Below are 230686 nucleotides of genomic sequence, written 5' to 3'. Positions count from 1 at the left end.
AGTTCGTCGCCAAGGCCCGGGAAGAGCTGTTCGAGGGCGCGTCGGCCGCGGATCAGCAGCGCGTGGGCGTGCCCGCCGTGCGGTACGGCGCGCCGGGTCCGCGGCGCGTCGGGCAGCGCGTCCCGGTCCACCACGGTGACGCGTTCGAACCGATCGGACAGTGCGCGGGCGGCCACGAGGCCGCCCATCGATCCGCCGATGACCACCGCGTGCCGACCGACCGCGCCCATGGGTCCTCCTGTTGAACGTCCGCTGGCCGGGCCGTGCGCGCCCGGGATTTCCCCCGATCCTCCGGGGTCGTCCGGCTCCACGCCTTATCCCAGGTTGCGCAATCGACGGGAATGGCGCCCTCCGCGCGTTCCGAGCAATTTGAGAGAGGACAGCCGTGTGCCTCTTGACCATTCTGGGAGGAATAGTTTCTCCGACCCGTGCGAGACGGTGTCCAGACAGCATCGGAGCCCTTATGACCGAGCCGCCCTACTTCCACATCGGTGTCGTGGTTCCCGACCTGGAGGAGGCCATGGCCCAATTCTCCCTGCACCATGGGATTTCCTTTCCCGAACCGGCCGCCATCCGGATTCCCGACCCCGGTGGTGCGGGACCGGGACACGAGATCCGGGTCGTGTACTCCAAGGAGGGCGCGCCCTTCTACGAGCTCATCGAGGCGACGGTCTCCGGGATCTTCCCCTCGGTGGCGCACGGCGAGGTGCACCACGTCGGCGTGTGGGAGGAGGACATGGCGAAGCGGGTCTCGGAGCTGCGGGCCGAGGGCATCGCCGTCGAGGCCAGCGGAGTCGGCCTGGAGGGCACGACAGGTCTCGTCGAGGGGACCGTGCCGCACTGGGTGATCACCGAACCCGGGCCGACGGGGCTGCGGTTCGAGTATGTCGACGCCGGTATGCGCCCCGGCATCGACGCGTGGCGCGAGCTGGGCCGCTTCCCCGGCTGAGCGGGGGCTTGTGACACGGCCTCAGCCGCTGAGAGCGTGGTCTCATCCGCTGAGGGCGCTGCCTCATCCTCCGAGGGCGTGGTCTCATCCGCCTAGGACGTGGTCTCATCCGCCTAGGACGTGGTCTCATCCGCCGAGGCTCGGCCGCAGCGGCCGACGGCGTGGCGTCAGCCTGCCGCTCGTGGCCGCTCCACCAGGCAGGGCGACGCGGAGGGCAGCGGCGAGCGGCGCCCGTCCGGGCGGCGCACGGTCGGTCGCGGACAGCGCGCGCTCGCGCCCGTTGCCACCTGCACCGGTCCCGCCGGTCCCGCGGCCGGGCCGTCCGCGGGCACCCGGCCCGCGAGGGGGCCGTGCGGTCCCGTGCCGCTCCGCCCCATGCCGCCGATGTCCGCGAAGAGCGCGGCACCGACTTCGGACCTGCGCTACCGGATGGGCGCCATGCCCACCGCTTCCGCGCCGCGGCACGCCGACGCCCCCGGTGAGGGCGAGGCCGCGTCCGCGGGGCCGTCAGGAGTCGACGGTTCGCTGTATCGCCGGCGTACGACGGACACCGCCCGCTGCACGGCGCTCTCCGCCGTGGCCCCCTGCCACCGGATACAGAATCGCCTGTTGCGGTACGCCCAGCCAGTGTGTTCCCTCCTCCCTGGCGACTCTCCGCACGGTCTCCGGATGGGTACCCACCTCCTGCGCGCATTCGGCGGCGCAGAAAGCGACCAGGCCGTGGAACCTGTACAGGTGCAGTCCCGTCTCCTCCAGCAGATGGCTGTCGGCCAGCGTCTCCAGCTGCTTGCGGGCCTCGTCCCAGCTGAGGCCCGTCAGGGACGCCGCCGCCGAGACGGTCACCACCGCGGCGTGATACTGCCCCAGTAACCGGAACATTCGGGCCGCGTCGAGGGGCAGGGACCGGTACATCGCCTGGAACGTCGTCCGCAGGCTGACCGTCGCGTCGTCCTCCTGCCCCGTGTGCTCCAGGCGCCCTCGCTCCACCGCGTACCGCGCCGCCTGCATCGCCACGGAGATGGACGGGTTCGCCGCGAGGACCTCCGAGGCGATCCGCAGCGCCAGCGGCAACTGCCCGCACGTCCGCGCGAGCTGGGCGACGGCCTGCTCCTGCCCGGCCGTCCGTTCCCGGCCGACGAGGCAGGTGACGAGTTCGGCCGACTCCGCCGGCGCCAGCGGTCCGAGCCGGACGCGGTGCGCGCCCTCCCTGGCCGCCAGGCTGCTCTGCCGGTGGTGCCTGCTGGTGACCAGGACGCAGGAGGGGCCGCGCGGGATGAGCGGGCGCAGCTGCTCGGGGTTCAGGGCGTCGTCGAGCACGAGGAGCATCCGGCGGCCGAAGAGCAGGCTGCGGTAGAGCGCGGTCCGCGCGGCGAGACTCGCCGGGATCCGCGATTCCTCGACGCCCAGGCTGCCCAGGAGCAGCCCCAGCGCCTCGTGCGAGGTGAGCGGCACCTCCTGGGGGTGGGTCCCGCTCAGGTCGACGAAGAGCTGGCCGTCGCGGTAATGATCGGCCACCTCGTGGGCGAGGCGCAGGGCGAGTTCCGTCTTGCCGACGCCCACCGGCCCCTCGATCACCACGGTGCACGTGGTGGTGTCGGTCCCGCACGCGCTCCCGTCCGGCACCACGATCGCCCGCAGCGAGGCCAGTTCGGCGCTCCGGCCCACGAACCCGCGCGCACCGCTGGGCAGTTGGGCCGGTCTGGGCGTGTCCCGGGGCAGCGCCTCGTCCGGGACCGGCAGCGGGGCGGGCTGCGGCGGGGTCCTGGCCGTCGTCGTGAGCGTCTCGGGCCCGGTGGTGGCGCTGTCACCCGTGCCCACCCCGGGGTCGCCGGCGAGGATCTGCGCGTGCAGCTGGCGCAGTTCGCCGCCGGGCTCGATGCCGAGCTCGTCCTGAAGGATCTGCCGGGTCTCCTGGTACACCGAGAGCGCCTGCACCTGCCGGCCGCAGCGGTAGAGGGCGAGCATGAGCAGCCACCGCAGCCGCTCGCGCAGCTGCTCCGCCACCAGCGCCTCGGAGAGGACGGCGACGGCCTCGGAGGGGCGGCCCATCTGCAGCATGTCGGCCGACCACTCCTCGACGGCGGTCAGCCGCAGTTCCCTGAGCCGGGTCCGCTCGATGTCGGCGAACGGCCCGGGGATCCCAGCGTACGCGTCGCCGCGCCACAGCCCGAGCGCGGTGTCCAACTGCGCCACCGCGCCCGCCAGATCACCGTCGGCCCGCAGCCTGCGGGCCTCCGTGTGCGCCCGCACGAACACGGCGGCGTCGATGGAGTCCTCCGCCATGCGCAGGAGGTAGCCGCCGCCCATGGAAGCCACCACTCCGCCGGCGGCGCGACGGTCGCGCCCCGGCTCCAGCACCCTGCGCAGCCCCGCGACATAGGTGTGCACGCCGTTGACCGCCGTCTGCGGTACGTCGGCACCCCACACGGCATCGACGACCTGCTCGACGCCCACGACCTCGTTCACCCGGCTCGCTAGCAAACCGAGCACGGCGCGCTGCTTGGGGGGACCCAGTACCACCTCTTCGGCTCCGCGCCGGGCTCGTATCGGCCCCAGCAGTTGCAGAGACAGGTCTCCATCCCTCACCTGCACTCGTCTCCCGCTCCCCATGGTCGAGTCATTGGACAGGCAACGCCCGCTGCGCACTGCGTCCCGGGCCCGGCGCCGACGGCGCGGTGTGTCCGGGAGGTGCGGGGGTCTCCATGGCCGCACCGGGTGATCAGAGATGCCGTGCGGCTCTCCCCGGGTGCCCCTCAGCGTTCCTCCGCCGGCCGGCGCGCACCTGCCCCGCTGCCCGGCCGCGACTCTCCGGGTACGAGGGGAGGCCCTCGTTCCCCTTGGGCCTCGCCGGGGCCCGTGCGACCGCCGAGGAGGTGCGGCGCCGGGCGGCACGGCGACGCGTTCACGCGTCCGGGCTCGCTCATGGCGGACTCCTCCTGTCGCAGCTGGGGGATACGCAGGGCACGCCGTGCCGAGGGGATCGGACGGCGAGAGAGTGAAGGGGTGGGGACCAGGGGGGTCCACGACCTCGGGAAAGGCCCTACGGCAAGGGCGGGAAGCTCCGGGCACGCCCGATGACGGCCGACGTGACCGGCACGGCCGACGTGACCGGCACGGCCGACGTGATGGGCGGCCGCCAGCTCGGGCAGCTCTTCTTGCGCGCGAACGGCGATGCGCCGCGGGCCCGCTCGGGGCCGCGCGACGGCCGGTTCCGGTGGCGCCGGGCGAAAAGTCTCGGCCAATCGGCGGACGCCCCGCCGACGCGGTGACCCACCTCACACTTACGGCAACACAACAGAGTTGACCAGGGCACACAGTCCATCAGGAATTCCCCCGCGTCCCACTTGAGCATGGCGAGAAGCCGACGCGCTCCCGACGCGTACGGCGGACAGTCAGCCAAAATCCGCTTCCGAGCGAGCCCATCTTCTCGCACGCCGGAAGCGGACAGCTAGCGCGTTTCCGTCGAACCATAACCTATTAGGTATTTTTCAACCCACCGCCGAACCCCATCGAACCAAGTCCGGCCGCAGAAAATTGCGGGCGTTATTGACACGAGCGCGACCTGCGGTTCCTTGCGCATCAGCTAAAGCTCGACGCGGCGGACGCGAACCAACTCCATGAACTGAAAGTGGAGTTGCTCGAATCAATGTTCAACATACCGGATCGTTTGCTCTCACCTCAATATCTTCCTCCTCTTTTCATTGTTTAATCGTGAACTACTCACGGCGGCTGACCAATTCACGCACCATCCGCTTCACGATGCGCGGCGGAGCCACTCTTGACAGAGCCCGAAAGCCCGGCCGCGGACGACCGGGCATCGCGCGCCGGGCGCGGGGGGGGCCGACCCCGGCGCTCAGCGTCGTACGTCCGTCGCCTCGGCCCGCGCCGGGGCGTCGTCCCGTCGGGCCCCCTCGGCCACACCCTTCGTGGGTTCCGACGCGGCCGCGCGGCGCGCGGACGGCAGGATGAACACGGCGGTCAGCGCCGCGACGACGAGGATGCCCCCAGAGATGGCGAGTCCCAGCGAGAAACCGCTGGTCATCGCCTCCTTCAACGAATCCCCCGCCGCCAGGCGGGAGTTGGTCCGCTGCGTCTGCAGAGTCACCACGGCCGCGAGGCCGATGGCCCCGCCGATCTGCCGCGAGCTGTTGAGGAGCGCGGACGCCATCCCGGCCTCGTGCGGCGGGAGGCCTCCGGTGGCCGCACCGGTGAGCGGGACGAAGCACACGCCGATCCCGAAGCCGGCGATCAGGGAGGGCCCCAGCACGTCCACCGCGAAACTGCCCGACACATCGAGCGTCGCGAACCAGCCGAAGCCGGCCGCGCCGATCAGGCCACCGGGCACCAGCAGCGACCGGATACCCAGCTTCGAGACGAGCCGGGTGGACACCACGGTCCCGGCGATCACCCCGAAACAGAAAGGCAGGAACGCCGTGCCCGCCACGGCGGGCTTCATGTCGAGCACCTGCTGGAGATAGAGCGCGATGAAGTAGAAGGCGGCGAACTGCCCCGCGCACAGGAAGAGCATGAAGACGTTGGCCCCGCCCACGCTCCGCTTGGCCAGCAGGCCGAGCCGCAGCAGCGGGTCGGACGTGGCCCGGCTCTCGACGGCGACGAAGGCGAGGATCAGGAGCACGGCCCCGGCGAGCGTGCCGAGCGTCGTGCCCGAGGTCCAGGCATGGTCGGTCGTGCGGACCACGCCGAACACGAGGAGGCTGACACCGAGGGTGGCGAGGATGCCCCCGAGCACGTCGAGCCGGCGCCGGGCCCCGACGATCCCGGCCGGGACGTGACGCATCGACAGCCCGACGACCACCAGCGCCATCGGCACGTTGACCAGCATGATCCAGCGCCAGCCGAGGTACTCCGTGAGCAGCCCGCCGAGCAGCACGCCGAAGGTGCCGCCCACGGCGGAGACGGCCGCGTACACGCCGAACGCCTTGGTGCGCTCGGCCCCTTCGCGATGCGTGGTCGTCAGCAGGGCCAGGGCCGCCGGTGCCATGGCCGCGGCCCCGGCGCCCTGAAGCACCCGCGCCACGAGCAACTGCACGTCGTTCTGGGCCAGTCCGCCCGCCAGCGAGGCGACGGCGAAGAGCAGGGTGCCGCCCACGAGAAGGCGGCGCTGACCGAACACATCGGCGGCGCGGCCACCGAGCAGGAGCAGACCGCCGAACGTCAACGCGTAGGAGTTGACGACCCATTGGAGCTGGGCCGGGTCGAAGTCGAGGCCGGTCTGGATGGCGGGCAGCGCCACGTTGACGATCGACATCACGAGCATGACCAGGAACTGGGCTAACGCGACGGCCAGCAGCACCTTTCCTTTGCTCACACGCTCCAAGTCCACTGCGCCTCCAGGGCTTTTTGTACGTGTAGGTTGTACGCGTAAGATAACGCTAGCCGGTCACCCTGTGCATGTCACTCTCCCAAGTTGCCCCGCATCGGGACGGGGCCCTCGCAGGGTCACGAAGCCCGGCCTCGACAGCACGGGGAGCAACTGCCCTACCGCTCCATATGCTTGTGACCAGCACGAGCACATCGACGGCCGACGACCGGCCCGCGGTCATGAGGGAACGGGAGAACGGGATGCGAACACCGGCATCACCGCGCGGAAAGGGCGGCGGCGCCTCGGCCCTGTCCCAACAAGTGATCATCGATGCCGCGCAGCGGATCCTCGACGAGGAGGGCCACGAGAGCCTGTCGATGCGGCGCCTGGCACGGAGCCTGTCCATCACGCCGATGGCGCTCTACCACCACGTGCGCGACAAGGACGAGTTGCTGATCCTCCTCCTGGCGAAGAAGGCACGGTCCTACCCCCGCCCCGAGCTTCCCGAAGAGCCGGTCGAGCGGCTCGTCGCGGCCTCCCAGCTGCTCTACGACCTCCTGTCCGAGGCCGCGTTCCTCTCCGAGATCCTCACCTCCCCCGACCTGCTGGCCGTGGCGGTCTCCTGGATCACCGACCGCATCACGGAGGCCGCCGCCGCATGCGGCCTGCCCCCGGAGCAGGCCACCAAGGCGCAGCAGCTCATCTGGCGTTACACCGCCGGTGAGTTGATGGCCTTCCAGGCCCGGGAGCGACTGCGCACGAAGAAGGGACGCGCCGGCCGGGCCGTCTCGGCCATCGCCGAGGCGTCCCCCGAGCAGCACCCCCGGCTCACCGCGGTCGCCGACCGCTGGCCGGACCTCGTCGCCCGGAGCACCCACCGGCAAGGCCTCGAAGCCGTCGTCGGCGCGCTACTGGCCGCCTACCGGCCGGACGCCCCCGCGTCGGGCTGACCGCCCCGCACCGCGTCGCGGGCCCGGGACACCACGTGGTCAAGGACGGCCCCGCTCTGCTCCTCCAGATAGAAGTGGGCACCTGGGAAGGCGACCGTCGCGCAATCCCCGTCCGTCACCTCGCGCCAGGCCGCGGCCTCGTCGGCCAGCACCTCCTCGTCCCGGTCGCCGTAGAGCGCGGTGACCGGCATCGGCAGCCTCGGTCCCGGAGCCCATCGGTAGGTCTCGATGACCTGGTAGTCGCGCCTGATCGTCGGCAGCATGACCTCCATCAGGTCCTCGTCGTCCAGGAGTTCGGCCGCAGTGCCGCCCAACCGCCGCAGATCGGCAAGGAGTTCGGCGTCCGTGCCCAGATGGACCGTGTCGCCGCGCGCCAGGGCGGGGGCCGGGTGGCCCGAGACGATCAGGGCGGCGGGGGCCTGCCCCCGGGCGACGAGCGACCGGGCCGTCTCGTACGCGGCGATGGCGCCCAGGCTGTGCCCGAACAGCACCAGGGACCTGGGCGGAACCCCGGACTCGGGCCGCAGCAGGTCGGCGGCGACCGGACCGACGAGGCCGGCCATGCTGTCCGCCGCGCCCTCGTGGAAGCGGTCACCGCGCCCCGGGTACTGGACGGCGTACACCTCGACGTCGGCCGGGGCATCGACCGCCCAGGTGCGGAAGGTGCCCGCCGATCCCCCGGCGTGCGGGAAGCAGACGAGCCGCACCGGGGCTCCGGCGCGCGGGGCGAAGCCGCGCAGGCTCGGTACGGGTGCGGCGGGACCACGGACGGCACGGCGCGTCGACGGTTCGACAGTACGGCTCACAGGGATCCTTTCCCGAACTCCTCGTGTTCTTCTGCCTCGTGTCCGGCACCCGGCTCCCCGCCGCGCCGCGCCTCGATCAGCTCGCTCATCGCGGCGACCGTGGGGACGCGCAGCAACTCCGGCATCGTCAGCTCGACACCCATCCGGCGCCGGACGGCCAGGGTGAGCCGGGCGGCCAGCAGGCTGTCGCCCCCGTGCAGGAAGAAGTCCGTGTCGCGTCCCGTCACCGGCACGCCCAGGGTCTGCGTCCACAGGGCGGCGACCGACCGCTCCAGCACCCCGCGCGGCGGGTCGCCGTGCGCCTGCGCCTGGCCCGCGGAGCCCGCGAGGAGCTGGCGCACGCGGCGGCGGTCCATCTCCCGGTTGCGGGTGAGGCTCAGCATCGGCAGACCCACGATCGTGCCCGGGATCATGTGCGTGGGGAGCCGGTCCGCCAGCCAGCCCCGGAGCGCGAGCGGGTCGAGGTATCCGTGGGCGCCGGTCCTGACGGCCTGGACGAGCACCACCCCGTCCGGCTCCTCCCTGGCCACCGTGACCTCGGCGAGGCCCGCGCGGGCCAGCACCTCCGCCCACTCCGCCACTCCGGCGGGCGCGAGCGGTTCGGGGGACGAGGCGCCGGTGAGCAGCGCCAGCGGGGAGGCGGCGACGCGCGTCAGGAGATGCAGCCGGCCGCCCGGCTTGAGCACCATGCTGAGCGCGGCCGCGGTGGCCTGGGGGTGCGGGGTGCGGCTGATGACGTCGTTCACCACCACGGCGTCGTAGCGGTGCAGTTGGCCCTCCGTGACGCGCGAGGCGTCCTGGCGGAACGCCTTCGCCGCGTGCCCGGTGCACGCCAGCCGCGCCTCCGCCTCGGCCAGGTGCGCCGCCGAGGGGTCCAGAAGGGTGAAGTCGACCGCTCCGGGCGGAAGGTGTTCCAGCAGGCGCACGGCGCCCCGGCCGGTCATGCCCGCCCACTCGGCGACGGTGAGCGGCGCGAGCCGCCGTTCGGCCACGGCCGCCAGGTCGCGCGAGACGGCCGCGATGCACGCGCGCGTCCCGTCCAGCGCCGTGCACAGCGGCTCGGGGGACAGCTCGGGGTCTTCGTACAACTCGGCGGGCGACGCCTCGCCCGCGAGCACGGCCCGCAGCAGGGGAAGCGCCCGCGACCACGCCTGCGCCGTCCGCTCCAGCGGGCTGTCGCGCAGCTCCTGCCGGAGCCGCTCCGCACGCCCGCCGTCGCGCACCTCGGCCCAGCGGGGCCCCACGGTCAGCTTCTCGCCGACCGCCCGCAGGACGCCGCGCTCGGTGAGGTAGTCGAGCCAGAGGGCGATCTGGGGGCGGCGGTCGTCGGCGACCGGCAGCGACCGGAGGACCAGCGGCCCCGGGTGGTCCCTGAGGTGGTCGGCGACGTGGGAGGCGAGGACGGTCTCGGTCAGCGCGTGCTCCAGGGACAGGGCGGCGCACTCGCCTGCCCGGGCGCGTGTGCGGCCCGTGTCGGCCGCCGCGCGTACCCCGGTGAGCGGCTTGGGCCGGACGACGGCCGCGACCAGTTCGCGGCGCCGCTCGCCGACCGGCACCACGACCGAGCGCGCTACCTGCGGATGCTCCTGGAGCGCCGCCTCGATCTCGTCCAGCTCGACGGGCATCCCGTCGATCCTGACCTGCTGTCCCATCCGGCCGAGGAACTCCAGGCCGCCGTCGGGCCAGTAGCGGCCCATGCCGCCCGAGCGGAACCAGCGTTCGCCCGCCACCTCGCAGAACCGCTCGGCGGTCAGCGCCGGGTCGTCGCGGTAGCGCAGCGCCAACCCGCCGCCGCCGACCCAGAGTTCACCGGGAACCCAGTCGGGGCAGTCCCTGCCCTGCGGATCCACCACGCGGAATCTCTGGCTGGGCAGCGGCTCGATGTACGGCACCGCGCGCCATTGCGACGGCACGAAGCGCATCTCGTACGTGTTGGCCCAGATCACGGTCTCCGCGACGCCGCCGAGGCCGGCGAACCGGCAGCGGCCGTGCGGGGCGGCCCGCAGCCACCGCTCCAGGTCGGCGCCCCGCCAGTCGCCGGACAGGAGCGCCAGGCGCAGGGAGCGGGGCAGCCCCTCCGATTCGGCGACGGCGAGCAGCACGTCCATCAGGGCGGGCACGCTGTTCCACACCGTCACGCCGTGGCGTTCGCACAGCGCGAGCCAGGCGAAGGCGTCCCGCCGGTCCGCCTCGCCGACCAGGACCAGCGCCCCGCCCTCGGTGAGCGGGCCGAACAGGTCCCAGACGGCGAGGTCGGAGTCGGGCGCCGAGACGGCGAGCACGCGGTCGCACGGGCCGATGTCGAAGTGGCCGCCGATGTCGTCCACGGTGTCGACCGCCGCGCGGTGCGTGACCTCGACCAGCCGTGGCGTTCCCGTGGTGCCGAGGGCGAAGGCGGCGTACGCGATGTCGTCGGGGTCGGCGGGCACCGGCGCGTCGAGCGGTTCGGACAGCAGGGCGTCGCGCACCGGAAGCACCTCGACGTGCGGCGGCACGGGCGGTGCGCCGGCGCTCGTGGCGGTGCCGGTTCCGGTGCCGTCCAGGATCAGCCGCGCGCCGCTCGTGCGGGTGATCCACTCCTGACGGTCGGGGGGTGTGCCGACGCCGGTGGCCACATAGGTGCCGCCCGCCGCGAGCACACCGAGGACGGCCGCGATCTGCTCGGGTCCGGAGGGAGCCGTGACGACCACCGTGTCGCCCCGCGCGACGCCCCACTCGCGCAGCGAGCGGGCGATGCGCAGCGCCTGGCCCGCGAGATCCCGGTGGGACAGCGCGCCGTCCGCGCCCCAGAGCAGCGCCGGGCAGTCGGCGCGCTCCCGGGACCGCTCGAAGAAGGTCTGGTGGAGCAGCCGGGCGCGGTCGCCGCGGGGGGCCGCGCCGGTGTCCGTACGGCGTTCCCGCTGGGGTGCGGGCAGTGCGACGGGGGGCGGGGTGCTCCAGTCCGCCGCGGCGAGTTCGCGCAGCAGGGCGGCCTGGGCGGACATCATGGCGTCCAGCAGGCCGTCGGGGAACAGTTCCTCCACCGCGTCCCAGGCGAGCAGGACACCGCCCTCGCGCGTCCCGTACGCCTGGGAGCTGAGCCAGACCTGCGGGATCTGGGACACCATCCAGGTGAGTTCGCCGAAGCGCTCGGCGAACGCGTCGGGCACGAGCGGGGCCTCGGTGTTGCAGGTGAAGACGACGGGTGCGGCGCGCGGCGACTCGCCGTCCGCCCGGATCATGTCGCGCAGGACGTCGATGCCGGTGTACGCCGCGTGGCCGATGTCCTCGTGCAGCCGGTGCTGGACGGCTCGCGCGCGCTGCGTGAACCCGGCGCCGCGTGTCAGGTCGACCTCAAGGAGCACCAGGCCCGTGAAGTCGCCGATGACGCGGTCGGCCTCGGGGTGCGCGGACTGGTCGCGGTCGCTGATGGGAACGTTGAGCAGGAAGTGCTGGTGGTCGCTCCACCGTCCGAGGATCTCGGCGAAGGCGGTGGCGAGCAGCGCGGCGGGCGTGATCCCGTGTTCCGAGGCGCGGACCCTGAGGGTGGCCCACTCCCGCCAGGTGAGTTCGTGGGTGCGCCGTACGAAGCGGGGTCTGACCACGTCGTCGGGCTCGACCGCCAGCGGGAGCCCGGGGCCGCCGGGCAGTTCGGGGAGCCGGCGCCGCCAGTGCTCCCTGCCGCGGGCGCGTTCCTCGGAGCGGTCGGCCGCGCGATCGGCGAGGTACTGCGCGAAGGTGTACGTGAGGGGGGCGAGCGCGGTGGGCGCGTCCGCTTCGTAGAGGGCGGCGAGATCGGCGAGGAACAGCCGGATGCCCTGGATGTCGCAGGCGAGCAGATCCAGGTTGAGGTGGATGCGGTCGATCCCGTCGGGCAGCCTGCTCAACTGGACGTCGAAGACCTCCCCGCGGGCCACCTCCAGGCGCCGGTGCGAGAGCGCGGTGCGGATGTTGAGCACCGCTTTGTCGACCGCCTCCCAGGGCTGCCTGCGGTGGTCGTAGACCGTCAGGCCCGCCCAGACCGAGGTGTCGGCGACGCGTTGGGTGCCCCACTCGGTGAAGTGGACGCGGAGCATGGGGTGGCGGGCGTGCAGGGCGCGCACCGCGCGTTCGAGGCGTTCCGGTTCCAGCGGCGGGCTGTCGACCTCCAGGTAGACGTGGCAGCCGACACCGCCCAGCGACCTGTCGTCGCCGCGGCCGACCCAGTAGGCCTGCTGCACCGGCGTCAGGGCGAAGGGGTGGTGAGGGTCGCTCCAGGCCTGTGCCTGCGCGGCGCCGGGGGCAGGGGAGGCGGCCCCGCCCACCGGCTCCGCCCCGTCGTCCTCGTCGGGCTCCGGGGGTTCGGTGTCGCGGTCGAGCAGCGCGTGCCAGGCGGTCAGCCGTGGGTCCCGGGCGAGCTCGGCGTACGTCACCGGGGCACCGGACCGCGCGAGGGCACGGGCCAGTCTCATCAATTTCAGGGACTCCAGGCCGAGTTCGAAGAGGTTCGACGTGTCCCCGACCTGGTCGTCGCGCACGCCCATGAGCTCGCAGACCTCTCCCTTGAGCGCTGCCATGGTCCAGGCCCGGACCGTCCGGACGGTGCTCCCGGGAATGCGGCGCGGCTCACTCTTCCGTGACATCCCTACCTCTTGTTCCTCTGGGTACCGAACGTTCGAGCCGTGCGCCTGGACGCTCCCCGCCCGTCGGGTGACGTCCCGTTCGGCGACGTCCCCGAATGTCGGCGCGCACGGCGACGCGCGCTCCGGCCGGTGAGGCGTTCAGCGGACGGCTACAGCCGTTCCCCGCCGCGCGTCGGACACGGTGGCACCCCTGAGGTGGTACGGGTCTGGACATCCTCCATCGTGACCACGACTCCTCCTCCTCGGATGTGGCTCTCTGGCGCGAAAGCCCTCCGGGACGGCAGCCGTCGTGTGCGGCTGTCCTGTACCGGAGGGCGCGGCGACCCAGCAGGTGGGAGAACTCGGCGCGCGTCGTCCGTAGCGCTGCCGGACACCTGCCGACGGCTCCGCAGGAGCCGCGTGGAGCCAGGTCGATCTTGTCTTCAATACGTCGATACGCAGCGGCTACCGTCCCCCGCCACGTATTTATACACGTACAACAACGGCGGTCGCAATGATATGGAGACCAGTGAGCCACCCTCCGGTCCCATGGGCGGGCCTTGGCGACGCACGACGAAGACCGCCTCAGGAAGCGGGAGTTGGCGCGTCGCCGCCGCATCGCGGGGCGCCGGGCGCCCGTCGGGGTCAGCTCGCGGCCGACAGCGGCTGTCCCACGAACGGCAGGGCGGACAGCACGGGCGGACATCGCCAACACGGCGCGCGCAGCGTCAGTTCCACGTCACCGCAGCCCGGCGCGCCCACGGTCACGGGCCCCACGGCGTCCGTCATGACGGCGCCCTCCACGTCGTCCGGCATCCCGGACGCCTCGGGCCCGCGGGCGAGGGCGTGGACGTACCAACTCCCGGACGGCACACCGTTCAACACGAAGTCACCGGGGCCCCGCAGGGCCGTCCAGGCGCGCGGATGCCCCTGGAGGATCGGGCTGTCGAAGGCGCCGACGTAGATCACCCCGGCCGGTCCTCCGTCGGCCAGCACCCTGCCCGACAGCGAGTTCCGCCCGGCGGAGCCGCCCTTCGCCGGGCCCTGCCCGTGCAGGGGCAACTCCCCGTGGCCCAGGCGCCGATACTGGGTGGGCGACATGCCGACGGCCTCGGTGAAGCGGCGCGCGAAGCTGCCCGGACTGCCGTAGCCCACCCGCTCCGACACGTCCGCGACGGTCAGCTTCGTCGCTCTCAACAGCCGCTTCGCCTCGTACAGTCGGACGGCGCTCAGATACCTCCCCGGCGTCACCCCCACCACGCGGCTGAAGACGCGCAGGAAGTGAAACTTGCTCACCAGGGCCGCGTCGGCAAGGTCATCTAGGGTCAGGGGCTCGCTGTACCGCTCGCGAATGGTGTCCACTGCGCACTGGACGACGCTCTCCACTGGGGACTCCCACCATCGGGCCGCCTGCTGCGGCGTGCCCGGCCCATCATGCTGCGCGCTTCTGACGAGGATCTGTGCTTCCTCTGGATGCCGTGGGCGCAGGTGTCCAGACGCGGGCGGCGCGCGCGTACGCCCATGTGCGTACTCCCGTTGCCCGTAAGGCCCTCTCGCCCCTCGCCCCGCCTCCTGATGGGAGGATGGCGCGATGCAGCCCGTATCGCCACGCGCCGGCCGAGTCGGCCGTCCGCCCCGCCTGTCCAAGGACGCACTCCTCCAGGCGGCCCACCGCGTCCTGGAGGAGGAGGGACCCGGCCGGCTGACGATGCGCCGCCTGGCGCGCGAGCTGTCCAGCACGCCGATGGCCCTCTACTACTACGTGCAGGACAAGGACGAACTCCTGCTGCTGCTCCTGGAGGAGCGGGCCCAGCACTTCCCCCGCCCCGAGCTGCCCGAGGACCCCCGCGAGCGGCTCCTCGTCACCGCCGAGGTGCTGCACGACATGTTCGTGGGCTGCCCCTGGATCGCCGAAGTCCTCACGGCGGACGACCTGATGACGGTCTCGGCGCTGTGGGTCGTGGAGGCGGTGATCGACTCCTGCGTCGAGTGCGGGCTCAGCCTGGACGCGGCCGTCGACGGCTACCGCGTCATCTGGCACTACACGGTCGGCAGGCTGGCCGTGCCCACGGTCCCGGAGCAGGTGCGGCCACAGGGCGAGCAGCCCGTCGGCCGGGTGCGCGCGCCCGCCGCACGGCCCCTGCGGCACACGGGCGCCCCCGAGGCGGCGGAGCCCGTCCTGGAGAGCACGCACCGCGAGGAGTTGGAGATCGTCCTGTCGGGCCTGCTGGCCGGCGCCGGGCGCTGACCTGCGCGAGGCCACGACGGGAACCTGATCGTCCGCCCCGCCACGCGCCACCCGGCCGCATGGCCTCATCTCGCTACGACGTGTCCCGGTAGAGCATCGCGGCCAGGGCCACGGATACCTAGCGTGGATGCATGTATCTCTCCCACCGCTGCCGAGAATTGAGCCGACCCGGGACGACCGCGGCGGCAACCTCGACGACGGGCTGCCGGTCATGACATCAACGCTGCTCACGGACCGCGGCGCCCATCGCCGCGGGCTCGTTCTGGTCGTGCTCTGCTTCGTCCAGTTCATGCTCATCCTGGACGACAACGTGGTGAGCGTCGCGCTCCCCAGCATCCGGGACGACCTCGGTTTCACCTCCGCCGGACTGGCCTGGGTGGTCAACGCGTACTTCCTCGCCTTCGGCGGGCTGTTGCTGCTGTTCGGCCGGATGGCCGACCTGCTGGGCCGGCGGCGGGTCTTCCTTCTCGGCGTCACGCTGTTCAGCGCGTCCAGCCTCCTGTGCGGGCTCGCGCAGGAACCGTGGCAGCTGATCCTCGGACGGCTCGTCCAGGGCGCGGGATCGGCGATGGCGAGCCCGGCGGCGCTGTCGCTCATCACCCTGCTGTACCCGAGCAATCAGGAGCGGGCCAAGGCGCTGGGCATCTGGGGCGGCATCGCGGGACTGGGCAGCACGTTCGGACTGGTGATCTCCGGGGCCCTGACCGGGCTCGCCTCCTGGCGCTGGATCTTCTTCATCAACCTTCCGGTCGCCGTCGTCGCCCTCGCCCTGCTCCCCCGTCTCATCGGCGAGAGCCGCGCGTCGCGGCGCACGCGCCTGGACGTCCCCGGCGCCGTCCTGGGCACCCTCGCCGTGGTGTCCCTGGTCTACGGCCTGCTCCAGGCCGGTGAGCGGGGCTGGCACGACGTGACGAGTCATGGACCGCTGATCCTCGCCGTGGCCCTGGCCGCCGCGTTCGTCGCGGTCGAGGCCCGCACCACCGATCCGCTGGTCTCGCTGGAGTTCCTGTCGGTCCGTACGCGCGCCGTCGCCAACATCGCGACCCTGATCTTCTCCGCAGCCCTCTTCGCCATGTCCTTCCTGTTGATGATCCACCTGCAGACGGTCGTCGGCTACGGACCGCTCGAGGCGGGCTTCGCCTACATGCCGTTCTGTGCCGGTCTCCTGGTGGGCATGTGGGGCTCTTCCCGCGTCGCGCTCAGGTTCGGGTTCCGCCCGAGCCTGCTGGTGTCGTTCGCCGTCACCGCCGTGGGCTTCGTCATGATGTCCGGCATCGAGGCGAGCGACGGGTACGTCACCGGCATCCTGCCCGGCATGCTGGTCACCAGCCTCGGCTGCGGCCTCAGCCTGCCGGTGCTGAGCATGGCGGCGGTGTCCGGGACGACCGAGGAGAACGCGGGGCTCGGGTCCGCGCTCTTCAGCTCCGTCCAGCAGATCGGCGGCGCCTCCGGCGTGGCCCTGCTCGTCATGCTGGCCACCCGCCGCACGGAGTCCGTCGCGGACACGGAGAGTTCGGCGCAGGCCGCCACGGAGGGCTTCTCGCTCGGCCTGCTCGTCGCCGCCGGCTTCATCGTGGTCGGCGGCCTCATCATCGCGGCGCTGCTCGGCAAGGTCCAGGACGGCCCCGGCGAGCCCCGGGCCGCCGAGGAACACGAGAGCGCGCGGCGGTAGGAGCCGGCCGCTTCCCCGACGCCGGTGAGCGGCGTGCGCCTCGGCGGCTGCGACAGGGCGGCGGGTCGGCCCCGTCGAAGGGGTCCGGCCCGCCGCCCGGACAGCGTCCGTGCACGTCCTGGGTCAGGCATCCTCCAGAGCCGACCGGGCCGGGGCCCGATGGGCCGGGCGGTCCAGGCCGAGCCGGTCCCGCAGCGTCTCGCCGTCCCGGCCGGGCCGCAGCAGCCCCCGCCGGTCCAGCTCCGGCACGACCAGGTCCACGAAGGAGTCCAGCGCGCCCGGCAAGTACGGCGGAATGACCGTGAAGCCGTCGGCGGCCCGCGCCTCGAACCACTCCTGGATGTGGTCGGCGACCTCCGTGGCGGAGGCCACGAGCGTGTTCGCCCTGTCCTGCCGAAGAGCCAGCTCGCGCACGGTCAGCCCGTCCCGCTCCGCCTCGGCCACCAGCCGGTCGCGCTCGCTGTGGCTTGCGTTCGTCGGCGGCAGGGGCGGCAGCGGCTCGTCCAGGGCGAAGCCGGACGCGTCGCAGTCCAAGTAGTAGGAGAGCGTCGCCAGAATGACCCGGGGGTCGGCGGTCGCCTCCATCCGCGCCATCGCGTCCTCGGCCTCGGCCCTGGTGCGGCCGGGCACCACCGTCAGCGCCGGCATGAACAGCGGCCCCGGACCGGTGCGTCCCAGGTCCGCCGCGAGGTCGCGGAGCTCGGCGGCCTGCGCGACCGCGCGCTCCCGGTCCGCCTCGATGGCGAACACCATGTCGGCCACCCGCGCGGCGAGCCGGCGCCCGCCCGCCGACGCGCCGGCCTGGGCGATCACCGGCCTGCCCTGGGGCGGTCTGGGCAGGGTCAGCGGACCGTCGACCTCGAAGTGCTCGCCCCTCGACCGCGGGGCGAAGGCCTTCCCCGGCTCGAACGCCCGGCCGGATGCCCGGTCGTGGCCGAAGGCGTCGTCCGTGAAGCTGTCCCACAGCCCGCACACCACGTCGTAGGACTCCTCGGCACGGGCGAGCCGTTCCTCGTGCCCGAGGTGGTGCTCACGCCCGAAGTTCCGGGCCTCGTTGTCGGTGAGCGAAGTGACGAGGTTCCAGCCGGCCCGGCCGCCGCTGAGGTGGTCGAGCGATGCGAAGTATCGGGCCAGGTGGTACGGCTCGTTGTAGGTGGTGGACGCGGTGATCACCAGGCCGATGCGTCGGGTGAGCGGCGCCAGCGCCGACGCCAGCAGCAGCGGATCGACCACATCGGCGATCAGCCCCTGCCGGACCGCGATCTCCTGGTCGGTCCACGGCATGGCCAGGGTGTCGGGGAAGAAGAGGGCGTCGAAGCCGCCCCGCTCGGCGGTTCGGGCCACCTGGATCGCGGTGGCCATGTCGACACCCGCGTTCGCGGGCACGTCGGGAAGCCGCCACGCCGACACATAGCTGCCGCCGGGCTTGATGAACGCGCACAGGCGCAGATGGTCCTGCCTGCTCATCAACGCCACACCTCCTTCGGCCTCGGCAGCCCGAGGTTCTCGCGCAGAGTCCTGCCGGTACGGTCCGTGCGGTACAGCCCCCTGCGCCGCAGCTCCGGGACGACCTCGTCCACGAAGACCCGCAGGGCGCCGGGCAGCGGCGGGAAGCACAGCAGGAAGCCGTCGGCGCCCTCCTGCTCGAATGCCTCCTGAAGGACGTCGGCGATGCGCTCCGGGCTGCCCGGGACCACGCCGCCACCGGCCGCCTCCCGAGCGGACTCCCGCAGGGTGCGCCCCTGCGGCAGCGGGTCGTCGAGCGAGCGCCCCACGAGGTCGGCGGCCGGCAGCGTGTCCCGTAGCACCTGCCACAGCACGTCGTCGTGGAGCAGACCGTCGAGCTCGTCCCGCTGGGCGTCGGCCGCCTCCTGAGTGGCGGCCGGCAGCAGCCCCAGCCGGCGCCAGACCACCACGTGCCCGGGGTCGCGGCCGACGGCCGCGGCCCGGTCCTTGAGGTCCCGGTAGGCCGCGCGCGCCTCGGCCGGATCACGTCGGTCGACGACGACCACGTCGGCCTGGCGGGCGGCGAAGTCCCGTGCGCCCGGGGCGTCCTCCGCGTGGAAGACGACGGGGTGGCCCTGAGGCGGCCGGGAGATGTTCAGCGGGCCGCGCACGGCGAAGTTCTCGCCCCGGTGCTCCGTCAGGTGCAGTTCACCCGGGTCGTAGTACCTGCCGGACTCCCTGTCGCGCACCATCGCCTCGTCGGAGTAGCTGTCCCACAGGCTCCTCACCACCCCGACGAACTCCGCCGCCCGGTCGTACCGCCCGCCGCGGAACGGGAAGGGACCCTCACCGAAGCTCCGCGCCTCGGCGGGCACCTGGCCGGACTCCACGTTCCAGCCGACACGGCCGTGGCTGATGTGGTCCAGCGAGGCGTACTTCCTCGCGACGAGGTACGGATGGTTGTACGCGGCGGAGGCCGTGGCCACCAGCCCGATCCGCTCGGTGACCGAGGACAGCGCGGCCAGCAGCGTGGTCGGCTCGAACCGCGCTCCGCGCACCGTGCGGGACGCGACGTCCGGGTCCCCCGCCCAGGCGGCCAGGGAATCGGGCACGAACAGGGCGTCCAGGCCCGCCTGTTCGCACCAGCGGGCCGTCTCCACCAGCTGCGCGAAGTCCAGACCCGCGCGGGTGTCGGCACGGGGGTGCCGCCAGCCGGCCAGGTGCGGGCCGCCCGGCTCGACGCGACAGCCCAGGCTCATCGTGGTCCTGCCACTGGGCCTCATGTCACTCCCCCGGCTCTCGGCGGACCGTGCGCAGCACCTCCGAGGCCGTGTCGACACCCGGCAGCGCGAGCATCGCGGCACGGGCGGCCCGGCTGCGCCCGGCCAGCTCGGTGTCCTCCAGCGCTCCGGCGATGCGTTCGGTCAGCTGCCCGACGTCCAGCCCGGAGATCGTGGCCCCCAGGCCGAGGCGGGTCATCGCCGCCGCGTTCGCGGGCTGGTCCAGGGTGGAGGGGCGCAGCAGCATCGGCACGCCCGCCCTGATCGCCTCGCGGATGCCGTTGTACCCGCCGTGGGCGCAGAACAACTGGCTTGCTTCGAGGACGAGTTGCTGGGGCAGGAACGGGTGGACCTCGACGTGTGCCCCGCGCGGCATGCCGTCGGTGTCCATGCCGCCCGACGACACCAGGGCCGTGCAGTTCACCTCGGACAGAGCCGCGAGCAGGTCGGCCATGGCACGGAACGGGTCGTCGCCGCCGTGTCCCTGGTTCTGCCAGGTGCGCCACCCCGTGCCGATCGCGGCGTAGACCAGCGGCCGTTCGCCCGTGGCCGCGATGGCGGGCAGGCGCGCGCCGGGCTCGTCGCGCAGCGGCTGGCGAAAGCGCAGGGTCCGCGCCGCCGGCGCCACGCTGAACGACGCCGATTCGGGCAGGTAGTCCAGGAGCGCGCCCGGGTAGAGACCGGCCGGGCCGGTCAGGGGCGGCAGGCCGAGCTCCGCGCGGAACAGGTCCAGCACCGTGGCCATGACCTCGTGGTCGTAGGTGTTGCTCATCGCTCCGGCCACGCAGATCACCGGCAGGTCGAGCTGCTCCCCGGCGAGGTAGCCGGCGAACTCGGAGTCGTCGCGGACCACCAGCTCCGCGCCGAAGCTCTCGGCGAGCGCGGTGATCTCCTTGGCCCGTGCGGTCAGTTCCGATACGTCGAGCAGGGCCGCCATCTTGTCCGCGAGGGGCGAGCCGAGCGGCGGGCGGCCGGTGCTTCCCGGCGCGAACGGAGTCGTGGGGTCCGCGAGAACGGTCTCCACCCGGGCACCGGTGGCACGCACCGCGGGCGCCAGTTGTTCCGTGGTGGCGACGAGCACCTCGTCGCCCGCGGCGAGCAGGGAGCGCACCAGCGGCAGCAGGGGTTCCAGGTGAGAGCTCACGCTCCACACAGTGCACAACACGCGCATGTCGAGTCCTCTTCGTGTCTTCGCTAGTCGGGACGTGAGAACGCCGGTCGTCCGGCACCCCTGCCGCGCTCCTCCCGCGCTGTGGGCCGGAGCACGGGTCGTGGGGCCGCTAGACCGGCCGTGCCTCCAGCACCGACTCGCTGTCGGGGAAGTTCCACTGCTCGGTCGCCGTGAGGTTCACCTGCGTGAACAGCTCCTGGTACTCGTCGTAGGAGCGCAGGCGGGCCCCGAGCAGCGCGAACATGTACAGGTCGAGCTGGCGGGGGTAGTGGGTGCGGTCGCTCGCGCTCGGCGTCTGGCCGACGATGACCATCCGGCTGTCCGGCTTCATGACGGAGCGCACGGAGGCGAGGATGCGCAGCGAGTCCGCGTCGTTCCAGTTCCCGATCACGCGGGACAGCAGGTAGACGTCGCCCGAGGCCGGGATCTCGTCGAAGAAGCTGCCGGGTACGAGGGTGACGCGGTCGGCGACGCCGGCCTCTGCCATGATCCGTTCGGCGTTCGCCACGACGTGCGGGAGGTCCAGGAGCGTGCCCGTGAGGTGCGGGTTGGCCTTGAGCACGCTGGCCAGCATGGCGCCGCGGCCGCCGCCGACGTCGACGACGTGCCGGGCGCGGGAGAAGTCGTAGCTGGACAGGAGGTTGTCGACGGCGGCCGACGAGGTCATGGCCTTGTCGAACAGCGTCGCGAACTCCCGGTTCGACGCCATGTACTCGAAGAAGCCCTTGCCGTAGGGCACGGAGAAGCACGGTTCGCCGGTGCGCGCCGTGTGGATCGCGTTCGCCCAGGTGCGGTTGAACTCCTCGCGGCACGTGAGGGCACACATGTTGCGCATGCTGGTCGGGTGGTCGGACTTCAGGACCTGGCCCACGTCGGTCAGTTCGAAGGTCCTGGTGGACGGCTCGGCGAGCACTCCGGCGGCGCACGCGGCGCGCAGGAACGGCAGCAGGCCCTCCGCGTCGGCCTCGACCTCCTTGGCGATGTCGGTGTGGGAACGCGGGGTCGACAGGACATCGGGGACGTTCAGTTCGCACAGCACCGAGACGGCCTGCGACAGCAGTCCGGTGGTCATCAGCTCACGGACCCGCAGGGCGGCCGGTACGGACTCGACGGTCTTTGAAGTGGTCACGCTTCCTTCTCCTCCAGCACGGTGGCGATCCCGGAAATGGTCAGCCGGTCGTTGACGTACAGCTGACGGATGGACATGTTGACGGTGAACTGCTCGCGCAGACTGGCGACCACCCTCATGAGCAGCAGGGACTCGCCGCCCAGCTCGAAGAAGTTGTCGTCGGCGCCGATGGCGTCGATGCCGAGCGAGGTGCGCCAGATCTCCGCGACGCGGCGCTCCAGGTCGTTGCGCGGCGCCACGTAGGGGGTGCTGAGGGGCGGGCGGGCCCGGCCGTCCCGGCCGTCGGACGGCCCGGCCCCGGTGTCCGCGTCGGCCTCGTCGTCCTGCCCCGGGGCGCGGTCCTGGACCGTGCCCGCCCTGCTCCCTGCCGCGACGGTGAGGACCGGGCGGTCGGGGGTGCGCAGCGCGGCGGCGAGGGCGTCGGCACCGAGGCGGCCCCGCGCGCCGAGTCCGCCCTCGGCGGTCAGGGCCTCGTCGGTCCACTCGGGGCCCTTGCGCCAGCGCAGCAGCCGCCAGGGCAGGCCCTCCGCCGCGGCCGCCTCCACGCACGCCTCGGCGAAGGCGCTCACGGCGGCCTGCTGTGCGGACGGGTGGTCGGTCAGCGGGTCGACCAGCACGACGGTGCCGAAGGGTTGTTGGGCGCGCCGCTGCCACAGGTCGCGCAGCCGGGCCAGGGCGGCCTCCGGTGCCGGAGCGTCCGCGCCGTCGGCCGCGTGGTCGAGCAGGCGCAGCAGTGCGGTGGGCCCGCCGTCGGCCGGCGCGGTGTCGGCGGCCCCGCCGATGACCGTCTCGCCCTCGAACGCGGCCGACAGGAAGGCCACGAACCGTCGCGCGGCCGGCAGGTCGCCGTCCGGCACGATCCAGTGACGGGGCAGCGCGGACAGGTCGTCCTCGGTCGGCTCCACCGGCACGGGGTTCGCCGTCCACCGGTGCCGGCCCCGAAGCGCGACGGTCTCCTCGGCCGCCGGGCGGCGCAGTTCGGCCAGCAGCGCCCGCCACGTCCCCTCGTCGAACTCCCCGGAGGGCGGCAGCCCCGCCATGTCGACGTGGGTGGCGTCGACGCGCGACTCCTCGTGCCCCCAGTGGGCCAACAGGCCGTGCGCAAGGCGGTGTTCGGGGGTGACGTCGGCTCCGCCCAGGTCGAAGGCGCCGTCGCTGACCACGACGGCGCGCAGTCGCCGCTCCGCCGTGCCGAGCGCGGCGAGGAGTCCTTCGGCGAAGTCGGCTGCGGCGGCGACCGCGCGCAGCGGGTCGGCGGGACCCGCGACGCGGGTGAGGTCGAGGAGCCGGACGTCCACGTCGTGGTCGCCGTCATCCCACACGTGGGCGCACAGCGCGCGCACGTCGGCCGGTGCCGCGGGGTCGAGTGCGAAGTGGTCCGGCTCCGGGGCGGCGAACGCGTCGGCGAAGCGCACGCGGATCACGCGCTCGCCCTCCGCCAGGAGGGCGGCCGGGGGCATCCCGTGCTCCGCCCCGCCGAGCACCATGAGGACACCGGCGCGGTCCGCCGCCCCGGTCTGCTCCGCGGGCCGCTCCGGCAGCCCGGAGCCGCTCCATTCCCGGGCCGTGAGCGGGGAGTCCGCCGTTCGTCCGGACCGCTCGGGGGCGTCGGGCCGCACGACGGTGCGCTCCACCCAGAACCGCTTGCGCTGGAAGGGGTAGCCGGGCAGCGGCACGGTGCGGCCGGGCCGCCCCTCGCGGGTCGCCGTCCAGTCGACCTCCACACCGCTCGTCCACAGCCGGGCGAGGGCGTTGAGCAGGACGCGCGGGTCGGACTGGTCGGCGTACGCGTGCCGGATCGCCGCGACGGCCGGGGTCGACGTCCCGAGGGTGTACTCGGCCAGCTTGACCAGACCGCCGCTGGGCCCGGCCTCCAGCAGCGCGGGCGGATGGTCGGCGGCCAGGGTCCGCAGGCAGTCGCGGAACCGTACGGTGCCGCGCGTGTGCTGCACCCAGTGCTCGGGGTCGCGGGCCATCTCGGCGGTCAGCCAGTCGCCGGTCAGGTTGGTCACGAGCGGGATGGCGGGCTCGCGCAGGGTCACCTTCTTGACCACGGCCCGCAGTTCGTCGAGTACCGGGTCGAGCGCCACCGAGTGCACGGCGCCGGGGACGCGCAGCCGGTGCTGGTCGATGCCCTGTTCGGTGAGGTGTTTCTCCAGCTCCATGATGGCTTCGTGGGTGCCGGAGACGGTGCACATGCCCGGGGCGTTCACGGCCGCCAGCGACGTGCCCGGGACCAGGTGCTCCCCGACGTCGTCGCCGTCGAGCAGCACGCTCAGCGCCATGCCGCCCGCCTTCTCGATGAGCCGCTCGCGCTCGGCGACCAGCGGAAGCATGTCCTCCAGGTCCATCACCCCGGCGACGCAGGCGGCCGTGTACTCGCCGAGGCTGTTGCCGAGCACGGCGGTGGGGCGTACTCCCCAGGAGGCCAGCAGGGCCGTCACGGACCATTCGGTGGCGGCGATCGCCGGCAGGCGCAGGACGGGGACGTCGACGTTCTCCCTGCTGGGCTCCGCGTCGCTGGGCGGGTAGAGCGCCGCCAGGAGATCCACGCCGCAGGCCGACTCGACGATGCGCGCGCACCGGTCCATCTCGCGCCGGAACACCGGATAGGTCGCGTAGAGCTGCTGGCCCATGCGCTGGTACTGCGAGCCGCCGCCCGGGTACATGAACACCACGTCGCGGGGCCGCCCGCCCGTGTCGCCCTGGACGCCGTCGCCGGACCGCAGCGCCTCGGCGAGTTCCCCGGGGCTGTCGGCGACGACGGCTCTGCGGTGGTGCATGGTCCGGCGGCCGGTCTGGAGCGTATGGGCGAGGTCGCCGACGGGGAGCTCGGGTTCGCGGGAGAGGTGTTCCGTCAGCTCCTTGCCCATGTCGCCCAGTGCCTTGGGGGTCGCCGCGGACAGGAGCGTGACCTCCGGGCGCCCGTCGCTCTCGCGCGGGGGCCGCCGCGGTGCCTCTTCGAGGACGACGTGGGCGTTGGTGCCGCCGACGCCGAAGGAGCTGACGCCGGCGAGGCGCGGCACGTCGGTCCGCCGCCAGGGCGTCAGTTCGCCGGAGACCACGAAGGGGGAGCCCGCGAAGTCGATGAGGTCGTTGGGCTCGTCGAAGTGGACGGTCGGGGGGATCGCCTCGTGCTCCAGGGCGAGGACGGTCTTGATCAGCCCGGCGATCCCCGCGGCGGCGTCGAGGTGTCCGAGGTTGGACTTCACGGAGCCGAGGACGCAGTAGCCCTTCTTGTCGGTGGTCGCCGCGAACGCCTTCGTCAGGGCGCTCACCTCGATCGGGTCGCCCACCGGGGTGGCGGTGCCGTGTCCCTCGACGTAGCCGATGGCGTCGGCCGTCACTCCGGCCGCGGCCTGGGCCGCCACGATGACATCGCGCTGGCCCTTGACGCTGGGGGCGGTGAAGCCGACCTTGCGCGCGCCGTCGTTGTTGACCGCCGAGCCCTTGATCACCGCGCGGATGTGGTCGCCGTCGGCCAGCGCGTCCTCCAGGCGCTTGAGGAGGACGACCCCGACGCCGTCGCCGGGCGACATGCCCGCGCCGCTCGCGGAGTACGGGCGGCAGTGGCCGTCCGGGGAGAACGGCCCGTCGGGCACGTACTGGTAGCCGAGGCGCGCGCTGGGGTTCACGGAGGCCCCGCCCGCCAGCGCGAGGTCGCACCGGTAGTCCAGCAGGTCCTGGCACGCGGTGTGCACGGCGACCAGGGACGTCGAGCAGGCGGTCTGCACCACGAAGCTCGGCCCGGTCAGGTTCATCAGGTAGGAGACCCGGGTGACCAGGGCGCTGGAGGCGTTGGCCACCGAGCCGATGAAGGAGTCGACGGTCCCCGGCTTGCGGGCGTACATGGGGTAGACGTGGTCGAGGTAGTACTGGCTCTGGGAGGCGCCGGCGTAGACGCCGATCTCCCCGTCGTACTCGCCGGGCAGGCATCCGGCCTGTTCGAAGGCGTGCTGGGCGCATTCCAGGAAGACGCGCTGCTGGGGGTCGAGGAGTTCGGCCTCGGCCGGCTGGAACCCGAAGAACTCGGCGTCGAACCGGTCGATGCCGTCCAGGGTGCACTCGACCCGGACGAGGTTGGGGTCGGTGAGCCGGTCGGGGGCGCCGCCGGCCTCGATGAAGTCCTGGTCGTCGACGGGGCGGATGGCCTCCCTGCCGGCCTGCAGCATCTCCCAGAACTCCCGGAGCGTGGGTGCCCCGGGGAACCTGCCCTCCATCGCGATCACGGCGATGTCGGGTGCCGCGACGCCCTCCTCGGGGCCGGGGCCCGTGGCCCCCGCCCGCTCGGTGCCCGTGTCCGTGTTCATGACGCCTCCTTCACGCTGCTGGTGCGGCGGCCGACGCGCGCCCGCCGCTGCCGGCCGGCCCGGCCTCGGATCTTCTCGACCTCCCGCGCCTCCTCGTCGCTCACGGCGCCCGCGCCCGCCTCCAGGTGCCGGGCCACCGAGGCGACCGTCGGGTTCTCGAACAGCGCGACCACGGGAACGTCGTGGCCGAGCTCGCGGCGGATCTCGGTCTGCACCTTCACGACCAGCAGGGAGTGCCCGCCGAGGTCGAAGAAGTTCTCGTGGACGCCCACCTGTTCCAGGCCGAGCGTGCGGGCCCAGATGGCCGCGACGGCCTCCTGCAGCACGCCCCGCGGGGCGGTGTAGGCCGCCTTGTCGCGCTCCTCGTCCGGGATGTCGGCCGACGCCAGCCGGTCCCTGTCGACCTTGCCCGAGCTCTTCAGCGGCAGGGCCGGCATCAGCACGACGGTCGGGGGCACCATGTACGACGGCACCCGTTCGGTGAGCCAGGCCCGCAGTTCGTCGGGGGTGACGGCGCTGTCGCCCGTGGCGACGAAGGCCACCAGTTGCCGGCCGAGCCGGCCGCGGGTGCGGATCATGACGGCGGCCTGCCGGACGTGGGGGTGGGCGGCCAGTTTGGACTCGATCTCCTCCAGCTCGATGCGCCGGCCGTTGAGCTTGACCTGGTTGTCGGCGCGGCCGACGAACTCGATCTGCCCGTCGGCCCGGTGGCGGGCGAGGTCGCCCGTGCGGTAGAGCCGCTCGCCGGGCCGGAACGGGCTGTCCACGAACCGTTCGGCCGTGCGCTCAGGGTCGCCCAGATAGCCGCGGGCCAACGGCAGTCCACCGATGTGGATCTCGCCGACGGTGCCCACCGGGACCGGTCGGCGCGCGGCGTCCAGCAGATGGATGCGGGTGTTCGGGTTGGGCCTGCCGATGGTGATGTCCCGGACGTGGTCGGCGCTCTCGTAGACGCGGCAGGTGACGCCGATCGTCGCCTCCGCGGGGCCGTAGCCGTGGTACATGCGCGCGCCGCACTGCCGGCGGAACCGCAGGTAGAGCTCCGGTGTGAGCACCTCTCCCCCGCACCACACGTGCCGCAGGCTGCGGAAGGCCTCGGCCGCGTCGTCGCGCTCGACCATCAGGTCGAGCATGGAGGAGACCAGGTAGACGAAGGTGACCCGGTGTTCGGCGATGGTGGACAGGAGGTACGAGACGTCGCCCTCCCCGCCCGGCTTCGCGAGCACCAGGCGGCAGCCGCTCGCCAGCGGCAGGAATATCTCGTTGATGGAGATGTCGAAGCTGACGGGCGCCTTGTGCAGGACGGTGTCGGTGTCGGTGATCTCCAGGAGATCCGCCTGCCAGGGCAGCCGGTTGACGATGCCGGCGTGGGTGATCATGGCGCCCTTGGGCACCCCGGTGGAACCGGACGTGTAGATGACGTACGCGACGTCGTCCAGGGACTGCGTGAGCTCCAGGGCGTGCGGGTCCTGCCCCGCGATCAGCTCGCCGTCCGCGGCCAGGTCCACGTGCGCGACGCCGGGGGCCATGGCCGCCAGTTCGCTCCGGGAGAGCATCGGGCCGCTGGTCACCAGGGCGGCGAGGCCCGCCGTGGAGATCAGCTCCTGCTTGCGCAGCGCCGGCCAGGCCGGGTCGTAGGGAATGAAGGCCGCGCCCGCCTTGAGGGCGGCCAGCATGGCCACGACCAGGTCGGGCGAGCGCTCCAGGAGCACGCCGACGAAGGCGCCGGGCGCCACGCCGCGGGCCGTCAGATGGCGTGCCAACCGGTTGGCGCGCGCGTCCAGTTCGGCGTAGCTCAGGCGCTGATCGCCGAAGACCAGCGCCTCGGCCCGTGGCCTGCGGGCCACCTGCGCGGCGAAGAGCCCCGGGAGGGTGGTGCGCGGCAGGTACTCGGGGCGGTCCGTGGCGTTCCACTCGTCGACGACGCGCGTGTACTCGGCGTCCGGCAGCAGCGGCAGTTCGCTGAGCCGGCGCGTGGGGTCGGCGAGGACGCCCTCCATGAGCGTGGCCAGGTGACCGAGGACCCGGTCGACCGCCTCGGCGTCGAACATCCGGTGGGCGCCGGTGCCGGTGAGGACGAGTCCGTCGGGCCCCGTCACCACCTCGACCGCGAGGTCGAAGCGCGTCGCGCCGTTGAACACCGGGAACTCCTGCCACACCTGGCCGGGGAAGTCGATGTCGTGCGGCAGCGTGAGCCCGCGCTGGGTGAACATCACGTTGAACAGGCCGGAACCGTCGCGCCTGCGCGGGGGCCGTACGGCCTCCACGACCTGGTCGAAGGGGACCTCCTGGTGTCCGAACGCGTCGATGCAGCGCTGCTGGACCTCGGTGAGCAGCTCCGTGAAGCGCGGGTCGCCCCCGGCGTCGAACCGCAGCATCAGCGTGTTGCCGAAGTTGCCGATCAGCGGCTCCAGTTCGGGGCTCGGCCGGTGGACGGCGACCGTGCCGACGGTGAGGTCGCCGCTGCCCGAGTAGCGGCCGAGCACGGCGGTCAGACAGGCGAGCGTCGTCATGAACAGCGAGGCACCGGACTTCTTCGCGAGCGCGGTGACGCCGTCGCTGGTCGGCCGCGACAGCGCGAGGCGCCGCCGCACCCCCTTCTCGGACCGCTCCCGGAGGGACCCGCCGGCCATCGGCAGCGCGGCGGGGGCGGGCCAGGGGTCGAGCCTGCCGCGCCAGTGGGCCAGCGACTCGTCGAAGTCGCCGGACGCGATCCGGCGCTGTTCCCACTCGGCGAATCGGGCGTAGGTGACCGGGAGCGGGCGCAGCGGTGCCCGCGTACCGTCCGAGCGGTAGCGCTCCGCCACGGTGTTGAGCAGCGGGGCCCAGCTCCGGTCGTCGATGGCGATGTGGTGCGCGCTGAGCACGAGGACGTGTTCGCGGGCGCCGAGCCGGATGAGCAGGGGCCGCAGCGGGCAGTCCGCGGCCAGGTCGAAGGCCGACCTGCCGTGCTCCCGCGCCAGCCGTGCGACCTCGGCGTCCACGTCGTCGCCCGCCGCCGGGCCGCCGAGGTCGTGGGTCTGCCACGGCAGTTCGACGGCGGGCAGGACGCTTTGCACGGGCAGCCCGTCGGCGTCGGTGCGGTAGACGGTACGCAGCACGTCCTGGTGCGCGACGACCGCCTCGAAGGCACGGCGCAGGCGCGCCGCGTCCAGGTCGCCGCTGATCCTGAATCCGACGCAGATGTTGTACGAGCAGCTGTCGGGCTCCCGCTGCTGCGCGAACCACATGCGCCGCTGCGCCGAGGACAGCGCGTGGGGACCCGGCCCGAGCCGGGGGAAGAGGTCCGCTTCGGACGCCCCGTCCGCGCGGCCGAAGCCCCGCTCGGCCAGCAGCCGGCGGATGTGTTCCTGCCTGGCGTTCGCGGCGCCGGTCCGGTCCGGCGCGTCCTCGTCCCGGCCCGGGTGTTCCTCAGTCATGCCCTTGCCTTCTCTCGTCGGGGCGCGGACGCGTCAGGTGTGGCGGAACGGACACGCGGGCGCCTTCGCCTCGTCGTCGTCGAAGAGGAAGTACTGGCGCCATTCGCGGTTGTCGGCGTCGCCGTAGTTGCCGAGTTCGGGCGAGGGCTCACCGCCGTCGAAGGCCCGCAGCCGGTTGCGGATGACGCGCCGGGCGGCCCAGCCCCGCGAGGTGCTGGGGTCGAGCTCCTCGAAGACCCAACGGGGCTGGAAGGTGATCATGAAGCAGGGGTTCGACCTGCTTCTGCGGGACGTGTGCGCGGGCGTGTTGCACACGACGAAGATGGGGGTGCCGCCGAAGCTGAACTCCCAGTGCTTGTCGTCGGTGTCCCGGGGTATCTCCGCCGGCCAGGTCTCGGTGTCCTGCTCGTGCAGGAACTGGAGCACCTCCCAGAACTTCTGGTAGTAGTCGCCGACCTTGCCGGCCTCTTCCTGTCCGGGCCGGAAGAGCACGATGAGGGAGGTCTCCCTGGAGATGCTCCGGTAGACCGACAGATACGTGCGGATGATGTCCGGCAGGGCCGCCCAGCCGCGCCGGTCGTTCTCGTCGTCGATGAATCCGAACCGGAGCCCCGACTTCTTCGCCGCGGACACCGCGAACGTGCACGGGAAGGGCGCCTCCGTGGAGGTCAGGGTCCCCAGCAGGTCCCTCGCGTAGGGGACGCCCCACTCCGGCAGGTCGCCTATCACCTGGGGGGCCAGCTCCCGTGCGGCCGAGTCAGCTCGCGTCGACAGCATCAGCTCACTCCGATCCTGTTCAGCAGGTCGTCGGGGATGATCGGCTGGTGGTACGTGCACTCGCCGGACAGCACGGTCGAGCCGTGCAGCCGGGACACCGGGATCAGGACCTTGTCCCCCTGGTGCAGCTCGATCTTGTGCGTCACGTTGTTCCAGAAGTGCATCTGGCCGGCCTCGATCACGACGAGGCGGTGCTCGTCGTGCACATGCGTGGTGGAGGTCTCCTCCCAGGACTCGACGAACGTGTCGAGGTCGATCTCGATGCGCTCGTCCTCCAGGTACTTGTGGATCCGCCGCGCCTTGTCCTGGTACTCGCCGATGCTGTCGGCCCAGGTGACCTGCTCCCACAGGTCCCGCTCCCACAGGTCCGCGTACCAGGCGGCGTCCGCGAATCCGCGGTGGAATCCCTCGACGACGACCTGCTCGCCGTACCGCTCGATGAACGGGGCGAGCATCTGGTCCACCCGGGTCCGCAGGCCGGCCTCGGTGACCACGTAGCCGTTCTCGAAGTAGGCCGTCTCGGTCTCCAGGCACTCCGCGAGGACGGCCCGCAGCCGCTCGCGGTGGAGGGCTTCGTCGACCTTCTTGTGCATCAGCGCGCCGAGGAAGGCGAAGAACTGTCCGCGGTCGGCGGAGACGTGGTGGAGGTAGTTGCCCCGCGCCAGCGAGGAGTTCAGGTACAGCTGCCAGTACGCGGCGGCGGCGGTCTTGAGCCCGGCGCCGGCCAGCAGCTTCGTGTAGTCGGCCGAGTCGGCGACCCAGTCGCGGTACTGGTCGACCAGGAGCGGGCGCAGGGCGCCGTGGGCGAGGTCGTACTCGCCGATCGCGGCCCGGCCCACGGCCGTGTTCATGGCGGGGGTGAAGGCGCTCAGCTGCAGCAGCAGGAAGGTCGCGGCCGCGCGCTTGTCCTTGGTCTGCAGGACCGCGTCGATGCCCTGGTGCGGGCGGGCGCTGCGCTCCTCGAAGAAGTCGACGACGTGCTGTTCGAGTGCGGCGCGGGTCGGCGTGCGCAGCGGCGTCCGCTCTCCGTCGAGGAGGGAGAAGAGATGCTGTTCGAGCACCGGCTTGGCGAGCGCGCTGAGTTCGCGGTTGCGCCGGGAGTAGAAGGCCTCCTGGTCGGACGCGACGGTGGCGACGTCCTCCGGGGGCAGGTAGAGGGAGTCGATGTCGTACACGTTGCGCAGCATGCGGTGGCCGAGGAAGCCGCTCAGCTTCAGTACGTCGGCCACGGGCAGTGGGCGGCTGTAGTCGAGCCAGGCGAGGTCGTCGGGCCTGACCGGGCGCCGGTAGGGGTTTCCCTCCGTCGTGAGCTCGTCCCATTCCGCCGCGCGGAACGCCCTGTTGGCGGCGAACGCCTTCAGGACGTCGTTCGGGTCCTGTGCCTCATAGGGAAGCGCGAATTCCTTCGCCTCTGCCACGGTGCCTGTCCCTTCGGTATGACGGTCGGTCAGGTGGAAGCAAGGTCGGGGAGTGCGGGGCCGGAGGGGGTCACCGGTCCGCGGACCCCGCTGCGGCCCGGAGTTCCTCGTCGGTCATCGAGGCGACCTCGCGGTAGATCGCGGCGGCCTGTTCGATGCGGCCCGGCACGCTCTGCTTCGCGGCCAGGCGTACGGCCAGGGCGCGCACGGTCCGGGCGGCGAACAGGTCGGCCACCTTCGGTTCGGTGGTGTCGAGCCACTCCCGGATCCGGGCGATGGCCTCGGTCGCGAGGACGGAGTCGCCGCCGAAGGCGAAGAAGTCGTCCTCGACGCTGACCGGTCCGCCGCCGAGCACCGTCCGCACGATCTCCGCGAGCACGGCCTCCAGGTCGTCGGCCGGTCCGACGTGGGGCGCCTCGGGCGGGGCGCCGGCCCGCAGGACGGCGCCGACCGCCTTGCGGTCGAGCTTGCCGTTCGCGGTCAGGGGGAACTCCGCCAGGATGTCGAGCCGTTCGGGGATCATGTGGGGCGGCAGCAGGTCGGCCACGGCGTCCAGGACCGCCGTCTCGTCGGTCTCCGCGGACAGGGTGATCGCGGCGATCAGCTTCTGCGAGGTCCTGCCGACCACTTCGGCCACGGCGTGGTGCACGGCGGGCACGGCCCGCAGCGCCGCCTCGACCTCGCCGAGCTCGATGCGGTAGCCGCGCAGCTTGACCTGGTTGTCGCGGCGGCCCAGGAACTCCAGGGTCCCGTCGGGCCAGTAGCGGCCCATGTCGCCCGTGCGGTACCAGCGCTCCCCGTCGTGGGTGACGAAGCGATCGGCGGTGCGTTCGGGGTCGTTGCGGTAGCCTTCGGCCACGCTGCGGCCGCCGATCCACAGCTCGCCGGGGACCCAGTCGGGGCAGTCCCGGCCCCGGGCGTCGACCACCCGGAAGCGCTGGTTGCCCAGCGGCGTGCCGTACGGGATGGACCGCCAGTGCCCGGGGACGGCCGTGACCTCGTGGAAGTTGGACCAGATGCCGGCCTCGGTGGCGCCGCCCATCCCCACGAGCGCGCACCGCCCGCCCGACGCGTCGCGCAGGGCGCCCGGCAGGTCGACGCCGATCCAGTCGCCGGAGAGGAACGCGAGGCGCAGCGAGTCGGGCAGCGGCTCGGTCCCGGCCGTCGTCAGGAGCATCTCCATCAGGGCGGGCACGGTGTCCCACACCGTGACCCGGTGCGTGCGGCACAGGTTCAGCCACTGCTGCGCGTCACGGCGGTCGGACTCCTCGACCAGGACGAGCGCGCCGCCCGCGCCCAGCATCCCGAAGATGTCCCAGACCGACAGGTCGAAGTCCAGGGCGGACACGGCGAGGACGCGGTCCTCGGCGGTGACGCCGAAGCGTTCGTTGATGTCCTCGATGGTGTTGAGCGCGGCCCGGTGGCACATCTCCACGCCCTTGGGGGTGCCGGTGGAGCCGGAGGTGAAGATGACGTACGCGGTCTCGTCGGGGTCCACGGCGACCGGGGCCGTCAGGGGGGTGTCGCAGCGTACGGCCTCCCCGATGCCCAGGGCCCGGCCCGCGTCCGCGTCGGTGTCGTCCGCGCAGAGCGTCAGGACGACACCGCCCGCCTTCTCGATCTGCGCGCGGCGCGCGGCGGGCTGTTCGATGCCGATGGGGACGTAGCAGGCGCCGGCGGCGAGGACGCCCAGCACCGCGGCGATCTGGTCGGGGCCCTTGGGGAGGTGGACGGAGACCGTGTCCCCGGGGCGCACTCCGCGGGCGGTGAGCGCGCCCGCGATCCGCAGGGCCCGATCACCCAACTCGGCGTAGGACAAGGCTCCTTCGGTGCCCCACAGCAGTGCCTTCGCATCCGGTGTGGCAGCCGCGTGGGCGAAGAAGCCGCCGTGCAGCAGCCCGTCCGGCACCGGCCGTTCGACGCTGTTGACCTTCGTGCGGACGTCTCGCTGCTCCGGCGGGAGTCCCTCGTGCAGGATCCGGTCCCAGTTGTCGTCGTCGCCGAGGAGCTCGTCGATCATCTCCCGGTGGCGCCGGAACATCGCGTCCATCATCCCGTCGGGGAAGGCGTGCTCGCGTACGTCCCAGTTGAGCAGGAGGCCGCCCCGCAACTCCACCACCTGGGCGTCGAGCACGACCTGCGGCCCCTGGGAGATGATCCACGCGGGCTCACCGAACGCGTCGATGACGCTGTCGCGGAACAGCTCGCCGAGGTCGAGGCCGCTGGTGTAGACGACGGAGGCGAGGACGGGCTCACCGCGCAGCCGGCCCAGGTCGCGCAGGACGTCGAGGCCGGGGTAGGCGGCGTGCGAGGCCCTGGTGTGCAGGGTGTGCTGGAACTCCCTGGCGCGTTCGAGCGTGGTCGAGGAGCCGGTGACGTCGACGTCGATGAGCACGGAGCTGCTGAAGTCGCCGACCAGCTTCTCCACGTCGGGGTGGAGGGGTTCGCGGTTGAACAGCGGCAGGTTGAGCAGGAACCGCTGCTCGCTCGACCACTGGCCGACGATCTCGGCGAAGACCGAGGCGAGGACCGTGGCGGGGGTGACGCCGTTCCTGCGCGCCCGCTCGATGAGCCGCCGCTTGCTCTCCGGGTCGAGCCAGTGCTCGTAGCGGACGCTGTGGAGCGGGTCCTCCTGCTCCGACTCGGGGACCAGGGGCAGCGCGGGGGCGCCGGGCAGCTGTGGGAGGACCTCGCGCCACCACTCCTGCTCGCGGCGGTGCGCCGGGGCGTTGACCTCGTGGTAGTCGGTCAGGTAGTCGCGGAAGTTGTACGACAGTGTCCCGAGGTCGCTCGCCCCGCTGGTGTAGAACTCCGCGAGGTCGGCGAGCAGGATGCGGTAGCTCAGGGCGTCGGCGGCCATCATGTCGACGTCCGCGTGCAGCCGGGTCCGGCCGCCGGGCAGCAGGGTCAGGGAGATGTCGACCAGCTGGCCGAGGTCGGTCCGCATGCGCTGGTGCGTCTTCTCCTGGCGGATCCGCTCCAGGGCCTTGTCCACGTCGGCCGGTGCCTCGTCCCGCAGGTCCGTGACGGACCAGACGGGGACGCCGGGCGCGTCGAGGACCCGCTGGGTCCCGTCCTCCAGGAACTGGCTGCGCAGCATTCCGTGACGGCGGACCAGCGCGGCCACGGCCTGTCCCAGGCGATCGGGGTCCACGTCCTCGCCGTCGAACTCCGCGTACAGATGGGAGGCGACTCCGCCGAGGGCCTGCTCGTCCTTGCTGCCGATCCAGTAGCCGTGCTGCATGGTCGCCAGGCCGAAGGGCTCGCTGTCCGAGGGGCGCTCGTCCTGCCGCGGGGCCTGCGGTGCGGGCTTCGGGCGGGCCGCGCCCTGGCCGCCGGAGCGTTCGGTCACCAGGTCGGTCCAGGCCTGGACCGAGGGGCACAGGGCGAGTTCGGAGAAGTTGACGCGGATGCCCTTGCGCCGCAGCCCGGCGGCGATCTTGATCATCCGCATCGAGTGCAGACCCAGCGTGACCAGGTTGTCGTCCATGCCGATCTCTGCGGGATCCAGATCGAGCTCGCCGGCCACCAGCGCGCGGATCTCTTCTCGGCCCAACACAACGTCTCCCACGGTCGCTCCTCCGATGGTCGGCTCGGGTTGGCAGGTTTCAGGCAGCGCCGAGTGGCCCTGGGCGGGAGCCGTCGGGCGGGCGTCACTGTCACTGCCGGCCGCCGATGAAGAAGCAGTTCCGTGCATCCGCCCAAGGGGCGCCGATGCGCTTTCATTTCACCAGTCACGGCGGTCCGGGATCGCCAATTTACGATCCCTCCAATCACACTGTCAACCAATTGAAGGGGACCTCTCGACTCTGCACGAGTATTCACCTAAGGGTTTTTACCGCAGCCTTTCACCTACGGTATTTTTCCCCACGGTGATTACCCTTCAGCAGTTCCCGCAGCCCGTCACGCCGCAGCGCCCATCCCTCGCAAGTTGCCTGCTCAGTACGGGCATTGACCTTGCCGACACGGGTGCGTTACTGTCGATCGGCGCCATGAAAAAGGTAATTCGAAATTCGCCGCACATTCCCTCTTCCGGCCATTCGGATCGCCCGGCGGCAGAGGATTTGATTTCCCTCTGCCGAGAGATTCGCGGGGAACGCATGCGCAGTCCGGAGTCGCACGAAAGAAAGGGGCCCTCCCCATGGCCATCGACATGACCCCTTGGCCCGGTGCGGACGTCGAGAAGTATCGAGCCGCGGGCTACTGGCGAGGGGACACCTTCGCCCACTTCCTCACCGCCCGCGCCCGTGCCCACGGCGACCGCGTCGCCCTCGTCGACGACCGGACGCGTCTGACGTACGCCGAACTCGACGAGCGGACGGACCACTTGGCTCATGGGCTGCGCGGCCTCGGCCTCGGTGCCGACGACCGCGTCCTGCTCCAGCTGCCCAACCGCGCCGAGTTCCTGCTGCTCTGGTTCGCGCTGATGAAGGTCGGCGCGATCCCGGTGCACACCCAGCCGGGTCACCGCAGGAGCGAGATGGTGCACCTCGCGCAGCACGCGGAGGCCGCCGCCTACGTCATCCCCGATGTGCACGCCGGCTTCGACCACCGCGAACTGGCCGCCGAGGTGCGGTCGGTGAGCCCCGCGCTCAAGCACGTCATCGTGGTCGGCGACCCGGGTACCGGTACCGGCTTCACCTCCTACGACGACCTCACGGCGGGCGCGCCCGCGACGGGCCCCGCCATCACCTCACGGGCGGCGGGCGGCGACGCGGCCCTGCTGCTGCTCTCCGGCGGCACCACTGGACTGCCCAAGCTCATCCCCCGCACGCACGACGACTACCTCTACAACGGGCGGGCGGCCGGCGAGGTCTGCGAGATGACCGAGGGCTCGGTGTATCTGGCGGCGCTGCCCGTGGCGTTCAACTACACGATGAACTGCCCCGGCGTGCTGGGCGCGCTGAGTGCCGGCGGGCGGGTCGTGCTCGCGAGCAACCCGGACCCGGGCTACTGCTTCGACCTCGTCGAACGCGAGGGCGTCACGATCGCCGCCATCAATCCCCAGCTCGCCCCGGTCTGGCTGGACGAGGCGGCCGCGACCGACGCCGACCTCTCCAGCCTGCGGGTCCTCCAGGTCGGCAGCGCCCGGCTCGCCGACGAGACGGCCGCGCGGATGGTCGCCGAGTTCGGGTGCGTGATCCAGCAGGTGTTCGGCATGGCCGAAGGGCTGCTGTGCCTGACCCGGCTCTCCGACCCGACGGACATCATCACCACCACCCAGGGCAGGCCGATCTCCGGGGCCGACGAGGTCCGCGTGGCCGGGCCCGACGACCAGGAGGTGCCGGACGGCGAGGAGGGCGAGCTGCTCGTCCGCGGCCCGTACACCCTGCGCGGCTACTACCACGCCGACGAGCACAACGCGAAGAGCTTCACCCACGACGGCTTCTACCGCTCCGGTGACCGCGTGCGCCGCCGGCCGACCGGTCATCTCGTCGTGGTGGGCCGCTCCAAGGACCAGATCAACCGCGGCGGCGAGAAGATCCCCGCGACCGAGGTCGAGGGCCATCTCCTCGCCCACCCCGTGATCCGGTCCGCCGCGCTGCTGCCCGCGCCCGACCCGGACCTCGGCGAGCGCTCCGTCGCCTTCCTCGTCCTGGACGGCGGCCCCGCGCCGGACCGCAAGGCGCTCGCCGCCTTCCTCCACGAGCGCGGCGTGGCCGCCTACAAGGCGCCCGACGAGGTGCGGATCCTCGACGTGATGCCGCTGACGCCCGTCGGGAAGATGGACAAGAAGGTGCTGGCCGCGCGGATCAGGGCCGAGCAGGGCGAGAGCGGACTGCCCGCATGAGCCGGACCGGCCCCTGGGGCCCGCTCGACGCGGTCCTGGCGGGCGCCGCGGACGACCACCCCGACCGGGACGCCGTGACGGACGGCGAACAGGGTCTCACCTACCGGGAGTTGGAGACACGGGTCCGCGAGCTCGCCGCCCGCCTCCGGGCCGCGGGGGTGCGCCCCGGTCACCGCGTCGGCGTGTACGTGCCCAAAGGCACGGACGCGCTGGTCGCCGTGTACGCCGCCCTGCGGTGCGGAGCCGTCGCGGCGCCGCTCGACGTGAAGGTCCCCGCCGAGCGGACGGCCCGGATGGCCGTCAACGCCGCCCTCGGCTTCCTCGTCACCACGGACCGCACCGCCGCGTCGGCCCTCCGCGTCGGGGAGTTCACCGGTCAGGGCCCCGGTGAGGCCGGGGCGCTCGTCCCCGGTCTTGGCCTCCTTCCCCTTCGCCCGCCCGGCCCGCCGCCGGCCGAGGGCGGCGACGGCGGGTACCTGCTGTTCACCTCGGGCAGCACCGGCTGGCCCAAGGGCGTGCTCCTGTCGCACGAGAACGTCCTGCACTTCGCCCGGTGGACCGTGGATCAGTTCGGGCTCAAGTTCTCGGACAGGGTCGGTTCCCAGGCCTCACTGACGTTCGACCTGAGCACGTTCGACATCTTTGGCAGCGCCCTGTCGGGCGCGTGCCTCGTCCTGCTCCCCGAGCCCCTCAAGGCCTTCCCCCAGGACGTGGTGAACTGGCTGCGCACCGAGCGCGTCTCCGCCTTCTACGCGGTCCCCACGCTCTACCAGGCCCTGCTCCACCAGGGCGGCATCGGCACCGCTCCCCTGCCCGACCTGCGCGTCATCGCCTTCGCGGGAGAGCCCTTCCCGGTCGGCGACCTCGAAAAGTACCGGAGCCTGTTCGAGGCGGCGGAGTTCTACAACCTCTACGGCCCGACCGAGACGAACGTGTGCACCTTCGAGAGGGTGCCGCCCGGCTGGTCGGCCTCCGACGGGCTGTCCATCGGCAAGGAGATAGCCGGGGTCCGGGTCGAGCTCGTCGACGACGACCACCGCGTCACCTCCGACGCGGGAGAGATCGCCGTCTCGGGCCCGACAGTGGCCCTCGGATATCTGGAGAACGGCCGGCACCGCCCGCTCACCTCGCCGATCCACCTGGCCGACGGCCGCACGCGCCCCGCGTACCTCACCGGCGACCTCGGCCACTACGGCGAGGACGGCAGGATCCATCTGCGCGGGCGAAGAGACCACCAGATCAAGCGGCGGGGCCACCGCATCGACCTCCAGGACATCGAGAGCGTCGTCCAGGAGTTCCCCTCCGTGCGCACCTGCGCGGCGGTCTGGGCCCCGGACGGCGCCACGGGCGGCGAGCTGAGGCTCCACGTCGCCGCGGACGGCGCCACCGAGCGGCAGCTCCGCGAGCAGCTGTCCGCCGTGCTGCCCCGCCACATGCTCCCCGACCGCATCCACCTGGCGGAACGCCTTCCGCTGACGGAGCGGGGGAAAGTCGACCGCGAAGCGCTGGCTTCGGCAGAACCGACCCGGGAAAGAGGCCATGAAGAACGTTGACGAGCTGTGCTCACTGATCCAGGAGATCATCGACGAAGCCGGCGGACACGCCGACGAGAAGGTCGACCCCGGCACGCCGCTGCTCATCTCGGGGCTCGTGGACTCCCTGACCATCATGCGGATCGTCGCCCGGGTCGAGCAGCGGACCGGCATCTCGTTCCCCGAGACATCGGTCGTCGCGGCCAACTTCCGTACGCCCACGGCACTGTGGGAGGCCGTCGAGACCGTCAAGGGCACCGCGCGGCACGAGGGCGCGGTGTCATGACGGCACGCGCACCCGCCGCCGCGGTCGAGGACGTCGTCGCACGCTCGGCGGAGGCCGCGCGGTCCGCCCTGGCGGGGACCGCGGGCGCCGGCTTCCGCGCCCGGTGGAAGGCCCTCGTGGCTCCGGGCCTGCTGCGCGAGGATCCACGGCCCGCCGCGGACCGCGCCGAGGGCCCGGGACCGGTCACCACGGCCCTGGCCAGCATCGAGGGCATCGGCCTGGCCGGGGCCCCGGCCGGGCTGTGCTACGCGCTGGCCTCCCAGCGCTTCGGCATCCAGTACCCCCTGCAATCCGTACTGTCCGCGCCGGCGCGGGACCTCCTCGGGGACGTGGCGGGCGGCGAGGTGCTGCTCTGCCACGCGCTGACCGAGGAGGGCGGTGGCAGCGACCCGCTGTCCATGACCACCTCGGCCGAGCGCCAGGCGGACGGCAGCTATCTCCTCACGGGCATGAAGGCCTTCGTCACCGCGGCTCCGATCGCCGACGTCGGCCTGGTGTTCGCCCGCACCTCGGCCGACCGCACCCCCTTCGCCCTGTCGGCCTTCCTGGTCGACCTGCGCCGGCCGGAGGTCAAGCGCAGCGAGCCCTTCCCCAAGACCGCGCTCACCGAGGTCCCCATGGGCTCGCTCACGTTCGGCGGGGTCCGGCTCGCGCCGGACCGGCTGGTGGGCCAGGAGGGCTCGGGCCTCGCGCTGCTGACCGTCACCACGGCCTGGGAGCGCGCGCTGCTCCTGTCGTACGCGCTCGGCCCCATGCGCAACGTCCTCGAACGCACCGTCGACTGGTGCAGGTCGCGGGAGCACTTCGGCCGCAGGATGGGGTCGAGCCATCTGGTGGCGGCACGGGTGGCCGACATGGCCCTCGCCCTCCACCGCTCCCGGGAGCTCGTCTACGGGATGGCCGCACGGCTCGACGCGGGCGAGCGGCCCCGGCAGCTGGCCTCGGACGCGGCGCTCACCAAGATCTCGGTCGCCGAGGACTACGTGAAGTTCACCCAGCAGGCCGCCATGCTCGGCGGAGTGCGCTCCTTCATCGAGGACTCCGGGCTCTGCGCCGATCCGATCAGCCCCCTGGCGGCATCGACGTACGCGGGCCCCAACGACCTGTTGCGGGTCACCGTCGCCCGTGAACTGGGTCTCCCTGTCGAGAATTGACCCTTCCGGTCGGACGAAAAGGACCCCATGCGAGTCATTGACGCACAGGATGCCGGAACCATCGACAAGCGCGTGCGGGCGGTCGCGGACGAGCTGTCGGCGGTCGCCGCCGGCGTCGACCGCGGCCGCGTCGGCCCGCACGGCAGTTACCGACTCCTCCGGGAAGCGGGCCTGTTGAGGCTGCTGGTCCCCTGGGAGTCCGGCGGCGAGGGCCTTTCGTTCCTCGCGTACACCAAGGCACTGGAGACCCTGGCCATCGGCGACGGCGCGACCGCGCTCGGCTTCAACATGCACAACGTGGCCATCGGCTCCCTGTGCGAGACGGCCCGGTCCGAACTGCCCGCGGCGGCCGAGCGGTTCCGCGAGTGGGTCTTCAAGGAGGTCGTCGAGAACGGCAGGATGTTCGCGTCGGCGACCTCCGAGACCGGCTCCGGCGCCAAGCTCCAGCAGCTGCGGGCCACGTACCGGGCGGCCGGCGACGGCTATGTGCTCAACGGCAGCAAGTCCTTCGTCTCCCTGGCCGGTATCGCCGACTACTACGTCGTGGCGGCCAGGGAGGAAGGCTCGTCGGAGGCGGCCGAGGTGTCGCACTTCGTGGTGTCGGGTCTCGACGACGGGGTGACGTTCTCCGAGCCCTGGGACAGCGCGGCGCTGCGCGGCACGCAGACCGCGCAGATGTCGCTGCGGGACGTCCGCGTCCCCCGCGCCCGCCTGTTCCTCGGCGTCGAGGGGCTCTCGCTGTTCAAGCTGATGCGGGAGCCGCACTGGATGGTGTCCGGCTACATGGGCGCCTATCTGGGCATCGCCGAGTCCGTCCTGCGCCTGGTGGTGCGGCTGCTGGAGGGCAATGAACACCGTCGCGCCTCCCCCGTCCTCCAGGCCCAGGTCGGCAGGCTCGCCGTGGAGCTCAAGGCGGCCCGGGCACTGGTGTACTCGGCGGCGCGCCTGGTCGACGAGGAGAAGGGCGGCCTGGAGGCCAACACCGCGGTGCACGCGGCGAAGTACTGCGTCGGCGAGCTGGCACCGCGGCTCGCCCTCGACGCCGTGCGCATCTGCGGCTCGGGCTCCCTGCGGGCGAGCGAGCCGCTGGAGCGCCTGCTGCGGGAGGCCGCCTTCTGCTCGGTGATGCCGGCCAAGCCGGACGAGTGCCTAGAGTACGTGGGCAAGGCAGCCCTGGGATTCAACATGTTCAACGCCCGTAACTTCGACTGGTGAGCGCGTCGTCCCGGGAGTGCCGCGCACGGCCGGCGCCTCGGCGGGTGACGTGCGGTGGAGGGAGTACGCGTTGCCGGTCATCGAGCTGAGTGGCGGTCCCGTCGAGTACCGGCGCGTCGAGGGGCGCGCCGGTCTGCGGCCCCTGGTCTTCCTGCACGAGGGCCTCGGGTGCGTCGCCATGTGGGGACGCTTCCCGGACGCGCTCGCGCGGGCGACGGGGCGGCCCGCCCTGGTCTACTCCCGGCACGGGTACGGCGGTTCGGGACCGGCCCGTGTCCCACGCCCCGTCACGTACATGCACGACGAGGCGGCGCGGGTGCTGCCCGAGCTGCTCGACCGGCTGTCCGTGACCGAACCGGTGCTCGTCGGCCACAGCGACGGCGCCTCCATCGCGCTGCTGCACGCGCGCCTGCGCCCCGTCGGTGCCGCCGTCGTGCTGGCGCCCCACGTCTTCGTCGAGCCGGAGACCCTCGCGGGGATCCGCAGGGCTCGCGCCGCCTTCGGGGCCGGGGAACTGTCCCGCCGCCTCGCGCGGTTCCACGACACCCCCGACACCGTCTTCGGCGCCTGGTCGGACGTCTGGCTCTCCCCGGAGTTCCGCGACTGGAACATCGAGGAGAGCCTGCCGGGCATCACGAGTCCGACGCTCCTGATCCAGGGCGACCGGGACGAGTACGCCACACTGCGTCAGCTCGACGCCCTGGAGCGGGGCCTCGGCGGCCCGGTACGGCGGGTCGAGGTCCCGGACTGCGGGCACTCCCCGCACCTCGAACGTTCCGCGGAGACCCAGGACGCGATCGTCCGCTTCCTGGCCGACTCCGTGCCGGACTGACCGCGGCCCCCATGCAGCAGCGGCCCTGTCCATGGCGGAGCGCCACGGACAGGGCCGCTGGTGTGCGCGGCGACCCTCGGGCCGCGCGGCCGCCCCGCTACCGCGCCCCGGCGGCCGTCGAGCGGAAGCGCCATCCCTCGACGCGGCTGCGCTCCTCCCAGAAGCGCCGGTACACCCCGTCGCCCGCGCGCAGTTCCTCGTGCGTGCCCGACTCGACGATCCTGCCCCCGTCCAGGACGAGGATCCGGTCCGCGGCGACCACCGTCGGCAGCCGGTGGGCGATGACCAGCAAGGTGCAGCGCCCGCTGAGCGCGCGCACGGTGTCCGAGATCGCCATCTCGTTGACCGGGTCGAGCGCCGAGGTGGCCTCGTCCAGGATGAGGACAGGGGCCCGCTTGACGATGGCCCTGGCCAGCGAGATGCGTTGGCGCTCGCCGCCCGAGAGGGCGGTGCCGCCTTCTCCCACCGCCGTGTTCCAGCCGTCGGGCAGCCGCTCGACGATCTCGTCCACGCGCGCGAGGCGGGCGGCCTCGGCGACGTCCTCGGCGGGCGCGTCGGGGCGTCCGACGCGTACGTTCTCCTCGATCGTGCCCTCGAACAGATAGACGTCCTGGAAGACCATGGCGACGTTCGACGTCAGCTCGCCCGCGCTGATCCGGCGCACGTCCACCCCGCCGATGCGCACCGAGCCCTCGTCGACGTCCCAGAACCGGGCGATCAGCCGGGTCACGGTCGTCTTCCCGGAGCCGGAGGGGCCGACGAGCGCGGTCATGCTGTACGGCGCGATCGTCACGTCGAGCCCGTCGAGCACCGGCGGGGCGTCCCCGTCGTCCGCGTGGTAGCCGAAGCGGACGCCGGACAGCTCGATGCCGGCGTCGGCCGGACGGCGCGGCTCCACCGGCTCGGGCAGTGACGGGGTGCGGAACAACTCGTCCATCTGGTCCAGCCGGTGCCGCACCATGCGCAGGGCCCCACCGGCCTCGCTGAGCGCCACGACCGGCTCGCTGAACCGGACGAGCAGCACGGCGAGGGCGATGAGCTGCGCGGCGTCGACCGTGCCGCGCAGCGCGAGCACGGTGGCGAAGGCGATCAGCGCCGTCACCGAGAGCTGGACCGTCACGCCGAAGGCGCCGCGCGCGACGGTCGTCCTGCGCAGCCTGCGGCGCCCGATGTCGTGCTGCTCGGCCATCGCCTCGTCCAGCCAGTCGTTCTCCTTCTGCGCGCGGCCGAAGGCGCGGATGACGGGCTGGGACTGCGCGAACTCGACGATGCGGCCGTTGGCCCGGGCGATGGCCTCGTCGACGACCGCGTCGGTCCTGGAGACGGCCGCGGTCGACCAGCGGTAGGTGAGGTAGAGGAACGGAATCGTCGCCGCCATGGCGAGGCCCAGGCGCCAGTCGAGGAACAGCATCACCACGAGCACGGTCAGCGGGCTGACGACGGAGGTGATGAGCGGCTGGAGCGCGTGCGCGAACAGCGTGTTGATCTCGCCCACGCCGGCCGTGGCGAGCCGCGTCAGCATGCCGAGCCGCGCCTTGGAGAACCAGCCGACGCTGAGCTGTCCGAGGCGGTCGCCGAACCTGCGGTAGAGCACGCCCGTGCTGGACACGGCGGTCGTGAAGCCGAGCCTGGCCTGGACGAAGTACGCGGCGCAGGTCGCCACCGTCACCGCGGCGAGCACGGCGAACCACCGCGCGGCGCCCGCCGCGTCGTCGTCCAGCAGGGCACGCAGCACGGGCACCAGCAGGGCGAAGGCCGCCCCCTGGAGCACCGCGTAGGCGGTCACGGCCAGGGCGTGGGCGCGCATGGGGCGGATCTGTCCGGTGCCGAGGACGCGGACGAGTTGCCTGATCACAGTGCCGCCTCCGGGGCGTCGATACGGTGGTCGTGTCCGCGCGCGCCGGAGTCGGTGTAGGCCTCCCACAGGCCGCGGTACACCGGTCCGGATGCCAGGAGTTCGGTGTGCGTGCCACGTTCCACGACGCGGCCCTTCTCCAGGACGACGATCTGGTCGGCCTCCACGATGGTGTGCAGCCGGTGCGCGACGAACAGCACGGTGCGGCCCTCGATCAGGGCCGAGAGGGCGTCGTAGATGCCGGCCTCGGCCTCGGGGTCGACGAACGCGGTGGCCTCGTCGAGCACGATGACGGGGGTGTCGGCGAGCAACGCCCGTGCGATGGCGATGCGTTGGGTCTCGCCGCCGGACAGCAGGGCGTCCTCGCCGACCACCGAGTCGTAGCCGCGGGGCAGTTCGAGGACGCGGTCGTGGCAGCGCGCGGCGCGGGCGGCTGCCTGGACCTCGGCGAGCGTGGCGTCCGGGCGGGCCATCCTGATGTTGTCGGCGACGGTGGCCCGCAGCAGGCGTACGTCCTGGAAGACGAAGGCCACGTGGCGGTAGAGCTCTTGGGTCGCCATGTCGCGCAGGTCGACGCCGCCGATGCGCACGGAGCCCTGGTCCGGGTCGAAGAAGCGGGGCAGCAGCGCGGCCAGCGTCGACTTGCCCGCGCCGGAGGGTCCCACCAGCGCGGTGACGGTGCCGGGTGCGAGGACGAGGTCGATGTCGTGGAGCACGGGGCTGTCCGCGGCGTACCCGAAGGTGACGCCGCGGAACTCCGTCACGTGTCCGGAGGCGGTGAGGGGCCGCTCGGGCTCGGCGAGCGCCGGTGTGGCCAGGAGTTCGCTCACGCGCTCGGCGGCCTGCCGGGCCTGGCCGAAGGCCTGGGGCGCGTAGGTGACGACGACCAGGGGCGCGGTGACGGCCAGGCCGAGCAGGACGAAGGGCAGGACGTCGACGGGCCGCATCCAGTCGGCGGCGACGAAGAGGGTGCCGCCCCCGAGGGAGGCGGTGAGCATCGCGGCCGGGCTGACGGACGCGTACGCGAGCGAACTCAGCGACATCAGGGGCCCCTTGACGGCCGTGAAGGTGACCATGTAGTCGTCCACGGCCTTGCTGAACCGCGCGCCCGCCCGGTCGCGCTGCCCGAAGGCCTTGATCACGGAGATGCCCTGGACCAGTTCGATGACCGCGGAGTTGATGCCGACGACGGCGCCCGCCAGGCGTTCGTGCTGCCGCCCGCCGCGCTTGCCGGTCATGCGGAACAGCACGCCGAACACCGGGGTCGTCACCAGGGTGAGCAGGGCGAGCCGCCAGTCCAGGGCGAGCAGGTAGACGAGCGCGGCGACCGGTGTCACCAGGGCGAGGGTGAGGTCCGGCAGGGCGTGGGCGACCAGGTAGTGCAGGGAGTCGACGTCGTCGGCGAGTGCCTTCTTCACGGTCGCGCTGTTCCTGCTGGAGAACCAGCCCAGCGGCACCCGGCTGAGCCTGCGGGCGATGCGGCGCCGCAGCCGGAGCTGGAACTCCATGTCCGCGTCGTGCATGAGGAGATGGCTCACCGCCTGGGCCACGAACCGCACGACGAGCGCGAGGGCGGCGAAGCCCACGGTCCACCACACCGTCGACTCGTCGGGGTCGTCCGCCAGCAGCGCGACGGCGAGCGGATGGATGGCGATGAACGATCCCAGCGAGGCGATCCCCGCGAGCGCCTGTAACGCCACTCCGAACGCGATGCGGCCCCGTACGGGCCGCAGGACCGCGCGCAGCGCGTCGCCTTCGGTCGTCCGGCCCCCGCTCATGGCGTCAACCCCTTCACCGGAACCCACTCTCGTCGACATGGACAACTCCCAAGCGGCGCACACTTTACAACAGCCTGTCAGAAAGTAGGAGACGCCTGATCCCGGGCCGTCAGGCGGGCGTACTCCCGGGCCGTGCCGGGATCGGGGCCCGGGTCCTGCGCGGTCGTCCCGCGTCAGTGCGGCAGTGCCGCGACGCCGAGGAGGAACAGGTTCAGCTTGCGCTCGAACCAGTCGGCCGGGGGGCCCGCGACCGCCTCGGCGAGCACGTGGCCGAGGCGCGGGTCGAAGGCGCTCATCCACGGTTCGATCAGTTCGCGCCGCCGCCGCTGCACGGCGTCGACGGACTGTTCGCCGGAACCGCCGCGCGCGTCCTCGCCCCCGTCGCCGCTCCGCGGCGCGGGCGGCACCGCGAGGAAGGCCTGGATGACGAGTTCGGCCAGCATGTCCACGATGAGGGCGGCGTCGCGCGGCGCGAATCCGAAACCGAGCAGGACGACGCCGGTGCGGTTGTCCCGGTCCACCAGCGCGGGGCAGGTGAGCCGCAGCGCGGTGATCTCCTTGGCGAGCCCCGGGTTCGCCGCGTGCAGACTCCAGTGCGCCCACGCCGTCGCGTCGAGGAAGGCCCGCCAGTCGTCGCCGGCCTCGGGCCACTCGATCGCGCGGACGGCGTGATCGGCGGCGGCCGCCGCCAGGGCGTCCCTGCTGGGGAAGTAGCGGTACAGCGTCGAGTGCGAGACGCCGAGGCGCTCCCCGACGGCCGGCATGGACAGCCCGGAGAACCCGATGCCCAGGGCCGCCGCGATCACGGCCTCGCGGTCCGCCATCGGCGGACGGCCCATCCGCCGCGGCCGCGTTCCGCCCTCGGCCGCTCCCGCTCGCCGCGCGCCCATCCGCATCCACCTCTCCCGCCGCCGGAGACAGCGACGATACCGGCAGCGGACGGACTCCCCGCGCCCGGCGCGGGGCCCTGCCGGGCGCGCGCTACTGGCGCACCGGAATGCCGAGCGGCGTACCGCCCTCCAGCAGCCAGCGGGCGACGATCGCCGCCCTGCTCCGCACGCCGTACCGGTCGTAGAGGCGCTGGAGATGGGAATCGACCGTGCGCACGGACATGCCGAGGTGTTTCGCTATCTCTTTGTCCCGATGGCCATTGGCAATGAGAGAAAGAATCTCAATTTGCCGCGTACTGAGGTGCATTGCCCCTCCGGGCGAGCGCAAATGGAGCGATTGCAACGTCATGTACTGAACGTAAACTGCACCCGGTAGCCGGTCAAGCACTCATATTGCTCTTGGAGAACGGGGCCGGGCGGCGCGTAATTCCCCGGCCCCGCGGGGGTGTTCGCCGGCCGCTCCGTCACTCGTCCTCGTCGTCCCCGGACGGGCCGAACGGTGCCAGGTCGCCCTTGAGGTAGCGCCTCGGCGAGGTGCCGAAGGTCCGCCGGAACGCCGCGAGGAACGCACTCGCCGTCGTGTACCCCACGGAGCGGGCGACCTGGACGACGGGACGCCCCTCGGCGAGCAGCGGCAGCGCGGCCCGCAGCCGCAGATGCGTGCGCCAGCGGTCGAAGTTCATGCCGGTGTCCTGGACGAACAGGCGCGTCATGGTGCGGCGGCTGACGCCGACGGCGCGTGCGTGCGCCTCCAGGCTGCGGCCGTCCGCCGGGTCCCGCAGCAGCGCGTTGGCCACGGCGCGCACGCGGTCGTCCCTGGGGTGCGGCACGTCGAGCGAAGTGACCGGCAAGGGGGCCAGCACGTCCAGCACGACGCCCTCGGCCCGCAGCCGCGCGTCGTCCGCGAGGTCGTCGCGGCCCAGATAGGCGATCAGGTGCGCGAGCAGCCCGTCGACACCGACCGGCGTGGGCTCCGTCCAGTCGAGTCCGCAGCGCTCCGGGTCGAGGTAGAGGCTGCACAGCACGGCGTCACGGGTGGCGCCGGTGCGGTGCACGACCCCGGCCGGCACCCACAGCGCCCGGTTGGGCGGCAGCACCCAGTAGTCGTCCGCGACGCCGATGCCGAGGACGCCGCTGCGGGCCCAGGCCAACTGGTGGTGGGTGTGGCTGTGCGCGGGCAGCCACTGTCCTGGCGAGAGCGGGAAGCTGGCGACGAGGATCGCCCCGACGGAGGCCGGGACGGTGTCGTCGTCGTCCTCCACGGCGGTCGCGGCGGCGGTGTCCCCGGCAGCGGTCACGAAAGCCTCACCCACGTCTGCGGTCGCGTGCGGAACTCGGCGCGGGACCGCGGCGGTTGCGGCGGCCGGTGCGTCTCCGCGCACGGAGACGCACCCTATCGCGCCGGCCGCCGTGCCCCGGTCAGGGGATCAGGAGGAGCTTTCCCGTGGTGCGGCGGGCCGCGAGGTCGGTGTGGGCGTCCGCGGCCCGCGCCAGCGGATAGCGCCCGCCGACGCGGATGTCGAGCACGCCCTCCTGGATCCAGCGCAGGACCGCGTCGGCCCGCTCCCGCAGTTCCTCGGGCGTCGCGAGGTAATGGGCGCCGACCGGCCGGGTGACGTACAGCGAACCGGCCGCGATGAGCCGTTGCAGGTCGAAGGGGGGCACCATGCCACTGGCGGCACCGAACAGCACCAGCATCCCGCGCGGGCGCAGCGAGGCGAGGCTCGCCTCGAAGGTGGCCGCGCCCACGCCGTCGTAGACGACCGAGACGCCCTCGCCGCCCGTCGCGTCGCGGACCCGGGCGGCGATCTCGTCGGTGCTCAGCCCGTCGTAGCGGATCACCTCGTCGGCTCCCGCGCCACGGGCCAGGCGCTCCTTCTCCGCGGTGGAGACGGTGGCCACGACGCGGGCGCCGAGGTGCGTGACCACCTGCGTGAGCAGCAGGCCGGTGCCGCCCGCCGCCGCGTGCACCAGCACGGTGTCCCGCGGTGTCACCGCGTACGTGGAGTGCGTCAGGAAGTGGGCGGTCATGCCCTGGGCCAGGGCGGCGGCCGCGATGTCGGTGGGGACCGCGTCGGGCACGGGGACCGCGCGGTCGGCGCGCAGCACCACCTCGCCCGCGTAGCTCCCGGGGGCGTCCGCCCAGGCGACCCGCTGCCCCGTGCGGAGATCCGTGACGCCCTCGCCGAGGGCGGTGACCGTCCCCGCGCCCTCCAGGCCGGGCACGAACGGGGGCGGGTCGGCGGAGATGCCCGTGCGCTGGTAGACGTCCTTGAAGTTCACGCCCGCCGCTTCCACGGTCACCCGGATCTCCCCCGGTCCCGGTTCACGGATCTCCGTACCGGTCGGCACAAGGACCTCCGGTCCGCCGTACTCGCCGACCACTATCGCGTGCGTCGCCATGTTTCCTCCGGCCTTGAGGATGCGATGAGCCTTTTCCTTGCTCGTCGCCGCGAGCGTAACGCGAAAGGGTGCGCGTTCCCCTTCGAATTACCGCACTCGTCAAGGGACTTCGGAAGCGGATCGGATTTCGTCACGGATTTCGGCGGTCCGTCATTTCCTGTGCCACTCACCCCCGATACGTCTCCAGCAGCCGCAGCCACACCTCGCTGATCGTCGGGTACGCGGGAACGGCGTGCCACAGACGGTCCAGGGGAATCTCGCCCGCGACCGCCATCGTCGCGGAGTGGATGAGTTCGCCGACGCCGGGGCCGACGAACGTGACGCCGAGGAGGATCTCGCGGTCCAGGTCGACGATCATGCGGGCGCGGCCGCGGTAGCCGTCGGCGTACAGGCCGGCGCCCGCGACGCCGGACATGTCGTAGTCGACGGCGCGCACGCGGTGGCCCGCGGCCTCCGCCTCCGCGAGGGTCAGGCCCGCCGAGGCGGCCTCGGGGTCGGTGAAGACGACCTGCGGGACGGCCGCGTGGTCGGCGGTGGCCGCGTGGGCGCCCCAGCGGTCGGTCTCCAGGAGCGGGACGCCCTGCGCGCGGGCGGCGATGGCGGCGCCCGCGATACGGGCCTGGTACTTGCCCTGGTGGGTGAGGAGCGCGCGGTGGTTGGCGTCGCCCACCGCGTACAGCCAGTCGCTGCCCTCGACGCGCAGGCTCTCGTCGACCGGCAGCCAGGAGCCCGGTTCCAGGCCGATCGTCTCCAGGCCGATGTCGTCCGTGCGGGGCGCGCGGCCCGTGGCGAAGAGGATCTCGTCGGCCTGGAGCCGCGAGCCGTCGTCCAGGGTCGCGGTGACCGTGCCGCCCGCGCGCTCGACGGCGGTCACCGAGACGCCGGTGCGCAGCTCGGCGCCCGCCTCGCGCAGGGCGTCCGCCACCAGTTCCCCGGCGAACGGCTCCATGCGGGGCAGCAGGCCCCCGCCGCGTACCAGCACCGTCACGCTCGATCCCAGCGCCTGCCAGGCGGTGGCCATCTCCACGGCCACGACGCCGCCGCCCACCACGAGCAGCCGGCCGGGCACGTGGTCGGCGCTGGTGGCCTCGCGGCTGGTCCATGGCTTGACGTCGGCGAGGCCCGGCAGGTCGGGCAGGGCGGCGCGCGTCCCGGTGCAGACGGCGACGGCGTGCCGGGCCTCCAGGGCGCGCTCCGTGCCGTCGGCGGCGGTCACCGTGACCGTGCGGGGGCCCGCGATGCGGCCGTGGCCGCGGTACAGGTCCACGCCGACGTCCTCCAGCCAGCCGACCTGGCCGTCGTCCTTCCAGTGCGAGGTGTAGTCGTCGCGGTGGGCGAGGACGGCGGGGGCGTCGAGCGGGCCCTGGACGGACTGGCGCAGTCCGGGCACGCGGCGGGCGTCGGCGCGGGCGATCACGGGGCGCAGCAGGGCCTTGCTGGGCATGCACGCCCAGTACGAGCACTCGCCCCCGACGAGCTCGCTCTCCACGATCGCGGCGCTGAGCCCCGCCGCACGGGCCCGGTCCGCGACGTTCTCCCCCACGGGACCGGCACCGATGACCACTACGTCGTACGTGATTGCTTCCGTCATGAGGACAGTCTGTCGGCAGGTGTGCGCCGTGGCCACACGGGTACGCGCGCGGAACACGCCGGTACACACGCGGCACCGCCCGCGCGTGGTGGCGGCGGAATACGTCCGCCCCGTCGGCCGTTGTGCACAGCGGCTTCGCCCGAACACCAGGAAGTAGGGAAACACCATGAGCAGCACGACCGTGGAGCTCACCAAGGAGAACTTCGACGAGACGGTCACGGACAACGACTTCGTCCTGATCGACTTCTGGGCGTCGTGGTGCGGTCCGTGCCGGCAGTTCGCCCCCGTCTACGAGAAGGCCGCCGAGGCCAATCCGGACCTGGTCTTCGCGAAGGTCGACACGGAGGCCCAGCCCGAGCTCGCGGCCGCCTTCAACATCCAGTCGATCCCGACGCTGATGATCGTCCGCGACCAGGTGGCGGTGTTCGCCCAGCCCGGCGCGCTGCCCGAGGCCGCGCTCACGGACGTCATCGGCCAGGCCAGGAAGCTGGACATGGACGAGGTGCGCCGGCAGGTGGCCGCCGAGCAGGCCAAGCAGCAGGAACAGGGCGAGTAGGGGACGCTCAGCTGGACTCGCGGTGCACGACGGCCGCGCCGAGCATGTCGTGCACCTCGGGCCGCTCGCCCGGGTCGCGGACCATGCGGTCGACGAGCTCGGCGAGGCCCCGGCCGGACGGCAGCTCGATGCGGACGGTGCTCAGGCGCGGCCGCAGCAGCCGGCCCAGCATCAGGTCGTCGGAGCCGATCACGGCGGTGTCGTCGGGGATCGTGACGCCCTCGTCCTGGAGGGCGCGCGTCAGGAGCATCGCGTACTCGTCGTTGTACGCGAACACGGCGTCGAGCCCCAGGGAGCGCCAGTCCGCCGCGAGGCGGGCCGCTGACTCCTCGGTGAAGGCGAGGGGCAGGGCGGTGACCGAGGCGTCGGCGGTGCGGGTGTCCTCGACGGCCCGGCGGAGCCCGTCGAGGCGGGGCCGCGAGAAGTTCTCCAGGCCCGGCTCCTCGGGGACGACGACGCCGATGCGGCGCCGGCCACGGGCCAGGAAGTGCAGTGCGGCGGCCTCGCCCACCTTGCGGCCGTCCATCAGCAGGGCGTGCGCGCCGTCGACACGGTGCGGTCCGAGCGTGAAGACGGCCCTGGCGCCGGACCGCTTCAGGATGCTCACGCCGCGCGCGTCGAGCGCGGAGGCGTCGGGCGCGAGGACGGCCACGGGGCGCAGTTCGGCCCAGGCGCGCGCGGCGTCCTCGCCGGTCAGGCCGAGGCTCGCGTACTGCACGACGGTGTAGTCGAACCGGCTCAGCGCCCACTGCAGTTCGTTGAAGAACCGGCTGAACAGGGGTCCCATCGGGACCTCTGACGTCGGCATGAGGACCATGCGGCTGTGCCCGGCGCGCAGGCTGCGGGCGGCGGCGTGCGGGACGTAGCCCAGTTCTCTGGCCGCCTCGTGGACGCGGCGGCGGGTGGGCTCGCTGATGCGGACGGCACTGGTGTTGTTGAGGACGTAACTGACGGTCGCGCGGGAGACGCCCGCGAGGCGGGCGACGTCGGCGCTCGTGGGCACGGAACGCTGCGTGGGCTGCTGCTTCGGTATCTGCACCATCACACCGGCATCTTCCCAGACGGTGCGCCGGTGCCCTCAGGCGGGCGGTGGAGCGCCGCCGGGCGTCCCGGCGCGCGCACCGGCGTCCCCTCCCGCGCGGGCATGCCCGGGATCGCGCCGGGGGCGCGGTACGAACTGCCGTGCCCGGGTTCCGTGTTGTCCCGCAGGCCCGGGTCGCGCGCTGTCGTGCCCGCCGCGTTCCGCGCTGCCCTACTCGCCGGTTAACGTTCGGACACCCGTCGTCGAGCGAAGGTGTCCCCCACATGACTGCCGACCGTGCCGAAGGCCTGGCGCGCACCGCACGCGCGCTGACCGAGGGAGAGGTGTCCTCGCGTGCGCTGACCGAGCGGACGCTGGCCAGGATCGAGGCGTCGCAGCCCGCGCTGAACGCCTTCAGGCTGGTGCGGGCCGAGGCCGCGCTCGCCGAGGCGGACGCCGCCGACCGGGAGCTGGCGGCGGGCGGCGCCGGTCCCGGGCGACCGCTGCTCGGCGTGCCGCTGGCGGTCAAGGACGACATGGACGTCGCGGGTGAGCCGACCGCGTTCGGGTGCCCCGGCGACTTCCCGCCGAAGACCGAGGACAGCGAGGCCGTGCGTCGGCTGCGGGTGGCCGGCGCGGTGATCGTGGGCAAGACGAACACGTGTGAGCTGGGTCAGTGGCCGTTCACCGAGGGGCCCGGGTTCGGTGACACGCGCAATCCGTGGAACACCGGTCATACGCCGGGCGGCTCCTCGGGCGGCTCGGCGGCCGCGGTCGCCGCGGGCCTCGTCCCGGCGGCGCTCGGCTCGGACGGCGCGGGCTCGGTCCGCATCCCCGCGGCGTGGACGCATCTGGTCGGGATCAAGCCGCAGCGCGGGCGCATATCGACGTGGCCGTGGGCGGAGGCGTTCCAGGGGATCACCGTCAACGGCCCGCTGGCCAGGACGGTCGAGGACGCCGCGCTGCTCCTGGACGCGGCGAGCGGCGGCCACGCGGGCGACCTGCACCGGCCGCCCGCCGTGCGCGCCGCCGAGGCCGCGACCCGTGAGCCGGGGCGGCTGCGGATCGCGCTGTCGCTGCGGATGCCGTTCACGGCGACGCCCAAGCAGCTCCACCCCGTGGTGCGCGACCGGGTGGTGGCGCTCGCGGAGCGGCTCGCCGCACTCGGGCACGACGTGTCGCCGGCCGATCCGCGCTACGGGCAGATCGGTCTCGCCTTCGTGCCGCGGGCCACGGCGGGCATCGCGGAGTGGACCCGCCAGGTGCCCGACCCCTCGCTCCTGGACCCGCGCACGCGCGAGGCGGCCCGCATGGGGCGGCTGCTGGGCGGGGCGCCGCTGCGCCTCGCGCGCCGCTCGGAGGCCGCGCTGCACCGCCGGGTGGGCGCCGTCTTCTCGACGTACGACGTGGTGCTCGCGCCGACGACGGCCACTCCCCCGCCGCGCGTCGGCACGCTCGCCACGATGAACGGCTGGCGCACCGACCGGGCGATGATCGCCGCCTGCCCTTACGCGTGGCCGTGGAACGTACTGGGCTGGCCCGGTGTGAACGTCCCCGCGGGGCGCACGCCGGGCGGCCTGCCCGTGGGCGCGCAGCTGCTCGGACCCGCGGGCAGCGAGCCTCTCCTCGTCTCCCTGGCCGCGCAGTTGGAGGCCGACCAGCGGTGGTACGAGAAGTGGCCGGAGCCGGTTCCGCGCGCGGAACCGGCTCCCTGAGCGTCACCGGGGGACGCCGGGGCCCTCATAGGCGCCGATGTTGGGCGCGGCGCCGGTCGTGACGGGGTTGCCGAAGTAGTCGCGGCCGCCGTTGTCCGCGACCGGCGTGCCGCCGCCGAGGGTGGGGTAGCCCTGCCACAGGCGGTAGTCCAGGGGGTCGTACGAGCCGGGCCTGAGCAGTCCGGGCGCGGCGGTGACGGTGTTCGTGGCGCCCGCGGGTGCCGCGAAGCCGTACAGGGCGTTGTGGTCGGTTCGCCAACCGGAGTCACTGAGCTGCCAGTTGACTGCCGTGGTGGCGGGGCCCCTGCGGACGATGTTGTTGGTGAAGGCCACGTCCAGCTCGGCGTTCGTCGTCTCCTGGACGAGGTTCACGGCGCCCGCGCCGGTGCTGAGGGTGTTGTTGTAGATCTTCCCGTTCGTCAGGGCCCCGTCGCAGATCTGGAAGCCGCGGGCGCGGTCGCCGACGGAGATGTTGTAGCGGATCACGAAGTCCTTGGTGGGGACGTCGTAGGGGCAGAGCAGGAAGAAGCCGCCTTCGTTGTCGTGCGAGTAGTTGTACTGGAAGACGGTGCCGGACGAGGAGTGGTCGACGTCGTAGGCCATGCCGTCCTTGGTCGACCTGCCGCCGGAGGTGTCGTTGAACTGGAACACGGAGCCGGTGCTGTTGGCGGTCCACATCCCTGCGTTGGGGCTGTCGGAGCGTTCGTTGAAGCCGGTGAGCCTGTTGTGCTCGACGAGCGCGTTCTCGTTGCCCTTGACGACGATGCCGTCGCCGCCGATGTCGGAGAGCGTGTTGCCGCGCACGACGAATCCGGTCGAGGGCTTCCAGGACGCCGTGCAGAGCGTCTTCCAGAAGGCGGCCATCTCGGGCCTCCGGCACCAGTTGGTCCAGGTGTAGATGCCCTGCCGGTCGACGGAGCGGATCGTGTTGTCGAGGACCCTGGTGTCGGCGAAGGCGGTGGGCGTGGTGGTGCCCTGCGCCTCGACGACGATCGCGCCGGTGGCGTCCGCGTACTTGCCGGTGCCGTGGTAGTGGCCCTCGACGGTGGACGGCATGGCGCCGCGCACGTCGTGGATGTCCAGGCGCTGCAAGGTGATGCCGCGGACGGTGCCGGCGTCCTTTCCGTAGACGTACACGCCGCGGCGGCGGGCGGTGTTGTCGCCCTCGGCGGTGAGTTCGAGGTCCTGGACGGTGGTGTAGGGCGTGTCGTCGAGCAGGACAGCGTTGACGGCGCCCGCCGCGTCGATCCGGGGGCGGGCGCCCGTGCCGTACGCGCCGATGACCACGCGTGCGGCGGCGGTGCCGGTGGCCTTCGGCGCGAACTGGCCCGCGCAGGCGGTGCCGCGCCTGAAGAGCACCTGGTCGCCCGCGGTGAGGGTGAGGGCGTTCGCGGGGGCGAGGGCGTTGAACGGCGACGCCGCGGTGCCGGTGCCGTTCGCGGGCGCGGAACAGTCCACGTGGTACGTCGATCCGGCGGCCCGCGCCGGTCCGGCGCCGGCGAGGCCGGTGGTGACGAGGGCGGCGGTCAGGCAGCCGAGCAGGGCGGTTCTGAAGAGGGTGCGCCGGGTGCGCATGGCTGGACTCCGTTCACAGGTCGGTCTCCGGGATACGGGCGGCGAGCCCGCCGTCGACGGGCAGGACGGCACCGGTGACGTAGGAGGCGTCGTCACCGGCGAGGAACGCGACGGCGCGGGCCACCTCTTCGGGTCGTCCCGGCCGCCGCAGCGGATAGGGCCGTACGCGCGCGGCCAGCTCGGCGGGGTCCGTGAGCAGGTGGGCGTTGCGCTCGACGGCGATGAGGCCGGGCGCCACCGCGTTGACGCGGATGCCGTGCGGGCCCCATTCGTGGGCGGCGGTGCGGGTGAAGGCGACGAGCGCGGCCTTGGCGGCCGAGTACGCGCCGAACTCACGGGCCGCGAACCGGGCGTGCACGGACGCGATGTTGACGATCGCGCCGGTCGCGCCGGAGTCGATCAGCCGTCCGGCGAAGGCCTTGGCCAGGCGCACGGCGGCGTTGAGGCTGACGTCGATCGTGCGGTCCCAGCCCTCCCGCGTGCCGTCGAGGAGCGGGGCGCGCTCCTCGGCGTAGGCGCAGTTGACCAGGGTGCGGGGCGTGGCGGCGGCGGCGTCGAGGACGCGCTCGGGGGCGTCGGCGTCGGTGAGGTCGGCGACGACGGGGCGTACGCCGTGCGCGGCCAGCTCCTCGACCGCCGCGAGGACGTCCACGGCGACGACCTGGTGGCCGCGGGCCGCGAGGTCCAGCGCGATGACGCGCCCGATGCCCCGGGCGGCTCCGGTGACGACCGCGGCGGTGCCCGGTTCCCTGTCCCCGCTCGTCCTGCCGCTCGTGCTGCTGCTCGTCCTGTCGCTCGTGCTGCTTCTCGTCTCGCTGCTCATCGTTGCGACAACCCCTTGTTCAGTCCGTCGGAGAGCAGATTGAAACCGATCACGAGGCCGGTCACGACGACCATCGGGCCGATGGCGTAGGCCGCGTTCTCCCCGAGGAAGTTCACGCTCGTCCGCAGCAGCGCGCCCAGCGACGGGTCGGGCGGGGTGACGCCGATGCCGACGAAGCTCATCGCGCCCTCGATGAAGACGGCCGTGGACAGGGAGAGCGCGCACTGCACGATCAGCGGATCGAGGGTGTTGGGCAGGATGTGCCGGACAAGGATCCTGCGCCGGCTCGCGCCCAGGGCGATCGCCGCGACGACGTACTCGCGGCCCTTCTGCGCGAGGACGGCGTCCCGCGCGATCCGCCCGAACAGCGGCACGTTCACTCCGGCGACGGTCCAGAAGACGGCACCGGTGCCGGGCCCGAGGATCGCGGCGAGCGTGACGCCGAGGATCAGCGCGGTGAAGGCGAGCAGCACGTCGAAGAGACGCTGGAGGACCAGGTCGAGCGCGGGGTGCGCCCCGCAGGCCAGGCCCAGCGCGATCCCGGTGACGGCGCCGAGCGGCACGGCGCCGAACGCGATGAGCACGTCGAGGCGGATGCCGTACAGGACACGGCTGAACAGGTCGCGGCCGAACTCGTCGGTGCCGAGGAGATGGCCGCCGCCCGGCCCGCTGAGGGCGTCGGCGCCCTGGTCGAGGGGCGACTGTCCGGCGAGCAGCGGCGCGCCGAGGCCCAGCAGGACGAGCAGCGCGACGAGGACGAGGCCCGTGCGGGCGGCGGCAGCGGGCAGGAGCCTCACACCGCACCGCCCGTCCGCACGCGCGGGTCGAGCGCCGCCTGGGCCAGGTCGGTGAGGGTCTGCACGACGACGAAGACCGCGACGGCGAACAGGAGCAGGTCCTGCACGAGCAGGTAGTCGCGGCCGATCACCGCCTGGAGCAGCAGCTGTCCGAGGCCGGGCCAGGCGTAGACCGCCTCGACGACGATGGCGCCGCCGAGGAGCTGGCCGATCTGGATGCCGAGGACGGTGACGACGGGCGGCAGGGCGTTGGGCAGGACGTGCCGGGCCAGCAGACGGCGCCGGGGCAGGCCCTTGGCGGTGGCGGTCTTCACGTACTCGTCCACGCGGGCCCGGCGCAGGGACGCGGCGAGGAAGCGGGCGAGGACGGCGCCGGTGGGCAGGGCGAGGCAGAGCGCGGGCAGCAGCAGGTACTGGACGCCGATCTCCGGGTCGGCGAGCAGGTCCTCGTGTCCGGAGGCGGGCAGCACGCGCCAGGTGACGGCGAAGACGAGGACGAGCAGGACGCCGGTGACGTACGGCGGTACGGCGAGGGCGAGGCTCACGGCGCCGCCGAGCAGGGTCCGCACGGCGCGCCGCGTGCCGGTGCCGAGCGCGAGCCCGGCCGCGCCGCCGCCGAGGAGCGCCAGCAGCAGGGCCGCGAGGGCGAGTTCGAGGGTGTTGCCGAGGCCGCGCCCGATGAGGGTGGCGTTCGGCGCGCCGAGGATGAACGAGGTGCCGAGGTCACCGGTGAGGACGCCGCTCAGCCAGGTCCAGTACTGCGCGGGCAGCGACCTGTCGAGGCCCAGTGAGGTGCGGACCTCGGCGACGGTGGCCGCCGACGCGTCGGGGCCCGCGAGGACGACGGCGGGGTCGCCGGGCGCGAGCCTGAGGACGGCGAAGACGAGGACGGAGGCGACGGCGAGGACGACGAGGGCGGCGGGGACGCGGCGCAGGGCGTAACGGAGCATGGCGCGTCAGCCGATCGTGGTGCGGTCGAGGTCGAGGTAGTCGAACATCGTCCAGTGCAGGCCGTGGACCTTCTCGGAGACCGTGAAGGTGTGGGAGCTCGCGACGAGGTCGGAGACGAACTGCTCTTCCAGGAGCAGGTCGTTGAGGTCGTCGGCGGCCTGTCGCGCGGCCTCCTCGTCGGTTGCCTTCCAGAGCCGGTCGGCGAGCGTGCGGTAGGTCTCGCTGTCGAAGTTGGAGGCGTTCTTGTCGGCGTTGAAGGGGAAGGCGCCCTTGACGAGGGTGGCCGGGTGGAGCTGGCCGAAGCCGTGGCCGTTGATGAACAGGCCGGGCAGTTCACCGGCCTGGAGCTTGGCGAAGAAGTCGGGTGCCTGGAGGGGCTCGGCGCTCGCCGCCAGGCCGATCTTCCCGAGGTCGTACGTGACGATCTCGGCGATCTTCGCGTTGGTGGCGAGGCCCGCGTTGTAGAGGACCTTGACGCTCTTGCCGCGCGCGCCGGCCGCCTCGATCAGGGCCTTCGCCCTCTTCGGGTCGCGGCGGTAGTGGGCGGCCTTCTTCTTGTCGTACGCGGGTGAACTGGCCGCCCAGGGAAGGGAGCTGACGGTCCCGATACCGCCGAGCACCTGCTCCAGGACGCGGTCGCGGTCGACGGCCCAGGCGACGGCCTGCCGCACGCGCTTGTCGTCGAGCGGCTTCACCTCGACGTTCGAGGCGATGTAGAACGCGGAGTCGTGCGCGTCGGAGACGGTGACCTTGAAGCGCGGGTCGTTCCTGATGGCGGCGGCGTCCAGGGGCGCGACGTCGACGAGGAGGTGGGTGCCGCCGGAGCGCAGGCTCGACACCATGGACGTGGACTGGTTGACGACGGTCACCTCGATGCCGTCGAGCCGTGGGGCGCCCCGCTTCCAGTACCGGTCGTTGCGCTTCAGCTCCAGGCTGGTGCCCGCGCGGTAGGAGGCCACGCGGAAGGGGCCCGTGCCGATGAACTTGGTGCCCTTGACCAGGTCGTCGACGGATTCCTTGTCGACGACGAGCAGGATCTCGAAGAGGTCGAAGAGGTTGCTGACGGGGTGGGCGAGCTTGAGCGTGATGGTGTGCTCGTCGTCCTCGACGACCTTCTCGATCGCCTGGGCGACGTGCCCCAGCTGGGAGGCGGTCGTGTCCTTGGTGAGGTTCTCCAGGGCGAAGGCGACGTCGGCGGAGGTGAAGGCGCGGCCGCTGTGGAAGGTCACGTCCTTGCGGAGCCCGAGCGTGATCGAGCGGCCGTCCTTCGCCTCCCGCCAGGACTCGGCGAGCGAGGGCCTCGGCTCCAGGGTCCTGTGGTCGTACTCGGTGAGGGTGTTGAAGACAGTGCGGGCCAGCGTGAAGTTCGGGTTGTTCTGGCCGAAGAGGGTGGCGGGCGCGATGTCGGCGGTCTGCGCGATGCGCAGCGTGCCGCCCTTGGCGCCGCCGCCCGCGGACTTGTTCTCCTCGTCGACGGCGGAGCGGCAGGCGGGCAGCGCGAGCAGGGCGCCGCCCGCGCCGACGGCGGCGAGGAGGGAGCGACGCGATATCGCGGACGAGTCGGTGGCTGTCGGGCGCATGGCAGGACCTCCTGAAGAGGACGGGTGCGAGGCGTGCGGGGGCGGGGTGCCGGTGGGGCGTCAGGCGCGACAGGAGGGGTGCGGTTCGAGCCGCCCGCTCCCTACGCGGGTCACCGCCGGGTGCCCGGTGTCCATGTCCAGCCCGACGCCGGGCGCGTCCGGCAGGGTGAGGCGGCCCTCGTGGATCCGCTCGGCGCCGCGTACGACGTCGGGGCGCCAGCGCGTCTCGCCGTAGGCGTACTCCAGCGGCTCGGTGGTGCCGCACGCTCCGGCGAGGTGGGCGGCGTGCAGGGTGGCGACGGGGCCGGACGGGTTGTGGAAGGAGATCCGGGCGCCGGGTGCGGAGCGGGCCAGGTCGCGGGCCCGCAGGGGGCCGCCGGCGTGCTTGACGTCCGGCATGAGGACGTCGAGCAGACCGCGCACCGGCGCGAGCTCGGTCACGTCAGTCGCGAACTCTCCCCCGGCGAGGGCGAGTTCCGTCAGAGCACGCAGTTCGGCGAGCTCGTCGGGGCGCCCGATGCCGACGCCGTCCTCCAGCCAGTACAGGCCGAGATCCGTCAACGGGCCCAGCAGCGGCGCGAGTTCGGCGAGGGCGAGCCGTTCGTGGGCGTCGGCCATCAGCGCGACCCGCGGACCCACCGCCGCCCGTGCGGCGGCCAGCCGCGCGAGGCCGAGCTCGGGCAGCGGACGACGCCCGTGCGGGTCGCCCGTGTCGAAGGGGGCGAGCTTGACGGCGCGGAAACCGTCGGCGACGGCGGCCCGCGCCGTCGCGGCCACGTCGTCCGGCCCCCGGCCACCCGCGACGCGGTTGATGTTGGCGTACAGCTCGACCGCCCCGGGGTGCCGCCCGCCGAGCCAGGCCCACAACGGCAGCCCCGCGCGGCGGGCGGCCACGTCGACGCGGGCCTGCTCCAGGCCCCCGGCGACGGTCCGCGCGACGAACTCCGGGCAGGTGTCCGGCCCCCGCACGAGACGGTCCAGGACCTGCCGCAGGGGCCCCGCGTCCGAGCACTCGCCGTAGCCGCGCGTGCCGTCGGCGGCGGTGAGCCGCAGCACCAGCCACTCGGTGCGCGCACTCACCGCGACGCGGAACAGTTCCCAGCTCTCCGGCTCGGCGCCGAGGTCCGTGTTCATGACGCGGCCACCGCCTGCCCGTCCGGGCCGAGCACCCCGACCGGGTCGGCGTAGACCTCTTCGAGCAGCGGCATCGCGGAGGCGACGACGAGCGCGCCGGAGCCGAAGGCCGCGGGCACGACGCGGGTGGCGGCGTCCCAGCCGCGGTGGGCGCGCGCGGTGACCTCCGCCCGCAGGTCGTCCAGGTACTCGTCGGCGGCGAGGATGCCGCCCGCGAGGACGACCCTGCTGGGATTGAGCAGGTCGACGACGGTGGCGACGGCGTGGCCCGCGTACCGGGCGCGGCGGCGCAGCAGCTCCTGCGCGCGGGTGTCGCCGGTGCCGCTGCCCGCGGGGCGCGCCGCGGCGATCAGGCGCTCCAGCGGGAGCGGTCCGGCGTCGGGCAGCAGGCCCTCGGCCCGCGCGGCCGCGACGACCGCGGCGTCGCCGGCCAGCAGCGAGAGGCAGCCCGTGCCGCACCGCGGGCAGCGGGCGTCCGGCGCGTCGGTGGCGGGCAGATGCTCGATGCCGCCCGCCGCCGCGCCCGGCCCGCGGTGCACGGCGCGGTCGACGACGAGGGCGGCGCCCGAGACGTTGCCGAAGAAGAGGTGCACGAAGTCGTCGACCTCGCGCCCCGCCCCGAACCACAGTTCGGCGCCGGCCGCGGCCCGCACGCTCTGCTCCAGGCGCACGGGGCCGGGGAGCCGCCCGTCGAGCAGGTCGAGCAGGCGTACGTCGCGCCAGCCGAGGGCGCCGTGGTCGACGACCACGCCGCGCTCGCCGTCGACCCAGCCGCCGAGGCTGATGCCGGTGCCGAGCAGCCGCCGCCCGCCGAGCCGGTCGGCGAGGAACTCCCGTGCGCCGTCGGCCGCCTGATCCGCTATCCGGTCCGGCGCGAGACCGCCGTCGCCCGGGGCCTCGTGGTCGAGGACCCGCTGGGCGAACACCGTGCCGTCCAGGCCGACGACGCCGAGCGTGGTGCGCAGCAGTCCGATGTGGACGCCGAGGGCGACGGCTCCCGACGGGTCGACGGCGACGGGTACGCGCGGGCGGCCCTGGGTGGTCTCGGCCGGGGCGTTCTCCCGCAGCAGCCCGGCGCGGACGAGGACGGCCGTCAGTTTGGTGACGCTGGGCGCGGAGAGCCCGGTCGCGCGGGCGATGTCGGCGCGCGGCAGCGGCCCTTCGGTGAGCACCGCGCGCAGCACCGCCGACACGTTCCCGCGCCGCATGCCTTCCGCTCTCACTGCGGTCCCCCTCGCCTCAGACGTGCCCGACGGCTCGTCCCGATGACGCCGTCCAGGTGACTTAGTTTCAGAAATTAAGTCACCTGGACGTGCCCGCACAAGACGTCGGACGACGGTCCACGAAGCCGCAACGCGGCCGTCACAAGGGCTTCATGAGGGGGGCAGGGACTCGCCGCCGGTCAGCTCACCTACGGGCCAGCTCCCGCCACAGCCCCGGGTCCTCGAAGCCGAGCGCCCACAGCACCGTCTGGTCCACGCCGTACTTCCGCAGCGCCGGCAGGTGCGCGGCGGTCCCGCGCGCGTCCTGGTACCAGACCGTGCGCTTGGTTCCTCCGTCGTCGTACGTGAAGTGCGGCGTGCTGGAGGCGGGGTCGATGCGGTAGGGCGCCTTGACCTTGCGGCGCAGCGCCTCGGCCTCCTTCGAGGTCACGTGCCGGGCGCGGTCGCGCTTGCCGACGGCCCAGTCCCAGCCGTAGGCGGGCAGGCCCATCTCCAGCTTGCGGCGCGGCACCTCGGCGGTGGCGCGCCGCAGGATCTCGTCGTACCAGGCGGGCGTGGACAGCGGGCCGGGCGAGCCCTCGGCCCAGTGCAGGTTGTACGCCATGATCCGCAGGCGGTCGGCGGCGGCGCCGAGCCGCTTGTAGTCCCAGACCCGGCCGGTGCCCGCGGTCTTCGGCGAGACGGTGATGACGCACTGCTTGCGCAGCTCGTGGAGGCGGCGGCACAGGTCGGTGACCATGGTGGCGTAGCCGTCGCGGACCTTCTTGTACGCGGCGTCGCCGGTCGGCGCGATGGTCTCGTAGTCGAGGTCGAGTCCGTCGTAGGCACGGCTCTTGACCACGTTCAAGAGGGTCTTGATGTGCGTGGCGCGGCGGGCCGGGTCGGTGACGACGGCGGCCAGCGCGCCGGGCGGCAGCGTCTCCATGACGGTCGGCACGACCTTGATGCCCGCCCGGTGCAGTCCGTCGATGATCCGCCGCTGCCCCGCGCCGGAGTGCGGGTCGACACGCCCGGCCGACTTCGCCTGGTACCAGAAGGGGCTGACGGTGTGCAGCTGGTCCGCGTGGCGCAGGGCGTTCTGGTACGCGGCCTCCTGGTCCCAGTACGGGAGCCAGGCGGAGGCGGTGCGGGGCGGCGGGGCGGCGCCCGGCGGCGGGGCGGAGGCGGAACCGGCCGTCGTCGGCGCGAGCACGGCCCCCGCCGCGGCGAGGGCGACGAGGGTTCGGGGGGCGCGCAGTTGTCGAAGCGTCATGGACCGAGCCTGCGGTCCGTGCGCGGGTCCCGCTCACCGGGTTGGGCCGGTCAGGCTCTACGGTGACCCGTGTGACTGCCTCCATCGATGACCCGCACCTGTCCGACACGCCCGGCCGCTCGGGCCCGACCGCGACCACCGAGGCCGCGCCGCGCGAGGTGGGCCGGGTGCGCACCACGTACGCGCCGGAGCACGACGGCGATCCCGATCCCGGTGAGATCGTCTGGACGTTCGTCCCGTTCGAGGAGAACGACGGGCGCGGCAAGGACCGGCCGGTGCTCGTGGTGGCCCGCGAGGACTCCGGCACGCTGCTCGCCGTCCAGCTGTCCAGCAGGCGCCACGACGGCGACCGCGAGTGGGTGCCGATCGGCAGCGGGCCGTGGGACCGCGAGGGCCGCGACTCGTGGGTGGACATCGACCGGGTGCTGCGGGTGCACGAGCGCGGGATGCGGCGCGAGGCGTGCGCGCTCGACCGGATGCGGTTCAACCTGGTCGTCCGCCGCCTCCAGGAGCGCTACGGCTGGCGCTGACCTCCCGTGGTCTCCTGGGCGAACGCCTCCTCGAACGCGCCGCGCGTCACCGCGCCCTTCGTGCGGTCGAGCACGCCGAAGACGACGTGGGCGAACTGTCCGGCGAACCGGCCGCCTTCGCCGAGCAGCGCCCGGAAGGCGCCCGCGACCCGCGCGGGGTCGTTCATGAAGACGCCGCAGCCCCACGCGCCGAGCACCAGACGGCGGTAGCCGCACGCGGCGGCCGTCTCCAGGACCCGCTCGGCGCGTGCGGCAAGGGCGGCCGGGATGTCGGCGGTGCGCTCGGGGGTCCGCCGGCGGATCACCCCGGCGTTCGGCGCCGCCGAGGTCAGGAAGCCGACGGGGTACGCCGCGTCGAGGAGCCGGCCGCGGTCGTCGCGGAAGACCGGGACGCCGGGCGAGTGGATCACTCGGTCGCTGTAGAAGGGGTCGCGGTCGGCGCGGTGGTGGTCGTAGAAGGCACGGGCCCCGATCAGGCAGGCGTAGAGCGCGGAGGCCCGGCACAGGGCCTCCTCCTGCGCCTGCGCGCCGTTCAGGTACCCGCCGCCCGGGTTGCGCGCGGAGGAGAAGTTCAGGACCGCGACCGGTGCGTCGTCCTCGGCGGTGAGCCGGGCGGCCGCCGCCAGGCTGCTCTCGCCCGTGACCTCGAAGCGGGTAGGGACGGGCGCGCGGCCGGGCACGTCCACGGGTTCGGGCCCGAACTGCCGGGTACCGGCACGTGCCGCGGCCACCGCGTCGGCGATGACCACCCGCCGCCCGCCCGGCGTCGTGTACGCCCCCGCGGCGACGATCTGCTCCGTCTCCTGCGCCTGTGCGCGCAGCCGGGCGCTCATGCCCGTACCCCCGTGTCGTTCATGAACGCATGGTGAGCGGCGTGCGTCGGGCGGCGCAACAGAAATTCCCGGTAGGAGAACGCCACCAAGGGCACTCTTGTGCGAACGCCCCTGAAGGTTTTGGGTGTTACGAGCAGCATCGACGGAAGGAATCCCCGACATGTGCGAGGGAGACTGTACGCAGCACCGCGCCCCACAGCCCGTCCGGGCGTGCGACACGGTGTCCGAGGCCGAGGTCGAGGCGCTGGTCCGCGGCATCTGCTTCAAGACCGGACCGCCCCGTACCACAGGCGTCGAACTGGAGTGGCTCGTCCACGAGCCCGGACTGCCCCACCTGCCCGTCCCGGCCGCCCGCCTCGAAGAGGCCTACGCCGCACTGCGGGCCCTGCCCCTGCACTCGTCCGTCACCGTCGAACCCGGCGGCCAGCTGGAGCTCAGCTCGCTGCCCGCCGCCTCGCTGACGGACCTCATCTCGGCCATGCGGGCCGATCTCCGCGCCGTACGCGACGCGTTGCGCGTCCACCACCTCACCCTCAGCGGGTTCGGCGCCGACCCCTGGCGTCCGCCCTCACGGGTCCTGCGCGAGCCCCGCTACGACGCCCTGGAGTCCTGCCTCGACCGCGGCGGCCCGGCCGGCCGCCGCATGATGTGCTCCACCGCGTCGGTGCAGATCTGTGTGGACGCCGGGTACGAGGAACCGGGACCGCTCGGCTACGCGCGGCGCTGGCGCCTCGCGCACCTGCTCGGCGCCGTCCTGGTCGCCGCGTTCGCCAACTCGCCGCTGCAGGACGGGCGGCCCACCGGGTGGCGGTCCACCCGGCAGGCCGTGTGGGCGGGCATCGAACCCGGCAGATCCGGCGCCCCGCCCCTCGACGGGGAGCCCCGCGAGACCTGGACCCGGCACGCCCTGGACGCGCCGGTCATGTGTGTCAAGTCAGGCCCCGACGAGGGCCCTTGGCACGTGCCCGACGGACTCAGTTTCCGTGCCTGGGCCCGCGACGGCGGGCCGCCGCGCCCGCCCACCCGCGACGACCTCGACTACCACCTGACCACGCTGTTCCCGCCGGTGCGCCCGCGCGGTCACCTGGAGCTGCGCATGGTCGACGCGCAGCCCGGCGAGGACGGCTGGATCGTGCCGCTCGCCGTGACGAGCGCGCTGTTCGACGACCCGGAGGCGGCGGAGTCCGCCTACCGCGCCGTCAAGCCGCTCGCCGAGCGCGACGGGCCCCCGGGCGCGCCGCGCGCGCCGCACAGCCCGCTGTGGCTGGACGCGGCGCGCCACGGCCCGGCCGACCCCGAGCTGCGCGAGGCCGCCGTCGCCTGTTTCGCCGCCGCCGTCGACGCGCTGCCCCGGATGGGCGCCGACGTGTCCGTGCGCGACGCCGTCGCCACGTACGCCGCGCAGTACGTCGCGCGGGGCCGCTGCCCCGCCGACGACCTGCTCGACACCGTGCGCGACACCTCCCGACTTCATGCCGCACCTGGGAAGGACTCCCGCCGATGACCGGCCCCGCCGACGACCCGGAGGCCCTGAGGGAGCGCGCGCTGAGCGCGCTCCTGGCCGCCCGCGACCGCACCACCCTCCTCACGTCCTGTGTGGAGGACTCCGAACTGACCGCGCAGCACTCGCCGTTGATGTCGCCGCTGGTCTGGGACCTCGCGCACATCGGCAACCAGGAGGAGCAGTGGCTGCTGCGCGCGGTCGCGGGCCGCGACGCCATGCGGCCCGAGATCGACCCGCTGTACGACGCCTTCGAGCACCCCCGCGCCGCGCGGCCGAGCCTGCCGCTGCTCGCGCCCGCCGAGGCCCGCGGCTACGCGGCCGAGGTGCGGGGCCGCGCCCTCGACGTGCTCGCCACGACGCCGCTGCGCGGCACCCCGCTCACCGACGCGGGGTTCGCCTTCGGGATGATCGCGCAGCACGAGCAGCAGCACGACGAGACCATGCTCATCACGCACCAGCTGCGCGCGGGCGCCACCGCGCTCACCGCGCCCGACCCCGAGCGCGGCGCGCCCTTCACGGGTCCGGCCGAAGTCCTGGTTCCCGGCGGCCCGTTCACGATGGGCACCTCGACCGAGCCGTGGGCGCTGGACAACGAACGGCCGGCGCACCACCGCATCGTCCCGCCGTTCTTCGTCGACACCACGCCGGTGACGAACGCCGCGTACCAGCGCTTCATCGACGACGGGGGCTATGAGGAGGAGCGCTGGTGGGCCCCGGAGGGCTGGGCGATGGTCCGCGGGAACGGGCTGAGCGCGCCGCTGTTCTGGCGGCGCGAGGGCGGCCAGTGGCTGCGCCGTCACTTCGGGACGGTCGAGCCGGTGCCGGGCGACGAGCCGGTCCTGCACGTGAGCTGGTACGAGGCCGACGCGTACGCGCGCTGGGCGGGGCGGCGCCTGCCCAGCGAGGAGGAGTGGGAGAAGGCCGCACGGTACGACCCGGTGGCCGACCGCTCGATGCGCTACCCGTGGGGCGACGCGGACCCCACGCCCGAGCGGGCCAACCTCGGCCAGCGCCATCTGCGCCCCGCCCCCGCGGGCAGCTACCCGGCGGGCGAATCACCGCTCGGCGTACGCCAGTTGATCGGCGACGTCTGGGAGTGGACGGACTCCGGCTTCCTGCCCTACCCCGGCTTCTCCGCCTTCCCCTACCGCGAGTACTCGGACGTCTTCTTCGGCGGCGACTACAAGGTGCTGCGCGGCGGGGCGTTCTCCGTCGACGCGGTGGCCTGCCGGGGGACGTTCCGCAACTGGGACCATCCGGTGCGGCGGCAGATCTTCGCCGGGTTCCGCACGGCGCGGGACGCCGGTGCTGCCGAGGTCCCGGAGGCCGTCTGATGTGCCGTCACCTCGCCTATCTGGGACCGCCGCAGCCGCTGGGCGGCCTCCTCGTGGAGCCCGCGCACGGCCTGTACCGCCAGTCCTGGGCACCCCGCATGCAGCGGCACGGCACCGTCAACGCCGACGGTTTCGGGGTGGGCTGGTACGCGGACGGGGACCCGGTCCCGGCGCGCTATCGCCGCGGCGGGCCCATCTGGGGCGACCAGTCGTTCGCCGACCTGGCCCGCGTGGTGCGCTCCGGCGCGCTGCTCGGCGCGGTGCGCGACGCGACGCTCGCGGGCGCGGACGGGGAGGCCGCGGCCGCGCCGTTCGCGGCCGGGCCGTGGCTGTTCAGCCACAACGGCGCCGTAGCGGGCTGGCCCCGCTCGCTCGCCGTCCTCACCCGCGACCTGCCGCCCGAGGAGCTGCTCTCGATGGAGGCGCGCTGCGACTCCGCGCTGGTGTGGGCGCTCGTCCTGCACCGGCTGCGGCGCGGCGACGAGGAGGGCCAGGCCCTCGCGGACACCGTCCTTGAGGTCGCGGAGGCGGCTCCCGGGTCGCGCCTGAACCTCCTGCTGACCAACGGCGAGACGATCGCCGCGACCACCTGGGGCGACACCCTGTGGTGCCTCGCGGAGCCCGGCCGCCGCACCGTCGTCGCCTCCGAGCCCTACGACGACGACCCGCACTGGCGCGAGGTGCCCGACCGCACACTGCTCGCCGCCAGCCGCACCGACGTACTGCTGACACCGCTCAAGGAGCCACCTGCGTGAGCCCGTACCTGCTGACCCGCACCCTGCCCGAGGACGCCACCGACGCCGCGCTGCGCGCCGACGTGCTGCACGGGCTGACCCGCACCCCGAAGTCGCTGCCGCCCAAGTGGTTCTACGACGCGCGCGGCAGTGCCCTCTTCGAGGAGATCACTACCCTGCCCGAGTACTACCCGACGCGCGCCGAGCGGGAGATCCTGGTCGACCGGTCCCCCCGTATCGCGGAGGTGACGGGTGCGCGCACGCTGATCGAGCTGGGCTCGGGCTCCTCGGCGAAGACCCGCCATCTGATCGACGCCCTGGCGTCCCTGCACACCTACGTGCCCGTCGACGTGAGCGAGAGCGCGCTGACCGGCGCCGCGAACACCCTGCTCGCACAGCGCCCCTCGCTCGACGTGCACGCCCTGATCGCCGACTTCACCCGCGGCCTCGCGCTGCCGGGCACACCGGGACCGCGGCTGATCGCGTTCCTCGGCGGCACGATCGGCAATCTGCTGCCCGCCGAGCGCGCGGCGTTCCTCTCCTCGGTCCGCGGCCTGCTCTCCCCCGGCGACGCGCTGCTGCTCGGCACCGACCTGGTCAAGGACGAGTCGGTGCTCGTCACCGCGTACGACGACGGGGCGGGCGTGACGGCCGCGTTCAACAAGAACGTCCTCGCGGTGATGAACCGCGAGCTGGGCGCCGACTTCGACCAGGACGCCTTCGAGCACGTCGCCGTCTGGGACCGCGAACGGGAGTGGATCGAGATGCGGCTGCGCTCGACGGCCGATCAGACGGTGAAGATCCCCGCGCTGGACATGACGGTCGACTTCACCGCGGGCGAGGAGCTGCGCACCGAGATCTCCGCGAAGTTCCGCGAGGACGGCGTGCGCACCGAACTGGCCGCCGCCGGACTGCAGCTGACGCACTGGTGGACGGACGAGAGGGGGCGCTTCGCGCTGTCCCTGAGCACCGTGGAGTAGCAGGCGGGCACGGCGGGTGAGACCCGGCCGGGGGCTGTCCCGCCGCCCCCGGCCGGGCCGCTGTCAGAGTCCGCCGAGGGACAGTTCCCGGGTGATCCGGCGCGAGGCCTCGCGGGCCTCGGTCGCCGCGTCGCCGCCCGTGAGGACCTTCGTCATGTACCCCTTGATGGGGTTGTCCGCCTCGACGCCCGCCCAGCGCGGCGAGTTGGGGGTCGCCCGGCCGTTGGCCGCGCCGACGGCCATCGCGGCGGCGCCCTCCTCACCGGCGACGGCGGGGGCCAGCTTCGCCTTGTTCGGGACGTAGTTCATGGTCCGCGCGAGGTCGGTCTGCCACTTCTTGCCCGCCAGCGCCTCGATCACCTCGACGGCGCCCTTGTGGTCGTCGCTGCGGTCGGGCACGACGAGGTCGGAGCCGCCGGTGAACACCGCGCCGGGCTTGCCCGCCCTCTTGCCCGGGACGGGGAAGTAGCCGAGCTTGCCCTTCAGGTCGGGGTTCTTCTCCTCGATGGCGCGGGCCGCGCCGGGCACCGCGATGATCTGGGCGACGTCGCCGCGCGCGAAGACGCCGGTCTGCGCCGGGTGCTCCTCGTCGGCGTCGCGCGGGCCGTTCCCGAGGGCCTGGAGGCGCTGGTAGAACTCCATGCCGCGCAGGGCCTGGGGCGTGTCGAGGGCGCCGCGCCAGTCGCCGGAGGACTCCTTGGTCTCCTTGGCGAGGTCGCCGCCCTCGTCCCAGATGAACCCGGCGAGGGTGTACCAGTCCTGGCCCGCGAGGTAGATGCCCTGGTTGCCCCCGGCGTCGAGCTTCTGCGTGTCCGCGATCCACTCCTCGCGGGTGCGCGGCGGGCGCGTGATGCCGGCCTCCTCGAACAGCTCCTTGTTGTAGATGACGACGCGGTTGGCGGCGTACCAGGGGATCCCGTACTGGGCGCCCTTGTAGCGCCCCGGCTCGGCGAGGCCGGGCAGCCAGTCGTCCATGCCGAGGTCACGCGCGGACTCCAGCGTCAGGTCGTACAGACCGCCCTCGTCGACGTACTGCGCGACCTGGGTGTTGCCGACCTCGATGACGTCGGGCCCGTCGCCGCCCTCCTGCTTGAGCGCCTTCTTCACCTTGGCGCCGATCCCGGTCCACTCCTGGATGCGCACGTCCAGGTCGATGTCGCCGTGCTCCTTCTCGAAGTCCTCCGTGAAGCGCTCGACGAATTCGGGCGAGGCACTCCCCTTCATCAGCCACACCGTCACGGTCCGGGTGTCGTCACCGCCGGGCAGCATGCCGCACCCGGAGAGCAGGACGGTGGAGGAGAGAACGAGGGCCAGGGGCATGGCGGCGCGTCTGAGGGGCTTCACGTGGGTCACTTTCTGCCTGCGAACAGGGAAGGGCAGCCCGACGTGGGGGGTGAGCGGGTGGCTCGAACGGGTGATGGCTGGATTCTGGTCTGTACCAATGAGTCGGTCAAGGGGCATACGCCACCTCGCGCCACCGGTCGGCCTGGGGCACGGTGGAATGACGTCACCTCGCGGCGTCACCGCACGCCGTCGTCACGGCCGGGAGGACTTTCCCATGTCGAACCACACGTATCGGGTCACCGAGATCGTCGGCACGTCCCACGAGGGCGTGGATCAGGCGATCCGCAACGGAATCGCGCGGGCGTCGCAGACCCTGCGCTCACTGGACTGGTTCGAGGTCACGCAGGTGCGGGGGCACATCGAGGACGGGGAGATCCGGCACTACCAAGTTGGCTTGAAGGTGGGGTTCCGACTGGAGGACGAGGAGTAAGGGCGCGCCGCCCGGACTCAGGTGCGCCCCTCGCGCTCCTGCGCGTCCTTGAGGTCCTCCGACGCCGTCGCCCACCGTGCCCGCACCACCCGGAAGCCCGCCCGCTCCGCCTCGTCGCACACCAGTTCGTCGTCGTCCACCAGCACGCGGATCTCCCGCTTGCGCGCGAGGGCCGCCAGGACCTCCAGCTTGGTGCGGCGGGCGGGCCGCCGGTCGTCGTTGCGCCGCATCCAGACCCGGCCCTCGGGCAGGCCGTGCCGGGCCAGCCAGTCCTCCGTGTCCGCGCGGCAGCGCTCGGGACGCCCGGTGAGGTAGACGACCTCGCACTCCTCGGTGCTCTCCAGGGCCAGGGCGACGCCACGCGCCAGCGGCGGGTCGTGCGGCGCCGCCGCGAAGAATCCGGCCCAGTCGCGGGGCTTGCGCTCCAGGAAGCGCTGTCGGTGCGCGGTGTCCGCGAGGGTGCCGTCCAGGTCGAACACGGCCAGGGGTCTGTTGTCGCTCACACGACCAGCGTAGAAGCGCCCTCGTCCGGTCCGCGAGGCGCGCCGGGAATCCTGGCGCGCCCCAGCCGTTGAACCTGTCGTGAGCTCAGTGATCGAAGCAACCAGGTTCTCCGTCCTCGACCGCTCGCGCACCCGTGAGGGGCACGACGGGCCCGAGGCCCTGCGCGACACCGTGCGCCTGGCCCAGGAGCTCGAAGCGCTCGGCTACGCACGCTTCTGGGTCTCGGAGCACCACGGTGTGCCCGGCGTCGCGGGATCCGCGCCCACCGTCCTCGCGGCGGCCGTCGCGGCGGCCACCCGCACCATCCGGGTCGGCACGGGCGGGGTGATGCTGCCGAACCATCAGTCGCTGGTCGTCGCCGAGCAGTTCGGCGTCCTCGCATCGCTCTTCCCGGGCCGGATCGACATGGGACTCGGCCGGTCCGTCGGCTTCACCGACGGGGTGCGCAAGGCGCTCGGGCGCGACAAGCACGACGCCGAGGACTTCGCGGCGCAGCTGTCCGAGCTGCTCGGCTGGTTCCGGGGCACGTCGGGGACGGGGGTGCGGGCCCGCCCCGCCGAGGGCCTGTCCGTCCCGCCGTACGTGCTGGCCGTCGGCGAGGGCGCGACGATCGCCGCGGAGGCGGGGCTGCCGCTGGTCATCGGGGACATCCGGGGCCGCGAGAAGATGCTGGCCGGCATCGAGCGGTACCGGGCGGGATTCCGCCCCTCGCCGTGGCTGGCCGAGCCGTACGTCGTGATCGCGGGCACCGTCGCGGTCGCGGAGAGCGAGGAGGCGGCCCGCCGCCTGCTGATGCCGGAGGCCTGGTCGATGGCGTACTCCCGCACGCACGGCACGTTCCCGCCGCTCCCGCCGGCCGAGCGCGTGGCGTCCCTGACCATGACGGACAAGGAGCGCGGCTTCTACGAGTCGGGGCTGCGCGGCCATCTGCACGGCACCGAGGAGCAGGTCGCCGACGGCCTTGAGCAGGTGATCAAGGAGAGCGGCGCGCAGGAGGTCCTTGTCACGACGAGTACGTACGACCGCGAGGGCCTGCTCGACTCCTTCCGGCGGCTGGCCCGCGTGGCGGGTCTGTCACCGGCCTGAGCGGCCCCGGACCGCCCGGCGGGGCCGGACAGCACGAGGTCCCGCCCGCGTCGCGGCCCGGGATCGGCCCAGGGGCGGCGCGGACGGGCGCGGTGCCCCCGTGGCACGGGGGACGATTCCATCGGGAGCACCGCGGTCCCGGAGGGCCGCGCGGCGGCGGCCCTCGCCAGGAGAGTCCTCAGGTGGTCGCCAGGGCCTCCGTCGGAGGCAGCCTGGCCGCGCGTACGGCCGGATAGAACCCGGCGAGACCGCCGATGACCAGGGTGGCGCCCACGCCGCCTGCCATCGCCCAGAGCGGGACGACGGACGGCCAGCCCTGGTAGGAGGCGTAGCCGCCGGTGACCGCGATGCCGAGGACGACGCCGCCGAGCCCGCCGAGCGCGGACAGGAGCAGGGCCTCGGCCAGGAACTGGGTGCGGATCTGGCCGCGGGTCGCGCCCTGCGAGCGGCGCAGGCCGATCTCGGAGCGGCGCTCCAGCACGGAGATGACCATGGTGTTCGCGACGCCGACGCCGCCCACCAGCAAGGCCACTCCGCCGAGGCCCAGGAGCAGTCCGCTCAGGGCGTCGTCGGTGGCCTCCTTGGCGGCCAGCGCGTCGGAGGGCCGGGAGACGGTGGCCTCGGTGGGGACCTCCGGGTTGGCGGTGGCGCCCAGGACGCTCTGCACGTCGTTGACGGACGACTCCTCGGCGCGCGTGTAGATCGTGGTGGGGTAGCCGTCGAAGCCCAGTTCCTGCTCCGCGACCTTCCAGCCCACCAGGGCCGAGGAGTCGAGCGCCGGCACCAGCTCATTGGGCGCGAGCAGGCCGACGACGGTGTACCAGCGCCCGCCGAGCCAGACCTTGACGTCGGGTCCCGCCCGGTGCACGCCGAGCTGTTCGGCGGCCTTGGGGCCGAGGACCGTGGTCGGGTAGCGGCTGTTGGCGGCGTTCAGCCAGCGGCCGTCGACGATCTCGGCGCCGACGGACTTCGGCAGGTCGGTCCGGGCGGCGGAGACGGTGAGGCCACCGGTCTCCTCCTTGGGCGTGCGGTCGTTGCGGTAGACCTTCGCGCTGGTCTTGCCGATGGCGGAGACCGAGTCCACGTCCTTCATGTTGCCGATCATGTCGACCGACTCGGCGGGCAGATGGGCGGCGGTGCCGGTGAAGGACTGGCCGGGCGTGACGGTCAGGAGGTTGGTCCCGAGCGCCTCCAGCCTGCGGTTGAGGTCCTCGGTGGACGACGTGGAGATGCCGACGACGCCGACCATGGCGGCGATGCCGATGGCGATGCCGAGCGCCGAGAGGAACACCCGCATCGGACGGGAGCGCAGCCCGGAGCCGCCCACCCGCAGCACGTCCGCCGGGTTCATCCGGGCCGGCCGCGGCCGGCGCGGCGGCTCGGGGTCCTGCGGCCGTGCCAGCTCCTCGACCGCGTGGGGAGCGCTCATCGCACGGCCTCCTCTCGCACCAGGGATCGGGCGGCGCTCTCTTCGGCGCCGCTGGAGTCGTGCTCGATGTGGCCGTCCTTGACCCGCACCTCGCGCGGCAGGGTCGCCGCGATGTCCCGGTCGTGGGTGATGACGACGACCGTCGTCCCGGCCTCGTGCAGTTCCTGGAGCAGCTCGATCACGATCGCTCCGGAGCGCGAGTCCAGGGCACCGGTGGGCTCGTCGGCGAGCAGCAGCGGCGGATCGCCGAGCACGGCCCGCGCGATGGCCACACGCTGCTTCTCACCGCCGGACAGCTGGTGCGGCTGGTGGTAGAGGCGGTGGCCGAGGCCGACCCGGCGCAGCGCCTGTTCGGCGAGGCGGCGGCGCACGCCGCGCGGCCTGCCGCTGTACAGGAGCCCGTCCGCGACGCTGTCCAGCGCCGAGACGCCGGACGACAGGTGGAACTGCTGGAAGACGAAGCCGATCGTGCCGGCCCGCAGCGCGGACAGCTCCCGGTCGGTGAGCTTGGCCACGTCGTGCCCGTCGATGCGCACCAGGCCGGCCGTGGGGCGGTCCAGGGTGCCCATGATGTTGAGCATCGTGGACTTGCCCGACCCCGAGGGGCCGACGATGGCGAGGAGTTCGCCGCGCCGGATGACCAGGTCGGCGCCGCGCAGCGCGGCCACGTCCCCGTACGTCTTGGACACTCCGGCCAGTTCGACCACGGGCCGGGCCGGTGCGGGCAGTTCCGGTGTCTGCGAGGTCACTTGGGGACCCCCACGACGGTGCCTTCCTTGATGCCGGTCCCGGACACCTCGACCCTGCTGTCGGCGAACATGCCGAGCTTGACCGGGCGGTACTCGGTGCCCTTGGCGGTGACGACCTCCAGGGCGTAGCCGCCGCCCTGCCGTGCCACCAGCGCGTTGACGGGCACCACCAGGACGTCCTTGCGGGTCTCCGCCTTCAGGGTGACCTCGACGGCGGCGGCCTGGTAGCGGCCGAGCCCCTTCTGGTCCTTCACCTTCAGCTCGACGGGCAGGGTGGGGTCCTTGTCACTGCCCGAGTCCCCGGACGAGGAGTCGTCGGAACCCGATCCCGAGGAGTCGCCCTTGGCGGTGGAAGGCGTGCCGACGTCCGTCACCTCGGCCTGGACCGTGGTGTCGTCGGGGAGCTTGACCGTGGCCTTCGTGCCCTTCTCGACCAGGTCCTCGTACTGCACGTCCAGGTCGACGCCGATGGTCCGCTCGGTGCCGGTCCAGGTCAGCAGGGTGCCGCTCAGGGCGGCGCCGGGCGAGGCCTTCACGTCCGCGACGCGGCGGGCGCCGTCGGCGACCGCCGCGTCGCCGGGCTCGACCGTGCCGGTCTCCTTGCGGTTCAGGTCGTCCTGCCACTCCTTGACCGCGTCGGCCGTCGCGGAGTTGTACGTGTCGTCGACCGTGAAGCCGGTGTAGCCGAGCGCGCTGAGGTTCTTCTCCAGCATCTCGACGTCGGCGCCCTCGGTGCCCGACTTCAGGGTGCGGTAGAGCGGGAAGGAGCCGTACAGGAGCGGGACCTTCTGCTGGTCGACGCGGTAGACGGTGTCGCCGCGCTTGAGGACGGCGCCGTCCTCGGGCACCCAGGTGACGATGCCGCTGCCGCCGGCGGAGTCCTGCGCCGGCTGCCCGCCGCCCGAGGACTGGTCGCCGCTCGTGCCGCCGGATCCGGCCGGGGCCTCGACGGCCGTCGGGTCGCCGTAGCCGAGGTTGCCGTCGACGGTCTGGGTGTCGGTCAGGGTGGTCCGCTGCACCTTCGCCGTCGCCGGCGGCCCCGAGGGAGCGGAGCCCGCGGAGTCGTTGCCGTCGCCGCCGAGCGCGCCGGTGGCGGCCAGCCCCGCCGCCGCGGCCACGGCTATCGCGACGAGCACGAGCAGCGAGGTGCGCAGCGGGCGGCGCCTGCGGCCGGTGGGCGGTCCCGAGCCGTCGCCGGGCGGTTTCTCCACCGACGACTCCTCCTCGGCGGTCCGCTTCTCGGCGACCGCCGTCTCCTCCTCGACGGCCGTGTCGAGGGCGCCGGCCGTCCTGGTCGACAGCCGGCCCGAGCCACGGCGTTCCAGGGCCCCGGAGGGCTCGCCGGACACGGCGAGCTCGCCGTTCTCGTCAGGATTCACTGTCCGCCACCTCCGGCGGGCCCGAACATGACGCCGCCGCCCGGGTACTTGCTCTGGCAGGTCTGCATGGCCTTGGTGAACGCGGAGCTCTGCGGGTCGACGCCCGCGCCCATCAGGTCGATGTTCATCGTGGAGCCGTTGATCTCGGGGTCGGGGAACTTCGGCACGCCGTTCTTGCGCAGGCACTTCGCCCAGGCGGCGACCTTGGCGGAGTCGATGGTCTGACCGCCGCCGCCCCCACCGCCGCCGAGACCCTGCGGCGCCTTGTCCTTGCAGGCCTCCTGCGCCTTCTTGAAGCCCTCGGAGTTCGGGTCGGTGCCCTGCTCGCCGGGGACCAGCTTCACGCCGCCGCTGTCCTCCTGCGGGTCGGGGAAGTCGGGTGCGCCGTTGGCGCGCATGCACTTGGAGTAGGCCAGGGCCCGGTCGAAGGCGCTCGTCGGTGACGCTTCCTTGTCCTTGGAGGCGGCGGAGGAGTCCCCGGAGCAGCCCGTGAGGGCCGCGCCCGAGACGAGAGCCGTGGCGGCGAGGAGCGCGGGTGCGATGACCCGCTTGTGTGCGACTCGTCGGTGCGCGGTCGCTCGCTTGTGTGTGAAGAACATGAACCCAACTTCTACGCGGCGGGCGGTCACACGGCGGACACAAAGCCCGGCGTCCGCACAGTGCCCGCCTCACCTGGGGCTTCGCGTCCGGGCAGACCGGAAGGCCGCGTGCCGATGACACGCGGCCCTCACCGTCCCGGCTGTGGGACCTCGCCTACGCCCCCTGCTTCTCGGACTCCTCCCGCACGGACAGGGTGATCGCCCCGGTCGGGCACCTGGCCGCCGCGTTCCGCACGGCCGCGGCCGAACCGGCGCCGGGGCTCGGCGCCTTGAGCAGTACCTTGCCGTCGTCCTCCGACTGGTCGAAGACGGCGGGCACCACGCTCATGCACAGGCCCGATCCGGCGCACCGGTCACGGTCCACCCGTATCTCCATCCCGCTCCCCCTCACGTCCTCCGTCCGGCTCCTCGGCCCCTCCCGCCGCGCCCCTCACCACAGGACCGGCAGCCGTTCCACGCCGTAGGCGGTCGACCGGTCACGGAAGGGCACCTCCTCGGCGGGCACCGCGAGGCGCAGACCGGGGAAGCGGGCGAGCAACTGGCCGTAGCCGATGCTCAGTTCCATGCGGGCCAGCGCCGCGCCCAGGCAGTGGTGGATGCCGTGGCCGAAGGCGACGTGCGGCACGGGCTCGCGGGTGACGTCGAGCCGGTCGGGCCCGTCGAGGAGCGCCGGGTCGCGGTTGGCCATGGGGATCGAGCAGACGAGGGTGTCGCCGGCCTTGATCACCTTCCCGCCGAGCGTCATGTCCTCCAGGGCAGTGCGCGGCGTGGGGGCGTGCGGCACGGACAGATAGCGCAGGAGCTCCTCGATCGCCCGGTCCAGGGCCGCGGGATCGTCGCGGACCAGGGCGAGTTGACCGGGGTTCTCCAGGAGCGCGAGCGCGCCGAGCCCCAGCATTCCGGAGATGTTGTCGAGCCCCGCGAGCATCAGCAGGACGCAGATGCCCCGCAGCTCCTTGTCGGTGAACTCGTCGCCGTGGTCGCGGACCAGCATGCCGAGGAAGCCCTCGTCGGGGTTCCTGCGCTGCCGGGCCACCAGCGCGGCGAGGTAGCGCGTGAACGCCGTGCCCGCGGCGGCCCGTTCACCGCGTGCCCGGCCGGTCTCCAGGTGGGCGTGGCAGCGGCGCAGGAACTCGTCGCGGTCGTCGCGCGGCACCCCGATCAGCTCGCACAGCACCGGGCCCGGGACGGTGTTCGCGAACAGCTCGACCAGGTCGGCGGGCGGGCCCGCGCGTTCGACCGCGTCGAGGCGCTCGCTCACGATGTCCTCGATCCCCGGCCGGAGTCTGCGCATGCGCCGGACGGTGAACTCGGGCGTGAGCATCTTGCGCAGCCGGGTGTGCTCGGGCGGGTCGTAGTCCATGAGCAGCCCGATGCCGTCGTCGGGCCGCTCGGCAGCGCGCCCGCCCGGTGTGCGCGCGCCGAAGCGGCTGGTGGAGAACCGCACCTGGTCGCCGAGGACCCGACGGACCTCCTCGTAGCCGGTGACCAGCCACAGCGGCCGTTCACCGGCGCCGGGCGCGAGCCGCACCCGGGTGACGGGTCCATCGGCGGCCAGGCCGCGCAGCTCGTCGGCCGGGTCGAAGCGGGTACGGCGGGTGTGCGGAGGGAGCCGCGACGTCTCGTGTGCCATCTCGCCGCTCCCCTACCAGACCACCGGCAGCGTCTCCACGGACTTCGCCGTGAAGCGCAGCTCGTCGCGCGGCACCGCGAGCCGCACCTTCGGGAAGCGCCGCAGCAGCTCCGCGATGGCGACCCCCAGCTCCATGCGGGCCAGCGAGGCGCCCAGGCAGTAGTGCAGCCCGTGCCCGAACGCCATGTGCCCGCTGTTGTCACGGGTGATGTCGAGGCTGTCCTGCGGCTCGCCGGGGAGCCGGGTGCCGTTGGCCTCCAGGAGGGAACACGCCACGAACTCACCGGACTTGATGGTGTGGTCGCCGATGGTCACGTCCTCCTTGGCGGTGCGCGGCGAGGCGTGCGGGATGATCGTGACGCTGCGGATCACTTCCTCCACGGCGTGGTCGATCAGGTCGGGCCGCTCGATGAGCAGGGCGAGCTGGTCGGGGTTCTCCAGGAGTCCGACGAGGCCGAGGCCGAGGGTGCCGCCGGTGATCGGGATCAGCGAGGCCAGGAGGGTCGCGGCGGTGCCGGTCAGCTCCCCCTCGGTGAGGTTCGCCCCGTGCTTGCGGATCAGCCGGCCCAGCAGGTCGTCGCCGGGGTTGCGGCGCTTTTGCCGCATGAGCTTGCCGAGGTAGACGAGGTAGGCGGTGCCCGCCATGTCGCGCTGTCCCCGGTCGGGGTTGTCGACGCGGTTGGTGTCGAGGTGGCGGGCCAGTTCGGCCTGGTCGTCGCGCGGGATGCCGAGCATCGCGCAGCCGATCAGGCTGGTGGTGGGCCAGACGAAGTGCTGGACGAGGTCGACGGGCTGCCCCGCGCCCTCGATGGCGTCGAGGCGTTCCTTCACGATGCCCTCGACGAGCGGCTCCAGGGCACGGACCCGGCGCAGCGTGAACTCCGCCGTCAGCATCCTGCGCAGCCGGGTGTGCTCGGGCGGGTCGTACTGCAGGAGGTTGCCGGGCTGAAGAAGCCGGCGGGAGGCCTCGGCGCTGTCGGCGGGCGGCATGGTGCTGAAGCGGTCGTCGCTGAGGATCGTCCGCACCTCGTCGTAGCCGTTGGCGATCCAGGCACGGTCCGAGGTCCCCGGCACGACGGTCTCGACGAGCGGCGCTTGGTCGGGGTCCTTCAACGGCTTGGGCATGGACGTGCTTCCTTTCTCGTACGTGTCCGGGAATTCACCAGGCCACCGGCAGCTCGTCCACCCCGTAGTTGGGGGTCCAGGTCCGGTACCTGAGCTGTTCGGGCGGCACGGCAAGCCGCAGCCCGGGGAACCTGTGCAGCAGCGCGGGCAGCCCGATCCGCAGCTCCAGCCTGGCCAGCGAGGCGCCCAGGCAGTGGTGGATGCCGTGCCCGAAGGCCACATGGCCGCTGCTGTCGCGGGTGATGTCGAGGGTGTCCTGCGACACGCCCGGCAGCCCCGCGCGGTTGACCGCGAGCATCGAGCACATCACCAACTCGCCGCGCCGAATGGTGTGTTCGCCGACGCGTACGTCCTTGAGGGCGTACCGCGGAATGGCGTTGGGCACGGACGAGACGTAGCGGAGCAGTTCCTCGACCGCCTGGTCGGTCAGCTCGGGCCGCTCCAGGAAGAGCGCGAGCTGGTCGGGGTACTGGAACAGCGCGAGGGGCGCGAGGGCCAGCATCCCGCCGACGTTCTCGATGCTGGACCCCAGCAGGGTCGCGGCGGTGCCGGTCAGCTCCTCGTCGGTGATGCTGTCGCCGTGGTCGCGGATCAGCATCCCCAGCAGGTCGTCGCCGGGATCGCGGCGCTTCTGGCGGACGAGCCTGCGCATGTACATGACGTAGGCGTTGCCCGCCGCGCGCTGCCGCTCCCGTTCGCGGGGGTCGGTGCGCTGGTCCCCGGCCGCCTGGCGGCTGGAGCTGAAGTTGCGCGCCAGGTCGGCCGCGTCGTCGCGGGGCACGCCCAGCAGGGCGCAGCCGACCAGGCCGGGGACGGGCAGGGCGAAGGTGCGCATGAGGTCGGCGGGTTGCCCGGCGCTCTCCAGGGCGTCCAGGCAGTCCGCCACGATCTCCGCCACGAACGGTTCGAGCCGGCGGATCCGCCGCAGCGTGAACTCGGGCGCCAGCATCTTGCGCAGCCGGGTGTGGTCGGGCGGGTCGTACTGGAGCAGGTTGCCGATCTCGACGTGTCCGGCGGCGCTGTTCATCTGGGTGGGCGGCGGCAGCATGCTGAAGCTGTCGTCGCTGAGGACGGCACGCACCTCGTCGTAGCCGGTGGCCAGCCAGTGCCAGCCGGAGAACGGTCCGGCCGCGTCGACCTGGACGAGCGGCGACTCGGTGGTGATCGTGGCCAGTTCGGGCATCGGCTCGATGCCGTTGCGCCGCGTGTGCGCGGCGGTCTGCAGTCGCTTGGGCATTCAGGGGTTCCTCTCGCCATCCGTGGTCCGCGTCCGGGGCGGGCCCGGCGTCACTGTCCGGGGCATGTCGGGCTCACTCCTCTCAGGTGCCGTCGGCGGCTCCGTCGGCGTCGGCGGCCTGGAGCTTCGCCGTGAGGACGCGCGCGATGTCCGACGACGGTCCGGGCTGGAGCATCGTGAAGTGCGTCGCGGCGATCTCGTGCGCCTCGACGGTCCCCTCGACGTAGGGCTTCCAGCTCTCCCGCGCGACCGCGACGGGCAGCCCCTCGGGCCGTTCCTGGGCGGCCAGGAACAGGGTCAGGTCGCCCCGGGAGCGGCGCGGTGTGTGCTGCGGCGTGATGCGGCCCAGGTTCTCGATGACGTTCCGCATGTTCGACTTCAGGGCTTCGTCCATGCCCGTGCCGACGTCCTGGCCGGACGGCAGCCGCAGGTCGTCCATGGGGGTGGCGTCGTCGGCCTGGCCCGCCTCGGGCTGACGGTAGTCCGCGCCGCCGGTCCCCTCGGGGTAGCCGTCGATCACCCCGAGCAGCCGGACCTCTTCGCCCTGCTCCTCGAACCGGGCGGCGACCGCCTGGGCGACCAGGCCGCCGAGCGACCAGCCGAGCAGGTGGTAGGGGCCGGCCGGCTGGACGGTCCTGATCTGCTCGACGTAGTCGGCGGCCATCTCCTCCAGGCTCTGCGGCATGGGCTCCGGCTCGGCGAGTCCGCGGGCCTGCACGCCGTACATGGGCAGATCCTGCGGCAGGTGCCGCAGCAGGGCGGCGTACGCCCAGCTCAGTCCCGTACCGGTGTGGATGCAGAACAGCGGCGGGCGGCTGCCCGTCGGGCGCAGCGGCAGCACGAGCTCCAGGTCGCCGTGGTCCGTACCGGCGCGGCGGGCGCCGGCCGAGACGCCGAGGCTCTTGCCGCGCAGGGCGAGCAGGCCGCCGGCCGTGCGCCGGGCGCGCTCGCCGGTGCGGAGCATCCGCTCTCCCCCGGTGCCGAAGGGGCAGGCGACGAACCGCTGTCCGGTCGGCACCGGGCTCTCGGCGTAGCCCCGCGCGAGCGCGGCGCCCGCGAGGTACAGGTCACCGGTGGCACCGGGCGGGACCGGGCGCAGGAAGTCGTCCAGGACGAAGGCCCGGGTGCCCGGCAGCGGCCGGCCCGCGGGGGACTCCGGGGGCAGGGGCTCGCCGGGCGCGCCGCGGTGGTCGAGCCAGGCGCCCGAGGTCTCCGCCGTGCCGTGGACGCCGACCAGCGCGGACCGCGGGTGGCGGCCGAGCCAGTCCCGGGTGTCGTCGACGGCCGTCGCCCCGCTGTCGTCGGACACGGTGACGGCGGCGAACGGCGGCTGCCCGTCGGCCGGTTCGGGGACGGTCGGCAGCAACTCCTTGGTGGTGACGAGGTGTTGCGTGCCACCGGCTCCGTCGGCGGCCGCCGTGCCGTCGCCGGGCAGGGCGAGCCGTACGCTGCCGCCCTCGCACAGGGCGGCCAGCAGCGGTGTCACGAAGGCGGCGACGGGGGCGCGGGTGTCGAGGACGGTCACGCCGTCCCCGGCGGGTGCGACGCGCATCCGGTGCGCGGTCTGGCCGAGCAGCGTGCGGTGCTCGACGACCGCGCCCGCGACGGTCCCCTCGGCGCCGCCGGGTGCGGTGGCACCGAGTACGAGCGCCGCATGGCCCGGCAGCGGCAGCCGTGCGCCCGCCCCGTTCCCGGCGTGCGCGCCGCTCGCCGCGACCGCGTGCGGGTCCTCGACCAGCACCATCGGCACCGTGATGCCGTCGGCCAGGAGCGGGGCCATGCCCACGTCGCAGACCAGCAGGGCCGGGGTGGCCCGGCGCAGGCCGGAGGCGATGTCCTCCATCGGCTTGTTCGGGTCGGCGAACAGGCAGGCGGCGCCGGACCTGAGCACGCCGAGCAGCGCGACGACGAGCGCGGCGGTGGGCGGCAGCGCCACGAGGACGACGTCCTCCGCGCCGACGCCCCGTTCGGCCAGCCGACGGGCCAGCCGCGCGGACGCGGTGTCCAACTGGCCGTGGGTGAGGGCGCCGTACGCGTCGACGACGGCGACCGCGTCGGGGTGCAGCGCGGCCCGCTCGGCGATGAGCGGGACCACGGTGCCGTCCGGTCCCTCGGCGGCCGTGTCGTCCCACGCCTCCAGGGCGTGGCGGCGCTCGTCCGCGTCGAGGAGGAGGTCGACCTCGCTGAGGCGCAGCCCCGGGTCGGCGGCGACCTGTTCGAGGACGCGGACGAGCCGGCGCGCGAGCGCGGTGACGGTGGTCCGGTCGAACAGCTCGGCCGCGTAGCGGATGGTGCCGTCGACGCCGTTCGGGCTCCCCTCGACCCCGTGCCGTTCGGTGAGCCCGACCGACAGGTCCAGTTCACCGGCGGGAGTGCCGACGGGCAGCCGGGTGGTGCTCAGGCCGGGCAGCTCCGGCGACTCCCACACCTCGGCGGCGTCGCCGTGCACTTCGAGCAGGACCTGGAACACGGGGTGCCGGTCGGCGGCGGGCAGGGCGAGGGCGTCCACGAGGCGCGCGAACGGCACGTCCGGGTTCTGCACCGCCCTTTGGTACGTGTCGCGCGCCCGGCCGAGGAGTTCGCGGAACGTGGGGTCGCCGGAGACGTCGGTGCGCAGCGCCAGCGGGTCGGCGAAGGGGCCGACCAGGCCGTCCAGGTCGCCTTCCTCGTCGCGGAGCGGCAGCACCGTGCCGAGGGTGACGTCGGGTCCCGCGCCGAGCCCCGACAGGAGCAGGGACAGCGCGGCCTGGAGGACCATGAAGAGCGTCGCCCCATCGGCCTCGGCGGCCTCCATCAGCCGGGCGTGCGTGTCGGCGTCGACGGCCAGGGGCACTTCGTCGGACCGGTGCGTGGCGGCCCGCGGCCGCGGCCTGTCGGCCGGCAGCTCCAGTTCCGCGCCGAGGCCCGCGAGCGCCTTCTTCCAGTAGGTGAACTGCTCGCCGATGAGGCTGTCCGGGTCCTGCTGGTCCTGGAGCATCTCGCGTTCCCACAGGGCGTAGTCGGCGAACTGCAGGGGCAGCGGGGCGCGTTCGGGGGTCCTGCCCTCGCGGCGCGCTCCGTAGGCCGCCGCCAGGTCGCGGACCAGGACGATCAGCGACGTGTCGTCCGCCGCGATCCGGTGCACGACCATCAGCAGGACGTGTTCGGTCTCCGAGAGCGCGAACAGCCGGCTCGTCCAGGGGGTCTCCCGGGCGAGGTCGAACTCGTGTCCGGCGTGGTCGGTCAGCAGGCCCGGCAGGTCCTCCTCGGTCACCGGTGTCACCGGCAGCGCGGGCCGGGCCGCGTCGAGGTCGAGGACGCGCTGGCACACCTCGTCGCGTCCGGTGTCCGCGAAGACCGAGCGCAGGATGTCGTGGCGCGCGGCGACGTCGCCCAGCGCCGCCTCAAGCGCCACGCGGTCGAGCCTGCCGTTGAGGCGCAGCGCGACGGAGGTCCGCCGGGCCGCCGAGCCGGGGTCGTCCTGTTCGAGCCGCCAGGTGCGGGTCTGGGCCGCCGTGGCGGGGATGTCGTCGGGGTGGTCGACGGGCCGCAGCTCCGGGAGTTCCTTGGAGGTCAGCAGCCTGGCGACGCCGAGCGGCGTGGAGGCGCCGAAGAAGCGCCGCATGCTCAGTTCGGCGCCGAACTCCTCGCGGACCCGCGCGGCGAGGCGCATCGCGAGCCCCGAGTCGCCGCCCAGGTCGAAGAAGTTGTCGTCGATGCCCACCCGTTCGAGGTCCAGGATCTCCGCGAAGAGCGCGCAGAGCCTGGCCTGGGTCTCGTTCTCCGGTTCGCGTCCGGAGACGCGGCCCGCGAAGTCCGGTGCGGGCAGCGCCCTGCGGTTGACCTTGCCGTTGCGGGTCAGCGGCAGCTTCTCCAGGACGACGACGGCGACGGGGACCATGTAGTCCGGCAGCGCGCCGGCCAGGTGCTCGCGGACGGCGTCGACGTCCACCTCCGTGTCCTCGGCGTCCGGGACGACGTAGCCGATGAGGCGCCGCTCGCCCGGCCGGTCCTCGCGCACGATCGCCACGGCCTGCCGGACCGCCGGATGCGAGACGAGGACCGCTTCGACCTCGCCCAGCTCCACGCGGAACCCGCGGATCTTGACCTGGTCGTCGGCCCGCCCCGCGAACAGCAACTCCCCGTCGAGGGTCCACCGGGCCAGGTCCCCGGTCCGGTACATCCGCCCGCCCTCGCCGAACGGGCAGGCCACGAACCGCTCGGCCGTCAGATCCGGGCGCCCCACATACCCCCGCGCCAACCCGGCCCCGGCGATGTAGACCTCACCGACCACACCCGGCGCCACCGGACGCAAGAAGGCATCCAGCACGTACGTGCGTACGTTGCCCAGCGGGCGTCCGATCGGCGGCGGCTGGTGCTCCGACCTGATGTCGGCGTCCACCGGTCCTGCGGTGGCCATCACGGTCGCCTCGGTCGGGCCGTAGGTGTTCCAGACCTTCGCCTGCGGGGTCCAGCGACTGGCGAGGTCGGCGGTCAGGAGTTCGGCGCCGAGGACCCAGTTGCCCACGCCGGTCACGTCGTCGGCGTCCAGCAGCCCCAGGAGGGAGGGCACGACGCTCGCCGTGCTCACGCCCGCGTGCTCGATCATCTCCGCCAGGGCGCCGGGCTCGGCCCGCTCCTGCCCCGAGGCGATGGCCAGGGTTCCGCCGGCGGCCAGGGTGACGGCCACGTCCAGCACCGCCGCGTCGAAGCTGAACGACGCGAACTGGAGGACGGTCACCCCCTCGGCGACCCCGAGGGCGGGCCGCATCACCTCGGCCAGATTCGCCACCCCGCCGTGGGCGACGGCCACACCCTTCGGGCGGCCCGTCGACCCCGACGTATAGATCACATACGCCAGTTGATCCGGCAGGATGCGCGTGTCCAGCCGCTCGGCGGACTCGGCCACCAGCGCCGCCACCGTCCCCGCATCGTCCAGCAGGACGACACGCGCCTCCCCCACCGACACCTCGGCCAGCGTCCCACCGGCGCCCAGCACGACGTCCGCACCGCTGTCGGCGATCACATAGCCCAGACGGTCCGCCGGATACTCCGGGTCCAACGGCACGAACGCACCGCCCGCCTTCCACACCGCCAACTCGCCGACCACCATGTCGACCCCACGCGGCAGGCACAGACCCACCCGCGCCTCACGACCGACCCCCAGACCGCGGAGGTACCGGGCCAGACGATTCGCCCGCTCCTCCAGCTCTCCGTACGACACGGCGTCGTCGCCGCACCGCACCGCCACCGCGTCGGGGGCCCGGCGCGCCCGCTCCTCGAACAGCTCGGGCAGCAGGCCGTCCGGGACGGTCGCCGCCGTCGCGTTCCAGGCCTTGGTCACCAGTGCACGTTCGGCGTCGGCCGACAGCTCGATGCCGCTGACGGGCAGCCGGGGGTCGGCCGCCATCTGGCGCAGCGCCCGCAGCAGCCGGTCGAGCAGCGCGCGGGCCGTGCGCTCGTCGAAGATGTCGGACCGGTACGTCAGCCGCATCCGCAGTCCGCCGAGCGGGTCCACGACGAGCCCGAGCGGGTAGTTGATGGACTCGCGCATCCCGGCCTCGGTGAAGCGCAGTCCGGCGGGCTCGGCCTCCCTGCTGCCCTCGCCGGACCGCGCCGGCGCGTCGGTCCCCGAGGGGAAGCTCTCGAACGCCATGAGGGAGTCGAAGGTCGCGCCCGGTCCCGCGGTCCGCTGGATGTCGCCCAGGCTCAGGTACTGGTGGTCCATCAGCGCCGACTGGCGGGCCTGGACGTCCGCGAGGACCTCGGCGACGCTCTGCGGGGCGTCGAACCGCACCCGTACCGGCACGGTGTTGATGAACAGCCCGAGCATGTCCTCCATGCCCGGCAGATCCGCGGGGCGGCCCGCCACGGAGGCGCCGAACACCACGTCCTGGCGCCCGGCCAGCTGGCCGATGACCATGGCCCAGGCGGCCTGGACGACGGTGTTGAGCGTGACGCCGTGGGCGCGGGTGAGCTCGCCGAGCGCGGCGTCGAGCGCGGGGCCCGCCACGGCGAAGACCTCCTCGGAGTCGCCGTCCGGCGCGACGGTGGTGCCCGGCGTGATCGGCACGACGAGCGTCGGCTCGTCGGCCCCGGCCAGCTCCTCGCGCCACGCCTCCTGCGCCGCCGCCTTGTCCTGCCGGCCCAGCCAGGCCAGATAGTCCCGGTAGGGGGTCACCGCGGGCAGGCCGCCGGCGCTGCCCCCGGCCTCGTAGCAGGCCCACAGCTCGCGCCGCAGGACCGGCAGCGACCAGCCGTCCAGGACGATGTGATGCAGCGTCACCATCATGCGGTGGCGGTTCTCGCCCGTCTTGACGAGCAGCACCTTCACGAGCGGCGGCTTGGCCAGGTCGAAGCCCTTGTCGCGCTCCTCCTTGCCGATGCGCTCCGATTCCTCCCAGGCCGCCTCCTCGTCGAAGCCGGACAGGTCCTCCTCGCGCCACGGCAGTTCGGCCCTGGGCATGACGATCTGGACGGCCTGTCCGGATCCGGCCACCTGCCGGAAGCCGACGCGCAGGCTGGCGTGCCGGTCGAGGACCGACTGCCAGGAGGCGCGCAGGACTTCGGTGTCCAGCTCCCCTTCCAGGCCGAGGATCATCTGCTCCACGTACACGTCCGGGCCCTGGTCGGCGAACATCGAGTGGAACAGGAGGCCTTCCTGCAGCGGCGAGAGCGGCCAGATGTCGGCCAGGCCGGGTGCCGCGTTCTCCAGCTTCTCGACCTGCTGCTGGGTGAGCGTGACCAGCGGGAAGTCGGAGGGGGTGTAGCCGCCCGCGGCGCCGTCGTCCGCGTGGACGGCCAGGCCTGCCAGCAACTGGGCCCAGCCCTCGACCAGGGCGCGGGCGGCGCTCTCGTCCAGGAGGTGCTCGGGGCAGGCCAGGCTCAGCGTGAGCCGCGGGCCCCCGGCGACGTCGTGGACGGCACCGACGGCCTCCAGCGGGTGGGCGACCGGGAGTCCGCCGTCCGGCCCTCCGGCCGCCGTGGCCCGGTCGTCGTCGACCGGTGCGCCGGGGACCCTGCCGAGGTAGGTGAAGCCGATCTGTGCCGAGGGCAGGGCGGCGAGCCGCTGCCCGGTCTCGTCGTTGAGGTGGCGCAGCAGGCCGTACCCGAGGCCGTCGCCGGGCACCGCCCGCAGCTGCTCCTTGACCCGCTTCAGGGCCTCGCCCGCGTCCGGGCCGCCGGTCAGGAAGTCCTCGAAGTCGGGTGTGCCCACGTCGAGCCGCACCGGGTGCGTGCCGGTGAACCAGCCGACGGTCCTGGACAGGTCCATGCCCTCGGACAGCTCGACCCGGCCGTGGCCCTCCACGTCCACCAGGAAGCCGCCCTCCGCGCCGTCCCGCCGGCGCGCGACGGCGGCGGCGAGGCCGGTCAGGAGCACGTCGTCGACGCCCGCGTGGTACGCGGCGGGCAGGCGGGTCAGCAGGGCCGCGGTGACGTCAGCGGACAGGGTCGCGGAGACCCGCCGCACGGTCGCGGCGACATCGCGGGCCGGGTCGGCCGGCTCGTCGGTGAGATACGGGTCGGGGCCCTGGAGCAGTTCGGTCCACCGGGGCAGCTCCGCCGTGCGTTCCGCGCTGACCGCCTGCTGGGCCAGGGCGCGTGCCCAGTGTCGGAACGAGGTCGGGACCGGCTCCAGTTCGGGCTTGCGGGCGGCGGCGAGCGCGGCGCAGGCCTGCTGGAGGTCCGGCAGCAGGACCCGCCACGACACCGCGTCGACGACGAGGTGGTCGACGACGAGCAGCAGGCGTCCGGGGGTGCCCGGGCCCAGGTCGAACCAGACGACCTGGAGCATGACGCCGGAGCGCGGGTCGAGCCGCTCCACGGCCTGCCCGGTCTGCTCGGCGATCGCGCGGGGCAGTTCGTCGGCGGGCACCGAGGCCGCGTCGACCCGGCGCACCCACGCTCCGGCCGGGGCGGTGCCGGGGCCGGACACGACGAGCCGCGGCGGCTCCGTCTCCAGGCGTGCGCGCAGGATGTCGTGGTGGTCGACGACCGCGCGCACCGCCTCGGCGAGGGTCTCCTGGCGCAGCCCGGCCGGGGCCTCGACGACGGCGGACTGGACGACCCGGCCGACGTGGTCGACGCCGACGCGCCCGATCAGTTCGTGCATCACCGGGGTCAGCGGCACCTCGCCGGTCCCGGGGTCGCCGCCGGTGGTGGCCGCGCCGTCCGTGGGGAGGGCGACGAGCGCGAGGGCGGCGGGGGTGCGGTGCTCGAAGACCTGGCGCGCGGTGATCGCCAGACCCGCGCGGCGGGCGCCGGACACCAGCATCATCGACAGGATCGAGTCGCCGCCGAGCGCGAAGAACGAGTCCTCGGCGCCGACCCGTTCGATGCCGAGCGCCTCGGCGAACACGTCGCACAGGACCGCCTCGACGGGCGTGCGCGGGTCCCTGCCGCCGGGCACGGCGTGCTCGGGCGCGGGCAGGGCGGCCCGGTCGAGCTTGCCGTTCACGGTGAGCGGCAGCGCGTCGAGGACGACGACGCTCGCCGGGACCATGTAGTCGGGCAGGCGGGCACCGGCGTACGTGCGCAGCGCCTCGGCGTCGACGGGTCCTTCCGCGGTGTCCGTGGCGGGCACGACGTAGGCGACCAGCTGCTTGTCGCCGGGGCCGTCGTCGCGGGCGAGCACCGCCACCTGCGCCACCGTCGCGTGCGCGGCGAGCACCGCCTCGATCTCCCCGGGCTCCACGCGGAAGCCGCGCAGCTTGACCTGCTCGTCGGCGCGTCCCGCGAACACCAGCTGCCCGTCGTCCGTCCACCGGGCCAGGTCCCCGGTCCGGTACATCCGCCCGCCCTCGCCGAACGGGCAGGCCACGAACCGCTCGGCCGTCTGGTCGGGCCGTCCCGCGTAGCCGCGCGCCACCCCGGGCCCGGCGACGTACAGCTCGCCGGTGACGCCGGGCGGCACCGGCCGCAGGAAGCCGTCGAGGACATAGGTGCGCATGTTGGCCAGGGGGCGTCCGATGGGCGGCGGCTCGTCCTGGGCACGGGTTCCGGGGGCGACCGGGCCGACGGTGGCCATGACGGTCGCCTCGGTGGGGCCGTAGGTGTTCCACACGCGGGTCCGCGCGGTCCAGCGGCTGGCGAGGTCGGCGCTCAGCGACTCGCCGCCGAGCACCCAGTTGCGGATGCCGGGTACGTCGTCCGGGTCCAGGGCCCGCAGCACCGACGGCACGACGCTGGCCGCCTCGACGCCCGCGGCACGGATCATGCCGGTGAGCGCCGCGGGCTCGGTGCGCTCCTCGGCCGAGGCGATGGCGAGGGTGCCGCCGGCGGCGAGGGTGACGGCGATGTCGAGGACGGATCCGTCGAAGCTGAAGGACGCGTATTGGAGCATGACCGTGCCGGCGTTCAGGTCGAGCGCGGGCCGCATGGCCTCGGCGAGGTTGGCGACGCCGTGGTGGGCGAGGGCCACGCCCTTGGGGCGGCCGGTGGAGCCGGAGGTGTAGATGACGTAGGCGAGTTGATCGGGCAGGACGGTCGCGTCCGGCGCGGCCGGGGACCGGTCCGCGATCTCCCGCGCGGTCTCCTCGTCGTCCAGGCGCACGACGCGCGCGGCGCCGACCGGCACGTCGGCCAGCGACTCGCCGGTGCCGAGCACCACGTCCGCGCCGCTGTCGGTGATCACGTGGGCGAGGCGGTCCGCCGGGTGGGCGGGGTCGAGCGGGACGAACGCGCCGCCCGCCTTCCACACGGCGAGTTCCGCCACGACCATGTCGATGCCGCGCGGCAGGCAGAGGCCCACCCTGCGTTCGCGTCCGACGCCGAGCGCCGTCAGGTGCCGGGCGAGCCGGTTCGCCCGCGCCTCCAGCGCGCCGTAGGACAGGGCGTCGGCGCCGCAGCGCACCGCGACCGTGTCGGGCGTCCGGGCCGCCCACTGCTCGAACGCCGTCACGACCGAGGCCGTCTCCACGGGCTGCTCGGTGGCGTTCCACCGCTCCACCACGTGGGACCGCTCGGTGGCGTCGAGTACGTCGATGTCGCCGACGCGGGCCGCGGGCTCGGCGGCGATCCGCTCCAGGACCTGGAGGAACCGCCGGACGATCGTCTCCGCCGCGTTCCGGTCGAACAGGTCGGGCCGGTAGTCCAGTTTGAAGCGCATCCGGTCGCCGCCGGGCACGGCGACGAGCGTGAGCGGGTAGTGCGAGGCGTCCCGCGAGGCGCCCGCCGGGCTGAGGGTCACGGCGTCGGGGCCGGGGGCGGGGCCCTGCGGAGGCAGGGGGTAGTTCTCGTACAGGACGAGCGTGTCGAAGACGGCCGCGGCGCCCGCGAGCTTCTGCACCTCGGCGAGGCCGACGTGCTGATGGGCTATCAGAGCGGACTGGCTTTCCTGGAGTCGCGTCAGCAGCTCGGCGACCGTCCGGCCGCCGTCGAGGCTCACCCGGACCGGCAGTGTGTTGATGAAGAGGCCGACCATCGATTCCACGCCCGGCAGTTCGGCGGGACGTCCGGCGACGGTCGAGCCGAACACGACGTCTGTGCGCCCCGCGAGACGGGCCAGGAGCAGCGCCCAGGCGCCCTGGACCACCGTGTTCAGCGTGAGGCCCCGATCACGGGCCAACTCCGCAAGCGAGTCGGAGAGTTCCTTGGAGACGGCGCTGTGCACCTGGTCGGGCAGGAGCGGGGTGCGGCCCGGGTCGGCCGGTGCCACGAGCGTCGATCCCTCGGCCCCGGCCAGCTCCGCCCGCCAGGCGGCCGACGCCGCTTCCTTGTCCTGCCGTCCGAGCCAGGCCACGTACTCGCCGTACGGTGCCACGCGCCGCAGTCCCGCGGTGCTGCCGCCCGCCGCGTACGTCGCCTCCAGCTCGCCCAGCAGGACGGGCATCGACCAACCGTCCAACAGGATGTGATGGAGCGTCATGACGAGCCGGTAGCGGCGCTCGCCCATCCTGATCAGCAGGATCCGCAGCAGTGGCGGGACCGCGAGGTCGAAGCGCTCGGCGCGCTCCTGCGCCGCGAGCCGGTCGATGAGCGCAAGGGCCTCGGCCTCCGGCAGACCGGAGACGTCCGCCTCCTGCCAGGGCAGCGCGACCTCGCGCGGGATGACCTGCACCATGTGCGCGCCGGTGACCGGCCGGAAGCAGGCGCGCAGCGCGGCGTGCCGGGCGAGGAGTGCCTCCCACGACGTCCGCAGCCGACCCGTGTCCACCGGGCCGTTGACGTCCACTGCCGACTGCACGGTGTAGACGTCCGGGCCCTGGTCGTCGAAGGAGGCGTGGAACAGCATCCCCTCCTGCAACGGCGAGAGGGGCCACACATCCTCGACGAGGGATCGGGGTCGGGTCATCGTTCTGTCTCCTCACAACGGCTTTGTGCCTGTCGGCTCACAACGTCTGGTGCCTGACGGCTTTGGCTACTCGCCGGCGAATCCGGCTTCGAGTTCGTCGATCTGGTGTTGGGCGAGGTCGAGGAGGCGGAAGTCGGACGGGGTGTGTCCGCCTGCCGTGGGGTCGTCGGTGTGGCCTGCGAGGCCGGTCAGCATCCGCAGCCAGGTGTCGCCGAGCCGTTCGGCCTCGGCCTCCTCCAGCAGCCGACTCGCCCAGCTCAGAGTGATCGTCAGTACGGGCCCTTCGGCGGTGTCCCGGACCACGGCGGCCGCGTCCAGCACATGCGTGGCGGGCATGCCCAGGTCGACGGAGCCGCCGATCGCGCTCTCGCCGGCCGGCTGCCACGGTCCGACCCGGCCCCCGTCGCCGGTGCCGCCCGCGCCGCCGCCCGCCGCGAACCGGCCCAGGTAGTTGAAGCCGATCTGCGCGGCCGGCGCGGCCTCCAGGACCGGCCCCGTCACCGGGTTGAGATGGCGCAGCAGTTCATGTCCGAGGCCGTCGCCCGGCACGGCCCGTGCCTGTTCCTTGACGGCCTTCACCAAGCTACCCGCAGCCCCCTCACCGGCCATAGCGCCGTCCAAGTGAGCACCGGTCACGTCCAGCCGGACCGGCCGCACGCTGGTGAACCAGCCGACCGTCCGCAGCAGATCCACGCCCTGGAGGGGTTCGCGGCCGTGGCCCTCGACGTCGACCAGGAGATCGGCGGCGGCGCCGGGCCGCCAGTGCCCGACGGCACCCGCGAGCGTCGCGAGCAGCACGTCGTCGACGCCGCAGTGGAAGGCGGCCGGGGCCTTGCCCACCAGGGTGGCCGCCTGCTCCGGCGGCACCTCCCAGGTCCGGTTCCGCAAGGTGCGCACGGTGTCCAGGCCGGGGTTCAGCTCGCGCTGCCCGAGCGGTGGTTGGGGCTTGCCGAGCAGAGCGAGCCAGTCGTCGAGCTCGGCGGTCCGCCGCTCGCCGGCGGCCTCGGCCGTGAGCAGTTCCGCCCAGCGCCGGAAGGAGGTCCCCACCGGCTCCAGCTCGGGCGCCCGACCGGCGGCCGCCGCCTCGCAGGCCGCCCGCAGGTCGGGTGCGAGCACCCGCCAGGACACCCCGTCGACCACCATGTGGTGCGCCACGAGCACGACGCGGCCGGTGCGCCCGGGGCCCGCGTCGACCCACACGGCCTGCACCAGCACGCCCGCGGCCGGGTCGAGGCGGGTGACGGCCTCGCGCGCCGCGCGTCCCGCGATCTCGTCCAGGGAGGCGTCGGCGTCCGCGTGCGCCGCGTCGACGCGCGCCACCAGGCTCCGGGCGTCCACCGTGCCCCGCTCGCCGACGACCAGCCTCGGCTCGCCGGGGACCGTGCGGGCCCGCAGCATGTCGTGCGTGTCGAGCACCGCGCCGAGCCCCGCCGCCAGGACGTCGAGGCCGAGCGCGTCGGGGGCGCCGAGGACCACCCACTGCGCGAACCCGGGGCGCGCGGCCCGTTCGCCCAGCGCCCGCATGACCGGCGTCCAGGGCACCTCGCCGACACCGACGTCGTCGACGACGGCAGCGGCCTCGGCGGGCCTTGCGACCGTCGCCAGGCGTTCGGGGGTCTTCTCCTCGAAGACCTGCCGCGACGTCAGGAGCAGCCCCGCCCTGCGCGCGCGGGACGCGAGCTGCATCGACATGATCGAGTCGCCGCCCAGCTCGAAGAAGCCGTCCGTGACGCCGACCCGTGCCAGGCCGAGGACCTCGGCGAACAGCTCGCACAGGATCCGCTCGGTCTCCGTGCGCGGCCCGGCGCCCGTGACGCGCCCGGTGAAGTCGGGCGCGGGCAGCGCGGCCCGGTCGACCTTGCCGTTGGGGGTCAGCGGCAGCCGCTCCAGCGGTACGCAGAGTGCCGGCACCATGTGGTCGGGCAGTCGCTCGCGTACGTACGCGGGGAGCGCGGCGGCGAGACCGACCGCCGACCGGTCGTCCCCGGCGGGTGCGTCGGCGGGCTGCCGCGCGGGGTCCGGGACGACGTACGCGACGAGCCGGCTGCCGTCGGCGCGGTCCTGGCGGGCGACGACCACGGCCTGCACGACGTCCGGGTGCGCGGTGAGGACCGCCTCGATCTCCCCGGGCTCGACGCGGTGGCCGCGGATCTTGACCTGGTCGTCGGCGCGGCCGACGAAGAGCAGCTCGCCCTCGCGCGTCCACCGTGCCACGTCCCCGGTGCGGTACATCCGTTCGCCCGCGCCGAACGGGCAGGCCACGAACCGCTCCGCCGAGAGACCCGCGCGTCCGAGGTAGCCGCGCGCGAGCCCGGCCCCGGCGACGTACAGCTCCCCCGCCACGCCGGGCGGTGCGGGCAGCAGGAACTCGTCCAGGACGAACACCCGTACGTTCGCCGTCGGCCGCCCGAGCGGCACCGTGTCCCTGCCGGGCGCCAGCGGCTCGCTCATCGCGGCACACACCGTCGTCTCGGTGGGCCCGTAGGCGTTCACCATGCGCCGCCCGCGCGCCCAGCGGTCGACGAGCCCCGGCGGGCAGGCCTCGCCCGCCACCACCAGGGTCTCGAGCGCCCGCGGCAGCTCGTCCTCGGCCGCGAGGACGCTCGGCGGCACGGTCACATGGCTCGCCCCCGACCGGCGCAGCGCCTCGTCCAGCGACACCCGCGGCGGCAGGTCGTCGGGGCCCGCCACGACCAGCGCACCGCCCGACAGGAACGCCATGCACAGTTCGGAGACCGCCGCGTCGAAGCTCAGTGACGCGAACTGCAGCACCCGCGCCCGAGCCGTCACCCCGAAGCGGTCGATCTGCGCCCGCGCGAGGTTCCCGAGCCCGGCGTGGGTGACCACGACGCCCTTGGGGGTGCCCGTCGAGCCCGAGGTGTGGATGACGTACGCGGCGTTGGCCACCGCCAGCGGCGCCGCGCGCTCCTCGTCCCGCACCGGGCCGCCTGCCCGGCGGCGCACCTCGTCCGCCGTGCGCGGGTCGTCCGTGACGACGACGCGGCCGGTGAATCCGGCGGGCACAGCGGCCCTCGACCGTTCGGTGCAGACGACGACCGCCGGGTCGGTGTCGGCGAGCACGTAGGCGACACGCTCCGCCGGATATCCGGCGTCCACCGGCACGAACACACCGCCGGCCATCGACACCGCGAGGAGCGAGCAGACCATGTCCGCCGAGCGCTCCCCGACGACGGCCACCCGGCGCTCCGGGCCGACCCCGGCCCGTATCAGGTGCCGCGCGAGCCGCCCGGCACGATCCGCCACCTCAGCGTAGGAAAGGGCCTGTTCGCCCTCGACCAGCGCCACGGCGTCGGGCGAGACCTCAGCCTGCCGGGCGAACAGCTCGGGCAGCGGGGCAACTGCCGCCGCCGGATCCCCCGTCCGGTTCCATTCCCCTACGACGAGCTCGCGTCCGGCGCCGGGCACGGCGTCCACCCGGCCCACGGGCGCCGACGGGTCCGCGACGAGCTGCTCGAAGATCCGTACCAGCGAGGCGACCAGGTCCTCGGCGCGGTCCCGGTCGCAGACGTCGGGCCGGAAGACGAAGTCGCCCCGCATGCGCTCCCCGGGCGACACGACGAAGGTCAGCGGATAGTGGCCCATGTCCTGCGGTTCTCCGTCGGGGCGGATGCGCAGGGAGTCGGGGCCCGGGGCGGCGGCGGGCGGGTGGGGATAGTTCTCGTAGACCACGAGGGTGTCGAACACCGCACCGGCGCGCGCGAGTTGATGGATGTCGCTCAGTCCCATGTGCTGATGGGCCATCAGTGCGACCTGTCGTTCCTGGAGTTCGGCCAGCAGGTCGGCGACCGGCTGGCCGGCCCTCAGCGGTACGCGCACGGGCAGGGTGTTGATGAACAGGCCGATCGCCGATTCGGCACCGGGCAGGTCCGTGGGCCGCCCCGCCACGGTCGCGCCGAACACCACGTCGGTGCGCCCGGCGAGCCGCGCGAGGAGCAGCGCCCACGCGCCCTGGACCACCGTGTTGACCGTGAGGCCGTGGCTCCGGGCCAGCTCGGCGACCCCGCGCGACACGTCCTCGGAGAACGCGAACCGGATCCGGTCGGGCACCATCGGCACCCGTACCGTATCGGCGGGCACGACGAGCGTCGGTCCGTCGAGACCGGCGAGCTCGGCCCGCCAGGCGCCCCGCGCCTCCTGCCGGTCCTGCCGGTTCAGCCAGGCCAGGTAGTCCCGGTAGGACGTCACCGCCGGCAGCTCCCGCGGGTCGCCGCCGGTGGTGTGCAGGCGGAAGGCCGCCTGGAGGTCGCCGATGAGGACGGGCAGGGACCAGCCGTCCATCGTGATGTGGTGGCTGGTGATGACCAGGCGGTGCCGGTGCTCTGCGAAGCGGAGCAGGAGCAGCCGCAGGAGCGGCGCGCGGGTGACGTCGATCCGTTCCGCCCGCTCGTCCTCGGCGAGCCGTGCGGCCTCGGCGAGCGCGTCGGCCTCCGTACGGTCCGACAAGTCCGCCTCGCGCCAGGGCAGTTCGACGTCCCGGGCGACGACCTGCACGGCCTCGCCCGACGCCGGCCGGTGGAAGCTCGTCCGCAGGATCGCGTGCCTGCGCAGCACGGTCTCCCACGCGGCGCGCAGCACGCCCGCGTCGAGCGGCCCTTCCAGGGCCAGGGCCCGCTGGCCCTCGTAGACGTCCGGTGCGGCGTCGTCGTACGTGGCGTGGAAGAGCATGCCTTCCTGCAATGGCGACAGCGGCCATACGTCGGCCAGGTCGGGCACCGCCGACTCCAGCTCCTCGACGGCGTCCTGTGTCAGCGTGTCCAGGAGCGGGAAGTCGGAGGGGCTGTGCCCGCCCGCGCCGGGACCCGCGCTGTGCGTGGCGAGCCCGGCGAGCATCGCCGTCCAGGCGCTGCCGAGCCGCTCGGCGTCGCCCTCCTCCAGCACATCGCCGGGCCAGCTGAGGGTGATCGTCAGCTCGGGCCCGTCCGGGGTGTCCCGCACCGCGGCCCCGGCCTCCAGGACGTGGGGCGCGGGCATGTCGGGGTCGACCGAGGCACCGATCGCGGACTCACCGGCGGGTTGCCAGGGGGTGACGGCGGTGGTGGCGGTGCCGCCTCCCGGGAAGCGGCCGAGGTAGTTGAAGCCGATCTGCGGGCTCGGGGCGGCTTCGAGTGCCGGCCCCGTCGTGAGGTTGAGGTGCCGCAACAGCCCGTACCCGAGCCCGTCCCCCGGCACCGCCCGCGCCTGCTCCTTGACCGCCTTCAGCAACCGCCCAGCCGCCGGACCACCCGCCTGCACCTGCGCGAGATCCACCCCGGCCGCACTCACCCGCACCGGACGCCCACTGGTGAACCAACCGACCGTCCGGGAGAGATCAACGCCCTCCAGCGGCTCGCGACCATGCCCCTCGATGTCGACCAAGAGGTCGGAGTCGGCACCCGGCCGCCACTGCGCCACCGCACCCGCCAACGCCGCGAGCAGCACATCATCGACCCCGCAGTGATACGCGGACGGAGCACGCCCCACCAGCGCCGCCGCCTGCTCCGACGGCACCGTCCATGACCTGCGTCGCTGGGTCCGCGCGGTGTCCCGATGCGGGTCCAACGCCCGCTCGGTCAGCAGGGTTTGGTTCTCGCCCAGCAACGCCAGCCAGTCGTCCAGCTCGGCGACCCGCCGCTCACTCTCGGCCTGCGCCTCCAGCAGCTCCGCCCAGCGACGGAACGACGTTCCCACCGGCTCCAGCTCCGGCACACGACCGTCGGCCGCCGCCTCACAGGCCGCCCGCAGGTCCGGCACCAGCGCCCGCCAGGACACCCCGTCCACCACCAAGTGGTGGGCCACCAGGACCAGTCGGCCGACGTGGTCCGGTCCGGCGTCGACCCAGACCGCCCGCACCATCGCCCCGGAAGCCGGGTCCAGGTGCCCCACGGCCTCGCGCGCGGCCCGTTCCGCGACCTCGTCCACTTCCGCGGGCACCGCCTCGACGCGCGTCACCAGCGCCGACGCGTCCACGGTTCCGCGCTCTCCGACGACCAGCCTCGCGTCGCCGGGCAGCGTGCGGGCCCGCAGCATGTCGTGGGCGTCGAGGAGGGCACCGAGCCCCGAGGCCAGCGTGCCCAGGCCGAGACCGGCCGGGGCGCCCAGCACCGTCCACTGCGCGAACCCGGCACCCGTGGCGCGCTCCCCGAACGCCCGCATCACCGGCGTCCAGGGCAGTTCCCCCACGCCGATGTCGTCCGCCACGGCCTCCTGCCCGGCCGCCGCCGCGACCAGCGCGAGGCGCTCGGGGGTCTTCTCCTCGAAGACCTGCCGGGGTGTGAGGACCAGGCCCGCCTGCCGGGCGCGCGAGGCCAGCTGCATGGAGCTGATCGAGTCGCCGCCCAGCTCGAAGAACCCGTCCTCGACACCGACCCGCTCCAGCCCCAGGACGTCGGCGAACAGCTCGCACAGGATGCGCTCGGTGTCAGTACGCGGCTCACGCCCCGTCACCCGCGCGGCGAAGTCCGGCGCGGGCAGCGCGGCCCGGTCCAGCTTGCCGTTCACGGTCAACGGCAGCGCATCAAGGACGACCACCGCCGCCGGGACCATGTACTCGGGCAGCCGCCCGGCGACATACTCACGCAACTCGTCCGTATCCACGGCCGGTTCGCCCGCCGCGACCACATACGCCACCAGCCGCCTGTCCCCCGGACCGTCCTGGCGCGCCAGCACCACGGCCTGCCCCACCGACCCGTGCCCGGCGAGCACCGCCTCGACCTCACCCAACTCCACCCGGAACCCACGCACCTTGACCTGCTCGTCCGCACGCCCCACGAACAACAGCTCACCGTCCGCCGTCCACCGCGCCAGATCCCCGGTCCGGTACATCCGCTCCCCCGCAGCGAACGGGCACGGCACGAATCGCTGGGACGTCAGGTCCGGCCGGTGGAGGTAGCCGCGCGCCAGGCCCGGCCCGACGACGTACAGCTCGCCGACGGTTCCGGGGGCGACCGGCCTCAGGAAGTCGTCCAGGACATAGGCCCGCGTGTTGACCAGCGGACGGCCGACCGGCACCGGGCCGTCGCCGACCGCGCCCAGGGGCTCACTCATCGCGGCGCAGACGGTCACCTCTGTCGGGCCGTACGCGTTGACGAGACGGCGGTCCGACCAGCGGTCGGCCAGCCACGGCGGGCACTCCTCGCCGGCCACGACCAGCGTCTCCACGGTGTCCGGCAGCGCGTCCACCGTCGCCAGGACCGATGGCGGCACCGTCATGTGCGTCACGTCGAACTCGGCTGCCACGTCCGCGAGTTCGGCGTGCGGGGGCAGCCGGTCCGCCGGGGCCACGACGAGAGCCGCGCCCGAAAGCAGCGCCATGCACATCTCGGAGACGGCGGCGTCGAAGCTCCACGACGCCAGTTGCAGGACGCGCGAGTCGGGACGTACGGCGAAGCGTTCGATCTGTCCGGCCGCCAGGTTGCCGAGGCCCGCGTGGGTGACCACGACGCCCTTCGGCGTGCCCGTCGACCCGGAGGTGTAGATCACGTACGCCGGGTCGGCCACGCGGCTCCCGGCGTCCGCGGCCCGGCGCGTCCGTCCCGCCAGTGCCGTGACCGTCTCGGGGGCGTCCCGCACCCAGCGGGGCACGCCCACCGGAAGGACGGGTTCGGTCGTGGCCGTGCAGACCACCAGCGCGGGTTCGGCGTCGGCTAGCACGCCCGCGACGCGCTCGGCGGGATACGCCGGGTCCAGCGGCACGAAGGCCGCGCCCGCCTTGGCCACGCCCAGCAGGACCGCGACCACCTCGGCCGAGCGTTCCATCACCACCCCGACCAGGTCGCCGCGGCCCACGCCGCGCGTCGACAGCTCGTGGGCCACCCGGTCGGCTGCGCCGCCCAGCTCCGCGTACGTCCACCGCAGGTCCTCGGCGATCACGGCGGCGGCGTCCGGGGTGCGCCGCGCCTGCGCGTCGAAGAGTTCGCCGAGGGTGCCGGTGGGCACGGGCCGGTCGGTGGCGTTCCACCGCTCGACCACGGTGGCGCGCTCGCCCGCCTCCAGTACGTCGATGTCGCCGACCCTCAGGGCCGGGTCGGCCGCGAGCCGGTCGAGGACACGGGCGAGCTGCCTGCCCACCTGGAGGACCCGCCGCGCGTCGAAGACGTCCGGGCGGTAGGTCAGGCGGATGCCGAGGCGGTCGTCGGGGACGACACCGACGGCCAGCGGGTAGTGGGTGCCCAGCCGGCTTCCCACCTGGGCGAGGGCGACTCCGCCGCCGTGGGCGGCGGGGCCGGGGAGCAGGGGTGTGCTGCGCGGGTAGTTCTCGAACATCAGCATGGTGTCGAACGTGGCGCCCGCCCCGCCGACCGCCTGGATCTCCGTGAGGCCGGTGTGCTGGTGGGGCATGAGCGCGGTCTGGCGTTCCTGCAGCCGCGTGAGCATCGTGAGCACCGGCTCCCGCGCGTCGAGCCGCACGCGCACCGGCAGTGTGTTGATGAACAGGCCGATCATCGATTCCACACCGGGCAGCTCCGGCGGCCGTCCCGCCACGGTGGTGCCGAACACCACGTCCGTGCGGCGGGCGAGGCGCGCGAGGACCAGCGACCACGCGCCCTGCACGACCGTGTTCACCGTCAGGCCCTGGGCACGGGCGAGTTCGGTGACGGCGCGCGTCGTCTTCTCGGAGAGGCGCAGCGAGCGCTCCTCGGGCGGGACGGGCGTGCCGCCGAGGTCCGCGGGGGCGACGAGGGTCGGCTCGTCGGCCCCGGCGAGCTCGGCCCGCCACGCGGCCCGTGCGGCCTCCTTGTCCTGCCGGTGCAGCCACGCGAGGTAGTCCCCGTAGGACGCCGGTGCCGGCCGGGAGGCGGACGGGCGGGCGCCGACGGAGTCCGCCGCGTCGGCCAGGGGCGCCCCGCCCTCCGCGTACGCCTCGGACACCTCGGTCAGCAGGAGTGGCGTCGACCAGCCGTCGGCCACGATGTGGTGGCTGGTGACGACCAGGTGGTGCCGGTCCTCGCGGAGGCGGATCAGGAGCAGCCGCAGGAGCGGGGCCGCCGACAGATCGAGGCGCGCCGCCGCCTCGTCCTCGGCGAGCCGTGCGGCCTCGGCGAGCGCGTCGGCCTCCGTGCGATCCGACACGTCGGCCTCGCGCCAAGGCAGTTCGACGTCCTGGGCGACGACCTGCACGGCCTCGCCCGACGCGAGCCGGTGGAAGCTCGCCCGCAGGGCGTCGTGGCGTGCAGGGAGTTCCTGCCACGCGGCGCGCAGCCGTGCCACGTCGAGCGGGCCGTCCACGGCGAGGACGCGCTGGCTCTGATAGGCGTCGGCACCCTCGGTGTCGAAGGTGGCGTGGAAGAGCATCCCTTCCTGCAACGGCGACAGCGGCCATACGTCGGCCAGGTCGGGCACCGCCGACTCCAGCCGCTCGACGTCGGTTTGCGTCAGCGTGTCCAGGAGCGGGAAGTCGGAGGGGCTGTACCCGCCCGCGCCGGGACGCGTGGCGTGTGCGGCGAGCCCGGCGAGCATCGCCGTCCAGGCGCTGCCGAGCCGCTCGGCGTCGGCCTCCTCCAGCACATCGCCGGGCCAGCTCAGCCTGATCTCCAGTTCGGGCCCGTCGGGGGTGTCCCGGACGGCGACGTTCGCTTCCAGGGTGTGCGGCAGGGGCATGTCGGGGTCGACGGAGCCGCCGATGGCGGTCGCGCCGGCCGTCTGCCAGGGGGTGACGGCGGTGGGGGCAGTGGCGCCTCCCGGGAAGCGGCCGAGGTAGTTGAAGCCGATCTGCGGGCTCGCGGCGGCTTCGAGTGCCGGACCCGTCGTGAGGTTGAGGTGCCGCAGGAGCCCGTACCCGAGCCCGTCCCCCGGCACCGCCCGCGCCTGCTCCTTGACCGCCTTCAGCAACCGCCCGGCCGCCGGACCACCCGCCTGCACCTGCCCGAGATCCACCCCGGCCGCACTCACCCGCACCGGACGCCCACTGGTGAACCAACCGACCGTACGCGACAGATCCACACCCTCCAGCGGCTCACGACCATGCCCCTCGACATCCACCAAGAGACCGCCATCGCCATCGGGCCGCCACTGCGCCACCGCACCCGCCAACGCCGCGAGCAGCACATCATCGACCCCGCAGTGATACGCGGACGGAACACGCCCCACCAACGCCGCCACCTGCTCCGACGGCACGACCCAGGTGCGTTGACGCAGCGTCCGCGCGGTGTCCCGCTCACTGTCCAACGCGCGCTTGCCCAGGGGCGCTTGAGGCTCGCCCAGCAGTGCCAGCCAGTCATCCAGCTCGGCGACCCGCCGCTCACTCGCGGCCTGCGCCTCCAGCAGCTCCGCCCAGCGACGGAACGACGTCTGCACCGGATCGAGCCGAGGCGCACGCCCCTCGGCCGCCGCCTCACAGGCCGCCCGCAGGTCCGGCACCAGCACCCGCCAGGACACCCCGTCCACCACCAAGTGGTGCGCGACGACGACCAGTCGGCCGACCGCGGCCGGCCCCGCGTCCACCCACACCACCTGGACCATCACGCCGGAAGCCGGGTCGAGGCGGTCCACGGCCTCGCGCGCCGCACGCTCCACCGCCGCGTCGAGCGACCCGGCCCCCGCTTCGGTACGGGTGACCAGCACCGACGCGTCCACCGATCCCGGCTCGCCGACGACCAGCCGCTGGGCGCCGGGCGCCGTACGCGCCCGCAGCACCCCGTGCGTGTCGAGCACCGCGCCGACACCGGCCGTCAGCACGTCGAACCCGAGATCCGGCGGGGCGCCGACGACTGTCCACTGCGCGAATCCGGGCCGCGCCGCCCGCTCCCCCAGCGCCCGCATCACCGGCGTCCAGGGCACCTCGCCCGCGCCCGCGTCATGGTCCGTGGCCGCCTTCCGCGCGGTCTCCGCGACCAGCGCGAGGCGCTCGGGGGTCTTCTCCTCGAAGACCTGCCGGGGCGTCACCACGAGACCCGAGCGACGCGCCCGTGAGGCCAGCTGCATGGAGCTGATCGAGTCGCCGCCCAGTTCGAAGAACCCGTCCTCGACACCGACCCGCTCCAGACCGAGCACCTCGGCGAACACGTCGCAGAGGATCCGCTCGGTGTCGGTACGCGGCTCACGCCCGGTCACCCGCGCGGCGAAGTCCGGCGCGGGCAGCGCGGCCCGGTCCAGCTTGCCGTTCACAGTCAACGGCAACGCATCAAGGACGACCACCGCCGCAGGAACCATGTACTCGGGCAGCCGCCCGGCGACGTACGCACGCAACTCGTCCGTATCCACGGCCGGTTCGCCCGCCGCGACCACATACGCCACCAGCCGCCTGTCCCCCGGACCGTCCTGGCGCGCCAGCACCACGGCCTGCCCCACCGACCCGTGCCCGGCGAGCACCGCCTCGACCTCACCCAACTCCACCCGGAACCCACGCACCTTGACCTGCTCGTCCGCACGCCCCACGAACAACAGCTCACCGTCCGCCGTCCACCGCGCCAGATCCCCGGTCCGGTACATCCGCTCCCCCGCACCGAACGGGCACGGCACGAACCGTTCCGCCGTCAGGCCCGGACGGTGCAGGTAGCCCTGCGCGAGACCCGCGCCCGTCGCGTACAGCTCTCCCACGACGCCGGGGGGCACCGGTCGCAGGAACGCGTCCAGGACGTACACGTGCCGGTTGTCCAGGGGGCGCCCGATGGGCAGCACCGCAGAGCCGCTCACGCCCACCGGCAGGACATGCCACGTGGTGCACAAGGTGACCTCGGTCGGCCCGTACAGGTGCCGGACCGTGACCTCGGGGCACACCTCCCGCACCCGTGCCACCGCCCCGGCCGGCACCACGTCACCGCCGGTCAGGACCTCACGAAGGCCGGTGAAGCACTCCGGGGACTCCTCCGCGAGCACCCGGAACAGACCGGCCGTGACATGGACCGCCGTCACACCTCCGGCGACCGCCTCCCGGATGTCCCGCGCGTCCACCGCGCCCGGTCCGGCCACCACGACCCGGCCGCCCGCCGCCAACGGCACCCACACCTCATACAGCGAGATGTCGAAGGCGTGCGGCGCGTGCATCAGCACCGCGTCACCGGGACCGATGGACCACCCCGGCGCGCCCACGAGGGCCGCGACGCTCCCGTGCGGCACGGTCACACCTTTCGGCACGCCCGTCGACCCGGACGTGTACATCACGTACGCCGCGTCATCCGCTCCCACGTCGACGCCGCCCACCGGGCATCGCGCGACGGCGGCCGTCACGTCGGCGTCGTCCAGGACCACGGTCCGGGCCGCCGCGCCCTCGGGCAGCAGCGCATGCGTGTCCCGTGAGCAGACCACCGCGACCGGCGCCGAGTCCACCAGCAGGAACGCCACCCGTTCCGCCGGGTACTCGGGGTCCACGGGAACGTAGGCCGCGCCCGCCCACCACACCCCCAACAGCGCGACCAGCAGATCCGCCGACCGCTCCATCAGCACCGCGACACGATCGCCCCGGCCCACCCCGAGGTCCGTCAGATACGCGGCGAAACGACCCGACGCGGCAGCCAACTCGGCATAGGAAAGGGTGCGTTCGCCCTCGACTATCGCCGTCGCGTCGGGCGCCCGCCTCACCTGGGACGCGAACAGCTCCGGCACCGAGACACCCGGCACCGGCGCCGCCGTCGCGTTCCACGCCGACACCACCGACGCACGCTCACCCCCACCCACCACATCGATCCGCCCCACCGGCACCGACGGATCCCCGACCATCTGCTCCAGGACCCGCACCAGCCGCTCGACGACCGCCTCCGCCGCGGCGTGGTCGAACAGGTCGGGCCGGTGGTCGAGCTTGACGGCCATGCGGTCGCCCTCGGGGGCCACGACCAGCGTGAGCGGATAGTGCGCCGCCTCCTGTTCGCCGTGGGCGCGCATCGTGAACGCGTCCGGGGCGGGCTCCTCCTGAGGGGGGCGCGGGTAGTTCTCGTACACCACGATCGTGTCGAAGACGGCGCCGGGACCGGCCAGCTTCTGGATCTCGGAGAGACCGAGGTGCTGGTGCGCCATGAGCGCGGCCTGGCGGTCCTGGAGGGCCGCGAGCATCCGGGCCACGGGCTGCGCCCCGTCGAGCGGTACGCGGACCGGGAGCGTGTTGATGAACAGGCCGACCATCGACTCCACGCCGGGCAGCTCGCCGGGCCGTCCGGCGACGGTCGCGCCGAACACGACGTCCGTGCGACCCGCCATGCGCGCGAGGAGCAGCGCCCAGGCCCCCTGCACCACGGTGTTGACCGTCAGGCCCTGGGCGCGCGCCAACTGGCCGATGCGGTGCGTCAGTTCTTCGGAGAGCCGGATGACCAGGCTCTCGGGCGCGACCGGCGTCCTGGCGGGGTCCGCCGGTGCCACGAGGGTCGGCTCGTCGGCCCCGGCGAGCTCCGCGCGCCACGCGGTGCGCGCCGCCTCCTTGTCCTGGCGGCTCAGCCATGCGAGGTACTCGCGGTACGACGTCGTCCTGGGGAGCCCGCGCGTGGAGCCGCCCGCCGCGTAGACGGCGGGCAGTTCGTTGAAGAGCACCGCCATGGACCAGCCGTCCATCACGACGTGGTGGCTGGTGAGGACCAGGCGGTGGCGCTCCTCCCCGAGGCGGATCAGCAGCAGCCGCAGCAGGGGTGCGACGGCCGGGTCGAACCGCCGGGCCCGCTCGCGCGCCGCCAGCCGCTCGGCCTCGGCGAGGGCCTCGGCCTCCGCGCGGCCCGAGAGGTCCTCCGTACGCCAGGGCAGTGCCGCCTCGCGCGCGATGACCTGCACCGCCTCACCGGACTTGCGGCCGCGGAAGCCCGCCCGCAGCGCGCCGTGCCGGGCCAGCAGCGCCTCCCACGTCGTCCGCAGCCGGGCCGTGTCGAGCGGCCCGGTCAGCTCCAGCGTCCGCTGCCCCTGGTAGACGTCCGGGCCCTGGTCGTCGAAGGCCGCGTGGAAGAGCAGGCCTTCCTGCAACGGCGACAGCGGCCAGACGTCCTCGACAAGGGATCGGGTCATCGTTCTGTCTCCTCAGGGCGGCGGTGTGCCGGTTCGTGGCGGATGGCCATGTCAGTCGAGTCGGTCGAATTCATCGACTTCGTCCTGGGCGAGGTCGAGGAGCGGGAAGTCGGAGGGCGTGTGTCCGCCCGACGCGGGCGCGGTGGTGTGGTCCGCGAGGCCGTGGAGCATCTCCGCCCAGGCCCGCCCGAGCCGTTCGGCCTCCGTGTCCGGCACCAGGGGGGCGGGCCAGTGCAGCGTGAGCGTCAGTTCGGGCCCGTCCGGGGTGTCCCGGACCATCGCTCCGACGTCCAGCAGGTGGCGCAGGGGCGTGCCCGGGTCGGTCGACCCGCCGATGGCGTTGCCGCCGGCCATCTGCCAGGGGCCGCCGGACCGCCCCTCCGCCGCGTCCGCGGCGAACCGTCCCAGGTAGGTGAAGCCGATCCGCGCGGACGGCCGGGCGCCCAGGGCCGGGGCCGTGTCGGGGTTGAGGTGGCGCAGGAGTGCGTGGCCGAGTCCGTCGCCGGGGACCGCGCGCACCTGCTCCTTGGTCGCTTTGAGCAGCTCTCCGGCGGCCGGCCCGCCGGCCCGGACCTCCGCCGGGTCCACGCCCGCCGTGCTCAGCCGTACGGGGTGGGAGCTGGTGAACCAGCCGACCGTGCGGGAGAGTTCCACGCCGTCCAGCGGCTCGCGGCCGTGTCCCTCGATGTCGACCAGGATCCCGGTCGCGGCGTCCGGCCGCCATGATGTGACGGCGCCCGCCAGGGCGGCCAGCAGCACGTCGTCCATGCCGCAGTGGAACGCGACGGTGGTACGGGTCAGCAGCGTCTCGGCCTGCTCCGCCGGTACGGTCCACGAGCGGCGGCGCAGGCTTCGTACGGTGTCGATGGCGGGGTCCAACTCCCGGACTGCGAGCGGAGTTTGCTCCGTCCCCAGGAGGGCGAGCCACTCGTTCAGCTCGGCGCCCCGCCGCTCGCCCACGGCCTGGGTCGCCAGCAGCTCCGCCCAGCGGCGGAACGACGTCCCGACCGGCTCCAGCTCCGGCGCACGCCCTTCGGCAGCCGCCTCGCAGGCCGCCCGCAGGTCCGGCACCAGCACCCGCCAGGACACCCCGTCCACCACCAAGTGGTGTGCCACGACGACCAGTCGGCCGATGCGGTCGGGCCCGGCGTCGACCCACACCGCCTGCACCATCACCCCGGCGGCCGGGGCGAGGCGCTCCGCGGCCTCACGCGCGACCGCCTCCACGCCGTCGGCGCCGATGTCCGCCGCGTCCACCCGTCGGACCAGGCGCGCGGCGTCCACGGATCCCCGCTCGCCGACGATCAGCTTCGGCTCGTCGGGGACCGTGCGGGCCCGCAGCATGTCGTGCGTGTCGAGCACCGCGCCCAGACCGACCGCCAGGACGTCGAGCCCCAGGCCGGCCGGTGCGCCGACGATCACCCACTGCGCGAACCCGGGGCGCGCCGCCCACTCGCCCAGCGCCCGCATCACGGGCGTCCAGGGGACCACGCCGACACCGACGTCGGCCGGCGCGGTCCGCGGCCCGTCCGCCGCCACGACCTGCGCGAGGCGCTCGGGGGTCTTCTCGTCGAAGACCTGCCGGGGCGTCACCACGAGCCCGGCACGACGGGCCCGTGAGACCAGTTGCATGGAGCTGATCGAGTCGCCGCCCAGTTCGAAGAAGCCGTCCTCGACGCCGACCCGTTCCAGACCGAGCACCTCGGCGAACACGTCGCACAGGATCCGCTCGGTGTCGGTGCCCGGTTCCCGGCCCGAGACCCGTCCGGCGAAGTCGGGGGCGGGCAGCGCGGCCCGGTCCACCTTGCCGTTGACGGTCAGCGGCAGCGTGTCCAGGGCGAGGACGGCCGCAGGGACCATGTAATCGGGCAGCCGCTCGGCGACGTACGCACGCAACTCGTCCGTATCCACGTCGCGTTCGGCCGCCGCGACGACGTACGCGACCAGGCGCTTGTCGCCCGGGCCGTCCTGGCGGGCCAGCACCACGGCCTGTCCGACGGACTCGTGCGCGGCGAGGACCGCCTCGATCTCGCCCGGCTCCACGCGGAAGCCTCGGATCTTGACCTGTTCGTCGGCCCGTCCCACGAACAGGATCTCGCCGTCGGGTGTCCAGCGGGTCAGGTCCCCGGTGCGGTACATGCGGCCGCCGTCGTCGAACGGGCAGGCCACGAAGCGTTCCGCGGTCGGTTCCGCCCGCCCCAGATAGCCGCGCGCCAGTCCGGCACCGGCGAGGTACAGCTCTCCCGTCGCACCGGGTGGCACGGGCCGCAGGAACGCGTCCAGGACGTACGCCTGCCGGTTGTCCAGGGGGCGCCCGATGGGCAGCACCTGCGGGCCGCTCACACCCACCGGGAGCAGGTACCGGGTGGCGGCGAGCGTGACTTCGGTCGGCCCGTACAGGTGCCGGACCGTGACCTCGGGGCACACCTCCCGCACCCGTGCCACCGCCCCGGCCGGCACCACGTCACCGCCGGTCAGGACCTCACGAAGGCCGGTGAAGCACTCCGGGGACTCCTCCGCGAGCACCCGGAACATGCCCGCCGTGACGTGTGCCGCCGTCACACCCGCGGCGATCGCCTCCCGCATCCGCCGCGCGTCCACCGCGCCGGGCCCGGCGATCACCACACGGCCGCCGGACACGAGCGGCACCCACACCTCGAAGAGCGTGACGTCGAAGGCGTGCGGGGCGTGCATCAGGACGGCGTCGCCGGGGCCGACGGACCAGCCGGACTCGCCCACGAGGGCAGCCACACCTCCGTGCGGCACCATCACTCCCTTGGGGACACCCGTCGACCCGGACGTGTACATCACGTACGCCAGGTCCTGCGCGCCCACCGGGGCGTCGGCCTCCGGGGCGCGCTGCCCGGCGATCGCCGCCGTCACGTCCGCCTCGTCCAGTACGACGAGCCGGGCCGCCGTGTCCTTCGGGACCGACTCGCGCGTCGCCCGCGTGCACACGACCGCCGCCGGGTCGGAGTCCCCCAGCAGAAGCGCCACTCGCTCCGCCGGGTACTCGGGGTCCACGGGAACGTAGGCCGCGCCCGCCTGCCACACCCCCAACAGCGCGACCAGCAGATCCGCCGACCGCTCCATCAGCACCGCGACACGATCACCCCGGCCCACCCCGAGGCCCGTCAGATACGCGGCGAAACGACCCGACGCGGCAGCCAACTCGGCATAGGAAAGGGTGCGTTCGCCCTCGACGATCGCCGTTGCGTCGGGCGCCCGCCTCACCTGGGACGCGAACAGCTCCGGCACCGAGACACCCGGCACCGGCGCCGCCGTCGCGTTCCACGCCGACACCACCGACGCACGCTCACCCCCACCCACCACATCGATCCGCCCCACCGGCACCGACGGATCCCCGACCATCTGCTCCAGGACCCGCAGGAGCCGCTGCGTCAGCGCGGAGATCTCCTGACGGTCGAACAGGTCGGGGCGGTACGTGGCGCGCACGTGGAGGCGGTCGGTGAGGAGGACGCCGAGGGTCAGGGGGTAGTTGGTGGCCTGGTAGCCGGGTGAGACGACGAAGGCGGGGGTGTCGGGGGCGGTCGGCTCCTGGGGCGGGGCGGGGTAGTTCTCGTAGACGACGAGCGTGTCGAAGACGGCGCCGGGGCCCGCGAGCCGCTGGATCTCGGAGAGCCCGAGGTGCTGGTGGGCGATCAGCGCGGACTGGCGCTCCTGGAGCCGCGCGAGCAGCTCCGCGACCGGCTGTCCGCCGTCGAGGCGGACCCGTACCGGCAGCGTGTTGATGAGCAGCCCCACCATCGATTCCACGCCCGGCAGTTCGGCGGGCCGTCCCGCGACGGTCGCGCCGAACACCACGTCGGTGCGTCCGGCCAGGCGGGCGAGGACCAGGGCCCACGCGCCCTGCACGACGGTGTTCACCGTCAGGCCCTGGGCGCGGGCCAGCTTCACCAGGGCCCGGGTGGTGTCCTGCGGGAGCCGCACCACGGTCTCCTCCGGCAGCACCGGGGTGCCGGAGGAGGCGGTCGGCGCCATGAGCGTCGGCTCGTCCGCGCCGGCCAGCTCCGCCCGCCACGCCTCGCGCGCCGCTTCCTTGTCCTGGCGGCCCAGCCACAGCAGGTAGTCCCCGTACGAGGCGGCCCTCTTGAGGACGGAGGCGTCGCCGCCCGCCGCGTACACGTCGGAGAGTTCGTTCAGGAGGACCGGCATCGACCAGCCGTCCATCAGGAGGTGGTGCGCCGTGACGACGAGTCGGTACCGGCGTGTGCCGAGCCGGATCAGCAGGAGGCGCAGCAGCGGCGGGACCGCCGGGTCGAGCCGCTCCGCCCGCTCCTGCTCGGCCAACTCATCTGCGCGGTCGAGCCGTTCGGGTTCGGTGTGCGCGCGGAGGTCGGCCTCGCGCCAGGGCACGGTGACGTTCCGGGTGATGAGCTGCACGGCCTCGCCGGACTTCCTGCGGTGGAAGCTGGCCCGCAGCGCCGCGTGCCGGTCGAGGAGCGCGTCCCAGGACGTCCGCAGCCGGTCGGCGTCCACCGGGCCCTCGATGTCCAGGGTGAACTGCACGGCGTAGACGTCGGGGCCGCGGTCGTCGAAGTCGGCGTGGAAGAGGAGGCCTTCCTGGAGCGGCGACAGCGGCCACACTCCGGCCAGGGCCGATCCCCGGGCCGGGCCGCGGCCCGGGGCCGGTCGGGTCGCCTCGTGGGCGGAGGTTGATGACTTCACCGGGACAGGCCCTCCTCTAGCTTGGCTGCCAGCGCTTCGAACTGGTCGACCTCGTCCTGTTCAAGGTCGAGGAGATGGAAGTCGGACGGGGTGTGGCCGCCGGCCGCGGGCTCGTCGGTGTGTGCGGCGAGGCCGTCCAGCATCCGCACCCAGGCCCGGCCGAGACGCACCACGTCCGCCTCGTCCAGGAGCCGTCGCGGCCAGCTCAGGGTGAGGGTCAGTTCGGGTCCGTCCGGAGTGTCCCGGACCACCGAGAGCCCTTCCACGACGTGCATCGCGGGCAGGTCCGGTTCGGTGGAGCCGCCGACCGCCGCCGCCCCCGCGAGCTGCCATGCGTCGACGGTGCCCGTGGCCGTGCCCGCGGCGAACCGGCCGAGGTAGTTGAAGCCGATCTGCGCGGCCGGGGCGGCCGCGAGGACGGGGCCGGTCCCGGCGTTGAGCCGGCGGAGCAGTTCATGGCCGAGGCCGTCGCCGGGCACGGCCCGGACCTGCTCCTTGACGGCCTTCACCAACGTACCCGCCGCCGGGCCGCCCGCCATAGCGTCGTCCAGGTCGGCGCCGGTCACCGCCAGCCGGACCGGGTGCACGCCGGTGAACCAGCCGACGGTGCGCGACAGGTCCACGCCCTCCAGCGGCTCGCGGCCGTGCCCCTCGACCTCGACCAGGAGTCCCCCTGCGGTCTCCGGCCGCCAGTTCGCGACGGCGCCCGCCAGGGTGGCGAGCAACACCTCGCGCACGCCGCAGTGGAAGACGCCGGGGGTGCGGCCCACCAGGGTGGCCGCCTGCTCGGGCGGCAGCGTCCACGAGCGGCGGCGCAGCGACTCCGCCGTGTCCACCAGAGGGTCCAACATCCGCTTGCCCAGGAGGGGTTGGGCCTGCCCCAGGAGTTCAGTCCAGCCCTCCAGCTCGGCGATCCGGCTCTCCTGGTGGGCCTGTCCTGCGAGCAGGTGCGCCCAGCGCCGGAACGACGTCCCCACCGGGTCGAGCGCCGGCGCGCGTCCGGCCGCCGCCGCCTCGCAGGCCGCCTGGAGGTCGGGGAGCAGCACCCGCCAGGACACCCCGTCCACGACCAAGTGGTGCACCACCAGGACGACCCGGCCCGTGCGCGCGGGTCCCGCGTCGATCCACACCGCCCGCGCCATGACGCCGGACGCGGGATCGAGCAGCCGGGCCGCCTCGTGCGCGGCGCGTCCCGCGATCTCGTCGAGCGCGGCGTCCGCAGCCATGGCGTGCGCGTCCACGGCCTGCGCGTCCACGCGCGCGACCAGGGCACCGGCGTCCGGCGTGCCCCGCTCCCCGACGATCAGCCTCGGCTCGCCCGGCACGGTCCGGGCCCGCAGCATGTCGTGGGTGTCGAGCAGCGCGGCGAGGCCCGCCGTCAGCACGTCGAGGCCGAGCCCGGCCGGTGCGCCGACGGTCATCCACTGGGCGAAGCGCGCGCCCGTGGCCCGTTCGCCGAACGCCCGCATCACCGGCGTCCAGGGCACCTCGCCCACACCCACGTCCGTGACGTCGGCGGCGCGTCCCGCCGCCCCCGCGGCCTCCACGACGGCCGCCAGACGCTCGGGGGTCTTCTCCTCGAACACGTGTCGCGGCGTCATGACCAGTCCCGCCCGGCGTGCCCGCGAGACCAGTTGCATGGAGCTGATCGAATCGCCGCCCAGCTCGAAGAAGCCGTCGTCGGCGCCGACCCGTTCGAGGCCCAGCATCTGGGCGAACAGATCGCACAGGATGCGCTCGGTCTCCGTGCGCGGCGCCCGGCCCGAGACCCGTTCGGCGAAGTCGGGGGCGGGCAGGGCGGCCCGGTCGAGTTTGCCGTTGGCGGTGAGCGGCAGCGCGGCCAGGACCAGGACCGCCGTCGGCACCATGTGCTCGGGCAGCAGACCGGCGACGTGCGCCCGCACCGTCCGGCCGTCCACCGTCGCCGGGTCGGCGGCAACGTAGCCGATCAGGCGGTGCTCGCCCGGCCGGTCCTCGCGCACCATCACCACGGCCTCGCGCACACCGGGGCAGCCCGCGAGGGCGGCCTCGACCTCGCCGGGCTCGATCCGGTGTCCGCGGACCTTCATCTGGTGGTCGGCGCGCCCCGCGAAGACCAGTTCGCCCGCGCCGGTCCACCGCACGACGTCGCCGGTGCGGTACATGCGCTCGCCCGCGCCGAACGGGCTGGCCACGAACCGCTCCGCCGACAGCCCCGCCCGCCCCAGGTAGCCGCGCGCGAGTCCGGCCCCGGCGACGTACAGCTCGCCCGGCACCCCGACCGGCACCGGCCGCAGGGCCGCGTCCAGCGCGTACACCCGGGTATTGGCGATCGGACCGCCGATCGGTGTCGCGCCGTCGCTCTCGCGCCGGATCGCGCTGACGGTGGAGATGATCGCCGCCTCGGTGACGCCGTACTGGTTGAACATGGCCCGGCCCCGCTGCCAGCGGCGGCGTGCCTCGGGCGGCATGGGCTCGCCGCCGATGATCAGCAGCCGCAGGTCGGGGACGTCCTCCGCGTCCATCTGGAGCAGATGGGTCGGCGTCGTCGCCAGGTGGGTGACGCGCCGCGCCCGCATCAGCCGGCTCAGCTCGTCGCCGGAGGCGTCCAGTTTCGCGGGCGCCAGGACGAGCCGCGCGCCCGCGCACAGCGTGGGCCAGATGTCCGCCATGGAGACGTCGAAGCTGGGCGAGACGAGTTGGAGGACGCGGCTGTCCTCGTCGAGTCCGTACCTGCGGAGGTTGTCCTCGACGACGTTGCGCAGCCCGTGGTGGGGCACGGCGACACCCTTGGGGGTGCCGGTCGAGCCGGAGGTGTAGATGACGTACGCGGCGTTGCCGGGCGCGAGGGGCGCGCGGCGCTCCTCGGGGCTCAGGGGGCCGGCCGCGTACGCCGCGATCTCGCGCACCACCGCGGGGTCGTCCAGGACGACGGTGCGGCGCGTCCGGCGTCCCGGCGCCTCGGTCGTGGGACCGGTCCCCGCGGTGCGGAGCACCACCGCCGGATCGGAGTCCTCCAGCAGGTGCGCCACCCGGTCCGCCGGGTACTCCGGGTCCACCGGGACGAACACGCCGCCGGCCATGGAGACCGCGACGAGCGCCACCACCAGGGCCACGGACCGTTCCACCACGACGGCGACCCGGCACTCCGGTCCCACGCCCGCGTCGACGAGGTACCGCGCCAGCCGTGCCGCCTCCGAGGACAACTCTGCGTAGGTGAGGGCGCGTTCACTCTGTTCGCCGGGCTCGCCACGTTCGCCGCGTTCGCCGGGCTCGCCGTGCTCGCCGCGTTCATCTTGTTCGTCTTGTTCAGCGGTTTCGACCGCCACGGCGTGCGGCGTGCGTGCCGCCTGCCGCTCGAAGAGGTCGACGACGGAGGAGGGCTCCACCGGGACGGCCGAGTCGTTCCACCGCTCGACCACCTGGGCACGCTCGTCGGCCGTCAGGACGTCGACGTCGCTCAGCCGGACCTGCGGATCGGCGGCGACCTGCTCAAGAACGCGCGCCAGGCGCCGCCCGAGCATACGGGCGGTGTCCTCGTCGAACAGGTCCGCGGCGTAGAGGATCTCGCCGTCGAGACCGGCCGGCGCGCCGAGGGCGTCGCGCCGCTCGACCATGGACACGGCGAGGTCGAACCGGGCCGCGAGCCGCGACGGCAGCGGCGCGGGACTCACCCGCACGCCCGGCAGTTCCCACGTGGCCTCGGGCACGTTCTGGAGGGCGAGCATCACCTGGAACAGAGGGGTACGGGAGAGCGACCGCGACGGGTTCAGCTCCTCGACGAGCCGCTCGAAGGGAACGTCCTGGTGCGCGTACGCGGCCAGGTCCGTCGACCGCACCCGCTCCAACAGCTCCGCAAACGTGGGATCACCGCTCAGGTCGGTCCGCAGCACCAACGTGTTGACGAAGAAGCCCGCCAACTCCTCCAGAGCCGCGTCACCACGCCCGGCGACCGGCGTGCCCAAAGGAATGTCCTCGCCCGCACCCATCCGCGCCAGCAACACACCCACCGCCGCGTGCACGACCATGAACATCGTCGCCCGGCCCCGACCCGCCACCTCCACGAGCCGCGCATGCGTCTCCGCGTCCGCCGCCACCGGCACCAGACGCCCCTCGAACGTGGGGACGACGGGCCGCGCCCGGTCCACGGGCAGGGTGAGTTCCTGCGGGATCCCGTGCAACGCGTCCCGCCAGTAGGCGAGTTGACCGCTGACGAGACTGGCCGGGTCGTCCAGCTCACCGAGCACCTCGCGCTGCCAGAGCGCGTAGTCCGCGTACTGGACCGGCAACGGGCCCCACCCCGGCTCACGCCCCTCGCACCGGGCCGCGTACGCAGCCTCCAGATCCCGCGCCAGCACCCCCATCGACCACCCGTCGACCGCCACATGGTGCGCCACGACCGACAGCACGAACTCCCCCGGCCCCGTCACCAGCAGCCAGACGCGCCACGGCACGTCCACCCGCAGGTCGAAGCCGCCGCTCAGCCCCTCGACGAGGGCCTCCGCCACCTGCGCCTCGTCCGTCTGCACGATGGTCAGGGGCGGGCGGCCCGCCCGGCCACGAAGCACCAGCTGGTGCGGGACGCCGTCGATGTCGGGGAAGACCGTGCGCAGGCTCTCGTGCCGGTCCGCCACATCACTGAGCGCCGCCTCCAGGGCGGCCACGTCCAGCACGCCGGAGATGCGCAGTGCCAGCGGCATGTTGTACGCGGCGGCGGCGCCCGGGACGGACTCGTCCATGCGGTTCAGGAACCACATCCGCTGCTGCGCGAACGACAACGGCACCACGTCGGGCCGCTGCCACACGCGCAACGCCACCCGGTCCTCGGTACCGGCACTCGTCTCACCGATCAGCCCCGCAAGACCGGCCACCGTCGGCGCGCCGAACAGCCCGGCGATCCCCACCTCCACGTCCAGCACCGCGCGGACCCGCGAGATCAGCCGCATCGCCAGCAGCGAGTCACCACCCAGATCGAAGAAACCGTCCTCCGCCCCGACCCATTCGAGGCCGAGCACCTCGGCGAACAGCCCGCACAGCATTTCCTCGACCTGCGTACGCGGCTCCCGACCGGACGACCCGATCGCGAAGTCCGGCGCAGGCAACGCCGAGCGGTCCAGCTTCCCGTTCACCGTCAACGGCAACGCATCCAGCACGAGCACGGCCGCCGGCACCATGAACTCCGGCAGTACACGCGCCAGTTGAGAGCGGATCGCGATGACGTCCATGTCCGCGTCCTCGGCCACCACATAGCCGACCAGCCGCCGGTCACCACGGCGGTCCTCCCGCACCACCACAGCCGCCTGCCGCACCCCGGCACACGAGGCGAGAACCGCTTCGACCTCGCCCAGCTCCACCCGGAACCCGCGGATCTTGACCTGGTCGTCGGCCCGCCCCGCGAACAGCAACTCCCCGTCGAGGGTCCACCGGGCCAGGTCCCCGGTCCGGTACATCCGCCCGCCCTCGCCGAACGGGCAGGCCACGAACCGCTCCGCCGTCAGATCCGGGCGCCCCACATACCCCCGCGCCAACCCGGCCCCGGCGATGTAGACCTCACCGACCACACCCGGCGCCACCGGACGCAAGAAGGCATCCAGCACGTACATCTTCACGTTCCCGAGCGGGCGCCCGATCGGCGGCGGCTCGTCGCCCGACCCGATGCCGGGGTCTATCGCTCCGACGGTGGCCATGACGGTCGCCTCGGTCGGGCCATACGTGTTCCACACCCGCGCCTGCGAGGTCCAGCGGGCTGCGAGGTCGGCGGTCAGGAGCTCGGCGCCGAGCACCCAGTTGCGTATGCCCGGCACAGACGCCGGGTCCAGCACACCCAGCAAGGACGGCACCACACTCGCCGTACTCACACCTGCCGTCTCGATCATCCGCGCCAGCGCGGCGGGCTCCGCCCGCTCCTGGCTCGACGCGATGGCCAGGGTTCCGCCGGCGGCCAGGGTGACGGCCACGTCCAGCACCGCCGCGTCGAAGCTGAACGACGCGAACTGGAGGACGGTCACCCCCTCGGCGACCCCGAGGGCGGGCCGCATCACCCCGGCCAGATTCGCCACACCGCCGTGCGCGACGGCCACACCTTTCGGGCGGCCGGTCGACCCGGACGTATAGATCACGTAGGCCAGTTGGTGCGCCAGGATGTGCGTCCCCAGCGGTGCGGCCGACTCCGACGCCAGCGCCGCCACGGTCCCCACCGCATCCAGCAGCACGGTCCGCGCCCCGACGGGTACGTCGGCCAGGGTCGCGGCGGTGCCCAGGACCACCTGCGCGCCGCTGTCGGCCACCATGTACGCGAGCCGGTCGGCGGGGTACTCGGGATCGAGCGGCACGAACGCGCCGCCCGCCTTCCACACCGCCAACTCGCCCAGGACCATGTCGACGCCGCGCGGCAGGCACAGGCCCACCCTCGATTCACGACCGACCCCCAGCGCCCTCAGGTGCCGGGCCAGACGGTTCGCCCGCTCCTCCAACTCCCCGTACGACACCTCGACATCGCCGCACCGCACCGCGACCGCACCCGGCGCCCGACGCACCCGCTCCTCGAAAGACCTCGGCACCAGCGTGTCCGGGCCGACGACCGCCGTATCGTTCCACCGCTCCACCACCTGGGCGCGCTCGTCGGCCGTCAGGACGTCGACGTCGCTCAGCCGGATCCGCGGATCGGCGGCGACCTGCTCAAGGACGCGCACCAGGCGCCCCGCGAGCAGGTGGGCGGTGTCCTCGTCGAACAGGTCCGCCGCGACGAGGACGTCACCGTCGACCCCGGCCGGGGCGCCGCGCTCGTCGCGCCGCTCGGTGAGCGTCACCGCCAGGTCGAAGCGCGCCGCCGGCGCGACCATCGGCAGCGAACCCACCTCCGCACCGGCGAGTTTCCACTCCGGGTCGGGGACGTTCTGGAGGGCGAGCATCACCTGGAACAGGGGCGTGCGGGACACGGATCGGGCCGGGTTCAGCTCGTCGACGAGCCGCTCGAAGGGGACGTCCTGGTGCGCGTACGCGGCCAGGTCCGTGGCGCGTACGCGTTCCAGCAGCTCGGCGAAGGTGGGGTCGCCGCTCAGGTCGGTCCGCAGGACGAGCGTGTTGACGAAGAAGCCCGCCAGGTTCTCCAGGGCCGCCTCACCTCGCCCGGCGACCGGTGTGCCCAGCGGAATGTCCTCTCCCGCTCCCATGCGGGCCAGCAGCACGCCGACGGCCGCGTGGACGACCATGAACATCGTCGCCCGGCCGCGACCCGCGACCTCGACGAGGCGCGCATGTGTGTCCGCGTCCGCCGTCAACGGCGCCAGATGCCCCTTGAACGACGGCACCGCGGGCCGCGTACGGTCCACGGGCAGGGCCAGCTCCGGTGGCACGCCCGTCAGCTCGTCGCGCCAGTGGGCGAGTTGGCCGCTGACGAGGCTGGCCGGGTCGTCGAGTTCGCCGAGTACCTCGCGCTGCCAGAGCGCGTAGTCCGCGTACTGGACCGGCAGCGGGTCCCAGCCGGGCGACCGCCCCTCGCAGCGGGCCGCGTACGCAGTCTCCAGATCCCGCGCCAGCACCCCCATCGACCACCCGTCGACGGCCACATGGTGCGCCACCATCGAGAGCACGTACTCACCCGGAGCCACCATCAACAGCCAGGCCCGCCACGGCACATCCGACCGCAGATCGAAGCCGAGACCTTCGTGCTCCGCCAGCAGGTCGTCGATCTGGCGCCCACCCACCTCGACGGTCCGGAGACGCGGGTGCCCCGCCTCTCCGTGCAGCACCTGCTGGCACGGCACACCTCCCGCCTCCGGGAAGACCGTGCGCAGGCTCTCGTGCCGGTCCGCCACATCGCCGAGAGCCGTGGTCAGAGCGGACACATCGAGCGGACCCGAAATGCGCAGCGCCAGCGGCAGGTTGTACGCCGCCGCGGCACCCGGGACCGAGTCCTCCATCCGGTTCAGGAACCACATGCGCTGCTGTGCGAACGACAACGGCACCACGTCGGGCCGCTGCCACACCCGCAACGCCACCCGGTCCTCGGTACCGGCACTCGTCTCACCGATCAGCCCCGCAAGACCGGCCACCGTCGGCGCGCCGAACAGTTCGGCGATTCCGACCTCCACGTCCAGCACCGCGCGGACCCGCGAGATCAGCCGCATCGCCAGCAGCGAGTCACCACCCAGATCGAAGAAACCGTCCTCCGCCCCGACCCATTCGAGGCCGAGCACCTCGGCGAACAGCCCGCACAGCATTTCCTCGACCTGCGTACGCGGCTCCCGACCGGACGACCCGATCGCGAAGTCCGGCGCAGGCAACGCCGAGCGGTCCAGCTTCCCGTTCACCGTCAACGGCAACACATCCAGCACGAGCACGGCCGCCGGCACCATGAACTCCGGAAGCACGCCGCTCAGGTGTGACCTGATCACCGACACATCTATGTCCGCGTCCTCGGCCACCACGTAGCCGACCAGCCGCCGGTCACCAGGGCGGTCCTCCCGCACCACCACAGCCGCCTGCCGCACCCCGGCGCACCCGGCCAGCGCCGCCTCGACCTCGCCCAGCTCCACCCGGAACCCGCGGATCTTCACCTGGTCGTCCGCCCGCCCCGCGAACAGCAGTTGCCCGTCGAGGGTCCACCGGGCCAGGTCCCCGGTCCGGTACATCCGCCCGCCCTCGCCGAACGGGCAGGCCACGAACCGCTCGGCCGTCAGATCCGGGCGCCCCACATACCCCCGCGCCAACCCGGCCCCGGCGATGTAGACCTCACCGACCACACCCGGCGCCACCGGACGCAAGAAGGCATCCAGCACGTACATGGAGACGTTGCTCAGCGGGCTGCCGATCGGGGGCGGCTGGTCCTCCGGGTCCATTCCCGCGTCCACCGGTCCGACGGTCGCCATGACCGTCGCCTCGGTCGGGCCATACGTGTTCCACACCCGCGCCTGCGAGGTCCACCGACTGGCGAGATCCGCCGTCAGCAACTCCGCACCCAGCACCCAGTTCTCCACACCAGGAACGGTCGCCGGATCCAACACACCCAACAGTGACGGCACCACACTCGCCGTGCTGACGCCCGATGCCTGGATCATTTTCGCCAGCGCGGCGGGCTCCGCCCGTTCCTCGCTCGACGCGATCGCCAGGGTCCCGCCGGCGGACAAGGTGGCCGCCACGTCCAGCACCGCAGCGTCGAAGCTGAACGACGCGAACTGCAACATCACCACACCCGGGCCGAGCCCCAGCGCGGGCCGCATCGCTTCGGCCAGGTTCACGACACCGCCGTGTGCGACGGCCACACCCTTGGGACGGCCCGTCGACCCGGACGTATAGATCACATACGCCAGTTGATCCGGCAGGATGCGCGTGCCCAGCGGTGCGGCCGACTCCGACGCCAGCGCCGCCACGGTCCCCACCGCATCCAGCAGCACGGTCCGCGCCGCCACCGGCACCTCGGCCAGCGTCCCTCCGGAACCCAGCACCACATCCGCGCCGCTGTCGGCGATCACATAGCCCAGACGGTCCGCCGGATACTCCGGGTCCAGCGGCACGAACGCACCGCCCGCCTTCCACACCGCCAACTCGCCGACCACCATGTCGACCCCACGCGGCAGGCACAGACCCACCCGCGCCTCACGACCGACCCCCAGACCGCGGAGGTGCCGGGCCAGACGATTCGCCCGCTCCTCCAACTCCCCGTACGACACCTCGACATCACCGCACCGCACCACCACCGCACCCGGCACCCGACGCGCCCGCTCCTCGAACCGCTCCACGACCGAACCCACCGGCACCGGCCGACGACTCGCCGCGTTCCACCCCTCCACCACCCGCGAACGCTCATCCGCCGCAAGGACGTCGACATCGCTCAGCCGGATCTGCGGATCCTCCGCGACCTGCTCCAGGACGCGTGCGAGACGCTCGGCCAGCGCCCGGCCCGTGCCGTCGTCGAACAGGTCCGTCGCGAACAGAATGTCGCCCGCGAGCCCGGCCGGGGCGCCGCGCTCGTCGCGACGCTCGGTGAACGTCACCGCCAGATCGAAGCGTGCCGCCGGCGCGACCATCGACGCCGAGCGCACCTGCGTGCCCGGCAGCCTCCACTCCGGGTCGGGCACGTTCTCCAGGGCCAGCATCACCTGGAACAACGGATTGCGGGACACCGACCGCGACGGGTTCAGCTCGTCGACGAGCCGCTCGAAGGGGACGTCCTGGTGCGCGTACGCGGCCAGGTCCGTCGACCGCACCCGCTCCAGCAGCTCGGCAAAGGTGGGGTCGCCGCTCAGATCGGTCCGCAGCACCAGCGTGTTGACGAAGAAGCCCGCCAATTCCTCCAGAGCCGCGTCACCACGTCCGGCGACCGGTGTGCCCAGCGGAATGTCCTCTCCCGCGCCCATGCGGGCCAGCAGCACGCCGACGGCCGCGTGGACGACCATGAACATCGTCGCCCGGCCCCGACCCGCCACCTCCACGAGCCGCGCATGCGTCTCCGCGCCGGTTTCGATGCGCGCTCGTCGGCCCGCGAAGGTGGGGACGACGGGCCGTGCCCGGTCCACGGGCAGTGTCAGTTCCTGCGGGAGACCGGTCAGCGTGTCGCGCCAGTAGGCCAGTTGGCCGCTGAGCACGCCATCCGGGTCGTCGAGTTCGCCGAGCACCTCGCGCTGCCAGAGCGCGTAGTCCGCGTACTGGACCGGCAGCGGGTCCCAGCCGGGCGACCGCCCCTCGCAGCGGGCCGCGTACGCGGCCTCCAGATCCCGCGCCAGCACCCCCATCGACCACCCGTCGACCGCCACATGGTGCGCCACGACGGAGAGTACGAACTCCTGCGGCGCCAAGACCAACAGGCGTACTCGCCACGGCAGTTCGCTTCGCAGGTCGAAGCCGGCGTCCGCGTGCTCCGCCAGCACCAGGTCGGCTTCCCGCTCCTCACACTCCTCGGTCCGCAGGCGCGGCCGTCCGGCCACTCCGTGCAGCACCTGCTGGCACGGCACACCTCCCGCCTCCGGGAAGACCGTGCGCAGGCTCTCGTGCCGGTCCGCCACATCGCCGAGAGCCGCCTCCAGGGCAGGCACATCCAACAGACCCGAAATACGCAGCGCCAGCGGCAAGTTGTACGCCGCCGCGGCACCCGGGACCGAGTCCTCCATGCGGTTCAGAAACCACATCCGCTGCTGCGCGAACGACAACGGCACCACATCCGGCCGCTCCCGTGCCCCCAGCTCCGCCCGGCTCTCCGCGCCACGACCCGACGCCTCACCGATCAGCCCCGCAAGACCGGCCACCGTCGGCGCGCCGAACAGCCCGGCGATCCCCACCTCCACGTCCAGCACCGCCCGCACCCGCGCGATCAGCCGCATGCCGAGCAGCGAGTCCCCGCCCAACGAGAAGAAGGACAGGTCCGTACCGACCTGCTCCAGGCCGAGGACCTCCGCGAAGAGCCCGCAGAGCACGTCCTCCAACGGTGTCGCTGGACCGCGGCCGACACCCGTTCCCGCGGAGTCGGGAGCGGGCAGGGCGGACCGGTTCACCTTGCCGTTCACCGTCAACGGCAGCGCTTCGACGACGAGCACGGCCGACGGGACCATGAACTCCGGGAGGCGGGACGAGACTTGATCCCGGATCGCCCGGGTGTCCGGGTGGTGTTCCGTGTCGGGCACGACGTAGCCGACGAGCCGCCGGTCACCAGGCCGGTCCTCCCGCACCACCACAGCCGCCTGCCGCACCCCGGCACACCCGGCCAGCGCCGCCTCCACCTCGCCCAGCTCCACCCGGAACCCGCGGACCTTCACCTGGTCGTCCGCCCGCCCGGCAAACAGCAGTTGCCCGTCGAGGGTCCACCGGGCCAGGTCACCCGTCCGGTACATCCGCCCGCCCCCACCGAACGGGCAGGCCACGAACCGCTCCGCCGTCAGATCCGGGCGCCCCACATACCCCCGCGCCACACCAGGACCCGCGACATACACCTCACCCGTCGCTCCCACCGGCAGGGGCCTCAGGGACGCGTCCAAGACGTAGACCTGCACGTTGCCCAGCGGGCCACCGATCGGCGGTGCCTCGTCGCCCGCCCCGATCCCCGCGTCCACCGGTCCGACGGTCGCCATGACCGTCGCCTCGGTCGGGCCATACGTGTTCCACACCCGCGCCTGCGAGGTCCACCGACTCGCCAGATCCGCCGTCAGCAACTCCGCACCCAGCACCCAGTTGCGCACACCAGGAACGGTCGCCGGATCCAACACACCCAACAGCGACGGCACCACACTCGCCGTACTCACACCTGCCGTCTCGATCATCCGTGCCAGCGCGGCGGGCTCCGCCCGTTCCTCGCTCGACGCGATCGCCAGCGTTCCGCCGCCCGCCAGCGTCACCACCACGTCCACGACCGCCGCGTCGAAGCTGAACGACGCGAACTGGAGGACGGTCACCCCCTCGGCGACCCCGAGGGCGGGCCGCATCACCTCGGCCAGATTCGCCACCCCGCCGTGGGCGACGGCCACACCCTTCGGGCGGCCCGTCGACCCCGACGTATAGATCACATACGCCAGTTGATCCGGCAGGATGCGCGTGTCCAGCCGCTCGGCGGACTCGGCCACCAGCGCCGCCACCGTCCCCGCATCGTCCAGCAGGACGACACGCGCCTCCCCCACCGGCACCTCGGCCAACGACTCACCGGAACCCAGCACCACATCCGCGCCGCTGTCGGCGATCACATAGCCCAGACGGTCCGCCGGATACTCCGGGTCCAACGGCACGAACGCCCCGCCCGCCTTCCACACCGCCAACTCGCCGACCACCATGTCGACCCCACGCGGCAGGCACAGACCCACCCGCGCCTCACGACCGACCCCCAGACCGCGGAGGTACCGGGCCAGACGATTCGCCCGCTCCTCCAACTCCCCGTACGACACCTCGACATCACCACACCGCACCGCCACCCCACCCGGCACCCGACGCGCCCACTCCTCGAACCGCTCCACGACCGAACCCACCGGCACCGGCCGACGACTCGCCGCGTTCCACCCCTCCACCACCCGCGAACGCTCATCCGCCGCAAGGACGTCGATACGCCCCACCGGCACCGACGGGTCGGCCACGGCCCGCGCCAGGAACGTCAGGAAGGAGCGGTGGGTCGCCCGGAGCCAGTCGCGGCCGTAGCGCGTGGGGTTCGCCTCGAAGGCGATCTCCATTCCCTCGTCCTCGGACCAGCCGCTCACCAGGACGCCGAACTCCTCGACGCGCCGGGTCGACAGGTCGCGGACGGTGCCCTTCTGGTCGCCGAACCACAGGGTCTCGCCGGCCATCGGCATGATGTTGACGTACGGGCCGAAGTGCCAGCGCTCGCCCGTCGGCCAGCCGAGTTCGCGGCGCAGCCGTTCGCCGCGGAATCGCTGGTGGTCGAGGAGGGCGCCGATCTCGCGCCCCGCCTCCCGCGCCAGTTCGACCAGGCTCGCTCCGGCGGTCGCGGGCAGCCGCAGGGGGAGCATGTTCGCCATGGTGCAGGGGGTGCGTCGTGCCTCGTCGGTCGTGCGGCCGGCGACCGGGAGGCTCAGGACGGCCTCGGCCGTTCCGGATGTCCGGCCCAGGAAGGCCGCGACCGCGGCGACGACGAGCCGTGGCCAGCTCACCCCGGCGCGCGTGGCGGTGGCACGCAGCGCGGCGACGGCGGACGGCGGGAGGTGCCCCGACTCCCGTAGGACCTCGGGCGCGCGTTCAGCGGACGGCGACGCGTGGCCGGGAACGCCGATCAGCTCGGGGCGGTCGGCGAAGCGGTCGTGCCAGTGACGGCGATCGGCCTCGTGGTGCTCCGATGCGCGGTAGGCGGCCTCCTGCTCCAGGAGCGCGGCGAGTGTGGCGTGTGTCGGCGCCTCGGGCTCCTGCCCGCGCCGCATCGCCGTGTAGACGTGCGCGACGCGACGGGCCACGAGCGTGCACCCGAAGACGTCCATCAGGAGGTGGTCGTGGCTCTGCAACCAGACGTGGCGGTCGGGGGCGAGGCGGAACAGGCCGTAGGCGGAGGTGCCCTGGCCCGACATCGTTCGCATCCATGCCTCGGCCGCGCCGCGTACGTCGGCGCCGGCGTCGAGGTCCACGACGTGGAGGAGATCTCCTTCCGGGGGTTCGGGGGCCACGATCTGTGCCGCCCCTGTGCCACCCGTCTCCGTCCCGTCCGGCGCGTTTGTCTCCGCGAAACCCACCCGCAGGATTTCCGTTTCGGCGACCACGTGCCGGAGCGCGCGTTCCAATGTCCGCTCGTCGAGAGGCCCCGCTATTTCCACGTACTGTCCGACGCTGTACAGCCTTCGGGAGCCTTCCACCCGCTGCGCCAGCCAGATTCCTTCCTGGGAATCGAACAAGGGCAGGGCGCGAGCAGCATTGCCGGTCATCTTTCCCCCTAGCCGAGCGTTCCGCGTCGGCTGTTTCCTCGACTCCACTCGGGCAGAAACGCATCAGGAACGCCTCAGGACCGTACTCATTTCCGGTACTGGATTCCGAGCCGTCCAACCGGTGTCCAACCGCGCGGTTTACGCACTTGGACGCGCGGCGGGCGGGCACGGAACATGCGCGGTGAATTCGATGCTATGCCCGAGGGGAAAATGACGCGACCGTCCGCGGTGGCGCCTTCGGGCAATCGCCGTCGGCGCGGCCTAGCGCGGGCCCGCCGTGCCGACCGTCACGGATTTCGGGGGGAGTTGAGAGGGTCCGCCGAGGTGTCCGGCGGACGCGTCGTGGTGCGCGACGGGCGGCCGGTCCGACGGCTCCGGCGGGAAGGCGACCTCCACGACCAGACCGCCCCGCGGCCTGGCGTGGGCGTCCAGGGTCGCGCCGTGGGCGGCGGCGATGGAGCGCACGATCGACAGGCCGAGGCCGTGGTGCCCGTCGCCCGCGGTGCGGTCGAGCCGCTGGAACGGTTCGAAGAGCCGGCCCACCCGGTCCGGCGGGACGACGATGCCGGAGTTGGTCACGCGGACGACGGCGCGTCCGCCCTCGACGCGGGTCACGACGTTCACCCACCCGTCGGGCACGTTGTAACCGATGGCGTTGTCCAGGAGGTTGGCCACCAGGCGCTCGACGAGCGCGCCGTCGCCCCAGGTGGCGGCCGGTCCGGTCGCGGCGTCCAGCCGCAGCCCCCGCTGCTCCGCCTTCGCGCGGCACCCGAGCACCGCCCTGCCCGCGAGCTCCGCCAGGTCCAGCGGCTCGCGGCGGTCGAGCCCGCGTTCGCTGCTGGAGAGGGTGAGGAGCGACTCCAGGAGCCGCGCCTGCTGCTGGCTGAGGACGAGCAGCCGCTCGAAGTTGGAGCGGAACGAGTCGACGGTGGCGTCGCGGTCGATCAGCGCCTCCTCCAGGAGCGCGTGTTCGACGGTCAGGGGGGTGCGCAGTTCGTGCGCGGCGTTGGCCACGAAGCGTTTGTGGGAGTCGAGTGCGCCCTCCAGGCGGCCGAGGAGTCCGTCGACGGTGTCGGCCAGGCCCTTCAGTTCGTCGTCCGGGCCCTCGACGGCGAGGCGCTCGTGCACGTTGTGCGCGGAGATCCGCTGGATGGTGGAGTTCATGGTGCGCAGCGGGCGCAGGACGCGGCCCGCGACGAACCAGCCGAGCCCGATCGCGATGACCGACATGATCGCCAGGGCGACGCCCGACTCGATGAGCAGGCGGTTCATCTCCAGGTCGTGCTGGCGCATGGCCTGTTCGCGCTGGGCTTCGGCGAAGCGGTTCAGGACGGCGGACGAGCTGCTCCCCTCGTACATGTGGACGCCCGCGTCGGCGGGTCCGCCGGACCGGTCGCGGCTGAAGACGAACATGCCGTTGGAGCGGCTGACGAGCAGGTAGGTGATCGTCAGGAGGACCGCTCCGGAGAGGACGAACAGCGATCCGTACAGCAGCGTGAGCCGCATGCGGACCCGTTTGGGCAGGAAGCGAGAGACGGCACGGGCCCAGGGCCGGGCCGCACGGGACGAGCCGGGAAGACGCATCGGCATCTCACATCACATCGTCGGATCCGGTACCCGCGGCGGGGGTCGGTCTCGGTCGCGGACGCCCGCGTGGTCGGCTCGGGGCGCCGGGCGTCCGTCCGGACGCATCACGGGATGACGATGTCGGCGTACTCGCGGGCCCATCACCGCTCACCCCCCGAACGATCCTCCGGGCCGGGACGGCCCGAACGAGCCGTATACGCCGTCCAGGCTACCGCCGCACCGCCCGCGCCGGGCCGGAACCGGCAGCACGGCATCCGCGACGCGGGGTTCCACGTCGCGGATGCCGTGATCCACGGTTTTTATGGGCAGTTGTACGGGTGGCCGGTGCGGGCACCCGGTGTTCTCACCTCACCCCGGGTCGGCGGGCGGCGGACCGCCCGGGCCCGGACCTGGACCCGGACCGTAGCCGGGTCCGGGGCCGCCCGGACCTCCTGGGCCACCTGGTCCTCCTGGGCCTCCTGGGCCACCCGGCCCGCCCGGGCCCGCTCCCGGCGGGGCGAAGTACACCCCAGGAGCCGGACGTTGGCCTCCCGGACCCGGGAACCCTCCGGGCGGTCCGGCCTGCATCCCGCCGTGCATGACGGGACCGGGCGGGCCGCCGACCGGCTCGGGCACCGGCGCGTCGCCGTTCGTGGACGGCTGCCGGGAGAACTGCGTGCGGTACAGCTCCGCGTACAGCCCGTCGAGCAGCATCAGTTCCTCGTGCGTGCCGCGTTCCTGGACCCGGCCCTTGTCGACGACCAGGATCTGGTCGGCGTCCCGGATCGTGGAGAGCCGGTGGGCGATGACGAGGGAGGTACGGCCGCGCAGCGCGGTCTTCAGGGCGCGTTGCAGGGCCGCCTCGGACTCCGAGTCGAGGTGGGCGGTCGCCTCGTCGAGGACGACGATGGGCGGGGCCTTGAGGAGCAGCCGCGCCATGGCCACGCGCTGCTTCTCGCCGCCGGAGAACCGGTACCCGCGGTCGCCGACGACGGTGTCGAAACCGTCGGGCAGCGAGGAGATCAGGTCCCAGATCTGGGCCGCCTTGCACGCCTCGACCAGGTCGGCCTCGCTCGCGCCGGGCCGCGCGTAGGTGAGATTGTCGCGGATGGTCGCGTGGAAGAGGTGCGCGTCCTGGGTGACCATGCCGACGGTCTGGTTCAGCGACTCCAGCGTCACGTCGCGGATGTCCTGGCCGCCGATCCTGATGGCGCCCTCCACGGGGTCGTAGAGCCGCGGCACCAGGTGGGTGATGGTCGTCTTGCCGGCGCCGGACGGACCGACCAGGGCGGTCAGTTTGCCCGCGGGCGCGGTGAAGCTCAGGTCGCGCAGGGTCCAGGTGTTCTGGGTGCGCTCCTGCATCGGCAGCGCGATGGACTCCAGCGAGGCGAGCGAGACGTCGGCGGCCTTCGGGTAGCGGAAGGACACCCCGTCGAACTCGATCTCGGGGGCCCGCGGGGTGTCGTCGTGCGCGTCCCCGGCGTCGTCCGGTGACGGCCGGGCGTCGACGGTGGCCGTCGCGGCCGGCAGGGGCTTCGCGCCGGGCTTCTCGGAGATCAGCGGCTTGAGGTCGAGGATCTCGAAGAGCCGGTCGAAGCTGACGAGCGCGGTCAGCACGCTCGCCTGGGCGCCCGCGAGCTGGTTGATCGGCCCCATCAGCCGGGTGAGCAGCGTGGCGAGGGCGACCAGGGTGCCGATCTGGAACGTCCCGTCGATGGCGAGCCCGCCGCCCACGCCGTACACGAGCGCGATGGCGAGGGCGCCCACGAGCGTCATCGACAGGAAGAGCAGCTTGCTGTAGACGGCCGCGAGGATGCCGAGGTCCCGTCCCTTGGCGGCCAGTCCCGAGAACATGCCGGTCTCGGCGGCGGGGCGGCCGTAGAGCTTGGCCAGCAGCGCGCCGGTCACGTTGAAGCGCTCGTGCATGAACGAGCCGACCTCGGCGTTGACCTGCATGTGTTCACGCATGATCCGCTGGAGCCGGTGGCCGACGAGGCGGCCCGGCAGGATGAACAGCGGGATCACGATCAGGGAGACCAGAGTGACGACCCAGGACAGGTAGAACATCGCGCCGAGGACGAGGACCAGGGTCAGTCCGGCGGACGCGACGGTCGACAGGAGCGAGGTCACCGCCTGCTGGGCGCCGACCACGTCGGTGTTGAGCCTGCTGACGAGGGATCCGGTCTGGGCGCGGGTGAAGAACGCCAGTGGCTGGCGCTGCACATGGTCGAAGATCCTGGTGCGCAGGTCGTAGATGAGACCTTCGCTGACGCGCCCGGAGTACCAGGCCTCCGCGAAGCCGAGACCCGCGCTGAGCAGCGCGAGGGCGGCGACCACGACGGAGATCCAGACGACCACCGAGGTGTCGCCCTTCGATATGCCGTTGTCGATGAGGTACTTGAACAGGATGGGCGTGGCCACCACGTTGCCCGCGTTCAGCGCGGTGACGGCCAGGAGAAGCACGATCTTGAGTCGGTACGGTTTCGCGTAGGGGAGGATTCGTTTTGCCGTGCCGGGCTTTATCTGCTGCCTGGTCACGGACTCGTCGTCCGGCCCCATACCGCGCATCAATACCGGCCCCGGTCCGCCGAGTATTGCCACGAAAACCTCCTGGTTCCGTTGTGATTGCCGGGTGGCGGCCGGCTAGCCGGCGGCTTCGAACTTCTCCATCTCGGCTATGAGGCTCTTGGGCCGCATGTCCTTCCAGTGCTCCTCGATGTACTCCAGGCAGGCTTTGCGCGTGTCTTCCCCGAACACGGTCTGCCACCCGGCGGGCACTTCGGCGAAGGCCGGCCAGAGCGAATGCTGGTTCTCGTCGTTGACGAGAACCAGAAAGGTGCCGTTTTCGTCGTCGAACGGGTTCGGCATGTCCACTCCGATCATTTTTCATCGTGTCACTGGCAGGGCGTGTTTCACGCTAACGGGACGTTTCTGGGGCGACAAGGCCGTCCAGGAGAAGTGCCGTCAAGAACGCGGGTGTCGGCCGGTGAAGAAATCGGTGATCGCCGAATTCACGGCCGTGGGATTCTCCAGATATCCGTAGTGTCCGCAGCCGGGGATCTCGGTGTAGGTGCTGTGGGGAATGCTCCGGGCGACCTCGCGGGACAGGTGCGGGCGGATGACCAGGTCGTCCTGGAAGCCGATCACCAGGCACGGCCGGCTGATGTGCCGGTAGGCGGGCAGCCGGTCGGGGATCAGCTGGAGGCCGAGCTGGCCGCGGACGCCCGACCGGTCGACGGCCGACATCTCGAAGACGGCGAGCCAGTCCCGCAGCCGTTCCTCGTCGTTGAGCGTGCGCGGCGAGAGGTTCTGGAGTGCCTGTACGTACGCGGCGAAGCGCGGCGGCAACTTGCCGTCGCCGTCGCTCAGTTCGAGGTCGGCGGCCGTCATGGCGGCGGTCAGCGCGTCCGTGCGGCCGCTGGTCGCCATCAGGACGGCCTGGTGCACGAGGTCGGGGCGGTCCAGGAGCAGTTCCTGGACGGCGATCGCGCCGAGCGAGTAGCCCACGACCCGGCACGCCCCCACGCCCAGGCTCTCGATGAGCCCCGCGACGTCCGCCGCCATGTCGGCGAGGGTGAAGCCGTCGGAGCAGGGGTCGCTGGGCGGGATCCCCCGGTTGTCGAGCGTGATGACCCGGTAGCCCGCCACCGTCAGGGCGGGCACCTGGTGCGTGCGCCACATCCGGCCGGGCGCGCCGGTGCCGGTGACCATGACGACCGGGTCTCCGGTGCCGTACTCGTCGTAGTTGAGCCTGATTCCGTTGACCCGGGCGATCGGCATCGCGCTGTCCCCTCAGCCGCGGGCGGCCGCGGCGGTTCCGTCGGGCGGCGCCGGTCGCGCGGCGGCGAACCGGCCCACCTTGTCGATGACGTCCTGGCCGTAGATGCGGAGGGCCTGCTGGAGCGCGAACTCCGCCAGGTAGGCGCGGAAGGCGTCCGGCGGCTCCTCCGCGAGGTTGAGCATGCGCCGGTTGGCGAGCACCGCGGCGCCGTCGAGGCGGGCCAGGCTCCGCTCGACGGCGGCGTCCATGTCCTCCGGTTCGACGACCTCGTCGACGAGGAACCGTGCGTCGGGCTCGGCCGCCCTGATCCTGCGGCCCCCGAGGATGACCTGTCGTGCCGGGCGCGGCCCGACGTACCGCGTGAAGCGGAAGTTGGCGACGCCGGGGATGATGCCCTCCTTCGCCGCGGGCAGGCTGAGGTAGGCGTCCGACGCGGCCAGCACGTGGTCGCAGACCAGCAGGATCTGGGTGCCGCCGCCGATGGCGAACCCGTCGACGGCGGCGACCCACGGCTTCTCCACGCGCGGCGAGTGCCACTGACCGGGGTGGTCGGTCAGCACGCCGCGCACGAGCTTGTGGAGAAAGCCGAGTTCGCGGCGGAGCAGGAACCCGACCAGGGGGATGTCACCGGAGCTGAGGCTCTTGAGGTTGATGCCCGCGCTGAAGACGCGCCTGCCGCGGTAGCGGGGGTGCGTCATCTCCCCGCCGCGCAGCAGTCCGACGCGGACGGCCGGGTCGAGCAGGGCGAGGTCGACGGCGGTCTCCATGTCGTCGACCTGGCGGCTGTCCTCGGCGTTGAGGCAGTCGTCGCGGCACAGGGTCAGCCGGGCCACGCCGTCGTCGCGCCGCTCCAGGCGCACCGACTCCGTCTCGATCAGGCCGGTGCGGGTGAACTCCGGCAGGAGCGCCAGGGCGCGCGGTGTGGGCCGGAGCATCGCGTCGAGCAGATGGGCGCCCGAGGCCGGGGACCGCAGCACGGCCCGCAGGAAGATGCCCTGGTCGATCTCGTGGCCTTCCTTGTCGGCCTGGACGCGGTCGCGCTCGGCGGCGAGCCGGGCGGCGTCGGGGACCAGTCCGGGCAGTGCTCCGGCGGCGGCTTCGAGCAGTTCGTCGATCCTCAGGTCGACGGCGTGGTCCTCGGTCAGCAGGGCGTACACGGCGTCGGCGTGCGCGTCGAGGAAGCGGACCCGCAGCGTGCGGGCCGCGTCCTGGGCGGCGGCCAGTTCGGCCCGCTGTGCGCCGGTGCGGGCGACGGGTTCGGGCAGGGCAGCGAGCAGGTCGTCGACGCGGGCGACGGCGCCGGACGCCGCCGTGAGCCGCGCCCAGGCGTCCCGGACGTCCTCGGGCCCGGGGGAGGCCGGGCGCGCGCCGCGCCCCGCCTCCCCCGACTCCCCCGACTGTCCCTGCCGCGCGGGGACGAACGTCGTCACGAGGCCTCGACCTCCTGGCCGGCCGTCGCGGCGGCGGGCTGCCGCAGGGCGCGGTCGCAGGCCGCGAGGTGCGCGCCGAGCGCGTCCTCGAAGCTGGTCGTGGTGGCGTCGAACAGCAGCTGCCTGCGGATCGCCAGCTCCTTGCCGGACAGGCCGCCGGTCAGCGCGGCGGCGTCGGCGACGGCGGCCGCCGGGTCGTCGGCGACGGTGTCGACGATGCCCAGGGTCCGTGCCTCGGTGGCCGTGATCGGGCGGCCGAACAGCACGGCCGCGCGGACCCGGGCGGCACCGGCGAGCTGGACCAGGCGGTAGCCGGCCATGCCGGGCCAGGTGGCGCCCGCGTCGCGCGGCACGAGGAAGCGGGTGTCGGGGGCGGCCACGCGGAGGTCGGCGGCGAGGAACGCGTCGAGCGCGGTCCCGCCGCAGTCGCCGTGGGCCACCGCGACCGACGCCACCGGCAGCCGTTCGAAGCGGCGCAGGACGCGCTCCCACTTGGTGACCAGCATGACGTCCAGTCCGCTGGCCCAGTGGGCGTCCGGGGCGCCGCCGACGTGGACGACGGCGACGCCGATGCCCTCCTCGTCGCCGTCCTCGGCGCGGTCGCAGAGGGCGGCGACGCTCTTGACGGTCGCCGCGGACAACGGCTGTGAGCCGTCCAGTTCCAGTGTGTGCAGGGGTTCCATGGGCCCGTGTGTCCTCACCATCGGATGAGCGCCGTTTCGATCGTGGAGCCCGGTCCCATGGTCATGAGCACTCCGTACTCGCCGGGCCGGGTGACGCCTTCCTCCAGGAGGCGTTCGTACGAGAAGAGGAACGAGCCGCTGGACACGTTGCCGTGGTCGCGCAGCACACCCACGGTGTGGCGCACGTCGTGGCGGGTCAGTCCCAGGTTGACGACGACGGCGTCGATCACCTTCTTGCCGCCGGAGTGGACGAGCCAGTGCCGGATGTCACTGCGGCGCAGGCCGGTTCCGGTGAGCAGCCGGTCGACGACGATCTCGGCGTGCGCGCCCACCACGTAGGGGATCTGCGGGTCGAGGAAGAAGCTGAACCGGCTCTGTTCGCGGTCCCAGTCGTAGCGCATGGCGTCGACGGCGTCGGGGATGATGCAGCTCGCGAACTTCAGGACGGACGGGCCGTCTTCTTCCCGCCGGGCCGGGTCGGGCACCGCGGCGGGCACCTCTGCGGGGACCGCGGCGGGCACCGGGTCGGCGCGGAGCGCGACGGCCGCCGCTCCGTCGCCGAAGAGGCTGTTGACGACGGCGGTGCGCATCGTCGAGTCCACCGCGTACGCGGCGGAGCAGGCCTCCACGCAGAGCACGACGGCGAGTTCGCCGGGGTGGGCCGTGGCCCAGCCGGTCTCCAGGCTCAGGGCGTTGAGCCCCGCGTTGCAGCCCATGCCGACGATGTCGGCCCTGCTGCAGTGCCGGTCGATGCCCAACTCCTTGATCAGTAGGGCGCTGATGCCGGGGGTGAGCAGCCCGGTGGAGGTCACGCAGCACAGATGGCGCAGGTCGGCGAGTTCGGCGCCGGCCGCCTTGAGGCAGGCGCGCAGGGCCTCGGCGCCCATGTCGAGGGCGAGGCGCTTGTGCTTGTCGAGCAGGTCCCCCTGGGGTTCCGAGGCCCGCACCCCGTGGGCGTCCTCGGGCGGCAGCGCGAGATTGCGGCGCTCGATGGCGCTGTTGAGGAAGACCGAGCGCACCTTGGGATCGGTGATCCCGAAGGCGTCGAGCACCTCCTCCTGGGAGTAGGAGGTCGGCGTCACGGCCGTGCCCACCCCGAGGATGCGGGGGCGGCCCGCGGCCGTCCTCAGGTCCCCCGCGGTCAGGACCGCGGCCTCCCGCGGCCGCGGGTCGTCGAGGCCCTCCAGGGCCTCGGGCGTTGCGATGTCGATGGTCATCGGAAGGTCCACCCCCACATACGCGGCTTGCTGCGCGGTCGTCGCACGCTGATGTCGCCGTTCACTGTCGTGCTCCTTCTCGTGCGAGCGCTCTTCTCGTGAGAACGCTCCTGGCTAGCCCCGCTCGCTCTCGGCCTCGATGAAGCGCGCGAGCCGCGCGGTGCCCTCGGTGATCTGAGCGGGCGTCAGGTAGCTGGTCGAGAGGCGGATGCCGTGCGCTCCGCCGCCGCCCGGATAGAAGTACGTCATGGGCGTCCAGATGACGCCGAAGTCCTGCGCCGACCGGACCAGCGCGGCGTTGTCCGCGCGGAAGGGCACGCGCACGGTCAGGAAGAACCCGCCGGTGGGCTCGTTCCAGCGCACCCCGAGCGCCTCCCTGCGGGCCCGCGGCAGGTGGGCGTCCAGCTCGCGCAGCGTGGCCCGCATGGCGTCGCCGTAGTAGCCGGCCGCCGCCTCGTTCAGCTCGGAGATCCGTCCGCCCGCCGCGAGCAGCGCGCCCGCCACCGCGGCCTGGCTCAGCGACGAGGTGTTGACCGTCACCATGCTCTTGATCTTGGCGAGTTCGTCGGCGAGGAGACCGGTGCGCCCGCTGTCGTCGACGACGGGCTGGTCGGCGACGACGAAGCCGAGCCGGGCGCCCGGGAAGACCGTCTTGGAGAAGGAGCCCAGGTGGACGACCGTGTGCGCGCGGTCCTGGGACTTCAGCGTCGGCAGCGGAGGTCCGGGGCTGACCAGCCGGTAGGGGCTGTCCTCCAGGATCAGGATGCCGTGCCGGGCCGCGAGCGCGAGGAGCTCGGCCCGGGTCTCCTGGTTCATCGTGGTGCCGGACGGGTTCGAGTGGTCGGGTACGACGTAGAAGGCACGAGGGCGGCGGCCCCGCGCGTGCTCCGCCCGGATCGCCGCCTCCAGATCGGCACAGCAGAGGCCGTCCTCGCGCTCCTCGACGGGCGTCGTCGTGACGTCCAGGAGGCGGGCCGCGCCCGTGATCCCCACGTAGCAGGGGCTGGAGACCAGGAGGACGTCGTCGGGCCCGGTGATCAGCGCGCGCAGGACCAGGAGCATGGCCTCCTGCGCGCCGACGGTCACCACGATGGACTCGGCGGGCACGTCGATGCGCTCGTCGGCGCGCAGCGAGTCGGCGATGATCTCGCGGATCTGGCCCGCGGTCGGCCCGTACTGGTACATGGCGGTGCGGATGTCCTGCGGTGAACTTCCCTGCTCGGCGAGGTGGTCGAGGTAGCGGCGCAGGTGGGCGAAGATCTGCTCGTTGTCGAAGAAGCCGTCGTAGGGGCGGCCGGGCGCGAAGGAGATCGCCGCCGGGTAGCGGTGGGTGATCTCGTTGAGGAACGTCATCGTGTCCAGGACGGGTGCGCCGACGCTGGCGTGCAGTTCGGCCTTCCGCAGCGGTCGCGCGGCCCGCGTCGGCGTCGGGGCGGCGGGGCGCGGTCCGGTGCGGATCAACCCGGGGCCGATGTCCGCGACCGTACCGGCGCCGGTGAACGTCATCGCCTCCGCGAGTTCGCGCACCAGGCCGTCCAGCGCCTCCGTCACGCCCGCGCGCCCGCCGGCCCGCAGGCCGTCCAGGACCGGGCGGCCCGCGAACACCGCGTCGGCGCCCGCGGCGAGCGCCGCGAGGACGTCCGCGCCGCGGCGCACCCCGCCGCTCAGCAGGACGGGGCAGCGGCCCGCCGTGGACGCCGCGATCTCGGGGAGCGCGTCGAGGTCGGTGACCACGATCCCGTCGGCGCCGGTCTCGACGGCACGCAGTGCCTCGGCGGGGGTGCGGACCCCGGCGACCAGCAGCGGCAGCGCGGTGGCGGCGCGCAGCCGGGCCACGTCGTCCCAGCCGGTGCGTTCGCCGAGCAGCGACCGCACGTCGGCGACGGGGCCGGGCGTGTCGAGGTTGGCGGGCGCGGCGACCCGCCGCAGCACGTCGTCACCGCCGCCGAGGCCGAGGAGCAGGGCGCCGAATCCGGCGTCCTCGGCCCGTCCGGCGAGGCGCCGGGCAGTCTCCGGGTCACGGAAGGCGTAGGTGCGCAGCCAGAGCGGGACGTCGGCGGTGGCGGCGAGTTCGGCGAAGGGCCGCTCGGCGAAGGCGCTGACGACGGCCGGGAGTCCGGCCGCCCCCGCGGCCTGCACGACGGCGAACTCGCCGCCGGGGCGCGCCGGGGCGGTGAGCGGGCCGACGACCAGCGGCGCCGACCAGCCGCGGTCGAGGATCTTCACGGCGGTGTCGGGCGGTCCGGGGTTGCCCGGACCGCCCTGCCGCAGCCCCGTGCGCTCGAATGCCTCGCGGTTCACGGCGGAGGAGCGGGCGTCGCCCGTTGCGCGCTCCTGGGCCGACGTCGAATGGCCCGGCACGGAATCCGTGGTCCGGTGGCCTTCGCGCGCACTTCGCGCGGGACCGTCGGCGATCTGTTCCGCCATGGATTTCCCCCAGGCGTCCGGAAGTTATCGAGAATGTGGCTTCTGTCGCTCAGACTCACATGAATCCCGACAGTCCGACAACGTCGTCCAACCGTCCGAATCGCACACTTGGACAAGTCTGGACGCATCCGACCGCGGGACGGAAGCGGAGTGTTTCAACCCGTATTTCTCGCGCACCAGAAATCGCGCGGTACGACCCTCATGACGTTCCGACCGGCAGCACCATTCCCTCGCCCTCGTCCCGCTCCGCGGGCTCGGGGGGCCGCGCGGCCCGTTCGCGCACCGCGTCCCAGCCCGCGGCGCCGAGGTCGGCCGCCATCCGGTCGGCGAGGCCCGGCGGGACGGTGAACCGCACGGTGAGCCCGCCGCCCGTCCGGCCCGCCTCGCCGCCGCCCGCCGCACCGCCGACGTCGACGGCGGCGTCCTCCCCGGCGACGCCGAGTTCCGCGACGTCGGCCAGGAGCCGCGCCAGTTCGCCTGGCCGGTCGGGGACGGCCACCCGCACGCGCGGGTCGCCGGGCGCGGCGCGGTGGCGGGGCCCCGGGATCCCCGCCACTCCCGACACCCCGCGGTCCAGGAGGTCCACGAGCGTCCGCATGCCGTGGTCCCGGTCCCCGCCGCCGGGCCGGGCGAGCGCGTCGAGGGCGGGCACCAGCCGGGACAGGTCCGTGTGCAGGTCCTTCAGGACGCCCGCGATGGCGGGGGCGTTGGAGCGCACGATGTCGCCCCAGAGCCCGGCGTCGCCGCCCGCGGTCCGGGTGGCGTCGCGCAGCCCCTGTCCGGCGACCCGGGACAGCTCCGCCGGGCCCTCGCGCAGCCGGGCCGCCATCAGGCTGGCCATCAGGTGCGGCACGTGGGAGGTCACCGCCAGGGCGGCGTCGTGGTCCTGACTGCGCATCACGACCGGCACCGCCTCGCACAAGGCGACCAGTTCCAGGGCCCGGTTGAAGGCCTCCTCCGAGGTGAGCCGGGACGGCGTGAGCACCCAGTTGCGGCCCTGGAACAGCTCGGTGCGGGCCGCGAGCGGGCCGGAGCGCTCACGCCCGGCCAGGGGGTGCCCGCCGATGTAGCGCGCGGGGTCGGGGGCGCCGCTCAGCGCGGCGCGCTCGGGTTCGGCCTTCACGCTCGCCACGTCGGTGTAGCTGCGGGCCAGGCCGCGCGCCTGCGATTCGCCGAGCACGGCGGCCACGTGGCTCGGCGGGACGGCGATCACCGCGAGGTCGACCGGTTCGCCGGGCGTCGTCGCGCGCCCGGCGCCGAGGGCGGCGGCCGTGCGGGCCGCCGCCGGATCCCGGTCCATGAGGAACACGGTCACCCCGCGCCGGCTCGCGGCGAGCGCGACCGAGGTGCCGATCAGGCCCGTGCCGATGACGGCCATGGTGCGCATCACTGATCATCACCCGTTCGAAAGGCCGTCGACCAACAACCAAAAGGCCCGCCGAGTTTATGCGGCGGGCGATCCGGCTGTCAGGGCCGGAGTTCCGTCCGTATTTCCTGGACAGCTGAACCGCACAACAGAACTGGACAGGAGAACTGGACGGCAGAACGGGACGCGGAATCGGGGCCGGGGAATGGACAGCGGTATGTCCAGACCCCCGATGCGGCGTCCATATTCCCGATGGCCAGATCGGAGACCGGGCTCGTAGAGTCCCAAACGCTCATTTCTCTCCGACTCTGGAGACATTCATGCGGGAATTATCAAAAATAGCGGATCCGCTCGCGGATCTGTCGATCGACTACGTCGAGATGTTCGTGGCGGACCTGGCCGCCGCGACGTCCTCCTGGGTCGACAGGTACGCCTTCACCGTGGTCGGCACCAGCGAGTCCGCGGAGCACCGCGGCACCGCGCTCCGCCACGGACAGATCACTCTCGTCCTCACCCAGGCGACGTCGGAGCAGCATCCCGCGTCGGCGTACGTGCTCGACCACGGCGACGGCGTCGCCGACATCGCCCTGCGCACCGCGGACGCGACGGCCGCCTTCGAGGCGGCGCTGGCGCGCGGCGCGCTCCCCCACCGGCAGCCCGAGCGGCACGCGGACGGCGGCCCGGCCGTCACCGCCGCGGTCCGCGGTTTCGGGGACACCGTCCACACCCTCGTCCAGCGCGACCCCGACGAGGGACTCGGCCTGCCCGCCGGATACACCGCGGTGCCGTCGAGCGGTGAACACGGCGACGACGTCGGCCTGTTGGAGCTCGACCACATCGCGGTGTGCCTGAACGGCGGCGACCTCGCCCCGATGGTCGACTACTACTGCCGCACGCTCGGCTTCCGGGACATCTTCCAGGAACGCATCGTCGTCGGCGCCCAGGCGATGGAGTCGACGGCCGTGCAGAGCCGGTCCGGCACCGTGACGCTGACGCTCATCGAGCCCGACACCTCGGCCGCCTCGGGGCAGGTCGACGAGTTCCTGAAGGACCATCACGGTCCGGGCGTCCAGCACCTGGCGTTCTCGGCGCGCGACGCGGTGCGGTCGGTGCGCGCCCTGTCCGCGCGTGGCGTCACCTTCCTGCACACGCCGTCGTCGTACTACGACCTGCTCGGCCGCCGCGTCGACCTGAGCGCGGAGCGCCTGGAGGACCTGCGGGCGACGAACGTGCTGGCCGCCGAGGACCACGACGGCCAGCTCTTCCAGATCTTCACCGCCTCGGCGCACCCGCGGGGCACGCTGTTCTTCGAGATCATCGAACGCCAGGGCGCGGCGACCTTCGGCAGCGCGAACATCAAGGCGCTCTACGAGGCCGTGGAGCTGGAGCGCACGAGGCAGCGTGGCTTCCATCAGCGCTGACGCGGCGGCGGTGGCGGTCGCCGGCAGCACGGCGCCGGCGGACGGCGCGCGGGGCCCCGCGGGCGGCGTCCGGGACCTGGCCGACGTCCGCTGCGTGGCCGACGCGGAGCGCGCCGCCACCGCCGTCCTGCCCATCGGCGTACGGGACTTCGTCGCCGGGGGCAGCGGGGCCGAGACGACGCTCGCCGCCAACCGCGCCGCCCTGGACCGGGTCTTCGTCGTGCCGCGCGTGCTCAGTGACGTGTCGCGGTGCGCGCCGGGGACGACGCTCCTCGGGCGGCCCGCCCGGATGCCGGTGGCGCTCGCGCCGGTCGCGTACCAGCGGCTGCTGCACCCCGACGGCGAGCTCGCGGCCGCCCGGGCGGCGCGGGACGCGGGCGTGCCGTTCACCGTGAGCACGCTCAGCAGCGTGCCGGTCGAGCGGCTCACCGAGCTCGGCGGGACGGTCTGGTTCCAGCTGTACTGGCTGCGCGAGCCGGGCCGCGCCCTCGACCTGGTCCGCAGGGCCGAGGACGCGGGCGCGGCGGCCGTCGTGCTGACGGTCGACGTGCCGTGGATGGGGCGGCGGCTGCGGGACGTACGCAATCGGTTCACGCTGCCGGAGCAGGTGCGGGCGGCGCATCTGGCCGCCGGTCCCACGGCGGCGCACCGCGCGCCGCGGGAGGCGGCCTCCGCGCTGGCCGCGCACACCGAGGCGGTGTTCTCGTCGGCCCTGACGTGGTCGTCGGTGGCCGCGCTGCGGGAGCGGACGCGGCTGCCGCTGGTGCTCAAGGGCGTCCTGGCGCCCGAGGACGCGGTGCGCGCCGCCGAGTGCGGGGTCGACGCCGTGGTGGTGTCCAACCACGGCGGCCGTCAGCTGGACGGCGCCGTCCCGAGCGCCGACGCGCTGCCCGAGGTGGTGGCGGCCCTGTCCGGCCGGTGCGAGGTGCTGTTCGACAGCGGCGTCCGGAGCGGTACGGACGTGCTCAGGGCGCTGGCGCTGGGGGCGCGCGGGGTGCTGGTGGGCCGGCCGGCGCTGTGGGGTCTCGCCGTGGGCGGCGAGGCGGGCGTGCGGCGGGTGCTCGATCTGCTCGGCGAGGAGTTCCGGGACGCCCTGGGGCTCGCGGGGTGCCCGGACGTGACGGCCGCGGGGGCGCTGCGTACGGTGCTCCGGGAGGCATCGACCTAGCGGAGGGCCCGCCCCTGCGCGACGAGGGGACGCGCGGCCACCGGGCCGCGGAGGCGGTCCTCCTCCGCCGCGGCCTAGAATCGTGGGGTTTGTCCCCGAGCCGCGTACGGAGCCCCGCCCATGCACAGCCCCCACGATCCGTTCGTACGCGTCCGGGGCGCCCGGGAGCACAATCTCCAGGGCGTCGACGTGGACATTCCGCGCGACGTCCTCGCGGTGTTCACGGGCGTCTCCGGCTCGGGCAAGTCCTCGCTCGCCTTCGGGACCATCTTCGCCGAGGCGCAGCGGCGCTACTTCGAGTCCGTCGCGCCGTACGCCCGGCGTCTGATCCAGCAGGTGGGCGCCCCGAAGGTCGGCGAGATCACCGGGCTGCCGCCGGCCGTCTCACTTCAGCAGCGCCGTTCGGCGCCCACCTCACGCTCGTCCGTCGGCACGGTCACCACCCTGTCCAACTCGCTGCGGATGCTGTTCTCGCGCGCGGGCAGCTACCCGGCGGGCGCCGAACGGCTCGACTCGGACGCGTTCTCCCCCAACACCGCGGCCGGGGCGTGCCCGGAGTGCCACGGTCTGGGCCGGGTCCACCGCACGTCCGAGGACCTGCTGGTGCCCGACCCCTCGCTGTCCGTCCGTGAGGGCGCGATCGCCGCCTGGCCCGGCGCCTGGCAGGGCAAGAACCTGCGCGACGTGCTGGACGCCCTCGGCCACGACGTGGACCGTCCCTGGCGGGAGCTCGCGCAGAAGGACCGCGACTGGATCCTGTTCACGGACGAGCAGCCGGTGGTCACCGTGCACCCGGTGCGGGAGGCGGGGCGCATCCACCGCCCGTACCAGGGGACGTACATGAGCGCCCGGCGCTACGTGATGAAGACGTTCTCGGACTCCAAGAGCCAGACGCTGCGCGCCAAGGCCGAGCGGTTCCTGTCGAGCGCGCCGTGCCCGGCGTGCGGCGGGAGCAGGCTGCGCCCCGAGGCGCTCGCGGTCACGTTCGCGGGCCGCACGATCGCCGAGCTCGCCGCGCTGCCGCTCTCCGACCTCGCCAACGCCCTTGAGGAGGAGTCCGGTTCGCACGGGACGGACGGCGCGTCGGAGACGGCCCGCGTCCTGACCGGGGATCTGCTCGCGCGCATCGCGACCGTCACCGAGCTCGGCCTCGGCTACCTCAGCCCGGACCGCCCCACCCCGACCCTGTCCGCGGGCGAGCTCCAGCGGCTGCGCCTGGCGACACAGCTGCGCTCGGGGCTCTTCGGCGTGGTGTACGTCCTGGACGAGCCGTCGGCCGGTCTCCACCCGGCGGACACCGAGGCGCTGCTGACGGTCCTCGACCGGCTCAAGGCCGCGGGCAACTCCGTCTTCGTCGTCGAGCACCACCTCGATGTCGTGCGCCACGCGGACTGGCTCGTCGACGTGGGCCCGCGGGCGGGCGAGCACGGCGGCCGGGTGCTGCACAGCGGCCCGGTGGCCGGGCTCGCGAACGCCGAGGAGTCGGCGACGGCCCGCTTCCTCTTCGACCGGGCACCGGCTCCCGTGCGCGACGTACGCGAGCCGCGGGGCTGGTTGAAGCTCGGTCCGGTCACCCGGCACAACCTGCGCGGGGTCACGGCGGAGATCCCGCTGGGCGCCTTCACGGCGGTCACGGGCGTGTCGGGCTCGGGCAAGTCCACCCTCGTCGGCGAGATCACCGAGGAGCTGCCGGGCGTCGGCCGGCTGGTCCGCGTCGACCAGAAGCCGATCGGCCGCACGCCCCGGTCGAACCTCGCCACGTACACCGGCCTCTTCGACGTCGTGCGGAAGGTCTTCGCCGGCACGGACGCGGCGAAGGAACGCGGGTACGGCGTGGGGCGCTTCTCGTTCAACGTGGCGGGCGGGCGGTGCGAGACGTGCCAGGGCGAGGGCTTCATCAGCGTCGAGCTGCTCTTCCTGCCCAGCACGTACGCGCCCTGCCCGGACTGCGCGGGCGCCCGCTACAACCCCGAGACGCTCGACGTGACGTACCGCGGGAAGAACATCGCCCAGGTCCTCGACCTGACCGTGGAGGCCGCCGCGGACTTCTTCGCCGACACGCCGCCCGCCGTCCGCAGCCTGCGCACGCTCCTGGACGTCGGCCTCGGCTATCTGCGGCTCGGCCAGCCGGCCACGGAGCTGTCGGGCGGCGAGGCCCAACGCATCAAGCTGGCGGGCGAGTTGCAGCGCGTACGCCGGGGGCACACGCTCTATCTGCTGGACGAGCCGACGACGGGGCTGCACCCCGCCGACGTCGAGGTCCTCACGCACCGGCTGCACGAACTGGTCGACGCAGGCAACTCGGTGGTCGTCGTCGAGCACGACATGGCGGTCGTCGCGGGTGCGGACCGGGTCATCGACCTCGGGCCGGGCGGCGGTGACCGGGGCGGGCTGATCGTGGCGGCGGGCACTCCCGCCGAGGTGGCGGGCGCCGAGGGCAGCAGGACCGCGCCGTACCTGGCGCGGGCGCGCGAGGCGGGGCGCGGGCGGGGCTGATCAGCGCCCGCCGCGGCGCCCGCCCCGGCCGCTCACGCGCGCCGGTACGCCTCGCGCAGCCGGGCCTTGGCCAGTTTTCCGGTCGGCGTGCGCGGCAGGCGGTCGGTGAAGTCGACGGTGCGGGGCGCCTTGTAGTGGGAGAGGCGCTCACGCGTGAAGTCGATGAGTTCGCGGGCCAGTTCGGGCCCGGGCGTGATGCCCGGCTCGACCTGGACGACGGCCTTGACCGCCTCGCCCATCTCGGCGTCCGGCACGCCGACGACGGCCACGTCGGCGACGGCCGGATGCAGCACGAGCACGTCCTCGGCCTCCTGCGGGTAGACGTTCACCCCGCCCGAGATGATCATGAAGGCCTTGCGGTCCGTGAGGAAGAGGTAGCCGTCCTCGTCGACATGGCCGATGTCCCCGGTGGTGGTCCAGTTCGGGTGCACGGGGTGCCGTGCCGCGCGGGTGCGGTCCTCGTCGCCGTGGTAGCGGAAGGGCATCTCGTCGCGCTCGAAGTAGACCGTGCCGGTCTCCCCCGCGGGCAGGACGCGGCCCTCCTCGTCGCAGATCCGCAGATTCCCGAGGAACCCGTCGCGCCCGACCGAGCCGGGCTTGCGCAGCCACTCCTCGGGGGAGATGAAGGTGATGCCGTTGCCCTCCGTCGACGAGTAGTACTCGTACAGGACGGGCCCCCACCACTCCATCATCCGCCGTTTGACCTCGACGGGGCAGGGCGCGGCGGCGTGGATGGCGATCTTCATCGACGACGTGTCGTACCGGGCGCGTACCTCGGCGGGCAGCTTCAGCATGCGCACGAACATCGTCGGCACCCACTGACTGTGCGTCACCCGGTGCCGCTCGACGGCCGCGAGGGCCTGCTCGGCGTCGAAGGACTCCATCAGGATCACGGTGCCGCCGAGCGCGGTGACCACACCGCAGAAGCGCAGGGGCGCCGCGTGGTAGATCGGCGCGGGGCAGAGGTAGACGGTGTCCTCGCCGAATCCGTACATGGCCTGGAAGACGACGGTGTACGTCGTGGGCTGCTCGCGCACGTCGCCCTCGGGCAGCACCGGCCTGACGCCCTTGGGCCGGCCGGTGGTGCCGGAGGAGTAGAGCATGTCGGTGCCGAGGGGCTGGTGGTGGGGCGGTACGGCGGACGCGGCGTCCAGGGCCTTGTCGTACGTGCCGTCGTCGAGCCCGAGCACATGCGGCGGACCGTCGGCCAACTCCCGTACGCGTGCTCCCATTTCGGCGAGGGAGCCGGAGAGGATCAGCGCCTCGGCGCCGCAGTCGCGCACGATGTACGCGGCCTCGTCGGCGCTCACGTGGTGGTTGACGGCGGTGAGATGGAGCCCGGAGCGCAGGGCGGCCCAGTAGACCTCCAGGGCGCGCGGGTCGTTGTGGCAGAGCAGGGCGAGGTGGTCGCCCCGGCGCAAGCCCGCGGCCCGCAGATGATCCGCGAGCCGCAGGGAGCGTTCTTCGAGCTGTCCGTAGCTGAGGGTCCGTGTGCCGTCGGCGGTGACGACGGCCGGCCTGGCGGGGTCGTACGCTCCCGGATACATGCGCCGAAAGGTACGCGCCCGAAGGGGCGCGGGGAACCGCGCGAGCAGCCACGGCCGCCCCGCGGGCCACCGCGCGGCGGCTAGCGGCTGACCTTCCGGGTCGCCCGCAGCCACTCCTTGTTCATCGCGGAGATGGAGGGCAGCGGAATCCCCTTGGGGCACGCCGTCGCGCATTCGCCGGTGAGCGTGCAGCCCCCGAAGCCCTCCTCGTCCATCTGCGCGACCATGTCGAGGACGCGCGTCTCCCGCTCGGGCGCGCCCTGCGGCAGCACGTTGAGGTGGTTGACCTTGGCGGAGGTGAACAGCATCGCCGACCCGTTGGGGCAGGCGGCCACGCAGGCCCCGCACCCGATGCACTCGGCGTGCTCGAAGGCCGATTCGGCGTCCGGCTTGGGCACGGGCGTGGCGTGCGCCTCGGGCGCCGAGCCCGTGGGGGCGCTGATGTAGCCGCCGGACTGGATGATCCGGTCGAAGGCCGAGCGGTCCACCACCAGGTCCTTGACGACCGGGAAGGCCGAGGCGCGCCAGGGCTCGATGTCGATGGTGTCGCCGTCCTTGAAGGACCGCATGTGGAGCTGGCAGGTGGTGGTGCGCTCGGGGCCGTGCGCGTCGCCGTTGATGACGAGCGAGCAGGCGCCGCAGATGCCCTCGCGGCAGTCGTGGTCGAAGGCGACGGGGTCGTCGCCCCGCACGATGAGGTCTTCGTTGAGGGTGTCGAGCATCTCCAGGAACGACATGTCGGAGGAGATGCCGTCCACTTCGTAGGTGGACATCGCACCGTCGGCGTCGGCGTTCTTCTGGCGCCAGACGCGCAGGGTGAGCTTCATGCGTAGCTCCGCTGAGTGGGGTGGACGTACTCGAAGACGAGGTCTTCTTTGTGGAGGACGGGGGCGTCGCCGGTGGCGGTGAACTCCCAGGCGGCCGCGTACGAGAACTCCTCGTCCACGCGGGCCGCCTCGCCGTCCGGGGTCTGGGACTCCTCGCGGAAGTGCCCGCCGCAGGACTCGGCGCGGTGCAGGGCGTCGAGACACATCAGCTCGGCGAGCTCCAGGTAGTCGACGATGCGGTTGGCCTTCTCCAGGGACTGGTTGAACTCCTCGCCGGTGCCGGGCACCTTGATGCGGCGCCAGAACTCCTCGCGGATCTGCGGGATGCGTTCCAGGGCCTTGCGCAGGCCGGTCTCCGTGCGGGCCATGCCGCAGAACTCCCACATGACTTCGCCCAGTTCGCGGTGGAAGGAGTCGGGGGTGCGGTCGCCGTCGACGGACAGGAGGAGGTTGAGGCGGTCCTCGGTCTCGGCCAGGACCTCCTGGACGACGGGATGAGCGGTGCTCACCTCGTCGTGGTGGGGGTTGCGCGCCAGATAGTCGTTGATGGTGGACGGCAGGACGAAGTACCCGTCGGCGAGGCCCTGCATGAGGGCGGACGCACCGAGCCGGTTCGCGCCGTGGTCGGAGAAGTTGGCCTCGCCCACGGCGAAGAGCCCGGGGACGGTGGTCTGGAGGTCGTAGTCGACCCAGAGGCCGCCCATCGTGTAGTGCACGGCGGGGTAGATCCGCATCGGCACCTCGTACGGGTTCTCCGCGGTGATCCGCTCGTACATGTCGAAGAGGTTGCCGTACTTCTCCTCGACGGCCTTCTTGCCCAGGCGGGCGATGGCGTCCGCGAAGTCCAGGTAGACGCCCTGTCCGCCGGGGCCGACGCCGCGGCCCTCGTCGCAGACGTTCTTGGCGGCGCGGGAGGCGATGTCGCGCGGCACGAGGTTGCCGAAGGACGGGTAGATGCGCTCCAGGTAGTAGTCGCGCTCGTCCTCGGGGATCTGGTGCGCGGGCCGGTCGTCGCCCTTGGCCTTGGGCACCCAGATGCGGCCGTCGTTGCGCAGCGACTCGCTCATCAGGGTGAGCTTGGACTGGTGGTCGCCGGTGCGCGGGATGCAGGTGGGGTGGATCTGGGTGAAGCAGGGGTTGGCGAAGTAGGCGCCGCGCCGGTGGGCCCGCCACACGGCGGTGGCGTTGGAGTTCATGGCGTTGGTCGACAGGTAGAAGACGTTGCCGTAGCCGCCGGAGGCGAGCACGACGGCGTCCGCGAAGTAGGTGTCGATCTTCCCCGTGACCAGGTCGCGGGCGACGATGCCGCGGGCGCGCCCGTCGACGACGATCACGTCCAGCATCTCCGTGCGCGGATGCATCTCGACGTTGCCCGCCGCGATCTGCCGCGACAGCGCCTGGTAGGCACCGAGGAGCAGTTGCTGCCCGGTCTGTCCGCGTGCGTAGAACGTCCGGGAGACCTGGACGCCGCCGAAGGAGCGGGTGTCGAGGAGTCCGCCGTACTCGCGGGCGAAGGGCACGCCCTGCGCGACGCACTGGTCGATGATCTCGACGGAGATCTGGGCGAGGCGGTGGACGTTGGACTCGCGGGCGCGGAAGTCGCCGCCCTTGACGGTGTCGTAGAAGAGCCGGTGGACGGAGTCGCCGTCGTTGCGGTAGTTCTTCGCGGCGTTGATGCCGCCCTGCGCGGCGATGGAGTGGGCGCGGCGCGGCGAGTCCTGGTAGCAGAACTGCACGACGTGGTAGCCCTGCTCGGCGAGCGTGGCCCCGGCGGAGCCGCCGGCCAGGCCGGTGCCGACGACGATGACGGTGTGCTTGCGGCGGTTGGCCGGGTTGACCAGCTTGGCCTCGAAGCGGCGGGTGTCCCAGCGCTCGGCGATGGGCCCGGTGGGGGCCTTGGTGTCGACGACCGGCTCACCGGTCGTGTACTCGGCGAAGGAGTTCATCGGTCAGCTCACCAGTCCGGTCATGACGGCGACGGGTACGGAGACGAAGCCCACGACGAGGACCACGGCGAGGCCATTGGCCAGGGGCTTGAGGACGCGGTCGCGGGTCGCGGTGCCCACGCCCAGGGTCTGCGCGGCGCTCCACAGTCCGTGGCGGACGTGGAAGCCGAGGGCGACCACGGCGACGATGTAGATGACGTTGCTGTACCAGGTCGAGAAGGTGTCGATGATGTTCTGGTACGGCTTGAGGTGCTGGTACTCGCCCGGGTGCACGGTGCCGGTCGTCAGGTCGAGGATGTGCCAGACGATGAAGAGGGCGAGGATGATGCCGCCCCAGCGCATGGTGCGGGTGGCGAAGCTCGCCTCGCGCCGCCTGTGCACGTACTGGGTGGGGCGCGCCTTGATGTCGCGGCGGCTCAGCTGGTACGCGGAGGTGGCGTGCGCGACGACCGCGACGACGAGCACCACGCGGAAGAGCCAGAGCGACCACTCGTAGTGCATGAAGGGCTCGCCGAGCGTGCGCAGCCAGTGGGCGTAGTGGTTGATCTCCTCGGGGCCGAAGAAGATCTTCAGGTTCCCGATCATGTGCGCCACCAGGTAGAGCAGCATGATCAGGCCGCTCACCGCCATCACCGTCTTCTTGCCGATGGTGGAGTCCCAGAGCGTACGGGTCATGGACGGCCGTTTGTCCGTCCGCGTTGCCAGAGCCATGTCACCGACGCTACGGCCGAAAGTCCCGATCGGTCCAAGAGATGGTTCGGCTCATCTCGATAGCCTGGGCCTATCGACCCACGTATCGTTGCCGTATGCAGTTCCAGCAGCTCCACTACTTCGTCGCGGTCGCCGAGACCCGTCACTTCACCCGCGCCGCCGAGGAGGTCCATGTCTCGCAGCCCTCGCTCTCGCAGCAGATCCGGGCCCTGGAGAAGGAGCTGGGCGCCGAACTGTTCAGCCGGGCGCGCGGCAACATCGCGCTGACCGACGCGGGCGAGGCACTGCTGCCACTGGCCCGCCGGATCCTCGCCGACGCGGACACCGCGCGCATCGAGGTGCAGGAGCTGGCGCAGCTGCGCCGCGGCCGCATCCGCCTCGGCGCCACCCCGAGCGTCTGCACCGGCCTGCTGCCCGACGTCCTGCGCGCCTTCCACGACCAGCACCCCGGCATCCAGCTCCTGATCGAGGAGGGCGGCTCCCACGACCTCGTGCGCGAACTGGCCCGCGGCGCCCTCGACCTCGCGCTCGTGGTCCTCCCTCTCCCCTCCCCCTCACCCGCGCTGACGACCGTGGAGCTGCTGCGCGAGGACCTGGTCGTGGTGTCGGCGCCCCGCGCACGCCGCCTCGGCACCCCGGTGCGCATCGCCGACCTCCAGGGCGAGCGCCTCGTGATGTTCCGCCACGGCTACGACCTGCGCGAACTGACCGTCGCCGCCTGCCGCGCCGCGGGCTTCGAACCCGAGTTCGCGGTCGAGGGCGGCGAGATGGACGCGGTCCTCGGCTTCGTCCGCGCGGGCCTGGGCGTGGCGGTCGTCCCCCGCATGGTCGCCGAACGCTCGGGCTCCGACCTCCGCATGACCCCGCTGGCCACACCGAGCCTGCACCGCACGATCGCCCTGGCCCACCGCAGCGACGTGGCCCCGCCCCGGGCGGCGCGGGAACTCCAGCGGATGCTGCTTGAGCGCTGAACCTCCCCGCGGCGCGAGCGCGGCTCTACAGTGACCTTCCGGCCGGCGGGAGGGGGTGCCCATGCCGACGGTGAGAGGCGCGGCCACGGCGGTGGCACGGTCCGTCGGACTGCTGGTGCTGTGCGCGGTGGTCGTGGGGTGCGCGGTGTGGGGAGCGGACCGGTGGGGGGAGGCCGCGCGTCAGCAGGCGCGCGCCGAGGAGTACGCGCAGGCACACGCGAGCCCCGGGCCCGTGACCGGCCTCCCCGACTTCCCGACCGGGCCGCACGACCTCGTGCCCTATCTGCCCGGCCGCGACAGCCAGGGCGAGATCTCCGTCCGCGTCCGCCGCGCCGGACCCGACGAAGGCTGGCGGATCGTCACCCGTTACCGGCTCAGCCTGAGCACGAAGGATCCCTTGGTGTCGGCGCTGAGAGCGTCACCCGAGGAATTCGCCGCGGTCGCCTACGTCCTGCCGGGCGGCGAGGCGTCCGCCGAGCCCGTCGGCTTCCTGGAACCCGAGATCGGCAAGGACCGAGGGGACTTGGCGGGGCTCCCCGACTGGTGCACCGTCAGCCAGCCCACGAGCAAGGGGCGAGTCACCGTCACAGCCGAGCACAACGTCACGACGGGCTCGGCACAAGGCACCGCGCTGGCCACCTACGCGCTGTCCAAGCGGGTCGGTGACGGCGACGAAGGCGTGGTGCCGCGCCTGCCGGGCCGCTGGACCTGGTCGATGGACGTACCCAAGGAGTGGGGCTTCCGGGTCGAGGGCCGGCCCGACCGCCAGACGGCGCACTCGATCCGATTCCGCCTGACCCACGAACGCGGCACAGCGGAGGTGACCCCCGTCCTCGTCGCCGGTGACGAGAGCACACCCGTGAAGGCCGCCGCGGCCCGCCCCTACACGGCTTCGGGATACCAGGCGCTGCTCACGCTCTTCTTCCTGTGCCTCGCCTTCGGGGGCGCCCTCATCGGGCTGCTGCGCACGCCGGGGACCGCGGTCGGGGTACGGCGTCGCGCCCGCTCGGTCGCCCTGGGCACCGGAGTGCTGCTGTGCGCGGCTCTCGCGGCGCTCCTGGAAGACCTCTACCTGCCGAGGTGGAGCGTGCTGGGATGGTTGTGGGGCGGCGCCGTCTTCAGGTTCTCGGACCTGACCGGCGAGCCGCTGCCCATGGAAGCCCACGTCCAGGGCGCGTTCCTCGGCCTCGCGCTCTTCGCTCTCCCGGTCCTCCTCACCGGCTTCGCCCGTCGCTCGCGCACGGCGTCGTGGGACTCCACGGGCCCGGTGCTCGCCGTCGCCTCGCCGGCCCTCGCGCTCCTCCTCCTGGCCTGGGCCATGGGCGGCGGCGACTGGACCGGGACGGTGCTCAGCTGCCTGGCGTGCGCCTCACTGGCCGCGGGCGCCGTCCTCGGTGCGCTGCTGCTGCCGCACGGGACGCGGGAGTCGCGCACCTGGGCCGTGCCGTGCGCGGTCACGACCTGGGCCGCGGTCACCTCGACGATCGTGCTGCAGGCCCTGCCCCGGAACATGGCGCAGCAGCCCTCCGGCCTCTCCTTCACCTACACCCGCCTCACCCTGCTGGCGAGCTGGCCCACCGTCCTCGTCCTGCTGGCACCGTGGGTCGCGGCTCTGGCCGTCCTGACCGGGCCACGGCTGTCCGGCCCCCGCCGCCTTCTGCTCGGCGTCGTACTGATCCCGGCGCAGCTGCCCTACTGGAACCCTCTACGCGACTGGGTGTCCCCCGAACTGCCGCCCACCGCGGCGCTGTTGATTCAGCTGACCGGGCAGAGCCCCGGCGAAACGCTGATCCTGGGGGTGCGCATGATGGCGCCCGCCCTCCAGACGATCTGGCTGATCGTCACCGCGCTCCTCCTGGTCCGGCTCCACGACACCGGCGCACGCCCCGGCACGTGGGGTCCTACCGCGCGGGGCCACTGCGTGACCCTGCTGGTGCTCGCCGCGAGCGCGACCGTCATCGGCTCGCCCGAGAGCTGGCTGCCGTACTGGAGCACCGGCGCCGCGCTGCTCACCGCCTGGGCCGGTGCCCTTCTCCTGCTGCCCGCGCGGCACGCCGATCGGGCGGCCGCCCTGCACGCGCTGTCCGGCGCCGCCCACTCCCGCCGGATGGCCGCGCTCGCCCGTGCCCTTCTCTTCGCCGAGGGCCGTCACCGCTTCCTGACCTCGTCACGCGCGGCCCTCGCCGATGCCTCCCAGCCCGCCGACACCTGGGACGAGAAGTGGCGCGGCCTCAAGCGGCCCACGGCCGCCGACGCCGCGCGCGAGACCGAGCGGCTGCGGGCCACCGCACTCGGCGGCTCCGCCGGTCGCCCCGCGTGGGCCAACGCCGTCGCCGCGACCGCGGCCTCCGCACTGCTCACCCTGCCCTGGACCACGTGGACCCTCTGGCAGTCCGAGGGGTACGGCGGAATCCCGGAGGCGATCACCCTGGGCGGCGGAGCGACCTGCGTGTGGCTCGCCCACGGCTTCGCGTACGGCTATCTCTACCCGTGGCTGCGCGGCAACAGCCCGGTGGCGAAGGCCGGTTGGCTGTGGTCGGTGATGTCGACGGTGCAGATTCTGCTCGTCGTGCCCCGGCTCCAGGTGCCGTCCGGCGCGACCACCCTGTCGGTGTTCCTGCTGCTCGCCCAGAGCACCGTGATGGCCCTCGGGCTCGCCCTCTACTGGGAGATCCGGCTGGTCCGCAGGGCGGATCTGCTCTGGGGGCACATCCGCAACTTCCGGCGGCTGTCCTCGCTCGCCACCCCGGTCAGCGCCGTCCTCGTGGCGGCGATCGCCGCGGCGGTCACCGTGCTCGCGACCGCCTGGGCCAATGACGTCACGGCTCCCGTCGACACGCCGAGCCCCTCCCCGACGTCCTCGGCGTCATCCAGCGCCACCCCGTGACGGCAGGTCACCCGACTCCGGATCGCGTCCCGTCAGGCAGTACGTCCCGCCCGCCGGGTCCCGCATCACCCGCCATGTCGCGCCGCGCGAGAGAAGTTCCGCGCCGTGGGACTCGTGCCAGGTGCGGACCGCGTCCATGTCCGAGCAGGCGAGGTCGAGGTGGGCGGCGGGCCGTTGGCCGGGGGTGGCCAGGCGCTGGAGGAGGACGCGGACCGGCAGGCCGGGCGGTGGCTTCAGCCGGTGGAACTCGGGCAGGCGCGCCGCGGTGGACTCCCAGCCCGTGAGTGCCGTCCAGAAGGCGACTTCCGTGGCGAACGCCTCCGGGGCGATGTCCAGGCAGACCTGGTCCAGGCGGGCGGTGGCGCCGTCGGGCCCGGTGACCGGAGCCGGGCGGGACGCCTCGCCGTTCCAGGGCACCAGACAGAACAGCTGTCCGCCGGGTGACCGGAGCACCTCCAGGTCGTCCTCCGCGAAGACCTGGCCCGCGCCGAGCGCACGGGCCCGCTCCGCGGCGGCGGCGAGGTCGTCCACCGCGAGATCGAGGTGCGCCCCGCCGGGCCCGTCCACGGCCTGCGCCTTCAGGCAGGCGTCGGCCGGGCCGGACGGCAGTAGGGTCACGAACTCGCCCTCCGGACCGCGCGGTTCGGACAGCTGCGTGCCGGTGACCGCCGGCCAGAAGGCGCACGCCCGCGCGAAGCGGTCGCGCGGGCGGTCGATGAAGGCGTACGTCCAACGGATCACGGCTCAGCCCGTCGCGTCCGCGAGCGCCAGCTCGTGGAGCCGGTCGGGCGGGCCGGGGCGGGCGTAGTACCAGCCCTGCGCCGTGTCGCAGCCCAGCTCCCGCAGCTGGTCGGCCTGCGCGCCCGTCTCGACGCCCTCGACGGTGACCGCGAGGTCGAGGCTGTGCGCGAGCGCGACGATCCCCTCGACGATCTTCAGGTCGACCGGGTCGGCGGGGAAGTGCTGCATGCCCTGGGTGAAGGAGCGGTCGAGCTTGAGCACGCTCACCGGCAGACGGCGCAGATTGGCCAGGTTGGAGTAGCCCGTACCGAAATCGTCGAGCGCGATGTCCACACCCATTTCGGCAAGTCTGCGGAGCGGCTTGAGCAAGTCGTCGTCGGCTCCTATCAGCGCGGACTCGGTGACCTCCAGGCACAGCGCGCCCGGTTCGAGGCCCTCGCGCTCCAGGATGTCGACCGTGTCGGACACCAGACCGGGGTGGGTCAGCTGGCAGGGCGAGAGGTTGACGTTGATCCGCAGCGGTCCCGCGTCGCTGTGCCGCGACTCCCAGAGGCGGGCCTGGCGCACGGACTCCTCCAGGACCCAGCGGCCGAGCGGCACGATCAGGCCGGTGTGCTCGGCGAGCGGAATGAACCGGTCGGGTCCGATGACGCCGTGCTGCGGGTGCAGCCAGCGCACCAGCGCCTCGGCGCCGCGCACGCTGCCGTCGCCGAGGTGCACGAGCGGCTGGTACTCGATGAAGAACTCGCCGCGCTCCAGCGCCGTGGGCAGCGCGGTGGTCAGGCCGTGCCGGGTGATGGCGCGGGCGTCGGCCTCGGGGTCGGCGAGCTCGTAGCGGTTGCCGCCCGCGGACTTCGCGCGATACATCGTGATGTCGGCGCTGCGCAGCACCTCGGCCGCGCCGCGCTCGCCTGCCGGGCCCTCCACTATGCCGATGCTGCCGCGCACGGTCAGCTCGCGGCCGTCGACGCGGATCGGGGCCGCGAGCGCGTTCATGATGCGTCCGGCGAGCTCGTCGACCTCGTGCTGGGTGTCGGGGCCGGTGGTGAGGGCCACGAACTCGTCGCCGCCGAGCCGGGCCACCATCTCGCCGGGCGCGGTCGCGCAGGACTGGAGCCGGTCGGCGACCTCGACGAGCAGCCGGTCGCCGGCCGCGTGTCCCAGGCTGTCGTTGACGGTCTTGAAGCCGTCGAGGTCGAGGTAGCAGAGCCCGAAGCGGGCGTCCTCGCCCGCGGCGAGCACCTTCTCCAGGCGCTCGAAGAACAGGGTGCGGTTGGGCAGCCCGGTGAGCGCGTCGTGCGTCGCCTCGTACCGCAGGCGCAGATTGAGCAGCCGGCGCTCGGTGGTGTCCTCCATCAGCGCCAGCTGGTACTGCGGCGCACCGTCCGCGTCACGCAGCAGCGACACCGTGAGGTTGGTCCACAGGACCGTCCCATCGGGGCGGTAGAAGGCCTTCTCCACGCGGTAGTGCTCGCGCTCGCCGCGCACCAGCTCCTCGTAGAGCTTCCAGACGTGGGGCGAGTCGTCGGGGTGCGTCCACTCCCCCACGTTCCGTCCGCGCAGCTGGTGTTCGAGGCCGCCGAACATGCGGATCAGCGCGTCGTTGACCTCGAGAACCGTGCCGTCGAGGTCGGCGATCCCGATGCCGATCGCGGCGCCGTGGAAGACCGCGCGGAAGCGCGCCTCGCTGGCGTGCAGCGCCTCGGCGACGGCGCTGCGCGCGCTCAGGGCGGCCCGCGAGATCGCCTCCTGCTCGGCGAGGGTCCGCTCCCGCAGGGCCTGGGCGAAGCCCGCGGCCATCGCGTGCTGGATCCGCGCGGAGCGCGCCCGCAGCTCCTCGCGGGGGCCGTCGCCGCCGCAGTAGAGGACCAGGTAGGCGTCGACGCAGTCGAGCGTGCGGCTGAGCGCCTCGGGATCGGTGCAGTGCGTGCCGATGAGGGCCGCGCCGACGGCCTGGCTCTCCGCCGCGTCGAAGATCCGCTCCTGGAGCGCGTCGCTCAACCGTCGGGCCAGCGGGACCAGTTGCTGCTCGAACTCGGGACGGGTCAGCGAGGTGGCCGTCACGGGAAAGATCGCGCGGCTCCAGATGGTGGCGAACCGGCGGAGTCTCCCCTCGGGTCCGTCCTGTTCGCCGGTCAACGCTTCCGTCCCACGCCCGCGAATCCCGAGAAGGAATACGGATCCTCCTCCTCGGGCGCGGTGTCGGGCCGCCAGTGCGGCATCGGCACCAGGCCGGGTTCCACCATGTCGTATCCCTCGAAGAACCGTGCGATCTCGTCGCGTGAGCGCATGATCAGTGGATTGCGGATGTCCTTGTATACACCGACGGTCCCGCCGGCCTGCTCGGGGGGAACCGGAATCCCTTCGTACGAGGCGTGGGTGATGACGGCCAGACTGCCGGGCGCGGTGGCGTCCCGCAGCTCGGCGACCGCCGCGTAAGGATCGTACGCGTCCTCGACGAAATGCAGGACGGCGACGAGAAGAAGGGCCACGGGCCTGTCGAGGTCGAGGAGCGATGCGACTTCCGAACTGCCCAGAATGTCCCGGGGCTTGCGCAGGTCCGCGGAGACGACCGCGGTCCGCTCGTCGCCGTCGAGCACGGCCCTGCTGTGCGCGACGGCGACCGGGTCGTGGTCCACGTACACGACGCGGGCCTCGGGGCTGGCCTCCTGAGCCACCTCGTGGACGTTGCCGAACGTCGGGATGCCGGAGCCGATGTCGAGGAACTGGGTGACCCCCCGGTCCACCGCGTGCCGCACCGCGCGCCGCATGAAGGCCCGGTTCGCCTGCATGACCTTCGGCAGCCCCGGCATGAACTCCATCGCCTTGCGGGCCGCCTCCCGGTCCACCTCGAAGTTGTGCGAGCCGCCCAGGTAGTAGTCGTAGATGCGGGACACGCTGGGCATCGCGATGTCGATGCCGAGCGGTGCCCAGGCGGGACGCTCCATCAAGACTCCAAGGCATAGGGGGGTGGCACGGGCGATCCGATGTTCGAGGGTGAGGCTACTGATCGTCCGCCAAGGGAGCGAGTCAAAACGGAAATTGGTCGTCCGTTCTCGGTCACTGCCTTTGGCAAGTGCCTTCTCCCACACCACGGACCGGCCCGTCCCCTCCCTGTGATATGGGAGGGAACGGACCGGTCCGTCCGTGCGCCGAGGTCGATTACCTGGCGACGCCCACCGGTTTTCCTTCCGGGCTCGCGGCATACCAAGTTCCGGCCACTCCTTGGCCGTTGGTGTCGCCGGGCTTCTTGTCGCCGGAGAAGGTGTACAGCGGCCAGCAGTCGATCGTCTGCTGCTTCTTGCCGTCGGGGCGGTCGAAGACGACGAACCCCTTCTTGAGGATGCCCTTGGTGTCGTTCTTGCCGACGGGGGCCACCACGGGCCACTTGTCGAGGCAGGCGCCGGTGCACGCGGACTTCATCGGCCAGGCGGAGTCCTTGGTGAAGCGGTAGACGGTCATGCCGTTCTTGTCGACGACGATCTCGCCGAGCTTCGGGTCCTTGCGGGTGGACAGGCCCGCCGGGTCGACGGGGGTGGCGTCGGCGGTCGCGGGCGCGGCCTTCTTGCCGTCGGGAGCGGCGGCGTACCAAGTGCCGCCGACGCCCTGCCCCTTGGCGTCGCCGGGCTTGGTGTCCTGCGCATAGCGGTACATGGGCCAGCCGTCGATGGTGAGCTGCTTGGTGCCGTCGGCGTTGGTGACCTCGCCGAGCAGGGACTCGTCGACGCCCGGCGCGGCCTTGGCGCCGTCGGCGGCCACGGCGGGCCAGGCCTTCAGGCAGGCGGCGTCACAGGCGGACTTGGGGGGCTGCGCGGTGTCCTTGTCGAAGCGGTAGAGGGTGAAGCCCTCGCTGTCGGTGACGACCTCGCCGAGCTTCTTGCTGTCCCACACCGAGAGCTGCCCGGCGGACTTGGCCTTGGCCCCCGCGCCCTTGGCCGCGTCGCCGGAGTCCGCGCCGTAGCCGTCGTCGGATCCGTACCCGTCGGCCGCGGCGGGCGCCTGGTTCCCCACGCTCTGCCCGTTCGGGGACTGCTCGCCCTTGTCCTGGCCGCACGCCGTCGTCAGTGCGAGAAGGGCCGCAGCCGCCGCTACGAGCGAGGCGCTCCGCCAGGCCCGGGGGGAACCCCCTGATACATGCCGCATGTCCAACTCCCGCTGTCGACTGAGATGTTGTGGCGCCCTGTTGCGTCACACATGGCCCTAGGTACGAGTGGGAACGGCCGCCGCGTTCAACGGCTCCGCAAGATTCTTCGCGCGGCACCGCACCGCGGGGCACCGCATGGATTCGGCCACGCCCGGGGGCGTACGCCGTCAAACGAACGGCACCGGCATCTCCTTCCTTCGGGTCAATCGGGGGCGACGGCGGCGTACGGGGCGCGCGGGCCGCCCATGCTCTCCGTCGTGCACGGATCTCCACGGGCGATATCGCCCCTTGTCACACGCGTCTTGGTACTCCTGGCACTGGCTCTGGCGCTCGGCTCGTCGTCGGCCGCGGGCGCGGCCCTCGCCGACAGCTGCGCGTACGCCTCGATCGACGGGAACGGCTCCGCGGGCGGCGGCACGGTGGCCGTCGCGGGGGACGGCGCCCACTGTCACGCCGGGCCCACGCACCGCCCGAAGCCGCCTCCCCCGCCACCGCCGCCGCCCCCGCCGCCCAAGGCGAAGAAGCCGCCCCCGCCCCCACCGGCACCCGCTCCCCCGCCGTCCCCCGCGCCACCGCCACCGCCCGCACCCGCCCCGCCGCCCCCGCCGGCGGCGACGCCGACCCCGCCGCCCAAGGCACCTGCCCACCGGCCCAAGGCACCCGTTCACCGCAGAGCGAGCAAGCCGCCGCCCGTGACGTACCCGGCGTATCACGCGCCGCCGCGCAAGCCGCCGCACCGCAGCGGCCCGTCCCTCGTCTCGCTCACCCTGCTCATCACGGCCCCCGCGGTGTTCGCCGTCGCCGCGCTGCGCCCCCGCTGACCGCCGGAGGTCTCATGTCGGAATGGCTTGTTCTCACCCTCGCGATGGCCGCCGCCTGCGGTGTCGTGCTGCTCGTGACCGTGCTGCGGCACCGCAGGACGGGCGCGGACTACGACGCGTCCGAGACGCCGGACGTCATCGAGTACATGACGATGATGATCGGCGTCGTCTACGCCATCGTCCTGGGCCTCGCCATCGCGGGCGTCTGGGAGGGCCGCAGTTCCGCCCAGGAATACGTGCGCGTGGAGGCCCAGGCGCTGCACGAGGTCTCGGAGCGGGCGCGGGTCTACCCGGACGACGTCCGGGACCGCATTCGCACCGATGTCCACGCCTATGTCAGCCATGTCGTCACCACGGAGTGGGACACCATGGCCACCAAGGGTGAACTGACCGACCGGGGCGCGCAGTTGCTCGCCCGTGTGCGGCACGACGTCACCGACTACCGGCCGAAGTCGGACTTCGAGGCGCAGGCGTACCAGCCGCTGGTCGACCAGGTGGCGGTCGCGGACGACGCGCGCGGGGCGCGCGAGGACAGCGCGGGGGCGACCATGCCGGGCGTGGTGTGGTTCGGCCTCATCGCCGGCGGTCTCGTCACCATCGGCATGATCTTCGCCCTGCAGATCCGCCGCACCGCGCGCGAACTGGCCCTCGCCGGGCTGTTCTCCGCGCTGTTCGCGTTCCTGCTGTTCCTCATCTGGGACTTCGACGCGCCCTACAGCCGGGGGGTCGCGGCCACCGCGGAACCCTTCCACGCGCTGTTCCCGGGGATCGGGAGCTGATCGGGAGCAGCCCGGCGGCCGGGGCGCGGGGAGCCGTCAGCTCCGGGTGCCCCGGCGGCCGAAGCGCAGCCTCCAGGGGGTGATCGCCGACTCGGCCTGCACCCGCAGGCTGAGCTTGGAGGTGCCGTTGACCCGCTCCTCGAAAGTGATCGGCACCTCGACGATCCGCAGGCCCCGGCGGACCGCCCGGTGGTTCATCTCGACCTGGAAGGAGTAGCCGTTGCTCCGCACCGACGGCAGGTCGACCGCCTCCAGCGCGCTGCCCCGCCACGCCTTGAACCCGGCCGTGGCGTCCTTGACGCCGAGCCGCAGGACGGCGTTGACGTAGAAGTTCGCCCAGGCCGAGAGCGCCTTGCGATGCCAGGCCCACTCCGTGGCGAGCGCGCCGCCCGCCACATAGCGGGAGCCGATGACGAGCGCGACGCCGTCGTCCGCCAGCAGGGTGCGCACCATGAGCGGCAGCGTCTCGGCCGGGTGCGAGAGGTCGGCGTCCATCTGGACCACCACGTCCGCGCCGTCGGCGAGCGCGCGCGTCATCCCGGCGACGTACGCGCGGCCGAGCCCGTCCTTCGTGGTGCGGTGCAGGACGGCGACGGTGCCGCCGGACGCCTCCGCGATCCCGTCGGCGATGTCACCCGTTCCGTCGGGCGAGCTGTCGTCGACGACGAGAACGTGCAGTCCGGGCAGGCCCAGCGCGGTGAGCCGGGCGACGAGGAGCGGCAGGTTCTCGCGTTCGTTGTACGTGGGGACGACCACCACGACCTTCGCGAGGGCCGCCTCAGCGGCCCGGGACGCCTGTTCCACGTTGATTCCCCCGTGCGATTCTCCGTGCGGTCGGCACCACAGTACGACAGGGATCTTGAAATGCCGTCAACGCCCTTCGCCGCAGGGGCCGTTGACGGGCGACCGGCGCCGCGCCAGGGGATCCGTCACCGGCATTGGCCGTGAACCGTGCTGCGCCGCGCCCGCGCTCGGCGCACTCTGGTCGCATGGCCTGGCAGACACCGATCGTCGTCCACCCGCCCGCCGCCGACGGCGGGCGGCGGGTCACCGTGCGCGGCCGGGACGTCGGCGTCGCCCACGGCGACCTCGACCTCAGGCAGCTCCTGCGGCGGGCGGGACTCGGCGAGGCCGACATGGCGCTCGACGACCCGCACCTCGTCGAATGGCGCGGCGGTCCCCACGTATGGACGGGTGCGTAGGCCGCACGGAGACGGACGGGTGCGTAAGCCGCACGGAGACGGACGGGTGCGTAGGCCGCACAGGGACGGACCGGCACCGGGCCACACGGAAGGCACCGACCCGAATTGCGGCATTCATCATGCTTGCTAGGGTTTGCACTGAGCGGGCAGATGGTGCGTTCAAGTCCACCCAGCTCCACTGCGCGGGGCTGTAGCTCAAGGCAGAGCGGTCCGCTCACCTACCTCCCTGGGGGCCGGCCGTCTGGCCGGCCCCCAGTCCGTGCCACACCGAACGGCACCGAACGGAACGGGGACGCGCGTGGAGCGGTTGCCGACGGCCGCCGGGCCGCTGGACTGGTCGCTGGTCGACGGCGCGGTGCCGCTCGTCGTACGGATCCTCGGCTGCGCGGCACTCGCCGCGCTCCTCTTCTCGCGCGACCTCCGCTGGTGGACCCGGCTCCTGCCGCTCGCCGTGGTCGCGGCGGCGCTGCTCACCCTCCTGGTCAAGCTGACGGTCGACGACTGGTGGCAGCCCTTCCCCGACAAGCTCCCCAGCGATGTCGTGCTGTGGATCGGCGTCGCGCTCCTCGGGGTCTGCCTGGCGCTGTTCCGGATGCCGACGCTGCGCTGGCGGGGCCGCGCGGGGGCACTGCTGTCCGGCGCGCTCGTCGTGGTCCTCGGCCTGTCCGAGGTCAACATCCACTACGACAACTACCCGACCCTGCGGACCATGCTCGGCCCCCAGGGCACTGTCAGCCTCAAGGACGCCACCGGCAAGAAGGAGCCGGTCCTCGACGTGCCGAAGGGCACGGCGCTCTCCGAGGTGTGGAAGGCCCCGGCCGGGCTGCCCGCCAAGGGCACGGTGTCGACCGCCCCGGTCCCGGGCACGAAGTCGGGCTTCAAGGCGCGCGACGCGTACGTCTATCTGCCCCCTGCCTATCGCGCCTCCCCCAGACCCCTCCTGCCCGTCCTCGTCCTGATGGCGGGCCAGCCGGGCTCACCGCAGGACTGGATCACCTCGGGCCAGCTGCCGGACATGATGGACGACTTCGCCGCCGCGCACGCGGGCCTCGCGCCGATCGTCCTGGTGGTCGACCCGCTGGGCTCCCCCTTCGACAACCCGCTGTGCATGGACTCCGAGCTGGGCAAGGTGCAGACGTACCTCGCCGAGGACGTGCCCGCCTGGGCGGCCGGTCATCTGCAGGCGGCGACGGGCCGCGAGCACTGGGCGGTCTCCGGACTCTCCAACGGCGGCACCTGCTCCCTGCAGATGGCGGTCAACGCGCCGCAGCGCTACGGCACCTTCGTCGACATCTCCGGTCAGGACGAACCGACGCTCGGCAGCCGCAAGAAGACCGTGGACGCGGCGTTCGGCGGCGACGAGGCGGCGTTCGAGAAGGTCAATCCGATGGACGTGATGGCCCGGGAGAAGTTCCCCGACACCGCCGGCACGTTCGTGGCGGGCACCGACGACTCGACGTACCGCCCGCAGGCCCTCAAGGTCTACGCGGCGGCGCGGAAGGCCGGCATGAAGGTCCGGCTCGTCGAGTTGCCCGGCGGCCACAGCTGGCAGGTGTGGCGACCCGGCCTGCAGAAGCAGCTGCCGTGGCTCGCGTCGCACATCGGTCTGACACCCTGAGCCATGACTACCGTGACGCAGCTGCGCAAGGCCGCCCTCGCCCTCCCCGAGGTCGAGGAGGGCACCCACTTCGGCATGGTCGCCTTCACCGTCCGGGGCAAGAGCTTCGCCTCGGTGACGAAGGACGGCCGGGTCCAGCTCCGCCTGCCGGACGACGAGGCGGAGGCCGCGGTGGCGGCGCACCCCGGCGGTGAGCGGCTCCTCCGGGGCGGTACGCCGATCGGTTTCCGCGTGCCGCTGGCCGCCGTCGACGGCAAGGAGCTCAACGCGCTCGTCCGGGCTGCGTGGTTCGGTCGCGCCCCCAAGCGGCTCGCCGCGGCGCTGGGCGCCGCGGAGGCGATGGCGGACGTCCCGGGCGGTGACCTGCCCGCGGGCATCGGCAGACCGGCGACGCGGGCGCTGTGCGGCGCGGGCCTGACGACGCTGGAGCGGGTGGCCGCCATCTCGGCGTCCGACCTCCTGGCGATGCACGGGGTCGGCCCGAAGGCCGTGCGGATCCTCGCCGAGGAGCTGGACCGGCGGGGGCTCGGTCCACTCCGGGAGTCCTGACACACCGTCGGGGTGCGCCGGGCGCGGCGCGCCGGGCCGTTCCCCTGTCCGGCCCACACCATTGCCCCGTTCGCGCGACACCGATCGCGACCGCGGGGATCCATCCCTAGCGTTTCGGGCATCGAGGTGCATTTCAGGCGTCAGCGGAAGAAGGTCCGCAGCTGCTCCTCGGGGACCCGGAGGATCCACCATGCGCGCGATACGTGTCGCTTCGGCCGCTCTGCTCACCGCCACCGCCCTGACCCTCACGGCCCCGACCGCCTCGGCGGCCGTCACGGGCGAGGAGAACGTGACCGCGTTCGGCTTCAGCGTCTCCCCCACGACGATCGCCGCGGGCGGCACGGTCACCCTCAACGTCGACGGCTGCGACGGCGACACGAAGGTCACCTCCGGCGTCTTCGACGACACCACCATCCCCAAGGGCCAGAAGTCGGCCACCGCCCAGGTGTTCTGGGACGCCAAACCAGGTGCGATGTACGAGGTGACGTTCACCTGCAACGGCAGCAACCCGGGCAGCGACAAGACCGACCTGACCATCGCCACCGGCCGCCCGGACGGCGGCCACACCGTCCACAAGGGCGTCAAGGCGGGCATCGGCGGCAGCCTCGGCGGGCTCGACCTGCACGAGATCGCCCTCGGCAGCGCGCTGATCCTGGGCGCCCTCGGTACCGCGTACTACAAGACCCGCCGCCGCACCGGCGAGGACAACTCCTGACCGGCCCTCGGCAGCGCCTCGCCCCCGGGACGTCTCCGGTCCCGGGGGCGAGGCGCGTCACGCACCGTGCGAAGTCACGCACCGTGCCGGGTCACGCGCCGTGCGAGCGTCGCGTGCCGTGCGAGCGGAAGGTGCCGGGCGCGGCTCGGAAGGGGGACGCGCCGGCCCGGCGCGCTGCTCAGACCCTGTTCTCGGCCCTGCGGCGCATCCAGAACACCCCGCCACCGACCACGGCGGCGGCCACGAGGGCGCCGCCGATCGCCATGTCGGTGCTGGTCGCCCCGGTGGTCGAGCTGCCGCCGAGGCCACCGCGGACACCGCCGTGGATGACCGTGAAGGCGGCGGGCCGGGTCAGCTCCTTGCCGCCGCACATGGCGGTGATGTCGTACGCGCCCGGCGTGGCGTCGGCGTTGATCGTCGCGGTCGCGCTCGCCGTGCTGCCGCCCGGGATCGCCTGGAGGCTCGTCTCCGGGAAGGCGGGCGACTTGACCTTCCCGCCGGACTGGCACGACGTGCCGTCGACCGTGACCGTCAGGTGCCCGCCCCTCGGGATCACGCTGGGCATCGCCACGATGTTGGTCGGGTCGGCCCACGCGGACGCGGCCGGCGCGGCGAGCCCGACCGCTCCGACGGCCGCGGCGGCGACCGCGAGGGCACGAGTGGTCCGCATACGGGAAGTACGCATGGCAATCCTCCGCGGAAGACGCCCCGGGGCTACCGTCCCCGGTCGATCGGCGAGAGAGCGCCTCCCAGACTGACCCTCAGATGCCGTGCGCGGGCCCGCATTTCGGCTATCGGCCGTACCGGTGAGACGACACGCCGAGAGGCGTGTGCGCGATGCGCCATCGCCGCAGGTCACGGACCGTCAGAAATTTCCTGCCGGGGGCGACTCGGATGGCGCACCCGCGCCGGGCCGCCACCCGTTCGCTCCCGCCCTTTCGCACGCCGCGCGCCCCGCGCTTAGCGTTTTCGTACGCGCAACGGACGCGGTGCGCATGCCGCGTTGAGAGGGGATAGAGAATGCCTTCGTCCCATCCGGCCGATGAGTTCGACTTCCAGGATTTCCAGGAGGAGGAAAAGCCGAAGAAGCGCGCCCCGTGGGGTGTGATGGCACTCGTCCTGCTGACCGGACTCGCGCTCATCCGCAACGGTTCGGGGGAATTCGACGTGGGCCCGCCGCAGCCCGCCTCCGCCGCTGCCGCCGGCCGCGCGCCCGACGCCGTCCCCGGCGCCCCCGCCCCCCTGGCGTTCTCGCCGGCCGAGCGCGTGCGCATCAAGGGCATCCAGGTGGACGCCCCGATCATGCCGGTGGGCCTGGACGCCGAGGGGTGGGTGGACGCGCCGCCGCCCGAGGACCCGAACCTCGCGGGCTGGTTCACCGGCGCCGTCTCCCCCGGCGAGAAGGGCACGGCGGTGGTGGTCGGCCATGTGGACAACCAGCAGGGACCCGCGGTCTTCTACGGCCTCGGCTCGCTGAAGAAGGGGAATCACGTCGAGGTCACGCGCAAGGACAAGAAGACGGCGATTTTCCAGATCTACGGCATCGAGGTCTTCGAGAAGGAGGGTTTCCCGGGCAAGCGGGTCTACGGAAACGCGGGGACTCCCGAATTGCGCGTCATCACCTGCGGCGGCGGTTTCTCGAAGCAGTCCGGGTACGACGGGAACGTCGTGGTGTTCGCCCGCCTGGTCGCCGTGCGCTGACACACCGAACGGACGGGCGAACGCCCCGGACCCCGACGCGGCCCGGACCCGGGCGACTCAGACCATGGCGCGGCTGGGCACCGTGATGCGGTAGCCGGAGTCGAGCAGCTCCGGGAGGTACTCGCGCAGGGCGGTGACGCTGCCCGAGCGGTCGCCGCCCGCGTCGTGCGAGAGCACCACGACGCCCGGTCCGGCCCCCGCCCGTACGCGCCGCACGATGGTCCGCGCGCCCGGCTCGGTCCAGTCGAGGGTGTCGACGGTCCAGGCCAGCGGCTCCATGCCGAGGTCGGCGCCCAGCTGGAAGGCGTTGCGGTTCCACGCGCCGTAGGGGGCACGGAACCACTCGGGGGGATCGCCGGTCGCGTCCTCGATGACGTCGCAGGTGCGCTCGATCTGGTCGCGCATCGCGGTCCGGGCCAGGCGCGGCAGCAGCGGATGGCTCCAGGTGTGGTTGCCGATCACATGGCCGTCGTCGGCCATCTCGCGCAGCAGGTCCTTGTTGTCGACGGCCATCTCGCCGCACACGAAGAACATCGCGCGGACGTCGTGCCTGCGCAGGGTCCGCAGGATGTGCGGGGTGTAACGGGGGTCGGGCCCGTCGTCGAAGGTCAGCACCATCGAGCGGTCGCGGCCCGGCATGCGCAGGATCGGCGCCTTGCGCACGCGGGGCAGGGCGCGGGCGGCGCGCTGGGGTCCGTATCCGGCGATGGGCTGGAGGCGGTACGCGGAGGGCTTGAGGGCGCGCGCCGCCTGCGGGCCCGCGGCTGGCACTCCTGCGGTGGCGGTGGGTCCGGGGGCCGTGGGTCCGGGGGCGGCCGACCGGTCCATGCCCGCGCAGCCCGCCGTGGCGGTCAGGCCGAGGACGGCGGCGGCGCGGAGCAGCACCCGGCGCCCTGGAGTCAGCTGATCGTCTTTCATGACTAATCCGTCGCATGGCCGAAGGCCACGGCGGAAACACCGACACGGAGCGGCCCCCGAAAGCACCCGTTCAGACGCGGCGGACCGGCCCGGGGCGGCCGGTCAGACCCGGCGGACCAGCGGGAAGGGCAGCGTCTCGCGGATGGTGAGGCCGGTGAGGAACATGACGAGCCGGTCGACGCCGATGCCGAGGCCGCCGGTGGGCGGCATCGCGTACTCCAGGGCGTCGAGGAAGTCCTCGTCGAGCTCCATGGCCTCGGGGTCTCCCCCGGCGGCGAGCAGCGACTGGGCGGTGAGGCGGCGGCGCTGCTCGACGGGGTCGGTCAACTCCGAGTACGCGGTGCCCAGTTCGGTGCCGAAGGCGACGAGGTCCCAGCGCTCGGCCAGCCGGGGGTCGGTGCGGTGCTGGCGGGTCAGCGGGGAGACGTCGGTCGGGAAGTCCTTGTAGAAGGTGGGCAGCTTCGTCCTCTCCTCGACGAGCCGCTCGTACATCTCCAGGACGACGTCGCCCCGGCCGTCGTCCGCGGTGTACGGGACGTCGGCGCGGTCGCAGAGGCGGTGCAGGGCCTCCGTCGGCGTGTCGGCGTCGACCTCCTCGCCGAGCGCCTCGGAGAGCGCGCCGTAGACGGTCTTGACCGGCCAGGGCCCGGAGATGTCGTGCTCGACGCCGTCCTTGTGCGCCACCGCCCTGCCGAAGGCCGCGGTCGCGGCGCCCTGGATGAGTTCGCGGGTGAGGTCGAGCATCACGTCGTAGTCGGCGAAGGCCTGGTAGGCCTCCAGCATCGTGAACTCGGGGTTGTGCTTGTAGCTGACGCCTTCGTTGCGGAAGGTGCGGCCCATCTCGAAGACCTTCTCCATGCCGCCGACGCAGAGCCGCTTGAGATACAGCTCGGGGGCGATGCGCAGGTACAGGTCGAGGTCATAGGCGTTGATGTGGGTGGTGAAGGGGCGGGCGTTGGCGCCGCCGTGGATCTGCTGGAGCATCGGCGTCTCGACCTCCAGGTAGCCGCGGTCCAGCAGGCCCTGGCGCAGTGCCTGCACGGCGGTGGAGCGGGCCCGGACGACGTCGCGGGCGCCGGGGCTCGCGACCAGGTCGAGATAGCGCCGGCGGACCTTGGCCTCGGGGTCGGTCAGTCCGCGGCGCTTGTCGGGCAGCGGGCGCAGGCACTTGCCGGTGAGGCGCCAGTCGGTGACGAAGACGGTGAGCTCGCCCTTGTCGCTGGTGCCGACGGTGCCGGTGGCCGTGATGTGGTCGCCGATGTCGGTACCGGCGGTGAAGCGGTCCAGGACGTCGGCGCCCGAGGTGTCGCGGGTGAGGGCGAGCTGGCGGTCGCCGGACCAGTCGCGCAGCACGACGAAGACGACGCCGCCGAAGTCGCGTACGAGCAAGACGCGGCCCGCGACCGTGACCTGAGTACCCGTCATGCCCGTTGTGATGGAGGCGAGTTCGTGCGTGCGCGGGGGAAGGCCCACCGGGTAGGGGTCGATGCCCGCGGAGCGCAGGCGGTCGAGTTTGCGGTGCCGGATCCGGATCTGCTCCGGGAGCCGGGAGGAGGGGTCGGCGTCGGCGTCGCCGTCCTGTCCGGCGAGGCCGAGCGCGGCGATCGACGGGAGGCCCGCGGTGGTCACGGGCTGGGTGACGCCCCGGGTCTTGTGGCCCTTGCCCCAGAGCTTGCGCAGGGACGGCACGGAGACGAAGCCCTCGGCGATGCCGGACGCCAGGCTGATGCGGGCGAGCGCGCCGCTGTCGCCGTAGCAGATGAAGCGCGGGTACCACTCGGGGTGGTACTTGGCGTTGGAACGGTAGAGCGCCTCGAGCTGCCACCACTTGGAGAAGAAGAGGAGCAGCTTGCGCCACAGCCGCAGGACGGGTCCCGCGCCGATCCGGCCGCCCTCCTCGAAGACCGAGCGGAACACGGCGAAGTTGAGGGAGATGCGACGTACCCCGAACTTGGCCGCGGAGGCGCACAGTTCGGCGACCATGAACTCCATGACGCCGTTCGGCGCGCTCCGGTCACGGCGCATCAGGTCCAGCGAGATGCCGTCCCTGCCCCAGGGCACCAGGGAGAGCAGCGCGAGGAGTCTGCCGTCGGCGTCCAGGGCCTCGACGAGCAGGCACTCGCCGTCCTCGGGATCGCCCAGGCGGTCCAGGGCCATGGAGAAGCCGCGCTCGGTCTCGGTGTCCCGCCAGGCGTCGGCCTTGTCGACGATCTCCTCCATCTCCTCGTCCGTGAGGGTGGAGTGGCGGCGGATCCGGGCGGTGGCGCCGGTGCGGCGCACGCGGTTCACGGCCTGGCGGGTCACGCGCATGTCGCGCCCGTCCAGGTCGAAGTCGGCGACGTGCAGGATGGCCTCGTCGCCGAGTTGCAGCGCGCCGAGTCCGGCACGGGCGTACGCGGTGGCGCCGTCCTCGGAGGCGCCCATGACGGCGGGCTGCCAGGCGTACCGCCGGGCCACGTCCTGCCAGGCGCCGATCGCGTGCGGCCAGGCCTCGCGGTCGCCGACGGGGTCGCCGCTGGCCAGGCAGACGCCGGCCTCGACGCGGTAGGTGACGGCGGCCTTGCCGCTGGGCGAGAAGACGACGGCCTTGTCGCGCCGGGTGGCGAAGTAGCCGAGCGAGTCCTGGTCCCCGTACACCTTCAGGAGCGCGCGGATGCGGGGTTCCTCGTCGCCGTGCAGCGCCGCTTCCATGCGCTGGGAGCGGAAGAGCGTGGCGGCGGCGTTCAGGAGGGCCAGTGCGCCGAACAGGCCGAGCCAGAAGTAGAGGGCGCGCGGCGGGGTGCCGTCGAAGTAGTCGTGGCCGTGGATCAGCCCGCCGCAGACGCGGTTCGCCGCCCACAGCAGGCGCTCGCCGCGCGGCAGCGTGCCGGGGAAGAGCTCCACCAGGCCCCAGCCGAGGAGGATCGCGACGCCGAGGCCCGCGGCGAGCACGGCGATCGCCCGCCGGACGGCGCCGCGGCGGGAGTCGGCGGAGAACTCCTTGCGGGCCATGAGCAGCAGCACGAAGGCGATGCCGCAGATGACGAAGGAGGGCAGCGACTCCGCCCAGAAGCCGAGGGCGGCGCCGAGCACGTCGAAGGCGAGGAGCAGGCTCAGGTAGGTGACGACGAGCCACCACGCGACCTTCTTGCGGGCGGCGGTCGCGGCGGCGAGCAGGAAGAGGAAGACGGCGTACGCGAGGTTCGCGCTGACCGGGACCGTGATGAGGTCCAGGGCGTCGACGACGGGGCGCAGGAGGCGGCGGAGGGGGGCGATGACCGCGAGGACGGCACAGAAGATGCCGAGGGTGCCGAAGAAGGCGGCGAACCCTTCGGGCACTCGGCTGAGGAATCCGCCGCGCGGGCGTATCCGGCCCGGCGGGTCTTGTGCGTCCGGCTCCTCCGTGGTGACCGTCATGGGTCGACTCTAGGAACTGCTCGGCCGCGGCGCTCGTCGAGACTGCGGCGGGCGCCTGCTTCGTCACTTCGGCGGGCGCCCGCTTCGTCGGCACCCGGCACCGGAGGGTGTGCCCGCCCGCGACGGGAGGAGGAGGACGCCCGCCCGCGACGGGAGGGGGAAGGAATGCCTGCCCACAACAGGAGGGGAGCTCTCCGCTAGCCTCTGCGGCGTGAGTGAACATCAGTCCCAGCAGTTCGAGCGCGGTACCGACGGGCCCAAGGTGATCGTGGTCGGAGTGGATGGCTCCGATTCATCGCTGCGGGCCGCGGCATATGCCGGAGGCCTGGCCCGGCGGCAGCGGGCCCTGCTCGCCGTCGTGTACATCCAGCCGGTGATGGCCGCGGGCGCCGCGCTCGGCGCCCCGGTCGCCGAGACCACCGACGAGATCGCCGAGGGGCTGATCACGGAGATCCGGGACGCGGCCGAGCGGGTGAAGGACATATTCGACGTCCGGTGGGAGTTCCACACGTTCCGCGGCGACCCCTACAACGGTCTCGTCACCGCGGCCGACGAGCTGAAGGCCGACGCGGTGGTCGTCGGCGCCTCCGAGCAGGCGGGGCACCGCATCGTCGGCTCGGTGGCCGTGCGCCTGGTGAAGGCGGGGCGCTGGCCGGTCACCGTCGTCCCGTGACGAGATCGTCCACCGTCAGGACGAGGGACCCCCTGGGCGCCATGGCGAGCATCGTCGCCGCGGCCAGGCCGCTGAAGACGGAGTAGACCAGCGGCGCCTGGGGGCCAACGAAGACGAACATCGAGAGGCCGAAGACCGCGAGCAGCCCGGCGCTCAGCCAGGCCGACCAGCGCAGCGCCACCCCGAGCAACAGAGCGAGCCCGAGCCCGAGTTCGGCGACCGTGCCGCCGACGGCGGCGGCCCGCAGCGCCCGGCCCGAGAGGTAGGGCGTCAGATCGTGGGTGCGGCCCACGAAGGTGTCGAAGGTCCCCCAGGCCACGGAGCCGGTGCCGGCCTCTCCCCACAGTCCGAAGCGGTCGGCGACCGCGGAGAGGAAGGCGGCGGCGAGCGCGACGCGCGCCACGACGGTGACGACGCGCCAGGCCGTGAGGCTGTCGCCCGTCCCGTGGACCAAGAGGCGCAGCGCCCGCGCCGGCCACGGCCCGGCCGACGGCGCATCCGGTGAATTCGCTTGCTGTGAAGTCATGTCGGGACCGTAGGTTCGGCCTTTCGTGCTGGTCCACCATCATGGACCAGTCCACGCTCCCTACAGTGGACCAGTCATGGACCTGCATCTGAACCTCGACTCCTCGCTGCCGCTGCGGGTCGCGGTGGAGGACGCGGTGCGCACGGCGATACGGGGCGGCCGGCTGCGCCCGCCCGACCCGCTGCCCTCCACCCGCGCCCTCGCCGCCCAACTCGGCGTCGCCCGGGGGACGGTGGTCGAGGCGTACGCGCAACTGGCCGCCGAGGGCTGGCTGATCACCCGGCAGGGCGCGCCCACGCGGGTCGCCCGTGACGGGGGCGGTCCGCCGGGCCCGTCCCCCGCCGACGCACCGCCCGCCCCCGGCCCCTCGGTGCGCTGGGACCTGCGTCCGGGCGTGCCCGACACCTCGCTCTTCCCCGGCCGGTCCTGGGCGGCGGCCGTACGGGCGGCGACGCGCGCCGGTCCCGACGCGTTCGGCTACGGCGATCCCCGGGGCCGCCCCGAGCTGCGCACGGCGCTCGCCGACTATCTCGGCCGGACCCGCGACGTCGTGGCCCGGCCCGGCCGCACTCTGGTGACCAGCGGCTTCGCGGACGGTCTCGCGCTGGTGGCCGAGGCGCTGCGCGAGCTGGGGCTGCGGGACATCGCGATGGAGGACCCCTGCCTGGACGTCCACCGCCGTGTCGTCGCCCGCGCCGGGCTGACCATCCATCCCGTGCCGGTCGACGACGACGGCATCGACCTCACCGCGCTCGCGGCCACGCCGGCCCGCGCGGTCCTGGCCACCCCGGCCCACCAGTTCCCGATGGGCGTCACCCTCAGTCCCGTGCGCCGCAGGAAGCTCCTGGAATGGGCGCGGCGCGTGGACGGCTATGTCGTCGAGGACGACTACGACGGGGAGTACCGCTTCGACCGCAGGCCGGTCAGCGCCCTGCAGGCGCTGGATCCGGCCCGGGTGGTCTACGGCGGCACCACCTCCAAGACCCTCGCCCCGGCGATGCGGCTCGGCTGGCTGGTCCTGCCGCCGCGGCTGTGCCGGCCCGTCGTCGACCGCGTGGCGCGCCAGCAGGTGCCGCCGCTGGATCAGCTGGCGCTGGCCCTGCTGCTCCGGGACGGGACGTTCGACCGGCAGGTGCGCCGCACGCGCGGCGAGTACCGGGGCAGGCGGGACCGGCTGATCGCCGCCGGGCTTCCGCTGACCGGGATCGCCGCCGGGCTGCACGCCCTGCTGTCGGTGCGGGACGAGGACGCGCTCGTCGCCGCGGCGCGCGAGCGGTCCATGGCACTGCTGGGTCTCGGGCCGTTCTGGCACGGGCCGCGCCGGGCCCAGGGCCTGATCGTGGGGTACAGCCGCCCGCCGAGCGGGGCCGCCCGCGCCGCGCTCGACCAGCTCATCGCACTGGTGGAGGGCCACACACCGGGCCCGCGCCGCTGAGGCAGTCGGGTGTACCCGGCGCCGTGCCGGGGACAAGGGGTGTGGCGTCTTCCGTCGCGGGCACGGCTGGGCCATCATGATCCGCCATCGGCCGACTGCGGCGTCCGCGAATGCGAAGAGGTGGAGCTCATGGCGGGACTCCGGATGGGACAGGGCGTACTGCGCCGCAAGCCCATCGAGCGCATCGACGAGAGCGAGGCGGGCTCGGGCGGCGGACTCGCCCGGTCGCTGGGGCTGTGGCAGCTCACCGCGATCGGTGTCGGCGGCATCATCGGCGCCGGCATCTTCACGCTCGCTGGCACCGTCGCGAACGAGAAGGCGGGCCCCGCGGTCCTGATCTCGTTCCTCATCGCGGGCGTCGCGAGCGCGGCGGCGGCGTTCTCGTACGCCGAGTTCGCGGGCATGATCCCGAAGGCCGGGTCGGCGTACACCTACGGGTATGTGGTGCTCGGCGAGCTGGCGGGCTGGTTCATCGGCTGGGACCTGCTCCTGGAGTACACGGCGATCGTCGCGGTCGTCGCGATCGGCATCTCCGGCTACTTCAACTTCCTCCTCAACGACATGGGCGCCGAACTGCCCACCTGGATGCTGGGCGCGCCCGGCACGGGCGACGGGCACCGGGTCGACCTGTTCGCGGCGCTGCTGTGCCTGCTCATCGCGTATCTGCTGACGCTCGGCATCAAGAACGCGGCGCGCTTCGAGATGGTCGTGGTGGTCCTGAAGGTCCTCGTCGTGCTGGTCGTCATCGGCGTCGGGTTCTTCCACGTCAATACCGGCAACTACGAACCGTTCTTCCCGTTCGGGGTGAGCGGCGCGTTCACGGGCGCGGCGACCGTCTTCTTCGCGGTCTTCGGGTACGACGCGATGAGCACCGCCGCCGAGGAGTCCAAGGACGCCCAGCGTCACATGCCGAAGGCGATCCTCTACTCGCTCGCGATCTCGATGGTGCTGTACGTCCTGGCGTGCCTGGTGCTCACCGGCATGCAGAGCTACACGGACATCGACCCCGAGAGCGGGTTCTCCAGCGCGTTCAAGTCCGTGGGCCTCGGCGGGCTCGCCGACGTCATCGCCGTCGGCGCCATCATCGGCATCCTCACCGTGATGTTCACCTTCATGCTGGGTGTCACGCGTGTGTGGTTCTCGATGAGCCGCGACGGGCTGCTGCCCAAGTGGTTCGCCAAGACGCACGAGACGCGGCACGTGCCGACGCGCGTGACGTGGATCGTCGGGTTCGCGTCGGCCGCCATCGCCGGGTTCCTGCCGATCGGCGAGGCGGCCGAACTCACCAACATCGGGATCCTGCTGGCGTTCGTCGTGGTGTGCGTCGCGGTGATCGTGCTGCGCTACAAGCAGCCCGGTCTGCCGCGCACCTTCCGCTGCCCCGGCATGCCGGTGGTCCCGGCACTCGGGGTGATCTTCTCCATCTGGCTGATCACGTTCCTGGAGTGGCAGACCTGGGTGCGGTTCGCCGTCTGGTTCGTGATCGGCCTCGTCGTCTACTTCGGGTACTCGTACCGCAAGTCGGAGCTGGCGAAGTCGGGGGCGGCCGACGCGCCGCGGGACACCACCGGGTGACGCGCGGCTCCGCGTGAACGCGGCTCGGAGTGATGGGCCTCAGGAGCTCTGCTCGATCGACTTCTGGTACTCGCGGGCCATCTGCTCCAGGCCCTTGTTCTTCCACTCGGCCCAGAACGGCTTCCACTCGCTGAGCTTCCTGCGCCCGCTGACGATGTCGTTGACCAGGTCGGTCGCCTCGGTGGACATGCGCCCATAGTGCTGGGTGTAGGCGTCCGAGTAGTGACCGACCGTCGGGTTGCGCACCGCGGTCGCGAGGAGCTTCTGCTCGGCGGCGTAGACGTCCTTGACGTCCTGGACGCGGTCGGTTCCCGGGAAGCTGGAGGCGATGATCGCGAACGGTGAGGTCGTCGACGTCATCAGGCCGCTGTAGAGGCCCTCGACCTGCTGCTTGCCCTGCTTGGTGCGGCTGGGGAAGCCGTTCTTGTCGTACGTGAAGTCCTCGCCCTCGGTGCCGTACTCCAGGAACTCGCGCTCCTTGCTGCCGAACGGCGCCGCCAGGTAGTCGAGGACGCGCAGCAGCATGCGCACCCGCTTCTCGTCGCCCTTCTTGATGGCGGTGTAGCCGATGGTGCCCAGGTGGTAGTGGTGGTTGGGCCTGTTGCCGCCCGCGCCGAAGGGGATCAGGATCTCGGCGGCGAGCCCGGGGTCCTGGACGCGGGTGTCCTTGCGGGCGTTGAAGGGGTTGGCGAAGACACAGGCGCCGATCGCGCCCTGCGCCATCTTGATGTAGGCGTCGGCCATCTTGGGGTTGCCCGGGTAGAAGACGCCCGCCTTCTTCAGCTTCAGGACGAAGTCGAGGGCCGCCTCGTACTCGTCGGTGTCCTGGAACCAGGTGAGCGAACCGTCCTTGTTCTGCCGCCACTTGTTCGGCGCGCCGAAACACTGGCTGAGCACACTGGCCGCGTTGACGTAGATCGGCTCAAGGGCCCAGGTCTTGCCGCCGGTGACCTCCTTGCACTTGGCGAGGAACTCCTCGGGACCGGCGGACTGGATGCCGTCCGCCTTCTCCCAGACGTTCGGGTTGCCGCCGTAGACCTGGCCGAGGGCCGGGTAGGGCACGGGCGCGCCCCAGATCTTGCCGTTGACGACCGCCGTCTTCCAGTGGGCCGGGGTCATCGCGGCGAGGTTCGGGTACTTCTTGACGGCGTCGCCCGAGACGAGGTCGGTGATGTCCGCGCACTTGGCCTCGAGGAGTTCGGCGATGTGCTGGATGCCCTGGTTGGGCGGGATCCACAGCAGGTCGGGCAGGTCGCCGCCCGCGACCGTCGCGGAGAACTTCTCCTCGTAGCCCGGGTCGGTGCCGAGGATGGCGGTCAGCTCGACGCCGAGTTCCTTGTCGAGCTTCTCCCAGTAGGCGTTGGAGTCCTTGGGCGTCGGCGGCTGGGTCCAGATCTCCGTGAGCATGGTGATCTTCGAGCCGTCGCCGGGCGTCTTCGCGACGCTGCGCACCAGGTCCTTGGGGTAGGAGAGGAATCCGGCCGACAGGCCCTTCGCGTTCGGCGCGAGGTCCGGCTTGACCTTGCCGAAGGGGACGTACGACGGCAGCTTCACCTTCGCGGACGCCGCTTCGCCCGTCTTCTTCGCGGCCGAGCCGCAGCCCGTCAGGGAGGTGGCGGCCGCGCCCGCGGCGACCGCGGTGGACAGGCTCAGGAACGTGCGTCGGGACATGCCAGGCATGGGAATCTCCGCGGGTGAGGTCGGGAGGGGGAGGTCCGTGAGGGAGGGCTCAGCCCTTGATGGCGCCGGTGAGCACGCCCTTGGTGAAGTACTTCTGCAGGAAGGGGAAGAGCGCCAGGATCGGCAGCAGCGCGAGCATGACCACGGCCATGGAGAGCGACTGCTGGGGCGGCATGTTGGCGATGCCCAGCTGGTCCGCCGTCATGGACTTGTTCTGCACGACGTAGGTGCGCAGGACCAGCTGGATGGGCCACTTGCCGGAGTCGTTGAGGTAGAGCATCGCGTTGAAGAAGGCGTTCCAGTACGTCACCGCGTAGAACAGGCCGACCACGGCGACGACGCCCTTGGAGAGCGGCAGCACGATGCGCGTGAGGATCCGCCAGTCGCCCGCGCCGTCGATGCGGGCCGCCTGATAGAGCTCGTCGGGGATGTTCATGAAGAACGCCCGCAGGACGACGAGGTTGAAGGCGTTGATCAGCACCGGCAGGATCAACGACCAGTAGGAGTCGAGGAGTCCGAGCTCCTTGACGACCACGTACATCGGGACCATGCCCGGCGCGAACAGCAGCGTGAACAGGACCATGAGGAGGACCGGCTTGCTGCCGGGGACGCCGCGCTTGCTCAGGGCGTAGGCGAGCGCGATGGTCGTCAGGAGCGAGAGGGCCGTGCCGACGACGGTGATCAGGACGCTCACGATCACCGCGCGGGAGACGATGCCGCCGGAGAGGATCGTGCGGTACGCCTCCAGGGTCGGCTCCGTGGGGAAGAGGACGAAGCCGCCGGACTCGGTGATCTCCTCGCGGGAGGCGAGGCTGGTGGAGAGGACCGTGAGGAAGGGCAGGATCATCACGGCGCAGATGACGGTGATGACGACGGCCTTCGCGGCGGAGCCGATCTTCGTCGGCGGCTCCTCCCAGACGGGCCGCTCCTCGCGTATCCGGTCCCGCTTGGCGCGCAGGGGGAATCCGAAGCTGCTCATTTGCTGTACACCCCGTGCTCTCCGAAGGCGTGGGCGACCTTGTTGGCGCCCCAGATCATCAAGGCGCCGACGATGCCCTTGACCAGGCCGGCCGCGGCGCCGACGCCCCAGTCGCCGTAGACGACGCCGTGGTAATAGATGTAGGTGTCGAGGACTTCCGCCGCCCGTGCCCCGACCGCGTCGCGCTGGAGCAGGAACTGCTCGAAGCCGACGGAGAGCACATCGCCGAGGCGGAGCACGAGCAGCATGATCGTGACGCCGCGGACGGCGGGCAGCGTGACGTGCCACATGCGGCGCCAGCGTCCCGCGCCGTCGACGGCCGCCGACTCGTACAGGCTCTGGTCGACGTTGGCGAGGGCCGCCAGGTAGATGATCATTCCCCAGCCGATGTCCTTCCAGATCACCTGGCCCGTGATGAGCAGCGGGAAGGTGCTGGGGTCGCTCATCACCTCCAGCGGCGACATGCCGTGGTCGCGCAGGTAGTTGCTGAACAGGCCCGCGCCGCCGAGGACCTGCTGGAAGAGCGCGACGACGAGGACCCAGGAGATGAAGTGCGGGAGATAGACGATGCTCTGCACGAACTTCTTGATGCGCGGGCTGACCAGGCTGTTGATCAGCAGCGCGAGGGCCAGCGGCGCGGGGAAGAAGAAGATCAGCTGGAGCGCGGCGAAGGCCAGCGTGTTGCGGAGCGCCTCCCAGAACGCCGGATCGGCGAACAGCTCCTGGAAGTTGGCGAGGCCGACCAGCGGGCTGTCCTTGAAGCCGATGAAGGGCTGGTAGTCCTGGAAGGCGATGACGTTGCCCAGCATCGGCACGTAGAAGAACCCGATGAAGAACAGCACGCCCGGCGCCATGAGCGCGAGCATCACCCAGTTGTTGCGCAGCCGCGAGCGCAGCGGCGCGCGCATGCGGAGCCCCGAACCGGGCTTGCGCTCGGGGGACTTCGACGACTGCTTCGACACGGACGCGGGCGGTGACGCGGCCTGGGGCCTGCGTCGCGTTGCAGGGGATGTCACACGTTCTCCCTGGCCAGGCGGCACGACGGAATGGGGGCACACCGGCAGAGGGCTTCCCGGCGGCCCTGGGGCCGAATTTAGAAGCCAACTTGCCGAAAGTGAGCCACATCATGGAAGGGCCGCCCGCGCCCGTCAACCACCTTCGAGTCCTAAGGGGTTGGACTTTTCTGCGCGAGGCGGGCGGAGTGTTCCCTCTGTTCCAGGAGGTCCAGTGCGAGACGGGCTGCCCCGATTGCGGTCGATTCCTCACCCAGCGCGGAGGTGCGCACCTCGGGCGCGTGCGGGCAGCGCTCGGCGAGACGGCGTGCGAACGGCTCGCTGAGCAGGGCGCCCGCGCGGGAGATGCCGCCGCCGAGCACGACCGCCCGCGGATCGAGCACGGCGACATGGCGGGTGAGGCTGTCGGCGAGGCACTCGGCGAAGGCGCGCAGGGTGTAGCGGGCGCCGCCGTCGCCGGCGGCCGCGGCCGTGACGACCGCGCGCGCCGCGTTCTCGCGGGTGGGCCGCTCGGCCCCCTGATGGCCGGCGAACCAGTCGAGCAGCCGCTGGTAGGAGAGTTCCCAGCCGTCCCCGGCGACCATTTCACCGGCGGCCGAGTGATGGCCCCGGTGCAGTTCGCCGCGCAGCCACAGGCCGATGCCGAGGCGGTTGCCGACGTAGAGGTAGACGCAGTCGCGCACGTCGACGCTGACGCCGCCGGTGCACTCGGCGAGGGTGGCCAGCTGGATGTCGTTGCCGACGACCACGGGGCCGCGGGCCGCGCCGGAGAGCTCGTGGGCGAGGTCGAGGCCGCTCCACTCGGGCAGCGAGTCGCTCACCGCGACGCGCCCCTCGGTGTCGACCATGCCGCTGGTGCCGACGCCGGTGGCGAGCGGGCGCACCCCGGCCGCCGCCGGCTCGGCCAGGCACCCGGCGATCGCGGTGCGCACGGCGTCGAGCCGCTCGCGCGCGGGCAGGTCGGGCGTGACGGCGACGCGGTGCGCGGCGACCGGGCGGCCGAGCAGGTCGGCGGCGAGCACCAGGACCTTGTGGGCGCCGATGTCCACGCCGAGGACGTGGCCCGCCTCCGCGCGGAAGCGGAACCTGCGGGCCGGCCTGCCGACGCTGCCGCTGCCGGGGGTCAGCTCCACCAGCCGCCCCTCGCGCAGGAGTTGCGAGGTCAGGTCCTGTGCCGTGGGCCGCGATACGCCGATCAGCGCGGCCAGCTCGGGCACGGTGATCTCGTCGCGCTCGCGCAGCACGCGCAGGGCGGCCGCCGCGTTCAGCCGTCTCAGCAGGGACGGATCCCCGCTCGTGGGTCCGCCGATGGATCCGCTCATGGGGCCCTCCCCCTTGACAGCAAGATCGGTTGCTCTCAGGGTGACCCGGAGCGATTGAGAAACTTACCTAATAAACAGCGCCCTTGGGGAGCACAGATGGGTGGGACAGAACCGCGGGCCGGCCATCCCGAGCTGGAGTGCGGCGTCGGCATCTGGGATCAGGACGTCTACGGAAATCATCGCCTCCTGGTGGACGTCCGCGCCGCGGCCCCGGCCGTCGCGGCCGAACTGCCGTGGCGCCGCCAGGACGTGAGCGTACGGTCCGTCACGGGTGACGTGGACGTGATCGTCCTCGCCCCGTCGGGACTGCGGGTGCACAACACGGTCGCAGTGGAGCTGACCGACGAGCGGGGCCGCATCGCCTTCGAGCCGGTGGAGGGTCCCGGCGCGTACGCCGTGCACTATCTGCCCTACGCGCACACGGGCAAGCCGTACTACCCGCAGGCCGCCTACCGCCCGGTCACCCGGACCGCCGACCCCGGCTGGGCGCACCGCTGCGGGCTGACCGGGTCCTCACCGGCCTGGGCCACGCTCCCCCGCGCCGAGGCGTTCCGCTACGAGGCGGCGAGCGCGGTCGACTCGTTCGCGCCGATGGGCTTCGCGGCGACCGCCGACGAGTGCGCGGCACTGCGGCGGGCCCACGGCGGCGAGCCGTTCCTGCTGTTCGGCGAGGACCGGGCCCATCCGCTGGGCCGGTACGGCAGGCTGCCCGCGCGCTGGGCGAGGGCCACGCCCGGCGCGCCGTTCGCGGGCACCGCGGACCGCGGCGAGTTCTACGCCGTGCAGGTCGGCGTGTACGCGCTGGCCGACCTCGCCGACGTGCGCGCCGAGGTGCGCGGGCTGCCCTTCGCGGTGCGGTGCCTGAGCACGGGCGGCATCGACGCGCGCGGCGACGCCTTCGAGCGCCGCGTCGATGTCGGGGCGGGCGGGGTGACGGCGCTGTGGCTGGGCGTCGACGTGCCCGAGCGGGCGCGGCCCGGACGGTACGAGGGGGAGGTCGCCGTGCGGGCGGACGGTGGTCCCGAGCGGGTGCTGCCGCTTCTCCTGACGGTAGACGAGGCCGCCGTCAGCGCGCACGGGGCGGGGGAACCGGGGCGCCTGGCCCGCCTTCGCTGGCTGGACTCGACGCTGGCGCAGGACGACGAGGTGGTCCCGCCGTTCGCTCCCGTGAAAGCCGACGGACACCGGCTCACGCTCCTCGGCCGCACGGTCGAGCTCGGCCCCGACGGACTCCCCCACCGGATCACCTCCACCTTCACGCCGTCCGTGACCCGCGCCGACGGACCCGAGCGCGATCTGCTCGCCGCACCCCTCGCGTTCGACGTCGGCCGTCCCCTGGACCACGGGCCGCTCACTCTCGACCAGCCGGGACCGGCCCGCGTGCGCTGGTCGTCACGGGCCACCGGACAGGACGTACTCCTGCACACCGAGGGCGAGTTGGAGGCCGACGGCTTCCTCGTGCTGCGCGCCACCGTCGAGGCCACCGCCGACACCGGGCTCGACGTGACGCTGGACGTGCCGGTGCGCGAGGACGTCGCGCGGTACGCGATGGGGCTCGGCCTGACGGGCCGCGCGTGTCCGGCCGCGTACGACTGGACGTGGGACACCCCCACCCGCAACCAGGACGCCTTCTGGCTCGGCGACCCGGCGGCCGGGCTCCAGCTCTCGCTGCGCGACGAGCACTACGCGCGCCCGCTCAACACCAACTACTATCGCGAGAAACCGCTGGTCACACCCCGTTCCTGGGCGGGTGACGGGCAGGGCGGGGTGCGGTTGCGCACGGCCGGAGGGGTGCGCTCGCTGGCCGCGTACAGCGGGCCGCTGCGGCTGCGCGCGGGCGAGAGCCGGCGCTTCGAGTTCCGGCTGCTGCTCACGCCGTTCAAACCGCTCGACCCGGCGCGCCAGCTCGGCGAGCGCTACTTCCACGCGTACGCCCCGCCCGAGGAGGTCGCGGCGTACGGCGCGAACGTGGTGAACCTGCACCACGCGACACCGCCCAATCCGTACATCAACGACCCGCTGCTCGCCGCCGAGACGCTGCGCGCCTACACGGACGAGGCGCACCGGCTCGGCGTCCGCGTGAAGGTGTACGACACGGTGCGCGAACTGACCCGGCACACACCGGAGGTGCCGGTGCTCGCCGCGCTCGGCGACGAGATCTTCGCGGCGGGGCCGGGCGGCGGGCACGCCTGGCTCCAGGAGCACATGGGCGGCAGTTACGTCCCGGGCTGGGTGGCGCCCGACGTCGACGACGTCGCCGTGGTCACCTCCGGCGACTCGCGCTGGCACAACTCCTACGTGTGCGGCATCGAGCGGCTGCGCCGGGTCGTCGGCGTGGACGGGCTCTACCTGGACGACGTGGCGTACGACAGGGTCACGATGAAGCGGGTCCGCAAGGCGCTCGCCCGGTCCGGGGAGTCCGCGCCGCTGGTCGACCTCCACTCCTGCAACCAGTTCCGGGAGGCGGACGGCTTCGCGTCGAGCGCCAATCTGTACGCGGAACTGCTGCCGTACGTGGACCGGCTCTGGCTGGGCGAGCTGTTCGACTACGACGGCGAGGGCGGCGCGGACGGCGCCGATCCGGCCTACTGGCTCGTCGAGATCTCCGGCGTCCCCTTCGGTCTGATGGGCGAGATGCTGGAGGGCGGCGGCAATCCGTGGCGCGGTCTCGTCTTCGGCATGACGGCGCGGGCCCCGATGACCGACGTCCGCCCGTTGTGGCGGGCCTTCGACCGGCTGCGCCTGCCCGAGGCGGAGATGACGGGCTGGTGGACGGACGAGCCACCGGTGCGCACGGGCCGCAGCGACGTCCTCGCGACGACCTGGCAGGGGCCAGGCGGCACGGCGACCGCGCTCGCGTCCTGGGCGCCCGGCCCGGTGGAGGTCACGCCGACCACGGCCGACGGCGGGCCCGTGGCGGCGTACGCGCCGGCGATCGAGGGATTCCAGCCCGAGCGGACGTTCGCACCGGGCGAGCCCGTCCCGGTAGCACCGGGACGGGGCTGGCTGCTGCGGCTCGGCTCCGGGGGCGAGGCCTGAGGCGGCCGTCGTGGGGCGGGGCGCACCCGCCCCACGACGGCCCGGACCCGCTCCGGCAGGAGGGCTACTTCCCCATGACGAGCCCGCTCGCCCCCGCTCCCCTGCTCAGGACCACGCGGCGGATGCGGTCGCGGATGCCGCCCACCTCGGCGCCGCGCTCCAGCGCGCGGTTGAGGTCGACGACGCGGCCGGAGTCCGTGTTGAACCACATCGGGATGAACTCGGCCTTCGTCACCTCCCAGCGGGCGCCGGGGCGTGCGGGCGGGCTGAACGTGAAGCGGCCGATGCTGCCCTGGTTGCCGCGCGGGTCGTGGTCGCCCGCGTGGTTGATCATGTCGCCGGCGATCTGGTCGCCCATGCCGTAGATGACCCACGTGCCCTTGCGTCCGCCCACCTTCTCGTAGGCCTGGGGGACGTGCGCGTGCGTGCCGAGGATCAGGTCGATGTCCGGGCGTCCCGCCGTGCGGGACGCCGTGAGCTGCTTGCCGAGGCTCAGCTGCTGACGGTCCGGCTCGTCCTGCCACTCCGTGCCCCAGTGCAGACTGACGACCACGACGTCGGCGCCCGCCTTCCGGGCCGCGCGGGCATCCGCGATGATCTTGTCGCGGCGCATGAGGTCGACCGTCCAGGGCTTGCCCTGCGGCAGCGGGTAGCCGTTGGTGCCGTAGGTGTAGGCGAGCTGGGCGACCTTCGCGCCGCCCGCCCGCAGCCACGCGGGCTCCTTGTCCTCGGCGGCCGAACGCGCCGAGCCCGCGTGCTTGACACCCGCCTTGTCGAGCGCGTCCAGGGTGCGGCGCACGCCCGCAGCGCCGGCGTCCAGGGTGTGGTTGGAGGCGGTGGAGCACGAGTCGTACCCGGTGGCCTTGAGGGCGCGGGCGACCTGGGGCGGGGACTTGAAGGAGGGGTAGCCGCTGTAGTCGCCGTCCGCGCCGTAGACCGTCTCCATGTGGCAGATCGCCAGGTCGGCCTTCTCGATGACCGGCTTGGCGCCCGCGAGCATCGGCACGAAGTCGTAGCCGTCGCCGCCCGCGTCGGCGTTGGCCCTGCGGATGATCGAGGAGTGCGGCAGGACGTCGCCCGAGGCGGCCAGCGTGAAGGCGCGCGGCCCCGCGGCACCGCCGCCCGCCGGGGAGTGGGCCGGGGCCGGGCCGGCGGGGGCGCGGTGCGGCGCCCCCGCCGGCCCGGCGGACGCGGGGGGCCCGGCGGGCTTGTGTTCGGCCATGTCCGGGGCGGCCGAGCAGGCCGTGGTCGCGGTGAGACCCGCGACCAGGAGGGCCACGGCGGCCGTCGCCGGACGCACTGTCCGACGTGCGGTTACTGGGGTTGGGGTGGTCCGTGTGTACCGTGCGATCCGTGCGCGCTGCGTCATCGATCGGGCTCCATGGATGGGGCGATATTCGGCCAGATGAATCCACATGCGGAGCTAACGGCAAATCAAGGACCATTGCCGCCACAGTCCCTGAAACGGAGTCAAACGGCTGACCCCTGTGACGCGAACAACACGCCCCCGCCCACCTGCGGTGAAACCGTGGCCCGGGTCAAGGCTCGGCAAAGCGCCTTGCTCGGGACCCCCGTTCAGTAATCGGCTGTCCTCATCCGTGTGCCGGAGTGGGGGGCCAGAGGCCGGTGACGCACACGGTCCGGAGGAAGGCGGAACGGGATGCGGCACGAGAGCAGAAGGAACACCGACGGCCCCCAGGACGGCGAACTGACCGTGCCGATGGCGTGGTTGTACGCGGAGTACATCGCGGACGAGCTGCTGCGGACCGGCGATCTCATGCCACCCACGTCCTTCGAGTACCGCGCGGGGCGTGACGCCCTCGCCCTGACGATCTTCCTCGCGGACAGCGAAGGCGAGCTGTCCGGAATCCGCGTGATCTCCCAGCTGGAGAACTGGCTGTCGCTGACGGCCTACGACCAGCCGTGGCAGGACTGGGTCCGTGAGCGGATGGACCTGCTCACGGCGGACGCCGTCGACACCGGTGCCGCCCCGCCCGACCTGGCCCTCGCCCAGCTGGCCTGGCGCTGGCTGGAGGAGACCGAGCTGCTCGCGCCCGACCTGGACGCGGTGCCCGGCGGCGCGCCCGTGCCCGGCGAGGAGGACGGGCCGAAGGTGTGGACGCCCGCGTGGCGCCTCGGCCTGCCGCTCGGGCATCTGGCGATCCATCTGTTCTGACGCACCACGCGGCACCTTGAGTGATTCGGCGGTCCGCTGCGTACCGGAGGGCAAGCGACACCCTCACCGACAAGGAACGCCATGAGGCCCCAGGAGCGGCACCGCGACGCAGGCGCCTACGCGCTGGGCGTCCTCGACCCCGCGGACGCGTTCCGGTTCGAGGACCACCTCTCGGGGTGCCCCGCCTGTCTCCTCGCCCTGGACGAACTGACGCCGACGGCACGGCAGTTGACGTGCCTCGGACGCGGCACTCAGGTCGTCGCGCCGAGCCCGGGACTGCTCGACCGGCTCCTTGGGGAGACCGGGCGGCTGCGCGCGGCGCGGCGCAGGCGGTCGCTGTGCGCGGTCGCCGCCGCCGTGCTGCTGGCCGTCGGCGCGCCCGCCGTGTCGGTGGTCACGGCGGACGGGAACGGCCCTTCGGCGCGGGTGAGCGCCGGGGAGGGCGGGGTCCGGGCCACGCTGACCGCGTACGACCGTGCCTGGGGCACGGAGATCGGTCTGACGGTGCGGGACCCGGGAGCGTCGGGGTGGGTCTGCGAGCTGGTCGCCGTCGCCACCGACGGCTCCGAGCAGACCGTCACGACGTGGCGCGCCCCGGCCGGGACCGTGCGGACGTGGGGCGTCGCCGCCCTGCGCCCGGCGCGGACCGACCGCTACGAGGTGCGCACGGCCGACGGGAAGCGGCTCCTGACGCTGCCGCGCCCGTAGGGGCCCGGCGCGCCGGGAGCGGCGCCCGGCCGCGGGCCGCTACTTCAGCAGCCGCGACATCCGCCGGTCCGCGAGCGGCCTGCCGCCCGTCTGACAGGTCGGGCAGTACTGGAGGGACGAGTCGGCGAAGGACACCTCCCTGATCGTGTCGCCGCACACGGGGCACGGCTCGCCGGTGCGGCCGTGCACGCGCAGGCCGCTCTTCTTCTCCGCCTTGAGGCGGCCCGCCGCGACACCGCGCGAGCGCTCCACCGCCTCGGTCAACGTAGCCAGCAGCGCCACATGCAGCCCATGGACCTCCTCCTTCGTGAGACCGGACGCGAGCTTGTACGGGGACATCCGGGCCGCGTGCAGGATCTCGTCGCTGTACGCGTTCCCGACGCCCGCGATCAGGCTCTGGTCGCGCAACGCCCCCTTGATCCGGCGCCGTTCGCCCGCCAGGAGGCCCGCGAGGCGCTCCTCGTCGAAGTCGGGCGCCAGCGGGTCGGGGCCGAGGCGGGCGATGCCCGGGAGCCGCTCCGGCGCCTCGGTGACGTACACCGCGAGGCGCTTTTGGGTGCCCGCCTCCGTGAGGTCGAAGCCCGCCCCTGTCTCCAGGGCGACGCGCAGCGCGAGCGGGCCCTTGCCGGGCCGTGGGGCGCCGTCGGGAAGCCGGTCCTTCCAGTGCAGCCAGCCGGCCCGCGCCAGATGCGTGACCAGGTGCAGTCCGTCGGCGTCGAGGTCGAGGAACTTGCCGTGCCGGGCCACGCCGGTCACGGTGCGGCCCTCCAGGGCGCTGAGCGGCGGATCGTACGTCTTGAGGACGCTCACCGCGGCCGGCAGCACGCGCGCGATCCCGAGGCCGACCAGATGGTCCGTCAGAAAGCCGCGCAGGGCCTCCACTTCGGGCAGTTCCGGCATCTCGTCCCCTCAGCTCCGCGGGTTCCTGGCGGGCACGACGAACTCGCACCACACGCACTTGCCGCTGCCGCGCGCGTCCACGCCCCAGACGTCCGCGAGCCGGTCCACCAGGAGCAGCCCGCGCCCCGACACCCCGTCCTCGCCGGCGTCCCTGCGGCGCGGCAGGGCGCTGGAGGAGTCCTCGACGTCCACCCGCAGCCGCCGGTCGGCGCCGCTCAGGACGCGCAGGGTCACGATCGCGGAGCCGTCGGTGTGCATCAGGGCGTTGGTGATCATCTCGTCGGCGACCAGTTCGATCTCGTCGGCGCGCTCGCCGGCGCCCCAGGCGCGCACCGCCGCCCTGATCATGTGCCGGGCCTCCGCCAGCGCCTCCGGGTCGCTCGGCGCGACGTGCTGCTGGAGGCGGCCGCCCGACTGGGGCGCGTCGATCAGGCGGCGGCGCATCAGGAGCAGCGCGGCGTCGTCGTCCCCGCCGCGGTTGTCGACGACACCGCAGAGCCGGTCGGCGAGCCGCTGCAGGTCGCGGGGGCCGGTGGCGGCGAGCTCGGTGAGGACCCGCATGCCGTCGTCCAGGTCGGCACCCGGCTCCTCGACGAGGCCGTCGGTGCAGAGCAACAGGGTCTGGCCCGGGTCGAGTTCGAAGGTGGTCACGGGGTAGTCGAGCCGCCCGAACTCGGCGGACAGGCCGAGCGGCAGCCCGCCGTCGACGGGCACGCGGCGGCAGGAACCGTCGGTGAGCTGCACCAGCGGGTCGATGTGGCCGGCCCGGACGAACTGCACGACGCCGGTCGACAGGTCCGCCTCCGCGTACAGACAGGTCGCGAAGCGTTCGGTGTCCAGTTCGTGCAGGAAGCCGGAGGCGCGGGCCATGACGGTGGCGGGCGTGTGCCCCTCGGCGGCGTAGGCGCGCAGCACGATGCGGAGCTGGCCCATGACGGCCGCGGCATGCGTGTCGTGGCCCTGGACGTCGCCGATGACGGCGCCCACCCGGCCGCCGGGCAGCGGGATCACGTCGTACCAGTCGCCGCCGATGTCCCGGCCGAGCGCCGCCGAGCGGTAGCGCACGGCGATCTCCGCGCCGGGCACGCCGGGGATGCTGCGCGGCAGCATGGCCTGCTGGAGCCCCTGGGCGAGGTCCTTCTCCTGCTCGTAGAACATCGCGCGCTGCAGGCTCTGGGCGATGCTGCTGCTCAGCGCGACCAGGAGGTCGCGCTCCTCCTCCACGAAGCCGGTCTTGTCCTGGTAGAGCAGGCCGAGGACGCCGATGACGCGGCCCTGCGCGATCAGCGGCAGATACGCGGCGGCGGTGATGCCGAGCTCGTCGATGTGCGGCCACAGCAGCGGGTAGGACTCGGCGAAGTCCTCGGCGGTCTCGATGTAGCGCGGCGCGAGCGTGCGGACGACCTCGCTCATGGGGTACGACTCGTCGACGCGGGTGACGCGGGTGCCCGGCACGTAGCTGCCCGCGGGCCCCTCGGCGACCAGCCTGATCCGCCCGGCCTCGACGAGGCCCATGACGAGGTTGGCCGCGCCCAGGTGGGCCAGGCCGTAGGTGTCCTTGAGCACGTCGATGACGTCCCGCACGGTGCGGGCGTGCGCCAGCGCGGCCGTGGTGCTCTGGACGATGCTCGTCGTGCGGCGCCGCTCGGCCTCCTCGTCGGCCCACCGGCGCAGCCTGGCCGGGCTGTCGCCGAGCTCCTGGGTGGCGTCCCTGACGACGCCGAGGATGCGGTGCGGGCGGCCCGTGGCGTCGCGCTGGATGCGGCCGTGGGTGTGCGTCCAGCGCAGGGTGCCGTTGCGGCGCCGGACCCGGAAGTACGCGCCGTACGTCTCGCTGCCGTCCTTGAGGGCGTGCGAGACGATCTGGTCCAGGCGGTGGCCCTCCATGGTCGGCACGCGCAGGGCGAGGGTCTCGGGCCGGTTGTCGTACTCGTCGGGGCGTACGTCGAAGACCTCGTGGGCGGTGGCGTCCATGACCATCAGGCCGGAATCGAGGTCCCAGTCGAAGCAGCCCATGCGCAGCGCGGCCCCGTACAGCGCCAGGAAACAGCCCGGTGGCTCCCCTGGCTGCTGTCCGCGGCGGCAGTGCTCCGCCGGGTCGTGCTTCATGGGCCCACGCTAGGCGGAGGCCCTTGAGCGCGCATGTGGACGCGGGCGGGGCGGGGGTCGGAACGGGTGCGCGGCGGCACGGACCGGCCTCGGCGTCCAACCGGGCAATCGCCCACTTGGACGGCTCAGCCGTGCCGTGCCGCCCCCCGCGCCCGTGGTGGCGGCCGGGCCCCGGGCCGGTGCTCCCGGGGCCCGGCGCCCGCTACGCCGTCTCCGCGACCTTGCTCTGCACCCGCACCGCCACCTCCGTCCACATCTCGGCGCTCTCGGCGGCGAGGTAGGCCACGATGCCCCGGCAGTGCGGCGGCACCTTGTCGATGATCTGGTCCCACTCCTCCATGCTGATCGTGTGGATGTTGAGCAGCCGCAGCAGCGTGCGGCCGATCTCGCTGAAGCGCAGCGCCGGGTCGGCCTTGAGCCGCTGGACGGCGGCGGCCCGGTCCTGGGCGGCGTCCCGGTCGGGCACGGCGGAGGGCCGGCCGACGCGCGGGGCGGGGACGGCGGGCACCCGGTCCTCGCCCTGCGCCTGCCTCCCGCGCCGCGGCACCGGGTCCTCGCCCCGCATCATGCGGTTGCGCACGTCCCGTACCGTCTCCGGCGAGATGGAGGCGACGCGGGCTACCTGGCGCAGTGACAGGCCGGGATTCTGTGCGATCAGCTCACTCGCGAGCCTGCGCCCCTCGGCGCCGTTGATCGGCCGCACCCGGCCGTCGTGGCCGATGCGGCTCGACTCGCCCGTGCGGCCGCCCGGGGCGCGTCTGCGGATGTCCGCGACGGTGCCGGGGGCGATGCCGCTGACCGAGGCGATCATGCGGTCCGACCACTGTGGATGGGAGGCGATGATGCGCGCGGCGGCGCGCTTGCGGTCCGCCGCCGTCAGCGGCAGGCCGTGCGTGACGTTGGACTCGACGGCGAGCACGAAGGCGTCGGCCTCCGGCCCGTCGAAGTACTTCACCGCTATCTTGCTCTGCCCCCGGAGTTCGGCGGCGCGCAGCCGGTGCAGACCGTCGATGACGCGCATCGTCGGACGGTGCACGGTGATGGGCGGCAGCGGGGTCTGCACGACCGCCAGTGCCTCGACGTGCTCCGGATCGACTCCGGACGTGCGTGGTGAGCCTGCCGTCGACAGCGAGCCGATCTCGACTTCGACGACCATAAGTTGGTCGATCTGTGCGTGCCCAGGTGTTGCCAACTCAACTCCCCCTTGAGCTCTGTTGTCCCCCGTGTGTGTGCGTCCCGGCACACCGAACGGCTCACGCCACACCGCCGCGCCCCTCCCGCGGCCACCGGGCGGTCCGGCCCGGTGACGACTCCCGGAGGAGTACGTCGATGGGGTGCGCCACGTACGCGTTCGCCCTTGGTCGAGGGCCCCTGAAATGAATGCGTTGCGCGCTGCGCAGGCGTGTTCTCCCGGAACGGCGAAGGGTGCAGCGCGCAGTCGTGCACCTTCGCCGTCTTCAACCACCGCTATGAATCCGCGCCGAACATCTCGTCGAATTACAGAAATGCTCCCGCACGTGGCACCCCTGCCCCTTCCACGGGAATACGTGCCAACGCGATCCGGGAGAAAATCCCCCGTGAACCGCGCATCTTCACCCTAACAACGGGCTTTCCGGGCGGGTACCCCTCACTCGGAGCGCGCCACTGGCTTCGCCACCCCTAGCCACCCCTACCGGCCCGCACACCAGCGCCGATCACCGGAAGGTACGGTCCTTCGACGCCCGCGGAATGGACGGAGCGGGGGAATCCGTCGAGCGGTCGGGGGGAATCCGTCGAGCGGGGCGCATTCCGTTCACACGGGTGCGTGGGCATTCATCAGGCGACCACCGTAGAAGCGCCCCGGGTTTTCCTCAACGCAGTCCGGACGCATTGTCCAACTGTGCAAACTCCGTGCCGTGTTCACCGGAAAGTCCGACGCACGGCGGAAAGACGACTTCCACCGCGAGTCCGCCGCCCGGACGGGCCGCCGCGCTGATCACCGCGTCATGGGCGGCCGCGACCGCGTGGACGATCGAGAGCCCGAGCCCGTGGTGCCCCTCGGCCGCCGTCCGGCCGAGCCGCTGGAAGGGTTCGAAGAGCCGCTCGACGTACTCCGGCGGCACCGGGGGCCCGGTGTTGGACACGGCGACGACGGCGCGCCCGCCCCGGGTGCCGGTCACCAGGCGGAGCCGGCCCTCGGGGACGTTGTGGCCCACGGCGTTGTCGACGAGGTCGGACACCAGGCGGTGGACGAGGGCGGGGTCGCCCACCAGGGGCGCCGGGCCCGTCTCGGTGTCGGCCCGCAGGCCGCGCCGCGCGATCTCCGGGCCCGCCGCGTGCACGACCTGTTCGGCGACGAGCGACAGGTCGAGCGGTTCCCGGTGGTCCAGGCCGCGCTGGCTGCCGGCGAGCGCGAGCAGCGACTCCAGGAGGCGGGCCTGCTGTTCGCTGATCTCCAGGAGGCGCTCGAAGTTGGCCCGGAACGACTCCGTGGTGGCGTCGCGGTCGATGAGCGACTCCTCCAGGAGCGCGTGCTCCAGGGTGAGCGGGGTGCGCAGTTCGTGGGCCGCGTTGGCGACGAAGCGCCGATGGGCGTCGAGCGCCGTCTCCAGCCTGCCGAGGAGTCCGTCGACGGTGTCGGCCAGGTCCTTGAGCTCGTCGGCGGGTCCGGTGACGGCGAGCCGTTCGTGGATGTTGTCGGCCGAGATGCGCCGGATGGTGCCGGTCATCGTCCGCAGGGGACGCAGCACGCGGTGGGCGATGAGCCAGCCGAGCACCACCGAGATCACCACCATGACGGCGAGCGCGATCCCGGACTGGACGAGGAGTTCCCGCAGGTTGGCCGCGTGCTGGCGGGCGGCCTGCTCGGTCAGCTGCCTCGTGGCGTCGCCGGGCCGGGCGATGGGCCCGGGGCCCGGCAGACCCACGTCGGGCAGGAGACCGCCGTCGGGCCGCGGGACGCCGCGGCCGCCGGGGTCCTCGACCAGGACGCGGTTCCCCGAGGCCCCGGCGACCAGCAGGTAGGTGATCCCGAGCAGGACCGCGCCGGAGACGACGAACAGCACGCCGTACAGGAGCGTCAGGCGCACGCCCACCCGTCGGGGCACCAGACGGCGGGTCAGCGGGCGGGCCGGGGTGGCGAGCGAGGGCAGGCGCATGGGTCCCTCAAATCCGGTAGCCGCCCCGAGGAATGGTCTCGATGACGGGCGGGTTGCCGAGCTTGGGCCGCAGGCGGTTGATCGTCGCCTTGACGGTGGTGGTGAACGGGTCCGTCGCCTCGTCCCACACGCGCTCCAGGAGCTCCTCGGCCGACACGACCCGGCCCTGGGCGGCGAGCAGGTACTCCAGGACCGCGAACTCCTTGGGTGTGAGCGGCAGTCGCTCCCCCGCGCGCGAGGCGATCCGCTGCCCCGGGTCGAGCCTGAGGTCGCCGCGGACGAGCACCGGCGGCAGCGCGGGCTGCGAGCGCCGGGCCAGCGCCCGGATGCGGGCGACCAGTTCGGCGTACGCGAACGGCTTGGGGAGGTAGTCGTCCGCGCCGAGGCTGAAGCCCTCCACGCGGTGGGCGATCGTGCCGGACGCGGTCAGCATCAGCACCCGTGCGTGCAGGGGCTGTTCGGCCAGTCTGCTGCAGACCTCGTCGCCGTGCACCCCGGGCAGGTCGCGGTCGAGCACGACCACGTCGTACTCGACCACTGAGGTGCGCTCCAGGGCGTCGGCGCCATCGTGGACGACGTCGACCGCCATGCCTTCGCGGCGCAGCACGCGCGCCACCGACTGTGCGAGTTCGGTGTGGTCCTCGACCACCAGTACCCTCATCGCCCACCCCTCGCCGGCCATGTCCCGGACGGGGGGAAGGGGCTACGCGAACTGATCATGACGAACCACGTTGCCCGATCCCCCGTCACATACCGGTCACAGCGTCCCCCGGATCCGTGCAGCGTATCCCCGGACACGGACATTCCTGTGCATCGGTCACAGATCTTCGGACCGCCGTGTGACCGGAGGCCGCGTAGAAACGGAATCGCCACCGCGACTGCCGCGCAGGACCCATCGCGACGACAAGGAGAGCCGGCCGTGGTCACCAACGGGGAGACGGACACATGACCGGCGTCCTCCTGATCCTCGGTCTCGCCGGGGCGGTGCTCCTCCACCGCCTAGCACACGTGCATCCGGTCGCCGGCGTCGTGCGTCGCGGGCCCCTCGCGGCCGCCCGGCCCGGCGAGGGGGCTGAGCTTGGCCGCGAGGTCCGCGCGGCGCTGGACGTCGAGTTTGCGGTAGGCGCGGGTCAGATGCTGCTCGACGGTGCTGATCGTGATGCAGAGCTTGTCGGCGATCTGACGGTTGGTGTGGCCACGGACGGCGAGCGTGGCCACACGCAGTTCGGCGTTGCTGAGTTCGTCGGGATGTCGGCGGTTCCCGGACGACCACGGCTGTTCCGCGGGGTGCGGGCTGCCGGTGTCGGCCGGGTGCGCCACCCGGGGCACGGGCACACCGCACTCCTCCGCCAGCTGTTGCGCCTTGCGGGCCAGGGCCCGCGCCTGACCGACCTTCCCGAGCTCGCGCTGGGCGCGGGCCAACTCGTCGGTCGCGCGGACCAGTTCGAGCCGATGACCACGGTCCCGCAGGATCTCGACGGCCTCGCCGAGGAGCGGCGGGCGGTGCGCCGCCCGGAGCGCCCCCGCGAGCACCCGCAGCGAGACGGCGCGCACCCAGCCGCTCTCCCGGCCGAACCTGGCCAGCTGCTCCTCGGCCAGCGCGCGGGCACGGTCGTCGTCGCCCAGCGACAGATGGGCCTCGGCCGCGTCGGTGCGCCAGGGCACCAGCGCGGGCAGGTCCAGCTCCCAGCGGGTCATGAGGTCCCCGCAGGTGAGGAAGTCGTCGAGCGCGGCATAGGGACGGCCCGCGGCCAGGTAGTAGTGGCCGCGGGCCCGCAGATAGAGCAGCCCGTCGGGGGTCTGGAAGGCCGGGTCCGGTACGGGGACGCCGAGCTGGGCGGCCGCCTCGTCGAGCCGGCCCATGGCGGTCTTGGCGAACACGGCGGTCGCGAGGGGCGCGGCGACGGACACCCCCCAGCCGTCGGCGGGCACCAGCGCGAGCGCCGTGCGCGCGGACTCCTGGGCGGCCAGGAGTCCGCCCGCGCGCAGCTCGATGCGGGCCTTGGCGGAGGCGAGCAGCGCCTGCCACATGGGCGCGCGGCGCTCGGCGGCCTCCGCCAGGAGGGTCCCGCACCAGAATGCCGCGCTCTCCAACCGGTCGGCGAGGACGAGGGAGTTGACCGCGAGCAGGAGCGCGGCCAGCGTGCCGTCGTCCAGGCGGGTGCTCTGGAGGATCTGCTCGGCCCTGACCACGACGTCGTCGCCCGACCCGTCCAGGAGCGCCTTGATCAGCGTCAGGGCCCGCTGGTGGGGGCCGCGCGCCAGGGACTCCGCGTGCCGCGGGAGCGCCTGCTCGGGCGTGGTGTGCTCCGGGCTCGCGCCGAGGCAGGTGCGGGCCGAGGCGGGCAGGCCGGGGAAGGCGTACGCCATCCAGCGGCGCGGGCAGTCGTGCCGGGCGGGCGTTCCTGGTCCGGGCTGCGCCCAGGGCTCGGAGCCGTGCCGTTCGGAGGCGTCGAGCACGTCGAGGGCGCGCTCCACCTGGCCGAACCACAGGAGGTGTCCGACGAGTTCGTCGGCGTGCCGGGTGCCGAGTCTGCCGTCGAGCGCGGCGGCCGTGAGCTCGGGCAGGTGCTGGGCGACGCTGGACGGGTTCACGCGCCAGCCCGCGCGGGTGAGCGCGGCCTTGATCTCCAGGGCCTGGCGGGCGTCGGTGCAGGTGTCGCGGGCGACCCGCAGGCAGGTGAGGGCCAGGTCGATCTCGTCGTCGGCGAGGGCGCGCTCGGCCGCGTCGATGAGCGTGCACAGCGCCCAGGGCGCGTCGACCGTCCCCGCGGCGATCAGGTGCTGCACGACGGCGGTCGCGGCCGCGCCGTGCTCGTGCAGGACCTGGGCGCAGCGGGCCTCGACGCGGGCGCGGTCGGCCGGCTCCAGGCTTCTGAGGACCGCGGCGCGCCCGGCCTCGTGGCGGAACCAGCCGCCGTCGAGCAGACCCGCCTCGTTCAGGGCGCGCAGGCTGCGGTGGAGGGATTCGCGGCCGGCGCCGAGGATCTCCATGAGCTCGGCGAGCGACACGTCGGTGCCCGCGACCGCCAGTGCCCAGGCGGTGCGCCGGGTGGCGAGGTCGCTGCGGTAGAGGCAGGTCGCCACGGCCTGCACGAAGGCCTCGCCCGGCACCAGCGTGGTGGAAGAGGCGATTCCGGTGGCCGGGGCGTGATGGTCGTCGCGCCGCGCGCGGCCGGCGCGGGCGCGGTGGTCCTCGATCAGCGCCCGGGTCAGGAGCGGGCTGCCGCCGCCCATCTCATGGAGCTCCGAGACGAGCTTGCGCGTCCCCCACCCCGACTCCTCCTGCTCACCGTATACGGAGATCATTTCCGCGACGCCCTGCCGCCGCAGCGGACCGAGCCTGATATTTCGGCAGCCGGGCAGGCGCAGCAAATCGACGCGCAGTCGCGTATTACCGGCCAGGAAGCCACTGTTTTCCCCCAGCACGACCAGAATGCGACTGACGTCAAGTCGGCGCGCCAGGTAGAGCAGGCATTCCAGGGAGTGCCCGTCGGCATGGTGCACATCGTCGATGGCGAGCACCACGGGCCTTTCCCTGGACATTTCGAGGACAATCCCGCAGAGCTCGGGAATCTCGTCCATCGCCACGGCGGGAACTTCTCCCGCCGCCCTGCGCGACTGCGCCGTGCCCGCGATGACCTCCACGAGCCGCTCCGCGCGCCGTGCGTCCGCGCCCGGCAGCCCGGCGCCGAGCAGCAGCTGCCCCATGACCCCAAGGGGCAGATCACTCTCCGCGTCCGACGCCGTGGCCTGGAGATACAGGGCGCCCGCCGCGGTCGCCCGCGCGCCGAAGGCGCGCAGCAGCGCGGTCTTGCCGCTGGCGACAGGACCGCTTACCAGAACGACTCCGCCATGCCCGCCCGCACACGCGTCGAGCATGTTTTCCATGATCGAGAATTCTTCACCACGTTCCACCAAGTTCATGAGCCGACTTCTCCCCCGCGCCTGACGGCTGATCGTTGAGCGGCCCGCGGTCGAGCTGGATCAATTCGTTCGACTTGACCGGCCACCCGTGCGTCGACTCTGCCATATTTGAAAATCAACTGCCAGCACTATTTGACTCAATGCCGCCTTATTACCGTCGCGAATGCGCCACACCCCGCAAAATCGGACTGGCCCGCTCCATATTCATCGCAAACTCTTGCGGATTTGCCTGATGAGTGAACTCAACGGCATTCCCGTGCGAAGTCGCGACTCAAGTGAATACACAGGAGTGGCGAATGGGACGGCAGCGACGAATGGGTTCGGGAACGTTTGGCCCGTTCCGCATGGCACGCCCGGCCGTCGCCTGACTGGTTCGCGGACGTCGGTTCCCCGCCTTTCCTGAGCCCTTCGGGAAGGGCTCCTCAGCGCCGCGTCAGCTCGCGAAGGTGCCGGGATCGCTGTCGGTAAGGGGGTTCTCGGACAGATACGGATCGTCGGGCACGAGGCCGTCGTCCTGCGAGGGCCCGTCGGTGTCACCCTCCGGAGGCGGCACCACGTCCGTCGACGGGCCGTCCGGCACCGAAGGCGTCACGGGCGAGGGGCAGCCGGGCGGCAGGGGCGACGGCGGCTGCGCGGGGTCGCCGGTCCACGGCGACGGCGAGGGGCAGTCCGTGGACGAGCCGTCCGGGTCCTGGTCGGGACCGGTGGGCCGGCCCGGGGTGTCGCCCTGGTCGGGGCTCTGCTCGCTCGGGTCCCCTTCGTCCGGATCGCGCTCCCCCGGATCCGACGCGTCGGGATCCGACGGGTCCGGCGAGTCCGGGTCCTTGGCCGACGGGGACGTCGGGGGCTTGGCCGGCGTGGTGGGCGCGGGCGGCGTCGGCGGCACCGGCGGCTTGGTCGCGCGGTCCTGGTCGGCGTCCTCGTCGCCGATCTTCCGCTCGATCCAGGTGTTGTCCACGATGTTCACGATGGTGATGTTGATGATCGGCCGCGGCGCCGGCGTCACCACGACCACCCGCGTGGGCTGATAGCCGCTCCACTGCTGTCCGTTGTGGCGGGGCGCGCCCTGGAAGGCGACCGGCGGCTTCAGCGGGTTGCCGCACGCGCAGCGGACCCGCGGCAGCCCCCGGTCGTCGACCAGGACGGCCGTGCCCGTCTGGAGGACGGACTGGAAGCTGGTCGCGGAGCCGCCGCGGAAGCCGTGGTTGGTCACACGTGTGTCGGCCCGCAGCACGACGGGGGTCAGTCCCCGCAGGAAGCCCGGTACGTCGGCCCGGTCGATGCCGGACGCCTGGGCGAAGGCGCGGGCCTTGGCCTGGTCGGCGGTGAGGAAGCGCACCTGCCGGTCGACGTCGCAACTGCCGACGGAGTGCGTGCCGCCGTACAGGCCGGGGGTGCCGCCCTCGATCGAGCGGGTGCCCTGTGGGGTCGCGGACCCGGTGGGCGACGGCTGCGGCGAACGGGTGACGGGCGGCGGGGTCGCGGCGGTCTTCGCCGTCGATGCGGTGAACGGATCGGGGCCCTGTGCGGCGACCGGCTGCAGGAACAGCTCGCGGCCGCCGTCGGCGGTGTCCTTGTCGCCGCCGCCGGAGCAGCCCGCGAGCCCGAGGGCCGCCGATATCGCGAGGGCCGTCACATGGGTCCTGGTGGGTGCGCGCACCGGTTCTCCCGCCGTCGCCGTGCTTTTTGCCCCCTTCGTCCGGGGCGTTCCGCTCATTGTCTGCGGGCGCGCGGACGGGCGCGCAAGCCGACAGGTGTCACCCAGCGTCACAATGGAAGCGTGCAGTGGTTCACGGCGGACGCGTACGGGCTGAGCCGGCTGGTCTTCCAGCGGGTGCTGGCCGCCGTCTACCTCGTGGCGTTCCTGGGAGCCGCCCGCCAGTTCCGTGCGCTCATCGGGGAGCGCGGGATGCTGCCCGTGCCCCGGTACGTGGCACGGGTGCCGTTCCGGCGGGCGCCGAGCCTGTTCCAACTCCACTACTCCGACCGCTTCTTCGCGCTCTGCGCCTGGACGGGGTGCGCGGTCGCGGTGGCGCTGCTCGCCGGCGCGGACGGTCTGCTGCCGCTGTGGGGCGCCATGCTGCTCTGGCTGCTGCCCTGGGCTCTCTACCTCTCCATCGTGAACGTGGGGCAGGCGTGGTACGGCTTCGGCTGGGAGTCGCTGCTCCTGGAGGTGGGCTTCCTCGCGGTCTTCCTGGGAAACGACCGGGTGGCGCCGCCCGTGCTCGTGCTGTTCCTGCTGCGCTGGGTCCTCTTCCGCGTGGAGTTCGGCGCGGGGCTGATCAAGATGCGCGGGGACACCTGCTGGCGCCGCCTCACCTGCCTGTACTTCCACCATGAGACCCAGCCGATGCCGGGCCCGCTGAGCTGGTTCTTCCACCATCTGCCCAGGCCCCTGCACCGGGTGGAGGCGGGCGCCAACCACGTCACCCAACTCGCCGTGCCCTTCCTGCTGTTCACCCCGCAGCCGGTCGCGACCGGCGCCGCCTGCCTGATGATCGTGACGCAGCTGTGGCTGGTGCTCTCGGGCAACTTCGCCTGGCTGAACTGGCTCACCGTCGCCCTCGCGGTCTCCGCCCTGGACCTCTCCGCCCTGGACCTCGCCACCCGGCAGGCGGAGCCCGGCCACCCGGCGGCACCTCTCTGGTACGAGGTGGTGGTCGTCGCGGTCGCCGCGCTGCTGCTGGCGCTCGGCTACCGCCCGGTGCGCAACCTGCTGTCCCGGCGCCAGGTCATGAACCGCGCCTACGACCCACTCCACCTGGTCAACGCGTACGGGGCGTTCGGCAGCGTCGGCCGGGTCCGCCAGGAGATCGTCGTCGAGGGCACGGCGGATCCGGTGGCGCGCGAGGACTCCGACTGGCGGGCCTACGCGTTCAAGGGCAAGCCCGGCGACGTACGGCGGTGGCCGCGCCAGTTCGCGCCCTGTCATCTGCGGCTCGACTGGATGATGTGGTTCGCCGCGCTCTCCCCCGCCTACGCCAGACCGTGGTTCGGGCCCTTCGTGGAGCGCCTCCTCGACGGGGACCGCGACACGCTGCGCCTGCTGCGGAGCTCGCCGTTCCCGCCCGGGTCCCCGCCCGTGTACGTCCGCGCCAGGCTGTACCGCTACCGGTACACCACCTGGCGCGAGCTGCGCGCGACGGGAGCCTGCTGGGAGCGCACCTGCGTACGGGAGTTCCTGGCGCCGACCCGGCTCGCCCCGCCCGCTCAGCAGCGGTAGACGCGGCGGGCCGTGCCGCCGAACACCTCACCCCGCTCCGCCGTGTCCAGTTCCCGCGTCAACAGCCGTGCCACGTCCAGGACTTCGCCGTAGGTCGCGGCGAGCGTGCTGACGGGCCAGTCGGAGCCGTACATCAGCCGCCCGGGGCCGAAGGCCGCGAGGACGGTGTCCGCGTACGGCCGCAGGTCGTCCACCGTCCACGTCCGGTGATCGGCCTCGGTGACCATGCCGGACAGCTTGCAGACGGTGTTGGGGCGGGCGGCGAGCGCACGGACCGCCGACGCCCAGGGTTCCAGGGCACCGGTCGCGATCGGCGGCTTGCCCACGTGGTCGAGCACGAAGGTGAGTCCGGGCAGTTCCGCCGCCGCCTTCGCGCAGGCGGGCAGCTGGTGGGGCAGGACCACCAGGTCGTAGGCGAGACCCGCGGCGGCGAGTGCGGCCAGGCCCCTGCGGACGTCCGGGCGCAGCAGCCACTCCGGGTCCGGCTCGCCCTGCACCTGGTGCCGGATGCCCACCAGGTGCTCTCCGCCCGGGAGTTCACGGAGCCCGGCCAGTGCGTCGGCGACGTCCGGGCGGGTGAGGTCCACCCAGCCGACGACGCCCGCGACGAGGTCGCTGTCCGCCGCGAGGGCGAGGAACTCCGGCGTCTCCTCGGGGACGGTGACGGTCTGGACGAGGATCGTGGCGCCGACCCCGGCCGCGCGGGCCTCGGGCGCGAGGTCGGCCAGGGAGAAGTCCCTGCGGATCGGCGCGAGCGCCTCGCCGGTGATCCAGTCCTGGTCGCGCACCGAGAGGTCCCACACGTGGTGGTGGGCGTCGACCACCGGGCTGACCCGGTCGGCCCGCGCCCCGGCGGCTCCGGTACCCGCGGCCCCCGTCACGGCAGCTCCCAGACGACGGGCAGTCCGGCCTCCGCGCCCTCGGCGGAGTAGTCGTGGACGACGTCGAGGAGCTCCGCCATCCGCGCCTGCCAGGCGATGTTCACCGGCAACTGCTCCAGTTCGGCGAGCATCCTGGCGTAGTCCTCGCACTCCAGGACGTGGAAGAGATCGGTGCCGCTGCGCCAGATCGTCCAGGAGGTGGCGCCCGCCGCGCGGATCGCGGAGGTGAGCTCGGCGGGCACCTCGCGGTGCGCGGCGTCGTACTCCGCGGTCCGGTCCGCGCGGACCTTGGTGTGCAGGGCGATCCTCACGGGCGCTCCTCTCCGGCGAACGGCACCGGCACCTCGGGCGGCAGCAGCCCCTCCGCCCGCGCCTCGCGCCAGAAGTCGTCCGGCACCCGCGCGGCGAACTGCGCGGCCGCGTCGGTGACCTGGCCGGGAGCGCGGACCCCGACCAGCACGCTGGCCACGGCCGGATGGCCGAAGGGGAAGGCCAGCGCGGCGGCGCGCAGCGTCGTGCCGTGCCGCTCGGCCAGGGTCCGCAGCGCGCGGGCGCGGGCGAGGAGTGCGGGCGGGGCCTCGACGTAGTCGTAGCGGGCCCCCGGCCTGGGGTCGGCGAGCAGCCCGGAGTTGAAGACGCCGCCGATGACGATCGACGCGCCCCGCTCGCTCGCGGCAGGCAGCAGCCCGGCCAGAGCCTGGTGGTCGAGGAGCGTGTAGCGGCCCGCGCACAGCACGGCGTCGACGTCCGTGTCGCGGACGAAGCGGGTGAGCATCTCCGCCTGGTTCATGCCCGCGCCGATCGCGCCGACGACGCCCTCGGAGCGCAGCTTCTCCAGGGCCGGATAGCCCTCGCGGAAGGCTTCCTCGCCGTGGTTGTCGGGGTCGTGCAGGAAGACGACGTCGACGCGGTCGGTGCCGAGCCGGGTGAGGCTGGACTCCAGGGAGCGGCGTATGCCGTCCGCGCTGAAGTCCCAGATCCTGCGGTGCGTCCGCGGCACGGCGAAGCCGCCGTCGGCGAGGTCGTCGCCGCTGATCTCGTCGGCGGGCTCCAGGAGGCGCCCCACCTTCGTGGAGATGACGTACGAGGAGCGGTCCCGGCCGCGCAGCGCCTCGCCGAGGCGGCGCTCGGAGAGACCGAGGCCGTAGTGCGGGGCGGTGTCGAAGTAGCGGATGCCCGCGTCCCAGGCGTGGGCGAGGGCGGTGGCGGCGGCCTCGTCGGTGATCGGCGCGTAGAGGTTGCCGAGGCCGGCGGCGCCGAAGGACAGCTCGGTCACCTCGACGCCGCCGGGTCCCAGGGGGCGCCGCGCCAGGGCGTTCACCGGCCCACCGGCCGCAGCCGCAGGCCCTGCATGCCGCCGTCGACGGCGAGGGCGGTGCCGGTGGTGGCGCCGGAGAGCGGGCTCGCGAGGTAGGCGACGGCGCCCGCGACCTCGTCGGCGGTGACGAGCCGTCCGGTGGGCTGGCGGGCCTGGAGCGCGGCCCGTTCGGCGGCCGGGTCGGGGGCCGCGTCCAGGAGGCGGCCGACCCACGGGGTGTCGACGGTGCCGGGATTGACGCAGTTGACGCGGATGCCCTCGCGGACGTGGTCGGCGGCCATGGCGAGGGTGAGGGAGAGCACCGCTCCCTTCGACGCCGAGTACAGGGCGCGCTGCGGCAGGCCGGCGGTCGCGGCGATGGAGCAGGTGTTCACGATCGCCGCGCCCCCTTCGCCCGACGCGGCGGCGGCGCGCAGGTGCGGCAGGGCGGCGCGGGTCGTGCGGACGATCCCGAGGACGTTGACGTCCAGGACGGCGTGCCACTGGGCGTCGTCGTTGTCCTCGACGGTGCCCTGCGCGCCGATGCCCGCGTTGTTGACCAGGACGTCGAGTCCGCCGAGGTCGGCGGCGGCCGACGCGACGGCCTCCCGCACGGACGCGTCGTCGGTGACGTCGGCCGCGTATCCCCGCAGGGGCTTTTCCACGCCCCCGGGGTCGAGGTCGAGGACGGCCACCTCGGCGCCGCGTGCGGCGAGGAGCTCCGCGGTGGCCCGGCCGATGCCGGAGGCCCCGCCGGTGACCAGGGCCTTGCGCCCGTGGAAGTCGGTCATGCGGCTGCTCCCTTGTCCTGTGCGAGGCCCGGCGAAGGGGCCCCGGCGAGGTCGGCGGCCCAGAACGTGCCGCCCGGATAGGTGAACTCGGCGACGGACTCGGCCCGCATGGTCGCCGAGAAGCCGGGTGCGGTCGGGGCCCTGTAGTGGCCCGCGCGCATCACGACGGGGTCGGTGAAGTGCTCGTGGAGGTGGTCGACGTACTCGATGACGCGGTTCTCGGTGCTGCCCGCGAGCGCGACGTAGTCGAACATCGACAGGTGCTGGACCAGCTCGCACAGGCCGACGCCGCCCGCGTGCGGGCAGACGGGGACGCCGAACGCGGCGGCGAGCAGCAGGATCGCGAGGTTCTCGTTGACGCCGCCGACGCGGGCCGCGTCGATCTGGAGCACGTCGATGGCGCCCGCCTGGAGGAGCTGCTTGAAGACGATGCGGTTCTGGACGTGCTCGCCGGTGGCGACCTTGACCGGGGCGACGGCCGTGCGGATGGCGGCGTGGCCGAGGATGTCGTCGGGGCTCGTGGGCTCCTCGATCCAGTAGGGGTCGAACTCGGCGAGCGCCCGCGTCCAGCGGACCGCCTCGTCGACGTTCCAGCGCTGGTTGGCGTCGATCGCCATGCGGATGTCCGGGCCGATGGCCTCGCGGGCGGTGCGGCAGCGCCGGACGTCGTCCGCGAGGTCCGCGCCGACCTTCAGCTTGATCTGTGTGAAGCCGTCGGCGACGGCCTGGCGGGCGAGGCGGGTGAGCTTCTCGTCGCTGTAGCCGAGCCAGCCGGGCGAGGTGGTGTAGCCCGGGAAGCCGCGCTCCCGGAGCGCGGCCTCGCGCCCGGCGGCGCCCTCGCGGCCGGCCCGCAGCAGGGCGAGGGCGTCCTCGCGGGTGAGGGCGTCGGCGATGTAGCGGAAGTCGACCTGGGAGACGAGCCATTCGGGCGTGGCGTCGGCGAGGAACTGCCACAGGGGCTTGCCCGCCCGCTTGGCGGCGAGGTCCCAGACGGCGTTGACGACCGCGCCGATCGCCATGTGCATCACGCCCTTCTCGGGGCCGAGCCAGCGCAGCTGGCTGTCGCCGATCAGGTCGCGGTTGACGGTGCCGGGGTCGGCGCACAGCTCGTCGACGGAGCGGCCGAGGACGTGGTGGCGCAGCGACCGGATCGCGGCGACCTGGACGTCGTTGCCGCGCCCGATGGTGAAGGTGAAGCCGTGTCCCTCGAGTCCGTCGCCGGCGTCGGTGCGCAGCACCACGTAGGCGGCGGAGTAGTCGGGATCCGGGTTCATCGCGTCGGACCCGTCCAGTTCCCGCGAGGTCGGGAACCGTATGTCGTACGTGTCGACCGCGGTCACGCGGGCGGGAGTCGGGGACACGGGAGGCCTTTCCGGAAGGGTGCGGGGAAGCGGCGGGCCGGTGGCGGGTCAGTCCTGTGCGCGGCCGGTGGTGACGCGCGCGATCATCAGGGCGACCAGGATGATTCCGCCGTAGATGGCCTGGATCCAGAAGGACGGCACCTGGGCGAGCGTGAGCAGGTTCTGTACGACGCCGAGCAGCAGGACGCCGGTGAGGGCGCCGAACATGGTGCCCTTGCCGCCGTCGAGGCTGATGCCGCCGATGACCGCGGCCGCGAACACCGTGAAGATCATGTTCTGGCCCTGGTTGGCGTTGATCGCGCCGACGTACCCGGTCTGCATCAGACCGCCGACGGCGGCGAGGGCACCGGCGACCACGAACACGCCGAGCATGACGCGCTCGACGCGGATACCGGCGGCGCGCGCCGCGTCCGCGTTGCCGCCGATCGCGTACAGGGCACGCCCGACCCGGTGGTACTTGAGGACGAACCCCGCGACGCCGAAGGCGACGGCCGCGAGCCACACCGACAGCGGGATGGTCAGGAACGTCGAGGTGGCGAGGGTGTAGAAGGCGTCGGGCATGCCGAAGAGGGTCTTGCCCTCGGTCGCGCCGACGAGCAGGCCGCGCAGCACGATCAGCATGGCGAGCGTCACGATGAACGCGTTGAGCTTGAGCTTGACCACGAGGACGCCGTTGAAGGCGCCGATGGCCGCGCCGACGAGCAGGATCGCGAGGAGGCCCACGGCGGCGGGCAGGTCCGTGCCGAACCCGGCCTGTGCCGCGGGCAGCACGAGCAGCGCGCCGACGGCCGGCGCGATGCCGACGACGGACTCCAGGGACAGGTCGAACTTGCCGGTGATGAGCACGAGGGACTCGGCGAGGACGACCATCGCGAGCGCGGCGGACGCGCCGAGGATGGAGATGAGGTTCCGCTCGGTCAGGAAGGAGTCGTTGAGCAGGGCGCCGAGCAGCAGGAGCAGCAACAGGGCAGGGACGAGGGCGAGTTCGCGTGCGCGGCGCAGCAGCATGGACTTCGCCGAGCCCGAGGTCTGCTCCTGCCGCACGGGGGCGGTGGGTGTGGTGGCTGTCGCCGGGGCCTTGATGTCAGCCATGGTGGTCTCCTTGCTTCTCGGCTGCGGGCCCGTGGGGGTTGCTCGCGCAGTTCCCCGCGCCCCTGACGGGGCCCGTACCCACGCCCTCGATGGACGCGATCAGGTCGTGGTCGCGGAAACCCGCCGCGTGTTCCGCCACGATCCGCCCGTGGAAGAGGACCAGGACGCGGTCGCAGCGGCGCAGGTCGTCCAGTTCGTCGGAGACGACGAGCACGGCGGTGCCGTCCTCGCGGGCGTTGTCCACGCGGGCGAGCAGGGACTCCTTGGACTTCACGTCGACGCCCGCGGTGGGGTTGATCAGGACGAGCAGGCGCGGCTCCGAGGCGAGGGCGCGGGCCATGACGACCTTCTGGGCGTTGCCGCCGGAGAGGTCGGACACGGGCTGGTCGGGGCCCTCGGCGTGGATGTCGAGCCGGTCGATGAGCTCGCCGGCGAAGCGGCGCCTGGTGTCGGTGCCGAGGAAACCGTGGCGGCCGAGCCGGTCCAGGACGCTCATCGTCGCGTTGTCGCCGATGGACATGCCGAAGACCAGCCCCTGGTCGTGGCGGTCGCGCGGGACGCAGCCCACACCGGCCCGCAGAGCGGCGGTCACATCGCCGAACGGCAGCGCGCGGCCGTCGAGCCGGGCGCTGCCGGAGGTCGGTTTGTGCAGCCCCGCGAAGCTCTCCGCGAGGTTGATCTTGCCGCTGCCGCTGGATCCGGCGAGGCCGACGACCTCGCCCTCGCGCACGGTCAGGTCGATGTCGGCGTACGAGGCTCCGGACAGGCCCTCGACGTCGAGCACGACGGGGGCGTCGGCGGGGACCTCCGTGCGGGCGACGGCGCGCTCGGCCTCGGCCTGTTCGGCGATGACCTCGCCCGCCATGGCCTCGACCAGGGCGCCGCGCGGGAGTTCGGCGACGGGCGCGGTGGTGATCCAGCGGGCGTCGCGCAGCACGGTGACGGTCTGGCACACCTCGTACACCTCCTGGAGGTGGTGCGAGATGAAGAGGAAGGTGACGCCGGACTCCTGGAGGGTGCGCATGCGCGTGAAGAGGCGCTCGATCTCGCGGTTGTCGAGCTGCGCGGTCGGCTCGTCGAGGACGATGAAGCGGGCTCCGAAGCTCAACGCCCGTGCGATCTCCACCATTTGGCGGTCCTCGACCTTGAGGTCCGCGGTGCGGGCCTCGGGGTCGACGCGGACGTCCCAGATGTCGAGGACCCGCGCGGCCTCGGTGCGCAGCCTGCGCCAGCTGATGAAGCCGGAGCGCCCTTCGGGCTGCCGGTTGATGAAGAGGTTCTCGGCGACGGTCAGCTCGGGTACGACGGTGGGCTTCTGGTAGACGCAGGCCACCTTGCGGCGCCACGCGTCGCGGTCCGTGAGGGGCGGGGCGGGTTCGCCGTCGAAGCGGACGGTGCCCGCGTCCGGTGCCTGGAGGCCGGTGAGGACGGTGACGAGGGTGGACTTGCCCGCGCCGTTGCGGCCGACGAGGGCGTGGGACTCGCCGGGCAGGACGGTCAGGCGTCCGTCGCGCAGCGCGACGGTGGGTCCGTAGCGTTTGACGATGCCGGAGGCCTCGACGAGAGGGGCCGGGGCCGGGCCGTCCGCGGGGGGCTGGGTCGGCGTCATTTGACGGAATTGCCCCACAGCTCGGCGTCGTCGACGTTCTCCTTGGTGACCAGCGGGGCGGGCAGCTGGTCCTCCAGGATGCCGCTGGGCAGCTCGACGATGGTGGAGTCGTGGTCGGTGGGGCCCGGCTTGAACTTCTTCCCGTTCATCGCCGCCTTGATGTAGTACATGCCGTACTTGGCGTAGGCGTCGGCGGGCTGCGAGACGGTCGCGTCGATCTGGCCCTTGCGGATCGCGTCGAACTCCTGCGGGATGCCGTCGTTGGAGACGACGGAGATGTGGCCCTTCTGCCCGGCCTTCTTCAGCATCCCCTTGGACTTGAGGGTCTGGAGGGTGGGCGCGAGGTAGACACCGCCGGCCTGCAGGTAGATGCCCTTGAGGTCGGGGTGGGAGTTCAGGAGCGTGTCCAGCTTGGAGGCGGCGGTGTCGGACTCCCACTTGGCGGGGATCTCCAGGACCTTGAGCTTCGGGTACTTCTTCTTCACGCAGGAGCGGAAGGCCTGCGAGCGCTCGCGGCCGTTGACGGACGCGAGGTCGCCCATGATCTGCACGACCTTGCCGGCCTCGACCTGGCCGCCGAGGTAGTCGCAGGCCTTCTCGCCGTACGCGACGTTGTCGGCCCGCACGACCATCGCGACCTTGCCCTTTTCGGGCGCGACGTCGACGGCGACCACGGGGACGCCCTTGCGCTCGGCCTGGTCGAGGCCGGCGGATATCGCGGCGCTGTCGAGCGGCGCGACGACGAGCCCCTTCACGCCCTGGTTCAGCTGGTTGTTGATGTCGGTGATCTGCTGCGAGGGGTCGCTGTTGGAGTTGACGGTCTTCAGCGCGTCGACGTCCTCGGACTTCGCCATCTTCGGCACGTAGTCGTTGTACGACTGCCAGAACGGCGAGGTCAGCAGGGGCAGGATCACCCCCACCTTGCCCTCTCCGCCGCCTCCGGACCCGGGCGACGCGGCGTCCTTCGTACTGCCGCACGCGGCCAGCACGAGGGAGGCACAGGCGGCCGCGGCCGCGGCGCGCACCGCCCGCGAACTTCCCGTCCTGCTGGGCCTGTTGCGCACTTTCCTGCCGGCCATCTGACGGCTCCTCACCGAGCGGGGGCGAACGGGATCGGTTGGATCGAGCGGGGGCCCGAAGACCCGATGACGCGAATATTTATCAGACCACTTGCCGCCATCGACACCCCTCGTCGCCAACTTTTCGCGGTTTCCGGCCGTAGTGGTCCGACCACATCTCTGATTAGACTGCGGCGCACCCGGCCAGTGGAGGAGCGCTACGTGGACCAGCCAGACCAGTCCGCCCCGCAGAAGGGCACCGTGACGCAGCGGGCCATCGAACAGATCAAGGCGATGATCGGCGAGGGCCGCCTGGAGCCGGGCCAGCGCCTGCCCACCGAGCGGGACCTCGCCGCCCGACTGGGCATCTCACGCAGCTCGATGCGGGAGGCGATCCGCGCGCTCACGGTGCTCGGCGTCCTGGAGGCCCGGCACGGCTCCGGCATCTACGTCACGCAGCTGGAGGCGGGCGACCTCCTGGAGACCTTCGGGGTCGTCGCCGACCTCTCGCGCGGGCCGCGGCTCGTGGAGCTGCTCGAAGTGCGGCGGGTCCTGGAGTCGACGGCGACCGCGCTGGCCGCAGCGCGGATCTCACCGGACCAACTGGCCGACGTCGAGAAGCACCTGGAGGCGATGAACGCGACGGACGACCCCGAGGAGATCCTCGCGCACGACCTCGCGTTCCACCGCACGATCGCGCTGGCTGCGGGCAACGACACCATGGCGGCGATCCTGGAGGGCCTGTCCTCGCGGACGTTCCGCGCGCGGGTGTGGCGCGGCTATCAGGAGGAGGGCGCCTTCGAACGCACCCGCCGCGAGCACGCCCGCATCCACCGGGCGCTCGTCGCACGGGACCCGGAGGCGGCGCGGGCCGCGGCGGCGGCGCACGTGGGCGAGGTCGAGGAGTGGCTGCGGTCGCAGTTGGACGGGTGAGGGGGGGGCGGCACCGGACGGCGAGCGGCGCGGCCCGGCGACCACCGGGAAAATTCGGGCGACGGATGCCGGACGGCTCTGGCAGCATCACCGGGTGATCACCGACCCGCGCACCGCCTCGCACCTGTCCGCCGCCGTACGCAACAACGCCGAGTGGTGCGACGCCGTCTGCCGCTCCCATGGGGTGCCGGGCGCGGTCGAAGGAGGTGTGTGGGGCAGCCCTCGTCGTACTCCCCCGCTGTATCCCGACGCCGTGACGCTCGCGCCCGATGCCGCTCCCGAGGACGTCGTGGCACGCATCGACGTCGCGTCGCCGGGCGCCTCCGTCAAGGACAGCTTCGCGACCCTTGATCTCTCCGGGGCCGGCTTCGAGGTGCTCTTCGACGCGCAGTGGATCCACCGGCCCGCCGGGGAGCCGACCGCGCCCGCGCCCCGCTGGGAACCGCTCACCGGCGCCGACCGGCTGCCCGCCTGGGAAGCCGCCTGGGCCGGTGACGACGAGGACGGCGAGCCGCTCTTCCTGCCCCGGCTCCTCGACGACGGCGCGGTCTTCCTCGCGGGAACCGACGCGGGCCGCGTCACCGCGGGCGCCGTCGCCTACCCCGCCGCCGGAGCCGTCGGCGTCTCGAACCTCTTCGCCGCCGACGACGACCTCGACACCGCCTGGCGCTCCTGCCTGGCGGCCACGTCCCGCCTGTGGCCGGACCTGCCGGTCGTCGGGTACGAGGGCGGCGACGACCTGACGGCGGCGCTCCGCCAGGGGGTCACCCCCGTCGGCCCGCTGCGCGTTTGGCTGCGGACCGACGGGAGCGACTGACCGGGGCGCCTGACGACAGGCGGCCCGTCAGCCGCGCGTGAAGCGCAGCGTCACCAGCTCGAACGGACGCAGCGTCACCGTCACCGCGTCCTGCGCGAGCTCCGGCGCCGCCACCCCGTCGAGCGGCCGCTCCAGCAGGTCGGTCACCGCGACCGAACCCGCCGGGAACCCGGCCGTCAGCGTGGCCTTCGCCCGGCCGCCGCGCGACTCGTGGAAGCGGACGACCACGTCGCCGCTGCCGTCGTCGGCGAGCTTGACCGCGGTGACGACCACGGCGTCGTCGTCGACCGTGACCAGCGGCGCGACCTCCGAGCCGCCGGTCACCCGGCGCTCCGGCAGGTTGATCCGGTAGCCCTCGCGCACCGCGTCGCCGATCGCCGCGCCCGGCACCAGCGCGTGCCGGAAGCGGTGCACGCCCTGGTCGGTCTCCGGGTCGGGGAAGCGCGGGGCGCGCAGCAGGGAGACGCGGACCGTGGTGGTCGTGCCGGAGTCCTCGGCACGGACCGTGCGGGTCACGTCATGGCCGTACGTCGAGTCGTTGACGAGCGCGACGCCCCAGCCCGGCTCCTCGATGTGCACGAAGCGGTGGTTGCAGGCCTCGAACTTGGCGGCCTCCCAGCTGGTGTTGGTGTGCGTGGCGCGGTAGAAGTGCCCGAACTGCGTCTCCGACGCGTACCGCTCCGCGTGGACGTCCAGCGGGAAGGCGAGCTTGAGGAACTTCTCCGTCTCGTGCCAGTCGACCTCGGTGTCGATGTCCAGGCGCTGCGCGCCGGCCGCCAGCGAGATGACCTGGGTGAGCCGCGAGTCGCCGAAGGCGCGCACCACGCGCACCGAGGCGCCCTCACCCGGCTCGACGCTCTCGGCGTCGACGAGGTCGGTGACGGTGTTGCGGTAGAATTCGTCGACGTCCCACGCGTCCCACATGTTCGGGAAGTCGGCGTGGATCTGCGGCAGGTTCGCCGCCCGGCCCGGCGCGACGGTCTCGCGGTCGGCCACCAGGTCGTACGCGGAGACGACCAGGCCGCGCGCGTCGATCTCCACCCGCAGCAGACCGTTGTCGAGGACGTAGCCGCCCTCGGCGCGGGTGGCGATCGCCGACTGGCCGTCGATCGCGGCGGGGCGGGCGGCGCCCGCCGGGACACCGTCGCGGGTGTGCGGCGTGGAGTTGAACACCAGGGCGGTACTCCCCTCGCCCGCCAGCGCGCGCTGCGCCGTGTCGACGATGCCGGTCAGCTCCTGCGCGAGCGCCGCGTACGTGGCGCGGGCCTCGCGGTGCACCCAGGCGATGGACGAGCCGGGCAGGATGTCGTGGAACTGGTGGAGCAGCACCGTCTTCCAGATGCGGTCCAACTGCTCGTAGGGGTAAGTGAATTCAGCGCACCGGACGGCCGCGGTGGCCGCCCACAGCTCGGCCTCGCGCAGCAGGTGTTCGCTGCGGCGGTTGCCCTGCTTGGTGCCGGCCTGGCTGGTGAGCGTGGCGCGGTGCAGCTCCAGGTAGAGCTCCCCGACCCACACCGGCGGGTTCGGGTGCTCGGCCTCGGCCTTCTCGAAGAACTGCTCCGGCGTCTCCCACTGGACGGTCGCCGAGCCCTCCAGGTCCCGCAGGCGGGCGGCCTTGGCGATCATCTCGCGGGTGGTGCCGCCGCCTCCGTCGCCCCAGCCTGTGGGGGCCAGGGAGTGCCGGGCGACGCCCTTGTCCTTGAAGTTCTTCGCCGCGTGGGCGATCTCGCTGCCCTTCATCGAGCAGTTGTAGGTGTCGACGGGCGGGAAGTGCGTGAAGATGCGGGTGCCGTCGATGCCCTCCCAGTTGAAGGTGTGGTGCGGGAAGCGGTTGGTCTGCGACCACGAGATCTTCTGGGTGAGCAGCCACTTGGAGCCCGCCGCCTTGATGATCTGCGGCAGGCCGGCCGCGAAGCCGAAGGTGTCGGGCAGCCACGCCTCGTCGTTCTCCACGCCGAACTCGTCGAGGAAGAACCGCTTGCCGTGCACGAACTGACGGGCCATCGCCTCCGAGCCCGGCATGTTCGTGTCCGACTCGACCCACATGCCGCCCGTCGGCACGAACCGCCCGTCGGCGACGGCCTTCTTGACCTTCGCCCACACCTCGGGGCGGTGCTCCTTGATCCACGCCCACTGCTGCGCCTGCGACATGGCGAACACGAAGTCCGGCTCGTCCTCCAGGAGCGCGGTCATGTTGGAGGTCGTGCGCGCCACCTTGCGCACGGTCTCGCGCAGCGGCCACAGCCACGCGGAGTCGATGTGCGCGTGGCCGACGGCGCTGATGCGGTGCGCGGAGGGTTCGGCGGGGGTGGTGAGCACGCCTTCCAGCAGCGCCCGCGCGGCGGCGGCCGAGCCGTTCACGTCCTGGAGGTCGACGGCGTCCAGCGCGCGGCCGACGGCGCGCACGATGTCGTAGCGCCGGCCGGAGTCGGCGGGCAGCTCCTGCATCAGCTCGCCCAGTACTTCGAGGTCGATGACGAGCTGCCAGACGGTCTCGTCGAAGACGGCGAGGTCCATGCGCTCCAGCGTGTACTGGGGCTCGCTGCCCGCGGTCTCCTTGTCGCCCAGCTGCGTGGGCAGGAAGGGGTGGTAGTCGAGGATGACGGGGTTGGAGGCGGCCTCGACGTGCAGCCGCACCTCTTCGCCGCCCTCGGCGGGCGCGGCGATCCGCACCCACTGGTTGCGCGGGTTGAGGCCCTTCACCGGGGTGCCGTCGGGGCGGTAGACGAGGCCCTCGCACTGGAAGCCGGGCATGTTCTCGTCGAAGCCGAGGTCGAGGATCGCCTCGACGGTCTTCCCCGCCCACTCCTTCGGCACCGTCCCGGTCACCCGGAACCAGCTGGTGCCCCACGGCGCGCCCCACTTCTCGCCCACCGAGGTCGGCGCGGGCTCGGCGGCGAGGCCTTCGGCCACCGGGACGGGCTCGCCCGGCGCGTTCCACACCGCGACGTCGAGCGGCACGGAGGCGGGGTACACGGCGGGCCTGATGCGCTCGTCCAGAACGCGCTTGAGTCGGGCCTCGACCAGGGTGCGGTCGTCATGCATGAGGGGTCTCCCGGGTGGGTCGATCGGTGGAGGGGCACAATCCGGCCCCTCCGGCGTGTGAGGAGCGGGGTCCGGGGGCGGAGCCCCGTGGCGGGCGGCGGTCGGAGCGCCTACCCGACGTCCTGCGGCAGCAACACCTCTCGGATGCCCCGCGCGGCGAGATGCTCCGCGTCGGCGGCCCGGCTCGCGAGGACGGCCGTCGGCCGCACCCCGTCCGCCGCGAGGCGGGCGAACGCCTCGAAGAGCGCCCCGCCGGGGGCACACGCGGACCGCCGCGAGGGCGCGTCGTCCACGACCACCGCGGTGGTCCGGACCGCCGGCGCGTACTCCCGCCCGCGCCACTCCTCGGCGATCCGGGCGATCGCCGCCCCCGCCGGCTTGACCTTCCCGTCGTTGGTCAGCAGGCCGAGGCTGTACTCCAGGTCGGGGAAGTCCGCGAGGTCCCGCGAGACGTCGTGGGAGCACCACCACGTCACGCCCCACACGTCCTGGCAGTCGAGCGCGGCGGCGACCGTCTCCTCGGTGAACTCCGCCGCGTGTTCGGCGGGGATCAGGGGCGCGGGCGCGCCGACCTCCTGGAGCCAGACGGGCCTGCGCGGATCCTCGGCCCACGCCTTGGAGAGCTCGATGAGGTACGCGGCGTGCTGCCGCGTCGCCGTGCCGGTGCGCCCGTGGCGCTGGGCCGTGCCGTTGAACACCCACGAGTGCACGGCGGTCACTGCGCCGAGCCGTGCCGCCTGCGCGGGGGTGAACGGCTGGTCGTCCTGGTACCAGGCGGCGTCGTACTCGGCGTGCACGTGCAGCTTGCCGGGGGCGCCCTCCTCGCAGGCGGCGAGGACGGTCCGCAGCCAGCCGTCCGCCTGGTCCTCGGTGATGCGGTCCGGGTCGGGGTGCGGGCCCGCCGAGAACTGGTTGATCTCGTTGCCGATGGTCATGCCGATGAAGTTCGGCCGGTCGGCGAGCGCGGCGGCGAGCGTGCGCAGATAGGCGGCCTGTCCCGAGACCACGTCGGGGTCGGTGAAGAGGTTCCGCCGGTGCCAGGTCTGCGTCCACGCGGGCAGGAAGTCGAAGCTGGACAGATGGCCCTGGAGGCCGTCGACGTTGACGTCCAGGCCCCGCTCGGCGGCGGCGTCGGCGAGCTGGACGAGCTGGTCGACGGCGCGCGGGCGGATCAGGGTGCGGTTGGGCTGGAAGTACGGCCAGATCGGGAAGACCCGGATGTGGTCGAGGCCGAGCGCGGCGATCGCGTCGAGGTCGGCGCGTACGGCGTCGAGGTCGAAGTCGAGCCAGTGGTGGAACCACCCGTGCGCGGGCGTGTAGTTGGCGCCGAAGCGCGGCGTGCCGGACGGGGCGGGGGAAGGCGGTGCGGAAGGCAATGAGGATCCTGGTTCTGGAGGAGACGAACGGGGTCGGCCCTGTTCCGGGGGGGGCGAACGGGGTCAGCCCTTGATCGCGCCTTCGCCGACGCCACGGAAGAAGTACCGCTGGAGACAGGCGAAGAGGGCGATCAGCGGGAGCACGGCGATGACCGTGCCCGCGGCGACGAGGCGCTCGTCGTTGGCGAACGTGCCGTGCAGGTAGTTCAGGCCGATGGTGAGCGTGAACCGGTCCGGGTCGCTCAGCACGATCAGCGGCCACAGGAAGTCGTCCCAGGCGCCCATGAACGCGAAGATCGCGACGACCGCGAGGGTGCCCTTGACCGCGGGCACCGCGATGCGCGCGAACCGCTGCCAGACGTTGGCGCCGTCGACGAACGCGGCCTCCTCGATCTCGTAGGGCACGTTTAGGAAGGCGTTGCGCATCAGCAGGACGTTGAGCGCGGAGATGCACCCGGGCAGCAGCACCCCGATGAGGGTGTTGTTCAGGCCGAGCTCACGCATGGTCGTGAACTGGGCGATGATGATGCCCTCGACGGGCACCAGCATGGCAAGGACGAAGACGATGGTGGCCGCCCTGCGGCCGCGGTAGCGCAGGCGCGCCAGGGCGTATCCGGCGAGGGTCGCGCCGACGCAGTTGGTGACGACGTTGGCGGCGGCCACCTTCAGGGAGTTGAGCGCGTAGTCCCAGACGGGGATGGTGTCGGCGACGCGCTCGTAGTTGTGGAGGGTCGGGTCGGAGGGCAGGAACTTCGGCGGGGAGCTGAAGATGTTCTCGTGCGGGCCCTTCAGGGACGTGGAGAGCTGCCAGAGGAACGGGCCGATCATCAGCGCCAGTACGGCGAGCAGGAGGCCGTAGCGCAGGACGATCTCCCACACGGGCATCCGGCGGCCGTTCTCGTCGGTGGCGCGCGGCCGGCGCCGGGACTTCGTCTCTGCCGCGTGGTCGGTGGCGCTCACGCGTCCTCCTTCCGGTCCGCCCGCAGCACGAGCAGCATCAGCGCGACGGTGATGACGAAGACGACGACCGAGATGGCCGAGGCGTAGCCCACCCGCCCGGTCAGTCCGGTGCCGACGCGCTGCACCAGCATCACGAGCGTGGTGTCCTCTCCTGCCGGGCCGCCGGTGGGGCCCGCCATCAGGTACACCTCGGAGAACACCTTGAAGGCGGCGACCGAGGAGAGCGCGGCGACGAGGACCATGGTGGAGCGCACGGCGGGCACGGTGACGGAGAAGAAGCGGCGCACCGCTCCCGCGCCGTCGACCGCCGCCGCCTCGTGGAGCTCGCGCGGCACGTTGGCGAGCGCCGCGAGATAAATGATCATGTAGTAGCCGAGCCCCTTCCAGACCGTGACGGCCATGGCGCTGAACAGCAGCAGCCACTCGTCGCTGAGGAAGCCGACCTTGCCGACGCCGACGGCCTCCAGGACCGCGTTGACCAGGCCCCGCTCGTCGAGCATCCACACCCAGATCAGTCCGACGACGACGATCGAGGCGACCACCGGGGTGTAGAAGGCGGACCGGAAGAAGGTGATGCCGGGGATGTGCTTCTGGACGAGCAGCGCGAGCAGCAGCGGCAGCAGGACGAGCGCGGGGACGACCCCCACGACGTACAGGACGCTGTTGCGCAGTCCGATCCAGAACATCTCGTCGTGCCACAGCTCACGGAAGTTGTCGAAGCCGACGAACTTCCCCTCGACCAGCGTGCGTTTGTCGGTGAAGGAGTTGATGAGCGTGCTGACGAACGGATAGAGGATGAAGACGCCGACGATCGCGAGGCCCGGCGCGGCGAACAGCCAGGGGCTGGTGGGCAGTTGACGCCGGATGCGGCGACCGCCGCGCGCCTCGGGAGCGGACTCGCGGGGCACGGGGCGCGGCGTGGACACGTCGGACGGGGCGGCCTTGGCGGCGCTGGGGCTCTTCATGGTCGTACGGGTCCCTGGCCTCAGCTCGTCTGGAGCAGCCGGTCGCAGCTCTTGACAGCGTTGTCAAGTGCTTCCTTGGGGCTTTCCTTGCCCTGGAGCGCCCTGGCGACGGCGTTGCGCAGCTCGACCTTCATCTGCTCGCTGAAGAGCACGGGCGTGTAGTTCACTGCGGTCTTGATGGACTTGGCTGCGGCGACGCGCACCCGGGTCTCCTCCTTGCCGTCCTGCTTGGTGAAGTACGGGTCGTCCAGGGAGCCCTGCGTGCTCGGGAAGATCGCGACCTTCTTGGCGAACTCCATCTGGTGCTGGGCGTCGGTGACGAAGTGCGCGAAGGCGACGGCGGCCGGCGTCTGCTTGGTGCGGGCGTTCACCATCACGCCCATCACGTACATGTTGTCCTTGCCGGTGCTGCTGATCTGCGGGGTGATGCCGATGTTCTTGTAGAGCGAGGGCGCGTCCTTCTTGAACCGCTCCAGGTCCAGGGCGCTGCCGGGGTTCATGGCCACGGCCTCGGTGAGGAACTTCTTGCCCGTCGACTCGGGCGTCGCGGTCAGCGCCTGCCCGTCGAGCGCCTTGGCGTCGTACAACTTCTTGTACTCGGTGAGGAGTTCGACGCCCTTCGCGTCGTTGAACGTGAAGCCGGTGCCCTCCTTGTTCATCAGGGGCACGCCGTAGCGGCCGAAGTCCTCGATGGCGGGGACGTTGGCGAGCGTGGCCGTCTTGCCGCCGCTCTTCTTCGCCAACTTCATGGACTGGTCGAAGAGTTCGTCGTACGTCTTGGGCGGCTTGTTCTCGTCCAGGCCGGCGTCCTTGAACAGCCGCTTGTTGTAGAAGAGCGGCCCGGTGTTCAGGTACCAGGGGAAGGCGTACGTGCCGTCCATGCCCGGTATCCGGTGGCTCTTCCAGGCCCCGGGCAGGTACTCCTTCTCGTACTTGCCCGCGGCCTTGTCGAGGTCGAGGGCGAGGCCCGCCTTCGCGAGCGGGGCGACGAGGTCGGGCGAGACGTTCACGACGTCGGGGAGCGTGCCCGCGGCGGCGTCGGCGCTGATCTTGTCGGCGTAGCCCTCGCCGGGCTGGTCGATCCAGTTCACCTCGGTGCCGGGGTACTTCTTCTCGAACGCGTCGACGACGCCCTCGAAGTAGTCCTTGAAGTTGGCCTTCAGGTTCCAGGTCTGGAAGGTGATCTTGCCTTCGATCTTCCCGGAGGCGTCCGTGGAGCCGCCGTCACCGCCGTCGCCACAGGCGCTCAACGGCAGCAGGACGGCGAGGACGGCGCCTGCGGCGACCGCTCTGCGGGAGATGCGGGAGATACGCACGGTGAAACGGCTCCTTTGCTCGGCCCAGCGTGAGGCGGCGGTGACTGCGGCCGTCCGAGCCGGGGCAATCCACGCCGAGGCAGACCCTGCACGCAACGGCGATTAAAAGTCAATGGATTGGCTCGGATCGATATCTGTGATCGCCCGATCACGCCAGTAACATCCCAGCTCAGAAAGGTGTGTTGCGGGTCTTGCGGCAAACGACTAATGCGCTTTAGAGTCAGCCCGCTCAAGCGCATTAGTACACGGGCGCCAGGAAAGGGGCATCGGGTGCAAGGCAAGCGGTCACCGGCGCGCAGACCCACCATGAAGGACATCGCGCGCCGCGCCGGGGTCTCCGAGAGCGCCGTCTCGTTCGCGCTCAACGACCGGCCCGGCGTCTCCGCCATCACCCGCGACCGGGTGCGCAGGGTCGCCGAGCAACTGGGCTGGCGGCCCAGCACGGCGGCGCGCGCCCTGTCCGGCGAGGGCTCGGCGACGGTAGGCCTGGTGGTGGCGCGCCCGGCGGCGACGCTGGGCGTCGACTCGTTCTTCCTCCAGCTGATCTCGGGCATCCAGGAGGTCCTGGCGGAGCGGCACTTGGGGCTGCTGTTCCAGGTGGTCGAGGACGTGACGGCCGAGTGCGCGGTCTACCGCCGCTGGTGGGCCGAGCACCGGGTGGACGGCGTCCTGGTCGTCGACCCGCGCACGGACGATCCCCGGCCCGCGCTCCTGGACGAGCTGGGCCTGCCCGCCGTGGTGACCGGCGGCGTGCCCGACCCCGAGGCGGAACACCCGGGACTGTCCACGGTGTGGGCGGACGACGCGGGCGCGATGGCCTCGGTCGTGGGGCATCTGCACGCACTCGGACACCGGCGCATCGTGCACGTCGCGGGCCTCGAAGGTCTCGCGCACACCGAGCGCCGCATCCGCACCCTGCACGCCGAGGCGGCGAGCCGCGGCCTGTCCGGGGTGCGTTCGGTGCCGACGGACTACTCGGACACGGAGGGCGCCGCAGCGACCCGGCGGGTCCTGCGGTCCGCGGAGCCGCCGACGGCGCTCGTCTACGACAACGACGTGATGGCCGTGGCCGGCATCGCCGCCGCGACCTCCCTGGGCTTCACGGTCCCCGACGACATCTCGGTCGTCGCCTGGGAGGACTCGGCACTGTGCCGCATGGTGCACCCGTGGCTGACGGCGCTCTCCCGGGACACCGTCTCCTTCGGCCGCACCGCGGCCCGGGAACTGCTCGCCCTCCTGGACGACGGACCCGCGGCAACGGTCCAGGTGCCGTTGCCGCGGCTCATCGAACGGGAGAGCACCGGGCCGGTCCGGGGCTGAGCCGCCGCCCGCCCCGGGCAAATCCGGGCGTCACGCCTCCTTGGCGGCCTCCAGCGGACCCAGCGCCGCCGCCCTGCGCGCCGGGACCGCGGCCGCGACCGCGCCGATCGCCAGGGAGGAAAAGCACACCAGGAGCAGCGTCCCCCAGGGCAGTGCCAACGAGTACTGCTCGATCGCGCCGTTGGCGAGCGAGCCGACCGCCCAGGCACCGCACAGCCCGCCCGCGAGGCCGAGCAGGGTGCCGAAGGCGGCGACGCCCAGCGCTTCCAGCCGGATCATCCGGCGGACACCCGCGCGGTCCATGCCGAGGGCCCGCAGCGCGCCGATCTCGCGGGTGCGTTCGGCGACCGACATGGCCAGGGTGTTCGCGATGCCCAGGGCGCCGATCACGGCTCCGACGGCGAGCAGTCCGTACATCACCTTCAGCAGCTCGCCCACGGTTCCGGCGGCCTCGTCGACGAGTTGGGCCCGGTCCCGCACCGTCACCAGCGGGCTGGCGCCGACGGCCGCGCGCAGGCCGTCCTCGACGCCCCTGCCGGTCGCGCCGCCTTCGGTGCGGACGAGGACGCGCTGCACGGAGTCGCGCAGGAAGCTGTCCCGCTGTACGTCGCTCCGGGCGCCCAGCGCGTCGTGGGCGACGGGGTTGTCCCGGTAGACGCCCGCCACCATGTACCGGGTGAACTCCTGGTTCCGGCCGATGCGGGCGTTGAGACGGTCGCCCGCGCGCACGCCGTTCTCCCGGGCGACAGTGCTGGAGACGGCGATGCGTCCCGGCCCGAGGTCCCGTACGGATCCGCTGGTGAACTCCAGGTGCATCACGTCGCCCACGGTGTCGGGGTCGACGCCGGAGATCTCCCGCACCCCTCCGCCGACGAACAAAGTGGAGTCGGCGACGGCCGTCGCGGTGCGCACCCCGGAGACGTCGGCCACCCGGCGCGCGGCGGCCGGGTCGATGCCGGTCATGGTGGAGCGCGTGCCGATCACGTAGTCGGCGCCGAGCCCGGCGGCGGCCTGCCGGTCGAGGGCCTGCCCGGTGGAGTGGCCGATGACGGCGAGCCCGCCGACCAGCGCGGTGCTGACCAGCAGGGTGGCGGCGGTGGCCGCGGTGCGCCGCGGGTCGCGCAGCGCGTTGTCCCGGGCCAGCCGCCCGCTGACGCCGAAGCGGCCGGTCAGCCGTCCGGTCAGGCGCAGCACCGGAGGGACGAGCAGCGGCCCGAGCACGATCAGGGCGGCGACGAGGAGACCGCAACCGGCCATCGCGGTCCGCAGGTTCTCCTCCGAGGCGTCCTCGGCCCCCGTCAGCGGGATCAGCAGGCCCGCGCCGAGGGCGAGGAGACCGAGGCCCGCGGCGCCGCGGAGCCGCGACCGGGTGACGGGCGGCGGCTGTTCGGCCGTGCGCATCGCCTCGACCGGTGCGATCCTCGCCGCCCTGCGGGACGGCAGCCACGCGGCGAGCACGGTGACGCCGACGCCCACGAAGAGCGCCGCGAGGACGGAGTCCGGCCCGATCACCAGGGGCCCCCGCGGCAGCGGCGTCCCGCCGGCGCCCAGGACGTCGGGCAGGACGGCGGCCACGCCGAGGCCGAGCAGGAAGCCGGCCGCCGACGCGACGAGACCGACCAGGCCCGCCTCCAGGAGGACGGAGCGCGCCACTTGGCGGCGCGAGGCGCCGATCGCCCGCAGCAGCGCGATCTCGCGGGTGCGCCGCGCGACGAGCATCGTGAACGTGTTGACGATCAGGAACGAGCCGATGAACAGGGCCACTCCGGCGAACACCATCGGCAGCTTCTCGTACCCCCGCGTCAGGGTGTCCACGAGGATCGCCTGCTGGGCGGCCTGCGCGGTGCCGGTGGTGGCCTCGGCGCGCCCGGCGGGAAGCACGTCGGTGACCCGGCGGGCCAGCGCGGCCGGGTCGGTGCCCGGTGCGGCGGAGAGGTCGATGCCGGTGTAGTGGCCCGGGGACGCGAACAGCTTCTGCGCGGTGGCCCGGTGGAACACCACGAGGGTGCCGCCCGCGGTGACGCGGGTGTCGTCGGTGGCGACGGTGCCGACAAGACGCTTGGTCATGACGGGTCCCTCGGTGACCAGCGTGACCGTGTCGCCGATGCTCAGGCGGCCCGCCGCGGCCGTACCGGCGTCGAGGGCGACTTCGTCGGCGTTCCGCGGGGCGCGGCCCTCGGTGAGCGGGTGGCGGCTGTCCTTGCCGTCCTTGCCCGGTACGTAGGACGCGGCGAGGTTCGCGCCGGTCCTGACCCGCAGCGGGGTGCCGTCCGCCGCGTTCAGGACGGCCGAGCCGTCGGCGGACGGCCGGACGGCGGCGACGCCGGGTACGGCGGCGAGCCTGCGGACGAGCGCGTCGTCGAGCGCCCCGTGCCGTGCCTCGGCGGGTGGACCGGACGGGGACTCCTTCGCGGTCACGGTGACCGCGATGCCGGCGAAGTCCTTGGACGCGGCGGCCCGGTGGGCCGCCGCGGTGGAGTCGGCGAAGACGAGGGTGCCGCTGACGAAGGCGACGCCCAGGCAGACCGCGAGGACGGTCATCGCCTGACGGGCTCGGTGCGCGAGGAGGTTGCGCAGGGCGGTACGGAACATGGGGTTCTGATCAGTCCTCGGTGCGGAGGCGCCCGGGGGCGCGACGGCGGGGTGGCGGCGGGCGTGTCAGGGGCGGGCGCGGCGGCGGGCGCGGTGCTCCGCGCGCCTCACGGGGCCGTCGTGTCGAGGCGCTTCATGCGGTCGAGGACCGCGTCGGCCGTCGGTGAGTGCAGCTCGTCGACGATCCGGCCGTCGGCCAGGAACACCACCCGGTCCGCGTACGCCGCCGCGACCGGGTCGTGGGTGACCATGACGACCGTCTGGCCGAGCGCACGCACGGAGTCGCGCAGGAAGCCGAGGACCTCGGCCCCGGCACGCGAGTCGAGGTTGCCGGTGGGCTCGTCGCCGAAGACGATCGCGGGCCGGGCGGCCAGGGCGCGGGCCACCGCGACGCGCTGCTGCTGCCCGCCGGACAGCTGGGCGGGCCGGTGACCGAGGCGCTCGGCGAGACCGACCATGGAGATCACCCGCTCCAGCCACTCCCGGTCGGGACGGCGCCCCGCGATCGTCAGGGGCAGCGTGATGTTCTCCAGGGCCGTCAGCGTCGGCAGCAGGTTGAACGACTGGAAGACGAAGCCGATCCGGTCGCGCCGCAGCTGCGTGAGCTGCCGGTCACCGAGGGCGGCGAGTTCGGTGGTGCCGACGCGCACGGACCCGGAGGTGGGCGCGTCGAGCCCGGCGACGCAGTGCATCAGCGTCGACTTGCCGCAGCCGGAGGGCCCCATGATCGCGGTGAACTCGCCCTCGCGGAAGCCGATGCTGACCCGGTCCAGGGCGATCACCCGCGTGTCGCCGCTTCCGTAGACCTTCGAGAGGTCGGTGGCGGCGGCCGCGATGCCGAGGGTGGGGCGCGGCGCGTACGGGGCAAGGGGGTCGGCGGTCACGGACGGCTCCTCTTCGTGTGCGGGGCAGTGCACTTCGAAGGGTGTCCGGGGGACGTATCGGGACCCGCGCCGCCGTGTATCGGCGGCGGCGCCGCTTCGTATCGGTTCGGCAGGGGTGGTCAGGCGGGCAGGCGCAGGGTGGCGACGGCGCCGCCGTCCGGGGCGTTGTCGAAACGGAGTTCGGCACCGAGCAGCCGGGCCTGCCCCAGGGCGATGGTCAGGCCGAGGCCGTGGCCCGTACCGCGCTCGCGCGCGCCCGTGTGGAAGCGGCGCGGGCCGTGGCGCAGCAGGTCGGCGGGGAAGCCCGGGCCGTGGTCGCGTACGACGACCGTGCGTCCCTCGACGGTGACGCGCACCGGGGTGCCTCCGTGCCGATGGGCGTTGACGACGAGGTTGCCGACGATGCGCTCCAGGCGGCGCGGGTCGGTCTCCACGGTCGCCGCGTCCATGGCGGTCATGTCCTGGGGTACGGCGTCCACGGCCGCCGTGTCCCCGGCCGCCGGGGCCTGCGAGTGCCGCGCGTCGGTGCCGACGACGACCTCCGTGTCGAGGCCGGTGCGCCCCACGGCCTCGCGGACCACGGCGGCGAGCGGCACGCGCGCGTGGACGGGCGACTCGGCCCCCGCGTCCAGGCGGGAGATCTCCAGGAGGTCCTCCACCAGGCCCCGCAGGTCGCGCACCCGCGCGCGCAGCAGATCCTCCGTCTCCCCCGGCGGCAGCAGATCGGCGGCAGCCAGCAGACCGCCGACCGGGGTGCGCAGTTCGTGGGCGACGTCCGCCGTGAACCGGCGCTCGGACCGCAGCTGCCGTCCGAGGCTGTCGGCCATGAGGTCGACGGTGGCGGCGATCTCCGCCACTTCGTCGCGGCCCTTGGTGGGCCCGGTGCGCGCGTCCAGGTCCCCGGCACAGATGCGGGACGCGGTCTCGGAGACCCGCCGCAGCCTGCGGGCGAGCAGCCCGGCGCCGTAGACCACCAGGGGCACGGCGGCCCCGAGCGCGGCCAGCGAGGCCACCGCCATGGTCAGGTCGAGCCGCCGCAGCGTGTGGAGCTCCGAACTCATGTTGACCTGAAGGGCGAGCACCGGACTTCCCGGGCCGCCGGTGCGCTGGGCGGCCCAGTAGCTCGGGCCCATGTTGCCGTCGACGCGCCCGTCGTACGCCGCGTGCCGTTCGCCGTCGGCGGGGTGACGCAGGGCGGCGAGCAGGCCGGCCGGGTCGAGCCGGACGCCGTCCGTGAGCGTGCCGGTGCGCCGGTAGACGTCCATGGCCGCGTAGAGCGTGTTGGTGGCGCGCGCCTCGGCCCGGTCGTGGATGTCGCGCGCGGTCCACAGGTGTACCAGGACGCCCACGGCCGCCACGACCAGGCACGCGGTGGCCGCGGCGAGTGCGGCGATCTTCCATCGCAGGGAGCCGCGGGCCGCCCCGGACCGCAGCCCCGGTCGAAGTCCCGGCCGCGGCCGTCGGACCGTACGCACCGGTCTCAGCGCCTGAACTTGTAGCCGAAGCCGCGGACCGTCTCGATCCGCTCCCGGCCCACTTTCCGGCGCAGCCGCTGCACGCACAGGTCGACGACCCGGCTGTCGCCGTCCCAGCCGTACTCCCACACGTCCCGCAGCAGGGTGTGCCGCTCCAGCACGACGCCCGGGTGTGCGGCGAACTCCAGGAGCAGCTTCAGCTCCGTCGGGGTCAGCGCGACGGGGGCGCCCGCGAGGGACACCTCCATGCCGGCGATGTCGATGCGCAGGTCCCCGAAGACGAGCACCTCCTCGCCCGCCGTGTGCGCCCAGTCCGTATCGGGCGCGGACCCCGCGGCGGGCGCGTAGGTGGCCCGCCGCAGCAGGGAGCGGATGCGGGCCACCAGGACGTACGTGTCGACGGGCTTGACCACGTAGTCGTCGGCGCCCGCCTCCAGACCGGCGACCACGTCGAGTCCGTCGCCCCGGGCGGACATCATCAGGACGGGCACCAGGCTGCTCTCGCGGACCCTGCGGCACAGGCCGATCCCGTCGAGGCCGGGCAGCATCACGTCCAGGATCAGCAGGTCGAAGCTCTCCGCGCGGAACAGCTCCAGCGCCGTCAGTCCGTCGGCGGCGGCCTTCATCGCGTAGCCGTAGCGCTCAAGGGCAACGGTGAAGGACCGGCGCATCAGGTCGTCGTCCTCGACCAGCAGCACACGGACGGGACGCGAAGGGGCCCCGGGCGAGGCGGATGAGGACACGGGCGGAGGGCTCCTGTTCAGGCGGATACCGGCCGGGCGAAACCGACTTCCGGACCGGACAAGGGAACGATACGGCAGACACCGGACACGTCGACCGTGTCGCCCAGCGGGCACCCACCACTCTCCCCGGAGCCAAAGTCGACGGCGAATGCCCAGGTCAGAACGGGTGATGCCGGGGGCGACCCGGCCGCCCCCGGCCCCGACGCACGGCGCCCCCGAGCGCCCCGGCCCGCCGTTTCGACGGGCGATCAAGCGCTCCCTGATACACACCGGATACAAACGGCCCGACCGACGCCCGCGTCGCCCGCGTCGACCGTGTCGCCCCCATCGGCCACGAGCCGCCCGGACAGCGCCCCCGTCACTCCGTCGGCGGCCCCGGAGGCCACGGCAGCTCCGCCAGGATCGGCAGCAGTGCCTCCTCCTCGTAGTCGAGGTGGGCGGTCAGCTCCTCGGACATCCGGGCCAGCTCGGAGCGGAAGCGCTCCGGGTCCGTGGCGCCGATGTCCGCGAGGAGCGCCGCCAGCTCGCCCTGGATGCGGGCGACCGTCCGGTGTTCCTCGGCGAGCCGGTCGAAGGTCTCGCGCAGCTCGGGGTGGTACCCCGCCATCGTCGGGAAGAGGTGCGCGTCCTCGCTGGTGTGGTGGAACTCCAGGGCGTCGCAGAACGCCAGGCAGTGCTGCCGGATCTGCAACCCTAGACCGGGTGCCGGCGGCGCCCCGGGCCCCTGGTGTGCGGCGAGCGCCGCGAAGTGCGCGTCGGTCTCCTCGCGCACGTGCCGCAGCTGGCCGCGCAGCCAGAGGTGGACCTGCACCATCTTGTCCGCGAAGGTGCCGGCCTCGGTGGGGATGCCGGCCTCGTGCGCGGGCCGTTCCAGGACGACGACCGGCAGGACCCTGCCGGTCTGCGCCTGGTAGTCGGCGTATCCGGGTTCGGCGGCCACCACGCGGCCGAAGAGCCGGTCGCGCCGCTCGCCCTCGGCGGGGACGGCGATCGCCTGGAACTCCTCGGTGCCGAGCTCGACGGTCACCGTGGGGTGGGCGAGGACGTTGCGGTACCAGTCGGGGTGGTGCGGCGCGCCGAGGTTGGAGCCGACGATCAGCAGCCGCTCGCCGTCGCGGACGTAGCCGAGCGGGGTGGTGTGGGTCTTGCCGGACCGCGCGCCGGTGGTGGTGAGCAGGAGGAGGTCGCCGCCCTCGAAGGGGCCGCCGACCCGGCCCCCGTGGGCGCGGAACTCGTCGATCACGGACTGGTTGAAGGGTGTGGGCATGACGGTGTCAGATCTCCGTACGAGGTGTGCGGGACCGCGTCGCACGTGATGAAGGCGTCGTACGCGGTGAAGGTGAGGGAGCGCCATGCGCGCGTGACGGCATGGCGAGGGCGCGCGAAGGCGCACGGATCAGGCGAAGGCCCTGTGCTCACGGTGATACCGGAGCGTCAGGCGAAGGCCCTGCGGGGTGAACTCACGACGTATCCACAGGCGTCGTCCTTGAGTGAAGGTGCTCGCCCGATCGCCGACCTGCCCACTGCTCTTTGGTCGGCGCCACGCGGCACGAGCACCATTACAGACACCCACTCCCCCACCTGTCAACGCGGGTCCGCTCACTCACCTGCCGGTGCGGGTCACCCACCGACGTGTCGACGGGGGTCTCACACCTGCGACCTGTACAGGCCGAACTCCTCGATCCGCACCGTGCGTCGCGACCGCGTCACCCGCAGCCGCCACCACCGTGCCGTCACCGGCGCGGCGAGCGTCAGGACGCGGCTGGCGCCCACGGTCTGAACTTCCGTCACCGTCCGCCAGCCGTCGCCGTCGCGCACCTCGACGACCGCTCGCTCCAGCTGCTGTCCGTGCCGGATGTCCTCGGCGAGGCGGATCCGGTCGACCGCGCGGGCGCGGCCGAGGTCGACGGTGACCGTGCCGGCCGCGCGGTCGTGCCGGATCCGTGCGCCGCGCGCGAGGTCGCTGGGCAGTTCCCTGCGGATCCGCTCGCGGAACTCGCGCAGCCGGGTCACGTCCGCGTCGGGCAGCAGACCGCGCCTGTCCGGCGGGATGTTCAGGAGGAGGACGGAGTTGCGGCCCACGGAACGGAACCAGATGTCCGTCAACTCCTCGACGGTCTTCGGCTGTTGGTCCTCGTGGTGGAACCATCCCGGCCTGATGGACACGTCGCACTCGGCGGGCCACCACTGGAGGTACTGGGCGACGGAGCGCGCCTCGGCGAGCGCCTCGCGGCTGCCCTGGTCGGGGGCGTCGTACCTGAGGGCGTAGTCGACGCTGCCGTTGCCGGAGTCCTTGACCGGGACGACGCTCCACTCGTTCTCGCGGGCCAGGCCGCCCTCGTTGCCGACCCAGCGCACGTCGGGGCCGCGCACGGCCATGGTGGCGTCCGGGGCGAGCGCGCGGATCAGCGTGTACCAGCTGTCCCAGTCGTACGTCTCCACCTTGTCCGGCGGGATGCGGCCCTGCGCGCCGTCGAACCACACCTCGTCGACGGGTCCGTACTCGGTGAGCACTTCGTAGAGCTGGTTGAGCATGTGGGCGCCGTAGTCCGTGGCGTCCAGCGTGAAGGAGCGCCGGCCGTCGGCCGTCCGGTCGTCGTGCGGGGCGAGGGTGGGGATGGTGCGCGGGGCGCGTCTGCTGCCGTTGGCGTAGACGCCGTCGAGGTACTGGTTCTCGTCGGCGGGCGAGATGTACACGCCCACCTTGATGCCGTGCCGCCGCAGCGAGTCGGCGAAGGAGCGCAGCACGTCCCCCTTGCCGCCGCGCCAACTGCTGCTCGCCACGCTGTGCTTGGTGTAGCGCGAGGGGTAGAGGACGAAGCCGTCGTGGTGCTTCACGGTGAGGATGGCAAGCCTGAAGCCGCCGTCGCGCAGGGCGCGCGCCCACTGGTCGGTGTCGAGCCCGGACGGCTGGAAGAGGTCCGGGTCCTCGTCACCGGTACCCCATTCGAGGCCGGTGAAGGTGTTCACGCCGAAGTGCAGGAACGCGGTCTGTTCCAGCTTCTGCCAGGCGATCTGCCGTGCGGTGGGCCGGACTTGCGCGGCCTTGGCGACGAGTTGCTCCGGCGAGTCGCCGGGGCCGACGGGGATCCGGAAGGGCGGTGCGGCGCCGCCGGGGCGGGTGGCGGCGGCCGCGGTGAGCGTGGCGCTCGACGCGGCGACGGCCGTGGTGACGGCGGCGGCCATGAACAGGCGTCTGCTGACGGTCATGGGGGTGTGAATCTCCCTGGGTCTCGGGGCCGGGGTGCGGTGTTCTCGGAGCCGACATGCGGTGTTCTCGGGACCGACGTGCGGCGCTCTCCAGGTCAGCGCGCGGTCAAGGTCCATACAGCGGGCCGCTGTTGGTCGGCCGGGTACTGGAGGATGCGTCCGTCGGCGGTGACGTGCGCGGCCATGCGCGTGATGGCGTTGGTGAGCCGGAATCCGCCGGTCTGCCGCGACAGCTCCCAGCGCTGGAGCGTGTTCGCCGCGGCGCAGGTCTCCCGGGTGACGGCGGTGCCGGGCTGGAGCGGCACGTTGAGCGTGAGCCTGCCGCTGCGGGTCTCCAGGCACGTCCCGCCCGTCGTGGTCCTCAGCGTCACGTATCCGTCGGCGGTGCGCTTCACCTCCACGTCGAGGGGCGCGGCACGCCCCTGGGTGTCGCGCAGGGTGTACGTCCCGTCGGCGACCGGCACCTTCGTCAGGTCACGCATGCCGGGCGCGTGCCCCACGGATGCGGCGCGCTCCGCGAAAGCCGCGTACGTCGGGTCGGGGTGCGCGGAGCCCCAGGTGACCTGCGCGATGTGGGCGAGCGGTGCCGCCGCCGCGGCCGCCACCTCGTTCTCGGTCTCGCCGCGGCCGTTGTCGGGCCACAGGCTGATCTTGGCGCCGGTGATGCCGTCGCCGGAGGCAAGCCTCTCGCCCTCGAAGCTGCGCGGGTCCCACCGCTCGTCGTAGAGCTTGCGGGTGTCGGTGTGGAAGCCGCCGCGCACGAGGTAGAGGGAGTAGGCCGCGTTCATCAGCGGGTGGCCCTGCTCGATGAGCCGACTGGGCTTCGTGCGGACGTCGAGCCAGTGCTCGACGGTCGTGCCGGGCGCGACGGGGACGGTGTTGTCGCCGGTGAGACCGTCGTTCCAGATCCGCAGCCGCTTGCCCCGGCCCGCCGCGTAGGCGTGCACGCGGTTCACGAAGTCGATGAAGGCGTCCTGCGGGGTGGCGTTCTCGCCGTACTTCTTCTTCGCGTACTCCAGGATGTGCGGGTACTTGGCGAAGTCGGAGCCGAGCATGTACTCGTCGGCACCCATGTGCCAGGACGTGGCGGGGAAGACCTCGGCGTACTCGCCGAGGAGACTCGTGTAGTAGTCGAAGGCGGCGTCCTTGGTGATGTCCAGGCGCGAGGGCTGCGGGGTGCCGTCGGAGTCGGTGAGCTGCAGGTCGGGGCGCTTCTCCAGCCACGGGTCCATGTGACCGGGCGAGTTGATCTCCGGGATGATCGTGACGTGGTACCTCTCGCCGAGCGCCACGAGGCGCTTCATATCGCTCTTGGTGTAGTAGCCCCAGGAGTTGGCCTCGGGGTGCCGGTCGCTCTTGACCTTCAGCTCCAGGAGGAGCTGGTTCTGCTTGCGGTACGCCATGTCGCGCACGAGGTTCTCCAGCCAGGGCGTGGAGATGTTGATGTAGCAGGCGCAGACGCCGACGCCGCGTTCCTTGTAGCGCGGCACGTCGACGGTGCGCCCGGCCGGTACGCGCTCGTCCTGGGCGAGCAGTTGGAGCAGGGTGCGGGTGCCGTAGAAGGCGCCGGACTCGCGGGCACCGGTGATCTCCAGGCGTGCGCCCGCACGGAGTTCATAGCCTTCCGCGCCGAGCGGTGACCGGGCGCGGTCGACGTCGATCACGACGTCCCCGTCGCGCGCGGCGCCGCGCGTCACCGGTACCCGGCCGTGGCCCGCGTCCCTGAGGTCGTCGGCGAGGGTGGCGGCGACGCGGCGTGACGCGGCGTCCCGCGCGACGAGGCGGCTGCCGGGGCCGAAGTGATAACTGCCGTCGGCGGGCGTCCAGTTCGACAGGGCGGGGACCGCGCGCGGGGGCTGCGCGGCGGTCACCCGGTCCGCGCCGGAGGCCGGGACGGGCGCCACGAGCAGCAGCAGGGCGGCGGCCGCGCCGACTCCCTGGGACAGTCGGCGCCGCAGAGGCGCCCGAGGCATGAGGAACGAACGCGGTTCGGTCATGAGGTCCGATGATTCAAGCGCCCCAGAGGGGTGTCAATGCATCGTGCACGACAGGGAGTTGGACATTCGCACTGTCCCGCATCCACAACCTCCGATCATTCCGGTCAGCGGTGCGCCGGATCCGCTCAGTGGTGCCGCGTCATGTGCGCGAGGGTCGTCTCGGCGCTGTCGGGGGCGAAGGCACCGGCGATTCCCTCGGCGGCCCCCGCGGCGGCCTCGGCGGAGCGGGGCAGCAGGACCTTCTCGTACGCGGTGAGGGCGCCGTCGACCGTGGGCTCGTCGACGAGGGCGCGGGCGAGATCGGCGCCGTCGAGCATGGCGAGGTTGGCGCCCATGCCGGAGATCGGCGACATCAGGTGCGCGGCGTCCCCGAGCAGGGTGACACCGGGGGTGCGGGTCCAGGTGTGCGGGACGGGCAGGGCGTACAGGGGCCGGTTGACGTAGCCGGTGCCAGTGCCAGTGTCGGTTTCGGCGATGAAGCCGAGCAACTCGCCGCTCCAGTCCTCGAATTCCTCCAGGAGGGCCGCGCGCACGGCGTCCGTGTCGGCCAGGTCGAGGGCCCGGCGCCGGTGCCAGTCCTCGTCGGTGCGCATGCCGACATACACGCGGATGTGTCCGCCGCTGTTGCGCTGGGCGACGATCCCCAGATTGTCGTCGAGGGCCATCATCGTGCCGTCGCCGGTGAGAGCGGCGAGCCGCGGGTGCCGTCGGTCGGCGTCGTCGAAGCCCGTCTCGACGAAGGTGACACCGGTGTACTCGGGCTGGGCGTCGGACAGCAGCGGACGCACCTTGGACCAGGCCCCGTCGGCGCCGACGACGAGGTCGGTGTCGGCCGTGGTCCCGTCGGCGAAGTGCAGCCGGTGCGTGCCGTCGGCACCGAGGGGCTCGGCACGGGTGAGCTTGCGGCCCCAGCGGACGGTGCCGGGTTCGAGGGAGTCGAGCAGGAGCCCGCGCAGCGTGCCCCGGTCGATCTCGGGGTTCCCCTCGGCGGGGTCCGTCCCGTCCGGCCGGGCGTCGAACAGCACGCCGCCGTCCCGGCCGAGCAGGCGTATCTGCTGCCCTTCGGGCCGGGCCAGGGAGCGGAACCTGCTCCAGAGCCCCGCGGCCCGCAGCGCCTCCTGGCCGGAGCCGGGGTGCATGTCGAGCGTGCCGCCCTGGTCCCGGGCGGCGCGGGAGGTGTCCAGGTCGTGGACGGTGACGGGGATGCCGTGCCGCTGGAGCACCCGGGCGCAGACGAGGCCGCCGGGACCGGCGCCGATGATCGCGATGCGGGGAGGAGGGGTCATGGCCGTACCTGCTTTCGTTCGTACCGCGCCGCACGAGCGGTGTCCCTGCGCGGCGTCCCGTCGCACCGCGCCACACGGCCGACCTGTTCCAAAAAAGCACACCGACCCAAAACGTGCAACGAGACAACTTTTTGCTTCGGCCCTCTTTCTGTACGATGCCCCTATGACCGCAACCGTCGGGCGCCGTGAGCGCAAGAAGGCCGCGACCCGCCAGGCACTGGCGGACGCGGCCCTGAAGCTCTTCCTGGAGCACGGCTACGACCAGGTGACCATCCGCGACGTCGCCGAGGCCGCGGACGTGTCCACCACCACGCTCCTCAAGCACTTCCCCGCCAAGGAGGCCCTCGTCTTCGACGAGGAGGGCGCGCACGAGGCCGGACTGGTCGCGGCCGTGCGCGACCGCGCGGCCGGACAGTCCGTGCCCGAGGCCCTGTGCGCGTACGTGAAGCGCGCCCGCCTCGGCGGCGCGGGCTCCGACACCCGCTTCACGGCCTTCGTGGACCTCGTCAACGGCACACCCGCCCTGAGCCGGTACGGCCACCGCATGTGGATGCGCCACCAGGACGCCCTCGCGCGCGCCGTCGCCGAGGACGCCGGCCGCGCCCCCGACGACCACGCCTGCGCCGCCCTCGCCCACTTCGCCCTGGAGGCCTCGGCGTTCGCCCAGCGCACCGACGACCCCGAGGGCGCGGTGGACGCCGCCTTCGCCCTCCTCGCGCACGGCTGGGACGCCACTTCGTCCGGGGCCTAGACGCACCTGTGCCCCCGGCCGTCGTCGGCCGGGGGCACATCAGGCGAAGCGGACCGGTGCGGTACCGGACCGGCGCCGGATCAGTCGATGCCGGGGAGGATGTGCGGCTCGGCGAGGTCGTCCTCGTACCCGGCCAGACGGATCGGGGCCGCCTTGGCCCACGCCTCCAGGTTGCGGAGCTTCGCGGGCCTGCCGGCCCGCTCGCCGCCGCGTTCCGCCGGTCGCTTTTCGTGCTTCGTCAGATCGGGTGTCACCGCGCACTCCTTTGTGTCGCGTAACGGAAGGTCAGGGGCAGCTCGGTCGCGGTGGCGCCGGATTCTGGCGGGACCGCGGCCGTTGGTCGCCGGCCTGTCCCCAAGCGGCCGAGGAAGGTTTGTGGCTCCCTGATGACCGCCTGTCGCCTCAGGGTAACCAAATGAGCGGACCCGCGCTCGATGGGGCTCAAAAGATGGGGGCTGATTCCGGACAACTCCGGATGAGGCGGTGCGGGACAACGCTGCGCCTTCCGTCAACTGCGCGCGGCACGGCCGGAAACACGCACGAAAAGGGCCCGTCATGCGCGGGTGCTCGCACACCGCGCACGACGGGCCCCAGGAGCCGCCGGGGCCGCTCGGCCCCCGCCGTCACCACTTGCCGGGCGCGTAGTCCTTCAGGAAGACGCCGTACAGGTCCTCGCCCGCCTCGCCGCGCACGACCGGGTCGTAGACGCGGGCGGCGCCGTCGATCAGGTCGAGCGGGGCGTGGAAGCCCTCCTCGGCCAGGCGCAGCTTGTCGTAATGCGGCCGCTCGTCGGTGATCCAGCCGGTGTCGACCGAGGTCATGAGGATGCCGTCGCTCTGGAACATCTCCTGGGCGCTGGTCCGCGTCACCATGTTCATCGCGGCCTTCGCGGCGTTCGTGTTCGGGTGCCCCGCGCCCTTGTAGCCGCGGCCGAAGACGCCCTCCATCGCCGAGACGTTGACGACGTAGGCACGGCCGCTCGACGCCTTCTTCGCGGCGTCGGCCATCGCCCGGCGCAGCGCGCTGATGAGGATGAACGGCGAGGTGTAGTTGCACAGCTGGGTCTCGAGGAGCTCCACCGGCGAGATCTGCTCGATGGTCTGCACCCAGGTGTTGCTGTCGACGACGTCCGGCACCAGACCGCCCGCGTCGATGGCCGTGCCGTCCAGGTGCCTGGCGACACTCGCGTTGCCCGCGACGAGCGCGAGGTCGGCGACCTTCTGGGCGTCCAGCCCGCTGGTGCCGACGGGCAGCGCGGCCAGGCCGTCGACCGCGCCGGAGTTGAAGGCGCCGATGACGGAGTGGGCGGGCAGCTCCCCGGCGGGCAGCGGCGCGCTCTCGCCGTCGACCAGGGCGGCGTAGGCGGAGGGCAGTCGGCGGACGGTCTGCGTCGCGTTGTTGATCAGGATGTCCAGCGGTCCGGCCTCGGCGACCCGCTCGGCGAGCGCCACGGACTGGGCCGGGTCGCGCAGGTCGATGCCGACGACCTCCAGGCGGTGCAGCCAGTCCGCCGAGTCGTCCATGGCCTTGAAGCGGCGGATGGCGTCCTTGGGAAAGCGCGTCGTGATCGTCGTGTGCGCGCCGTCGCGCAGCAGGCGCAGCGCGATGTACATGCCGATCTTGGCGCGGCCGCCGGTGAGCAGCGCACGCTTGCCGCTGAGGTCGGCGCGGGCGTCGCGCCTGCTGCGGTTCAGCCGGGCGCAGTCGGGACAGAGCTGGTGGTAGAAGTAGTCCACCTCCACGTACCGGGCCTTGCAGGTGTAGCAGGAGCGCGGGCGCTGGAGTATCCCCGCGATCCGGCCCTCCTCCGTCTGCGAGGACGGCAGCAGCCCCTCGGTCTCGTCGTCGATGCGCTGGGCGGAGCCGGTCGCGGTGGCCTCCGTGACCGCCTTGTCGTGGGCGGTCTTGGCGGCGCGGCGCTCCTGGCGGCGGCGCTGCTTCACCGTGCGGTAGATCCCGGCCGTGGCCCGGCGCACGGCGATCGCGTCCGGGTGGTCGACGTCCAGCTTGTCCAGCTCGTCGAGCACACCGAGGCAGACGGCGAGGCGGTCCGGGTCGATGCCGGGGCCGTACGCCACGTGCTCGACGGGGCCCTCCTGGCTTTCGTCTGTCACCGTCATCGCCGCTGTCCTCATGTCATTCCGTGCCGCGGCGCATCCGGTGGTCCGCGAGAGCTCCAAAAGCCCAACTTTACGAAAGGCCGGGCCCCGCCACCAAACCCGCGCCGTTCGCGCACACCGCCACGAGCTCGTCGGCCTCCTCCAGCACGCTCTGCGCGAGCAGCTCCAGATCGGGTACGGCGGCGGCGTCCGCGATCAGCCCGAAGTGCACCTGGCCCCGGTACGTGGAGACGGCGACGGCCAGCGACTGGCCCTGGGCCAGCGGCGCGAAGGGGTAGACCTCGGCGAGCCGGCAG

147 protein-coding genes (2 of these 147 running past the window's edge) are annotated in these 230686 nt (G+C 73.0%); 43 read left to right on the top strand and 104 right to left on the bottom strand.

All coding sequences use genetic code 11. The features are described 5' to 3' along the window. On the bottom strand, positions 1-230 hold the 5' end (the start) of the coding sequence (locus tag AB0L89_RS06430) for a monooxygenase (RefSeq protein WP_365135204.1). The gene continues 1111 nt to the left of window position 1, outside the view; the window shows 230 of its 1341 coding nt (coding positions 1-230); its start codon is at positions 228-230; its stop codon lies beyond the left edge, outside the window. Positions 231-463: 233 nt separating this feature from the next. Here AB0L89_RS06430 and AB0L89_RS06425 point away from each other — a divergent pair, with 233 nt between their 5' ends. Continuing rightward, on the top strand, positions 464-949 hold the full coding sequence (locus AB0L89_RS06425; RefSeq protein ID WP_365135201.1) for a VOC family protein: 486 nt from the start codon (positions 464-466) through the stop codon (positions 947-949). 507 nt (positions 950-1456) lie between these two features. On the opposite strand, the gene AB0L89_RS06420 is transcribed toward AB0L89_RS06425, so the two are convergent. After that, a complete protein-coding gene (locus AB0L89_RS06420) occupies positions 1457-3559 on the bottom strand; it encodes a BTAD domain-containing putative transcriptional regulator (protein ID WP_365135198.1) in 2103 nt (700 codons plus the stop codon). A gap of 464 nt (positions 3560-4023) precedes the next feature. Here AB0L89_RS06420 and AB0L89_RS06415 point away from each other — a divergent pair, with 464 nt between their 5' ends. Beyond that, positions 4024-4218 (top strand): hypothetical protein, encoded by a 195-nt coding sequence (locus AB0L89_RS06415; RefSeq protein ID WP_365135195.1) that lies wholly within the window; start codon positions 4024-4026, stop codon positions 4216-4218. 584 nt (positions 4219-4802) lie between these two features. Here the strand turns inward: AB0L89_RS06415 and AB0L89_RS06410 are convergent. After that, the gene (locus AB0L89_RS06410) at positions 4803-6278 is read right to left on the bottom strand and encodes a DHA2 family efflux MFS transporter permease subunit (RefSeq protein WP_365135192.1); all 1476 of its coding nucleotides are present in this window, start codon (positions 6276-6278) and stop codon (positions 4803-4805) included. A 254-nt stretch (positions 6279-6532) separates the two neighbouring features. Between AB0L89_RS06410 and AB0L89_RS06405 the strand changes: the two genes are divergently transcribed. After that, the gene (locus AB0L89_RS06405; protein WP_365135189.1) at positions 6533-7222 is read left to right on the top strand and encodes a helix-turn-helix domain-containing protein; all 690 of its coding nucleotides are present in this window, start codon (positions 6533-6535) and stop codon (positions 7220-7222) included. Here the strand turns inward: AB0L89_RS06405 and AB0L89_RS06400 are convergent. The 3 genes from AB0L89_RS06400 to AB0L89_RS06390 all read right to left on the bottom strand — a co-directional run bounded on the left by AB0L89_RS06400 (position 7192) and on the right by AB0L89_RS06390 (position 13970). After that, positions 7192-8028, bottom strand: a complete 837-nt coding sequence (locus AB0L89_RS06400) for an alpha/beta fold hydrolase (RefSeq protein ID WP_365135186.1) — start codon at positions 8026-8028, stop codon at positions 7192-7194. The two genes, AB0L89_RS06405 and AB0L89_RS06400, sit on opposite strands and share 31 nt — an antisense overlap. After that, positions 8025-12563, bottom strand: coding sequence for an AMP-binding protein (locus tag AB0L89_RS06395; RefSeq protein WP_365135183.1), 4539 nt, complete (start codon positions 12561-12563; stop codon positions 8025-8027). The genes AB0L89_RS06400 and AB0L89_RS06395 overlap by 4 nt, the downstream gene beginning before the upstream one ends. 690 nt (positions 12564-13253) lie before the next feature. Beyond that, positions 13254-13970, bottom strand: a complete 717-nt coding sequence (locus AB0L89_RS06390; RefSeq protein ID WP_365135181.1) for a helix-turn-helix transcriptional regulator — start codon at positions 13968-13970, stop codon at positions 13254-13256. Between the two features lie 229 nt (positions 13971-14199). On the opposite strand from AB0L89_RS06390, the gene AB0L89_RS06385 reads away from it, so the two are divergent. Further along, a complete protein-coding gene (locus AB0L89_RS06385) occupies positions 14200-14856 on the top strand; it encodes a TetR family transcriptional regulator (RefSeq protein ID WP_365135178.1) in 657 nt (218 codons plus the stop codon). Positions 14857-15067: 211 nt separating this feature from the next. Next, the gene (locus AB0L89_RS06380; RefSeq protein WP_365135617.1) at positions 15068-16528 is read left to right on the top strand and encodes an MFS transporter; all 1461 of its coding nucleotides are present in this window, start codon (positions 15068-15070) and stop codon (positions 16526-16528) included. A gap of 123 nt (positions 16529-16651) precedes the next feature. On the opposite strand, the gene AB0L89_RS06375 is transcribed toward AB0L89_RS06380, so the two are convergent. The 9 genes from AB0L89_RS06375 to AB0L89_RS06335 form a co-directional block, all read right to left on the bottom strand. Beyond that, complete coding sequence (locus AB0L89_RS06375; RefSeq protein WP_365135175.1) at positions 16652-17995, bottom strand: NtaA/DmoA family FMN-dependent monooxygenase; 1344 nt, start codon at positions 17993-17995, stop codon at positions 16652-16654. Beyond that, complete coding sequence (locus AB0L89_RS06370) at positions 17995-19257, bottom strand: NtaA/DmoA family FMN-dependent monooxygenase (protein ID WP_365135173.1); 1263 nt, start codon at positions 19255-19257, stop codon at positions 17995-17997. The genes AB0L89_RS06375 and AB0L89_RS06370 overlap by 1 nt, the downstream gene beginning before the upstream one ends. A gap of 1 nt (position 19258) precedes the next feature. Then, positions 19259-20398 carry a glycosyltransferase gene (locus tag AB0L89_RS06365; RefSeq protein ID WP_365135171.1) on the bottom strand — a complete coding sequence of 380 codons (1140 nt, stop codon included), beginning with the start codon at positions 20396-20398 and terminating at the stop codon, positions 19259-19261. A gap of 136 nt (positions 20399-20534) precedes the next feature. Further along, positions 20535-21554 carry a methyltransferase gene (locus tag AB0L89_RS06360; protein WP_365135168.1) on the bottom strand — a complete coding sequence of 340 codons (1020 nt, stop codon included), beginning with the start codon at positions 21552-21554 and terminating at the stop codon, positions 20535-20537. Further along, positions 21551-25864, bottom strand: a complete 4314-nt coding sequence (locus AB0L89_RS06355) for a beta-ketoacyl synthase N-terminal-like domain-containing protein (protein ID WP_365135165.1) — start codon at positions 25862-25864, stop codon at positions 21551-21553. Before AB0L89_RS06355 ends, AB0L89_RS06360 begins: the two co-directional genes overlap by 4 nt. Next, a complete protein-coding gene (locus tag AB0L89_RS06350) occupies positions 25861-29283 on the bottom strand; it encodes an amino acid adenylation domain-containing protein (protein ID WP_365135162.1) in 3423 nt (1140 codons plus the stop codon). Before AB0L89_RS06350 ends, AB0L89_RS06355 begins: the two co-directional genes overlap by 4 nt. A gap of 33 nt (positions 29284-29316) precedes the next feature. Then, the gene (locus tag AB0L89_RS06345; protein WP_365135159.1) at positions 29317-30060 is read right to left on the bottom strand and encodes a YqcI/YcgG family protein; all 744 of its coding nucleotides are present in this window, start codon (positions 30058-30060) and stop codon (positions 29317-29319) included. Next, the gene (locus AB0L89_RS06340) at positions 30060-31478 is read right to left on the bottom strand and encodes a hypothetical protein (protein ID WP_365135156.1); all 1419 of its coding nucleotides are present in this window, start codon (positions 31476-31478) and stop codon (positions 30060-30062) included. The genes AB0L89_RS06345 and AB0L89_RS06340 overlap by 1 nt, the downstream gene beginning before the upstream one ends. A 70-nt stretch (positions 31479-31548) precedes the next feature. Further along, on the bottom strand, positions 31549-35049 hold the full coding sequence (locus tag AB0L89_RS06335) for an amino acid adenylation domain-containing protein (RefSeq protein ID WP_365135153.1): 3501 nt from the start codon (positions 35047-35049) through the stop codon (positions 31549-31551). Between the two features lie 570 nt (positions 35050-35619). Between AB0L89_RS06335 and AB0L89_RS06330 the strand changes: the two genes are divergently transcribed. The 6 genes from AB0L89_RS06330 (at position 35620) to AB0L89_RS06305 (ending at position 42288) form a co-directional block, all read left to right on the top strand. Continuing rightward, the gene (locus AB0L89_RS06330; protein ID WP_365135150.1) at positions 35620-37269 is read left to right on the top strand and encodes an AMP-binding protein; all 1650 of its coding nucleotides are present in this window, start codon (positions 35620-35622) and stop codon (positions 37267-37269) included. Next, complete coding sequence (locus AB0L89_RS06325; protein WP_365135147.1) at positions 37266-38822, top strand: amino acid adenylation domain-containing protein; 1557 nt, start codon at positions 37266-37268, stop codon at positions 38820-38822. Before AB0L89_RS06330 ends, AB0L89_RS06325 begins: the two co-directional genes overlap by 4 nt. After that, positions 38809-39087: an acyl carrier protein gene (locus AB0L89_RS06320; protein WP_365135144.1), complete on the top strand. Its 279-nt coding sequence runs from the start codon at positions 38809-38811 to the stop codon at positions 39085-39087. The genes AB0L89_RS06325 and AB0L89_RS06320 overlap by 14 nt, the downstream gene beginning before the upstream one ends. Beyond that, a complete protein-coding gene (locus tag AB0L89_RS06315) occupies positions 39084-40241 on the top strand; it encodes an acyl-CoA dehydrogenase (RefSeq protein WP_365135141.1) in 1158 nt (385 codons plus the stop codon). Before AB0L89_RS06320 ends, AB0L89_RS06315 begins: the two co-directional genes overlap by 4 nt. Positions 40242-40268: 27 nt before the next feature. Beyond that, positions 40269-41456 (top strand): acyl-CoA dehydrogenase family protein, encoded by a 1188-nt coding sequence (locus AB0L89_RS06310; RefSeq protein ID WP_365135138.1) that lies wholly within the window; start codon positions 40269-40271, stop codon positions 41454-41456. Positions 41457-41526: 70 nt separating this feature from the next. Beyond that, positions 41527-42288 carry an alpha/beta hydrolase gene (locus AB0L89_RS06305; RefSeq protein WP_365135135.1) on the top strand — a complete coding sequence of 254 codons (762 nt, stop codon included), beginning with the start codon at positions 41527-41529 and terminating at the stop codon, positions 42286-42288. A gap of 97 nt (positions 42289-42385) precedes the next feature. Here the strand turns inward: AB0L89_RS06305 and AB0L89_RS06300 are convergent, their stop codons facing one another. From AB0L89_RS06300 to AB0L89_RS06270, 7 genes are all read right to left on the bottom strand, one after another. Next, the gene (locus tag AB0L89_RS06300) at positions 42386-44143 is read right to left on the bottom strand and encodes an ABC transporter ATP-binding protein (RefSeq protein WP_365135132.1); all 1758 of its coding nucleotides are present in this window, start codon (positions 44141-44143) and stop codon (positions 42386-42388) included. Beyond that, on the bottom strand, positions 44140-45921 hold the full coding sequence (locus tag AB0L89_RS06295; protein ID WP_365135130.1) for an ABC transporter ATP-binding protein: 1782 nt from the start codon (positions 45919-45921) through the stop codon (positions 44140-44142). Before AB0L89_RS06295 ends, AB0L89_RS06300 begins: the two co-directional genes overlap by 4 nt. 173 nt (positions 45922-46094) lie before the next feature. Continuing rightward, a complete protein-coding gene (locus AB0L89_RS06290; RefSeq protein WP_365135127.1) occupies positions 46095-46811 on the bottom strand; it encodes a helix-turn-helix domain-containing protein in 717 nt (238 codons plus the stop codon). Positions 46812-46902: 91 nt separating this feature from the next. After that, a complete protein-coding gene (locus AB0L89_RS06285) occupies positions 46903-47118 on the bottom strand; it encodes a helix-turn-helix transcriptional regulator (RefSeq protein WP_365135614.1) in 216 nt (71 codons plus the stop codon). Between the two features lie 157 nt (positions 47119-47275). Next, positions 47276-48109, bottom strand: a complete 834-nt coding sequence (locus tag AB0L89_RS06280; protein ID WP_365135124.1) for a helix-turn-helix transcriptional regulator — start codon at positions 48107-48109, stop codon at positions 47276-47278. Positions 48110-48230: 121 nt separating this feature from the next. Further along, the gene (locus AB0L89_RS06275) at positions 48231-49214 is read right to left on the bottom strand and encodes a quinone oxidoreductase (protein ID WP_365135121.1); all 984 of its coding nucleotides are present in this window, start codon (positions 49212-49214) and stop codon (positions 48231-48233) included. A gap of 166 nt (positions 49215-49380) precedes the next feature. Next, the gene (locus AB0L89_RS06270) at positions 49381-50805 is read right to left on the bottom strand and encodes an NAD(P)/FAD-dependent oxidoreductase (RefSeq protein ID WP_365135118.1); all 1425 of its coding nucleotides are present in this window, start codon (positions 50803-50805) and stop codon (positions 49381-49383) included. A 166-nt stretch (positions 50806-50971) separates the two neighbouring features. On the opposite strand from AB0L89_RS06270, the gene trxA reads away from it, so the two are divergent. Beyond that, a complete protein-coding gene (gene trxA, locus AB0L89_RS06265; RefSeq protein ID WP_365135115.1) occupies positions 50972-51361 on the top strand; it encodes a thioredoxin in 390 nt (129 codons plus the stop codon). A gap of 7 nt (positions 51362-51368) precedes the next feature. Here the strand turns inward: trxA and AB0L89_RS06260 are convergent, their stop codons facing one another. Continuing rightward, complete coding sequence (locus tag AB0L89_RS06260) at positions 51369-52403, bottom strand: LacI family DNA-binding transcriptional regulator (RefSeq protein WP_365135112.1); 1035 nt, start codon at positions 52401-52403, stop codon at positions 51369-51371. A 263-nt stretch (positions 52404-52666) separates the two neighbouring features. Between AB0L89_RS06260 and AB0L89_RS06255 the strand changes: the two genes are divergently transcribed. Beyond that, complete coding sequence (locus tag AB0L89_RS06255) at positions 52667-54097, top strand: amidase (RefSeq protein WP_365135109.1); 1431 nt, start codon at positions 52667-52669, stop codon at positions 54095-54097. Positions 54098-54100: 3 nt separating this feature from the next. On the opposite strand, the gene AB0L89_RS06250 is transcribed toward AB0L89_RS06255, so the two are convergent. From AB0L89_RS06250 to AB0L89_RS06215, 8 genes are all read right to left on the bottom strand, one after another. Then, positions 54101-55672, bottom strand: a complete 1572-nt coding sequence (locus tag AB0L89_RS06250; RefSeq protein ID WP_365135106.1) for a right-handed parallel beta-helix repeat-containing protein — start codon at positions 55670-55672, stop codon at positions 54101-54103. 13 nt (positions 55673-55685) lie between these two features. Continuing rightward, positions 55686-56495 carry an SDR family NAD(P)-dependent oxidoreductase gene (locus AB0L89_RS06245; protein ID WP_365135103.1) on the bottom strand — a complete coding sequence of 270 codons (810 nt, stop codon included), beginning with the start codon at positions 56493-56495 and terminating at the stop codon, positions 55686-55688. Continuing rightward, a complete protein-coding gene (locus AB0L89_RS06240; protein ID WP_365135100.1) occupies positions 56492-57292 on the bottom strand; it encodes an ABC transporter permease in 801 nt (266 codons plus the stop codon). The genes AB0L89_RS06245 and AB0L89_RS06240 overlap by 4 nt, the downstream gene beginning before the upstream one ends. Next, positions 57289-58242 carry an ABC transporter permease gene (locus tag AB0L89_RS06235; RefSeq protein ID WP_365135097.1) on the bottom strand — a complete coding sequence of 318 codons (954 nt, stop codon included), beginning with the start codon at positions 58240-58242 and terminating at the stop codon, positions 57289-57291. The genes AB0L89_RS06240 and AB0L89_RS06235 overlap by 4 nt, the downstream gene beginning before the upstream one ends. A 6-nt stretch (positions 58243-58248) precedes the next feature. After that, on the bottom strand, positions 58249-59823 hold the full coding sequence (locus tag AB0L89_RS06230; protein WP_365135094.1) for an ABC transporter substrate-binding protein: 1575 nt from the start codon (positions 59821-59823) through the stop codon (positions 58249-58251). A 60-nt stretch (positions 59824-59883) separates the two neighbouring features. Beyond that, positions 59884-60957, bottom strand: a complete 1074-nt coding sequence (locus AB0L89_RS06225; protein ID WP_365135091.1) for an enolase C-terminal domain-like protein — start codon at positions 60955-60957, stop codon at positions 59884-59886. Beyond that, complete coding sequence (locus AB0L89_RS06220; RefSeq protein ID WP_365135088.1) at positions 60954-62165, bottom strand: ROK family transcriptional regulator; 1212 nt, start codon at positions 62163-62165, stop codon at positions 60954-60956. The genes AB0L89_RS06225 and AB0L89_RS06220 overlap by 4 nt, the downstream gene beginning before the upstream one ends. A 199-nt stretch (positions 62166-62364) precedes the next feature. Further along, a complete protein-coding gene (locus tag AB0L89_RS06215) occupies positions 62365-63432 on the bottom strand; it encodes a glycosyl hydrolase family 18 protein (protein WP_365135085.1) in 1068 nt (355 codons plus the stop codon). Positions 63433-63494: 62 nt separating this feature from the next. Between AB0L89_RS06215 and AB0L89_RS06210 the strand changes: the two genes are divergently transcribed. After that, positions 63495-63962, top strand: a complete 468-nt coding sequence (locus AB0L89_RS06210; protein WP_365135082.1) for a type II toxin-antitoxin system PemK/MazF family toxin — start codon at positions 63495-63497, stop codon at positions 63960-63962. Here AB0L89_RS06210 and AB0L89_RS06205 read toward each other — a convergent pair. After that, a complete protein-coding gene (locus tag AB0L89_RS06205; RefSeq protein ID WP_365135079.1) occupies positions 63947-64795 on the bottom strand; it encodes a TIGR02452 family protein in 849 nt (282 codons plus the stop codon). The two genes, AB0L89_RS06210 and AB0L89_RS06205, sit on opposite strands and share 16 nt — an antisense overlap. A gap of 160 nt (positions 64796-64955) precedes the next feature. Between AB0L89_RS06205 and egtA the strand changes: the two genes are divergently transcribed. From egtA to egtD, 4 genes are read left to right on the top strand one after another with little or no spacing between them, the layout of a single operon-like run. Further along, positions 64956-66299 (top strand): ergothioneine biosynthesis glutamate--cysteine ligase EgtA, encoded by a 1344-nt coding sequence (gene egtA, locus AB0L89_RS06200; RefSeq protein WP_365135076.1) that lies wholly within the window; start codon positions 64956-64958, stop codon positions 66297-66299. Further along, positions 66296-67633 carry an ergothioneine biosynthesis protein EgtB gene (gene egtB, locus AB0L89_RS06195; RefSeq protein WP_365135073.1) on the top strand — a complete coding sequence of 446 codons (1338 nt, stop codon included), beginning with the start codon at positions 66296-66298 and terminating at the stop codon, positions 67631-67633. Before egtA ends, egtB begins: the two co-directional genes overlap by 4 nt. Then, the gene (egtC, locus tag AB0L89_RS06190) at positions 67633-68388 is read left to right on the top strand and encodes an ergothioneine biosynthesis protein EgtC (RefSeq protein ID WP_365135070.1); all 756 of its coding nucleotides are present in this window, start codon (positions 67633-67635) and stop codon (positions 68386-68388) included. The genes egtB and egtC overlap by 1 nt, the downstream gene beginning before the upstream one ends. Further along, positions 68385-69347: an L-histidine N(alpha)-methyltransferase gene (egtD, locus tag AB0L89_RS06185; RefSeq protein ID WP_365135067.1), complete on the top strand. Its 963-nt coding sequence runs from the start codon at positions 68385-68387 to the stop codon at positions 69345-69347. The genes egtC and egtD overlap by 4 nt, the downstream gene beginning before the upstream one ends. A gap of 63 nt (positions 69348-69410) precedes the next feature. Here egtD and AB0L89_RS06180 read toward each other — a convergent pair whose 3' ends face one another. Beyond that, entirely contained in the window at positions 69411-70667 is a 1257-nt protein-coding gene (locus AB0L89_RS06180; RefSeq protein WP_365135611.1) for an extracellular solute-binding protein, read from the bottom strand. A gap of 238 nt (positions 70668-70905) precedes the next feature. Between AB0L89_RS06180 and AB0L89_RS06175 the strand changes: the two genes are divergently transcribed. Further along, positions 70906-71121, top strand: coding sequence for a dodecin (locus AB0L89_RS06175; RefSeq protein ID WP_365135064.1), 216 nt, complete (start codon positions 70906-70908; stop codon positions 71119-71121). Positions 71122-71138: 17 nt separating this feature from the next. Here AB0L89_RS06175 and AB0L89_RS06170 read toward each other — a convergent pair whose 3' ends face one another. Beyond that, the gene (locus tag AB0L89_RS06170; RefSeq protein WP_365135061.1) at positions 71139-71624 is read right to left on the bottom strand and encodes a hypothetical protein; all 486 of its coding nucleotides are present in this window, start codon (positions 71622-71624) and stop codon (positions 71139-71141) included. Positions 71625-71703: 79 nt separating this feature from the next. Between AB0L89_RS06170 and AB0L89_RS06165 the strand changes: the two genes are divergently transcribed. Then, a complete protein-coding gene (locus tag AB0L89_RS06165; RefSeq protein WP_365135058.1) occupies positions 71704-72711 on the top strand; it encodes an LLM class flavin-dependent oxidoreductase in 1008 nt (335 codons plus the stop codon). Between the two features lie 178 nt (positions 72712-72889). On the opposite strand, the gene AB0L89_RS06160 is transcribed toward AB0L89_RS06165, so the two are convergent. The 21 genes from AB0L89_RS06160 to AB0L89_RS06060 all read right to left on the bottom strand — a co-directional run bounded on the left by AB0L89_RS06160 (position 72890) and on the right by AB0L89_RS06060 (position 137552). Then, a complete protein-coding gene (locus AB0L89_RS06160) occupies positions 72890-74140 on the bottom strand; it encodes an ABC transporter permease (RefSeq protein WP_365135055.1) in 1251 nt (416 codons plus the stop codon). After that, positions 74137-74868 carry an ABC transporter ATP-binding protein gene (locus tag AB0L89_RS06155; protein WP_365135608.1) on the bottom strand — a complete coding sequence of 244 codons (732 nt, stop codon included), beginning with the start codon at positions 74866-74868 and terminating at the stop codon, positions 74137-74139. Before AB0L89_RS06155 ends, AB0L89_RS06160 begins: the two co-directional genes overlap by 4 nt. Positions 74869-74885: 17 nt before the next feature. Continuing rightward, the gene (locus tag AB0L89_RS06150) at positions 74886-76268 is read right to left on the bottom strand and encodes a peptidoglycan-binding protein (protein ID WP_365135052.1); all 1383 of its coding nucleotides are present in this window, start codon (positions 76266-76268) and stop codon (positions 74886-74888) included. Continuing rightward, a complete protein-coding gene (locus AB0L89_RS06145) occupies positions 76265-76867 on the bottom strand; it encodes a hypothetical protein (protein WP_365135049.1) in 603 nt (200 codons plus the stop codon). Before AB0L89_RS06145 ends, AB0L89_RS06150 begins: the two co-directional genes overlap by 4 nt. A 154-nt stretch (positions 76868-77021) precedes the next feature. Beyond that, positions 77022-77243 (bottom strand): ferredoxin, encoded by a 222-nt coding sequence (locus AB0L89_RS06140; RefSeq protein WP_365135046.1) that lies wholly within the window; start codon positions 77241-77243, stop codon positions 77022-77024. A gap of 54 nt (positions 77244-77297) precedes the next feature. Next, positions 77298-78500, bottom strand: a complete 1203-nt coding sequence (locus tag AB0L89_RS06135; RefSeq protein WP_365135043.1) for a cytochrome P450 — start codon at positions 78498-78500, stop codon at positions 77298-77300. Positions 78501-78512: 12 nt separating this feature from the next. Next, complete coding sequence (locus AB0L89_RS06130) at positions 78513-79625, bottom strand: cytochrome P450 (RefSeq protein ID WP_365135040.1); 1113 nt, start codon at positions 79623-79625, stop codon at positions 78513-78515. 34 nt (positions 79626-79659) lie between these two features. Further along, positions 79660-80862 carry a cytochrome P450 gene (locus tag AB0L89_RS06125; RefSeq protein WP_365135037.1) on the bottom strand — a complete coding sequence of 401 codons (1203 nt, stop codon included), beginning with the start codon at positions 80860-80862 and terminating at the stop codon, positions 79660-79662. An 82-nt stretch (positions 80863-80944) separates the two neighbouring features. Further along, entirely contained in the window at positions 80945-92134 is an 11190-nt protein-coding gene (locus AB0L89_RS06120; protein WP_365135034.1) for an amino acid adenylation domain-containing protein, read from the bottom strand. Between the two features lie 66 nt (positions 92135-92200). Beyond that, a complete protein-coding gene (locus tag AB0L89_RS06115; RefSeq protein WP_365135031.1) occupies positions 92201-106051 on the bottom strand; it encodes an amino acid adenylation domain-containing protein in 13851 nt (4616 codons plus the stop codon). Positions 106052-106102: 51 nt separating this feature from the next. Further along, the gene (locus tag AB0L89_RS06110; RefSeq protein WP_365135028.1) at positions 106103-110740 is read right to left on the bottom strand and encodes an amino acid adenylation domain-containing protein; all 4638 of its coding nucleotides are present in this window, start codon (positions 110738-110740) and stop codon (positions 106103-106105) included. Next, complete coding sequence (locus tag AB0L89_RS06105) at positions 110737-125061, bottom strand: amino acid adenylation domain-containing protein (RefSeq protein ID WP_365135025.1); 14325 nt, start codon at positions 125059-125061, stop codon at positions 110737-110739. The genes AB0L89_RS06110 and AB0L89_RS06105 overlap by 4 nt, the downstream gene beginning before the upstream one ends. A 261-nt stretch (positions 125062-125322) precedes the next feature. Beyond that, the gene (locus AB0L89_RS06100; RefSeq protein ID WP_365135022.1) at positions 125323-126651 is read right to left on the bottom strand and encodes a HAMP domain-containing sensor histidine kinase; all 1329 of its coding nucleotides are present in this window, start codon (positions 126649-126651) and stop codon (positions 125323-125325) included. 345 nt (positions 126652-126996) lie between these two features. Next, on the bottom strand, positions 126997-129186 hold the full coding sequence (locus tag AB0L89_RS06095; RefSeq protein ID WP_365135605.1) for an ABC transporter ATP-binding protein: 2190 nt from the start codon (positions 129184-129186) through the stop codon (positions 126997-126999). Between the two features lie 84 nt (positions 129187-129270). Continuing rightward, positions 129271-129495: an MbtH family protein gene (locus tag AB0L89_RS06090; protein ID WP_055699593.1), complete on the bottom strand. Its 225-nt coding sequence runs from the start codon at positions 129493-129495 to the stop codon at positions 129271-129273. 96 nt (positions 129496-129591) lie between these two features. Continuing rightward, complete coding sequence (locus AB0L89_RS06085; RefSeq protein ID WP_365135020.1) at positions 129592-130407, bottom strand: alpha/beta hydrolase; 816 nt, start codon at positions 130405-130407, stop codon at positions 129592-129594. A gap of 12 nt (positions 130408-130419) precedes the next feature. Then, positions 130420-131685, bottom strand: coding sequence for a (3,5-dihydroxyphenyl)acetyl-CoA 1,2-dioxygenase DpgC (dpgC, locus tag AB0L89_RS06080; RefSeq protein WP_365135601.1), 1266 nt, complete (start codon positions 131683-131685; stop codon positions 130420-130422). A gap of 149 nt (positions 131686-131834) precedes the next feature. Beyond that, a complete protein-coding gene (gene dpgB / locus AB0L89_RS06075; protein WP_365135018.1) occupies positions 131835-132521 on the bottom strand; it encodes an enoyl-CoA-hydratase DpgB in 687 nt (228 codons plus the stop codon). 14 nt (positions 132522-132535) lie between these two features. Continuing rightward, positions 132536-133738 carry a 3,5-dihydroxyphenylacetyl-CoA synthase DpgA gene (gene dpgA, locus AB0L89_RS06070; RefSeq protein WP_365135015.1) on the bottom strand — a complete coding sequence of 401 codons (1203 nt, stop codon included), beginning with the start codon at positions 133736-133738 and terminating at the stop codon, positions 132536-132538. Between the two features lie 114 nt (positions 133739-133852). After that, positions 133853-136165: an aminotransferase class I/II-fold pyridoxal phosphate-dependent enzyme gene (locus AB0L89_RS06065; protein WP_365135012.1), complete on the bottom strand. Its 2313-nt coding sequence runs from the start codon at positions 136163-136165 to the stop codon at positions 133853-133855. A 199-nt stretch (positions 136166-136364) separates the two neighbouring features. Further along, on the bottom strand, positions 136365-137552 hold the full coding sequence (locus tag AB0L89_RS06060; protein WP_365135009.1) for a prephenate dehydrogenase: 1188 nt from the start codon (positions 137550-137552) through the stop codon (positions 136365-136367). 299 nt (positions 137553-137851) lie between these two features. Between AB0L89_RS06060 and hppD the strand changes: the two genes are divergently transcribed. From hppD to AB0L89_RS06045, 3 genes are all read left to right on the top strand, one after another. Then, the gene (gene hppD / locus AB0L89_RS06055; protein ID WP_365135006.1) at positions 137852-138952 is read left to right on the top strand and encodes a 4-hydroxyphenylpyruvate dioxygenase; all 1101 of its coding nucleotides are present in this window, start codon (positions 137852-137854) and stop codon (positions 138950-138952) included. A gap of 94 nt (positions 138953-139046) precedes the next feature. Further along, positions 139047-140120, top strand: coding sequence for an alpha-hydroxy acid oxidase (locus AB0L89_RS06050; RefSeq protein ID WP_365135598.1), 1074 nt, complete (start codon positions 139047-139049; stop codon positions 140118-140120). Positions 140121-140240: 120 nt separating this feature from the next. Then, complete coding sequence (locus AB0L89_RS06045; RefSeq protein WP_365135003.1) at positions 140241-142616, top strand: excinuclease ABC subunit UvrA; 2376 nt, start codon at positions 140241-140243, stop codon at positions 142614-142616. A gap of 32 nt (positions 142617-142648) precedes the next feature. Here AB0L89_RS06045 and AB0L89_RS06040 read toward each other — a convergent pair whose 3' ends face one another. The 4 genes from AB0L89_RS06040 to AB0L89_RS06025 form a co-directional block, all read right to left on the bottom strand. After that, positions 142649-144163, bottom strand: coding sequence for an acyl-CoA synthetase (locus tag AB0L89_RS06040; RefSeq protein WP_365135000.1), 1515 nt, complete (start codon positions 144161-144163; stop codon positions 142649-142651). Between the two features lie 80 nt (positions 144164-144243). Beyond that, positions 144244-144990: a succinate dehydrogenase/fumarate reductase iron-sulfur subunit gene (locus AB0L89_RS06035; protein ID WP_365134997.1), complete on the bottom strand. Its 747-nt coding sequence runs from the start codon at positions 144988-144990 to the stop codon at positions 144244-144246. After that, positions 144987-146936, bottom strand: a complete 1950-nt coding sequence (locus AB0L89_RS06030) for a fumarate reductase/succinate dehydrogenase flavoprotein subunit (protein WP_365134994.1) — start codon at positions 146934-146936, stop codon at positions 144987-144989. The genes AB0L89_RS06035 and AB0L89_RS06030 overlap by 4 nt, the downstream gene beginning before the upstream one ends. Positions 146937-146939: 3 nt before the next feature. Next, positions 146940-147647 carry a succinate dehydrogenase gene (locus AB0L89_RS06025; protein WP_365134991.1) on the bottom strand — a complete coding sequence of 236 codons (708 nt, stop codon included), beginning with the start codon at positions 147645-147647 and terminating at the stop codon, positions 146940-146942. 95 nt (positions 147648-147742) lie between these two features. On the opposite strand from AB0L89_RS06025, the gene AB0L89_RS06020 reads away from it, so the two are divergent. Then, entirely contained in the window at positions 147743-148618 is an 876-nt protein-coding gene (locus AB0L89_RS06020) for a LysR substrate-binding domain-containing protein (protein WP_365134988.1), read from the top strand. 61 nt (positions 148619-148679) lie between these two features. Continuing rightward, the gene (locus tag AB0L89_RS06015) at positions 148680-151505 is read left to right on the top strand and encodes a hypothetical protein (protein ID WP_365134985.1); all 2826 of its coding nucleotides are present in this window, start codon (positions 148680-148682) and stop codon (positions 151503-151505) included. Here AB0L89_RS06015 and AB0L89_RS06010 read toward each other — a convergent pair. The 4 genes from AB0L89_RS06010 to AB0L89_RS05995 all read right to left on the bottom strand — a co-directional run bounded on the left by AB0L89_RS06010 (position 151485) and on the right by AB0L89_RS05995 (position 156389). Further along, positions 151485-152246, bottom strand: a complete 762-nt coding sequence (locus tag AB0L89_RS06010) for a VOC family protein (protein ID WP_365134982.1) — start codon at positions 152244-152246, stop codon at positions 151485-151487. The genes AB0L89_RS06015 and AB0L89_RS06010 overlap by 21 nt on opposite strands. Positions 152247-152249: 3 nt before the next feature. After that, positions 152250-154385 carry an EAL domain-containing protein gene (locus AB0L89_RS06005; RefSeq protein WP_365134979.1) on the bottom strand — a complete coding sequence of 712 codons (2136 nt, stop codon included), beginning with the start codon at positions 154383-154385 and terminating at the stop codon, positions 152250-152252. Then, on the bottom strand, positions 154382-155194 hold the full coding sequence (locus AB0L89_RS06000; protein WP_365134976.1) for an SAM-dependent methyltransferase: 813 nt from the start codon (positions 155192-155194) through the stop codon (positions 154382-154384). Before AB0L89_RS06000 ends, AB0L89_RS06005 begins: the two co-directional genes overlap by 4 nt. A 214-nt stretch (positions 155195-155408) precedes the next feature. Continuing rightward, on the bottom strand, positions 155409-156389 hold the full coding sequence (locus AB0L89_RS05995) for an SCO0930 family lipoprotein (protein WP_365134973.1): 981 nt from the start codon (positions 156387-156389) through the stop codon (positions 155409-155411). A gap of 303 nt (positions 156390-156692) precedes the next feature. On the opposite strand from AB0L89_RS05995, the gene AB0L89_RS05990 reads away from it, so the two are divergent. Together AB0L89_RS05990 and AB0L89_RS05985 are read left to right on the top strand one after the other, a co-directional pair. Beyond that, positions 156693-157211: a hypothetical protein gene (locus AB0L89_RS05990; protein WP_365134970.1), complete on the top strand. Its 519-nt coding sequence runs from the start codon at positions 156693-156695 to the stop codon at positions 157209-157211. Between the two features lie 14 nt (positions 157212-157225). Further along, positions 157226-157990: a hypothetical protein gene (locus AB0L89_RS05985; RefSeq protein ID WP_365134967.1), complete on the top strand. Its 765-nt coding sequence runs from the start codon at positions 157226-157228 to the stop codon at positions 157988-157990. A 36-nt stretch (positions 157991-158026) separates the two neighbouring features. Here the strand turns inward: AB0L89_RS05985 and AB0L89_RS05980 are convergent, their stop codons facing one another. Continuing rightward, positions 158027-158794, bottom strand: a complete 768-nt coding sequence (locus tag AB0L89_RS05980; RefSeq protein ID WP_365134964.1) for a polyprenol monophosphomannose synthase — start codon at positions 158792-158794, stop codon at positions 158027-158029. 185 nt (positions 158795-158979) lie between these two features. On the opposite strand from AB0L89_RS05980, the gene AB0L89_RS05975 reads away from it, so the two are divergent. The 4 genes from AB0L89_RS05975 (at position 158980) to AB0L89_RS05960 (ending at position 162074) form a co-directional block, all read left to right on the top strand. Continuing rightward, positions 158980-159192: a hypothetical protein gene (locus AB0L89_RS05975; protein WP_365134961.1), complete on the top strand. Its 213-nt coding sequence runs from the start codon at positions 158980-158982 to the stop codon at positions 159190-159192. 298 nt (positions 159193-159490) lie between these two features. Continuing rightward, entirely contained in the window at positions 159491-160810 is a 1320-nt protein-coding gene (locus AB0L89_RS05970; protein WP_365134958.1) for an alpha/beta hydrolase-fold protein, read from the top strand. Positions 160811-160813: 3 nt separating this feature from the next. Beyond that, positions 160814-161359, top strand: a complete 546-nt coding sequence (locus tag AB0L89_RS05965) for an MmcQ/YjbR family DNA-binding protein (RefSeq protein WP_365134955.1) — start codon at positions 160814-160816, stop codon at positions 161357-161359. Positions 161360-161549: 190 nt separating this feature from the next. After that, positions 161550-162074, top strand: coding sequence for a hypothetical protein (locus AB0L89_RS05960; RefSeq protein WP_365134952.1), 525 nt, complete (start codon positions 161550-161552; stop codon positions 162072-162074). A 178-nt stretch (positions 162075-162252) separates the two neighbouring features. Here AB0L89_RS05960 and AB0L89_RS05955 read toward each other — a convergent pair whose 3' ends face one another. Beyond that, entirely contained in the window at positions 162253-162744 is a 492-nt protein-coding gene (locus AB0L89_RS05955) for a hypothetical protein (RefSeq protein WP_365135595.1), read from the bottom strand. A 350-nt stretch (positions 162745-163094) separates the two neighbouring features. Between AB0L89_RS05955 and AB0L89_RS05950 the strand changes: the two genes are divergently transcribed. After that, positions 163095-163775 (top strand): class F sortase, encoded by a 681-nt coding sequence (locus tag AB0L89_RS05950; protein ID WP_365134949.1) that lies wholly within the window; start codon positions 163095-163097, stop codon positions 163773-163775. A 57-nt stretch (positions 163776-163832) separates the two neighbouring features. Here AB0L89_RS05950 and AB0L89_RS05945 read toward each other — a convergent pair whose 3' ends face one another. Together AB0L89_RS05945 and lysX are read right to left on the bottom strand one after the other, a co-directional pair. Further along, a complete protein-coding gene (locus AB0L89_RS05945; RefSeq protein WP_365134946.1) occupies positions 163833-164693 on the bottom strand; it encodes a polysaccharide deacetylase family protein in 861 nt (286 codons plus the stop codon). Positions 164694-164795: 102 nt separating this feature from the next. Further along, positions 164796-168089 (bottom strand): bifunctional lysylphosphatidylglycerol synthetase/lysine--tRNA ligase LysX, encoded by a 3294-nt coding sequence (lysX, locus tag AB0L89_RS05940; RefSeq protein ID WP_365134943.1) that lies wholly within the window; start codon positions 168087-168089, stop codon positions 164796-164798. A gap of 211 nt (positions 168090-168300) precedes the next feature. Between lysX and AB0L89_RS05935 the strand changes: the two genes are divergently transcribed. Further along, positions 168301-168762: a universal stress protein gene (locus AB0L89_RS05935; RefSeq protein ID WP_365134940.1), complete on the top strand. Its 462-nt coding sequence runs from the start codon at positions 168301-168303 to the stop codon at positions 168760-168762. On the opposite strand, the gene AB0L89_RS05930 is transcribed toward AB0L89_RS05935, so the two are convergent. Beyond that, a complete protein-coding gene (locus AB0L89_RS05930; RefSeq protein ID WP_365134937.1) occupies positions 168746-169288 on the bottom strand; it encodes a hypothetical protein in 543 nt (180 codons plus the stop codon). The genes AB0L89_RS05935 and AB0L89_RS05930 overlap by 17 nt on opposite strands. 76 nt (positions 169289-169364) lie before the next feature. On the opposite strand from AB0L89_RS05930, the gene AB0L89_RS05925 reads away from it, so the two are divergent. Together AB0L89_RS05925 and AB0L89_RS05920 are read left to right on the top strand one after the other, a co-directional pair. After that, positions 169365-170723, top strand: a complete 1359-nt coding sequence (locus AB0L89_RS05925; protein WP_365134934.1) for a PLP-dependent aminotransferase family protein — start codon at positions 169365-169367, stop codon at positions 170721-170723. A 129-nt stretch (positions 170724-170852) separates the two neighbouring features. Then, positions 170853-172298 carry an amino acid permease gene (locus tag AB0L89_RS05920; RefSeq protein ID WP_365134931.1) on the top strand — a complete coding sequence of 482 codons (1446 nt, stop codon included), beginning with the start codon at positions 170853-170855 and terminating at the stop codon, positions 172296-172298. A gap of 39 nt (positions 172299-172337) precedes the next feature. On the opposite strand, the gene AB0L89_RS05915 is transcribed toward AB0L89_RS05920, so the two are convergent. The 4 genes from AB0L89_RS05915 to AB0L89_RS05900 all read right to left on the bottom strand — a co-directional run bounded on the left by AB0L89_RS05915 (position 172338) and on the right by AB0L89_RS05900 (position 177292). After that, entirely contained in the window at positions 172338-173969 is a 1632-nt protein-coding gene (locus AB0L89_RS05915; RefSeq protein ID WP_365134928.1) for an extracellular solute-binding protein, read from the bottom strand. 58 nt (positions 173970-174027) lie between these two features. Further along, positions 174028-174957, bottom strand: a complete 930-nt coding sequence (locus AB0L89_RS05910; protein ID WP_365134925.1) for a carbohydrate ABC transporter permease — start codon at positions 174955-174957, stop codon at positions 174028-174030. Next, positions 174954-175973: an ABC transporter permease subunit gene (locus AB0L89_RS05905; protein WP_365134923.1), complete on the bottom strand. Its 1020-nt coding sequence runs from the start codon at positions 175971-175973 to the stop codon at positions 174954-174956. Before AB0L89_RS05905 ends, AB0L89_RS05910 begins: the two co-directional genes overlap by 4 nt. Positions 175974-176122: 149 nt before the next feature. Then, on the bottom strand, positions 176123-177292 hold the full coding sequence (locus AB0L89_RS05900; RefSeq protein WP_365134920.1) for an ROK family protein: 1170 nt from the start codon (positions 177290-177292) through the stop codon (positions 176123-176125). 96 nt (positions 177293-177388) lie between these two features. On the opposite strand from AB0L89_RS05900, the gene AB0L89_RS05895 reads away from it, so the two are divergent. Next, positions 177389-180331: a glycoside hydrolase domain-containing protein gene (locus AB0L89_RS05895; RefSeq protein ID WP_365134917.1), complete on the top strand. Its 2943-nt coding sequence runs from the start codon at positions 177389-177391 to the stop codon at positions 180329-180331. A gap of 64 nt (positions 180332-180395) precedes the next feature. Here AB0L89_RS05895 and AB0L89_RS05890 read toward each other — a convergent pair whose 3' ends face one another. After that, positions 180396-181553: a CapA family protein gene (locus tag AB0L89_RS05890; RefSeq protein WP_365135592.1), complete on the bottom strand. Its 1158-nt coding sequence runs from the start codon at positions 181551-181553 to the stop codon at positions 180396-180398. Positions 181554-181991: 438 nt separating this feature from the next. Here AB0L89_RS05890 and AB0L89_RS05885 point away from each other — a divergent pair, with 438 nt between their 5' ends. Together AB0L89_RS05885 and AB0L89_RS05880 are read left to right on the top strand one after the other, a co-directional pair. Next, complete coding sequence (locus tag AB0L89_RS05885) at positions 181992-182507, top strand: hypothetical protein (protein ID WP_365134914.1); 516 nt, start codon at positions 181992-181994, stop codon at positions 182505-182507. A gap of 81 nt (positions 182508-182588) precedes the next feature. Next, positions 182589-183215 (top strand): zf-HC2 domain-containing protein, encoded by a 627-nt coding sequence (locus AB0L89_RS05880; protein WP_365134911.1) that lies wholly within the window; start codon positions 182589-182591, stop codon positions 183213-183215. Between the two features lie 39 nt (positions 183216-183254). Here AB0L89_RS05880 and AB0L89_RS05875 read toward each other — a convergent pair whose 3' ends face one another. The 7 genes from AB0L89_RS05875 to AB0L89_RS05845 all read right to left on the bottom strand — a co-directional run bounded on the left by AB0L89_RS05875 (position 183255) and on the right by AB0L89_RS05845 (position 194948). After that, positions 183255-184115: a DNA-formamidopyrimidine glycosylase family protein gene (locus AB0L89_RS05875; protein WP_365134908.1), complete on the bottom strand. Its 861-nt coding sequence runs from the start codon at positions 184113-184115 to the stop codon at positions 183255-183257. Between the two features lie 9 nt (positions 184116-184124). Then, positions 184125-186224, bottom strand: coding sequence for a SpoIIE family protein phosphatase (locus tag AB0L89_RS05870; protein WP_365134905.1), 2100 nt, complete (start codon positions 186222-186224; stop codon positions 184125-184127). Positions 186225-186426: 202 nt separating this feature from the next. Further along, positions 186427-187380 carry a ParB/RepB/Spo0J family partition protein gene (locus tag AB0L89_RS05865; protein ID WP_365134903.1) on the bottom strand — a complete coding sequence of 318 codons (954 nt, stop codon included), beginning with the start codon at positions 187378-187380 and terminating at the stop codon, positions 186427-186429. Between the two features lie 694 nt (positions 187381-188074). Next, a complete protein-coding gene (locus tag AB0L89_RS05860) occupies positions 188075-189361 on the bottom strand; it encodes an ATP-binding protein (RefSeq protein ID WP_365134900.1) in 1287 nt (428 codons plus the stop codon). Between the two features lie 7 nt (positions 189362-189368). Then, a complete protein-coding gene (locus AB0L89_RS05855; RefSeq protein WP_365134897.1) occupies positions 189369-190022 on the bottom strand; it encodes a response regulator transcription factor in 654 nt (217 codons plus the stop codon). 338 nt (positions 190023-190360) lie between these two features. Continuing rightward, positions 190361-193288 carry an AAA family ATPase gene (locus tag AB0L89_RS05850; protein WP_365134894.1) on the bottom strand — a complete coding sequence of 976 codons (2928 nt, stop codon included), beginning with the start codon at positions 193286-193288 and terminating at the stop codon, positions 190361-190363. Positions 193289-193721: 433 nt separating this feature from the next. Further along, positions 193722-194948, bottom strand: a complete 1227-nt coding sequence (locus tag AB0L89_RS05845; protein WP_365134891.1) for a DUF6777 domain-containing protein — start codon at positions 194946-194948, stop codon at positions 193722-193724. Between the two features lie 120 nt (positions 194949-195068). On the opposite strand from AB0L89_RS05845, the gene AB0L89_RS05840 reads away from it, so the two are divergent. Beyond that, a complete protein-coding gene (locus AB0L89_RS05840; protein WP_365134888.1) occupies positions 195069-196511 on the top strand; it encodes a lipase maturation factor family protein in 1443 nt (480 codons plus the stop codon). Here the strand turns inward: AB0L89_RS05840 and AB0L89_RS05835 are convergent. Genes AB0L89_RS05835 through AB0L89_RS05800 form a run of 8 tightly spaced genes read right to left on the bottom strand, consistent with a single transcriptional unit; the run spans position 196499 to position 204621 of the window. Then, a complete protein-coding gene (locus AB0L89_RS05835) occupies positions 196499-197392 on the bottom strand; it encodes an amidohydrolase family protein (protein WP_365134885.1) in 894 nt (297 codons plus the stop codon). The two genes, AB0L89_RS05840 and AB0L89_RS05835, sit on opposite strands and share 13 nt — an antisense overlap. Further along, a complete protein-coding gene (locus AB0L89_RS05830; RefSeq protein ID WP_365134882.1) occupies positions 197389-197703 on the bottom strand; it encodes an L-rhamnose mutarotase in 315 nt (104 codons plus the stop codon). The genes AB0L89_RS05835 and AB0L89_RS05830 overlap by 4 nt, the downstream gene beginning before the upstream one ends. Then, positions 197700-198713 (bottom strand): aldo/keto reductase, encoded by a 1014-nt coding sequence (locus AB0L89_RS05825; protein ID WP_365134880.1) that lies wholly within the window; start codon positions 198711-198713, stop codon positions 197700-197702. Before AB0L89_RS05825 ends, AB0L89_RS05830 begins: the two co-directional genes overlap by 4 nt. Further along, positions 198710-199480, bottom strand: a complete 771-nt coding sequence (locus AB0L89_RS05820; protein ID WP_365134878.1) for an SDR family oxidoreductase — start codon at positions 199478-199480, stop codon at positions 198710-198712. The genes AB0L89_RS05825 and AB0L89_RS05820 overlap by 4 nt, the downstream gene beginning before the upstream one ends. Next, positions 199477-200841 (bottom strand): L-fuconate dehydratase, encoded by a 1365-nt coding sequence (locus tag AB0L89_RS05815; RefSeq protein WP_365134875.1) that lies wholly within the window; start codon positions 200839-200841, stop codon positions 199477-199479. The genes AB0L89_RS05820 and AB0L89_RS05815 overlap by 4 nt, the downstream gene beginning before the upstream one ends. A gap of 48 nt (positions 200842-200889) precedes the next feature. Next, complete coding sequence (locus tag AB0L89_RS05810) at positions 200890-201933, bottom strand: ABC transporter permease (protein ID WP_365134872.1); 1044 nt, start codon at positions 201931-201933, stop codon at positions 200890-200892. Next, entirely contained in the window at positions 201926-203542 is a 1617-nt protein-coding gene (locus AB0L89_RS05805; RefSeq protein ID WP_365134869.1) for a sugar ABC transporter ATP-binding protein, read from the bottom strand. Before AB0L89_RS05805 ends, AB0L89_RS05810 begins: the two co-directional genes overlap by 8 nt. Beyond that, positions 203539-204621: a sugar ABC transporter substrate-binding protein gene (locus AB0L89_RS05800; RefSeq protein WP_365134866.1), complete on the bottom strand. Its 1083-nt coding sequence runs from the start codon at positions 204619-204621 to the stop codon at positions 203539-203541. Before AB0L89_RS05800 ends, AB0L89_RS05805 begins: the two co-directional genes overlap by 4 nt. 201 nt (positions 204622-204822) lie before the next feature. Here AB0L89_RS05800 and AB0L89_RS05795 point away from each other — a divergent pair, with 201 nt between their 5' ends. Continuing rightward, positions 204823-205533, top strand: a complete 711-nt coding sequence (locus tag AB0L89_RS05795) for a FadR/GntR family transcriptional regulator (protein WP_365134863.1) — start codon at positions 204823-204825, stop codon at positions 205531-205533. A 94-nt stretch (positions 205534-205627) separates the two neighbouring features. After that, complete coding sequence (locus AB0L89_RS05790) at positions 205628-206350, top strand: hypothetical protein (RefSeq protein WP_365134860.1); 723 nt, start codon at positions 205628-205630, stop codon at positions 206348-206350. A gap of 27 nt (positions 206351-206377) precedes the next feature. On the opposite strand, the gene AB0L89_RS05785 is transcribed toward AB0L89_RS05790, so the two are convergent. The 5 genes from AB0L89_RS05785 to AB0L89_RS05765 form a co-directional block, all read right to left on the bottom strand. Further along, complete coding sequence (locus tag AB0L89_RS05785) at positions 206378-209395, bottom strand: glycoside hydrolase family 38 C-terminal domain-containing protein (RefSeq protein ID WP_365134858.1); 3018 nt, start codon at positions 209393-209395, stop codon at positions 206378-206380. 110 nt (positions 209396-209505) lie between these two features. Beyond that, the gene (locus AB0L89_RS05780; protein ID WP_365134855.1) at positions 209506-210771 is read right to left on the bottom strand and encodes a glycosyl hydrolase; all 1266 of its coding nucleotides are present in this window, start codon (positions 210769-210771) and stop codon (positions 209506-209508) included. A gap of 63 nt (positions 210772-210834) precedes the next feature. Then, positions 210835-211656 (bottom strand): carbohydrate ABC transporter permease, encoded by an 822-nt coding sequence (locus AB0L89_RS05775; RefSeq protein WP_365135589.1) that lies wholly within the window; start codon positions 211654-211656, stop codon positions 210835-210837. A gap of 71 nt (positions 211657-211727) precedes the next feature. Further along, positions 211728-212696 (bottom strand): sugar ABC transporter permease, encoded by a 969-nt coding sequence (locus AB0L89_RS05770; RefSeq protein WP_365134852.1) that lies wholly within the window; start codon positions 212694-212696, stop codon positions 211728-211730. Between the two features lie 20 nt (positions 212697-212716). Further along, complete coding sequence (locus AB0L89_RS05765) at positions 212717-214012, bottom strand: sugar ABC transporter substrate-binding protein (protein ID WP_365134849.1); 1296 nt, start codon at positions 214010-214012, stop codon at positions 212717-212719. Between the two features lie 306 nt (positions 214013-214318). On the opposite strand from AB0L89_RS05765, the gene AB0L89_RS05760 reads away from it, so the two are divergent. Next, positions 214319-215332 (top strand): LacI family DNA-binding transcriptional regulator, encoded by a 1014-nt coding sequence (locus AB0L89_RS05760; protein ID WP_365134846.1) that lies wholly within the window; start codon positions 214319-214321, stop codon positions 215330-215332. Positions 215333-215362: 30 nt separating this feature from the next. Here AB0L89_RS05760 and AB0L89_RS05755 read toward each other — a convergent pair whose 3' ends face one another. The 8 genes from AB0L89_RS05755 to AB0L89_RS05720 form a co-directional block, all read right to left on the bottom strand. Further along, complete coding sequence (locus tag AB0L89_RS05755; RefSeq protein WP_365134843.1) at positions 215363-217924, bottom strand: ABC transporter permease; 2562 nt, start codon at positions 217922-217924, stop codon at positions 215363-215365. A gap of 107 nt (positions 217925-218031) precedes the next feature. Further along, complete coding sequence (locus tag AB0L89_RS05750; protein WP_365135586.1) at positions 218032-218760, bottom strand: ABC transporter ATP-binding protein; 729 nt, start codon at positions 218758-218760, stop codon at positions 218032-218034. Between the two features lie 167 nt (positions 218761-218927). Continuing rightward, positions 218928-220283 (bottom strand): HAMP domain-containing sensor histidine kinase, encoded by a 1356-nt coding sequence (locus AB0L89_RS05745; RefSeq protein WP_365134840.1) that lies wholly within the window; start codon positions 220281-220283, stop codon positions 218928-218930. A gap of 5 nt (positions 220284-220288) precedes the next feature. Next, entirely contained in the window at positions 220289-221026 is a 738-nt protein-coding gene (cseB, locus tag AB0L89_RS05740) for a two-component system response regulator CseB (protein ID WP_365134837.1), read from the bottom strand. A 358-nt stretch (positions 221027-221384) separates the two neighbouring features. Then, positions 221385-222293 (bottom strand): nitroreductase/quinone reductase family protein, encoded by a 909-nt coding sequence (locus tag AB0L89_RS05735; protein WP_365134834.1) that lies wholly within the window; start codon positions 222291-222293, stop codon positions 221385-221387. Between the two features lie 380 nt (positions 222294-222673). Continuing rightward, positions 222674-224236 carry an alpha-L-fucosidase gene (locus AB0L89_RS05730; protein WP_365134831.1) on the bottom strand — a complete coding sequence of 521 codons (1563 nt, stop codon included), beginning with the start codon at positions 224234-224236 and terminating at the stop codon, positions 222674-222676. Positions 224237-224331: 95 nt separating this feature from the next. Continuing rightward, positions 224332-226209: a family 20 glycosylhydrolase gene (locus AB0L89_RS05725; protein WP_365135583.1), complete on the bottom strand. Its 1878-nt coding sequence runs from the start codon at positions 226207-226209 to the stop codon at positions 224332-224334. A gap of 149 nt (positions 226210-226358) precedes the next feature. Beyond that, the gene (locus tag AB0L89_RS05720) at positions 226359-227519 is read right to left on the bottom strand and encodes an NAD(P)/FAD-dependent oxidoreductase (RefSeq protein WP_365134829.1); all 1161 of its coding nucleotides are present in this window, start codon (positions 227517-227519) and stop codon (positions 226359-226361) included. A 163-nt stretch (positions 227520-227682) separates the two neighbouring features. On the opposite strand from AB0L89_RS05720, the gene AB0L89_RS05715 reads away from it, so the two are divergent. After that, positions 227683-228270, top strand: coding sequence for a TetR family transcriptional regulator (locus AB0L89_RS05715; RefSeq protein WP_365134826.1), 588 nt, complete (start codon positions 227683-227685; stop codon positions 228268-228270). 80 nt (positions 228271-228350) lie between these two features. On the opposite strand, the gene AB0L89_RS05710 is transcribed toward AB0L89_RS05715, so the two are convergent. From AB0L89_RS05710 to AB0L89_RS05700, 3 genes are all read right to left on the bottom strand, one after another. After that, complete coding sequence (locus tag AB0L89_RS05710) at positions 228351-228524, bottom strand: hypothetical protein (protein ID WP_167357901.1); 174 nt, start codon at positions 228522-228524, stop codon at positions 228351-228353. 369 nt (positions 228525-228893) lie between these two features. Beyond that, positions 228894-230390 (bottom strand): SDR family NAD(P)-dependent oxidoreductase, encoded by a 1497-nt coding sequence (locus AB0L89_RS05705; RefSeq protein ID WP_365134823.1) that lies wholly within the window; start codon positions 230388-230390, stop codon positions 228894-228896. Between the two features lie 70 nt (positions 230391-230460). Continuing rightward, on the bottom strand, positions 230461-230686 hold the 3' portion of the coding sequence (locus AB0L89_RS05700) for a wax ester/triacylglycerol synthase family O-acyltransferase (RefSeq protein ID WP_365134820.1). The gene runs 1145 nt beyond the window's last position; only the last 226 of its 1371 coding nucleotides appear in the window; its start codon lies off the right edge, out of view; the stop codon is at positions 230461-230463.

This window comes from Streptomyces sp. NPDC052114, from assembly GCF_040680155.1.
Lineage (GTDB): Bacteria > Actinomycetota > Actinomycetes > Streptomycetales > Streptomycetaceae > Streptomyces.
The sequence above is the reverse complement of the archived record's forward strand: the minus strand, read 5'-3'. Positions and strand labels throughout refer to the sequence as shown.

Excerpts from the sequence above, each read along its gene's own strand:
- AB0L89_RS06425 (WP_365135201.1), top strand. The coding sequence starts at position 464 with ATGACCGAGCCGCCCTACTTCCACATCGGTGTCGTGGTTCCCGACCTG.
- AB0L89_RS06420 (WP_365135198.1), bottom strand. The coding sequence starts at position 3,559 with ATGGGGAGCGGGAGACGAGTGCAGGTGAGGGATGGAGACCTGTCTCTG.
- AB0L89_RS06415 (WP_365135195.1), top strand. The coding sequence starts at position 4,024 with ATGACGGCCGACGTGACCGGCACGGCCGACGTGACCGGCACGGCCGAC.
- AB0L89_RS06405 (WP_365135189.1), top strand. The coding sequence starts at position 6,533 with ATGCGAACACCGGCATCACCGCGCGGAAAGGGCGGCGGCGCCTCGGCC.
- AB0L89_RS06395 (WP_365135183.1), bottom strand. The coding sequence starts at position 12,563 with ATGGCAGCGCTCAAGGGAGAGGTCTGCGAGCTCATGGGCGTGCGCGAC.
- AB0L89_RS06385 (WP_365135178.1), top strand. The coding sequence starts at position 14,200 with ATGCAGCCCGTATCGCCACGCGCCGGCCGAGTCGGCCGTCCGCCCCGC.
- AB0L89_RS06380 (WP_365135617.1), top strand. The coding sequence starts at position 15,068 with ATGACATCAACGCTGCTCACGGACCGCGGCGCCCATCGCCGCGGGCTC.
- AB0L89_RS06375 (WP_365135175.1), bottom strand. The coding sequence starts at position 17,995 with ATGAGCAGGCAGGACCATCTGCGCCTGTGCGCGTTCATCAAGCCCGGC.
- AB0L89_RS06370 (WP_365135173.1), bottom strand. The coding sequence starts at position 19,257 with ATGAGGCCCAGTGGCAGGACCACGATGAGCCTGGGCTGTCGCGTCGAG.
- AB0L89_RS06355 (WP_365135165.1), bottom strand. The coding sequence starts at position 25,864 with ATGAACACGGACACGGGCACCGAGCGGGCGGGGGCCACGGGCCCCGGC.
- AB0L89_RS06350 (WP_365135162.1), bottom strand. The coding sequence starts at position 29,283 with ATGACTGAGGAACACCCGGGCCGGGACGAGGACGCGCCGGACCGGACC.
- AB0L89_RS06345 (WP_365135159.1), bottom strand. The coding sequence starts at position 30,060 with ATGCTGTCGACGCGAGCTGACTCGGCCGCACGGGAGCTGGCCCCCCAG.
- AB0L89_RS06330 (WP_365135150.1), top strand. The coding sequence starts at position 35,620 with ATGGCCATCGACATGACCCCTTGGCCCGGTGCGGACGTCGAGAAGTAT.
- AB0L89_RS06325 (WP_365135147.1), top strand. The coding sequence starts at position 37,266 with ATGAGCCGGACCGGCCCCTGGGGCCCGCTCGACGCGGTCCTGGCGGGC.
- AB0L89_RS06320 (WP_365135144.1), top strand. The coding sequence starts at position 38,809 with ATGAAGAACGTTGACGAGCTGTGCTCACTGATCCAGGAGATCATCGAC.
- AB0L89_RS06315 (WP_365135141.1), top strand. The coding sequence starts at position 39,084 with ATGACGGCACGCGCACCCGCCGCCGCGGTCGAGGACGTCGTCGCACGC.
- AB0L89_RS06310 (WP_365135138.1), top strand. The coding sequence starts at position 40,269 with ATGCGAGTCATTGACGCACAGGATGCCGGAACCATCGACAAGCGCGTG.
- AB0L89_RS06295 (WP_365135130.1), bottom strand. The coding sequence starts at position 45,921 with ATGAGCGGGGGCCGGACGACCGAAGGCGACGCGCTGCGCGCGGTCCTG.
- AB0L89_RS06290 (WP_365135127.1), bottom strand. The coding sequence starts at position 46,811 with ATGGGCGCGCGGCGAGCGGGAGCGGCCGAGGGCGGAACGCGGCCGCGG.
- AB0L89_RS06285 (WP_365135614.1), bottom strand. The coding sequence starts at position 47,118 with ATGCACCTCAGTACGCGGCAAATTGAGATTCTTTCTCTCATTGCCAAT.
- AB0L89_RS06275 (WP_365135121.1), bottom strand. The coding sequence starts at position 49,214 with ATGGCGACGCACGCGATAGTGGTCGGCGAGTACGGCGGACCGGAGGTC.
- AB0L89_RS06270 (WP_365135118.1), bottom strand. The coding sequence starts at position 50,805 with ATGACGGAAGCAATCACGTACGACGTAGTGGTCATCGGTGCCGGTCCC.
- trxA (WP_365135115.1), top strand. The coding sequence starts at position 50,972 with ATGAGCAGCACGACCGTGGAGCTCACCAAGGAGAACTTCGACGAGACG.
- AB0L89_RS06260 (WP_365135112.1), bottom strand. The coding sequence starts at position 52,403 with ATGGTGCAGATACCGAAGCAGCAGCCCACGCAGCGTTCCGTGCCCACG.
- AB0L89_RS06255 (WP_365135109.1), top strand. The coding sequence starts at position 52,667 with ATGACTGCCGACCGTGCCGAAGGCCTGGCGCGCACCGCACGCGCGCTG.
- AB0L89_RS06250 (WP_365135106.1), bottom strand. The coding sequence starts at position 55,672 with ATGCGCACCCGGCGCACCCTCTTCAGAACCGCCCTGCTCGGCTGCCTG.
- AB0L89_RS06245 (WP_365135103.1), bottom strand. The coding sequence starts at position 56,495 with ATGAGCAGCGAGACGAGAAGCAGCACGAGCGACAGGACGAGCAGCAGC.
- AB0L89_RS06235 (WP_365135097.1), bottom strand. The coding sequence starts at position 58,242 with ATGCTCCGTTACGCCCTGCGCCGCGTCCCCGCCGCCCTCGTCGTCCTC.
- AB0L89_RS06230 (WP_365135094.1), bottom strand. The coding sequence starts at position 59,823 with ATGCGCCCGACAGCCACCGACTCGTCCGCGATATCGCGTCGCTCCCTC.
- AB0L89_RS06225 (WP_365135091.1), bottom strand. The coding sequence starts at position 60,957 with ATGAACACGGACCTCGGCGCCGAGCCGGAGAGCTGGGAACTGTTCCGC.
- AB0L89_RS06220 (WP_365135088.1), bottom strand. The coding sequence starts at position 62,165 with ATGCGGCGCGGGAACGTGTCGGCGGTGCTGCGCGCGGTGCTCACCGAA.
- AB0L89_RS06215 (WP_365135085.1), bottom strand. The coding sequence starts at position 63,432 with ATGACGCTTCGACAACTGCGCGCCCCCCGAACCCTCGTCGCCCTCGCC.
- AB0L89_RS06205 (WP_365135079.1), bottom strand. The coding sequence starts at position 64,795 with ATGAGCGCCCGGCTGCGCGCACAGGCGCAGGAGACGGAGCAGATCGTC.
- egtA (WP_365135076.1), top strand. The coding sequence starts at position 64,956 with ATGTGCGAGGGAGACTGTACGCAGCACCGCGCCCCACAGCCCGTCCGG.
- egtB (WP_365135073.1), top strand. The coding sequence starts at position 66,296 with ATGACCGGCCCCGCCGACGACCCGGAGGCCCTGAGGGAGCGCGCGCTG.
- egtC (WP_365135070.1), top strand. The coding sequence starts at position 67,633 with ATGTGCCGTCACCTCGCCTATCTGGGACCGCCGCAGCCGCTGGGCGGC.
- AB0L89_RS06180 (WP_365135611.1), bottom strand. The coding sequence starts at position 70,667 with ATGCCCCTGGCCCTCGTTCTCTCCTCCACCGTCCTGCTCTCCGGGTGC.
- AB0L89_RS06175 (WP_365135064.1), top strand. The coding sequence starts at position 70,906 with ATGTCGAACCACACGTATCGGGTCACCGAGATCGTCGGCACGTCCCAC.
- AB0L89_RS06160 (WP_365135055.1), bottom strand. The coding sequence starts at position 74,140 with ATGAGCGCTCCCCACGCGGTCGAGGAGCTGGCACGGCCGCAGGACCCC.
- AB0L89_RS06145 (WP_365135049.1), bottom strand. The coding sequence starts at position 76,867 with ATGTTCTTCACACACAAGCGAGCGACCGCGCACCGACGAGTCGCACAC.
- AB0L89_RS06140 (WP_365135046.1), bottom strand. The coding sequence starts at position 77,243 with ATGGAGATACGGGTGGACCGTGACCGGTGCGCCGGATCGGGCCTGTGC.
- AB0L89_RS06135 (WP_365135043.1), bottom strand. The coding sequence starts at position 78,500 with ATGGCACACGAGACGTCGCGGCTCCCTCCGCACACCCGCCGTACCCGC.
- AB0L89_RS06130 (WP_365135040.1), bottom strand. The coding sequence starts at position 79,625 with ATGCCCAAGCCGTTGAAGGACCCCGACCAAGCGCCGCTCGTCGAGACC.
- AB0L89_RS06125 (WP_365135037.1), bottom strand. The coding sequence starts at position 80,862 with ATGCCCAAGCGACTGCAGACCGCCGCGCACACGCGGCGCAACGGCATC.
- AB0L89_RS06120 (WP_365135034.1), bottom strand. The coding sequence starts at position 92,134 with ATGACCCGACCCCGATCCCTCGTCGAGGATGTGTGGCCCCTCTCGCCG.
- AB0L89_RS06115 (WP_365135031.1), bottom strand. The coding sequence starts at position 106,051 with ATGACCCGATCCCTTGTCGAGGACGTCTGGCCGCTGTCGCCGTTGCAG.
- AB0L89_RS06105 (WP_365135025.1), bottom strand. The coding sequence starts at position 125,061 with ATGACCGGCAATGCTGCTCGCGCCCTGCCCTTGTTCGATTCCCAGGAA.
- AB0L89_RS06100 (WP_365135022.1), bottom strand. The coding sequence starts at position 126,651 with ATGCCGATGCGTCTTCCCGGCTCGTCCCGTGCGGCCCGGCCCTGGGCC.
- AB0L89_RS06095 (WP_365135605.1), bottom strand. The coding sequence starts at position 129,186 with ATGGGGCCGGACGACGAGTCCGTGACCAGGCAGCAGATAAAGCCCGGC.
- AB0L89_RS06090 (WP_055699593.1), bottom strand. The coding sequence starts at position 129,495 with ATGCCGAACCCGTTCGACGACGAAAACGGCACCTTTCTGGTTCTCGTC.
- AB0L89_RS06085 (WP_365135020.1), bottom strand. The coding sequence starts at position 130,407 with ATGCCGATCGCCCGGGTCAACGGAATCAGGCTCAACTACGACGAGTAC.
- dpgB (WP_365135018.1), bottom strand. The coding sequence starts at position 132,521 with ATGGAACCCCTGCACACACTGGAACTGGACGGCTCACAGCCGTTGTCC.
- dpgA (WP_365135015.1), bottom strand. The coding sequence starts at position 133,738 with ATGACCATCGACATCGCAACGCCCGAGGCCCTGGAGGGCCTCGACGAC.
- AB0L89_RS06065 (WP_365135012.1), bottom strand. The coding sequence starts at position 136,165 with ATGGCGGAACAGATCGCCGACGGTCCCGCGCGAAGTGCGCGCGAAGGC.
- AB0L89_RS06060 (WP_365135009.1), bottom strand. The coding sequence starts at position 137,552 with ATGCGCACCATGGCCGTCATCGGCACGGGCCTGATCGGCACCTCGGTC.
- hppD (WP_365135006.1), top strand. The coding sequence starts at position 137,852 with ATGCGGGAATTATCAAAAATAGCGGATCCGCTCGCGGATCTGTCGATC.
- AB0L89_RS06045 (WP_365135003.1), top strand. The coding sequence starts at position 140,241 with ATGCACAGCCCCCACGATCCGTTCGTACGCGTCCGGGGCGCCCGGGAG.
- AB0L89_RS06040 (WP_365135000.1), bottom strand. The coding sequence starts at position 144,163 with ATGTATCCGGGAGCGTACGACCCCGCCAGGCCGGCCGTCGTCACCGCC.
- AB0L89_RS06035 (WP_365134997.1), bottom strand. The coding sequence starts at position 144,990 with ATGAAGCTCACCCTGCGCGTCTGGCGCCAGAAGAACGCCGACGCCGAC.
- AB0L89_RS06030 (WP_365134994.1), bottom strand. The coding sequence starts at position 146,936 with ATGAACTCCTTCGCCGAGTACACGACCGGTGAGCCGGTCGTCGACACC.
- AB0L89_RS06025 (WP_365134991.1), bottom strand. The coding sequence starts at position 147,647 with ATGGCTCTGGCAACGCGGACGGACAAACGGCCGTCCATGACCCGTACG.
- AB0L89_RS06020 (WP_365134988.1), top strand. The coding sequence starts at position 147,743 with ATGCAGTTCCAGCAGCTCCACTACTTCGTCGCGGTCGCCGAGACCCGT.
- AB0L89_RS06015 (WP_365134985.1), top strand. The coding sequence starts at position 148,680 with ATGCCGACGGTGAGAGGCGCGGCCACGGCGGTGGCACGGTCCGTCGGA.
- AB0L89_RS06000 (WP_365134976.1), bottom strand. The coding sequence starts at position 155,194 with ATGGAGCGTCCCGCCTGGGCACCGCTCGGCATCGACATCGCGATGCCC.
- AB0L89_RS05995 (WP_365134973.1), bottom strand. The coding sequence starts at position 156,389 with ATGCGGCATGTATCAGGGGGTTCCCCCCGGGCCTGGCGGAGCGCCTCG.
- AB0L89_RS05985 (WP_365134967.1), top strand. The coding sequence starts at position 157,226 with ATGTCGGAATGGCTTGTTCTCACCCTCGCGATGGCCGCCGCCTGCGGT.
- AB0L89_RS05975 (WP_365134961.1), top strand. The coding sequence starts at position 158,980 with ATGGCCTGGCAGACACCGATCGTCGTCCACCCGCCCGCCGCCGACGGC.
- AB0L89_RS05965 (WP_365134955.1), top strand. The coding sequence starts at position 160,814 with ATGACTACCGTGACGCAGCTGCGCAAGGCCGCCCTCGCCCTCCCCGAG.
- AB0L89_RS05960 (WP_365134952.1), top strand. The coding sequence starts at position 161,550 with ATGCGCGCGATACGTGTCGCTTCGGCCGCTCTGCTCACCGCCACCGCC.
- AB0L89_RS05955 (WP_365135595.1), bottom strand. The coding sequence starts at position 162,744 with ATGCGGACCACTCGTGCCCTCGCGGTCGCCGCCGCGGCCGTCGGAGCG.
- AB0L89_RS05950 (WP_365134949.1), top strand. The coding sequence starts at position 163,095 with ATGCCTTCGTCCCATCCGGCCGATGAGTTCGACTTCCAGGATTTCCAG.
- AB0L89_RS05945 (WP_365134946.1), bottom strand. The coding sequence starts at position 164,693 with ATGAAAGACGATCAGCTGACTCCAGGGCGCCGGGTGCTGCTCCGCGCC.
- lysX (WP_365134943.1), bottom strand. The coding sequence starts at position 168,089 with ATGACGGTCACCACGGAGGAGCCGGACGCACAAGACCCGCCGGGCCGG.
- AB0L89_RS05930 (WP_365134937.1), bottom strand. The coding sequence starts at position 169,288 with ATGACTTCACAGCAAGCGAATTCACCGGATGCGCCGTCGGCCGGGCCG.
- AB0L89_RS05925 (WP_365134934.1), top strand. The coding sequence starts at position 169,365 with ATGGACCTGCATCTGAACCTCGACTCCTCGCTGCCGCTGCGGGTCGCG.
- AB0L89_RS05920 (WP_365134931.1), top strand. The coding sequence starts at position 170,853 with ATGGCGGGACTCCGGATGGGACAGGGCGTACTGCGCCGCAAGCCCATC.
- AB0L89_RS05915 (WP_365134928.1), bottom strand. The coding sequence starts at position 173,969 with ATGTCCCGACGCACGTTCCTGAGCCTGTCCACCGCGGTCGCCGCGGGC.
- AB0L89_RS05910 (WP_365134925.1), bottom strand. The coding sequence starts at position 174,957 with ATGAGCAGCTTCGGATTCCCCCTGCGCGCCAAGCGGGACCGGATACGC.
- AB0L89_RS05900 (WP_365134920.1), bottom strand. The coding sequence starts at position 177,292 with ATGAGCGGATCCATCGGCGGACCCACGAGCGGGGATCCGTCCCTGCTG.
- AB0L89_RS05895 (WP_365134917.1), top strand. The coding sequence starts at position 177,389 with ATGGGTGGGACAGAACCGCGGGCCGGCCATCCCGAGCTGGAGTGCGGC.
- AB0L89_RS05890 (WP_365135592.1), bottom strand. The coding sequence starts at position 181,553 with ATGGCCGAACACAAGCCCGCCGGGCCCCCCGCGTCCGCCGGGCCGGCG.
- AB0L89_RS05885 (WP_365134914.1), top strand. The coding sequence starts at position 181,992 with ATGCGGCACGAGAGCAGAAGGAACACCGACGGCCCCCAGGACGGCGAA.
- AB0L89_RS05880 (WP_365134911.1), top strand. The coding sequence starts at position 182,589 with ATGAGGCCCCAGGAGCGGCACCGCGACGCAGGCGCCTACGCGCTGGGC.
- AB0L89_RS05875 (WP_365134908.1), bottom strand. The coding sequence starts at position 184,115 with ATGCCGGAACTGCCCGAAGTGGAGGCCCTGCGCGGCTTTCTGACGGAC.
- AB0L89_RS05870 (WP_365134905.1), bottom strand. The coding sequence starts at position 186,224 with ATGAAGCACGACCCGGCGGAGCACTGCCGCCGCGGACAGCAGCCAGGG.
- AB0L89_RS05865 (WP_365134903.1), bottom strand. The coding sequence starts at position 187,380 with ATGGTCGTCGAAGTCGAGATCGGCTCGCTGTCGACGGCAGGCTCACCA.
- AB0L89_RS05860 (WP_365134900.1), bottom strand. The coding sequence starts at position 189,361 with ATGCGCCTGCCCTCGCTCGCCACCCCGGCCCGCCCGCTGACCCGCCGT.
- AB0L89_RS05855 (WP_365134897.1), bottom strand. The coding sequence starts at position 190,022 with ATGAGGGTACTGGTGGTCGAGGACCACACCGAACTCGCACAGTCGGTG.
- AB0L89_RS05850 (WP_365134894.1), bottom strand. The coding sequence starts at position 193,288 with ATGAACTTGGTGGAACGTGGTGAAGAATTCTCGATCATGGAAAACATG.
- AB0L89_RS05820 (WP_365134878.1), bottom strand. The coding sequence starts at position 199,480 with ATGACCGACTTCCACGGGCGCAAGGCCCTGGTCACCGGCGGGGCCTCC.
- AB0L89_RS05810 (WP_365134872.1), bottom strand. The coding sequence starts at position 201,933 with ATGGCTGACATCAAGGCCCCGGCGACAGCCACCACACCCACCGCCCCC.
- AB0L89_RS05805 (WP_365134869.1), bottom strand. The coding sequence starts at position 203,542 with ATGACGCCGACCCAGCCCCCCGCGGACGGCCCGGCCCCGGCCCCTCTC.
- AB0L89_RS05800 (WP_365134866.1), bottom strand. The coding sequence starts at position 204,621 with ATGGCCGGCAGGAAAGTGCGCAACAGGCCCAGCAGGACGGGAAGTTCG.
- AB0L89_RS05785 (WP_365134858.1), bottom strand. The coding sequence starts at position 209,395 with ATGCATGACGACCGCACCCTGGTCGAGGCCCGACTCAAGCGCGTTCTG.
- AB0L89_RS05775 (WP_365135589.1), bottom strand. The coding sequence starts at position 211,656 with ATGCCCGTGTGGGAGATCGTCCTGCGCTACGGCCTCCTGCTCGCCGTA.
- AB0L89_RS05770 (WP_365134852.1), bottom strand. The coding sequence starts at position 212,696 with ATGAAGAGCCCCAGCGCCGCCAAGGCCGCCCCGTCCGACGTGTCCACG.
- AB0L89_RS05760 (WP_365134846.1), top strand. The coding sequence starts at position 214,319 with ATGAAGGACATCGCGCGCCGCGCCGGGGTCTCCGAGAGCGCCGTCTCG.
- AB0L89_RS05755 (WP_365134843.1), bottom strand. The coding sequence starts at position 217,924 with ATGTTCCGTACCGCCCTGCGCAACCTCCTCGCGCACCGAGCCCGTCAG.
- AB0L89_RS05735 (WP_365134834.1), bottom strand. The coding sequence starts at position 222,293 with ATGCCCACACCCTTCAACCAGTCCGTGATCGACGAGTTCCGCGCCCAC.
- AB0L89_RS05730 (WP_365134831.1), bottom strand. The coding sequence starts at position 224,236 with ATGACCGTCAGCAGACGCCTGTTCATGGCCGCCGCCGTCACCACGGCC.
- AB0L89_RS05725 (WP_365135583.1), bottom strand. The coding sequence starts at position 226,209 with ATGCCTCGGGCGCCTCTGCGGCGCCGACTGTCCCAGGGAGTCGGCGCG.
- AB0L89_RS05720 (WP_365134829.1), bottom strand. The coding sequence starts at position 227,519 with ATGACCCCTCCTCCCCGCATCGCGATCATCGGCGCCGGTCCCGGCGGC.
- AB0L89_RS05715 (WP_365134826.1), top strand. The coding sequence starts at position 227,683 with ATGACCGCAACCGTCGGGCGCCGTGAGCGCAAGAAGGCCGCGACCCGC.
- AB0L89_RS05705 (WP_365134823.1), bottom strand. The coding sequence starts at position 230,390 with ATGACGGTGACAGACGAAAGCCAGGAGGGCCCCGTCGAGCACGTGGCG.